The sequence below is a fragment of the Selenomonas sp. oral taxon 137 str. F0430 genome (assembly GCF_000183625.1).
GTDB classification, from domain to species: domain Bacteria; phylum Bacillota; class Negativicutes; order Selenomonadales; family Selenomonadaceae; genus Centipeda; species Centipeda artemidis.
The window spans coordinates 1-184,999 of the sequence record NZ_AENV01000002.1 but is presented as its reverse complement, the minus strand read 5'-3'; the positions used below and the strand labels follow the sequence as shown (position 1 = coordinate 184,999).

Annotated in this window: 159 protein-coding genes, 1 tRNA gene, 2 rRNA genes, 5 pseudogenes and 2 CRISPR repeat arrays; of the genes and pseudogenes, 20 read left to right on the top strand and 147 right to left on the bottom strand. The window is 57.4% G+C overall.

Annotated features, from left to right (window positions below; genetic code table 11):
• Window positions 1–10: 10 nt before the first annotated feature.
• The 4 genes from HMPREF9162_RS01100 to rfbA form a co-directional block, all read right to left on the bottom strand.
• Window positions 11–3,100, bottom strand: a 23S ribosomal RNA gene (locus tag HMPREF9162_RS01100).
• A 287-nt stretch (window positions 3,101–3,387) separates the two neighbouring features.
• Window positions 3,388–4,931, bottom strand: a 16S ribosomal RNA gene (locus HMPREF9162_RS01095).
• Together the 16S and 23S rRNA genes form the textbook arrangement of a ribosomal RNA operon.
• A 279-nt stretch (window positions 4,932–5,210) precedes the next feature.
• On the bottom strand, window positions 5,211–5,765 hold the full coding sequence (gene rfbC / locus HMPREF9162_RS01090) for a dTDP-4-dehydrorhamnose 3,5-epimerase (RefSeq protein ID WP_009438089.1): 555 nt from the start codon (window positions 5,763–5,765) through the stop codon (window positions 5,211–5,213).
• Between the two features lie 10 nt (window positions 5,766–5,775).
• A complete protein-coding gene (gene rfbA / locus HMPREF9162_RS01085) occupies window positions 5,776–6,651 on the bottom strand; it encodes a glucose-1-phosphate thymidylyltransferase RfbA (RefSeq protein WP_009438005.1) in 876 nt (291 codons plus the stop codon).
• A gap of 95 nt (window positions 6,652–6,746) precedes the next feature.
• On the opposite strand from rfbA, the gene HMPREF9162_RS01080 reads away from it, so the two are divergent.
• Window positions 6,747–7,310: a hypothetical protein gene (locus HMPREF9162_RS01080; protein WP_009438115.1), complete on the top strand. Its 564-nt coding sequence runs from the start codon at window positions 6,747–6,749 to the stop codon at window positions 7,308–7,310.
• A gap of 50 nt (window positions 7,311–7,360) precedes the next feature.
• Here HMPREF9162_RS01080 and HMPREF9162_RS01075 read toward each other — a convergent pair whose 3' ends face one another.
• The gene (locus HMPREF9162_RS01075; RefSeq protein ID WP_009438047.1) at window positions 7,361–9,292 is read right to left on the bottom strand and encodes an ATP-dependent helicase; all 1,932 of its coding nucleotides are present in this window, start codon (window positions 9,290–9,292) and stop codon (window positions 7,361–7,363) included.
• A gap of 213 nt (window positions 9,293–9,505) precedes the next feature.
• Window positions 9,506–10,232: direct repeats of the CRISPR family, unit length 35 nt; unit sequence GTTTCAATACCGCAAGCGGTATTCGCCTGTGCAAC.
• A gap of 417 nt (window positions 10,233–10,649) precedes the next feature.
• On the opposite strand from HMPREF9162_RS01075, the gene HMPREF9162_RS01070 reads away from it, so the two are divergent.
• Together HMPREF9162_RS01070 and HMPREF9162_RS01065 are read left to right on the top strand one after the other, a co-directional pair.
• The gene (locus HMPREF9162_RS01070; RefSeq protein ID WP_009438094.1) at window positions 10,650–11,864 is read left to right on the top strand and encodes a YafY family protein; all 1,215 of its coding nucleotides are present in this window, start codon (window positions 10,650–10,652) and stop codon (window positions 11,862–11,864) included.
• Window positions 11,857–12,828, top strand: coding sequence for a YafY family protein (locus HMPREF9162_RS01065; RefSeq protein ID WP_083801375.1), 972 nt, complete (start codon window positions 11,857–11,859; stop codon window positions 12,826–12,828). The genes HMPREF9162_RS01070 and HMPREF9162_RS01065 overlap by 8 nt, the downstream gene beginning before the upstream one ends.
• Window positions 12,829–12,831: 3 nt before the next feature.
• Here the strand turns inward: HMPREF9162_RS01065 and HMPREF9162_RS01060 are convergent, their stop codons facing one another.
• The 23 genes from HMPREF9162_RS01060 to HMPREF9162_RS00950 form a co-directional block, all read right to left on the bottom strand.
• Window positions 12,832–13,968 carry a hypothetical protein gene (locus HMPREF9162_RS01060; protein ID WP_009438067.1) on the bottom strand — a complete coding sequence of 379 codons (1,137 nt, stop codon included), beginning with the start codon at window positions 13,966–13,968 and terminating at the stop codon, window positions 12,832–12,834.
• Between the two features lie 96 nt (window positions 13,969–14,064).
• Window positions 14,065–14,697, bottom strand: coding sequence for a hypothetical protein (locus tag HMPREF9162_RS01055; protein WP_009438113.1), 633 nt, complete (start codon window positions 14,695–14,697; stop codon window positions 14,065–14,067).
• A gap of 180 nt (window positions 14,698–14,877) precedes the next feature.
• Window positions 14,878–15,735 (bottom strand): CRISPR-associated endonuclease Cas1, encoded by an 858-nt coding sequence (gene cas1, locus HMPREF9162_RS11700; RefSeq protein WP_050782849.1) that lies wholly within the window; start codon window positions 15,733–15,735, stop codon window positions 14,878–14,880.
• 20 nt (window positions 15,736–15,755) lie between these two features.
• Complete coding sequence (gene cas2 / locus HMPREF9162_RS11695; RefSeq protein ID WP_009438121.1) at window positions 15,756–16,031, bottom strand: CRISPR-associated endonuclease Cas2; 276 nt, start codon at window positions 16,029–16,031, stop codon at window positions 15,756–15,758.
• A 91-nt stretch (window positions 16,032–16,122) separates the two neighbouring features.
• Window positions 16,123–18,417, bottom strand: coding sequence for a TM1812 family CRISPR-associated protein (locus HMPREF9162_RS11690; RefSeq protein ID WP_050782844.1), 2,295 nt, complete (start codon window positions 18,415–18,417; stop codon window positions 16,123–16,125).
• Window positions 18,418–18,447: 30 nt separating this feature from the next.
• Entirely contained in the window at window positions 18,448–19,263 is an 816-nt protein-coding gene (cas6, locus tag HMPREF9162_RS01035; RefSeq protein WP_009438112.1) for a CRISPR-associated endoribonuclease Cas6, read from the bottom strand.
• Window positions 19,260–21,347 (bottom strand): TIGR03986 family CRISPR-associated RAMP protein, encoded by a 2,088-nt coding sequence (locus tag HMPREF9162_RS11685; RefSeq protein WP_009438061.1) that lies wholly within the window; start codon window positions 21,345–21,347, stop codon window positions 19,260–19,262. The genes cas6 (HMPREF9162_RS01035) and HMPREF9162_RS11685 overlap by 4 nt, the downstream gene beginning before the upstream one ends.
• Before the next feature lie 15 nt (window positions 21,348–21,362).
• Window positions 21,363–21,917, bottom strand: a complete 555-nt coding sequence (gene csx19, locus HMPREF9162_RS01025) for a CRISPR-associated protein Csx19 (protein ID WP_009438132.1) — start codon at window positions 21,915–21,917, stop codon at window positions 21,363–21,365.
• Window positions 21,914–23,371, bottom strand: a complete 1,458-nt coding sequence (locus tag HMPREF9162_RS01020; RefSeq protein ID WP_009438074.1) for an RAMP superfamily CRISPR-associated protein — start codon at window positions 23,369–23,371, stop codon at window positions 21,914–21,916. The genes csx19 and HMPREF9162_RS01020 overlap by 4 nt, the downstream gene beginning before the upstream one ends.
• Window positions 23,368–24,969 carry a hypothetical protein gene (locus HMPREF9162_RS11680; RefSeq protein WP_009438150.1) on the bottom strand — a complete coding sequence of 534 codons (1,602 nt, stop codon included), beginning with the start codon at window positions 24,967–24,969 and terminating at the stop codon, window positions 23,368–23,370. Before HMPREF9162_RS11680 ends, HMPREF9162_RS01020 begins: the two co-directional genes overlap by 4 nt.
• Window positions 24,951–25,628 (bottom strand): RAMP superfamily CRISPR-associated protein, encoded by a 678-nt coding sequence (locus HMPREF9162_RS01010; protein ID WP_009438017.1) that lies wholly within the window; start codon window positions 25,626–25,628, stop codon window positions 24,951–24,953. Before HMPREF9162_RS01010 ends, HMPREF9162_RS11680 begins: the two co-directional genes overlap by 19 nt.
• Entirely contained in the window at window positions 25,625–27,316 is a 1,692-nt protein-coding gene (locus tag HMPREF9162_RS01005) for a hypothetical protein (RefSeq protein WP_009438036.1), read from the bottom strand. The genes HMPREF9162_RS01010 and HMPREF9162_RS01005 overlap by 4 nt, the downstream gene beginning before the upstream one ends.
• 170 nt (window positions 27,317–27,486) lie before the next feature.
• Window positions 27,487–27,816, bottom strand: coding sequence for a CRISPR-associated endonuclease Cas2 (gene cas2, locus HMPREF9162_RS01000; RefSeq protein WP_009438002.1), 330 nt, complete (start codon window positions 27,814–27,816; stop codon window positions 27,487–27,489).
• 19 nt (window positions 27,817–27,835) lie between these two features.
• Window positions 27,836–28,837, bottom strand: a complete 1,002-nt coding sequence (gene cas1 / locus HMPREF9162_RS00995; protein WP_009438135.1) for a CRISPR-associated endonuclease Cas1 — start codon at window positions 28,835–28,837, stop codon at window positions 27,836–27,838.
• Window positions 28,838–29,055: 218 nt separating this feature from the next.
• Window positions 29,056–32,139: a CRISPR direct-repeat array (repeat unit 34 nt; unit sequence GTTTCCGTCCCCTAACGGGGATGTGTTGGTCAAA).
• Between the two features lie 199 nt (window positions 32,140–32,338).
• On the bottom strand, window positions 32,339–32,716 hold the full coding sequence (gene cas6 / locus HMPREF9162_RS12635) for a CRISPR system precrRNA processing endoribonuclease RAMP protein Cas6 (protein ID WP_009437998.1): 378 nt from the start codon (window positions 32,714–32,716) through the stop codon (window positions 32,339–32,341).
• Between the two features lie 364 nt (window positions 32,717–33,080).
• Complete coding sequence (gene csm5, locus HMPREF9162_RS00985) at window positions 33,081–34,265, bottom strand: type III-A CRISPR-associated RAMP protein Csm5 (RefSeq protein ID WP_009438083.1); 1,185 nt, start codon at window positions 34,263–34,265, stop codon at window positions 33,081–33,083.
• Window positions 34,266–35,261 carry a CRISPR-associated RAMP protein, Csm4 family gene (locus HMPREF9162_RS00980; protein ID WP_009438050.1) on the bottom strand — a complete coding sequence of 332 codons (996 nt, stop codon included), beginning with the start codon at window positions 35,259–35,261 and terminating at the stop codon, window positions 34,266–34,268.
• Window position 35,262: 1 nt separating this feature from the next.
• A complete protein-coding gene (gene csm3, locus HMPREF9162_RS00975; RefSeq protein ID WP_009438142.1) occupies window positions 35,263–35,979 on the bottom strand; it encodes a type III-A CRISPR-associated RAMP protein Csm3 in 717 nt (238 codons plus the stop codon).
• Window positions 35,979–36,362 (bottom strand): type III-A CRISPR-associated protein Csm2, encoded by a 384-nt coding sequence (csm2, locus tag HMPREF9162_RS00970; protein ID WP_009438020.1) that lies wholly within the window; start codon window positions 36,360–36,362, stop codon window positions 35,979–35,981. The genes csm3 and csm2 overlap by 1 nt, the downstream gene beginning before the upstream one ends.
• The gene (gene cas10, locus HMPREF9162_RS00965) at window positions 36,359–38,875 is read right to left on the bottom strand and encodes a type III-A CRISPR-associated protein Cas10/Csm1 (RefSeq protein WP_009438104.1); all 2,517 of its coding nucleotides are present in this window, start codon (window positions 38,873–38,875) and stop codon (window positions 36,359–36,361) included. Before cas10 ends, csm2 begins: the two co-directional genes overlap by 4 nt.
• A gap of 135 nt (window positions 38,876–39,010) precedes the next feature.
• Window positions 39,011–40,789: a bifunctional homocysteine S-methyltransferase/methylenetetrahydrofolate reductase gene (locus tag HMPREF9162_RS00960; protein ID WP_009438122.1), complete on the bottom strand. Its 1,779-nt coding sequence runs from the start codon at window positions 40,787–40,789 to the stop codon at window positions 39,011–39,013.
• A gap of 6 nt (window positions 40,790–40,795) precedes the next feature.
• The gene (locus tag HMPREF9162_RS00955) at window positions 40,796–43,216 is read right to left on the bottom strand and encodes a homocysteine S-methyltransferase family protein (protein ID WP_009438018.1); all 2,421 of its coding nucleotides are present in this window, start codon (window positions 43,214–43,216) and stop codon (window positions 40,796–40,798) included.
• 22 nt (window positions 43,217–43,238) lie between these two features.
• Window positions 43,239–43,931, bottom strand: coding sequence for a vitamin B12 dependent-methionine synthase activation domain-containing protein (locus tag HMPREF9162_RS00950; RefSeq protein WP_009438141.1), 693 nt, complete (start codon window positions 43,929–43,931; stop codon window positions 43,239–43,241).
• A gap of 44 nt (window positions 43,932–43,975) precedes the next feature.
• Here HMPREF9162_RS00950 and HMPREF9162_RS00945 point away from each other — a divergent pair, with 44 nt between their 5' ends.
• The 9 genes and pseudogenes from HMPREF9162_RS00945 to HMPREF9162_RS00905 all read left to right on the top strand — a co-directional run bounded on the left by HMPREF9162_RS00945 (window position 43,976) and on the right by HMPREF9162_RS00905 (window position 55,539).
• Window positions 43,976–44,896, top strand: a complete 921-nt coding sequence (locus HMPREF9162_RS00945; RefSeq protein WP_009438046.1) for an ABC transporter ATP-binding protein — start codon at window positions 43,976–43,978, stop codon at window positions 44,894–44,896.
• Entirely contained in the window at window positions 44,893–45,636 is a 744-nt protein-coding gene (locus tag HMPREF9162_RS00940) for an ABC transporter permease (RefSeq protein WP_009438085.1), read from the top strand. Before HMPREF9162_RS00945 ends, HMPREF9162_RS00940 begins: the two co-directional genes overlap by 4 nt.
• Before the next feature lie 114 nt (window positions 45,637–45,750).
• On the top strand, window positions 45,751–47,625 hold the full coding sequence (locus HMPREF9162_RS00935) for a glutamine synthetase (RefSeq protein ID WP_009350063.1): 1,875 nt from the start codon (window positions 45,751–45,753) through the stop codon (window positions 47,623–47,625).
• Between the two features lie 251 nt (window positions 47,626–47,876).
• Window positions 47,877–50,450, top strand: a complete 2,574-nt coding sequence (gene clpB, locus HMPREF9162_RS00930) for an ATP-dependent chaperone ClpB (RefSeq protein ID WP_009438028.1) — start codon at window positions 47,877–47,879, stop codon at window positions 50,448–50,450.
• A 121-nt stretch (window positions 50,451–50,571) separates the two neighbouring features.
• Window positions 50,572–52,284: an ABC transporter ATP-binding protein/permease gene (locus tag HMPREF9162_RS00925; RefSeq protein WP_009438037.1), complete on the top strand. Its 1,713-nt coding sequence runs from the start codon at window positions 50,572–50,574 to the stop codon at window positions 52,282–52,284.
• Window positions 52,274–53,161: a peptidoglycan recognition family protein gene (locus HMPREF9162_RS00920; RefSeq protein ID WP_009437997.1), complete on the top strand. Its 888-nt coding sequence runs from the start codon at window positions 52,274–52,276 to the stop codon at window positions 53,159–53,161. The genes HMPREF9162_RS00925 and HMPREF9162_RS00920 overlap by 11 nt, the downstream gene beginning before the upstream one ends.
• A 36-nt stretch (window positions 53,162–53,197) precedes the next feature.
• The gene (locus HMPREF9162_RS00915; protein ID WP_009438056.1) at window positions 53,198–53,545 is read left to right on the top strand and encodes a hypothetical protein; all 348 of its coding nucleotides are present in this window, start codon (window positions 53,198–53,200) and stop codon (window positions 53,543–53,545) included.
• A gap of 10 nt (window positions 53,546–53,555) precedes the next feature.
• Entirely contained in the window at window positions 53,556–54,278 is a 723-nt protein-coding gene (locus HMPREF9162_RS00910; protein ID WP_009438102.1) for a TVP38/TMEM64 family protein, read from the top strand.
• Window positions 54,275–55,539, top strand: a pseudogene (locus tag HMPREF9162_RS00905) (metallophosphoesterase). Before HMPREF9162_RS00910 ends, HMPREF9162_RS00905 begins: the two are co-directional and overlap by 4 nt.
• A 30-nt stretch (window positions 55,540–55,569) precedes the next feature.
• Here HMPREF9162_RS00905 and HMPREF9162_RS00900 read toward each other — a convergent pair.
• The 7 genes from HMPREF9162_RS00900 to rpsF form a co-directional block, all read right to left on the bottom strand.
• Window positions 55,570–55,890, bottom strand: coding sequence for a hypothetical protein (locus HMPREF9162_RS00900; RefSeq protein WP_009438016.1), 321 nt, complete (start codon window positions 55,888–55,890; stop codon window positions 55,570–55,572).
• Window positions 55,891–55,986: 96 nt separating this feature from the next.
• Window positions 55,987–56,466 carry a universal stress protein gene (locus tag HMPREF9162_RS00895; RefSeq protein ID WP_009438107.1) on the bottom strand — a complete coding sequence of 160 codons (480 nt, stop codon included), beginning with the start codon at window positions 56,464–56,466 and terminating at the stop codon, window positions 55,987–55,989.
• 14 nt (window positions 56,467–56,480) lie between these two features.
• Window positions 56,481–57,650, bottom strand: a complete 1,170-nt coding sequence (locus HMPREF9162_RS00890) for an ABC transporter permease (RefSeq protein ID WP_009438066.1) — start codon at window positions 57,648–57,650, stop codon at window positions 56,481–56,483.
• On the bottom strand, window positions 57,631–58,200 hold the full coding sequence (locus HMPREF9162_RS00885) for an HlyD family efflux transporter periplasmic adaptor subunit (RefSeq protein WP_009438004.1): 570 nt from the start codon (window positions 58,198–58,200) through the stop codon (window positions 57,631–57,633). Before HMPREF9162_RS00885 ends, HMPREF9162_RS00890 begins: the two co-directional genes overlap by 20 nt.
• Window positions 58,201–58,296: 96 nt before the next feature.
• Window positions 58,297–58,530, bottom strand: coding sequence for a 30S ribosomal protein S18 (gene rpsR, locus HMPREF9162_RS00880; protein ID WP_009350051.1), 234 nt, complete (start codon window positions 58,528–58,530; stop codon window positions 58,297–58,299).
• Between the two features lie 46 nt (window positions 58,531–58,576).
• The gene (locus tag HMPREF9162_RS00875; protein WP_009438030.1) at window positions 58,577–59,023 is read right to left on the bottom strand and encodes a single-stranded DNA-binding protein; all 447 of its coding nucleotides are present in this window, start codon (window positions 59,021–59,023) and stop codon (window positions 58,577–58,579) included.
• A 36-nt stretch (window positions 59,024–59,059) separates the two neighbouring features.
• Window positions 59,060–59,368 (bottom strand): 30S ribosomal protein S6, encoded by a 309-nt coding sequence (gene rpsF / locus HMPREF9162_RS00870; protein ID WP_009438065.1) that lies wholly within the window; start codon window positions 59,366–59,368, stop codon window positions 59,060–59,062.
• 244 nt (window positions 59,369–59,612) lie between these two features.
• On the opposite strand from rpsF, the gene trkA reads away from it, so the two are divergent.
• The 5 genes and pseudogenes from trkA to HMPREF9162_RS00845 all read left to right on the top strand — a co-directional run bounded on the left by trkA (window position 59,613) and on the right by HMPREF9162_RS00845 (window position 65,660).
• Window positions 59,613–60,962: a Trk system potassium transporter TrkA gene (gene trkA, locus HMPREF9162_RS00865; RefSeq protein ID WP_009438120.1), complete on the top strand. Its 1,350-nt coding sequence runs from the start codon at window positions 59,613–59,615 to the stop codon at window positions 60,960–60,962.
• On the top strand, window positions 60,962–62,401 hold the full coding sequence (locus tag HMPREF9162_RS00860) for a potassium transporter TrkG (protein ID WP_009438032.1): 1,440 nt from the start codon (window positions 60,962–60,964) through the stop codon (window positions 62,399–62,401). The genes trkA and HMPREF9162_RS00860 overlap by 1 nt, the downstream gene beginning before the upstream one ends.
• A 6-nt stretch (window positions 62,402–62,407) precedes the next feature.
• On the top strand, window positions 62,408–63,856 hold the full coding sequence (locus tag HMPREF9162_RS00855) for a TrkH family potassium uptake protein (protein WP_009438006.1): 1,449 nt from the start codon (window positions 62,408–62,410) through the stop codon (window positions 63,854–63,856).
• A gap of 71 nt (window positions 63,857–63,927) precedes the next feature.
• Window positions 63,928–64,368, top strand: a complete 441-nt coding sequence (locus tag HMPREF9162_RS00850) for a YfbM family protein (protein ID WP_009438045.1) — start codon at window positions 63,928–63,930, stop codon at window positions 64,366–64,368.
• 58 nt (window positions 64,369–64,426) lie between these two features.
• Window positions 64,427–65,660, top strand: a pseudogene (locus HMPREF9162_RS00845) (IS256 family transposase).
• Window positions 65,661–65,948: 288 nt separating this feature from the next.
• Here the strand turns inward: HMPREF9162_RS00845 and HMPREF9162_RS00840 are convergent.
• A complete protein-coding gene (locus tag HMPREF9162_RS00840; protein ID WP_009438151.1) occupies window positions 65,949–66,311 on the bottom strand; it encodes a helix-turn-helix domain-containing protein in 363 nt (120 codons plus the stop codon).
• A 158-nt stretch (window positions 66,312–66,469) separates the two neighbouring features.
• Here HMPREF9162_RS00840 and HMPREF9162_RS00835 point away from each other — a divergent pair, with 158 nt between their 5' ends.
• Window positions 66,470–67,423, top strand: a complete 954-nt coding sequence (locus HMPREF9162_RS00835; protein WP_009438003.1) for an NmrA/HSCARG family protein — start codon at window positions 66,470–66,472, stop codon at window positions 67,421–67,423.
• 81 nt (window positions 67,424–67,504) lie between these two features.
• On the opposite strand, the gene HMPREF9162_RS00830 is transcribed toward HMPREF9162_RS00835, so the two are convergent.
• The 6 genes from HMPREF9162_RS00830 to HMPREF9162_RS00805 all read right to left on the bottom strand — a co-directional run bounded on the left by HMPREF9162_RS00830 (window position 67,505) and on the right by HMPREF9162_RS00805 (window position 72,890).
• The gene (locus HMPREF9162_RS00830) at window positions 67,505–68,263 is read right to left on the bottom strand and encodes a carboxymuconolactone decarboxylase family protein (protein ID WP_009438134.1); all 759 of its coding nucleotides are present in this window, start codon (window positions 68,261–68,263) and stop codon (window positions 67,505–67,507) included.
• A gap of 183 nt (window positions 68,264–68,446) precedes the next feature.
• Entirely contained in the window at window positions 68,447–69,244 is a 798-nt protein-coding gene (locus HMPREF9162_RS00825; RefSeq protein ID WP_254655335.1) for an ABC transporter ATP-binding protein, read from the bottom strand.
• Window positions 69,245–69,247: 3 nt separating this feature from the next.
• Complete coding sequence (locus HMPREF9162_RS00820; protein ID WP_009438021.1) at window positions 69,248–70,036, bottom strand: ABC transporter ATP-binding protein; 789 nt, start codon at window positions 70,034–70,036, stop codon at window positions 69,248–69,250.
• Entirely contained in the window at window positions 70,023–71,543 is a 1,521-nt protein-coding gene (locus HMPREF9162_RS00815; protein WP_009438035.1) for an ABC transporter substrate-binding protein, read from the bottom strand. Before HMPREF9162_RS00815 ends, HMPREF9162_RS00820 begins: the two co-directional genes overlap by 14 nt.
• Before the next feature lie 34 nt (window positions 71,544–71,577).
• Entirely contained in the window at window positions 71,578–72,423 is an 846-nt protein-coding gene (locus HMPREF9162_RS00810; RefSeq protein WP_009438111.1) for an ABC transporter permease, read from the bottom strand.
• Entirely contained in the window at window positions 72,420–72,890 is a 471-nt protein-coding gene (locus HMPREF9162_RS00805) for an ABC transporter permease (RefSeq protein ID WP_009438055.1), read from the bottom strand. The genes HMPREF9162_RS00810 and HMPREF9162_RS00805 overlap by 4 nt, the downstream gene beginning before the upstream one ends.
• Before the next feature lie 52 nt (window positions 72,891–72,942).
• Here HMPREF9162_RS00805 and HMPREF9162_RS00800 point away from each other — a divergent pair, with 52 nt between their 5' ends.
• Entirely contained in the window at window positions 72,943–73,953 is a 1,011-nt protein-coding gene (locus HMPREF9162_RS00800; protein WP_009438075.1) for an ABC transporter substrate-binding protein, read from the top strand.
• 187 nt (window positions 73,954–74,140) lie between these two features.
• Here the strand turns inward: HMPREF9162_RS00800 and HMPREF9162_RS00795 are convergent.
• From HMPREF9162_RS00795 to HMPREF9162_RS00735, 13 genes and pseudogenes are all read right to left on the bottom strand, one after another.
• Window positions 74,141–74,631: pseudogene (locus HMPREF9162_RS00795) on the bottom strand (Lrp/AsnC family transcriptional regulator).
• Window positions 74,632–74,642: 11 nt separating this feature from the next.
• Window positions 74,643–75,104 (bottom strand): Lrp/AsnC family transcriptional regulator, encoded by a 462-nt coding sequence (locus HMPREF9162_RS00790; RefSeq protein ID WP_009657228.1) that lies wholly within the window; start codon window positions 75,102–75,104, stop codon window positions 74,643–74,645.
• Between the two features lie 120 nt (window positions 75,105–75,224).
• Window positions 75,225–75,848 carry a ribosome biogenesis GTP-binding protein YihA/YsxC gene (gene yihA, locus HMPREF9162_RS00785; protein WP_009438031.1) on the bottom strand — a complete coding sequence of 208 codons (624 nt, stop codon included), beginning with the start codon at window positions 75,846–75,848 and terminating at the stop codon, window positions 75,225–75,227.
• A gap of 10 nt (window positions 75,849–75,858) precedes the next feature.
• The gene (lon, locus tag HMPREF9162_RS00780; RefSeq protein ID WP_009438128.1) at window positions 75,859–78,174 is read right to left on the bottom strand and encodes an endopeptidase La; all 2,316 of its coding nucleotides are present in this window, start codon (window positions 78,172–78,174) and stop codon (window positions 75,859–75,861) included.
• Window positions 78,175–78,259: 85 nt separating this feature from the next.
• The gene (gene clpX, locus HMPREF9162_RS00775) at window positions 78,260–79,525 is read right to left on the bottom strand and encodes an ATP-dependent Clp protease ATP-binding subunit ClpX (RefSeq protein ID WP_009438054.1); all 1,266 of its coding nucleotides are present in this window, start codon (window positions 79,523–79,525) and stop codon (window positions 78,260–78,262) included.
• A 14-nt stretch (window positions 79,526–79,539) separates the two neighbouring features.
• Window positions 79,540–80,157, bottom strand: coding sequence for an ATP-dependent Clp endopeptidase proteolytic subunit ClpP (gene clpP / locus HMPREF9162_RS00770; RefSeq protein WP_009438149.1), 618 nt, complete (start codon window positions 80,155–80,157; stop codon window positions 79,540–79,542).
• A 24-nt stretch (window positions 80,158–80,181) separates the two neighbouring features.
• Window positions 80,182–81,471: a trigger factor gene (gene tig, locus HMPREF9162_RS00765; protein ID WP_009438052.1), complete on the bottom strand. Its 1,290-nt coding sequence runs from the start codon at window positions 81,469–81,471 to the stop codon at window positions 80,182–80,184.
• A gap of 111 nt (window positions 81,472–81,582) precedes the next feature.
• Window positions 81,583–82,185 (bottom strand): GerMN domain-containing protein, encoded by a 603-nt coding sequence (locus HMPREF9162_RS00760; RefSeq protein ID WP_371067609.1) that lies wholly within the window; start codon window positions 82,183–82,185, stop codon window positions 81,583–81,585.
• A gap of 1 nt (window position 82,186) precedes the next feature.
• Window positions 82,187–83,263: an N-acetylmuramoyl-L-alanine amidase gene (locus tag HMPREF9162_RS00755; RefSeq protein WP_009438058.1), complete on the bottom strand. Its 1,077-nt coding sequence runs from the start codon at window positions 83,261–83,263 to the stop codon at window positions 82,187–82,189.
• Between the two features lie 15 nt (window positions 83,264–83,278).
• Window positions 83,279–83,482 carry a DUF3006 domain-containing protein gene (locus tag HMPREF9162_RS00750; RefSeq protein WP_009438069.1) on the bottom strand — a complete coding sequence of 68 codons (204 nt, stop codon included), beginning with the start codon at window positions 83,480–83,482 and terminating at the stop codon, window positions 83,279–83,281.
• Entirely contained in the window at window positions 83,479–84,498 is a 1,020-nt protein-coding gene (locus HMPREF9162_RS00745; protein WP_009438130.1) for a ComEC/Rec2 family competence protein, read from the bottom strand. Before HMPREF9162_RS00745 ends, HMPREF9162_RS00750 begins: the two co-directional genes overlap by 4 nt.
• A complete protein-coding gene (locus HMPREF9162_RS00740) occupies window positions 84,495–85,829 on the bottom strand; it encodes an NCS2 family permease (RefSeq protein ID WP_009438044.1) in 1,335 nt (444 codons plus the stop codon). Before HMPREF9162_RS00740 ends, HMPREF9162_RS00745 begins: the two co-directional genes overlap by 4 nt.
• A 54-nt stretch (window positions 85,830–85,883) precedes the next feature.
• Window positions 85,884–85,974, bottom strand: a tRNA-Ser gene (locus HMPREF9162_RS00735).
• 177 nt (window positions 85,975–86,151) lie between these two features.
• On the opposite strand from HMPREF9162_RS00735, the gene HMPREF9162_RS00730 reads away from it, so the two are divergent.
• On the top strand, window positions 86,152–87,063 hold the full coding sequence (locus HMPREF9162_RS00730) for a LysR family transcriptional regulator (protein ID WP_009438140.1): 912 nt from the start codon (window positions 86,152–86,154) through the stop codon (window positions 87,061–87,063).
• Between the two features lie 84 nt (window positions 87,064–87,147).
• On the opposite strand, the gene HMPREF9162_RS00725 is transcribed toward HMPREF9162_RS00730, so the two are convergent.
• From HMPREF9162_RS00725 to infB, 92 genes and pseudogenes are all read right to left on the bottom strand, one after another.
• The gene (locus tag HMPREF9162_RS00725; protein WP_037350005.1) at window positions 87,148–87,558 is read right to left on the bottom strand and encodes a hypothetical protein; all 411 of its coding nucleotides are present in this window, start codon (window positions 87,556–87,558) and stop codon (window positions 87,148–87,150) included.
• Between the two features lie 139 nt (window positions 87,559–87,697).
• Window positions 87,698–88,240, bottom strand: a complete 543-nt coding sequence (locus HMPREF9162_RS00720) for a flagellar hook assembly protein FlgD (protein ID WP_009438060.1) — start codon at window positions 88,238–88,240, stop codon at window positions 87,698–87,700.
• A 22-nt stretch (window positions 88,241–88,262) separates the two neighbouring features.
• Window positions 88,263–90,020 carry a flagellar hook-length control protein FliK gene (locus tag HMPREF9162_RS00715; RefSeq protein ID WP_009438138.1) on the bottom strand — a complete coding sequence of 586 codons (1,758 nt, stop codon included), beginning with the start codon at window positions 90,018–90,020 and terminating at the stop codon, window positions 88,263–88,265.
• Between the two features lie 48 nt (window positions 90,021–90,068).
• On the bottom strand, window positions 90,069–91,448 hold the full coding sequence (gene radA, locus HMPREF9162_RS00710) for a DNA repair protein RadA (protein ID WP_009438091.1): 1,380 nt from the start codon (window positions 91,446–91,448) through the stop codon (window positions 90,069–90,071).
• Window positions 91,449–91,627: 179 nt separating this feature from the next.
• Window positions 91,628–94,135: an ATP-dependent Clp protease ATP-binding subunit gene (locus HMPREF9162_RS00705; RefSeq protein ID WP_009438001.1), complete on the bottom strand. Its 2,508-nt coding sequence runs from the start codon at window positions 94,133–94,135 to the stop codon at window positions 91,628–91,630.
• A 12-nt stretch (window positions 94,136–94,147) separates the two neighbouring features.
• On the bottom strand, window positions 94,148–95,218 hold the full coding sequence (locus HMPREF9162_RS00700; RefSeq protein WP_009438147.1) for an ATP--guanido phosphotransferase: 1,071 nt from the start codon (window positions 95,216–95,218) through the stop codon (window positions 94,148–94,150).
• A 2-nt stretch (window positions 95,219–95,220) separates the two neighbouring features.
• Window positions 95,221–95,736, bottom strand: coding sequence for a UvrB/UvrC motif-containing protein (locus tag HMPREF9162_RS00695; RefSeq protein WP_009438033.1), 516 nt, complete (start codon window positions 95,734–95,736; stop codon window positions 95,221–95,223).
• 84 nt (window positions 95,737–95,820) lie between these two features.
• Entirely contained in the window at window positions 95,821–96,273 is a 453-nt protein-coding gene (locus HMPREF9162_RS00690; protein WP_009438051.1) for a CtsR family transcriptional regulator, read from the bottom strand.
• Window positions 96,274–96,450: 177 nt separating this feature from the next.
• Window positions 96,451–97,431, bottom strand: coding sequence for a lysylphosphatidylglycerol synthase transmembrane domain-containing protein (locus HMPREF9162_RS00685; protein WP_009438118.1), 981 nt, complete (start codon window positions 97,429–97,431; stop codon window positions 96,451–96,453).
• A gap of 21 nt (window positions 97,432–97,452) precedes the next feature.
• Entirely contained in the window at window positions 97,453–98,244 is a 792-nt protein-coding gene (folE2, locus tag HMPREF9162_RS00680; protein ID WP_009438059.1) for a GTP cyclohydrolase FolE2, read from the bottom strand.
• The gene (queC, locus tag HMPREF9162_RS00675; RefSeq protein ID WP_009438144.1) at window positions 98,244–98,930 is read right to left on the bottom strand and encodes a 7-cyano-7-deazaguanine synthase QueC; all 687 of its coding nucleotides are present in this window, start codon (window positions 98,928–98,930) and stop codon (window positions 98,244–98,246) included. Before queC ends, folE2 begins: the two co-directional genes overlap by 1 nt.
• A gap of 26 nt (window positions 98,931–98,956) precedes the next feature.
• Window positions 98,957–99,724 carry a ribulose-phosphate 3-epimerase gene (rpe, locus tag HMPREF9162_RS00670; RefSeq protein ID WP_009438073.1) on the bottom strand — a complete coding sequence of 256 codons (768 nt, stop codon included), beginning with the start codon at window positions 99,722–99,724 and terminating at the stop codon, window positions 98,957–98,959.
• Between the two features lie 9 nt (window positions 99,725–99,733).
• Window positions 99,734–100,606 (bottom strand): ribosome small subunit-dependent GTPase A, encoded by an 873-nt coding sequence (gene rsgA, locus HMPREF9162_RS00665; RefSeq protein ID WP_009350006.1) that lies wholly within the window; start codon window positions 100,604–100,606, stop codon window positions 99,734–99,736.
• Between the two features lie 12 nt (window positions 100,607–100,618).
• On the bottom strand, window positions 100,619–102,382 hold the full coding sequence (gene pknB, locus HMPREF9162_RS00660; RefSeq protein WP_009438064.1) for a Stk1 family PASTA domain-containing Ser/Thr kinase: 1,764 nt from the start codon (window positions 102,380–102,382) through the stop codon (window positions 100,619–100,621).
• Window positions 102,383–102,425: 43 nt separating this feature from the next.
• Window positions 102,426–103,826: a penicillin-binding protein 2 gene (locus tag HMPREF9162_RS00655; protein WP_009438082.1), complete on the bottom strand. Its 1,401-nt coding sequence runs from the start codon at window positions 103,824–103,826 to the stop codon at window positions 102,426–102,428.
• The gene (locus HMPREF9162_RS00650; RefSeq protein ID WP_009438010.1) at window positions 103,819–105,096 is read right to left on the bottom strand and encodes an FtsW/RodA/SpoVE family cell cycle protein; all 1,278 of its coding nucleotides are present in this window, start codon (window positions 105,094–105,096) and stop codon (window positions 103,819–103,821) included. Before HMPREF9162_RS00650 ends, HMPREF9162_RS00655 begins: the two co-directional genes overlap by 8 nt.
• Window positions 105,093–105,800: a Stp1/IreP family PP2C-type Ser/Thr phosphatase gene (locus tag HMPREF9162_RS00645; protein WP_009438097.1), complete on the bottom strand. Its 708-nt coding sequence runs from the start codon at window positions 105,798–105,800 to the stop codon at window positions 105,093–105,095. Before HMPREF9162_RS00645 ends, HMPREF9162_RS00650 begins: the two co-directional genes overlap by 4 nt.
• A gap of 4 nt (window positions 105,801–105,804) precedes the next feature.
• On the bottom strand, window positions 105,805–106,263 hold the full coding sequence (locus HMPREF9162_RS00640) for an FHA domain-containing protein (RefSeq protein ID WP_009438007.1): 459 nt from the start codon (window positions 106,261–106,263) through the stop codon (window positions 105,805–105,807).
• Window positions 106,264–106,265: 2 nt separating this feature from the next.
• Complete coding sequence (locus HMPREF9162_RS00635) at window positions 106,266–107,006, bottom strand: DUF3662 and FHA domain-containing protein (RefSeq protein ID WP_009438080.1); 741 nt, start codon at window positions 107,004–107,006, stop codon at window positions 106,266–106,268.
• Window positions 107,007–107,082: 76 nt separating this feature from the next.
• Window positions 107,083–108,123 (bottom strand): 23S rRNA (adenine(2503)-C(2))-methyltransferase RlmN, encoded by a 1,041-nt coding sequence (gene rlmN / locus HMPREF9162_RS00630; RefSeq protein WP_009438137.1) that lies wholly within the window; start codon window positions 108,121–108,123, stop codon window positions 107,083–107,085.
• The gene (gene rsmB / locus HMPREF9162_RS00625) at window positions 108,120–109,475 is read right to left on the bottom strand and encodes a 16S rRNA (cytosine(967)-C(5))-methyltransferase RsmB (RefSeq protein WP_009438087.1); all 1,356 of its coding nucleotides are present in this window, start codon (window positions 109,473–109,475) and stop codon (window positions 108,120–108,122) included. Before rsmB ends, rlmN begins: the two co-directional genes overlap by 4 nt.
• A gap of 13 nt (window positions 109,476–109,488) precedes the next feature.
• On the bottom strand, window positions 109,489–110,316 hold the full coding sequence (locus HMPREF9162_RS00620) for a DUF116 domain-containing protein (protein WP_009658108.1): 828 nt from the start codon (window positions 110,314–110,316) through the stop codon (window positions 109,489–109,491).
• The gene (gene fmt, locus HMPREF9162_RS00615; RefSeq protein WP_037350015.1) at window positions 110,309–111,250 is read right to left on the bottom strand and encodes a methionyl-tRNA formyltransferase; all 942 of its coding nucleotides are present in this window, start codon (window positions 111,248–111,250) and stop codon (window positions 110,309–110,311) included. Before fmt ends, HMPREF9162_RS00620 begins: the two co-directional genes overlap by 8 nt.
• A 5-nt stretch (window positions 111,251–111,255) precedes the next feature.
• On the bottom strand, window positions 111,256–111,726 hold the full coding sequence (gene def / locus HMPREF9162_RS00610; protein ID WP_009438062.1) for a peptide deformylase: 471 nt from the start codon (window positions 111,724–111,726) through the stop codon (window positions 111,256–111,258).
• A 17-nt stretch (window positions 111,727–111,743) separates the two neighbouring features.
• Complete coding sequence (locus HMPREF9162_RS00605) at window positions 111,744–112,574, bottom strand: amidohydrolase family protein (protein WP_009438124.1); 831 nt, start codon at window positions 112,572–112,574, stop codon at window positions 111,744–111,746.
• A 93-nt stretch (window positions 112,575–112,667) separates the two neighbouring features.
• Complete coding sequence (locus tag HMPREF9162_RS00600; protein ID WP_009438043.1) at window positions 112,668–113,399, bottom strand: 7-carboxy-7-deazaguanine synthase QueE; 732 nt, start codon at window positions 113,397–113,399, stop codon at window positions 112,668–112,670.
• A gap of 1 nt (window position 113,400) precedes the next feature.
• Window positions 113,401–113,781: a 6-carboxytetrahydropterin synthase QueD gene (gene queD, locus HMPREF9162_RS00595; RefSeq protein WP_009438040.1), complete on the bottom strand. Its 381-nt coding sequence runs from the start codon at window positions 113,779–113,781 to the stop codon at window positions 113,401–113,403.
• A gap of 406 nt (window positions 113,782–114,187) precedes the next feature.
• Window positions 114,188–115,477, bottom strand: a complete 1,290-nt coding sequence (locus tag HMPREF9162_RS00590; RefSeq protein ID WP_009438022.1) for a glycosyltransferase family 2 protein — start codon at window positions 115,475–115,477, stop codon at window positions 114,188–114,190.
• A gap of 6 nt (window positions 115,478–115,483) precedes the next feature.
• Window positions 115,484–116,197: a CDP-diacylglycerol--serine O-phosphatidyltransferase gene (pssA, locus tag HMPREF9162_RS00585; RefSeq protein WP_009349989.1), complete on the bottom strand. Its 714-nt coding sequence runs from the start codon at window positions 116,195–116,197 to the stop codon at window positions 115,484–115,486.
• A complete protein-coding gene (locus HMPREF9162_RS00580; protein ID WP_009438026.1) occupies window positions 116,194–116,826 on the bottom strand; it encodes a phosphatidylserine decarboxylase in 633 nt (210 codons plus the stop codon). The genes pssA and HMPREF9162_RS00580 overlap by 4 nt, the downstream gene beginning before the upstream one ends.
• A 69-nt stretch (window positions 116,827–116,895) precedes the next feature.
• Complete coding sequence (locus tag HMPREF9162_RS00575; protein ID WP_009438012.1) at window positions 116,896–117,621, bottom strand: WecB/TagA/CpsF family glycosyltransferase; 726 nt, start codon at window positions 117,619–117,621, stop codon at window positions 116,896–116,898.
• A 79-nt stretch (window positions 117,622–117,700) separates the two neighbouring features.
• Window positions 117,701–119,509, bottom strand: coding sequence for an aspartate--tRNA ligase (gene aspS / locus HMPREF9162_RS00570; protein WP_009438095.1), 1,809 nt, complete (start codon window positions 119,507–119,509; stop codon window positions 117,701–117,703).
• 1 nt (window position 119,510) lies between these two features.
• The gene (hisS, locus tag HMPREF9162_RS00565; protein WP_009438008.1) at window positions 119,511–120,776 is read right to left on the bottom strand and encodes a histidine--tRNA ligase; all 1,266 of its coding nucleotides are present in this window, start codon (window positions 120,774–120,776) and stop codon (window positions 119,511–119,513) included.
• Window positions 120,770–122,278, bottom strand: coding sequence for a coproporphyrinogen dehydrogenase HemZ (hemZ, locus tag HMPREF9162_RS00560; RefSeq protein ID WP_009438126.1), 1,509 nt, complete (start codon window positions 122,276–122,278; stop codon window positions 120,770–120,772). The genes hisS and hemZ overlap by 7 nt, the downstream gene beginning before the upstream one ends.
• Window positions 122,275–122,757 (bottom strand): Fur family transcriptional regulator, encoded by a 483-nt coding sequence (locus tag HMPREF9162_RS00555; RefSeq protein WP_009349983.1) that lies wholly within the window; start codon window positions 122,755–122,757, stop codon window positions 122,275–122,277. The genes hemZ and HMPREF9162_RS00555 overlap by 4 nt, the downstream gene beginning before the upstream one ends.
• Before the next feature lie 136 nt (window positions 122,758–122,893).
• Entirely contained in the window at window positions 122,894–124,339 is a 1,446-nt protein-coding gene (gene pepD / locus HMPREF9162_RS00550) for a beta-Ala-His dipeptidase (protein ID WP_037350002.1), read from the bottom strand.
• 92 nt (window positions 124,340–124,431) lie between these two features.
• Window positions 124,432–124,899 carry an FMN-binding protein gene (locus tag HMPREF9162_RS00545; RefSeq protein ID WP_026761483.1) on the bottom strand — a complete coding sequence of 156 codons (468 nt, stop codon included), beginning with the start codon at window positions 124,897–124,899 and terminating at the stop codon, window positions 124,432–124,434.
• Window positions 124,900–124,903: 4 nt separating this feature from the next.
• Window positions 124,904–125,563 carry an ABC transporter ATP-binding protein gene (locus HMPREF9162_RS00540; protein ID WP_009438041.1) on the bottom strand — a complete coding sequence of 220 codons (660 nt, stop codon included), beginning with the start codon at window positions 125,561–125,563 and terminating at the stop codon, window positions 124,904–124,906.
• A gap of 16 nt (window positions 125,564–125,579) precedes the next feature.
• Window positions 125,580–126,710 (bottom strand): FtsX-like permease family protein, encoded by a 1,131-nt coding sequence (locus tag HMPREF9162_RS00535; RefSeq protein ID WP_009349979.1) that lies wholly within the window; start codon window positions 126,708–126,710, stop codon window positions 125,580–125,582.
• A gap of 6 nt (window positions 126,711–126,716) precedes the next feature.
• Window positions 126,717–128,000, bottom strand: coding sequence for an ABC transporter permease (locus tag HMPREF9162_RS00530; RefSeq protein WP_009438063.1), 1,284 nt, complete (start codon window positions 127,998–128,000; stop codon window positions 126,717–126,719).
• A gap of 26 nt (window positions 128,001–128,026) precedes the next feature.
• Window positions 128,027–129,292 (bottom strand): DUF2318 domain-containing protein, encoded by a 1,266-nt coding sequence (locus tag HMPREF9162_RS00525; RefSeq protein WP_009438152.1) that lies wholly within the window; start codon window positions 129,290–129,292, stop codon window positions 128,027–128,029.
• 125 nt (window positions 129,293–129,417) lie between these two features.
• Entirely contained in the window at window positions 129,418–129,987 is a 570-nt protein-coding gene (locus tag HMPREF9162_RS00520; protein WP_009349976.1) for an iron transporter, read from the bottom strand.
• Window positions 129,988–130,043: 56 nt separating this feature from the next.
• On the bottom strand, window positions 130,044–131,237 hold the full coding sequence (locus tag HMPREF9162_RS00515) for an FTR1 family protein (RefSeq protein WP_009438116.1): 1,194 nt from the start codon (window positions 131,235–131,237) through the stop codon (window positions 130,044–130,046).
• Between the two features lie 27 nt (window positions 131,238–131,264).
• The gene (locus HMPREF9162_RS00510; RefSeq protein WP_037350013.1) at window positions 131,265–131,906 is read right to left on the bottom strand and encodes an energy transducer TonB; all 642 of its coding nucleotides are present in this window, start codon (window positions 131,904–131,906) and stop codon (window positions 131,265–131,267) included.
• Between the two features lie 59 nt (window positions 131,907–131,965).
• A complete protein-coding gene (locus HMPREF9162_RS00505; protein ID WP_037349999.1) occupies window positions 131,966–132,574 on the bottom strand; it encodes an energy transducer TonB in 609 nt (202 codons plus the stop codon).
• Between the two features lie 24 nt (window positions 132,575–132,598).
• Window positions 132,599–133,252 carry an energy transducer TonB gene (locus HMPREF9162_RS00500; protein ID WP_009438077.1) on the bottom strand — a complete coding sequence of 218 codons (654 nt, stop codon included), beginning with the start codon at window positions 133,250–133,252 and terminating at the stop codon, window positions 132,599–132,601.
• Complete coding sequence (locus tag HMPREF9162_RS00495; protein WP_009438110.1) at window positions 133,253–133,663, bottom strand: biopolymer transporter ExbD; 411 nt, start codon at window positions 133,661–133,663, stop codon at window positions 133,253–133,255.
• Window positions 133,653–134,239 (bottom strand): annotated as a pseudogene (locus HMPREF9162_RS00490) (MotA/TolQ/ExbB proton channel family protein). The gene HMPREF9162_RS00495 and the pseudogene HMPREF9162_RS00490 overlap by 11 nt, the downstream one beginning before the upstream one ends.
• Before the next feature lie 201 nt (window positions 134,240–134,440).
• Window positions 134,441–135,625, bottom strand: a complete 1,185-nt coding sequence (locus HMPREF9162_RS00485) for a pyridoxal phosphate-dependent aminotransferase (protein WP_009438042.1) — start codon at window positions 135,623–135,625, stop codon at window positions 134,441–134,443.
• Window positions 135,626–136,131: 506 nt separating this feature from the next.
• A complete protein-coding gene (locus HMPREF9162_RS00480; RefSeq protein ID WP_009438057.1) occupies window positions 136,132–137,517 on the bottom strand; it encodes an aminopeptidase in 1,386 nt (461 codons plus the stop codon).
• Window positions 137,518–137,529: 12 nt separating this feature from the next.
• On the bottom strand, window positions 137,530–138,501 hold the full coding sequence (gene dusB / locus HMPREF9162_RS00475; protein WP_009438092.1) for a tRNA dihydrouridine synthase DusB: 972 nt from the start codon (window positions 138,499–138,501) through the stop codon (window positions 137,530–137,532).
• Window positions 138,498–139,265, bottom strand: a complete 768-nt coding sequence (locus tag HMPREF9162_RS00470; RefSeq protein WP_009438123.1) for a type III pantothenate kinase — start codon at window positions 139,263–139,265, stop codon at window positions 138,498–138,500. Before HMPREF9162_RS00470 ends, dusB begins: the two co-directional genes overlap by 4 nt.
• A 29-nt stretch (window positions 139,266–139,294) precedes the next feature.
• Window positions 139,295–140,266, bottom strand: coding sequence for a biotin--[acetyl-CoA-carboxylase] ligase (locus HMPREF9162_RS00465; protein WP_009438081.1), 972 nt, complete (start codon window positions 140,264–140,266; stop codon window positions 139,295–139,297).
• Window positions 140,267–140,344: 78 nt separating this feature from the next.
• Window positions 140,345–141,715, bottom strand: a complete 1,371-nt coding sequence (locus HMPREF9162_RS00460; RefSeq protein ID WP_009438133.1) for a methyltransferase domain-containing protein — start codon at window positions 141,713–141,715, stop codon at window positions 140,345–140,347.
• Window positions 141,716–141,763: 48 nt separating this feature from the next.
• Window positions 141,764–143,626, bottom strand: coding sequence for a glycosyltransferase family 2 protein (locus HMPREF9162_RS00455; RefSeq protein ID WP_009438088.1), 1,863 nt, complete (start codon window positions 143,624–143,626; stop codon window positions 141,764–141,766).
• Window positions 143,627–143,767: 141 nt separating this feature from the next.
• Window positions 143,768–145,765, bottom strand: coding sequence for an ATP-dependent zinc metalloprotease FtsH (gene ftsH / locus HMPREF9162_RS00450; RefSeq protein WP_009438019.1), 1,998 nt, complete (start codon window positions 145,763–145,765; stop codon window positions 143,768–143,770).
• A gap of 17 nt (window positions 145,766–145,782) precedes the next feature.
• A complete protein-coding gene (gene hpt, locus HMPREF9162_RS00445; RefSeq protein ID WP_009438108.1) occupies window positions 145,783–146,328 on the bottom strand; it encodes a hypoxanthine phosphoribosyltransferase in 546 nt (181 codons plus the stop codon).
• Window positions 146,325–147,766, bottom strand: a pseudogene (gene tilS, locus HMPREF9162_RS00440) (tRNA lysidine(34) synthetase TilS). The gene hpt and the pseudogene tilS overlap by 4 nt, the downstream one beginning before the upstream one ends.
• A gap of 76 nt (window positions 147,767–147,842) precedes the next feature.
• On the bottom strand, window positions 147,843–148,289 hold the full coding sequence (locus HMPREF9162_RS00435) for a S1 domain-containing RNA-binding protein (protein WP_009438109.1): 447 nt from the start codon (window positions 148,287–148,289) through the stop codon (window positions 147,843–147,845).
• A gap of 96 nt (window positions 148,290–148,385) precedes the next feature.
• Complete coding sequence (locus HMPREF9162_RS00430) at window positions 148,386–148,685, bottom strand: septum formation initiator family protein (protein WP_009349958.1); 300 nt, start codon at window positions 148,683–148,685, stop codon at window positions 148,386–148,388.
• Entirely contained in the window at window positions 148,663–149,817 is a 1,155-nt protein-coding gene (locus HMPREF9162_RS00425; RefSeq protein WP_009438093.1) for a glycosyltransferase, read from the bottom strand. The genes HMPREF9162_RS00430 and HMPREF9162_RS00425 overlap by 23 nt, the downstream gene beginning before the upstream one ends.
• 69 nt (window positions 149,818–149,886) lie before the next feature.
• On the bottom strand, window positions 149,887–150,663 hold the full coding sequence (locus tag HMPREF9162_RS00420; RefSeq protein WP_009438027.1) for an SDR family NAD(P)-dependent oxidoreductase: 777 nt from the start codon (window positions 150,661–150,663) through the stop codon (window positions 149,887–149,889).
• A gap of 70 nt (window positions 150,664–150,733) precedes the next feature.
• On the bottom strand, window positions 150,734–151,006 hold the full coding sequence (locus HMPREF9162_RS00415; RefSeq protein WP_009349955.1) for an HU family DNA-binding protein: 273 nt from the start codon (window positions 151,004–151,006) through the stop codon (window positions 150,734–150,736).
• A gap of 148 nt (window positions 151,007–151,154) precedes the next feature.
• Complete coding sequence (locus HMPREF9162_RS00410) at window positions 151,155–151,847, bottom strand: SAM-dependent methyltransferase (protein WP_009349954.1); 693 nt, start codon at window positions 151,845–151,847, stop codon at window positions 151,155–151,157.
• Between the two features lie 4 nt (window positions 151,848–151,851).
• Entirely contained in the window at window positions 151,852–155,136 is a 3,285-nt protein-coding gene (gene mfd / locus HMPREF9162_RS00405) for a transcription-repair coupling factor (protein ID WP_009438079.1), read from the bottom strand.
• A complete protein-coding gene (locus tag HMPREF9162_RS00400; protein ID WP_009438014.1) occupies window positions 155,133–156,743 on the bottom strand; it encodes a CTP synthase in 1,611 nt (536 codons plus the stop codon). Before HMPREF9162_RS00400 ends, mfd begins: the two co-directional genes overlap by 4 nt.
• A 22-nt stretch (window positions 156,744–156,765) precedes the next feature.
• The gene (gene rpoE / locus HMPREF9162_RS00395; RefSeq protein ID WP_009438103.1) at window positions 156,766–157,092 is read right to left on the bottom strand and encodes a DNA-directed RNA polymerase subunit delta; all 327 of its coding nucleotides are present in this window, start codon (window positions 157,090–157,092) and stop codon (window positions 156,766–156,768) included.
• Between the two features lie 26 nt (window positions 157,093–157,118).
• Window positions 157,119–158,780, bottom strand: a complete 1,662-nt coding sequence (argS, locus tag HMPREF9162_RS00390; RefSeq protein WP_009438009.1) for an arginine--tRNA ligase — start codon at window positions 158,778–158,780, stop codon at window positions 157,119–157,121.
• Window positions 158,781–158,791: 11 nt separating this feature from the next.
• The gene (locus HMPREF9162_RS00385; RefSeq protein ID WP_009438127.1) at window positions 158,792–159,220 is read right to left on the bottom strand and encodes a DUF1934 domain-containing protein; all 429 of its coding nucleotides are present in this window, start codon (window positions 159,218–159,220) and stop codon (window positions 158,792–158,794) included.
• A gap of 36 nt (window positions 159,221–159,256) precedes the next feature.
• Window positions 159,257–159,721 carry a chemotaxis protein CheX gene (locus HMPREF9162_RS00380; protein ID WP_009349948.1) on the bottom strand — a complete coding sequence of 155 codons (465 nt, stop codon included), beginning with the start codon at window positions 159,719–159,721 and terminating at the stop codon, window positions 159,257–159,259.
• 3 nt (window positions 159,722–159,724) lie between these two features.
• Window positions 159,725–160,588: a response regulator gene (locus tag HMPREF9162_RS00375; RefSeq protein ID WP_009438034.1), complete on the bottom strand. Its 864-nt coding sequence runs from the start codon at window positions 160,586–160,588 to the stop codon at window positions 159,725–159,727.
• A 65-nt stretch (window positions 160,589–160,653) separates the two neighbouring features.
• Entirely contained in the window at window positions 160,654–161,019 is a 366-nt protein-coding gene (locus HMPREF9162_RS00370; RefSeq protein WP_009438098.1) for a VOC family protein, read from the bottom strand.
• Between the two features lie 60 nt (window positions 161,020–161,079).
• Window positions 161,080–162,564, bottom strand: coding sequence for a sodium/proline symporter PutP (gene putP / locus HMPREF9162_RS00365; RefSeq protein WP_009438119.1), 1,485 nt, complete (start codon window positions 162,562–162,564; stop codon window positions 161,080–161,082).
• Window positions 162,565–162,605: 41 nt separating this feature from the next.
• Entirely contained in the window at window positions 162,606–164,603 is a 1,998-nt protein-coding gene (locus HMPREF9162_RS00360; RefSeq protein ID WP_009438100.1) for a hypothetical protein, read from the bottom strand.
• Between the two features lie 111 nt (window positions 164,604–164,714).
• Window positions 164,715–166,712, bottom strand: coding sequence for a methyl-accepting chemotaxis protein (locus HMPREF9162_RS00355; protein WP_009349942.1), 1,998 nt, complete (start codon window positions 166,710–166,712; stop codon window positions 164,715–164,717).
• Window positions 166,713–167,015: 303 nt separating this feature from the next.
• Window positions 167,016–167,573, bottom strand: a complete 558-nt coding sequence (locus HMPREF9162_RS00350; RefSeq protein ID WP_009437995.1) for an NAD(P)H-dependent oxidoreductase — start codon at window positions 167,571–167,573, stop codon at window positions 167,016–167,018.
• A 158-nt stretch (window positions 167,574–167,731) separates the two neighbouring features.
• Window positions 167,732–168,136 carry a DUF2628 domain-containing protein gene (locus tag HMPREF9162_RS00345; protein ID WP_009438105.1) on the bottom strand — a complete coding sequence of 135 codons (405 nt, stop codon included), beginning with the start codon at window positions 168,134–168,136 and terminating at the stop codon, window positions 167,732–167,734.
• Window positions 168,137–168,302: 166 nt separating this feature from the next.
• Window positions 168,303–169,589, bottom strand: a complete 1,287-nt coding sequence (locus tag HMPREF9162_RS00340; RefSeq protein WP_009438039.1) for an ArsB/NhaD family transporter — start codon at window positions 169,587–169,589, stop codon at window positions 168,303–168,305.
• Between the two features lie 32 nt (window positions 169,590–169,621).
• Window positions 169,622–169,918 carry a hypothetical protein gene (locus tag HMPREF9162_RS00335; RefSeq protein WP_009438048.1) on the bottom strand — a complete coding sequence of 99 codons (297 nt, stop codon included), beginning with the start codon at window positions 169,916–169,918 and terminating at the stop codon, window positions 169,622–169,624.
• Between the two features lie 54 nt (window positions 169,919–169,972).
• Window positions 169,973–171,643 carry a glutamine--tRNA ligase/YqeY domain fusion protein gene (locus HMPREF9162_RS00330; RefSeq protein WP_009438038.1) on the bottom strand — a complete coding sequence of 557 codons (1,671 nt, stop codon included), beginning with the start codon at window positions 171,641–171,643 and terminating at the stop codon, window positions 169,973–169,975.
• Window positions 171,644–171,655: 12 nt separating this feature from the next.
• Window positions 171,656–172,459: an HD domain-containing protein gene (locus tag HMPREF9162_RS00325; RefSeq protein WP_009438106.1), complete on the bottom strand. Its 804-nt coding sequence runs from the start codon at window positions 172,457–172,459 to the stop codon at window positions 171,656–171,658.
• 39 nt (window positions 172,460–172,498) lie between these two features.
• Complete coding sequence (locus HMPREF9162_RS00320) at window positions 172,499–173,356, bottom strand: DMT family transporter (protein WP_037349992.1); 858 nt, start codon at window positions 173,354–173,356, stop codon at window positions 172,499–172,501.
• A 21-nt stretch (window positions 173,357–173,377) separates the two neighbouring features.
• Window positions 173,378–174,097 carry an amino acid ABC transporter ATP-binding protein gene (locus tag HMPREF9162_RS00315; RefSeq protein WP_009438000.1) on the bottom strand — a complete coding sequence of 240 codons (720 nt, stop codon included), beginning with the start codon at window positions 174,095–174,097 and terminating at the stop codon, window positions 173,378–173,380.
• On the bottom strand, window positions 174,090–174,749 hold the full coding sequence (locus tag HMPREF9162_RS00310; protein ID WP_009438070.1) for an amino acid ABC transporter permease: 660 nt from the start codon (window positions 174,747–174,749) through the stop codon (window positions 174,090–174,092). Before HMPREF9162_RS00310 ends, HMPREF9162_RS00315 begins: the two co-directional genes overlap by 8 nt.
• A gap of 260 nt (window positions 174,750–175,009) precedes the next feature.
• Window positions 175,010–176,008 carry a homocysteine S-methyltransferase gene (mmuM, locus tag HMPREF9162_RS00305; protein ID WP_009438145.1) on the bottom strand — a complete coding sequence of 333 codons (999 nt, stop codon included), beginning with the start codon at window positions 176,006–176,008 and terminating at the stop codon, window positions 175,010–175,012.
• Window positions 176,009–176,020: 12 nt separating this feature from the next.
• Window positions 176,021–176,803: a basic amino acid ABC transporter substrate-binding protein gene (locus tag HMPREF9162_RS00300; protein WP_009438101.1), complete on the bottom strand. Its 783-nt coding sequence runs from the start codon at window positions 176,801–176,803 to the stop codon at window positions 176,021–176,023.
• Window positions 176,804–176,960: 157 nt separating this feature from the next.
• Complete coding sequence (gene dapA, locus HMPREF9162_RS00295) at window positions 176,961–177,845, bottom strand: 4-hydroxy-tetrahydrodipicolinate synthase (RefSeq protein ID WP_026761520.1); 885 nt, start codon at window positions 177,843–177,845, stop codon at window positions 176,961–176,963.
• Between the two features lie 81 nt (window positions 177,846–177,926).
• Window positions 177,927–180,848, bottom strand: a complete 2,922-nt coding sequence (locus HMPREF9162_RS00290; RefSeq protein ID WP_009438125.1) for an insulinase family protein — start codon at window positions 180,846–180,848, stop codon at window positions 177,927–177,929.
• A 181-nt stretch (window positions 180,849–181,029) separates the two neighbouring features.
• Window positions 181,030–181,908, bottom strand: coding sequence for a tRNA pseudouridine(55) synthase TruB (gene truB / locus HMPREF9162_RS00285; RefSeq protein ID WP_009438029.1), 879 nt, complete (start codon window positions 181,906–181,908; stop codon window positions 181,030–181,032).
• A gap of 1 nt (window position 181,909) precedes the next feature.
• A complete protein-coding gene (locus HMPREF9162_RS00280; RefSeq protein WP_009438090.1) occupies window positions 181,910–182,857 on the bottom strand; it encodes a bifunctional oligoribonuclease/PAP phosphatase NrnA in 948 nt (315 codons plus the stop codon).
• Window positions 182,854–183,228 carry a 30S ribosome-binding factor RbfA gene (gene rbfA, locus HMPREF9162_RS00275; protein ID WP_009437999.1) on the bottom strand — a complete coding sequence of 125 codons (375 nt, stop codon included), beginning with the start codon at window positions 183,226–183,228 and terminating at the stop codon, window positions 182,854–182,856. The genes HMPREF9162_RS00280 and rbfA overlap by 4 nt, the downstream gene beginning before the upstream one ends.
• A 17-nt stretch (window positions 183,229–183,245) precedes the next feature.
• A partial coding sequence (gene infB / locus HMPREF9162_RS00270) for a translation initiation factor IF-2 (RefSeq protein ID WP_009438049.1) occupies window positions 183,246–184,999 on the bottom strand: 1,754 nt, incomplete at its 5' end.

The following is a 184,999-nucleotide window of genomic DNA, read 5'->3' as shown; positions in this document are numbered from 1 at the left end:
ACCAACAAAATAAATCAAGCCCTCGACCGATTAGTACTGGTCAGCTGCATGCGTTGCCGCACTTCTACGCCCAGCCTATCTACCTCGTCTTCTGCAAGGGGTCTTACTCTCTGATTGAGATGAGATACTTCATCTCGGGACGGGCTTCACGCTTAGATGCTTTCAGCGTTTATCCCTTCCGAACGCAGCTACCCGGCCGTGCCCTTGGCAGGACAACCGGTACACCGTTGGTTCGTCCACTCCGGTCCTCTCGTACTAGGAGCAGCCTCCCTCATGTATCTTGCGCCCGCGATGGATATGGACCGAACTGTCTCACGACGTTCTGAACCCAGCTCACGTACCACTTTAATGGGCGAACAGCCCAACCCTTGGGACCTGCTTCAGCCCCAGGATGTGATGAGCCGACATCGAGGTGCCAAACCTCCCCGTCGATATGGACTCTTGGGAGAGATTAGCCTGTTATCCCCAGGGTAGCTTTTATCCGTTGAGCGATGGCAATTCCACTCTCTTTCCACCGGATCACTAAGCCCTACTTTCGTACCTGCTCGACCCGTCAGTCTCGCAGTCAAGCTCCCTTCTGCCTTTATGCTCTGCGCGCGATTTCTGTCCGCGCTGAGGGAACCTTTGGACGCCTCCGTTGCTCTTTCGGAGGCGACCGCCCCAGTCAAACTGCCCGCCTGGTACTGTCCCGAATGCTGTTAACATTCCGGTTAGATCCTTAGCATATAAAGGCCGGTATCCCAACGGTGACTCCAATACCTCTAGCGAGATATTTTCCCAGTCTCCCGGCTATCCTGTACGTTATATGCCAAAGACCAATGCCAAGCTGCAGTAAAGCTCCATGGGGTCTTTCTGTCCAGTCGCGGGTAACCTGCATCTTCACAGGTATTTCAATTTCACCGGGTCCCTCGTTGAGACAGTGCCCAAATCGTTACGCCTTTCGTGCGGGTCGGAACTTACCCGACAAGGAATTTCGCTACCTTAGGACCGTTATAGTTACGGCCGCCGTTTACAGGGGCTTCAGTTCGCTGCTTCATCCCAAAGACTAACAACTCTCCTTAACCTTCCTGCACCGGGCAGGCGTCAGCACCTATACTTCAGCTTGCGCTTTCGCAGGCACCTGTGTTTGTGGTAAACAGTCGCTTGGGCCTCTTTTCTGCCGCCGGCTGTCGCTCCATCAGTAAATAACTTCACAACCTCCGGCCATCCTTTTCCCGAAGTTACGGATGCATTTTGCCGAGTTCCTTAACGAGGGTTTTCCCGCGCACCTTAGGATTCTCTCCCCGCCTACCTGTGTCGGTTTGGTACGGGCGGATCAGTTCTCGTTAGAAGCTTTTCTTGGCAGTGTAGTGCGGCTGAATTCAGATTGACCGTAGTCTCTCCTATCTATCGGTTCTCGGCCTTATAGTACGGGGATTTGCCTCCGTACTAGCCTACCGCCTTCGACGCGCCCAACAGTCGCGCGCTCAGCTTCCTTCCTGCGTCACTCCATCCTCAAACAAACTGACCCGGTACCGGAATTTTCACCGGTTGTCCATCGCCTATGCTTTACGCCTCGGCTTAGGTCCCGACTTACCCTGGGGCGACGAGCGTTGCCCAGGATCCCTTAGGCTTTCGGTGGACAGGATTCTCACCTGTCGTTTCGCTACTCATACTGGCATTCTCACTTCTTACTCGTCCAGCAGTCCTTCCGGTCTGCCTTCTTCCAAGTAAGAACGCTCCCCTACCCAAAGTATTACTACTTTGCCGCGGCTTCGGTTCTGTGCTTGAGCCCCGGATATTTTCGGCGCAGGGCCTCTCGACCAGTGAGCTATTACGCACTCTTTTAATGGTGGCTGCTTCTGAGCCAACATCCTGGTTGTTTTCGAAGTCCTACATCCTTTTCCACTTAGCACAGCATTTGGGACCTTAGCCGGCGGTCTGGGCTGTTTCCCTCTTGCGTACGGGTCTTATCACTCGCACGCTGACTCCTAAGCTGCCCATATAAGCCATTCGTAGTTTGACTGGGGTCGGTAGGCTTTACGCCCCCTTGCCCGATCAGTGCTCTACCGTCTTTATGGTTATTCGCTTAAGGCTAGCCCTAAAGCTATTTCGGGGAGAACCAGCTATCTCCACGTTCGATTGGCATTTCACCCCTATGCACACCTCATCCGAAAGTTTTTCAACACTCACCGGTTCGGTCCTCCACTCATTTTTACCTGAGCTTCAACCTGGACATGCATAGATCACTGTGGTTTCGGGTCTGATCCATACTACTTCCGCCCTCTTAAGACTCGCTTTCGCTGCGGCTCCGCGTCTCCCGCTTAACCTCGCAGTATAAATCAACTCGCCGGTTCATTCTTCAATAGGCACGCCGTCGCACATTGATTGTGCTTCGACTGTTTGTAGACATACGGTTTCAGGTTCTTTTGCACTCCCCTCCCGGGGTTCTTTTCACCTTTCCCTCACGGTACTTTCCGCTATCGGTCGTTTCGTCATGTTTTAGCCTTGGATGGTGGTCCACCCTGCTTCCCACCGGGTTCCTCGTGCCCTGTGGTACTCTGGATTCCTGCCCACTCTCTCTTCTTTCGTGTACGAGGGTCTCACTCTCTTCGCCGTACCTTCCCCAGATACTTCCACTAGATGATGAAGCTTGTTGCAGGTCCGCAACCCCAAAGAACCGAAGTCCTCTGGTTTGGGCTCCTCCCGTTTCGCTCGCCGCTACTCAGGGAATCACTGTGCTCTACTCATGAACATTCTGGCGCATCTCTCGGTCTATTTCCTCCTCAGCTGTGTCATCAGCCGTCGCCGTAGCTTCCGACTACGACTCCGTCTTCTTCCTTGCTGAGAAGTAAATATCCTGTCGATCTGCATCCAGCCCATTCATGAGCAGAACACCTTTGTTTTCTTTTCCTCCGACTACTTAGATGTTTCAGTTCATCGGGTGGGTCTTCCTACCTCGAAAGTAGGATGACAGGTCATTACTCCTGCCGGGTTGCCCCATTCGGAAATCCATGGGTCAATGCTTACTTGCAGCTCGCCATGGCTTATCGCAGCTTATCGCGTCCTTCTTCGTTTCGAAACGCCTAGGCATCCGCCGTATGCCCTTCTTCGCTTGACTTACGTCTTACGACTAAAAGGTATTTTCGCTTTATCCTAATTTGCTTGGAGAAATGTTTTCACATTCCTCGGGAAAATCCATTCTGTTCTTCTTTCCATCAGTTGCCCAATGGATAGACCTCAGTGAGGAAAACACTTTCGTGTCTCCCTTTATTTAGATTTTCTTTTCGTTTCTTCTGTGTAGTTTTCAGTGAACATGAGAGCAATATACCCTCAAAACTAGACAATGCAGAATTCAGCCAAATGACCGACCTAAGATATGAACCGTGAAGTTCATCTTATCCTTAGAAAGGAGGTGATACCAGCCGCACCTTCCGATACGGCTACCTTGTTACGACTTCACCCCAGTCACCTTCCCCACCTTAGACGGCTGCGCCGGCTTCGGGTGTGAACGACTTCCGTGGTGTGACGGGCGGTGTGTACAAGACCCGGGAACGTATTCACCGCAGTATGCTGACCTGCGATTACTAGCGATTCCGACTTCATGCAGGCGAGTTGCAGCCTGCAATCCGAACTGAGAAACGGTTTTGAGGTTCGCTTAAGGTCGCCCTCTCGCTGCTCTCTGTCCGTCCCATTGTAGTACGTGTGTAGCCCAGGTCATAAGGGGCATGATGACTTGACGTCATCCCCGCCTTCCTCCGCGTTCTCCGCGGCAGTCTCCTTTGAGTGCCCACCACTACATGCTGGCAACAAAGGACAGGGGTTACGCTCGTTGCGGGACTTAACCCAACATCTCACGACACGAGCTGACGACAGCCATGCACCACCTGTTTTCTTGTCTCCAAAGAGAATAGGATATCTCTATCCCTGTCAATCAATGTCAAGACCTGGTAAGGTTCTTCGCGTTGCTTCGAATTAAACCACATACTCCACCGCTTGTGCGGGTCCCCGTCAATTCCTTTGAGTTTCTGTCTTGCGACCGTACTCCCCAGGCGGGATACTTATTGCGTTAACTCCGGCACGGTAGGGGTCGATACCTCCCACACCTAGTATCCATCGTTTACGGCCAGGACTACCGGGGTATCTAATCCCGTTCGCTCCCCTGGCTTTCGAGCCTCAGCGTCAGTTGCAGTCCAGAAAGCCGCCTTCGCCACTGGTGTTCCTCCCAATATCTACGCATTTCACCGCTACCACTGGGAATTCCGCTTTCCTCTCCTGCACTCAAGCCATATAGTTTCTTGCCCATCACGGGGTTGAGCCCCGAACTTTTAAGCAAGACTTACATGGCCGCCTGCGCTCCCTTTACGCCCAATGATTCCGGACAACGCTCGCCACCTACGTATTACCGCGGCTGCTGGCACGTAGTTAGCCGTGGCTTCCTCAAAAGGTACCGTCATTACTCAGCACTATTCGCACTGCGTACGTTCGTCCCCTTCAACAGAGCTTTACGATCCGAAGACCTTCTTCACTCACGCGGCGTTGCTCCGTCAGGCTTGCGCCCATTGCGGAAGATTCCCCACTGCTGCCTCCCGTAGGAGTCTGGGCCGTGTCTCAGTCCCAATGTGGCCGTTCATCCTCTCAGACCGGCTACTGATCGTCGCCTAGGTAAGCCGTTACCTTACCACCAGCTAATCAGACGCAGACCCATCGATCAGTGATAGCTTATATATAGAGGCCATCTTTCATGTAGGGAAGATGCCTCCCCTACACGCCATTCGGTATTAGCATTCCTTTCGGAATGTTGTCCCCATCTGATCGGCAGGTTGTCTACGTGTTACTCACCCGTTTGCCACTAAGCTCATAAAAGCAAGCTTTCATTCGCTCCGTTCGACTTGCATGTGTTAAGCACGCCGCCAGCGTTCGTCCTGAGCCAGGATCAAACTCTCCGTAAAAGAAGAGCCTCACTCGACTCATTAATGTCATTCTGTAAAAGAATTGTTCTCGTTGACCAAATTATCAACGATGTTGCATCTGGCTTCGGTTAGATTATCTCTAACCTCTCTGCATTGTGTAGTTTTCAGGGTACATCTTGCGCGCCTCGACAGCCTCTAGCCTTCATCAGCGCGACTGTCATAATATAACACAACGGCTTTTCTTCGTCAAGTCCCTTTTTCTTGATTTTGTCAAAAAATCTGAAAAAATCTAAGCTAAAATGAGTGAATATCTTAATCTTAATAAACGAAGTTCAGTTCTGTCCGCTCCGCAAGACTCGGCGCAATGGCATCCTTCTCCGAAAGGACGACAGGGGTAAACGGCCACGCGACACCGATGGCAGGGTCATCCCAGCGGATATTACCGTCACAATCCGGCGCATAGAGATTATCCGCCTTATACTGCACCTCAACATTATCGGTGAGCGTAATAAACCCATGGGCAAAGCCGCGCGGAATGAAGAGTTGACGATAATTCTCTGCTGAAAGCTCGATTCCGATCCACTGCGCATAGGTCGGCGAACCGCAGCGAATGTCGACCGCAACGTCAAAGACGGCGCCGCGTGATACGCGCAGCAGCTTTGCCTGTGCCATCGGATTCAGCTGATAATGCAGTCCGCGCAGTGTCCCTCTCTCGGCAGAAAAGGAATGATTGTCCTGCACAAAGTCGACGTGAATGCCCGCATTCTCCATTTTCTTCTGCGACCAGCTCTCCATAAACCAGCCCCGCGCATCCCCAAATACCTGCGGCTCTAGAATGCGCACGCCGGGCAGTTTCGTCTCAATAACCTTCATAAAGTTCCTTCTATCTATCGTTAATCACGCGTTTCAAATAGTCGCCGTATTCGTTCTTCGCGAGCGGTTCCGCAAGCCGCATCACCTGCTCGGCATCGATGTAGCCCATGCGATACGCGATCTCCTCGATACAGGAAATCTTGAGTCCCTGCCGCGCCTGTATCGTCTGGACGAATGTTGCCGCCGAGAGGAGGGATTCGTGCGTCCCCGTATCGAGCCACGCATAGCCGCGCCGCAGACGCTCAACGTAAAGCTTCCCGGCCGTCAGATACGCAATGTTGACATCCGTAATCTCCAGTTCCCCGCGTGCCGAGGGGCGAATCGTCCGCGCGACGTCCACAATGTCCGCATCGTAGAAGTAAAGTCCCGTCACCGCATAGTTGGACTGCGGATGCTTCGGCTTTTCCTCCAAAGAGGTTGCATTCCCCACCTCATCAAAGGAAACGACGCCGTACCGTTCCGGATCAGAGACGTAGTAGGCAAAGACCGTTGCGCCTGTATCGCGCTGCACAGCATTTTGCAGTACCTGCGCAAAATCCGATCCATAGAAGATGTTATCTCCGAGGACAAGTGCGCATCCCTCGCCCGCGATGAAGTTCTCTCCGATGAGGAACGCCTGCGCGAGTCCGTCCGGATGCGGCTGTACGGCATAGGAAATCGAAAGACCATACCGGCTGCCGTCACCAAGGAGCGATTGATAGAGTTCGCTGTCCGCAGGCGTCGTGATGATGAGAATGTCACGAATCCCTGCGAGCATCAGCGTGCTGAGCGGATAGTAAATCATCGGCTTGTCGTAGATCGGCATGAGCTGCTTTGATACGACCTTCGTCAGCGGATAGAGCCGCGTTCCCGAGCCCCCTGCGAGGATGATGCCCTTTCTTATCATACGTCACCTCTCCATTTTGATGCTATAGAATTTCGACAGGAATGGCGACTTTTCCTTGTCTATGTTATGATATAGGAAAATAAAGGAGGACTTTTATGAGCGAATCAGTTAATTTTGCTGTCGGCGAACCGTTCCCCCTGCCCATTCTCGCGCAGGCGGACGGTGGGATGTTCCAAGTCGATAAAAACGGGATGATGTTCCTGCTCCAGCTATCACGGGCGGACGTCGTCGCCGTCGAAGCATTCCGCACAGGCGAAATCGAAATCGCGGTCACGGAGGTTGACGGCATTCTGTTCTTCCTCTACCGTATCGACGGCATCTTCAAAGACGGATGGGGTGACGCACCGCTCTCCCTCTCCCTCGTCAAGGACGAACTGCTGCCGAGCGAGAGAGACCTGCGCGATCCGACCATCCATCTCTACCTCGTCGATACAAATCTGAAAATCCTGCTCGCACAGCGCACGGCAAGGATCCCCGAGGAGTTTGCGGAGATCATCCGAAAAACTGTCTGCACACAGCTCGCTCAGCCACGCTCCGCCCTTGCCTTCCAAAAGAATGTCTCCGAAATCTGGGCAAAATACAGCGCCGCAAAGCTCCGCGCCATGGCAGACGCCGCACACACGCTGCCACTCTCCATCGGCAACGCCCCGCTGCACTAAAAACCGCCTCATCCGACCATACCGATTGGATGAGACTGTTGCTATCTCTCTTATTTTTCTCGCCGAATAATATAACGCTTATCGATTTCGTTTAGAAAGCGCGAGCAAAAATATCGTTGCGAATCGCCGACGGATTTCGTTATGGATTTAAGATATATCAGCCCCAAATATTCCTTTGCACGAGTCATAGCCACATAAAAGATGCGGCGCTCCTCCTCGATGTTACCGCTCTGTATCGCCTTATTGGTTGGGAAAAGACCCTCACTGCATCCGGCGACAATAACAATCCGAAATTCCAAGCCTTTGGAAGCATGTATGGTCATTAAATTCACGCCGTCGAATCTTTCGTCATTCCCCGCATCCTCCGCCGCCATAACGGAAACAATAAACTCATCCAACGAATCATATTCTTTTGCCACCGAGAGCATCGTATTAATATTTTCAAAATGCGGAACGATACTCTCGCCTTTTCTCAAGCTGCGCTCAATGATTGCATGATAATCAAGTATATCAATGATCCTCTGAATCATGGATTGAACCGAAATGTGCGCATCTCGCAATTCCGCTAATTGCAATAAGAACCGATATACGGCTCCGATATACATACGCCCTCTAGTCTGCTCGCGTTCATATCGTCGCAGCGTGACGACGATCTTCTCAAGGGTAAGCGCAGGATCGCTCCAAATATCAATTACCGCAACATCCGGTATGTCTTTCGCACGAAAACCTCCGCCGAGAAGTTTTAGAACCCTCTCAAGCGCTGCAAAATCCCCCGAAGAATGAATCAATCGCAGACACGCAAGGATATCCTTCACTTCTTTTCTTGCACAAAACGGTGTATTCGAATGGATACGATACGGAATCTTCTCCTTGAGCAAGCCGTATTCGATGGATTCCGCAAGGAATCCGGAGCGATACAGCACGGCTATATCCCGTAACGCGATGCCTTTCTCCCCAAAAGAACGAACCATATTGGCAATCTGATTCGCTTGTTCATATTCGTCCGATGCACCAAGAGAAAGAATCTTTGTTCCGGCAGTATTTTCCGTAAACATATTTTTCTCCAGCGAGTGCTCGTTATTTCGTATCACACAATTTGCCCCCTCAACGATATTCCTTGTTGAGCGGTAGTTCTGTTCCAGATAAAATTTTTTGAGGCGCGCCTTTTGAATAAAATGAAAGAATTTCTTCAAATCCGCCCCGCGAAACGAATACATACTCTGACTATCATCCCCCACCATGCACATCCCCCGCATACCGGGACATAACAATTCTATCAAGCGCAGATCCGAAGAGGACGAATCCTGACATTCATCAGCGGTCACATAGCGAAATCTGCGGTTGACAGCTTCACGAACATCATCGTATTCCTCCATGGCTTTGATCGCGAAATTGATAAGATCTCCAAAATCAAGTGCATTCACCTCTTTGAGCATCCGCTGATAGATTTCATAATACGAAGCGATACACCGCCTTAATTCCTCTTTTTCTTGAGATATTGCCATTTCTGGTGTGACACGTTTTTCTTTCCATCGGCCGATAATCGTCATGACCATTTTAGCCGGAATACCCCGGCGCTCTTGCCCGATGCTGCGCATCGCCTTTTTTAGGAGATTCATCGCATCTTTTTCATCATAAATGGAAAATTGATTTGTATACCCCGAAAAGCGATTTTGAAAATACCTGAGAAGTTTTGCACAAAATGAATGATAAGTCCCGACAAAAATTCCTCTCGCCTCATCGCCAAGCGCTTGAATAACTCTCGTTCGCATCTCATCCGCAGCCTTCTGCGTAAAAGTGAACAACAGTATATTAGCGGGTGACACGCCGTCCTCAATCATATAGGCAGTGCGAGAGACAATCGTCTTCGTCTTGCCCGCCCCTGCCCCCGCGATAATGAGCGACGGTGTTTTATACTCCTGCACCGGAAGACGCTGCTGCTCGTTGAGCTCTGCCAGTATCGCCTTTTGCTTCTCATTCATCCCTGGGAGCACGCCCTTTCTCGCTCACACATCACGAATTTCCTAATATCTATGCGCAAATCCCTGTAGTTAAAATAGCTCTCAAATCATCATAGTGATTATACGCTAAATCTCATACTTTTGGAATCATTAACAAAGCGTTTTGAGAAGGTTTTCCCTGTAAGGATGTTCGCATTGCATCTCCACGCAAAAATACCACTCGATTTTTCGAGTGGTATTTTTTTGTATGAAATATGTAGCTGTGCAACCGAGATTGACCTCTGTGAGAGCCAATTCATGGAGTTTCAATACCGCGAGCGGTATTCGCCTGTGCAACTCCTCACTCAGGACGCATACATTGACGGCACAAAGTTTCAATACCGCAAGCGGTATTCGCCTGTGCAACCCTCGAATACAGTGGTGCTCACAATGGCGAACAAGTTTCAATACCGCAAGCGGTATTCGCCTGTGCAACTCCTCACTCAGGACGCATACATTGACGGCACAAAGTTTCAATACCGCAAGCGGTATTCGCCTGTGCAACGTAGAGAGTTCGCGTCCACGCCCAGACAGGCCCTGTTTCAATACCGCAAGCGGTATTCGCCTGTGCAACTGCGGGAGGCGTTGAAGATGCCTGCGCTCTGCCGTGTTTCAATACCGCAAGCGGTATTCGCCTGTGCAACACTGGTGTCTATGTTATCATGACTTCGAATGATGGTTTCAATACCGCAAGCGGTATTCGCCTGTGCAACTTCGAATATCATACTAACGCCATTAGAAGAGATAAGTTTCAATACCGCAAGCGGTATTCGCCTGTGCAACTCTGATTAGGAGGTAGTTAAAATGAAGTCATGGAAGTTTCAATACCGCAAGCGGTATTCGCCTGTGCAACGAGAGGTCTTGAAAGGATAAGGAGGAAGTTAATTGTTTCAATACCGCAAGCGGTATTCGCCTGTGCAACAGCATACCCGCTGAAGCCGCGCGGGTGCTAGCGTAAATCGGTACATTTTGAAAACCTCGACGGTGGAATGCGGCTCTCCGGTCCCGGCGGAGGTTTTCGCCCGATGTGTGTACTTTATCATTTTTTTCCCTTTTTCGCAAGATTTTCTTTCTTTTTTGAGGGGCTACATTGAAAAAAAGATGCTAATATGCCCCCTCTTTTCCCATGTTTTAGTGGGGTGATCGAAAACCTCGACGATACTATGCGGGTCTCAGGGTTCACGAAAGGTTTTCTATGTGTAGGCCAATTTTGGCAGTAGGAATTATTTTTGTTTTTCACGTTTTCTTTTATACTATTTGCAGGAAAGCAGACGTAATCGCTCGAATCAATATAACAGGCTACTAAGGGGGGATTCTATTGGCACGGGACGCGGAGAGGATGGGGCGACGCAAGGGCGCTCCTTTTACGCCCTTTATGAAGCATTATGATTTGCTTCGCTCTTTTTTGCGCCGTATTTCGTACGGTTGTTATGCGCGCGCAGATTTTATTGCGCTTGGTGTGAGCGGTCGTTCTTATGATGATCTGCGTCGACGTATGGAGGTGTTCGTGCCGGAGATGTATGTGAGGAAGTCCCGTCATAAGAACGTGCAGAATGTGACGCTCCGGGGAGATGCCTATCTGTCTTCAAATAATTATTTGATTCATTCGTTCCGCTGTGCCGGCTTTACAAGTCCGATACAGGTCTTTTGTTTGCTTTCCATTCTACAATATGTACAGACGTTAGATCGTTCGGTGCCGCGGGTAGAGCTGCTGAACCGGTTGGCTCTTGGTATGCCCGACTTGAATGAGTCGACGCTGCGTTCTTATCTTCGTCTCCTTTGTGAGGTGGGACTCCTGCGCCGTACATCTATGGGGACGGCTCAATTTACTGCTGTGAAAAATCCGCTGCGTACTCTCTCGGCGGAGGATGCACGTCTCTTGCGCTTTGCTATGGTATTCTACCGGCAGGCTGCGCTCGTTGCTGTTCTGGGCTATGATCCGGCAGATGTGCTTGATCGGTCATTCCCTCCTGCGCCGACCGAAACGCTATGGTTATTCAAAAATGCGCCTGCGGTGCGCATTCTCGATGACGCTGTTCTCCTGACCTTGATCTCTGCGATCGAGCGGAGGGAGGCAGTGTCTTTTTGTTATGAAGGCTCTGCACTGTGCAGGACGATGATGCCGTATACGCTATCGGTTCGCACATCGGATCAACGGCGATATGTGACGGGAGCGGAGGGAGGTACTCAGCTCTCGCTGCGCATTGATAAGATGTCCGATGTGCGTGTCGTGAGGGCATCAATACGGAGACAGAAGGAACGCGCAGGAGGAGATGAAAAGTGTGAGGCAGATACGGAGATTGCTCTGCGTCTTTGTTTTGATTCGGCGGCGATGCGACGTGCGCTCTCTGCGCGAATTCGGGTGCAGTTTCCTTTGGCTGTATTTGTACGTGAGAAAAGTCATAGCTGTACGGTGCATTTTGCTGCGCGAGATCCGCGTTCCCTGGCTCCTTTTCTCAGAACGATGTATCCCTACTGCGCCGTTATTGCTCCGGAGTCTCTGCGCAGCTATATGTTAAAAGATGTGAGGGAGGCTTTACGGCGGTATGAGTGATTCTATTTTTCCTCTCTTTCATGCGTTCAGGGGTGCGCTTTGGTTTGCGCTCGTCCGGGTGATCCACGAGGCTGTGGGCGGGTCAGTTTGTTCGCGTGAGATGCTGCGCGCTCGGCTTGGCGCTCTCTGTCCTGCGTGGCGGGAGTTATCCGCCCGGATGCAGGACGGTTTTATGGATGCGCTCTTTGATTTTAATGCGGCAGGGCGTTATGTGGGGCTGCGTCTTCCGTATTCGGACGTGGATGTGACGCTGCCGCCGATGCAAACGGAGCTGCGTTGGATCAAGACGATGGCGCTCGATATGCGCTATCCGTTTCTGCTGCCGCGGGAGCTGCGCAGGCGGCTATGTGCGTTGCTGCCGAATGTTGATCCACTCGTTCCTCTTCTCTCTGTGCCCACGGGGCAATGCGGCAACATGCGTGTGATGCGGCACATAGAGACACTGCGCACGGCTTTTCTCGAGCGCAGGCAGGTGTTTTACCGGATGAAAAAGTGCGGCGGGGATGTGCAGGAGGGTACTGTATTCCCTTGCCGTATGGTGTATGATCTGTCGAGCGATGCGTATATGCTGCTTGTTTGGGATGCGGTGGAGGGAGGCATCCTCAAGCTGCGTCTGTCACAGCTCTCTGCAGTTCGATGCGTCGAGGCGCCGATTCCTGAGGATATGGAAGCGATATTTCAAGCGTTTCTCAATAAAAAACGCCGCTCTCTGCGTCTGCGTGTTCACGAGCGGAACAATGCGGTGGAGCGGTGTTTTTTGCTGTTTGGTTCGTATGATAAGGAGGCGTACCGGGAGGGTCGTTCGTATGTGCTGACGGTACGCTATTATGCGTTCGATACGCGGGAGGTGTTCGAGAAGGTTTTATCGCTGGGGGCGGCGGTGGAGATTCTTTCACCCACGGTATGGCGGGAGCGAATAAGGAATGTGTTGCGGCAGGCGGCGGCGATGTATGAGCGTGTGTGAGTGTTAATGTTTGTATTTTTTCACGAGCGCATCAATTTCCTCAAGAGCTGTTTCCATCTTCTTTCGGAGCTTTTCTGCTGTGGGGAATTCCCCCTCGTCCATGCGGGCATGATTGACTTGGTTGCGTTCGTCGCGGAGGGCTTGATAGTTCCCGATGAGCGTATCCATCTCGGCATCTGTCATCGGCGCGTCGATAAAGCCTTCTCTGCGCAGGAATTTTAGCTTGAAGGACGGTTCTCGTTCGATATGACAGAGGCATTTTCCCCAACCTGCCTCCTTGAGGTCTGAGAAAAAGTTCCATATCTTCTTTGTGGAAACAGTCTCACCGGAGAGATCAATTTTTGCCGTGATGGAGGGGAGGGGTATATTTTTATTCCCCTCTATTTCCGGGATGAGGCTGCGACAGATTTGAGCCGGGCGGCTCTGTACCGACACTGTCCCCTGACCGGAGGATTTTGCCGCACACAGCTCCTCGATCCATGCGCGCAACTCCGTTTCGTTCCGAATGATTAAATGATGTTCCTTGAGCGATGAAACAATGCCGTCGAGACGTTCCTTTGCCGCTTCGGGTGACAGCGGAGTACTAAATATTTTTTTCAAGGTAGTCGCAGCGTCGTTCCTTGCGGTATTATCCTCCGATGCAATTTTCTGTTCTTTGGATAAAAGAGCTTGCATCATAGACTCTTCGTCTTCTTCGTCGCCCTTGTTTCGTTTCACTTTTTGCGGGTTATACGCCGTCAATAACCAAAAGATGGGCTCACGCCGATCTTCGTTATCCTTTCGCATCTGAGCCATCTTGGTTCCGCGTTCGGTAATAGTGACGAAGCCGTTGTCTACCCAATACGCCGGCATCGATTCGGTGTAGAGTGTGAGCGCCTGCTGGAGGTGGTCGTGCCTCAGACACCAGCGAATGAGGGATACGGTGTCAATATTGCCGTCATCGGTGGTGATCAGATCGCGGTAATCCGCCCATAGGCGCGGTTCGATCTGTGTCATGAGGGCGTCCCACTGTCTACGTGTATCGTTCGACGCTTCTTTACTGCTCTGAAAGAAGCTCTGCATGGTGTCTTTGAGCTCGGATGCTGCCGCGATGAAGCTGCCGCGATGACAGAGTTTGATTTCTTCAGAAAATCGGCGCATGGCTGCGAGGAGTTCGGAGAGCTCGGGCGAGATGTCTTTTGCCTCCTCGTTGAAATAGTCGCTGAGCGTGGATACGCTGCCAAACCTGACAAATTCTTATGCGCCGGCGACGACGTTAAAAAGTCCGTAGACGTTATTGATTTCCTCAACGTAGTTCTCGGCACGTCCTCTTTCATAGTCGGAGTATAGGATGTGTCCGATCTGTACGTCGTTGTATTGCAAAAGACGCATGACGGCAAGCAGCATCATGTTGGTGTGGCGCATTCCGCCGGTGGTATCAACGTGCAGCTTGACCTCTCCGCCTGCCTTGCGTACTTCCTGCACATAATCCATGATCCGAGCCGCGAGCCCAGTGACGGCGAGCATCATTTCCCCTGCGGGCATTTTTGCTTCATAGGGATAGTCGACGAGGAACTCCTCGCTATCAATCTTCGGACATACGTCTTTGATGCGATGCTTAAAGTAGCCGAGGTGTGTTCGTTCGTTCGGCGGGAGCGCGGGCAGATCCTCTGCCGGTACGTCCTGATTTCGTACACTTTCGGTGACGAGCGCAAACATGCGGTCAAGCGCGACGTCCTTGGATGCGAGGTAACGCACGGCGGACTCATTGGTGGTATGCGTTTCGCCGATTCCTTGATAGGGCGCGGGAGAGAGTTTTTTGTCTCGGGTTTGGACGATGCTCAAAAAGAGCAGCATGATGTGCTTTTCCACGCTTTTCTTCTTTTCCACGGTTTTCTCCTTTTCTAGGATAGACGGAGGTACAGGGGGCGGATTGCCCCCCTCCCCTTTTTAGCTTGCTTCGAGCAGGACGTCGCCGAGCCGATCGGCAAATCGTTCAATGCCTGCGCGCAGGAGGGCGCGTCTGCTCTTTCCGTCATGCTCTTTGGTGGGTTCTTCCATGTATGCTTCCTAACGTTCGCAGTATTTCTTCCGCGCCTCATCGGAGATGCGCCATCCTTCATTGGTAGAGACGAGTTCGTCTTCGGTGAGGATACGCAGATGCATGAGTTTGAGGTTGAACCGCTCTGTGATGTCCGCACGATATTTCTCCATGAGGTCATAGACGAGGCTGTCCTTGCGAGCGTTCTTGCTGTGCAGGAATCCGTTGCGTGCGTCGAGCCCCGCGCCCGCCATGGCAACGCGCACGTCGCGCTCGAGAAACGCATAGCCATAGTTGAGAAGGGCATTTGCGCCATCCGCTGCGGGTCTGCGGGAGCGTCCCCTCCATGACCAGCCGAGTTTTTTGACGAGGTAGCCAAATGCCTCGAAGTACAGGCGCGCCGCCGTTCCCTCCAGCCCGCGCAGGCGGTCAATGCCGCCGCCCCATGAGACTTGTTTTGCCATGACCTTGAGCTCGGAGACGGTATCGGTGAGGATGGATGCAATGTACTTTTTGCTGTAGTAAGAGAGCAGGCGATATTGGGCTGTGATTTTTTCCTGCACGAGCTCTTTTGCGAGTGTTTTGCAGTAACCTTCATTCCCAAGGCAACGTGCCTGTGCATGCATGGCGGCGGCATCGGCGCCCGATGGGGAGAGCTGGCCTTTGACGCGTCCATGAAAGTCGATGTAGGAGAGAGCAACGCCCTGCTCCAAGAGGGCGAATACTGCCTGTGTGGAGAGTTGCGCTGCGCCGCCGACGACAACGCCGGTCACGCATTGAATCGGTACACTGCTGACGGTGCCGTCACGGCTTTCGACGATGATGCGCCCGCCCTGTTTTTTTGCTTTGCTGCCATCCTGCAATAAGTATACGACACACATGTTCATCTCTGCCTTTCTGCTGTCCGTTAGGCGACGACACAAAGCCGTTCCTCTTCCATCCATGTCCCCGTCTGCCACATACGGCTCGCGCAATTTTCGCAAAGCGGCGCGATGAGGAGGGCACATCGCTCAGAGGCGGCTGTGAGGCTCGTGAGTTCTTTACGCATCTTCTCAAACTCGCGTGTGCTGCGATCGCAGCAAAATACGCTGTACTGCATTCGATAGGCGAATGATTCGAGATAGTTCACGACGCGTCTGCGGATGCGGTCTTCGGTGATATCATAACAAATGATATAGCGCATGATGTCCTCCTCTCGGTTTGCTCCGTATGTCCCTTTACGAAGAGAGTATAACATGCGCGATATGTGAGTAACAGCAGAAAAACATGCGAGTTTAGGATGCGCCCGGAAGTCGTTCAAGTCGTTCGCTGCCGGGCAAGGGACGCCGGTAGAGCGGCAGATAGGTGCTCTCTACATAGTAGATGTCTATGCCGAGGACAGCTGCGATCATGGCGGCGGCGGACGCCATCGCCTTTGTCCCGCCGGTGATGTCCATGGCACATGCACCGTGCGCCGCCCATGCGCTATGCCGTTCCCGCACGGCAGCAAAGACAGCGTCCGCGTCACTGCGTCCAATGACGGTGTGCGATAGGCTGTCCTCGGACAGCGCTAGGAATGCACGGATACGCTCGCATAGATGTGCGGTCTCTTTTGTGCAGAGGATGTGCGCGCGCTGCGGCCGGAGCGCGGCAAGTGTCAGCGCGAGCGGCTGCCATGAGGTGCCGAGCGTGAGGATCATGCCGTAATAGGCGGGCAGTTTTTGTTTCTGTGCGCGCGCGCAGAATTTTTCTTTGGCGAGCGGCATGAGCTGCGCATCAAAGAAGCCGTCTGCGGCGGCAAGTTCCGATGGATTGTTGCGCGGCATGGACTGCCAGACGGCAATTTTCCTCTGCAAGACATCAGAGGGTGCATCTCCATGACGCCTGAGACTGTCGATCTGTGCGAGACAGAGGTCGATGAGCTTCTCGACCTCCTCGGCAGATCTGACATTCTCATAGTTTCCGTGGTTGATTTGGTTGCGCTGCTCGCGGATCTGCCGGTAGGACTCTAGGATACTCAGCACCTCGGCTTGACCATAGTTTGTTTTAGCGATGCCATTTTCCAGCAGTTCTGCGTATCTTCTCATTGTATAATCTACATCGCAGGGAATCTCTATCGGATCCTCTTCCCCATCCTCCGCCCCCAATGAAAAGAGGTCTTGTAAGGTATCTACGGGAAGCGTATGCATGATATTAAGGACGTGTTTATGTGTGCATTTTCGTTCAAATTGGCTCCATTTCGTAGTCCCGGCTGTAGGCCTATTCTCATAGAGATACCGAACGAGGTTCTGCACGGCAGGCAGATGTTTGCTCCACTCACCGCCAAATCTTGCACGCATATTATCAATACGCTGTACTGCGGCAAGCAAGTTAAGATCCTTTTCTATTAGAAACGGCGCCTGTTCCGGGCTTGGTATGAGCGATTGATCCTCCTTCATCTCGCTGAACAGAGCTCTCAGCGCCTTGATACGGTTGGCTAGTGTATCGGTTTTCTTGGAGACGGGGATTGTTTTATAGTTGATAACAAACTCCATCTCCCATGTACGCTGTCCGTTATCACACCGGTCAATAATACATTCATCGTCCGTATAGTATATTTTGTTGTCAACAAAATATACAGGCAGCCACTCTGTGCAGAGCGTCATCGCCTGCTGCAGGAAGCCTTTGTCCCGGCACCAGCGGATGATGTCCAGCCGATTGGGCTTTTCCTCGGTGAGCAGGGCGCCGTATTCCCCGCTCAAGGTGTTCATCAGGGTTCCAAAAAGCATTTCGTGATACTCTCTGTCCCGCTTTTCTTGGAATGCCCGCAGGGCGTTATGCAGCGCTCGCAGGTTTTCCTCGAGTACGCCTGTCCTACAGATGCGAATCGCGTCGGAGAACTCATGCATAGCGCGCAGGAGGGCTTTTAGCTCGGGAGAGGTTTCCTCTAGCTCGCTCTGCGTGCCGTTAAAATACTCCTCGAGGGAGCGCACACCACCGTAGCGGACAAATTCGTCGACGCCGGAGACGAGGGCAAAGGCGCGATAAACGCTGCGTGCAGAGGAGATGAGCCGTTTGTTGTAGTCCGTGTAATACACCTCGCCGCCACGAATGCCGCAATACTCCATGAGGCGCATGACGTTGAGCATCATCATGCTCGCGTTGCGCGGTCCCCCCGTCACATCGGCATGCAGGACGATCTCTTTGCGCACTCTATTTTTCCCTCGAAGCGTACGATTGATGAACTCCGCCATTCGTCCGATGTAATGGATGCTCTCTTCGACGGGATCCTCTTCATCATAGGCGATCTGGTGAAAACGGGTCTGCTTCAGGCTCGGGCAAATCATCTTGAGATGCTGTTCAACAAATGCCGCCTCGTTGGTCATCTCGCCTCCGATCATCTTGTCTCGACAAACCTCGACAGAGGCGAAGTAAAAAACATGATCGAGCTGCTTGTTCTGTTGCTCAAGCGCACGAGCAAGCGCGCACATCGCCGCCTCGTTGGTTTGAATGCATCCCTTGATCTCGCGTTTATCCTCCGTCTGATAATCCGTTGGGACGGGCAGAGTACCATCTTTGTTAAAATGTATGGTGCTTAAAAACAAGATCATGCCGTGGACTTCCATAGATTCACGTCCTTTCTAGCCAAATTTGCAGCGTGTCTGCCCAAGTCCCTGCGCGGTGAGACGCCCGACTCCTGAGAAAAAGGCGAACTGCGCGAGCAGGAGAAATATCCCGCGTTCTTCCTCCGCCAGTCGGTGCAGTGAGAATGTAAAGCTGCCGATAAAGCCTGTGACACCGCGTTGCTTTTCGAGAAAGACGGTGCGGCTCTCCCCCGACCAACGCCGCGGGACGAGAGACGCGGCACGTTCGCGCAGCGCGTCTCTGTCAATATCAAAGGATGTTTCAATTTGCCGCCATTTATCCGCGAGCGATGTGAAGATCAGCTCTGGCAGCGGGAACGGATAGTCGTCGGTAAAGGAGCGAAAGGAGACGGGCGAACGGAACTCAAGTATCAGTTCACCGACATTTTCCTGCGCCATGCAGGCGGCAACGAGATCTTCGGCATCCACCGTGCCGACCTCATCGGAGACGGCGCGATCCGCGACGATCTCGTCGATGATATAATCCACTGCGCCGACGCGCAGTGTGTCCCCTACGCGCAGCTCCATGAGGATGTGCAAAACCTCTGTGTCGAGTGCCGTGATGCGCCAGCGGTATGTGTCTCCTGCGCGTACACGTCTATGCCCCCGCGCAGGAGGCGGGGCGTGCATTGCTATGAGCTCGCTGACGGTAAAGGGTTTGCGCTGCATGTCGTCGTGCAGTACCGTAGATAATGCCGGCGCTTTGTCCCGAAGCATAGAAAACAGGGCGGCATGTAACAGCCGCCCTGCATGAACGGGCATCGTCCCTGCACTGCGTGCGCGCAAATGCAGGAGAAGCGCCCCGAGCATCATCTGCCGGGACTCCTCGTAGAGTTCACGAAGCTCAGTGCGTCGGGGAGGACGCTCCGCTCTCTAAAGTTCCTGTTGTCGACGCCCATCATCTTTGTCCGCGCGCTCCACCCGGATTTCTCCGCATTGCTCCAGTCGAGCAACGTCAGGAGTTCCTCCATCATGAGGTCATAACGTTTCAATTCTTTATCCGCCATATGTTCTTTAACGAACGTGTCAAATGCCTCGACATACGATGTCGGTTCTTCCGCAGCGATGGAGGACGCGATCGTGCCGTCTGTAAGGAAGCTCCCGTAAACGATCCGGGCGTCATCGATGAAGAGCTGCGGCTGCCGGCTCATGCGAATGCTTCCCATGCCGAGTGATTTTCCTCTGCCGATTTTATAGGCAATCAGCTTCTTGCCGACGTGGGCATCCCGATGAAGATAGAACACCTTGAGCAGCGCGCCGAGCTCCACTTTACTCAGATGCTCGAAATAGAGCCGCGTTGTAAACGAAGCCCCCGCCGCGATAGGGCGAATTTCCTTCGTTCCGGTGATGACAGGATCATCCTTTGTGGCACACCACTCTTTATCGCCGATCTTGCGATGCCAATAAAGTTTTGCCCCGCGAATCGAGGTGTCCTCATCCCAGTGCATTGTGTGGCTGCCATTTTGTTCCAAATAGAGTTGGAAGGACGTCGGTTTTGCCTCCATCAGAGGTTTTGAGAGGGCGGGGCTCAGGAATTTAACGTTACCCTCGAGCTCTGCATCCTCAAACGAGACGCGTCCCGCCCAGTACTCCGTCGCGCCGAACACGGCGTCGGTGAAGTCGATGAGATTATCACGCAGCGATGCCGGCACACGATCCGCGATGCTGTCATTATAAGCGATACGATAATAAGGTCCCTGACCGAAATGCTTTACAACGCCCTGTCGCTCGACGTAGAAGCATGGGACAAGATAGTCGATGTCGTCGCGCCCGGTGAAGGCTTTGATCTTCTCAGGCGCAGTGAGCGCAAGGTTCGGGGCGTCCAGCAGTGAAAACTCCTTGTTCTTTTGGTCGCCGCTGAACCTGCTCTTATCGCTCGTATAATCGTTGATAACCTCCTGCGGGACGGTATGACGCACGTTCCACTGCGCGCCATAGATGCGCTCATTGTGCCTTTTGTTTTGCATTTTTCCGGTGGCGCAGACGACACTCTTATCCTGCTCCGACCAGCGAGCCGCGGGGCCTATGAGGTCGTTGCCGGATGCCGATACGGGTTCATGCTTCGCCGGCGAAATGCAGTAGCTCTGCCCCACGTGCATGAGAAAGCCCGCCTGTGCACGCGTTTTGCTCTTTCTCTGTCCGGGAACATTCTGTACGATCTCCTCTACATAGTGGGAGCGGATACTGCTCCTGCTCGCAGCCATACTCCGATAGTAAAGATGACGATTGGTAAAATCCTCTCCCTCGCGCATCGATCCCGCCGTGACGATTTTAAAAAGGCTGCGCGCCATACCGCGCAGGCTGCTCCCCGGGATGACAGGGCGTCCCGCAGGGGAGAAAAATCCGTGCACCTCCTCTTCCTCTGCGTCAAAGCCGCCGATAAAGAGCGGCGTGAGTGTCTGAAAATGCAGGTCGATATGACCGCTGTAAACGCCGACGTTCTCGATGTAGGAACGGTACGCGTTCTTATACGCCGCATCGTCCTCTTTCGTTTTTTTCTTCTTTGCACGCAAAGGCGCACCGTGAACGACATCCTCCAGCGGCGAGGCGAGGATCGCTTCGGGAAGCGAGACGAAGTTGTAGGCGATGCTAAAATTTCCGTCGGGCTGTCTCGGCGACGGCCAGTTGTTGCCGCGCGAGGAGCCGCCATGGGAAATGCCCGTCTGCCGTCCGCCGCCATGGGAAGAGCCTCCCGCGTATCCGCCGGATCGCCCGCCGCCGGCATTTCCACCCGATCTCCCCATGGAGCGACCGGCGTTATTCCCCATGTCCATAATAATCGGTTTTGGCGGTTTTTTCTTCTTTTTCTGCTGCGCCTGTGTCTTCTGCGGCTTATCCTTATTATGATCTTTTTCGATCTTTGCACGAAGTGCATTCATAATCTCATCGTCAGCCATAATTTTCCCTCCCCCTCACACCGAATCAATCTTGACAAATCGATGATCGCCGTAGCCTGCCTGCCCCGTATTCTCATCCGCGACGATGTAGCCGCGCGTCAGGAGACCGTATTGCTCGGCTTCCTCTTCTACGGGCACCTCCATGCGCAGACCGCGCTCTCGATCCGCGAGAACGGCATAGCTGCCCGTGACGTTTTCCTCACGCGTTCCCCAGAGTGGGCTAAAGCTGTCAATATACTGCACCTCTTCGCCCGTGCCGTCGATGCGCCACCGACCGGTAAATGCATCGCCGCAGTGCAAAAGATGCAGCTCGGTGTTTTCATCAAAAATGCGCAGTTCCCGGATATAAAGAGGATTCGCTTTCACGCCGCCTGAGAGTGTGATCTGTCCGTTTGCAAATCGTCCCCATGTGACCGCGTGGAGCTGCCACAGGATGACAATGCCGTGCTCGATATGTTTTGCCGCTTCATCGCAAAGTGCCTGCACATCGCCTGAGATGCACACATGCTCTATTTGACTCGATATCTCACCTAATTCGTACGTTTCTTTTGCTAAGCTGATACCGCTCATGCGCACACCTCCGTTTTCTCCATTGCGCGCCGGAGCGCCGCAATATATTCCTCGAGCCGCGCTGCATCTCCCTCGACGAGTTTCCCGTCGGCATCCAACCGGTAACGCGTGCCGTCAAGCTCCATCACTGCGCCCTTGCCGATGAGACGACCGCGCCCGACGGATTTTCCTCCGCCGATCGCAATGTTGCCGCGCCAGAGATCCTTGAGCAGGAGGAGCAGCAATCCGATCTCCGCCTCGCTCCGCGCACGCCCTTCTTCCGTATCCTCCGACGCGCGCAGTTCGAGCGCAAGATGCAGTCCCGCACGGTCTTTCTCCTTTTGCCAAATGGGTGCGTCGAAAAAGAGCGCACTGTCCATATGTCCGCCGACGAAGCGATCGATGCGTACGCGCGGCTGTACTGCCGCGGTGAAATCTTTTTTGGAAAGATACATCTCTGATACGCTGAGTCTGCTCTTTTGTTTCGCTTTTTTATCCGACATACCCATCATTCGGTCGATGAACGTCTCCTGCACGGCGGCATTCTGCATTCCCGTGATGTCACGGCAGATCGCGCGCAGGATATGAACGGCACGCTTGCGCAGAATGCCCTTGATGCTCCTGCCCGGGACGAGGTAGTCTTTGCCGCTCATGCGCTGAACGGTGTCGATGCTCTCGCGGTTCTTGCCCAAGAGGTCATAATCGTCAACGGCGCTCCTCAGTTTTGCATCGCTGACATCTTGGTCGCGCACGAGCAGAGAGGTACGCAGGGCAAAGTCCGCCGTCACGCGGCACATGCCCGGCAGAGGGAGCTCTTCTGCGCGCGGCGCAAAGCGTTTCGCCGCATGTGCCGCGTCGGGCTCTTCCTGAGAGAGCCATGCGAGAACATTTTCCTTCTGCGCAAAGTCATAATATCCGGCGGCGAGCTCCTCACAGCGCACGCGGCCAAATCCGACGGCGGTCAGTGCGCCCACGGAAAAGCCCCCGGCGAGGAAATCCAGCAGTGTCTGCACGCTCTCATCTATGTCATAACTGCCGCGCATAAACGCACGCTCGGTAACCATGAGCGAAAAGTCGCCGACCGCGCCGCGCTCCACCGCCTCATAGTCGTATTTCATCCCCATGACCGCCGTGCCCGTATATGCATCGATGGACACGCCGTCGCGGAAGGTGATCTCTCCGCCCGACAGCTTTACATCGTCGATGGCGACCGCGCTTTGATAGATTTCTTTCTTCGCATTCCCCTCGCTGCCAAAGAGAACGGTATATCCGGCGGGATTTTGCCGGCGGAAGAAGTCACGCAGAACACCTGCGAGCGACGATCCGGGAATGATCGGATGCCCCTCCCGGTCGCGCAGTACTTGAATGTCGCGTTCGTTCCGTGCCTCATCGGGACTGCCCGTGCCGATAAGCAGCGGCGAGAGCAGCCTCATTTTCCCTGTGATGATAAATTTTCCAACGATGCTCGGATTCATTGCGCGCCCTCCTTCTTCCCCGCATTGCCGTGCTTGCGCGCGTGGCGCAGGAACGTCTGCCAATAGGCACGGCACAGTTCGTCCGCATATTCCTCCGGGCGGAACGCCACGGCGTCGATCAGCTCCTTTGCCGCTCCCGCCTTTTCGCCGAATGCTGCTTCGTGCCACGACACGAGCTTTTCTTTGTAGAGCTGCGTCATATCGCCTTGCAGGATCTTATCGATGCTGCGCCCGCCGTCGGGGCGCAGTTTGGCGAGATTATTCTTGAACGTGTCGCCCGCGCCCTCCATCTCGGCAGTAAACCGCTCCTGAAAGTCTTTCTGCGTCCAATGAGGACGATCCGCTTGCAAGATGTATGCGAGCCGCGCAAAGACGTGGTTCGAGCTCTCTTCCAAAGACATCGTTTCGGCAGACGCCATCGCATAGAGGCGGAACTGTGCGATGCACCGCTCTTTGAGGATGCGCTGCACACCGCCGCGCACCTTCTTATGAAGCTCCCCCACCGTACCCTTGTCTGCGTTTTTCTCCTCCGGCAATCCACTATCCGCCATTGTCAACTGCGGATGCTGCGTCCAAAGACGCACCTGTCCGAAGCCCTCCTCCATGCGCCGTCCAAAACCGCGTGCGCACAGTTTCTGCACGCGGCGCAGATCCTCCGCACTCCACGCGCCTGTGGTTTTACGTACGGCAAAGACGGTGCCTGCCGCTAATCCTACGGCACGCGGGCGCCGCAGTCCCCAGACGCCGACGAAGTTATCCGCTTCCTGTGCGGCGGAGAAGATCGGACGCGCCGTATCGAGCCGGACATCTTCGCCGAGCCCGGATACGATTTCACGCAATGCATTCCCGGCATGGTTACAGCATCCGCAAAGCGGAAGGAACGGCGTATCGAGCCGCAAATAAAGCACGTCGTCCTGCGGCACAGGTATATCCCCCGCAGCGCAAGGCGCCGGGGCGGAGAACGTCAGCTCACATTTCCCATACTGCGTATGCCGCGAGCGTCCAATATAGCAGTGCATCGGACGATCATCCGGACAGAGTGCCGCGCGCAGCTCCTCTAGATCCGCATCACTGCCGATGATCATACCGGCAAATGTCTGCCCCTGTGCGATCGCCTCATAGTTATAGATGTTCCCATCCGCGCTGCGCCCCGCAATCCGTTCGGTATCTCCCGAACGGCTCATGTGCAGAGAGAGTTCCGTGCGTATATGCGCGGTATGCACGATGCCGTCCGCGGTGACCGTGCCAAATCCCCGGCAGCTCTTATACCCGGCTTCCGGCAGCTCGCTCATCAGGTCGCGCAGCACATTCCCCGCCTTATCCTTTTGCAGCGAAAGAGGGAGCACATAGCTGCGTGTGTCGCCGACGGCAGGATATGCCGGCAAAAACCGAACTCCGCCGCAAAACAAGCGCCGAAATGCTTCATCTTCGTGCGCGTTTTTTCCGAGTCCGCGCGCGGCGATATACCGTCCCGCAAAGACGCCGCGCATGATGCTCCCGCTGAAGAACTCCTGCGTCTCGGTCATGACGGCGGCGCCGCTCCGTGTGGACACGACGACAGGCGACAGCGTCTTTAGCATCACTTTGATCGATTGCATAACCCCATCTCCTTCATCGTATTCTCTACGAGTGTCGCGTGATCACTTGCATTTTCGAGCGTACACTTGATTTTTCCAAAGCCGCGGTTGCGCTTCCCGCCTGCATAGCGCAGGTTCCGCAGTGCAAGCGCGATGATGCCCCAATGCCGCGGGGCGGGGTTCTCCAGACCGATACTGCCGGCAAACGTGACGTTCTCTTTTAAGAGCCGCAAATTGCGCAGCGACGTATCCGCCGCCGTTCCTGTCTCGGGATCGATTTTCGTCTGATAGCGTACCGTCGTATAAAGTTCGAGTACGTCCTCGGTACGCAGGATCTCCGGATAATCGCGCAGCAACCGACGCCAATCTTCGCGCATTTTCTCCGCGCCTTCCATATGGAAATCATGCACGACGATCTGCGCGTCACCGCTCGTCCCGTGGCGAAACAGCGCGTCGATCTCTGCGCGCAAATCGCCCGCCGCGCCGCAGGCGTCCATCATCTCGGCAACCTCCACGGCGCTCTCATAGAGCAGCCCCTTGAACCGCTTTGCGGGGAAATAGGGCAGCCCACAGTCATCGTGTACGATCTCCGCATCAAGGACGACCTGCGCTCTGCCCGAGCCGAGATGCAGCGGCGACAGAGTTTGAATCCGTACGGAGCGTTCCTCAAACGCCTTCATCGCATGTCCTCCTCTTCGTCAAATTCCTTCGGAATGTAATCCATCATTTCGATCGCATCCACATAGGGCGTGCGGTTCTCATGCCACAGAGCCTCGTCCTTCCCATACGTCTCCCAGCCTGCGATGACCGGAAAGTCGATATCGAGATGCGCCATCTGTGTCAAGAATTGCCGCGTTGTATGCGCATCGCGCATGAGGATCTCGCGCAGCTCCTTGACCTTATTCGACGGGAGCTTGCGCAGAGCGTGTGCCGCTCGCACGAGATGCGCAGCATTCTTCACATCTCCGGCGTCCGCATCCACACGGTAAGGACCGAAATGGAGTGCACCGCGCAGTCCGCTGTACTCCTGTGCCCGCAGCTGCGTCAGTTCCGGCGGCTGCTCGCCGTGCAAAATAGCGAAATCGAGCCATGAACTGCCGCCCGTACCGTCCGCAGCAAGTCTCTTGCGCATCTCTGCTTTGGCGGCGCCGCAAAGCTGCTCCGCGAGTTCATACCCGCGGAAAAACGGATAGGACGTCGGCAGTATGGCAATGCCGCCGCAGCAGTCCATGCCTTTCTTTAACCCCGCAGGTTCCTTCTCATCCGGTGTTGCAAGCAGTTTCATGAGACGCGTCGTGTAACGAAGCGCGACCTGCGCGGCACAGACGAACGTGATGTCGTCGCCGCCCAAAATGATCGGGCGCAGGGGCAGATATTTCTTTGGACTGTGCTCCAATGACAGGAACGTATAAGTCTCATATTCGTCCATAATCTCCGCAATGAGTGCTGCAAACGCCTCCTGCGAACGATGCAGGAGCGCGAGGGAGAGCGCACGACGTGCCGATAGATCCTCGCATTGTTGGAACTTTTTCCCCATGTTGTTGCCGTCGATATGCACGATCGCTATATCGTTGCACGGATCGTTTGCCGTCGTGCCGCCGCTGCGCTGTCCCATGAGATCGAGTTCCATCGGGAAGGCAAATTCATCAAATTTCAGATGCCGCTCCGTCCCGTCGCGCTCATCCATGACAGCGAGGAAATGCGACAGAATTTTATGCAGATGCTGATCCGCCCCCTGCGCGGCAACGGCTTTTGCCGCCATCTCCTGTGAAAAGAAGCGCTGCGACGAACCATCGCGCGCTAGGATATGATTCGCATCAAAAAAATCCGCCGTCTCGCCGTTGAGACTGCACGCGTGTGTCAGTCCTGTATACGGCATATGGACAGCGGGAAATACGGTATTTTGATTCTGTTTTAGCTTTTTATACAGCGCATCAAACGTCTCACGGAACGATGCGGGCGAGGAGAAATCAATGTGCTCGGCAAACGCCACTCCGGTATGCAGCCCCGGACAATGCGCAAGAAGACGCGTCGTAAAGGACGTAACGATACGCTTCGCCGTCTCCTCCGTCACATCGCCGCGCAAAAGGACGAGCGCATTGCCGCCGCCAATATAGGCAACGCGGCACTTCGTCTCCATCTTGCTCCAATCGATCGACTGACCGGATGCAAGCGCGTTCGCATCGCTCAGATCCTCAACATCCGACGGACTGAATACATCTTTGCACAGCGTTTCCTCCACAAGAAATTTTTGAAACACCTGCGCAATCAAATACGACGCCCCGATCTGCGTTTTCAGGCGGCTGCCTGAGAATATGTACCGCTGAATCGATCGCGTGTCAAAGAGTAGTGCTCGAATGCTTTCCATGGGAAGCGTCACGCCCTTTCACAATGACACCGGCAAGATACCGGATATTCTGAGACAAAAGTCTTTTTTATTGTAAAATAATTATAGCACAATGATGAAAATTTTTCCATTCTGGTAAATGTTATATAAAAATATTTTTTTCATTTGATTTATGAAGTTGTGTTATATATCTAGATGATAATGATTTCGTCCAAATGCTCACTTCCAATCCCCCATGACCGCACAGCAAAATGGTTGTCTAGGAAGTAGATCCGCAGGGAATCTGTCCCCTTGTCAATCAGCTTATGAATCCGCGTCGTCATCCGATCATATTGCTTCTTCGTGAGACGTGCCTCAAACGCGGACTTTTGAACACGAATCCCATAGCCCTCGAGAAAACGCACCATGCGATAGCGTTTCCGATCATCCACAATATCGTAAATGACGAGGACAATGTAGCGTCGCTCATCGGCCACAGCATAATCAAAAGAATCCTCATCCTCGATATAATCGTCAATCACACTGCCCACCTCCCTCAGCTCATCGTATCCTGATCGGCTCGTAGATCTCCGGCTCCTCCGCCATGAGCGCCTGCGAGAACTTCTTCGCTTGGATGGTTAAGGATTTCCGATAAGAATGTTCTCCCGTCAAATAACGGTTCATCGTCCGCAGCTTCTTTTCATACGCGCGCAGAAAGATCGTGCGCCCTTCCCGCGTCATATAGACCCCGTCATTCTCCTCAGACCGCATGAAGTGCTCCGGCTGTACCTCGTGATGATGCACCAGCGACATCACCATAGAATCAATGAGGACGGGACGCCATTCCTCCATGAGATCGGACGCGAGCGCGGGGTGTCGATTCTTGAGTGCGTGGAAAAATCCGAAATATGGGCTGAGTCCCTGATTGCAAAGGGCAGTGTAAATCTCGTACATGAGCAGCGTATAGCCGAAACTGAGCATTGAGTTAAACGCATCCCGCGGCGGCTGGCGCGTACGCCTTTCGAAAGAAAACGGCGACGGCGTCATCATGCCGAGAGCCTTGAAATAATGTCGCGCAGACGCTCCCTCATATCCCATAATTTTCTCTTTTTCCGAGACAAAATCAATATTCTTTTGCAGAATTTGAAGACGTGTGACGAGTGATGCGATCTCCTTTGCATGTTCCTCCTCGCGTCTGTTGTAACGGCGCAGAAGCGTGAGTTGATTATGAACCTTCGCGGCGGCAATCTTTTTGCAGAGCTTTACCGCGAACTCCGATTCCTGCGAGAGGATTTGACGGCGTTGTTTGAATACGTCCACGTTGCGCGTGGATTCGAGACGACCGTAGAATTTCCCGTGCGTGGAGATCCATGTCGTAGGAACGCCTAGTTTGAGCAGCTCGACAACGGCGTCCGAGGAAATTTGAACACTGTCGATAAGGACAAGCCCTTCGATAATCTCCTTTGGAATCTCCATGAGGATCTCAAGGTTGCGACCAACAAGGAATTTATCTCCCTTCTTTTGAAGCTTTGCGCCCTCATCCGTAATGTAGATAAAACTCACAGGAGTCCCTCCTCCGTTCATTGATATTTAATATTATACATGAAAAAAGCCCCGTATGGAGCTTTTTTATTTGAGAAAATACCGGGAAAATTATACAAACATAAGGATATGCCACAGATGCATAGCGCATTCATCCCCCCCACAGAATATCGTCCCCTAACGAGGATGTTTTTATCAAATAGCGATTGGTACAATCCAACGGTACGCCGGAACTACGGGTTTCCGTCTTTTAACGGGGATGTGTTGGTCAAATTGGTATCAATAAGTAGTAGTTTGAGCGGGAGTTCCAGGTTTCCGTCCCCTAACGGGGATGTGTTGGTCAAATATGAACAAGAAGTACACTATAGCAGACCTCGAACAGGACATGTTTCCGTCCCCTAACGGGGATGTGTTGGTCAAATCTGCAAAGCCCTTTCTTTGCAGCACACGACCTTTCGCGTTTCCGTCCCCTAACGGGGATGTGTTGGTCAAATGACGCGCTCAATGGGATTGTCGAGGATATACTCCACGTGTTTCCGTCCCCTAACGGGGATGTGTTGGTCAAATGCTATCTATTCGGAGACATTCCACGCGGAGGTCGAGTGGTTTCCGTCCCCTAACGGGGATGTGTTGGTCAAATGTCCTCCTCAGTATGGGGACGGAGGATAAGCAAGCCTTGTTTCCGTCCCCTAACGGGGATGTGTTGGTCAAATAAGCGTTTGATTCCCTTGAGGATGAAGAATCGCTCGTTGTTTCCGTCCCCTAACGGGGATGTGTTGGTCAAATTAGTCGTTACATGCATAACAGCGCAATACTTGTACAAGTTTCCGTCCCCTAACGGGGATGTGTTGGTCAAATTAGCGGCAAAGGAGGAGGAAAACCAAAATGAAAAAGAAGTTTCCGTCCCCTAACGGGGATGTGTTGGTCAAATGTCCTCCTCAGTATGGGGACGGAGGATAAGCAAGCCTTGTTTCCGTCCCCTAACGGGGATGTGTTGGTCAAATATGAAAAACGAGAAGAACACCAACGCCGCCGTAGTGTTTCCGTCCCCTAACGGGGATGTGTTGGTCAAATACCAACTCATTAGCTAGATAAGATTCAACTTCCCAAGAGGTTTCCGTCCCCTAACGGGGATGTGTTGGTCAAATGGTTGGGTTGTGTATTAAAGGAAGTAATCATAAACCAGTTTCCGTCCCCTAACGGGGATGTGTTGGTCAAATGGTTACATCATTTACGCTGGCCGTTGATCGCCGCGTCCGGTTTCCGTCCCCTAACGGGGATGTGTTGGTCAAATAACTTAGTTCCGACGAATACGAATCCATCTTCGGAAGTTTCCGTCCCCTAACGGGGATGTGTTGGTCAAATAATCCGCGACAAGTGGGTTGCGTATAGTGAGGAGGAAGTTTCCGTCCCCTAACGGGGATGTGTTGGTCAAATCCGTCAATCGGCAGGTTTTGACCGAGTGTTTCGCGTTTCCGTCCCCTAACGGGGATGTGTTGGTCAAATCGCCGTCTACATGGAGGAATTGAACAACCTCCATCAAAGTTTCCGTCCCCTAACGGGGATGTGTTGGTCAAATAAAAAGACTATAAAACTGAATATGGAGCAGGTAGACCGGTTTCCGTCCCCTAACGGGGATGTGTTGGTCAAATATGGGACGGATTCCTTGAGTGGATCAATAACGCCTGTTTCCGTCCCCTAACGGGGATGTGTTGGTCAAATGTCTTGAACAAGTTGTCCCTCAGGAGAGATATCCATTGTTTCCGTCCCCTAACGGGGATGTGTTGGTCAAATGGGGTTCTTCTGTTCTTGGATAGCCTAAGACTTCATAGTTTCCGTCCCCTAACGGGGATGTGTTGGTCAAATTCAGTGCAGCACAGCCGTTACAGCCCCTTAATCGTCCTGGTTTCCGTCCCCTAACGGGGATGTGTTGGTCAAATTCAGTGCAGCACAGCCGTTACAGCCCCTTAATCGTCCTGGTTTCCGTCCCCTAACGGGGATGTGTTGGTCAAATTGGACGAGGCGGTAATCAAGGCAGAGGTCAAGCGCCTCTCGGTTTCCGTCCCCTAACGGGGATGTGTTGGTCAAATTTGGGAGTATAATGACTTTTATCCCTACATTTCCTTCTTGTTTCCGTCCCCTAACGGGGATGTGTTGGTCAAATTCGCAAAATTGCGCCGTCAACAGACAGGCATTGACGGGTTTCCGTCCCCTAACGGGGATGTGTTGGTCAAATTCCATTATATTCCCTCCTTAAAAAGCCCCATTATTGAGGTTTCCGTCCCCTAACGGGGATGTGTTGGTCAAATAGGCGAGGGTGTTCTTGAAAAGGACATCTACGATAATGTTTCCGTCCCCTAACGGGGATGTGTTGGTCAAAATGATGATATTTGTGATCGCAATACATCACTGGTAAAGTTTCCGTCCCCTAACGGGGATGTGTTGGTCAAATGCTTTCTCTTTTTGCTCGAAAAGCCAATTAGCAAGCAGGTTTCCGTCCCCTAACGGGGATGTGTTGGTCAAAATCAACTAGGACAGAAGATTAACATGCTATTTCTTCCATGGGTTTCCGTCCCCTAACGGGGATGTGTTGGTCAAACATCCCCTTATAAGAGAGGCACAGCGTGCACTTTCCTTGTTTCCGTCCCCTAACGGGGATGTGTTGGTCAAAGCAGATTTAACTAAGGTATCGGTACCTCTGCTCGATATTGTTTCCGTCCCCTAACGGGGATGTGTTGGTCAAATAGGAACACTAGAAAAGAAAAATAAAGACGGTCCAGTTTCCGTCCCCTAACGGGGATGTGTTGGTCAAATCCATAAGCTTGCGGAGGAGGCAGGGAGAATCTCGTTTCCGTCCCCTAACGGGGATGTGTTGGTCAAATAGGTAAACATTTCTACTAGACCAAAAGACCTATAGGACGTTTCCGTCCCCTAACGGGGATGTGTTGGTCAAACCGAGTGCTTTGCCGCACGCAAGGATAATGGCGAAGTGCCGAACGTTTCCGTCCCCTAACGGGGATGTGTTGGTCAAAATTACAAATACGTCTGCTATATGGAGGCACTCAATGCGTTTCCGTCCCCTAACGGGGATGTGTTGGTCAAAAATCTATGTCTGCCGCGAAGAAGGTAGAAGATTCTGCGGTTTCCGTCCCCTAACGGGGATGTGTTGGTCAAATCGTCGGCCGACCTTTGGCTCGCGAACTTTAGAGGCGCGTTTCCGTCCCCTAACGGGGATGTGTTGGTCAAAAACATCCCAAAACACATCGTTTTTCATAATTATCCTCCAGCGTTTCCGTCCCCTAACGGGGATGTGTTGGTCAAACCCGTCCTCTCAAGGGCGCGTGGATATTGACTCAGATATATAATTCGCGGCGCGGATATGTTTTTCCTGCTTCATGATGTATTTCTCCATAAAAAAATTCGTGCTCTACCCGCGCCAAATCTAGCGCGGCGCGGATTTAGCAAAAATGCTCCGGTGCGGTGACAAATGTGCGTTCATGGTGCACACGATTACAAGCGTTTTCAATCATGCAATTCTACATCGACGGCGCCCATTCCGAGCGCTGTTTTTATGCCGATCCCAGCAAACGGGGCGAATCGAAAGAGTACGCCGAAGAGTCTGCGCTGCATGTCGTTTGCAGCAAAATAGAGCCGCAGCCGTCCTACAAATCCGTGAATTGTCTGCCCTTCTATCCCGAATTTTTGTGAGCGCAGGCTGTAGCCGCTCACACGGCAAAGCTGCGCGAGATGTCCCCGCAGGTCTTCCTCTTCTAGTTTCAGTCGTGGAGAGAAGGTGTTCCACCTCTGCAGGAGGCTATTCAGTATGAGTCCGACCTCCGGCATCATGATATATTGGTCGTTTTGCTTAAAGCTCGCCGCTGTGCGAAATGTTATGGTCACGCCACGCGGCGCTTCGGGCGAGAGGAAGAACCGATCTGCAATCTCGGTATAGTCGCTCTCGACGGTATGAATCTCCGTGAGTCCGACACTGTACCCGCGCCTTTGCAGGTAGAGTTCGGAGACGCCCGCGAGGGCATGCAGGCACGCCGCCGCGCTGTCCTCTGTGAGAAAGCCGAGCCGCCAGAGGGGGCGTTGCGTTCTTTGTCAAAATAGAGCGCTTGGCTAAAGGGGCGCAGGTTTTGCCGATGGAGTTCACCGGCGACGTCCCCGGGCAAAAGCTCCATCAATGCGCCGTGCAGGATGCTCCCCATGGAGGAATGCGCGCGCTCCCCCTCGGGGAATGTAAGCGTATAGGTTGCTTGTCTTAGCATGAGGCGACCTCTTGGAGGGCGCACAGCCCCATGATGCTGCTGTCTGTATCCGTCCATGTGAGTTTGAGCGTACGCGGAGAGAGTACGGTATCTTTTTGCCGATGAAAATGCTGCGGTTGCCTGCGGCGTCTATCGAAAAACAGCTCGTCAAGGAGCGCCGCCACGGCTTTTCGCCCGATCTCTTCGCCGGGTGCGAGTGCGTAAAATATGGTCTTTGAGAGAAATCCCGTCCCGCCGCCGAGCATGACGTCGGCATCGCCCGCTTCGACGAACTCGGCGCGATAATCCCGCCCAAATGCATGCTCCTGCATGGCAAGCCCCGATGCGGTGTAGGTACGGCACATGCGGATCAGTGCGTCGATGTCCCGTATTCCTATTTGTGCGAGGATTTCCTTTTCGAAGGTGATCCGGAACCGAAATTTGCTCCCTATTGGGATGCACTCGCGAAAGAGCGAGATGCTGTGTTCTTTGCGCCCGCTTTTATTTGCATGTGTGGAGCAGTCGATTTTTTGCAGGATGACGGTATCGAGCCGCTTTGCCGTCGGCATGGCGTCGCCGACGCGCAGTCCGCGCATGACGTCTTGGATTGCGGCGTCGGAATACTTCCCTTTTTCGTCAACATATTTTAATTGACAGAGCAGTTCTTCTTCGAGTTTTTTTGCAAGTTTTCCTATTTCCGCTTTTATGTCTCGCGCGCTCATGGCATCTTGGAGTTTCCCCCAATATTTACGGCGCAGATTTTCATGCGCAGATTGCCGGAGCAGGTGATAGATAACGGCGGTGCGAATTGCCCCCTTGAGCGAGCTCCCGGGGATATAGGGGATGCCGCCCGCAGCTGTCTCTAGGCAGGCAACATCATTCAAGGAGCTTCTTTCATTTTGGCGGATGTGTACCTTTGCCCGGCGCACGGTGATCCCCTGCATTTCGCGTTCGGAGATGCGGTGATCCGTGAGCCAATTCAAAAGATAAGGCGGGCGTCTTTGCCGCATGTCCGCTACAAAATTATCGATCAGTCGATGCCGCATGAGCAGTTCGCTGAATTTCCCCTCGTCCACGAAGAAAACGTCCCGTTTGCGCCGATCGTAAAGGTATTCGAAGGGAAGGAGCTTCACGCCGCTGCCGATATGCACGGGAGAAATGCAGTTGAGTTCTATTTGTTTGCTTTCGTATTTCTCCATTTACATATCCACTCCTATATAGAGTCCCTTCCCACAGCGCAGGACTTCGTATCCCGGCTCTTTTCCAACATGGGCGATCGTGCCCGAAATGCGCCGCGGGAGACACGAGCCCGCGCTCAGCATATAGACGCTGTGCTTTTTCCGAACACCGCCCGCTCCCACCTGAGTGATGAATCCGCTCCGCTTGTGCAGTTCGTATGTTCCTGCGCGGAGCGCTCCCACGTCCTCCGGATCCGGGAGGAGGCTCGAGAGAAGCATCTGACGAGGGGCGTTCTCGTTCTCCAAAAAGGCGTGCAGCGCCGCATCGTCCTCAGAGAATGCATCGACGAGATCATACGGGTCGTCTTCGAGATGAAACTTGCCCCAGCCTGCACTGCGCTTCCCGCCGATGCCGGAAAGCCCCAGATAGGTAAAGAGCTCGGTCATCCGTGCGGCGTCGTCTTCGTCTCGGAGATAAAGGACGGCGTATAGTCCGCACTTTGCATGAAAGGAGATGCTGCCCACGGGATAGGGTTCCTGCGCACGACAGTTGACCTTGGTCGTGAGTCCATAGGTACAAAATTCGCCTCGCTCATCAAACGGATTCCCGCTTTGCTGCGCATCGAGGTATTCCGTTAGGCGGCTTGCACGCAGATAGGCGATTTTTTTCATCTGCTTTCGCGCGCCGGATTGCGCACGCGCACCGGTCAGGTTCTCCGGCGGCGCCGCGTTTGGCTGCATGGCTGCGAGGGTCGGTTTTAGCAGGTAGTAATGCACCTCCCCGTCCTCCTCCCGATAGGGCAGAAGATCGGAGAGGATAATATCACCCGCACGGCATTTTTCGATAAATGCGCGCAGCCGCTCCTCCTCCCCCGCTGCGGCAAGCTCACAGCAAAGTGCGGAGAAGAGCGTGTCCGAGGGATAGCTCATGCCTGCGGCGGCGAGACTGCCGCCCTGCTCCGCCATGCCAAAGTGTACGGGAGCGTCAAACGCGAGTTGATAGAGATAGTATGCCATATCAGCAACTTCCGTTCAGATGTGAGACAATCCCTTCGGCTTTGCTCTGCAAGGCGGCTTGTACCTCCTCGTTCAGCGAGAACACCTCGATTTCGAATGCACCGAAGGAGATGCGCCCGTAGCCGCGTGATCCGTGTCCGCCGATATAGTCCATCATGAGGAGACGAAATCCGTCGGCGAGGGTCTTCATATCCTCCTCGAGTTCGTCCTCTCGTTCAATGTTATAGACGAGTGCAAAGGAGAACTCCGCCCCTGCGGGGACGCGTTCGATCTGGCGCGGATTCGCAACGGCAGAGAGCCGGGAAATCGCGTTCTCATATTTCGCTTCGCCGATATAGGTATCCAGTTCGAGCATCTCAAACTGTGCGACGGATTCCTCGGTCATGCGGCAGTCGGAGAATTGGAGCCTTGCGGCGCGCGCGGTATTTTTTTGAGCGGTGCCAAATAGGCGCGCAACGATCGGCACGTCCTCTTCGATGGGGTTCAGGATATATCCGTCGGCATAGCTCTTTGCGAGAAGCGTGCGCATCTTCCCTTTCAGCGAGCTGCCGGGAATGATTGGCTGTTTGGTAAACGGATCGCGGATGAACGGACTGTCCACCTCTCCGATGGGGGCGAAATCACTCGACGCACCGATATGCAGTCCGGTTTCGAGACGGAGTGTCGCTGTGATTTTGAGTTTCCCTTTGAGTGTTGCCTGCTGTCCTTCCACTGCCATCAGTCCTTCCCTCCATAGTATTTATGGTAGGCGACGAGTGCCTCCATATAGCGTGCGAATTTCTCATAGGTTTCGATGCTGTTTTTGATGCCGCAAATAACGGCGTCGAGCTGCGCCTTTTCTACAAAGTCTTTGACGGCTTTGTCGCGCCCGGCTTGATATGCCATTTTGACTCTCAGATACTGCACCTGTGCGGCTAGGTCATCCGGGAGCGTTTTCTCATGCGGATGCTTCATCTTATAGCGGTTCACCTTGTTCGTGAGCGTCGTCACGGCGGACAGGAATTTGCGAATCTGATTTGCCTTGAGTTTGATATCCCCTCTGTTATCCTGCATGAGACTTGGAATAACGCTTTGTGCTTTGTCAACAAGGTTTGTGCTCATATTTTCTCCCCCTTTTCTCTCATCCGATAAACTTGTAAGCGCAGCGCTGTCAAGAGTTCGTCCCGATCGGTATGCGTCTTGAACCATGTGTAAAGCTGGGTGCGCACGATGTTGTAATGCTCCATCCCGGAGCGGTCTTCCTGCTTCGGCTTCATCCGTGCGAGGACATAGGCAAATCGCGCGAGGTTGATCCGCTCGCACGCCGCGTCGTCCTCCGAGGTCTCGGCTAAGAGATTCATCATACGGTAGAGCAGTCCTTTGCCGCAGAAGAGACGATCGTCTCCCTCCTCGGCATCTATGGCAAAATGTGTGCGCAGGAATACGAGCTTCTCGCCGCATACGCCGTCGATAAATCTCTTCCACGAATAGCAGGGAGCGCCCGCCCGTGTCTTTTGCCCGCGCTGCTGTGTCTCTATGCCAAACAACGCAACAGCGTCTTTGCCGGGGAGGGATTTCGCGAAATCTTCGAGTTCTCCCGCACTGCGCGCCATCGCGGACACGGGCATTTTGGGCGGGAATAGACCGATGCCGGCGGAAAAATGCAGTTTTCCGCCCGTGAAACGAGCAAATGCGCACCGTACATCCACCGCAAGCTCTATGAGATCATCCCATGCGCCGACGAGGAAGAAGTCGTCGCCGCCGGAATAGACGATATGAACGCTGCGCGCACCGCACCGCTCCTCTCCAAAGAGGGAAAATTGCCTTTGTGTACGCTCGCCAATACCGTTCACACGACCCGCGCAGAGACTATTCATATAGCGCTTAAAGAACAGCGAGAGTTGCCGCGAGAGCGCCGCCATGCGGGAGAGTGTCGCGTATTTTGGCGGGATGCCCGCGATGAATGCGGCGCCGAGATCGTCGACGTCCGCACGCAGGACGCCGAGACGGCGAATCGATGCCGCGTCCTCCCCTCCGCCGCTGCGCGCCGCAAGTGCGCTAAAATCGAGCGCTACTCCCGGCGTGCTCCGCGTGATATAGTCTCCGAGCCAAAGACGCGTCGCGAGGAGCGGCCCGGTGACCATGCTGTTCTTCACATAGATGCGTACAATCGCTTCTTTGTCCGCGCGCTCCGCCTCCTCCTTGCTGCACGCGATGAGACTGTAGGAGGCGCCGCTGAGGGACGGGAGCGGGAGTGCATCGTCCCAGGCATCGCTCCGAACAAGAAACACGTTTTCACCGAGCACGGCTTTTCCTAACCGGTAGAGTCCGCGGCAGTTCACGCAAGCCTCCGCCCCCGACGCATCCTCGTCGTCACCGTAAGGGGCAAGCGCGCGCGAGGAGATATGGCAGACGCCGCATTCCCTGCCGCCCTCCGCAACGGCATTGTAGGCACTCTCGGGCGCAAAGAGCGCTGCAAGTTCGTCCGGTTCATAGCGGCACAGCTTCTTTTCCGAAAGCATCTGCGCCAGTGTGCGAAACACATTGCCGACGCCCGCCGCCACGTTCTCCTGCTGCATGAATGTCTCGGCGGCGCACGGTGTCCATGCAAGCGCGGCAAAGAGACGCGTGCCGAAGTTCTCTAAGAACCATCGATTGAGCGAGCACTCCGCTTCCTGCAGGATTTGGACGGTTTCCTCTATGTTCGGCAGGAGCATATAAAAATGTCCGCCGCCTGCGTAAATGAGCGCCGATCGGCCGGCTCCGCACGCGGTCAGAATTTCATCCGCGATATGCTCGAGCATGAGGTCGAGGTAAAAGGATCGTCCGCGCAGGCTCTTGAGCGCGCCTTTGGACGGGACGGTATAGATGAACTGCTGGATGCCCGAGAGATCGCACGAGACGAGGAGGAACATCTTCTCCCGGCGCATTTCCTGCGCCTTTGGAAGCCAGCAGTGCGTCCGATAATCCGTAATGCCGTGCGCCGCAAAGTAACGATACATAGCGACCGCATACGCCGCCGTCAGCTTTACATGGTCGTAGAGGGAGACATCCGACGGCTCGTCCGTCGCCGTACTCGAGGGGACATAGCTCACGGATGCTTCGAGGATGCTCAGCAGCTCGTTCACGGACATATCGACGGGGCTCTTTTTCCGGAAATTCACCTCGAGCTGCTGCTTGATCTCCTGATAGCCGGAGCGATCCGCCTGCACAGCCCCTTTCTCCACGGGATACTGCATCAGCTCTTCGTTCTGCATTAAGGGACGCAGACGAAATACGCTCTTATCCGCGCTCGGCGTGTCAAACACGTTAAAGATGCTCTCAAGACATTGCGTCGCGCTGAATCCTGCGGATGCATCCTCCTCCTTGCGCCGGTCGGCTGCCGCCGCGAGGTTATCCGCTTCGTAAACGATGTAGCTGAGATCGTCCGCGGGCGGATTGGCATTTTTAATGTCCGCCGCGTGATGATGTCCCGCGGCATACCATAGATCGCATCCTTCACTCCCGACAAACTGCTTCAAAAAATCGGCGCCGACCTTACTGTGTGTCTCTCGCATCGGATCGGCACGCAGGATGACTTTCCCGATGTCATGCAGCAGCGCCGCCTTCTCGATGAGCGCTCCCTTATCTTCCATTCTTTCATCTCCATCCCTGTGGATTTGATATATTGCGTAAGATATTCTTTCATTATATTATTTAATTTTTTCATCTTTGTCAAACAAAAAAACTCTCCGAACAATCCGATTCAGAGAGTTTTTCATAGACGTATTTTATTTTTTTAGCGCCTTCACGATCCGCGCGACGAGCGCCGTACGCGAAAAGGGGGTGATGATGTAGTAACCGTCGATATAGGGTTCGATGTCACGCGCGATCTCTAGGGAGAGGCGCACGGCGAGTTCTTCCGCCTGTGTGCGGTCGAGCCCGCGGTACATATCGATGATGCGCTCTTCGACGTGGATGCCGGTGATCTCGCTCTCCATGTAGCGCGCGTTGCGCTCGCTGACGACGGGCATGATGCCGCCGAGGATCAGCGCCTCGGGGAAGGTCTCGCGCACGGCGCGCATATTCTCCTTCGCGCGTTCGCTGAGGACGGGCTGTGTAAAGAAGCCCATCATGCCCTCCTCGACCTTCTTCTTGGCGAGGTTGATCTGCGTGCCGAAAAATTTGGCATTGACGTTGAGCGCGCCGAAGATATGGAACGGTACGACGTCGCCGCGGCTGCCAAGGCTTGTGATAAAGGAAGCGAGTTTGCGCGAGTTGAACTGATAGACGCTCTTCACCTCGTCGCGCTCGGCGGTCGGGATGGGGTCGCCCGTGATGGTGATGATGTTGTGCACGCCCTCGGCACTGAGTCCGAGGAGCAGTGACTTGATGGCGTTGAGGTTGCGATCGCGGCAGGTCATGTGCGGGATCGGCTCGATGCCGAGTTCCCGATGCACGCGTCCCGCGAGCATCGCGGCGTCCATGCGCGCGCGCGCGATGGGGTTGTCCGCGATGGTGATGGCGTTGATCCCCGCCGCCATGAGTTCGCGTGCGCCCGCCATGAATTTATCCGCGCTGCCGGTCTCGGGCGGGTCGAGTTCGACGGCGATGGGCTTTGCTCCCGATTTAAGAGCTTCATAGAACGGACTTTTCGGCAGCAGCGCAACCTGCGGCGGGGTTTCCTCATCCTCCTCCGGCATTATATCGCCCTGTGCCGCGAGCGCATCGCAGAGTGCCTTGATGTGCGCGGGGGTCGTGCCGCAGCAACCGCCGAGGATGGAGACACCCTCGCGCCGGATGGCGGCGAGACTCGATCCGAAATAGTCGGGCGCACTCTCGTAGAAGGTTCGCCCGTCAACGACGACGGGATGCCCCGCGTTCGGCATGAGCGAGAGCGGCAGTATTTGCTTCCCCAGATGCCGAATAAGCTCCTTCATCTGCTTCGTGCCGTTGACACAGTTAAAGCCGACGGCATCGACGTATCCGCTGCCCGCGACGGCGCGCACAAGATCCTCGACGAACCGCCCGTCGCGCGTATAGCCGCCCGGATAGGCGGAGAACGAGTTGAGGACGAACGCCTCTGGGCATTTTTGCTTGATATGCGCCGCAGTCTCAATCAGCCCCTCGTCGGAGGAGTTGGTCTCAAAGATGAAGTGGCGCGCGCCAAGCGCGAGGAATATATCGGCGAGGAATCTGTACTCGTCGATGATATCCGCATGAGGAAGCCCCATGACGGGACCGATGTCCGCAAAGACATAGGCGTCAAACGGCGCTGCGGCACGCGCCGCGATCTCCCATCCGGCGGTAACAATGCGGCGGACGAGTTCTTCGTCCCCTTGGTAGACGATGCGGTTCGCGGCGAACGTATTGGTCTTAATCGCCTGCGCTCCTGCGCGCAGATACTCCGTGTGGATGTCACTGACAACGATCGGCGTCTCGATATTTGCGAGCTCGACGCCCTTGCCGCGCGTATGCAGTTTTTGCGCGTAGTATGTCCCCATGCCGCCGTCAAAGATGAGCGGCGCCGTTTTCAAATAGTCCCGTAGTTCAGCACGTCCCTGCGCCATAGATTTTCAGTCCTCCTGCTCGTCCAGTACCCGCCGGGCGATCTCCACGATGCTGCGCGCGTCGCCCGCATAGTAATCCGCGCCGATCTCGCGCGCGTAATCCTCCGTCAGCACGGCGCCGCCGACGATCGTCTGACAGTCATGCCCCGCCTCATGCAGCGCCTCAATCGTCCGTTTCATCGCCGTGACTGTCGTCGTCATGAGCGCCGAGAGTCCGATAAGTCCGACTTGTTTCTCGATCGCGACCTCGACGACGCGCGTCACGGGGACGTCGCGTCCGAGGTCGATGATCTGATAGCCGTAGTTCTCGAGTACGACCTTGACGATGTTCTTGCCGATGTCGTGAATATCTCCCTCGACGGTCGCGAGGATGATTTTCCCCTTTGAAACGCCCTGCCCGGACTCGGCGAGTTTGACCTTAATCAGTTCCAGTCCCGCCGTCGCGGCGTTCGCCGCGTTGATGAGCTGCGGCAGGAAGATGATTTCTTTTTCATAACGGTCGCCCACGATGTCAAGCGCGGGGATGACCTTTTCCTGAATGATGTCCATGGGAGCCATCTCGGTGAGGAGTTTGCGCGTGATGCGCTCGGCGTCGTCGCTCAGCCCACGCATGATGGCATCCATCAGTGGATCAACGTCCCCCGCCTGCTCGACCGCCGTCTGCACCGCCGCATCTACGCCTGTATCGCCCGTCAGCCCCAGCTCCTTACGCCGGCGCATCTCCGCCTGCTCGGGAGCAAACCGCGTGATATACGCGGCACAGTCGACATCCTCGCCCGAGACTGCACGATAGGAGACGACGGCGTCCATGATTTCCTTCGTGTTCGGGTTGACGATCGGGAAGTCAAGCCCGACGTGCATCGCCTGAATGAGGAAATTCTCCGTCATATGCACGCGCGCAGGGAGTCCAAAGGAGATATTGCTGACGCCGAGGGCGCAGTGCAGCCCGAGGCGGTCATGCACCTCGCGGACGGCACGCAGCGTCTCCATCGCCTGCTCCTGCTGTGCGGAGACGGTGAGCGTCAGGCAGTCGATGATGATGTCCTCACGGTCGATCCCATAGCGCTCCGCTTCCTCTATGATGCGCTCCGCGATGGCGACGCGCTCCGCCGCCGTCTGCGGGAGTCCCGCCTCATCGAGCGCAAGACCGAGCACCGCCGCGCCGTAGTGTTTGGCAAGCGGGAAAATATCGTTCATGCGCTCGCGTTCGCCGCTGACCGAGTTGATGATGACGCGCCCGTTCGTAACGCGCAGCGCCGCCTCAATGACCTTTGGATTCGCAGAGTCGATCTGAAGCGGGAGGTCGACGACGCTCTGCACCGCCTTCACGACGCGCGGGATGATTGCCTCCTCGTCCACGCCCTGCGCGCCGACGTTGATGTCGAGGACGTTCGCGCCCGCTTCCTGCTGGGAGATCGCGAGCTTCTTGATATAGCCCATATCCTCATCGAGGAGCGCCTGTTGGAGCCGCTTCTTCCCCGTCGGATTGATGCGCTCGCCGATGACGTTGAGCTTGCCGTACTCCGCAACGCAGCCGGGGGATGCGACGCCCTTGCGTTTTTTGCGCTTCGGACGATCCTCCGCCCCGCCCGCGACCGCCGCTGCGAGCGCGCGGATAAAGTCGGGGTTCGTCCCGCAGCAGCCGCCCATGATGACGGCGCCGCGCCGCGCGAACTCCGCCATCTCCCTGCCGAACTCCTCCGCCGTCATCTCGTACGCCCCCGTGCGCGGGTCGGGCAGACCCGCATTCGGTTTCACGATGATCGGCAGATCCGTCCACTCCATCATCTGCGCAACGATGGGCAGGAGCTCCACGGGGCCGAGCGAGCAGTTGACGCCGAGCGCTGCGACGCCGAGCGCATCGAGCGTGACCGCAACGGACGGCACCGCCGCGCCGAGGAAGGTGCGCCCGTTCTGCTCAAAGGTCATCGTCACCCAGATGGGGAGCTTCGTATGCTCCTTTGCCGCGAGCACCGCCGCCTTGACCTCATAGAGATCGGTCAGTGTTTCGAAGATGACGAGATCCGCGCCCGCCGCTTCGCCCGCCGTGACCATCTCGCGGAAGAGCTCGTAGGCGTCCTCAAAGGAGAGCGTGCCAAGCGGCTCGACCAACTCCCCGATAGGACCGATGTCAAGCGCAACGCGCACGCCCGGAACGCCGGAGTTCTCCGCCGCACGCCGCGCAATCGCGACGTTCGCCCCAATGACCTCGGCGACCGTTTTCCCCGTGCCGACGAGCTTGTGCCCATTCGCACCGAACGTGTTGCTGTAAATAACGCGGCTGCCCGCCGCGATGTAGTTCCGATGCACCTCTTCGATGACCTCGGGATGCTCCATGCCAAAGAGCTCGGGACGTTCCCCCGGCGCGAGTCCGCGCGCCTGAAGCTCTGTCCCCATGCCCCCGTCCAGTATGATGATGTCCTGCATTCCTATATCTCCCATTTCATATTCATGTTGATGCCGCCGTCTTTGCACCCTCTCTGCACCTGCGCCCCGCCTTGCGGAACGGGCAGTTGCGGAACATGAGGCAGTGCTCGCAGTCGGGCGGGCGATGCGGCTGAGGCGTGCGCGCGATGCCCATGATCGCCGTCACGGATTTGCGCGGCACCATGATGGTCGTCGGTGTCAGCGAGACGCCGACGCGGCGCGTCATATCGAGCAGGGCAAAGAATTTCGGCTGCTCGGAGATTGGAAGATCCCCGTAGCCGGGACTGAACCGATCCGTCAGATAGCGTCCGCCTGCCTCGATCTCCGCGCGCATATCGCTCTCAAAATTATTGCAGATATTCTCGATCGCCGTGCTCGCGCACGCATCCATGATGACGGCATCCGCCGCATTCGTGACCTCATAGCGCATCATCAGACGCTCCACGCCGGGACCAAGCGTCGCGCCGAACAGCACGACCTCCTCGCACGGCGCGAGCATCGTCGGTATATCCTTCCCCGCAAACGTGACGCCGAGCACGGCACCGTCCTCAAGCGGTACCTGCCGGTACGTGAGGCGCGGCGTTGCCGCCTGCAGCACCTCGTCCGTGCAGCGGCGCAGCTGCTTTGCGATGTCCTCCGTGAGCTCCTGCCCGCGGAAGCCAAGATACTTGAGTATTTCGTTCATATTTAACGCTGTAAAGCGCGGTTCAAACATAGGCACTCCTAAATTTTTTCACAGATATATGGGATGCGCATTCCATGCGCACGAAACCTTCCATAAATACAACGTATGTGTATCTTGCTCATAAAGGTTCTATAATAATAATCGTCTTTCACCTAAAAAGCAATATCACCGCACACAACATCATTGATATTTCTCCCATACTTTGGTATAACATGATGAGTAATATCGGCGAAGGAGGGGAAATCGTGCTGCGCATCGAAAGCGTATCTTTTGACTATGAGACGACCGGAGCGTCCGTCCGGGTGCTGGCGGATGCCTCGCTTCACGTGGCGCGCTCCGAGGTACATGCGCTCATCGGCGCGTCCGGCTGCGGAAAGTCCACCCTCCTGCGCCTCGCGGCGGGTCTGCTGCACCCGACGGCGGGGACTGTGCTCATGGACGGCGCACCCGTTGATCCGGGGCATCGACGCATCGGATTTCTCCCGCAAAACTACGGGCTGCTCCCGTGGAAAACGGTGCGTGAAAACATCCTCCTCGGCGCCGAGATCAAAGGACGTGCGCGCGAGAGCCTTGCGGACGCACTCGAAGAACTCGCGGCAGAGCTTGGGCTAACCGATTTGCTCAGGCGCTATCCGCGCGAGCTGTCGGGCGGACAGCAGCAACGCGTGGGACTGGCGCGCGTGTTCCTGCTCGCACCCGATCTATTGCTGATGGACGAGCCGTTCTCCGCACTCGACGCGATCACCCGCGAGTCCATGCAGGAGGTCTTTCTCTCGCTGTGGCAAAAACGAGCGGTCACGACGCTCCTCGTCACGCATTATGTCGACGAGGCACTCGCACTCGCAAGCCGCGTCTCGGTGATGGGCGGACGTCCGGGCAGCATCATAGAGACGATTGCACATCCGTTCGCGGACGACCTCACGCGCCGCACATCGCGCGAATTTTTTGAGATGGGTCGGCTGCTGCGGGCAAAGATTGCGGAGGCGGGCGCATGATGGAAAAACTTTCGCTGCGTTCCTTCATCTGCGGCATCGGCGCGTTTCTCCTCCTCTGGGCGCTCGCGGCACATCTGCTCAATATACCGGTCGTCCCGCCGCCTTCGGAGGTATTTGCGCGGCTCGCCGAAAAATTCACGGGCGTCATCGCCGTCCACGCGGGCTATAGTCTCATGCGCATCGCGCTCGGGCTCTCCCTCGCCGTCGCCATCGGCTACCCGATCGGCATTCTCATGGGATATTTCCCGCGGATCAACCGCATACTGGCGCCGATGCTTTATCTCGCCTATCCGGTTCCAAAGATCGCGTTCCTCCCTGTTGTGATGCTGCTCCTCGGCGTCGGAGAGGCGGGCAAAATACTGCTCATCTTCCTCATCATCGTGTTCCAAGTCGTCGTCGCCGTGCGCGACGCGACTGCGGGAATCCCGGCGGCGACCTACGAGCCGCTGCGCGTCCTCGGCGCATCATTTTGGCAGATGGTACGCCACATCGTCCTCCCCGCCTCGCTCCCGAAGTTCATCACCGCCGTGCGCATCGCGATGGCGACGGCGATCTCCGTCCTCTTCTTCACGGAGACATTCGGCACGAAATACGGCATCGGCTACTACATCATGGACGCGTGGCTGCGCGTCAACTACCTCGACATGTACGCGGGCATCGTTACGCTGAGCGGCATCGGGCTTCTGCTCTTTGCCCTCCTCGACGCGGCGGAACATATTCTCTGCCGATGGAAACGCTGAGCGCGCTGTATACCCTTTACAAAATCCCCTGAAAAATGTTAATATGAGCGTGGATTTTTGCCGTGCGGAGGAGAATCCGTACGGTTTTTTCGTGAAAAAGGATGGTACGCAAAGATGAACGAACTTCTCTATAAGATTCCTGCCGACACTCCGCGCGAAGAAGTGATCAAGATGCTCCGGGAGCATCCTGAGGTGTGTTTCGTCTCACTCGTAGGCATCGACATGGCGGGCAACGACACGGACGAGAAGATCCCCGTGCGGATTTTCATCGAGGACATCGACAAGTTTTACAACGGCACCGCCGTACAGACGGACGGTTCTTCCGTCGTCCTGCCGAAGATCGCGACGATCAACAACGCGAAGGTGGATCTCCCCATCGATCCCGCGGTCAACTGGTTCGTCGACTACGATCGGGAAAGCCCGGACACGGTCGGCACACTGCGCATCCCCTCCTTCATCATCCACGAGGGAAAACGTGTCGATTCGCGCGCGGCACTCGTGGACACACTCGCGTATGTGAAACGTGAACTGCTCGATTTCTTCCGTGCAAATCCTGAGATCTCCGGCGCGACGAGCCTCAAGGGCTCGGATATTGTTGACATCCGCTTCACCTCCGCAACGGAGCTCGAATTCTGGGTCAAGACGCCGCTTGAGGACAACGCCTCCATCGAGGAGATGTCCGCCTCGCAGGTGATGAACGAACAGTATTGGGAGCGCACGCACGGTGCGGTGCGGACGGCGCTTGAGGAATGCCTCATCGAGCTGGACAAATACGGTTTCCACATGGAGATGGGACACAAGGAGGTCGGCGGCCTCAAGGCGCAGATCGACGAGAACGGGCGCATGACGCACGTCTGCGAACAGATCGAAATCGACTGGCAGTATGACGGCGCCGTGCAGGCGGCGGACAACGAGCTCTTCGTCCGTACCATCGTGCGCGAAGTCTTCCGCCTGCACCGCCTTGAGGTCAATTTCAAGGCGAAACCCCTCATCGGTCTCGCGGGCAACGGCGAGCATACGCATCTGAGCATCGCCGCAGTCACCTCGGATGGCAAGATGCACAGTCTCTTCGCCGCCGACGATCAGAATGCGGACTATATGAGTGCGATCGGCTACGGCGCGCTCATGGGACTGCTCAAGAACTACGAAGCCATCAATCCCTTTGTCTCGGCGACGAACGATTCGTTCAACCGTCTCAAACCCGGATTTGAAGCCCCTGTCTGCGTCGTCACCTCGTTCGGTCATACGCCCGCGATCCCCTCGCGCAACCGTACGGTGCTCGTCAGTCTCATCCGCGACCTCAAGAATCCAATGGCGACGCGCTTTGAACTGCGCGCAACCAATCCATACTCGAACACCTACCTCGTCCTCGCCGCATGTTATCTCGCCATACTCGACGGCATCAAGCACACGGCGGGCCGCACGGCGGCGCAGCTTCTCGCCGAGCTGTCAAAACAGCCGGGCGAAGACGCGCACTATCTCGAACGCGACCGTGCCTATCGGAGCGAGGAGGACGTGTTCGAGTTCTACACGCCCGAGGAACGCGACGCGCGCTTTGGCAAACCGCCTGCGACGGTGTGGGAAAACATGCTCGGCTTTGATCTCTATCCGGAAAAGGTCGCCGTGCTGACGGCGGGCAATACGCTCCGCCCGCAGATCATCGAATCGTTCCGCACCGGGGCGCTCCTGCGGTGGAAGATCGAACTCATCAGCCGCATCATCCCCGAGTACCGTGACCTCGTCCGCCGCATGAAGGAGATCAAGAGCGACTTCGTGACGGATCAGGATGCCTATATGTGGAACAAGATTCACGACCTGCGCATCTATCTTGCAAAGGATACCATCGACGATAAGGCGCTCTTCAGTCTGCTCATCAAGGCGCTGAACGAGGGCGATTATCGCGTCGCCTCCGCACTTCAGCTTGAGATGAATGCAAAGATTGAGGAGCTGAAGGAGCTGTATGATTGCTACAAGAAAAACATGATCTGAGGCGTGCATTGGGATCTTCGCCCCCAGCTTTGTCATATCGTCGAACACTTCAGTTGACGCAGATACTTAGACTGCCGCATGGATATATTTCTGTGCGGCAGTCTTTTTGTATTCCGACGACATATCTTTATTAAGTACAATGACAAAATTTTTTCCCAAAAGGTCAAAAAATCAAAAATAGTATTTGACTTTTTGACTTATAGTGATATAATAACGGTATCAACTAACACGAAGATGCGGAGGAACACATTATGGAACAGGATAAATACACAGCGCGCACGCTCGCCGCGCTCCAATCGGCGCAGCAGATTGCGGCGATGCGCTATCATCAGGAAATCACATCGGCACATGTGCTGCTAGCGCTTGCAAAGGAACCGGAAGGTCTGCTCGCGACAATATTCTCCGTCTGCGGCGTCGATCTCCCGATGCTCAAGGCACGCCTTGAAAAGGAACTCGCTTCCATCCCCGCCGTCCGCGGCACGAACCGCCTCGGCATGGGGATGGACATGGTACGCGTGCTCGGACGCGCCGAGGAACTGGCGCAGTCGATGAAGGATGAATACGTTTCGACGGAGCACTTGCTGCTCGCCCTCGTCACCGACGGAAGCGACGAGGTTCAGAAAATCGCGCGTGAATTTGGTCTGACGAAGAGCAGCGTACAGGACGCGATCAAAAAGAACCGCAAGCAGAACGTGACGAGCGACAATCCCGAAGAGGGCTATCAGTCGCTTGAAAAATACGGACGCGATATGACCGCGGCGGCACGCGCGAATAAACTCGACCCCGTCATCGGGCGCGACGAAGAGATTCGCCGCACGATCGAGATTTTATCGCGCCGCACGAAAAATAATCCGGTGCTCATCGGCGAGCCGGGCGTCGGCAAGACCGCCATCGTCGAGGGACTTGCCCGCCGTATTGTCGCGGGCGACGTTCCCGAATCGCTGAAAAATAAGACGCTCTACGCGCTCGACATGGGCGCACTCGTCGCGGGTGCGAAGTTCCGCGGCGAGTTCGAGGAACGTCTCAAGGGCGTCCTCAATGAGATCGCAAAATCCGAGGGGCAGATTCTTCTCTTCATCGACGAGGTGCACACGGTCGTCGGCGCAGGTGCCGCCGAGGGCGCGATGGACGCGGGCAATTTGCTGAAACCGCTCCTCGCACGAGGCGAGTTGCGCTGCATCGGCGCAACGACGCTGAACGAGTACCGCAAGTACATTGAGAAGGACACGGCGCTCGAACGCCGCTTCCAGCCCGTCATGGTCGGCGAGCCGAGCGTGGAGGATACCATCTCCATCCTGCGCGGACTCAAAGATCGCTACGAGGTGCATCACGGCGTGCGCATCCGCGACGCCGCGCTCGTGGCGGCGGCAACGCTCTCCGACCGCTATATTTCCGACCGGTTCCTGCCGGATAAGGCAATCGACCTCGTGGATGAAGCGGCGGCAAAACTGCGCACGGAAATCGAGTCCATGCCCGCACCGCTCGACGAGATTTGCCGCAAGATTCTCCAGCTCGACATCGAAGAGGAAGCTCTCAAGAAAGAGACCGACGAGGCGTCGAAAGAGAAACTTGCGCAGCTCGTCGCAGAGAAAGATGCGCTCCACGCCGAGGAGGAAAAACTCCGTGCGAAGTGGGAAAGTGAGAAGCAGGCAATCCTGCGCGTCCGTGCCATCAAAAAAGAAATGGATGAGGTACGCGGCGAGATGGAGGCGGCGGAACGCGGTCAGAATCTCACACGCGCCTCGGAGCTGAAATACGGCAAGATGCCGGAACTCGAGAAGAAACTTTCGGAGGAAGAAGCCGCTATCGCCGCGCAGTCCGCAGGCGAGCGGATGCTCAAGGAGGAGGTCGGCGAGGAGGACATCGCGCGCGTCGTCAGCCGCTGGACGGGCATCCCCGTGACGAAGATGATGACGGGCGAGCGCGAGAAGCTGCTCCGGCTTGAAGATGTGCTCCATGAGCGCGTCGTCGGACAGAACGAAGCCGTGACCGCCGTCAGCGAAGCGATCCTGCGCGCGCGCGCGGGCATCAAGGATCCGAACCGCCCCATTGGTTCGTTTATCTTCCTCGGTCCCACGGGCGTCGGCAAGACCGAGCTCGCAAAGACACTTGCCGAAGCTCTCTTTGACGACGAGCGGAGCATGATCCGCATCGACATGAGCGAGTACATGGAGAAGCACAGCGTCTCGCGGCTCATCGGCGCGCCTCCGGGCTACGTCGGCTACGACGAGGGCGGTCAGCTCACCGAGGCGGTGCGCCGCCGTCCATACAGCGTCATCCTGCTCGACGAGATCGAAAAAGCGCACCGCGACGTGTTCAACGTCCTGCTGCAAATCCTCGACGACGGGCGGCTCACGGACGGCAAGGGACGCGTCGTGAACTTTAAGAACACCGTCATCATCATGACGAGCAATCTCGGTTCGCACGAGATCCTGAGCAAGGACTATGCGGAGGCATCCGCGGCAGTGCGCGCCCTCCTCAAGGAGTATTTCCGCCCCGAGTTCCTCAACCGCGTGGACGATACCATCGTGTTCAAGGCGCTGGCAAAGGACGATGTAAAGCGCATCGCGGCAATCATGCTCGCGGCGCTCGGCAAGCGTCTCGAGCGTCAGGTAGACATCGAGCTCACATGGGACGATGCCGCGCTGACTGCACTCGCCGACGAAGGCTTTGATCCCGACTTCGGCGCGCGTCCGCTGCGCCGTCTGCTCACGCACACGGTTGAGACCGCACTCTCGAAGAAGATCATCGCGGGCGAGATTCGCGGCGGCGATACCGTCGAGATCGGCTTTGCAGGAAACGAGTTTACATTCAAGAGTTTGTAAATCATTTGAAGGGAACTGTTGCATATTCATGTGCAGCAGTTCTTTTTTATGCTATTTTCTTGCGATACGGGGAAAAAATACTATAATGAAATTCGTTCTTTATTCTTAAGGGGGATTCCGATTGAAATCATCTCTGCTGCGCATATTCTGGCAGCTGTTCAAAGGATATTGGAGTTCGGCGGAGAAATGGCGCGCACGCGGACTGTTCGCGGCGGTCATCGCGCTGAATCTCGCGAGCGTCTATATACTCGTCCGCATCAACGATTGGTATCGCGTCTTCTACGACGCTCTCCAAGCCTATGACTGGGCGGCGTTCTGGCCGCTCGTCGGCGAGTTTACAGTACTCGCGATGATCAATATCTTCATCTCGGTCTATGCCGTCTATCTCCGGCAAATGCTCACCATTAAGTGGCGCACATGGATGACAGATCAATATCTCGGGCGCTGGATGCGCGGGCAGATCTACTACCGTCTGCAGGTGCTGCACAGCGACACGGACAACCCCGACCAGCGCATCAGCGAGGACATCAATCAGTTCGTATCGCTGACATTGACGCTCCTCATCGGCATCCTGCGCCAGCTCACAACGCTCGGTGCATTCGGCGTCGTCCTGTGGAACCTCTCGGGTGTTCTGACCGTCCCCGTTGGCGGCACAGAGTTCGTGATTTACGGCTACATGTTCTGGCTTTCACTCATCTACTCCGGGCTTGGCACCTGCTTTGCCCACTTTGTCGGACGAAAGCTCATCCGGCTCAACTTTGACCAGCAGCGCTACGAAGCGGACTTCCGTTTCAGCATGATGCGCGTCCGCGAAAACAGCGAGAGCATCGCATTTTATCGCGGCGAGCAGGCAGAGTCCGTCGGGTTCAAGGAGCATTTTGCAAACGTCATCAAGAACTATTGGGATCTGATGCGTCGGACAAAGCTGCTGAACTTCTACGTCAACGGCTACGGGCAGCTCGCCATCATCTTCCCGCTCATCATGGCGGCGCCGCGCTACTACGCGGGAGAGATCGCACTCGGCGGACTCATGCAGACCATGACCGCGTTCGACCGCGTGCAGGGCGCGCTCTCGTTCTTCGTCGACGCTTATGACTCCGTCGCACAGCTCGCGGCAGTTCTGCACCGACTCGGCGGGTTCACCGAGCACATGGAGGATGCCGCACAGGTGACGGGAGAAATTGAACGCGTCGAAGGCGCAGGAAAAGACCTCGCGCTGGAAAGCCTCACCGTCGCCCTGCCGAGCGGAACGGAACTCCTCTCGCAGTGTACGCTGTCCCTGCCTCAGGGGGCACACGTCCTCGTGACAGGCGTCTCTGGTGCGGGAAAGAGTACCCTCCTGCGCACGCTCGCAGGCATATGGCCGTATGGCTGTGGCAGAATCACCATGCCGCGGAACATGCGCCGCCTCTTCCTCCCCCAGCGCCCGTATCTGCCGCTCGGCACACTCCGCCGCGCCCTCTTCTACCCGCGCACGAGCACGGAAAATGATGCGGAGACTGCACGCGTCCTGCGCCTTGTAGGACTGGAACAGTTCGCCGCACGTCTCGACGAAACGGACGACTGGGGCCGCATTCTCTCGCTTGGCGAGCAGCAGCGGCTTGCTTTTGCACGCGTCCTGCTCATTCGCCCCGACTGGATTTTCCTCGACGAGGCGACCTCTGCCCTTGATGAACCGCGCGAACGCGCGCTTTATGATATACTCAAACAGGAACTCCCGACCGCAAGCATCATCAGCGTCGGACATCGATCGACCCTTTTTGCTGTTCATGACACGGAGCTCCGTCTCAGCCATCAAACGTATACCTATCAGGAGATCCCCCATGAATCGTAGAGACTTTCTGCGCCGTCTGGCACTCGTTGGCATCGGCGCCGCCGCACTCCCCTTCTTCCCCTCTGTCACAGAGGCTTCGTGGTACATCCCGACCGTGCTTCCCGGCGTGTCCGTTCGCCCCACGCACCTGAAATTCGGCGCACTTGAGAACCGTTTTTTCACAAACAGCCTCGTCATACACCACATCGGCAGTACAAACGACGACGTATCGGCGGAGACCGTCCATCAATGGCACCTCAATAACGGCTGGGCGGGCATCGGCTATCACTTCCTCATCCGCAAGGACGGCACCATCGAGGAGGGGCGCCCCCTCGGCACGGTTGGTGCACATGTCTACGGCGAGAACCGTCATACCGTCGGCATCAATATCGTTGGAAATTTTGAAATGGCGACGCCCACCGAAGCGCAGCTCACTGCCGCCGCGCATCTCATCGCATCGCTCTGCACCGTCTACCAATTTGATCCCGTATGGGAACAGACCATATTCGGACATCGCGATCTCAGCGCAACCGCCTGTCCCGGCCGCTATCTCTACGCGCAGCTTCCGGGCGTCGTAGACCGGGCACGTGTCTTCTACGGATCGGAGGAACTATCCGCTGAAAGAGCGCGCATCGCGCAGATGGAGCGCGAGGACAAGGAGCGCCAACGGGCGCTCACGCGTGCCAAAATGGAAGAGGCGCGCCGCAAGAATATGGCGAACGCGCGCCCGTCGCATCCGACGCCGAGCGCCCCGCAGTCTCCCCTGCCAAAGCCGACACCAAAACCGCAGCCGCCGAAAGCAGCGCGTCCGCAGCCGGAAATCAAAAAGCCCAACATGCGCCCCGACATCCCGAAGCCGCAGAACATGAAGCCGACGCAGCGCAGGATCGCCGACTAGGATATCAGAAATACGAGAGCATAGGAGGTGAAGCACGTGGGATTTCACTACCGCTTTTTTGACCGTGACATGGAGAAAACGGACGAGATGGGCATCCCGCTCACACGCGCCGACATCGACGCGCGCGAACGTGCAAGAGAGCCGGAACGCATCTTCTCGCGCGGAGAGCAGACGGGTATCGTGCTTTCCTCCGTGATTTTCGCCTACGGGTATATGGAGGGCGACCTCTCCCTCGTTTTTTTCTGCCTTTCCTTCCTCATCTTCGAACTGCGTAAAATCGTGCGTCGCTATACGGGCAAATACGGGCAAAATATTGCAAACGCCATGCATGGATTCAGCATTGCGCTCATCCTCGGCGCGCTTGCTATGGTACTCACGACATAGGAGGTTCTATTTGAAACAACATATGGGCATGGGCGTCATGAAAGTCGGCGCCGCCGCTGCGATCGTCCTCCTCTTTGGCATCATCCACCTCGCTGCCCCGGGATTCCTTCCCGAGCTTTTCGCGCTCCTTTCGACCGGAGACATCTCCGCTACGGTCGAGTACATCCGCGGCTATGGAGACTCGGCGGCGGTGTTCGCATTCTTCCTCACGCTCTTTGTCAACGCCCTTGGCTTTCCGCCCGCGATCATCTTCTCGACGGCAAACGTTATGCTGTTCGGCATTGTCCCTGGCATCATCCTCTCCTGCGCGGCGGAAACCGTCGGCGTCACGATCGCCTTTCTGCTCATGCGGTTCTACTTCCGCGATGCGGCGGAGAAAGTGATTACAAAGAGTCCGTTCCTCTCAAAAATCGACCGGTACAGCGGGACAAAAGGCTTTTTTGTCATGCTCATCGCGCGCATGATTCCCTACATCCCGTCCGCTATCCTCAACGCCGTCGGCGCGCTCTCCTCGATTCGCCTGCGCGAGTATGTCATCGCGTCGTTCGTGGGGAAATTCCCCTCCACGGGCATCGAGGCAATTATCGGGCACGATCTCATTGTCAAGCAGCCGGATCATACCCGCCTCATCGTGGTTATCGTCTGCGCGATCGTTCTCATCGCAGGCGCATGGCGCTACGAAAACCACGTCATGAAAGCGGAAGCCGCACACGCGGAGGAGGATGCATCATGACGCGCAGACATTTCTTGCAGACCGCTGCGAGCGCCGTTCTATCTATGGGGCTCGGCGGTCTCTTTTCATCTCATCATGCGGCGGCATATACGCATGAAATCAAATATCTGCGGCAAATCGTCACGCATGATCCGCAGACGACGCGCATGATCCAATGGGACAGCGAGAGCCTCCTCCCGGATGTGCGCGTCGAGGTGCGTTCCGCGGGGATGCATACACACGCCGATATCTACATCCCGTCCTATACCTACTTTGACATAGATGATACTGCGCAGTACACCTACCATGCAGAGGTACGTCTCCCCCGGAGCGGCGACGACTATCGCGTGATCTCCGCGCGCGGCACAACGGCATGGATGCCGCTCCCCATCCCCGCCGCAAGCGGCACAGTACGCGCCCTCCTCTTCTCCGACAGTCAATGCGGCGAGAGCTATGACGTGTGGCGCAACCTCTATCACGCGGCATGGCATCGGCATCCTCATGCCGATTTTGCCGCGATCGTCGGCGATCTCGTTGACAACGGCGAATCCGCGTGGCACTGGGAGAGTTTTCTCGCTGCGATGGAGGGCGCGGACAGCCCGCTTGCCCGGCACATCCACGCCCCTGCCCTCGGCAATCACGAATACTACGGACTGAACTGGACGGCAACGCCTCCCGCGCGCTATCTGCACACATTTGCCCTGCCCGATAACGGCAGTACGGATTTTCCCGGGCACTACTATTCCTTTACCATGGGCGTCGTGCATTTCATGGTACTCGATACACAGTTTCTCGAACTCGGCACACGCGGCTCATTGCTCAAGGTGGAGCAACTTGCGTGGCTGATCCGGGATACAGCGGAGTCTCATGCTCCTTGGCGCGTCGTCCTCATGCACAAGGATATCCTCGCCTGCGGGGACTACCAGACCGAGCAAGGCACGACCGCAGGCATCAGCGACGTCGGGCGCGTCTTTATGGACACATTTGACGCGCTCGGCATCGATCTCGTCGTCTCGGGGCATATCCACACCTACCGCCGCCGCCAAATCCGCGCACAAAAACGGATCAAAACGGCACCCTCTACCTCCTCGCGGGACCCGCGGGCAACGAATACTTCGACGTCCCTGCCGAGTCCTACGACCTCGCCGCCTCTGCGAATTCTGCCCCCTCCAACTACCTCTATATGGAGGCAGATGCAAAAGAGCTGCACGTCTCCTGCGAAACGGCGGACGGCACGGTCATCGATACGGTAACGCTGAGAAAATCAAAACCACCCGCATAGCGGGTGGTTTTGATTATTGCATTTTAACGTTTAATGCCGCCAAGGTTTACGGTTGTTGTAATCGCGCATGATACGCTTGACCGCTTGATCATGGCGTTTTTGTTCCTCGCGCATGGCGCGGTTATATTTCTCTTGATCGCCGTCGCGGCGGAAGTCAAATTTGATTCTGCGGACGTTCTCGTCGTGGATGCGGTCTTCTTCCTTCATGCGGAAGCTGTACTCGTTCGACGCGCCGTCCTCATAGGACAACTGCGTCGGCGGCACGGCGGCATGTGCAGCGGGCGCACCGGCGACAATACTAAGTCCCGTCACGGCGGCAAGTGCGACGGCAAAATAACGGCTTTTCTTCATGGTTCCCCACTCCCTTAAATCATATCTATGAACACATTTACTTTACTGCGTATCCCTTGGAAGGTATTTAAGAACGTGTAAACACGCCATTAAAAGTTATTTGCTGAGAAATACGGGACAGTGCGCGTGTTTGCTGACGTACGAGGACACGCTGCCAAAGGCAATGCGCTCGAACGTGCCGAAGCCGCGCGTTCCCATGACGATGAGGTCGCTCTCCTCCTCAGCGGCGACGGCAACGATGGTCTCGCCGGGATTTCCTTCGGCGACGCGCGGATGGGCGCGCACGTTGTGCGGAATCTCGTGCATCAGCTCCGCGAGGAGGCGATAGGCGGAAATCTTCAGCTCGGCGGGCAGATAGCCGCTCGTGCTGACCTGCTCGAATGCCGAGACATGCGCGTCGTAATCGACGACCATGAGTACTGTCAGCTCCGCCCCCGTACGGCGCCCAAGCTCAATTGCCCATGCTGCGGCATGGAACGACGCATGAGAGCCGTCGATAGCGACGAGGATGCGCTCGCATCGAACGTCGTGCGCGGGGAGACTCTTGATCTCCGCAATCAGGGATGCCGTGTCCATCTCGAATACCTCCTTTAGGTTTCTAGGTGCAGTCTTGTCCCTGCGGGCTGCTCCTCTATATCGCGCGCAAGCAGCTCTTTTTTCGCGCTGTAAAACCGCAGTGTGTAGAGAACGCCGATGACTGCGATGTAGATGAGGAACGCGCCAAATGTCGCTGCATATCCCATGAAGTCGGCACCGCGCGTGATGATGTCACGCGTGAAATGGAACTCCCATGTGAGCGGCCAAATATGCGAGAGTGCCACGACCCAGTCGGCGAAATGCGAAAGAGGTCCCGTCGGACCGCCGAAAATGAAGCCGCCGGGGATGATGAGGATCATGCGGCTCGCGGCGACGCCGAGATTCGCCGCCGACCAGCCCGCGAGCGTCGTCACCATGCCGAGCACAAATACATAGAAAATCTGGACAAAGATGAAGTTCGCAAGATGCCCCGCAAATATGAGGTCGCCCCAAACGCGCAGTACCGCCATGCCGACGCACCATGAGACGATAAGGAGTCCGCCGTAGGGAAGTGTCCGCAGGACGAGATCCCACGGTGTCCCCGTGCGCAGGATGGCATCAAGCTCCCCCGTCAGGCGCAGGCGCGGGATCATACCGATGGTCGCAAAGGTGTAGAACATCGAGCCGAAGAAGAACAGGAAGCCAAGTGTCATGCTGTTGCTCGTCGAGGTATTCGGGCTAAAGAGCACGCGGTCGGCAATCTGTATGCCGCCGTCGATCGTGTCGTTCGTGCTGCCGGGATCGCCGTTTGCCGCCGCGTTCTCAAGCACGGCGAGCTCATTCATCGCTTCCTTTATCTCGGCGGTCTGTGCGGCGTTCGTGTTGTCATAGAACACGCCAATGTGATTCGCCGTCCCCGTATAGCGGTCTTTTTCGAGACCCTGCGGGAAATAGACGACGGCAATCGCCTTGTCGCGGTACAGGAAGGAGCGCGGATCGGCGGGCGTATTGACCACCGCCGTGACCTTCATGTACTCCGAGGCGTCGATGCGGTTCGTGAGCTCATGCGTGTAGGCGGAGTTGTCGAGGTCGATGACGACGACGCCAGCATCTTTGGAGAAATTGCCCGCGAGCATCACGGACAGCACGACGGAGATCACCATGGCGACCATGATGGAGACCTTTTCATACGGCATTCCCTGCCCGGAAAAAAGGTATTTGAGCTCAGCTTTGAGTGAATGCACGGTCACTCACTCCAATCGTCATGCCGGGAATGATCCCGTCGGTCGGGTCGACGTAGATGCGAATCTGAAACGCGGAGAGATCCGCCTGACTCTTCTCGCGCGACATCTTGAGGTCGGCGAACCCCGGCGCCTTCGTCACGAGACGCACCGTCCCCGGCACCTCGCGGTCGCCCGCGACGGCATGCCCAGTGATGCGGTCGCCCTCGTGAATCCCGCGTACCTGATCCTCGCTGACGTAGATGTCATAATAGCCTCGATTACTTTCGAGGAGGACGACGGGGCGTCCCGGGGAGATCATCTCGCCTTCTTTGGCGAGGAGCTTCAGCACCTTGCTGTCCTCGGGCGCACGCAGCACGAGACGATCGCGCGCAACCTCGAGTTCCTTTTTCTGCACGAGGAGCATGTCGCGCTGTGCTTCGAGCGCCGCAACGTCGTTCCCCATATTTGCCGCTCTCCGGCGCGCCTGCTCGATGGTCGGCAGGGAGATGGACTCCGTATTGCCCGTATCCGCCGCAGCGCCGACGCGCTTTGCCTTTGCCTTCGGATCCATATGACCGCTCCTTTCTTTCCCCTCTCATCCTATGTAAAAAGCGCCGCACCCGTGAAGGTGCGACGCCGGAAGAATCTCAGATTCTTTGTGTCTCCCTTATTCCGCAGTGAACGGAAGAAGTGCGATATTACGGGCACGCTTGATGGCAAGCGTGACCTGTCTTTGATGCTTTGCGCAGTTGCCGGAAATGCGGCGCGGGAGAATCTTCCCTCGCTCCGTTGTGAAGCGGCGCAGTTTCGCGGCGTCCTTGTAGTCGATATGGTCTACCTTATCAACGCAGAACGAGCAGACCTTGCGGCGGGGCTTGCGTCCCCGATCTCGTCTCATCATTTTATTTTTCCCTCCTTGTCACGGGATATTCCGGGCGCACGCGCGCTCAGAATGGAATCTCGTCGTCCGGAACCACGGGTCCCATCATGTCGGGCGCACCGCTGCCTGCGGCAGGTGCAGCGCCGGATCCGGCGGGGGCATCGTAGCCGCCCATACCGCCGCCGGCATTTTTCGAATCAAGAAACTCTACATTGTCCGCTACGACATCGGTCGCGTATTTGCGCTGTCCGTCATTGCCGTCGTAGCTGCGCACCTGAATGCGCCCCTCGACGCCAATGCGGCGTCCCTTCGTGAGGTTGTTGCCGCAAATTTCGGCGAGTTTGTCCCAGCAGGTGACGGGGATAAAATCAGCCGTCTGCTGCCCCTCCTGCTGCGCCGCACGCGAAAAGCGGCGGTCAACAGCAACGGTGAACCGGCAAAATGCCTTGCCGCTCTGTGTGTAGCGTATATCGGGGTCGCGCGTGAGGCGCCCGATCAGTATGACTCTGTTCATTCGATTGTTCTCTCCCGCATGTCTATGGGATTCGTTTTACTCTTTGTCAGTTTCCGGAACACCGTTCTCCGCACGGACGATCATATGCTTTAAGAGATCGTCGGTGATCTTCATCACGCGGTCGCACTCGGCGACGCAGGCGGGCTCTGCATTGACATACAGCAGAACGTAGTATCCCTCGCTGTGGTCATTGATCTCATAGGCGAGGCGCTTCTTGCCCCAGCGATCCTCTTTCTCAATCGTACCGCCGTTTGCCTGAATGAGCTTCGTGAACTTCTCGATGACGGCGTTGGTCGCCTCTTCCTCCATCGGCTTCACGATAAATATGACTTCGTACATTCTCACGAAATCACCTCCTCTTTGGTCTGTGGCCGCCGCTCATCGCAGCGGCAGAGTGAAATTTTTCGCTGCAAGCGCGCACGAAAGACGCGCTTGGCAACGTGACTTAGTATAGCATGTTTGTGACGCACGCGCAAGATGCAGGAGGCAATTTTTATTCCCGTCGAGGCATTTGGTCAATGCGCGTTTGAATTGGGAGAAAATTATGGTATACTTCTTATGATATCAGTTGCTGCGGGAGGGAATTATTTTGCGTATTGTCATAGCGGGAGCCGGGCGCCTGGGCTACAGCATCGCGTCCCTGCTCTCGGAGGAGGGCATGGACGTCGTGGTCGTAGACGGCGAGGAGAGCCAGCTTGAGGCGGCAAAGACGACGCTCGACGTGCTCACGATCACGGCGAATATCTCGAGTCCGCTCACGATGAACGATCCCGACATTAAGGGGGCGGACATTCTCATCGCCGTCACAGAGAGTGACGAGGTGAACATGGTCGCGTGCATCCTCGCGAAGAAACACGGCATCCCCCACACGATTGCCCGCATCCGCGATATGAACTTTACAGTGGAAGCGAGCGCCTATCTCAAGGAAAATTTTGATATTGACCTCGCGCTCAATCCGGAGCTGATTACGGCGCGCGAAATCAACCGCATCCTCATGACGCCCGCCGCGCTCAACGTGGAGGACTTCGGTCAGGGCAAGGTGCGTCTCTTTGAGACGCGCATCCGGCGCAAATCCGCGATCGCGCGTACGCCGCTGAAATCGCTGAAGCTCCCGCCCGGTGTGCTCGCGGGACTCATCTTCCGCGATCACCGCATGATCATCCCGCACGGCGACGATGTGTTCCTGCCCGGTGACAACGCCTACTTCATCGGGCTGCCGGACAAAATCGAACAGTTCAGTCAGAGCCTCCTGCAGAGCGACACGCACAAGCTGAACCGCGCCGCAATCATCGGCGCGGGACGCACGGGGCGCGCCCTTGCGCTCATGCTCGAGCAGCAGGGCGTGCAGGTCAAGGTCATTGATAAGAACCGCGAGCGCTGCGAGCTGCTCGCGGAGAAGCTAAAGACGGGGCTTGCGATCTGCGGCGACGGGACGGATATCGATCTCCTCACGGAGGAGGGTGTCGCGGAGGCGGACGTCATTGTCTGCCTCACGGAGGACGACAAGCTGAACCTCATGCTCGCGCTGCTCGCGCGCCACCTGTCCGACAACCGCATCAAGACGGTCGTGCGCGTCGACCGCAACGAATACATCGACCTCATGGAGAAGGTCGGCGTCAACATCGCGCTCTCGGCGCGTCTGCTCTCGGCGAGCGAGGTGCTTGCCTATGCGCGCGGCGGTGATGTGGCACGTGTGACTCTGCTCGAGGGGGCGCGTGCGGAGGCGCTCGAGGTGATCGTCAGTCCGGGCGCACCCGTGACGGGCAAACAGCTCATGAACGCGCAGCTCCCGCGCGAATGCCTCGTCTGTGCCTATGTGCGCAACGAGGAGGCAGCGATCCCGAACGGGATGACGGAGCTGATGCCGGGCGACCGCGTGATCCTCTTCGTGCTGAAGAGCTTCGCACAAAAGGCGCTGTCTTATTTTGGAGACGACTGATGCGGTTCGATTTATTTTGGGTACTCATGGGGCGCACAGCGTATGTGTTCGCACCACTCTATCTCATACCCTTCGCCTACGGGTTCATCTACGGTGTGGATGGCGCGGGCTCATTTTTCGCACTCAGCATCCTGACGGCGATCCTCGGCATGGTGTTCGGCAATATGGGGCGCAGTCATATGCGTCAGCTGTCCGTGCAGGAGGGGATGCTGTTCATTCTCGCCGTTTGGCTGCTGCTCGCCGTCCTCGGGATGCTGCCGTTCCACCTCGCTGGTCTGCATCTGTCGCCTGTCGATACGTTCTTGGAGTGTATCTCCGCGCTCACGACGACGGGCATGACGTCGCTCGGCGATGTGCTGCCGCCGATGCTCCTCCTCTGGCGGGCACTCCTCAGCTGGTTCGGCGGGCTGCTCTTCGTGGTCATTCTCGTGACGGTACTGCCCGTCGTTGGCGGATGTTTCGGCGTTGATTTCACCGTGGGGCAGGATCGGCTGTTCAGCCCGCTCTGGAACCGCATGACAAAGCCGATGCGCGAGATGATGCTGCTCTATATTGCGCTGACCGCGATTGCCGCCGGCATCTATCTTGCAGCGGGAGATGCGGCGCTGCCCGCATTCATGCTTGCGCTCTTTACCATCTCCTCGGGTGCCGGCTCAATGACGGGCGGTATCTCTCCCACCCCCGCACTGATGGCTGCGGGCGGCATCGTCTCGCTGCTCTCCGCCCTGCCGCTCCTTACGCTGTGGCAGGCAGGGCGGCGGCACACGGCAAAGAACCTTCTTCATCATGCGGAGCTGCGCGCCTTTTTCACACTGCTCCTCTGTGCCGGCGTTCTTCTCGCTCTTTTGCCCATACTGCACGGACTGCTCCCCGTAGGGGCGGCACTCGGGCATGGGTTCTTCTACGCCGCCTCCTTTCTCTCGACGAACGGTCTGACGCTGCGCCCGGCGGATGCGTTCCACGGCTTTGCACAGCTCCTCCTCATCCTGCTCGCCATCATCGGCGGGTGTATGGGATCTGCGGCAGGCGGTTTCCGCATATCGAGGCTCCTCGTATTATGTTCACTCGCGTGGACGGAACTGCTGCGCACGCTGCACCCACGTATGGTTTTCGCCGTGCGCCAAGGCGGCGAGATCGTCCCCCTGCACGCGGCGGGGCGCATTCTCATGCTCGTGTTTTTCTTCGCGGCGGTGTTCGGCGGCGGCAGTCTCCTGCTTGCTCTCGCAGGGCTCTCGCCCATCGAGACAATCTCCCTCACTGTGGCGTGCCTGACGACAACGGGCGGTGTTTCCTCACTCGCCGGGCTCGATACGCTCGCGGGGCTGCCCGCATGGACGAAGATCTCTTGTGCGTTCTTGATGGTGCTGGGACGCATCGAGGTCTTTGCGTTCTTTCTGTTCGTCGGCGCCCTCTTTGAAAACGTGCAGCGCAAATGGTGAGAAGCTATGAATATCTATACGGTCAATTACATCCTCTCGCGTCTCGCCTTTGCCGTTGCGGTATCGCTCGTCATCCCGCTAGTACTCGCCATCCTTTATCATGAAAGCAGCCGCGAGGCGTTCATGCTTTCTGTGCTCGTCAGCGCGTTCCTCGGCGCTGCATTCCGCCGATACGGGCGGCCTGCCGAGGAACTGACGGCACGCGAGGGGATCGCCATCACGGCGTTCGGCTGGATGACGGGAACGTTTCTCGGGATGCTGCCCTATCTGCTCGGCGGCTACCTCGGCTTCCTCGACGCGCTCTTTGAGAGCATCTCAGGATTTACCGGGACGGGCGCAACGGTGTTTGCTTCACTCAGCCCCCTTCCCTACAGCATTCTTTTTTGGCGGATGATGACGGCGTGGATCGGCGGTCTCGGCATCATCGTTATCTTCATCGCGCTCCTCCCGCAGTCAGGGGCAAGCACGATCTACATGTATAACGCCGAGGGTGCGGGGCCAACCATGGATCGCGTGATGCCGCGCCTGCGCGACATGACGATGGCACTCTTTAAGATCTACCTCTTCTTTACCGTGGTGACAACGGTCGTCTATATGCTCTGCGGCGTCGATTTCAGCATCGCTGTGACCCATGCCATGTCCACGATTGGCAGCTGCGGATTCTCCACCTACGATGACAGCGCGATGCACTTTCACAGCGTCGCTTTCGAGCTGTGGACGGCGCTCTTCATGTTCCTGACGGGCGGCAGTTTTTCCCTGTACTATCGCGTGTGGATCAAAGGGCCGGGCGTGATTCGCCGCAATACGGAGTTCCGCACCTATTTCTTTATCGCGGTCGGGGCGATTCTCCTCATCACGCTGAACCTCAGTATAGAGATGAAGGTGGATATCCTCTCCGCGCTGCGCGCCGCCGTCTTTCAAGTGCCGTCACTCTCGACGACGGGTTTTGTCTCCGCCGATTTTGAAACGTGGCCGACCTTTTCCAAAATGCTGCTCCTGACACTCATGATGATCGGCGGGTGTGCGGGCTCGACGGCAAGCGGCATCAAGGTCGCGCGCATCGTGCTCCTCTTTCGAAGTGCCCGCGCCGTCATTCAACAAAAACTGAACCCGCACCGTGTCGTCGACGTCTCACTCGGCGGCGTCCATGTGGACGGCGCCGTGCTGATGCGCGTGGGAACGTTCTTCTTCCTCTATCTCCTCATCATCTGTATCACGGCGCTCCTGCTCACAGCGGACGGGCTCGCACCGTTCGACGCCGTCGCTGTCGCCGTCACGACCATCGGCAATATCGGCCCCGCGTTCGGCATCGTAAGCGCAACGGCGACCTACGCGCCCCTCTCCGATTTCGTCAAGTCCGTGCTCTGCATCACGATGCTCCTCGGGCGGCTCGAAATCTTTACGCTCCTCATTCTCCTGCGCCCATCGTTTTGGAGAAAGACCAAGCGATGGTAAAAAAATAAACGGGCAGCGCCCGCATCAGCATAAAACGATTTATTTTGCCTAAGTTCAAAGGAGGTAAAATCATGGGTATGTGTGCCAATTATTATGAAATCAGTGACGAACAGTTTAAGGAAATCGAATCCTCTTTGGATGTGATCTACGATTTCTCGGAGCGCGGAGAGGTCAATGAAGCCGATATCGACAAGATGTGGGACGCGCTCCATTTCTTACTAACCGGAGAGTCTGCCATGTACCGCCTTGAAGACAACCTGCTCAGCAATATGGTCGTTGGAAAAACCGCCCTTGATAATAAAGAAATTTTAATAGGGTACACTGAGCCCACAAGGGTAAAAGAGATTGCAAAAGAGCTGGATAAGGTCAATTTCGATGACATACTAAAAAAATTCAATATGCAAGAATGTAAAGAAGAGGAGCTCTATCCGAACATATGGGACTACGAAGAAGAGACGGAGGAAATCATGGAGGATCTAACATCGGGAGTGTATAATAAACTGTGTAAGTAGGAAGACAGCTTAGGAACACTCCCGGTGAGGGGAAGTCAAAAGCTAAGGAGGAACCCTTATGTCAAAGAGGCTCCCACGGCGCGGTGCAACGCTCGCTAAGGCAATTATCGAAGAGTATCAGCCCAAGAGTGTAGAAGACATGCAAAACGCCCTCAAAGAAATCTTCGGTCCCATGTTTGAAGCCATGCTCAACGGCGAGATGGAAAACCATCTCGGTTACATGAGCAACGAGCGCAGCGAAAAGGATACAGCAAATCGCCGCAACGGATATACCCCCAAAGTCCTCAAAACCTCAGCAGGCGAGGTTCCCATCAGCGTCCCAAGAGACCGTGACGGCTCTTTTACACCGCAAATCGTTCCCAAAAGACAGACGGTCGTCCATTGAAGGAAAAGTCCTCGCGATGTATGCCAGAGGAATGAGTCAGCGAGACATCTCCTCCACCATCGATGACATCTATGGCTTTATGCTCAGTGCTGAGCAAATCTCGCATATTACAGACAGTGTGCTTGACGAGCTGCATGAATGGCAAAATCGACCGCTCAAGGCATTTTATCCGTTTGTCTTCGTTGACTGTATCTATGTTTCAATGCGCGGTGACAAAGGCGTATCTGATCAAGCGGTATATGTGATCCTCGGATATGACCTAAAAGGCAAGAAAGACGTTCTAGGGCTATGGATGGGAGATACGGAAAGCAAACATCACTGGATGCAGGTATTTGACGAGATCAAAGCACGCGGCGTACAGGACATCGGCTTCATATCAATGGACGGAGTGAGCGGCCTGGAAGACGGCGCAAAGTCGATCTTTAAGAACGTGGTGGTACAGCGGTGCATTGTTCACCTGATACGCAATTCTCTTAAATACGTTCCGAGCAAGGATTACAAGGCATTTACGGCACAACTTAAAAAGATCTATGGGGCAGTTAGCCTTCGGGCTGCACAGAGCGAATTTGAGAAATTCTGTGAGACTTGGAGCAAGTATCCGGGCGCAATTCGCGTATGGAAGGACAACTTCCGGCATGTTGAACAACTTTACCAATATGGCAGTGATGTCCGTCGTGTCATGTACACAACAAATGCGATAGAGAGTGTCAATGCAAGTTTTCGCAAAGTAACGAAGCAGGGGGCATTTCAAAGCGAGACGGCTGTGTTCAAGGTGCTTTACTTACGGATCAAGGAGCTGTACAAGAAATGGAAGGGACACTCCATTCAGAACTGGGCGATTGTGATGAATCAACTCTGTATTGATGAGCGGGTCGGACAGATGATCCGAAAATATTCCGCTCTATAAGAAACTTACACACTTTACTTGACAAACCCCTAACATACTCCTTTGACACACTCAACAAACTCTATCACAGTGCCGCCGAACACAATCACGGCGTTCTCGTCATGATCGACTAAATGATTTTCCAACAGCACATCATTTTCGCATCATTATCTCCTCAATCGCATCATTTTCGCATCATTTGCGCATCACATGAGGAGAATGATGCGATTGAGGAGATAAATGCAAAAACAGCCTGCATTTTCGAGATGCAGGCTGTTTTTATGGTTCGATTCGTTTACATCATCCTATTCAGTTCCCCTCATTCTTCCATTCATCCAGCACAATATGCTCGCCCGTCATTTGACGCCTGCGGATATTTTCACGCCCCCATGCGCACATAACGTCGACGATCGCATCGGCGGTGCGTCCGTATTCCGTGATTGAATACTCTACCTTGGGCGGCATCTGCTCGTATACGATCCGTTCGACGATTCCGTCCCGCTCAAGCTCGCGCAGCTGCTGGATCAAGACCTTTTCCGACACGCCGGGGATGCGGCGGCGCAGCTCCCCCGTGCGCTTCGTTCCCGCCATGAGCAGGCAAACGATCAGCGCTTTCCATTTGCCGCCGAGAATTTCCAGCGTGGCTTCTATTCCTAGACGATATTGTTTCATATAGAATGCGCCTCCCCGTCTATTATATCCTGTGCCGCATGCCCCGGCAATACTTACCAAAAGGTAAGCGTTTCCTTACTTCATTGTGCGTATTTACGTTTCTCTTTCGCTGCGTTATGATTCATGTGAGAATGCAAACACTTTAAGGAGGATACGTTATGAACCGTTCAAAAAAACCGCTGATTACGATCACGGGCGTTTTGGGAAAACAAGGCTCAAGCGTCGCCAAGACGCTGCTTGCCGACGGCCGCTTCGCTGTGCGCGGGATCACGCGGCGCACGGATACGCCCGAAGCGCGGAAACTCGTCCGCCGCGGCGCCGACCTCGTCAATATACCGCTGACGCTCGGATATAAAGATGCGTTCGAGGACGCCTTTCGCGGCTCCTACGGGGTCTTCTTGATGACGCCCAATCTCCCGCCGCCCGCGACTCATGAAACGGCGCTTGGCAAAGAGCTCGCGGACGCCGCCGCTGCGGCCGGCGTGCGGCATATCGTATACAGCAGTCTGGAGAACGTCGATCAAATTACGGGCGGGAGACTGTCCGCGCCGCATTTCACCGACAAGGCGTGTGTCGAAGCATATATCCGTACCCTTCCCGTTCAAAGCAGCTTTATCTACCTGGCGTTCTTCTATACGAATTTTATGGAATTCTATACGCCGTATCGAAAAGACGGCGCCGACACACTCGTCTTTCCGATTTATCTGCCGGAGGATTTCAAAGCGCCGTTCGTCGATCCGACGAGCGCCACGGGACCGGCCGTTCTTGAGATCCTCTCCCATCCGGAGCAGTATGCGGGCGCCTCCCTGCCCGTGATCGGCGACGTTCTCTCGCCGCGGGAAGTTGTCGATGCCTTCGTCGAGGTCACCGGCAAGCAGGCGATATATAGTTCCGCGTATACGCGCGACGAGCTGCTCTCCCATTTCCCCGATTTTGCCGCGAACAAGCCGCTCGTCGAAGAGCTCTGCGGCATGACGCGCTACGCGGTCGAATATGGCTATTATCAAAAGACGCGCGATCTGTCATGGTATCGAAAGATCAACCCGCACGCCCTGCGCTGGAAGGATTTTCTCCGCACAACGGGATGGCAGGGCGAGAAGATTTCATTTTGACCGCGCGGCTCTCCGTTCGTACATCGTGGCAAAAAAGCAGCCTGTGTTTTTGAGGTACAGGCTGCTTTTATGTATTTGTTATTATTTTAGTTTCCCGTACGCTTCATCGGATACGGGCGCGCACCACTCGTTGCTCGTGTGCTCGCCCGGGACTTCGATCGCGAGATGCGAAAACCAACTGTCCTTTGCCGCGCCGTGCCAATGCTTCACGTTCGGCGGGATGTTGACAACGTCGCCCGCCCGAAGTTCCCGCGCATCCTCCCCCTCCTCCTGATAGTAACCGCGCCCCGCGACGCAGACGAGGATCTGCCCGCCGCCGCGATCCGCATGATGGATATGCCAGTAATTGCGGCACCCCGGTTCAAAGGTCACGTTATAGATGCCGAGCTGCGACGTCGAGAGCGGCGCGAGGTAACTCCTGCCGCTGAAATACTGCGCGTAGGCATCGTTCGGCGCGCCGATGGGAAATACCATCTGACGCGCATGCCGCGCCATCGCCTCGTCGGCACCGCTCGTCCCCTCCGCCCACACTTCCTTTGCCATGCGGAATGCCGCCCACGCCTTCGGCCAGCCCACATAAAACGCGGCGTGCGTCAGTATCTCCGCGATCTCCGTCCGCGTGATGCCATTCTTCTTCGCAGATTCGAGATGATAGCGGAAGGATGTATCCGTGAGTCCCTGCGCCATGAGCGCGACCACCGTCACAAGGCTGCGGTCACGCAGCGAAAGCTGCTTCTCGCAGCTCCACACCTCGCCGAATAATACATCGTCGTTCAATGCTGCGAACTTCGGCGCAAATTCTCCCAAAATATCCCTGCCTGCGGTCTGTTTCACTGCCATCTTCGTCACCTCTTTCTTCCATATATCCCACTGCGATACACTGTTATTATCTCTTCCTAGTGCATTTCTGTCAATATCATCTCATTACCGGCTCGTTTAGGCATGACACGAAACGATAATAAGACGTCTGAAGAAAAGGAAAAGACTGCCGCCCGGTGTGGTACGGCAGTCCCGAAATCTGCATTAAATGACAGACCGGTGCGGCAATTGTGCCGCCAAAAGTCGTTTTGTAAACGGATGGCGCGCTTCATCGCGGAGACGAGAGGCGGGAAGCCGCTCGACGATTTCGCCGCGCTCCATGACAAAGACAGTCGTAGTCATGCGCCGAACGACGGCGAGGTCGTGCGTGACAAACAGTCCGGTGAAGGGCTGCGCCCGGTGCAGTTCTTCGATGAAGGACAGCACAGACTCCTGCGTCACGACGTCTAACGCACTCGTTGGTTCGTCAAAAAGAAGCAATTCCGGTCGAACGAAGAGCGCGCGGATGAGCACGACGCGCTGGAGCTGCCCGCCCGAGAGTTGATGCGGCAGACGCTCCGCCGCAGCGGTCTCAAGACGCGCCCGTGCGAGCATGTCGGAGAGTGCCGCCGCCTCGCCTTTGGGCTCGACGATGCCAAACGCCCGCAGCGGGGCAAGCAGGAACTCTCCGATGGTCATGCGGGGACTGAACGCTTCGAGCGGATTTTGGAAGATGAGCTGCATCTGTCGATAGACAGAATTCCCCCATCCGTCCGCGCCCGGCGTCAGCACCGTCCCCGCAAAGGAAATCGTGCCCGCGCTCGGTGGCTCAAGCCCCGCGAGTATTTGCAGCAGGGTTGATTTGCCGCATCCGCTCGCGCCGACGATGCCCGTGATCTCGCCTTTGGCGAGACTGAACGATACACCGCGCACTGCCTCGATGACGCGCGCGCCCTCGCGATAGGTCTTGCGGAGGTCGCGCACCTCCAATACATCATCCGCCATGCCCGCTCCTTGTCTCATGAGTCAGCCGTCCGCCATATGCGGCACCGCGCGCAGGAGCACCCGCGTATATTCCTCTGCAGGACGCTCCAGCACGGCGCGGCAGTCGCCGCGCTCGACGAACGCGCCCGCCTGCATGATGAAAATACTGTCCGCCACATACGCCGCCGCATCGATATTGTGCGTGACGAAGATGACGCAGCAGCCCTCTTCCTCCACGCGCGCCCGCAGACGGTCGAGCAGACTGCGGCTCGCAATCACGTCGAGCGCGCTTGTCGGCTCGTCAACGAGCAGGAGTTTCGGCGTGAGCGCGAGCGTCATGGCGGTGGCGGCGCGCTGCCGCATCCCGCCGCTGAGCTGGAAAGGATATGCCGAGAGGAGCTTTTCCGCGTCCTCTAGGTTCTCCCGACGCAGCGCTTCGACCGCAATCTCACGCCATCCCTCCCCCGCGCCGTGCGCCGCGAGGTAGTCGCGGAACTGTGCACCGATGCGGCGGATGGGACTGAGATATGTGCCCGGCTCTTGAAAGAGAAAGGCAATATCCTGCCCCATCATGGAGCGCCGCGCCCGTGCGGACAGTGCGAAGAGATCGGCGCCGTAAAAGCGTACCGTTCCCCCCGTCACCGCACCGCCGTCCGGAAGGATGCCGATGAGCGTGCGCAGGAGCGTAGATTTGCCGCAGCCGCTCTCACCGACGACGGCGGCGATCTCGCCGCGTCGCACGGTCATGGACACATCACTCAGGAGGCGGCGCGTGCCGACCTCCACGCGCAGCGATGCGACCTCGAGCAGAGGAATTTTATTTTCCGTCAACGGTGAGATCCTTCGTGATGAGATAGTAGTCGATCGGATGCACGACGACGCCTTTGACATTCGACTGTGCAACGACTTGGTTCGTCGGGCAGACGAGATAGAGATTCGGCACGTCTTGGAGCACGAGATCCTGAATCTTCCCGGCGAGCTCCATGCGCTGCTTAGCGTCCGCCGCCGTGACCATCGCGTCGAGGAGTTTGTCGACCTCGGGATTCGCGTAGTGTCCGACGTTCTCCGGGCTCGTGGAGCGGAGCGTCTGATCCATATACCAGTAAGGATCGTTCGTCCCCATCGTGATCCAGTTGCTCTCGGTCAGGTCAAAGTCGCGCTTCGTCTTTGCCTCCTCCGAGTTTTGGACACGGCGGAGGTTGACCTTAATCCCGGCTTTTTGGAGCTGGTTCTGTACCGCTTCGTACAGCTCCGTCTTGCTGCCCCACACGTTGATCGTGAGTTCGAGCGGCTTGCCGTCCTTCGTCACATATCCCTCGGCGTTCTTCTCCGTATAGCCCGCCGCCTTCAGCAGTTCCTCCACCTTCGCGAGATCCATATGCTCGCGCAGGGATTCTTGATACTTCGGTCCGATGTTCGGCGGGAAGGGTGCGCCCGCAACGACCGCACCGTTGCCCTCGATCTTTGCGAGATCGTCATAGTTCACCGCATAGCTGACCGCACGGCGCAGGTTCGCGTCCTTCAGTACGCCGTCAAAATTCATGCGCAGCATGTAGACGCGCACGCCGACGATTTCCTCGATCTTGTAGGAAGCGTTTTCAAACAAGCTGCGGTTCGCGCTGTTGCAGCGCTGAATGAGGTTCACATCGCCGGACTGGAGCGCCATCGCGCGCTTGTTGTCGTCCTCGAGGTTCTTCACCGTGAGGGTATCGAGACCCGGCGTGCCGTCCCAATAGTATTCGTTGCGCTTGAGCTGAATCTCTTCGCCCTTTTTGAACCCAACGATTTGATAGGGGCCCGTGAGCACGGGCGCGGACGCCACGTTGGAGAGATCCGCCTTCGTGTTCAAAATGACGAATGCCGGCTCGGTCAGCGCGGCGAGCAATGCGCCGTGCGGCTCCGTCGTCTCGACGACAAGATCCTGTCCCTCGACCTTGATTTCCTTAATCTTCGAGGATTTCTGCGAGCGGGTGCTCTCCTTGAGCGTGCGCTCGAGCGACGCCTTCACAAGCTCGGGCGTCATGGGTGTGCCGTCTTGGAACTTAACGTTCTCACGAATGTGGAACCGCCACGTCGTGGGGCTCGTCGCTTCCCACTTGTCCGCGAGCTGCGGCGTGAACTCCATCTTATCCGAGACGGTGACGAGCGTTTCGCCCGCGCCGATGCGCGTGACCGTCCAGCCGTCCCACTCGTGCGCGGGATCGACGGATTCGCCAAACCAATAGAGCGCGGCGCTGAGATGCTTCCCGCTGTCCGCCGCCTTTTCCTGACCGCCGCAGCCCGCGAGCAGTCCAACGCTCAGCAGCATGACCGCCAGCATCGCATAGATTCGTTTCATACTTTTCCTCCTTCAACATTTCCCCAAAACGCGTTCAGTTTTTCTCCGCAGCATCACCTCCCGCAGGATCCATCACATCGCGCAGAATGTCGCCGATGAAGTTGAACAGCAATATCGTGATAAAAATCGCCGCACCCGGGTAAATCATGAGCTGCGGCGCCGTCTGCAAATAATCGCGCGCCCCCATGAGCATCGTCCCCCACTCCGGGTACGGCATGGGCACGCCGATGCCGATGAGCGACAGCCCCGCCACGGTGAGCAGGATCTCGCCGATGTTCTGAAAGACGAGCACCAAAAGACGCGGCACGACGTTCGGCAGGACGTAGGAGAACACCGTTCCCAAAAATCCCGCGCCCGCAAACCGCGCATAGCGCACATAGGTCTTTTCCCGCTCCGCCTGCACGAGCGAGCGCGCGACGCGCGCATACTCCGCCCAATGCGTCAGGCAGAGGGAGAAGATGAGGTTGCCCGTATCGGGGCCGAGCAGACCGATGAGCGCGATCGCCACAACGAGCGCGGGCATACTGAGGAAGAGATCGAGCACCGCCGTTACGATGCGGTCGGCAAAGCCGTGCAGGAACGCCGCGAACGCCCCGATGAGAATCCCACCGACAGCCGTGATCGCCACGATAACGAGCGAGAGTGCGATGCTGATGCGCCCGCCGCAGAGCAGGCGCGTGAGTTCGTCGCGCCCGAGCTGATCCGTACCGAGAGGATGCGCCGCCGTATTCGGCGCAAGGCGCATCGTCAGATCCTGCGCATAGGGATCACCGGGCGAAAGATACGGCGCGCATACGATGACGAGCATCCACACGAGCAGCAGCGTCCCGATGATGCGAAAATCGCGGCGGTGCAGGAGGCGCGTCCAAAAGAATCTCATAGCTGCCGCGCCCCCTTTGCCTGCAAACGGCGCGGGTCAAGCCACAACGTGAGCACATCCGCAACGAAATTCGCCGCGACAAAGACGCCCGCTCCCCACAGCACATACGCCTGCATGAGCTGATAGTCGCGCGCGAGGATCGCCGTCGTCATGAGCTGCCCCATGCCGCGCCAGCCGAATATCGTCTCGATGACCGCCGAGCCGCCCATGATATTCCCCATCGTGATGCCGAGCATCGGCAGGAGCGTCATCAGCGCATTCGGCATGATGTACTTCCACAGCACCGTGCGCTCCGAGAGCCCGAGCGTGCGCGCGCCGAGCACATAGTTTTTCCCCGCCTCCTCAAGGAGCGCCGATCGGATTCGGCGGATATAGAGCCCCGCGAGCCATAGAGCGAGCGCGGCGCAGGACGTGCTTACCCCCGCACTGCTCGAGGACGTGTTCGAAGTGCCGTTCTTCACGAGCATCCGGCAGGACACACGATATCTATATTATTAACACCCATAAAGGAGGACATTTATGTTCAAGACAAAGAAGAAAATCCTGGCAAGCCTTGGCGCAGCGGTCCTGCTCCTCGGCGCAGGATGCGGACAGCAGCAGGCGGCACAGACCAAGACGGAAAGCACCGCCTCGTCCTACACGCCCGTCTCGTGGACGGAGAACATCGGCGGCACGGAGCTACAGATGAAGACCACAGCCCCGCCGACACACGCCGTCTCCATGTCACAGGCAACAACCGAGATGCTGCTCACGCTCGACCTCGGCGACCACATGGCGGGCACCGCGTTCAAGGAGGAGGAAATCTATCCGCCCCTCCAAGCAGCCTATGAGAAAGTCCCCGTCCTCGCCGAAAAGTGGCCGTCCTACGAAGTCTTTATGGCGGCAAAGCCGGACTTCGCAACCGGCTGGGAAGTCCCCTTCACGAAGCGCGGCATCGAGGCGGACAAAATCACCGCACAGAATATCCCCATCTTCGTCCCCGACTCCATGCAGTCCACAAAGGCGGATCTTGACATGGTATTTGCCGACATGATCAAACTTGGTGAAATCTTCGGCGTCAAAGACCGCGCCGAGGCATGGGTTGCGGATCAAAAGAAGCAGCTCGCCGCCGTGCAGGACAAAATCGCAAAACTGCCGCATAAGCGCGTCTTTGTCTTTGACTCCGAGGACGGCGAACCGTTCACCGTATTCGAAGGCTATACGCCGAACCTCCTGCGTCTCATCGGCGCGAACAACGTGATGAGCGGACAGGGCGTCGATAAGACGTGGAGCAAGACGAGCTGGGAGAGCGTCGTCGCCGCCGATCCCGAGTACATCATCATCGCCAACTACGGCACGAGCATCCGCAACGAAGACGACTTCAATCAGAAAGTCGAGAAGCTCAAGGCAAATCCGCGGCTTCAAGGAACGACTGCCGTGAAGGAAAATCACTTCGTCCGCGTGAAACTCTCCGAGATCACCCCGGGCGTGCGCAGTGTTGACGCGCTCAAGCGTCTCGCCGAGCAGATCCACGGCGTAAAGATCGACTAAGTACATAAAGGCACAGCAAAAGGGCTATTGCATCTTCGTTTTCTTAGATGCAATAGCCTTTTTATATACCGATCTTCCTAAATTATTCTCTCGTTTGCTCCCACAAGAGCCAATCTATTCGTCTTCCGTGAAATTATAACGGATTGTCGATGTATCGTTGCCGCGGATACTGCCCACAAGAGCCAATCTATTCGTCTTCCGTGAAATACTTCATTGAGGTTTTTTTCCACTCGTGCTTGGTATAGAGCATCCGCCGCTCCGCGATCCCGGTCTCTGCGGCGAGTACGGCAGCAATCTCCTCACACTCGTCGCGGCTGTATCCGTGGATCATAGTATAGAGGTTATACCGCCAATCTTCGCTGCGGTTGCGGTCATAGCAATGCGAGACGCGCGGATGCTCCGCCATGCGGCGCGCGACCTCATCCATTTGTGCATCGGGGACGTCCCAGACGCATAGGGCATTCGCGGTGAAGCCGACTTCGCGGTGTCGGAGCACCGCGCCCACTTTGCGAATTTTTTTTCTTCGCGCATGGCGGTGATCCGTGCGAGAAGTTCTTCTTCTGTGATGCCGATCTTCTCTGCCAATATTTTATATGGCTCGGCGACAAGCGGGAACTCTCCCTGCAGGAGACGGATGATTTTCTTATCGAGGATGCTGATTTCTGCCGTATCAGTCATGTCGCGCCTCCCTATGCGAGCTTGAATTGGACATTGATTTTATAGCGCCGTTTTGCCCGAAGGCTCATTGCGCGTTTAACCCCCTTCAGCGCGGCGACCTCTCGGAGGATCTTCTCCTCCGCTTCTTGTGACACTGTCAGCAGTGTAAACCAAAGATTGTAATCCCCTCCCGCACGCTCGTAGTTATGCGTTGCCCCCGGATAACGGTTGACCGCCGCCGCAACGTCGGGCAGGCAGCTTTCGTCCACTTCGAGCGCGATGAGTGTCCCTCTGTAACCAAGTCGCTCGGAGTTGAAAAATGTGCCGATGCGCCGGAGATAGCCCTCTCGTTTGAGCGCTGCAAGGCGTTCAAGCACGTGCTCCTCATCGGTTTCAAGCTGCTCGCCCAAACGCGCAAACGGCCGCGAACACACCGGCAGGTTCCCCTGCAGGAGGTTCAGCAGCCGTTTGTCAAAATCGGTTAATTCCATCATCGTATACATCTCCCTAAAAATACACACAGCGCGGTCACTTCGCGTGCCGCGCTGTATGTCCGCCTTGCTCAGGGGCGGATGCCTCGGCACAAAGATGAACCGCATTCATTTCTCTTGTTCCTATTCTATCAGATTGTCCTTCATCACGTCAAGCAATTCTGAACGACCTTCATTTTTTGGAGACGCATAGGGAAGTATTGTAAGTTCCGGAACACCGAGGGCGCGCCGCATCGCCGCGATCTGCGCACGACAGGCGTTCTTGCCGAGTTTATCCGCCTTCGTCGCAACGACGAGGACAGGGATGTCATGTGCGATGAGCCACGAAAACATATTTCGATCGGACTCCATCGGCATATGACGAATGTCGAGCAAGAGGCAGACGAACCGCAGGTATTCGGAGGTCAAGAAATATTCTTCGATAAATTTTGCCCACGTCTTTCTGCTGTCGCGCGCCGCCTTTGCATAGCCGTAGCCCGGCAGGTCGACGATATGCACGGGATGCCGCTCCTCTCCCCCGTCGATACGCAGCAGCAGTTCATAGAAGTTGATGGTTTGCGTCTTCCCCGGCTTCGAGGAGACGCGCGCAAGCTGCCGTATCCGTGTGAGGGAGTTGATGAGGGATGATTTTCCGACATTGGATCGCCCGATAAATGCGACCTCGGGACGGCGCACCTCCGGATACTGATCTTTCCGCACGGCGGAGGCAAGGTAGACGGCCTTCGTGACCACGACGCTTTCCTGCACGGCAAACCTCCTAATTGTAGAGCGCGATTTTGAGTACCTCATCCATGTGTGTGACCGGTACGAACTCAAGTGCCTCGCGCACGGTGTCGGGGATGTCCTCGATGTCGGGGGCATTTTCCTGCGGGAGAACAATGGTCTTCATCCCTTCGCGATAGGCGGCAAGGGTCTTTTCCTTCAGCCCGCCGATGGGAAGAACGTTGCCGCGGAGGGTGATCTCTCCCGTCATGGCAACGTCGCCGCGCACTTTGCGCCCCGTGAGGGCGGAGATCATCGCGGTCGCCATGGTAATGCCGGCAGAAGGACCGTCTTTTGGAATGGCGCCTTCGGGCAGATGGATGTGGATGTCGTCCTTTTCGTAAAAATCCTCCGCAAGAGAGAGTGCTTCGCTGCGGCTGCGCACATAGGAGAGCGCCGCCTGTGCGGATTCCTGCATGACATCACCGAGCTGTCCCGTGAGGATGAGCTTCCCCTTGCCGCGCAGGACGTTGACCTCTGTGCGCAGGACATCGCCGCCCACCTCTGTCCATGCAAGCCCCGTAACAACGCCGACGAGCGGTTTTTTCTCCTGCTTCGCCGCGTGATATGCAGGCTTTTCGAGAAATTCGACGAGGTTCGCTTTTGTGACGCTGATCGGCGCGGTCTCACCTTCGACGATGCGTCGCGCGGCTTTGCGGCAAAGACGCCCGATAACGCGCTCGAGCGAGCGCACGCCCGCCTCGCGTGTATAGGAGCGGATAATCTCGGGATAGACGCCCGCGGCAACACGGATGTCCTTCGCCTTCAGCCCGTTCTGGGTGCGTTGGCGCGGCAGGAGGTGACGGCGCGCGATCTCGACCTTCTCGAGTTCGGTATAGCTCGATAGGTTCAGGATCTCCATGCGGTCGCGCAGGGGCGCGGGAATACGTGCGGCGTTATTCGCCGTGACGATCCAAAAGACGCGCGAGAGATCAAACGGCAGCTCGACATAGTGATCGCTAAACGTACAGTTCTGCACGGGATCCAGTACCTCAAGCAGTGCTGCCGACGGATCGCCGTGAAAATCCATCGCGATTTTATCCACCTCGTCGAGAAGGAATACAGGGTTCTTCACCCCCGCGCGGCGAATTCCCTCGATAATGCGTCCCGGCATTGCGCCGACATAGGTACGGCGATGCCCGCGAATCTCCGCCTCATCGCGGATGCCGCCAAGCGATGCGCGAATGAATTTTCTCCCCATGGCGCGCGCAATCGAAGCGCCGAGTGAGGTCTTTCCGACGCCGGGCGCACCGACAAGACAGAGGATCGGTGCACTCTGCTCTGGCGCAAGCCTCCGTACAGCAAGATAGTCAAGGATACGCTCTTTGATTTTCTCCAGCCCATAATGGTCACGCTCGAGAATGTTATACGCCTCCGTCATATCGACGTGCTCCGCGGTCGTCTCCGTCCACGGCAGCTCCGCGAGGCAGTCAAGATAAGTGCAAATGACACCGACCTCGGAGCTTGTCGCAGGACTGGCATCCAATCGGTGGATCTCACGCTCAATCGTCTCGCGTACGTCCTTTGGAAATTCTTTTTTCTCTAGGATACCGCGATAGCGTTCAACATCGGCGGATTTATCCGCATCCTCGCCCAGTTCCTTATGAATTGCCTTGATCTTTTCGCGCAGGTAAAAGTCCCGCTGTACCTTGTCCATTTGTTTTCGAACGCGACGGCCAATCTTCTGCTCGATGCCCATGATGTCAAGCTCATGCAGCAGTACCTCATAGAGGTATTCGAGGCGGGCGCGTACGTCGAAGAGGGTAAGGATTTCCTGCCGAACGTCGTATCTGAGATTGAGATGACTTGCGATGATGTCTGCGAGCCGCCCCGAGTCCTCCATGATGGAGATGGAGACCAGCGCCTCGGGCGGGAGTTTATGCGAGATTTTTACCCACTCTTCGAACTTGTCGGAAACACCGTGCGTAAGTGCTTCCACATCTTTGGAGGCCGGTGCGCCCTCTTCTTCCTCATACTCTGAAACATCTGCCTCGGCATAGTTCTCTCCTTCACGGTAGGCGAGGATTTTCGCCCTCGTTTTCCCGTCAACGAGAATGCGCAGAACGCCCTCCGGCATACGCAGAAATTGGCGAATCTCAACAACGGTACCGACCGTATAGAGATCGCTCTCCGTCGGATCCTCGGCGTCGGGGTCGCGCTGGGCGACGACAAGCACCTCGTTGCTGCCCGCAATGGCGCGTTCAGTGGCCGCAACGGACCGATCGCGCCCCACATCGACGTTGACCATCATATGCGGGTAGACGACAAGACCGCGCAGCGGAAGCACCGGCAGTGTTCGTTTCTCGGCCATAATATTTCCTTCTCAAATTATCGTTATTCGGGTCAAAAAAAGGGACTGCCGCAGAAGGCACGCCCCTTTCTCATGCAAAAATGTATCAGTTGGCAGCCGCTGCCCGTGCAGCGCCCTTCCCTTCAATGGTAAGGATGGGATCGCTGTGATTCGCAACGACTTCCTTCGTCACCTGACAAGCCGTAACGCCCTGAATCGACGGCACCTCATACATCACGTTGCGCATGATGCCCTCGATGATGGAGCGCAGTCCGCGCGCCCCCGTCTTGTGCGTAAGTGCTTCCTTGGCAATGAGGTGCAGTGCATCCTGCTCGAACGTCAGACGGACACCGTCCATATCCAGAAGTCTTTGGAACTGCTTGACAAGTGCATTTTTCGGCTCCGTGAGGATACGCACCATCGCCGCTTCATCCAGCGAACTGAGGGTGACAACGACGGGCAGGCGCCCAATAAATTCGGGAATGAGCCCGTTCTTCATCAAATCCTCAGGGATCACCTTGCTGAGTGATTCACCGACGGAGACACGCTTCTTGGAGCGCACCTCGGCGCCGAACCCCATCTGCTTCTTCCCAAGACGGGACTCAATGATTTCCTCGATCCCGTCGAATGCGCCGCCGCAGATGAAAAGGATATTCGTCGTATCGATCTGCAAAAGCTCCTGCTGTGGGTGCTTGCGCCCGCCCTGCGGCGGTACGGACGCCGTCGTCCCCTCAAGGATCTTGAGCAGCCCCTGCTGTACGCCCTCGCCTGAAACGTCGCGTGTGATGGAGGGATTCTCAGATTTGCGCGCGATCTTATCGATTTCGTCGACATAGATGATGCCGCGCTGCGCCTTCTCGATGTCGTAGTCTGCCGCCTGGATGAGTTTAAGCAGAATGTTCTCAACATCCTCGCCGACGTACCCCGCCTCTGTGAGCGAGGTTGCATCCGCGATGGCAAACGGGACGTTCAGAATGCGCGCGAGTGTCTGCGCGAGCAGAGTCTTGCCGCTGCCCGTGGGACCGAGCATGAGGATGTTGGACTTGCGCAGTTCCACATCGTCATTTTTTCCATGCCCCGCGTTGATGCGCTTATAGTGATTGTAAACCGCAACGGAGAGGGATTTTTTCGCCTCGTCCTGTCCGATGACGTACTGATCCAATATGTGGCGGATTTCCTTCGGTTTGGGGACATCCCTCAACCCGACTTCTACGTCGTCGCTGAACTCCTCCTCAATGATCTCGTTGCAGAGTTCAATGCACTCGTCACAGATATATACGCCGGGGCCGGCAACGAGCTTGCGCACCTGCTCCTGCGTCTTGCCGCAGAACGAGCATTTGAGCTGCCCCTTGTCTTCCTCGCCAAATTTCATCGCGTCACACCCCCTCAGCCCTTATCTTTGCTCTCTTTGGATGCTGCCGGGGGACGTACGACCACTTCGTCGATCAGCCCGTAGGCTTTTGCCTCCTCGGCGGACATAAAGTTGTCGCGTTCGGTATCGACATTGATTTTATCGGTGTCCTGCCCCGTGTGGCGGGCAAGAATCTCATTGCCGACCTCACGCAGGCGCAGGATCTCCTTCGCCTGGATCTGAATATCCGTGGACTGCCCCTGCGCGCCGCCAAGCGGCTGATGAATCATGATGCGCGCGTGCGGCAGAGCATAGCGCTTGCCCTTTGCCCCTGCAGTCAACAGGATCGACCCCATGCTCGCCGCCTGTCCGATACAGATGGTCGAGACATCGGGCTTGATGTACTGCATGGTATCGTAGATGGCAAGTCCTGCCGTCACGACGCCGCCCGGGCTGTTGATATAGAGATGGATGTCCTTATCGGGATCCTCGGATTCCAAAAAAAGCATCTGAGCGACCACGACGTTTGCGACACTGTCGTCAATCGGACCGCCAAGAAAGATGATGCGCTCCTTGAGCAGGCGGGAGTAGATGTCGTAGGCACGCTCCCCGCGGCTGGAGTTCTCCACCACCATCGGTACATAGTAACTCATATATTCCTCCCCAAGGGGGACGCCTTACGCCGTGATATTGTCGACGATGAACTGTGCCGTCTTCTTGCGCAGCACGGTCGCCGCAAGATCGCTGACGCGTCCCTGCTCCTTGATGATCTTCTGAACCTGTTTCGGCGTTGCGCCGTACGAAACTGCCATCGCGTAGACTTCCCTGTCGAGGTCGCTGCCCTCGACCTTGATGCCTTCCGCTTTTGCAACTTCTTCGAGCATGAGATCGGTGCGGACGTTCTTCTCCGCCGTCTCGCGGTAATCTTCGCGGATCTTGCCGATGTCAAGCCCCGCGTACTGGAGGTACTGCTCGAGGCTCATGCCCTGCTGCTCAAGGCGCATCGCCATTTCTTGAATCATCGCAGTGATGCGGTTCTCCACCATGACGGGCGGAATCTCCATCGCGGCATTGTCCGTCGCCATGTCGATCGCCTTTGTACGGCGCTCCGTCTCAGCCTTGCGCTCCGCGGCGGCAAGGAGATTCTTGCGGACATCCTCACGCAGCTCTGCAAGTGTCTCGAACTTGCTTGCCTTCTTTGCGAATGCATCGTCAAGTTCCGGTAGTTCGCGCGATTTTATGTTGCGGATCCTGCACTTGAACACTGCGTCTTTGCCCTTGAGATTTTCCGCATGGTACTCCTCGGGGAACGTAACGTTCACATCACGCTCCTCGCCGACCTTTGCGCCGATGAGCTGATCCTCAAATCCGGGAATGAAGCTGCCCGAACCGATCTGCAGCGGGTAGTCCTCACCCTTGCCGCCCTCAAATGCTGCGCCGTCAACAAAGCCCTCAAAATCCAGCGTCACAAAGTCGTCGTTCTTAACGGCGGCGTCCGCCGGGGCATCAACGAGCGTCCCCTGATGCTGACGCATCCCCTCGATCTGGCGGTCGATATCCTCGTCCGCAACCGTGACTTCTTCCTTCGGGACGGCGAGCCCCTTGTACGTACCAAGCCGGACGTCGGGGCGCTGCGTAAACTTTGCCGTAAAAACGACGTCTTTGCCGTCCTCAAGCGTCACAATGTCGATCTCGGGACGTGTCACAGGCTCCATATTCTGCTCCGTCAGAGCATCTTCAAACGCCTTCTGCGCGAGTCCTTCGAACGCCTCCTGCAAAATCGCATCTTTGCCGACGAAATTCTCAACAATCCTGCGGGGCGCTTTGCCCTTGCGGAAGCCCGGAATATTTACGCGCGCGGAAATGCGCTTTGCCGCGCCCTCCGACGCTTTTTCAAGCTTATCCTGCTCAACTTCAATCGTCAGAGTGACCTCGCGGTTTTCACCATGCTCTGCCGTAACCTTCATTGTATGAAACGACCTCCTGTTTCTTTCCTAAATATGCGGACACACAAAGAACGCGCCGTCCGCCATTGTCATTTGTATCCTATCATAAAACGGTCAAAATGACAAGCCGGCTTATTTCACCAATTCGGACATCCGTGCGAGGGGTTCGGACAGATCCATATGCCCCGAAAGAGTCTCCACTTTGGCTCCGTCGATCAGGATCTGCACGTTCTGAACCTCCGGGAACTCCGTCAGCGTATCGACAATCGATCCGACAAGCATCTCCTCGCCCGTCGATCCGCCGCTGAAGTTTTGCTGCAGCTCTTTTGAGAAATCTACGGTCGCCGTGCCGTTCTGCACTTTTACGCTGTGGAGCTTTGCCTTCTTCGGAATGACGGTCGTCTGTCCCTTCTCTTTCGTCCCGGTAAGGAGCGACTTCATTGCCGCCGTGTATTTATCGTCCTTCTCCGTATTGACCGTGCGCGTCACTGCAACGAGCCCCATGCCGTCGTCCTTCGGATAGTAGACATTTACCTTGAGCGCCTTCGGCTCTTTGGGACGGCAGCATTCCGGGACATCTTTGTCGCTCTGCGATTCGACAGAACTCGCCGCAGTCGGTTGGCGCTGCTCATCCGAACACCCTGCCGCAAGTGTTAGGAACGCGGCACACGTGAGCGCGCAGACGCTCTTTTTGTAGTTCGATTGCATCAACATCTCCGCATCTCTTCCTTTCATTTCATTCAAAATATCGTACAATCGCACGGAAGATCGCTTCCGCCATCTTCTTTTGATAATCGGCACTTGCGAGCAGTTCCTCCTCCTCCGGGTTCGAGAGGAACCCCATCTCAACGAGAGATGAAGGAATCTCCGTATGTCGGAGCAGGTAGAATTTCGCGTATTTCACGCCGCGGTTGAATCGCCCGCCCGCCTTTTCAAGTTCTTCGTTGAGAAGGATCGCAAAGTGCTCGTCCTTGTCTGTCTTTGGATAATAATAGGTCTCCATGCCGTGTGCATTCGGATTCGTAAAGGCGTTGCAGTGGATGGAGAGGAACAGCTCCGCCTTTGGATGCGCTGCCGCAACGTCCACGCGCGCCTGCAGTTCGCCTGACGGAGAGTGATCGGTCGGCGAGACATCCGTATCGCGCGTGCGCGTCATAACAACATCCGCTCCCGCCGCGCGCAGCAGCTGCTCTGCTTGAAGGGCAACGGCGAGCGCAACATCCTTTTCCTTCACACCGGAGTATCCGATGGCGCCCGAGTCACTGCCGCCATGCCCCGGATCGATGACAATCGTGTGGCCGCGCACCGCTCCGCCGAACACCTTGCCGCCGTCGGCAAAGAGTTCAATGACGAGCTTCTCATGCGTTTTGCTCTTCGCGTCTCCCGGTACCGTATAGATGCGGAAAGCATCTTCGCGAGCGAGCGACTGCGCCGCATAGATGCGCAGTGCCGCGCGCTTTTTCTCACGCTGTACAAGGACGAGTTTTTGTCCAATCATCCCATCGAGCGCAACCTCCTGCGGGAACTGATCGTGAATCTCGACATTCTCCAACTCGACGAGGAGCTGGTTCTCCGCATGGTACTGCTCGGAAAGTGCATAGGAAAGCCCCGCCGGGCGATTCGTCTCAATCTCAATACGCAGCGCCGCGCGTCCCTCGATCTCCGTGACCGCGCTCGCAACATGTGTGAGACGCACTGTTTTGCCCTTTGCCTCACCGGTTCCCGTCCATAATGCGCAAATACAGGCAAATACCGCCGCCGTCATAATCAGCGGACGCATCCGTAAAAATTGTTTCCAAATACCGTAAAACAATGCCGGTAACACCTCCTATCGGCTGCTGAGCAATGCGCGCGCTTCCGCTTCTGCAGCCTCTGTCGCCGCGGTGTCGCGCTCAATGTGTATCTTGATATAGTCTCCCTCGTTGACGTCCTCCGGCAGATATGCCCGTGGGAAATCCACCGATAGGAAGTCGTCGCCGAGCAGGATGACTGCATATTCTTCTTCAAATCGGTCAATATAAGCGGAAATCATTTCTTCCTCCCTGTCCCCTTGGATTCCTTCGGCTCATCTTTTTCGCGCTTCTCATAGATACCGAAATCGTTCTTATCGCCCTTCTCCGGCTCTACACGGTAGGTTTTTCCATCGCTTACGATCGTAATCATGCCGTTGACAGGCGTGCTGTAGACGTCGATGCCGCGCTTACTCAGTGCGGTACGCGTACTTTTATGCGGATGCCAATACTTATTCGGGAATCCGCAGGAGATAAGACCGACACTCGGATGCACCGCTTCTAAAAATTCCGGTGTGGAGGACGTCTTGCTGCCGTGATGCCCGACCTTGAGCACCGTGCTGCGGAGACGATCCGCCGACGTATGCGCTAAAATAGACTCTTCCTCGACATCCTCGGCGTCTCCCGTAAACATCATGGAAAAATCGCCGAAAACGAGCCGTCCGACCACGCATTCATTGTTCGGGTCGGATTTCTTTTTCTTCTTCGCGTGCACCTCATCGATTATTACTGACGTCGGCGCGACAACTTCAAAGCGAGCGCCGCTTCCGAGGTCGATCGTATCGCCTGCTGTGAGCGCGCGGCTTGGCACATGTTTTTCCGCAAGCAGCTTCATATAGCCGCGGTAAATGGGCGAATTCGAGGGCTGCCCGTTGTCATAGACCTCCCCGACGTCATATTCTCTGAGCAGAACATCCATCCCGCCGATATGGTCGGCATGGGGATGTGTGAGGATAATTTTATCAATTCTCCCGCCCTTTTCAATGCCTGCCTTTGCCAGTTGTGTACGAAGTTGATCGCGTTCATCCACGTCCGCCGTGTCGATGAGGATATTCTCCGTCCCCGTCTGCACGAGGATCGCGTCGCCCTGCCCGATCTCAAGCATCCGAACGACAAGCGTTCCCTCTGCAGGGCGTACCTCTCCCGTACTGTGCGCAGAAGGTGCCGCGCTGAATCGCTGCACAAGGAACTGTGCGAGCACAAATATGATGACTGCCGCAAGTCCAAGCCAGAGATGTTTCCCGAAAGGTTTTTTCATGAGCGCAGCGCCAAGTTGATGAGGAACACAATCGAAACGAGGTACATGATCCAGCTGACCTTTTTATACTGTCCGCTGACGAGCTTCATGATGGTGTAGCTGATGAAGCCGAACGCAAAGCCGTTCGCGATACTCGACGTGAGCGGCATCATGATGATCGTGAGGAATGCCGGCAGCGCGTCCGTAAAGTCCGCAAAGTTGATCTTGCCGATCTCCGACATAAGCAGTGCGCCGACGAGAATGAGAGCGGGCGCGGTCGCAAATGCGGGGACAAGCCCGATGAGCGGCGTGAAGAGCAGCGCGACGAGGAAGAGCAGTCCTGCCGTGACGGCAGTCAGCCCCGTGCGTCCGCCCGCCGCGATGCCTGCGGCACTCTCTACATAAGAGGTTACGGTCGAGGTACCGAACACGGCGGACACCATCGTACCAACCGCATCCGTTGTGAGCGCTTTGTCGATATTTTCGATGCGCCCGTCCGGTTTCACCATCTTTGCCTTGGTCGTCAGACCGATCAGCGTGCCCATATTGTCAAAGAGTTCGACGACAGTGAACGTAAATATAATGGAAACGAGACCGTAATGCCACGCGCCTGTGAGATCAAGCTGCCCGAAGGTATCGCCCATATGCGGAAGCGAAGTGCTGACAATATCCGCGATCCCATGGGGCGGGGGCGTCAGCCCGAACGCCATAGCAAGTACTGTCGTGACAAAGATTCCAATGAGAATTGCACCGTGAATATTGCGTGCCATGAGTGCCGCCGTAAAAAGAAGACCAAACAGCGCGAGCAGCGTCGTCGGCTGCGTCACATGACCGAGGGAGACGTAGGTAGCCGCATTCTCCACGATCAGACCTGTCCCTTTAAGACCAAGGAACGCAATGAAAAGGCCGATGCCCGCACTGATGGCGAGCTTCAGATCACGCGGCACGGCGTTGATGATTGCCTGCCGGATACCGCCCACCGTGAGAAGGAGAAAGAGTACCCCCGAAAAGAACACGGCGCCAAGAGCAACCGTCCAATGCAGACCGAGAACCCCGCAGACATAATATGCGAAGAACGCATTGAGCCCCATACCGGGCGCGAGCGCGACCGGATAATTCGCAAAAATCCCCATGGACATGGAGGCAAGCGCCGCGATCCAAATGGTCGAGGCAATTGCCGCTTCCTTTGGAATCCCCGCATCGGCAAGGATATTCGGATTGACGAACAGGATATATGCCATTGCGATAAAGGTCGTCATGCCCGCGAGCAGTTCCGTCCGGACCGACGTTTCCTTCTCGCGTACTTTGAAATATCGTTCAATAAATGACGGCGGCGCGCCCTGCATTCCCATAGCAACATCTCCTTAACAAACAAAAAAAGCCTGATAAAGGCTAATGGATAGAAATGGCGGAGTGGGAGAGATTCGAACTCTCGCAGCGGTTACCCACTCTAACGATTTAGCAAACCGTCCTCTTCAGCCTCTTGAGTACCACTCCATATGTACTTTTCCGCCGCATTTGCGACATGGAATATATTATCAGAACACCGCATGCTTGTCAAGGCGAAAAAATCGCACATTTCCGTACGCACATGAAAATTTAATCATTTTATATCATACTGTATGGTAAATTGCATCGTATTTGGATCAGACGCATAGAACCCGGAGGAATCATATGGAGATTGCTCAGTTAAAATATTTTCAGGTCATGGCAAACATCCGCCATTTCACGCGCGCCGCGCGCATGGTGGACGTTTCGCAGCCCGCGCTCAGCCGCTCCATGTCAAAACTCGAACAGGAACTCGGCGTTCATCTCTTCAAGCGCAGCGACGGAGAGATCGAGCTGACCCCCGAGGGGGAACGACTGCTGCGTCATGCCGACCGCATCCTGCGCGAAGTCGACACGGCAAAGGAGGAGGCGCGTCTGCATCGAACGGGAGAACCGCCGATGTTCAAGCTCTCCTTCATCCACTCGCTCGGCAGCTATCTGCTCCCGCGCATCCTGCGCGATTTTCGTGAGATTCATCCGGAGATCCACATTCGTCTCCATCAGCAGGACTCGGCAACGCTCGCGCAACAGGTCGCGACCGGCGAAACGGATCTCTGTCTCTGCTCGACCATCCCAACGACAGAGCACAGCGCATGGGTCTATCTCTGGTCGGAAGAGCTCTTTGCCACCGTGCCGCAGGGACATCCGCTTGCAGACCGCACGAATGTAGACCTGCGTGAGCTCGAGGACGAGCCGTTGATCGCACCGAAGAAAAGCTACAGCCTGCGTATTCTCGTGGATCAATTCTTCGAGCTCGCGGGCGTACATCCGACGATCACGTTCGAAGGCGACGACGTTTCGACGATCTCCGGTCTCGTCTCGGCAGGACTAGGCGTGAGTCTCCTGCCCAAGTTCGCAGGGGTCGGCTATCCGGGACTCTGCTACATTCCCGTCTCCTTCCCCGTCTGCAAGCGTGCCGTCGGCATTGCATGGAACACAAACCTGCGCCTTTCCCCTGCGGCACTCTGCTTCCAACAGTTTATCATGCAGCGTTTTAATGCGAAAACACCGCATGAAGGTTCACCTGCAGAGGGTTAAGGTTAATCATCTTTATATTTTATTGCAGAAATAAACAACTGCCATACGCAGCGTTCAGTACGCTCTCGTATGGCAGTTGTTTTATTACGCTGCGATATCTACATTTCTTCCGAGATTCTCTACGGGATGACTCGTCGCATAGGCATCCTTCACCTGCTGCATCAGTTCATACGTCACCTGTCCGCCAACAGACTGCGCCTGACGGTTCGACTGCTGGAACCTGCTCGAGCCGAGGCTCTCCGGATTCATATTCTCCGCAGATTGCTGCGCAGCGCGCGATGCGCTCTGTGTGCCGTTCTGTATGACACTCGACTGGGTCTGATGGAATTTACCCGTTCCGAGGGTTGTGCCGGCACCGAAATTCGAGCTGCCCGTAACCTCCTTGACTTCCTCCATCTTTGCCCGCGTCGCCTGACTGCCAAGCGAATACAATCTCTGGTTTGCCTGCTGGAAGAGGCTGGAACCGAATCCGCCTCCATTTAATGCCGATACCATATGGATCCCTCCGTTCACTTCCCCGTCCCATTTTCCCTTGGGACGATTCTACTATATTATAATAGAAAAATATCAGTTTCGCAAGCGAAAATGTCGTTGAAATACGATTCAACGACATAAATTCTTGCTGTATGACTACTCAGGGCGTCGGCTGCGGAGTCGGCGCCGGTTTTTGTGCAGAAAGATCGCCGATGCGGACGAGTTCCGAGATCTTGACCTGATGCGTCTTGCCGTTGACGTCGGCGATCACGCTCGGCTCACCGTCCGTGATGCTGACGCCGATGATCTTGCCCTCGAAGCTCTGCTTCGTCATCTTTCCGTCCTCGCCCTTAACCTGGGTGATCCACTGCGCCTTCTGACCGATCATGCCGCTGAGCTGACCGATGAGTACGGAGGAGTTGATATTGTCAACAACCTTCTGCACGTCCGAAAGCCCCTTCGCAACATTCGTCATCTGTTCGAGTGCGGAAAACTGTGCCAGCTGAGAAAGATACTGGCTGTTGTCCTGCGGGTCGAGCGGATCTTGGTACTTCATCTGCGTAACGAGAAGCTGCAAAAAGGCATCTTTGCCGAGTGCATCGTTTTTCTTATTCGCAGCCTTTTCCTGATTCTTCGCCGCCTCATAATCGGACAGCGCCTGTGTGACGCCGTTCGCCGTGATTGTATTCAATGGATTTGCCACGATAATTCCTCCTCAGACCGCATCATACGCGGTAATCCACGCCGTCCGCCGTCATCACGCCGCCCGGCTCCGCCGCGCTGTGCGTCGGCAGTATGCCCTCTATGCCGTCCTCATAATCTTCCGCATCGCCGCGCGCATAAACACGCGTATTACTGCGGCTTCCTTCACTCTGCTGCCAGGCTTCCTGTCCCTGTCCCTGCGGCATCTGTCCGTCCGCAAGACCGGTGTAGACGCCGACACGATCGACTTTCAGCCCTTGGTTATTCAGTTCCTGACGGAGCTGAACGAGACTGTTCTCGATCACATTGCGTACCTGTGCGTTGTCGCTGTGGAACGAAGCCTGTACGGCTCCGTCCGAGCTGACGGCAACACGGAGCGTGAGTTCGCCGAGATGCGCCGGTTTCAGGCGAATGACCATCTGTGTATCGTTCAGCGTGCGCAGGAGCCGCGCCTGCTCCACGATCTGACGCGGGATCTCATAGTCCGGCCGCGGCCGCTGCGGCGCGGCTTCCTGTACAGGCGCTGTGGAAACCTCGACCTGCGGCGCAGGTGTCCCCGTGTGGACGCCGATGGGCTGTGGACTCTGCTGCTGTACAGGTTCTGCGGAACGCGGTGCCGCTGCCTCGGCAGCCACCTCCGTGCGCACAAAGGGAACTTGCTGCTCTGCCCCCTGCTCGCCCGAACGAGCCTCTTGCTGCTGCGCGCCCTGTCCCATAGTCTCGCGGCGCATCGTCCGCTGCGCAAGTACATCGAGCGGCGATGGCGTTTCGCCGCTCTCCTCCACGATGAGCGCATCGCCCACGAGCTGCACGGCACGCGGCGCATTCTGCGCCGGCTGCGGTACCGCTGTCTGCACGATGGGCGCTGCGGTTTCTTCAACCTGCAGAACGCCCTGCACAACATTTTGTACGGCGCGGTTCAGCACGTTCTCCCGGGCGGTACTTTGCAGGAGCGTCCCTGCAGGGCTTTGCAGGGCGGCGCTGTCAAGCTGCCGCTCCGTATTCTCGATCAAGCCGTCCATGGTGACCTGTGCAAGGAGTTCTTTATTTTCCTCCGCCACTGCGGGCAGGTTCTCCGACGTGCGCAGAATATCTTCGAGCACCGCACTGCGGAGCTGTGCCGAGAGCCCTATCTGCGTTATGGGTTCCGTCTGCGGCGCATTTCCCTCGCCGTTCATCTGCGCGAGCGGCTCTCCAGAGAGGGTACGAAGTAGGTTGAAGTTCTTCAGCCCCTCTTCCGGAATCCGTTGGAGCAGGCTCTGTACCTCTTTGGGCAGCACTTCTTCGGTTTTCTGTGCGCCGATAATCTCAAAGCGCTCCAAAATGTCCGTGAGCGCCTTGTCAAGTCCTGCGTTTACCTCTTCGCTGACTTCCGCCGCGTCAGTGGGGGCGACGGCAGCGAGCGCTGCGATTGCCGATTCCGGCTCACTTGCAGCATCGCGCGCCGTACTCTGCGCATCCTTTTGTACTGGCGCAGCTTTTTGCCCCGGTTTCGCCTTTGTCGACGCCTGTTTCGTCACATCCTGTGTGTCCTGCGCCGACGGCTGATCCGCAGCGGCGGACGCTTCGGTATTCTGCGTCTTTTCCGCGGCTGTGCCGCGCGCGCTTGTTTTGCTCTGCTGTTCTTTCTTTTGCAGTGCGTCAAACGTATCGCTGAACAAATTCTTCCCTGAGGTTGTCTGCGTGCGGCTCGCCGCGGATACCGGACGCACGCCCTGTACGCCTGCTCCTGCGGAACCGCCTTCTGCTGTGGACACAGCCATCAGTCCGCTTGCATTCATCTACACATCACCTCTTCTAACTGTTTATCGGCACAGGAGGATCTTTTCTTAAATGTTTTTTGGCATAGCGCATTTGAGCGCATCGCCGATGGTCTCTGCACCAAAGAGGTCCATATCTTTGAACTTTCCGGCGAGCTGCCGATAGTTCTTCATCGGCAGAACCGCCGCGCGCAGTCCGAGCCGCCGTGCCTCCGCGACACGAAGTTCCGCCTGCGAAACGGCGCGCACTTCGCCCGACAAACCAACCTCTCCACAGACGACCATATGCGGGCGTGGCAGACGATTGGCAAAGCTCGACGCCATCGCAACACACAGCGCAAGATCCGCGGCGGGCTCGTCGAGGCGTATACCGCCCGCAACCTTGACGTAGACGTCCGCTCCGCCGATAGGGAGCTTTACACGCTTTTCGAGGACGGCAAGGAGAAGCTGGATACGCTTCACATCCACAGAGTCAGCCGTCCTGCGCGGCGGCTGATACGGCGTCGGCGCAACAAGAGCCTGTACCTCGACGAGCAGGGGCCGCGTCCCCTCCACCGACGGCACGATGACGGATCCACTTTCTTGGGCACGTTCGGAGAGAAAGAGCTTCGAAGCGTCCGGCACGTCGACGAGTCCCACATCACGCATTTCAAAGAGACCGAGTTCATTCGTGCTGCCGAACCGGTTCTTAACGGCACGCAGGACGCGGTATTCGGCGTTTCTCTCTCCTTCAAAATAGAGCACCGTATCCACGATGTGCTCGAGGACGCGGGGTCCTGCGAGACTGCCCTCTTTCGTCACATGTCCGATGACAAAGACGGCGATTCCCTCCGTCTTTGCGATGCGCATCAGCTCCATCGCGCACTCGCGCACCTGCGAGACGCTGCCGGGCGCACTCTCGATGTCGGGGCGGTACATTGTCTGAATCGAGTCGATGATGAAAAGCGCAGGCTTTTCCCGTACGACATGGGCGCAGATTGCATCGAGATTCGTCTCGCTCACAACGAGCAGGTCGTCTGCGATCGCCCGCAGACGATCCGCGCGCATCCGAATCTGACGCGCGCTTTCCTCTCCCGTCACATAGAGAACACGCCGCCCCGCACGTGCAATGTCCGCCGACACGCGCAGTGTGAGACTCGACTTGCCGACGCCCGGATCGCCAACCACGAGCACCATCGATCCTGGAATCACTCCGCCGCCGAGCACGCGGTCAAGTTCACCCGATCCGGTTGAAAAGCGCGGCAGATCCTCCGCTGTAATCTCCCCGATGGGCTGCGGCGGTGCGGCATCCGTGCCGCCGAGTCCGCTGCGCCGCGCCTCCGACTCCGGCGCAACGATCTCCGCTACCATAGAGTTCCATGCGCCGCAGCCCGGACATTTGCCCATCCACTTGCTCGTATCGTATCCGCAGGATTGGCAGACATATGCCGTTTTCTTCTTCTTTGCCATAAGCTCTCCCAATACAGATAGGGAAGCCCCGTGAGAGCTTCCCTATACGACGTTATATTCTCTTTCTGAGGAAAAGGCACGCTGACCGTGTAAGCCAGCAGAGCGACCATCCTAAGTTAAGCAGGAAATTCGCCGCATCACCGCTGCGTGTGCGGGGCGCAAGCACATTTCCGTGTATCTCAGACTTCATTGAGCACAGCCTTGCCGGATTTTTTGGCACGGCTTTCCTTCTTCACATGCAGCTTCTTCACAAAGTCCAGCCCATCTCCGGATTTGCGAACGGAGACTGTATCGCCTGCACCGAATTCACGCGAGAGCAGCCGCTCCGCAAGCGCATCCTCGATGTTTTTTTGAATGGCGCGGCGCAGCGGACGTGCACCGAACTTCACATCCGTCCCCTTCGCAATGAGCACTCGTTTCGCCGAGGGGCTGACCTCAAGTTGAATTTCCTGCTCTGCGAGACGATTTTTCACATCGCGCAGGAGTATATCCACAATCTTGGAGAGCTGCGGTTCCCCAAGCGCGTTAAAGACGATCATATCGTCGATGCGGTTGAGAAATTCCGGACGGAAGAGTTTCTTCACTTCCTCCATCACGCGCTGTTTTGCGCGTTCCTCGTCCGAGCCTGCCGTCTGCCCCATGGCAAAGCCGATCGTCCCGGTCGTCGAACGCAGATGACTTGCGCCCGCATTAGATGTCATGATGATGATGGTGTTTCGGAAATCGGTGACCGCCCCCTGCCCGTCCGTGAGACGCCCGTCCTCAAGAACCTGAAGCAGCATATGGAACACGTCGGGATGTGCTTTCTCTACCTCGTCAAAGAGAACGATCGAGAACGGCTTTTTCCGCACGGCATCCGTAAGCTGACCGCCCTCTTCATAGCCGACGTAGCCCGGAGGCGCGCCGACAAGACGTGCTGTCGTATGCTTTTCCATATATTCAGACATGTCGAAACGAATGATCGCATCCTCCGTGCCGAAGACACTCTCCGCGAGTGCGCGCGCCAGCTCCGTTTTGCCGACTCCCGTCGATCCGAGGAAGAGGAATGAACCGATAGGACGGCGCGGATCCTTGACCCCCGCACGCGCACGGCGCACCGCCTTGGAGACGGCATGAATCGCCTCGTCCTGACCGATGACACGCCGCCCGATCGTCTTTTCGAGGATGAGCAGACGATCTGACTCCTTTGCTGCAATGCGCTGCACCGGAATGCCCGTCCACTGTGCCACAACGCTCGCAATGTCGTCCTCCGTGACATGGATGAGCGTCCGCTGCTCGTCTCCGTGCCGCGCCGCGTCAAGCTGTGTGCGCAGCTCTTGTTCACGGTCGCGCAGGCGTGCCGCTTCCTCGTAGTTCTGTGCGCTGATGGCACGCTCCTTCTCCTTGACCAGACCCGCGAGTTCAGCGCGCAGACCGGAGAGCGCATCACTCATGCCGATATGCTGCATACGCACACGTGACGCCGCCTCGTCCATCAGGTCGATCGCCTTGTCCGGCAAATAACGATCTGTGATATATCGTTTTGCTAGACGCACTGCTGCACAGACAGCGCTATCCTCAATCTGCGCGTGGTGAAATTCCTCATATTTATCACGAAGCCCGAACAGGATCCGCTCCGCATCCTCCTCGCTCGGCTCTCCCACCGTAACCACTTGGAAACGCCGGGCAAGCGCGCTGTCCTTTGCAAAATGTTTTTTATACTCGCTCTGCGTCGTCGCACCGATGATCTGCATCTCGCTGCGGGCGAGTGCCGGCTTTAGAATATTCGCCGCGTCGAGTGATCCTTCCGCGCCGCCCGTACGTATGAGCGTATGAATCTCATCGATGAAGAGGATCAAATTCTTAGACTTGATGACATCATCCACAACATTCTTCAGCCGCTCCTCAAACTCGCCGCGATATTTTGTCCCCGCAACGAGTGCCGTCATAGAGAGCGAGACAATGCGCTTATTCTCCAGCAGGAACGGTACTTCGCCGTCCGCGATGCGCTGCGCGAGCCCCTCGGCAACGGCAGTTTTTCCAACCCCCGCCTCCCCCAAAAGGAGCGGATTGTTCTTCGTTCGCCGCGCGAGAATCTGAATGAGCCGGTCGATCTCCGTATCGCGCCCAATCACGGGATCAATACCTCCGCTGCGCGCAATTCCTACGAGATCACGTGCGTATTTTTTAAGGGACGCCGGCAGGGCGGACTTCTCCCCCTTTCCGGATTTTTTGCGTGCAGATTTACCCTTGGGCGTTTCCTCAACGCTGTTCATACGGTCAAAGACCTGACTCTGCAGCTCCTCAATATCGACGTCGAGCTCCTCGAGAACACGAACTGCCGTCCCTTCAGCCTCCGTCAGGAGGCTCAGCAGGATGTGCTCGGTCGTGACAAATGAGCGCTCCTCGCGCGCCGTATCGATCGCCCCCTGCATGACGCGCTGCGCACGGCGGGTATAGTAAGGCACCTCTTCGTTTGCGACGCGAACGTCCTGAAATACGTCCCCCGTGCGCAATACCTGCTCCACCCTGTCATAGTCCACACCGTGCGCAGTCAGCGCCTCCGCTGCAATTGTGTCGCGCATATGCAGAATGCCGAGCAGCAGCTGTCCTGTACCGATGTACCCCTTCCCGCGGCGCTGCGCGATGTACTGTGAAAACTCAACCGCCTTAATTGCCGTCTGCGTAAAGAACTGTCTGTAATTCAAGTCGTCCCCCTCCTATCCCCGGATGCGGTATGTATCAAGTATCTCGCGTACACGCGCGGCGCGCACGCTGTTTAATTCGTTTTGTGCCAAATTTTCATTCTCTGTCAAATTCTTGAGATACGCGTCGCGCGTGGCGACGAGAATCTCCGCGTAGCAGTCGGGGCTGACCCCCGTAATGATGCCGCGATCAATGCCGAACCGCACACGCGAGGCGAGATCGAACACCTCCTGCTCCGTTAAGGAACGTGCGTAGGCAAGGATTCCATAGGCACGCCACACAACGTCCTCTACGCCGTCCTTCCCAAAGTAGGAAAGTGCCTTGCGCGCACGCCGCTCATGCCCCGTAATCTCACTGACGGCGCTGCGGACATTTTCGATGATCTCAGACTCGGAGTAGCCGAGCGTGAGCTGGTTTGATATTTTATAGAGATGCGCCGCCTCACCGCCCCCCTCGAGCGGCTGCATGGCAAGCCCGAGCCGGAGCGATGTATTCACGATATTATCAATGTTGCGCGTATAGACAAGTCCCGGCAGATGCAGGAGCACCGAGGCGCGCAGCCCCGTGCCAAGATTCGTTGGATACGCCGTCAGGTAGCCCATCGTCTCATCAAAGGCAAGATCAATCTGCGCTTCGATGCAGTCGTCTACCTTTGATGCTGCCTCGAATGCCTGCGTGAGCCCGAGCCCCGGCGCCATCGTCTGAATCCGCAGGTGATCGTCCTCATTGACGAGAATGCTCACCATCATATCGTCACTGATATAGGCTGTACGGTAGGGCTGCGCCTCGGCAAATTTTTCACTGATGAGACGCTTCTCGATGAGCACCGCACGCTGCAGTGCAGTCAACCGGTCGATCTCCGCACGCGCAAAGACAAAGCCCGTATCGGCAGTCACAGAGGCGAGCGCCGTATCCACCGTCCCGTGAATCTTGGCGAGCTGCGCATGATCCGCACGATTTGGAAAAGGAAGCTGCACCAGGTTGCGCGCGAGACGCACACGGCTCGAGAGGACGACGTCGCCGTCCCGCCCGCCAACACCGAACCATGGGAGGCGCCCGCTGCGAAGCAGATCATCCAGCGCCATCCTCATCCCTCCTCCATCTGCTGTTCAAGATGACGGATACGGTCGCGGTACTCCGCAGCCTTTTCATACTCCTCGCGTGCAACAGCTTCCTTGAGTCGTATGCGAAGCTGCTCCGCCTCCTGCCGCAGAACGATAGCGCTGCCTGAACGATGCGGAATCTTGCCGCGGTGCACGCTCGACCCATGGATGCGGCGCAGGAGGGGCTGGAGTTCATGGTGGAACGTCTCATAGCAGACCGAGCACCCGATGCCCGCCTGTGAGAAGTCTTGGAACCGCATCCCACAGTTCGGGCAGGTCGTATGCACCGCATCGTCCGCCGTCTCACTCTCCTCGTCACCGCTGCCAAAGATGCCGCGCAGAAAATCATTCACCGACACATTCTGCTGCTGCGCACGGAGAATCGTCTCCCCGTAGCGCGCGGCACAGCTCATACAAATATTTTTTTCACTTCGACCGCCGGGGCCGATCTGCACGATGTGCACGATCGCCTCGCTGCGTCCGCATTCTTCACAAAGCATGGCGGTAATCCCTTTCCCCTAGCCCTTGTAAAGCGCCGCTCCTATTTACAATCATCGTATGCGGCGTCAAAAAGTTATAGGCATCTATGTAAAATTTTCCAGTGTCAGAAGCATCGTCTTCAGCATCTGCACGCGCTCGCCGGCGTCCAATGTCTTTGACCGGTACAGCCCTGTCACCGTCTGCATCATGAGCGCTGCCTCGCGTGTCTCCACCATGCCGTGCTGCGCGAGATAGCGCACCATCGACTGCATCGTGCTCATGTCCGTATGCACGTCAATTTTCGAGATCATATCCTCGTAAACGAGATCTTTGAGCGGCACCTGTACGATGCGGATGAATCCGCCGAGCCCGCGCCGCGACTCCACAACAAAACCTTTATCCTGCGTAAAACGCGTCGAGAGCACATAGCTGATCTGCGACGGCGCGCATGAAATTTCATCCGCAATATCCGTTCGCCTCAGCTCCACCTGCCCGTCCTGGCGTGCGGCAAGCTGCCGAAGGATATAGGATTCTATCATATCGGCAATATTGCTCATTGTATCACCTTCTCTGTAATCCTCTAAAATCCTTTGTCTATTATATTTGATTTTTTGACTTTTGGCAAGCAGAATATATGCACATCATATTTTCTCTATCTGAAAATAATTTAGTATATCGCCAATAAGCGTCCTTCAAAAGAAAAACCGCCCGGAGGCGCAGCGTTTACAAAATGTTTAGTACCGCCGCAGAAATTCTCTGCCAAAGACAGCAAGCGTATAGTAAAAACCGATGAGGAACGGGAGGTATTCGGCGATAAGGCGCCAGCAGACGGCAACGATGCCGACAGTGCCGGCGGGCACGGTGGCGGCAAAGAGGAGGACAAAGCCGCCCTCGGCGATGCCCGATCCGCCCGGTGTGGGACTGAAATACAGCAGCATGTTCAGGAAGATCATGCGCCCCATGACGGTGTACCAATCGACGTCTGTGACGCCGAGCCCGAGGAGGAGACACGGTACGATGGCGTAGATGCAGAGGAGGTTCAGCCCGGATTCGGCAAAGACAACGAGCATCGCGCGCGGTGCGCCCGTGAGCAGCGCGACAGCGCTCTTCGTATCGCGATAGAGCGCAAAGAGCTGACGCCGCCGTTTCGGACAAAGACGCCGCGCAATCAAAATAACGATGGAATCGAGATAGCCGCGCCGCACGCTGATGACAACGGCAACGATGCCAAGGAACGCCGCAAGCGTGACGCCCATGAGGACGTCGTTCGAGATGCCCGGAATGACGCCCTCATCATGCAGGAAGATGAACGGCATACAGAGCGCGAGGAAGAAGATCGAGAGCAGCGTCCGCACGATAGCGAGCACCGCCGCCTTGCCCGTCGGCACGCCTGCATGGCGCAGGAACATCACCTGTGCGACTGCACCGCCCGTCGCGCCCGGTGTGAGGAGCGCGAGAAAATAGTTGCCGAAGATGACCTGCACCGCCTGATAGAGCGTGATGCGCTCGTTGGAGATCTTGACGAGGTGCATGAGCCGGCTGCCGTCAAAGAACATGCCGAGCCCGACGGCACAGAGCGCGAGCAGCAGTGACCACGGTTGAAAACGCGTCAGATTTTGCAGCGTATTGATATCTACGGTCGTATAGATCACTGCGGCTGAGATGCCGACAACAAGCACAAAAAGAAGGAGGAAGCGGCGCGTGAATTTATTCATGGCTCACTCTCTCCTTCGGTCTCAGTCTCTCAAAAACTCTTCGTGCGCCGCAAACGCGTTGTGGCTGTGAATGGACTCCTCGTTCTCGCATTCCAGTGAAAAGTACGCCAGCCCCGGCAGGGCGCGCAGGGCGAGAATGGTGTCGCGCAGGATGTCCTCGACGAATTTCGGGTTCTCGTACGCGGCTTCCGTGACATATTTCTCATCCGCGCGCTTGAGCAGCGGATAGATGGGCGCGGAGCCCTGCCGCTCGAGCAGCGCCGCGAGCTCCTCGATGTAGATGCACGGTACTCCCTCGGCATAGCGCAGCCGCACGCGTGCCACGGAGCGCTGATTGTGCGCGCCGTAAGCGGAAATCTCCTTGCTGCACGGGCAGAGTGAGGTGAACGGCATCGCGAGCCCGAGCTCAAAACGCATCGGCATCCCGCGCCGTTTCCGCCCCGTAAAGGATGCCTCAACGTCGAGCAGCGAGACTTTCCCGCTGACGGGCGCAATCTTTTCGAGAAAATAGGTAAAGGCGAGCGATACCTCCGCCTCCTCGGCGTGGAGACGCTCGAGCGCCTCCGTGAGCATCGCCTCCATCTCCTCCTCCGCAAGCGGCTGCTCCCGCCACGGGAGGAGAATCTCGAGGAAACGGCTCATATGCGTCCCCTTGAACTCCATCGGCAGGGCGACGGTGAAGGTGATGCGCGCGAGTACCTGCTGATAGCCGCCCGCCTGTTTCTTGATGAGGAAGGGGAGCTTGACCTCCTTCACCCCGACGCGCTGAATGGCGATGCCGCGCGCGTCCTCGCGGCTCTGTACGTCGAGCATCAGCGCACCCCCGCCGCATAGGCAATGGGATCGCGCCGCCCCGCCTCCGCAAATCCGCGCAGGCGCAGGCGGCAGCTGTCGCAGACGCCACACGCTTCCGTGCCGCCGTTGTAGCAGCTCGTCGTCAGCTCATACGGCGCGCCGAGCCGCGTTCCCAGTGCGATAATCTCGCCCTTTGAGAGGTATTGGAGCGGCGTCTCGACCACGATGCGCTTTCCGCGCTCGGTCGCCGCGGCAGTTGCCATATCCGCCGCCGCTTGAAATTGCCGGATAAATTCCGGGCGGCAGTCCGGATAGCCGGAATAGTCGACGGAGTTGACGCCGATGTAGAGATGCGCCGCCCCTACGCGCTCGGCAAAGCCCAGCCCGTAGCTGAGAAAGATGAGGTTGCGCGCGGGCACATAGGTGAGGGGGATATCCGTACGGTCGGGATCGCCCTCGGGCACGTCGATGGAGCGGTCTGTCACGGCGGAGCCGCCGATCGCGTCCATATTTGTCTCGATGATCAGGTGCTCCGCCGCGTGAAAATGCGCGGCGATGCGCTTGGCACAGTCCACTTCGCGGTCGTACCGCTGCCCGTAGACGAAGCTGACGGGGTAGAGTTCGCATCCCGCCTCCTGCGCGACCGCCATACAGGTACAGCTGTCAAGCCCGCCGGAGAGCAGAATCACCGCCTTTTCCCGCATGGTATCCCCTCTTCCACTTCAAAAAATTATCCGCGCAGCGCGCGAATCGCCGCCGCAAGATCGGGCGCACCGTAGACGGCGGAGCCGGCAACGAGCACATTTGCGCCCGCCGAGCGCACGGACTCGCTCGTCTCTGCGTTGATGCCGCCGTCGACCGCGATGTCCACGTTCAGCTCGTTCTCCATGACCGTATGATAGAGCGCATGGATCTTGCCGACCATGTTCTCGATGAATTTCTGCCCGCCAAAGCCGGGGTTGACCGTCATGAGGAGCACCATGTCGAGATCGTCGATAAGCTCTTCGAGCGTGTAGATGGAAGTGCCGGGATTGAGCGCGACGCCCGCCCTGCACCCTGCCGCCTTGATCTGCTGAATGAGACGGTGCGGATGCCGGGTCGCCTCGACGTGGAACGTAATGTTGTCCGCGCCTGCGCGCGCAAATGAGTCGATATAGGTCTCGGGATGCTCGACCATGAGATGGACGTCGAATACGAGGTTTGAAACCTTGCGCAGACTCTCGACGACGCAGGAACCGATCGTGAGGTTCGGCACGAACGTCCCGTCCATCACGTCGATATGGAGGTAATCCGCACCCGCTTCCTCCACGCGGCGCACATCCGCGCCGAGATTGGCGAAATCCGCCGACAGGATGGAGGGCGCGATGATGATCGGGCGCTCGACATGGATATGCTCTTCTTCCTCACAGCCGCATGAGCATGCCTCGTCATGCTCATGGGCATGGTCATGCCCGCAGCCGCATTCGTGGTCGTGATGATGTTCGTGTTCGTTTGACATTTGATTCTCCTATTTTCTCTTGGTACGAATTTCATTGAGGAGCGCAGCATACGCCTCATAGCGTGCGCGCGAGACGGCGCCCGCCTCCACCGCCGCCTTGACGGCACAGTCCGGCTCGTGGCTGTGGCTGCACGGAGCGAACCGGCAGCACGTATGCCCCGCAAACTCCGGGAAACACGCGGTCAGCTCCGCGGGCGTGAGATCCGAAAGATCCTGCTGCGTAAAGCCCGGGGTATCGACGACGTAGCCGTCCGCGTACGGGATCAGCTCCGCGCGCCGTGTCGTATGACGACCGCGCCCGATCTTCTCGCTGACCGTTCCCGTCGCAAGGGAAAGCGAGGAATCGACAGCATTGAGGAGCGAGGACTTCCCCGTGCCGGAGGGGCCTGCAAAGACGGTGATCTCCCCTGCGAGGCAGTCCCGCAGCGCCGCAATCCCCTCCCCCGTCTGTGCCGAGGTGCAGAGGACGGGGTAGCCCGCCGCCGTGTAATCCGCCGCAAGCGTGCGGACATCTCCGCGATAGAGATCCGTCTTGTTGATGCAGAGGACGATTTTCCGAACGCCGGAGCGTTCCGCAAGGACGAGGAAACGGCTCACGACGAGCGGATGCGGATCGGGTGCGACGGCGGCAATCGTGACAACGATCTGTGTCAGATTCGCCACGCGCGGACGCGCGAGCAGATTCTGCCGCGCGTCGATGCGCTCGACGATGCCCTCCTCCTCATTCATACGGACGAAGGTCACGATGTCCCCGGGGACGATCCCTGTGTCGCTGCGCCCTTTCTTCATCTTGCCGCGCAGCTTGCACGCGACGACGCCGTCCTCAGCTGCTGCGTAGAGCACGCTGTTGTATACCTTCAGAACACGCCCCTGCTCCAACATAGTCCCCCGTTTCTACTCGGTTTTTTCCGCTTGGATGCGGCGTGCCGACGGCGGCTTCTCGCTGCTCTTGCTATTATTATTCTTCGTGTCCTTGCCCTTCGCGGGCGCAGACTTGCTGCCCTCGGAGACGGTCAGACGGACGGCAGTTCCCTCGTCGACCTCCGTCCCCGCCGCGGGAGACTGCGCGGTGACGGTTCCCGCCGCTTGGCTGTTCTCCTCCTGCGCGACGGTGCCGACCTTCAGATTGCTCTCTTCGATCATACTGCGCGCGCGGTCAATGGGAACCCCCTTGACATTCGGGACATTGGTCTTTTTCACCTTCTGCCCCTTGCTGACCGTAATGTCAACCGTCTGCCCTTTGCTGATGCGTGCGCCGCTGCGCGGATCCTGTGAGATGACCGTGCCGACCTCCTCGTCGGAGAACGTCTCGTAGGACGAGCCGAGCCGCAGCCCCATCTTTTGCAGGCGATCAATGGCGTCTGTCTGCTTCAACCCGCGCAGGTTCGGCATCTCAAGTGCCTCGCCGCCCTTGCTGACGTAGATGGTGATCGCGCGCTCTTCCTTAACCGTCATGCCCGCCTCGGGCGACTGCGAGACGACGACGCCGACCGGCACATCCGCGTCGAAGGTCTCGGCGACGGTCACGCGCAGATGCTGATCCTCCAGTATCTGACGCGCGAGCGTCATCTGTTTGCCCGTCACGTCGGGAACCGTGACCTCGACCGTGCTCCAGAACTTTCCAAAGCTGAGGAAAATCCCTGTAAAAAAGCCCAAAATGAGCACGAGTACCAGCCCGAAAATGAATTTCCTCGTGCGGAAGAATGAGCGTTTTTCCACCGCATCCGGAGACTCCTCCCCTTCTTCGGCAAATGCGGAGATCTCCTGTGCCTCGCCCGGCGTGAGCACGCGGGTGGCATCGGGATCAAACGCGGGGACACCCGCCATTTCACCGACTGAGACACAAAGCTGCTCCGCCCGCCGGATGTCGCGGACGAGCTGTGCGCTGTCCGGGCGCTGCGCGGGGTCTTTTGCCATCATGCGCATGACAAGCGCGTCGACCACCGGAGGAATCCCCGGGAGGATAGCGTGCAGGGGCTGTGGCTCTTCGTCGAGGTGCCGGCGCGCGATACTCACCGCGGTATTGCCGTCAAACGGCACATGCCCGGTCAGCATCTCATAGAGCACAATGCCGAGCGAATAGACGTCGGACTTCGGCGTAATGGTCGTGCCGCTCGCCTGCTCGGGCGAGAAATAATGCACCGACCCCATCACGCTGTCGTTATAGGTCATAGTGGATTCGGTCACCGCGCGTGCGATGCCGAAATCGGCGACCTTCACCGTGCCGTCCGGCATGACGAGGATGTTGTGCGGCTTGATGTCGCAGTGCACGAGCTGATCCGCATGTGCCTGTGCAAGCGCGCTCGCAATCTGCCCCGCGATGCGCAGTGCTTCGGGTACAGGCAGCGCCGCTTCCTCCTTGATGCGCTCTTTGAGCGTGCGCCCTGGAACATACTCCATCACGATGTAATGCCGCCCCTCGGCGACGCCGACATCGTAGACGTTGACGATGTTCGGGTGCGTGATGCGTGCCGCCGCCTTTGCCTCACGCTGAAAACGCGCGATGAACTCCGTATCGTTTTCATATTGCCGATGAAGAATCTTAACGGCGACGGTGCGCTCCAAAAGCTGATCCTTTGCCCGGTAAACATCCGCCATACCGCCGCTGCCGATCGGCATCTCCAGCGCATAGCGACCGTCCAGGACGCGCTCACCCATAATCGTTCCTCCTCAATCTCCGGTGTTCTATTGGTAAAAGGGATTATCCTTCAAAATACGCTCCGATGAGCCGATGCGCGATCCTTGCGGCGGCTGCGCCGCCAAAGCCGCCCTCTTCCACGAGAATTGCCATGACGATCTTTTTCCCCCCGCGCTCCGCCGAACCGATGAACCACGCATGATCCGTTCCGGTCGCATTCTCCGCCGTCCCGGTCTTGCCCGTGACGCGCACGCCCGCAACGTCCGCCGCCGTCCCCGTGCCCGCCGCAACGACTTGTGCCATATAGCTGTCAATGAGCGCCGCGCGCGCGGGTGTCGTCGCCGTCCTCCACACGGACGGGGCGCCCCGGTAGAGCGCCGTCCCGTCCGCCGAGAGCACGGCGTCTACGAGATAGGGCTGCATGATCTCGCCGCCGTTTGCAAAGGCGTCCGCGAGAAGTACCATCTGCAGCGGCGTCATGAGGATCTGCCCCTGCCCGATGCCGAGCTGCGCGATCTCCCCGTCGGGGAGCTGCGGCAGCTCCGGTACATGCGCCGCCGCCGGCATCAGTTCAGGACTCGTTAGTTCTTCCCCGACGCCGAACCGGGAGAATGCCTTTGAAAGTCCGCTCGCCCCGAGGCGGAGTGCCAGTGTCGCGAACGTCACGTTGCAGGACTCGCGCAGCGCGTCCGCAAGGTTTAGCTTTCCATGAGCCTCTCCGTGACTCTCATGGAGCACATAGTCCCCCACGGCAAGCTCGCCCGTGCAGGTGAATACCTCATCCTCCGAGGTCACGCCCGCATTCAGCGCCGCATCCGCGATGAGAGGCTTGAGCGTCGAGCCGGGCGGGTACAGTCCCTGCGTCACGCGGTTCAGCAGAGGGCTGTCCGCACGCGCGGTGAGGGCATCCCAGTCCCGTGCAACGGCAGCGGGATCGACGGCAGGTGTACTCACCATTGCGAGCACAGCGCCGGTCGCGGCATCCATCACAACGACCGCGCCGCGATGCGCACCGAGCGCACGCCATGCCGTCTCCGAGAGTGCGGCATCCACCGTCAGCCGCACATCATAGCCCGCATCCGCACGCAGGAGTGTGCGCAGAGGTCCCATGCGATCCATATCGCCGGTCACGCCCGAGAGCGCCCTCCCCTCCACACGCTCCATCCCCGCCGCGCCGTACCGCTCCGTACGGTAGCCCGTCACGGGCGCGAGTGCCGCACCGTAGGGATAGCGCCGCTGCCCCTCTGCATCGCTCTCGGCGAGGATACTGCCGGCGCGGTCAAGGATGCGCCCGCGCCGCACGTCGTTTTCGGCGAGTGCCGCCCGCGCGTTGAGCGGATGCGCGGCGAGCTCCGCAGCGTCCCATACGCTCAGTTTGACGAGGTAGAGGAGCTGCACACCGACGAGCCCGAGCAAAAAGAGCACAACGACGGCGATATGCTTTCGAATCCGCGCCTCAGCCATCCGTCCTCGCCTCCTGCTTTTCGCCCGAGAGCGCCGTTAAGATGCCGATGAGGATGAAGCTCGCCGACATCGAGCTGCCGCCGTAGCTGATGAACGGCAGCGTAATGCCCGTGAGCGGCAGGAGCTTCGTCACGCCCGCCGTGATGATGAACGCCTGCAGGAGGAGACTCACGGCACAGCCCGCCGCGAGCAGCGACTCCTGCGGACGCGCAAGCCCCATCGCAATGCGGCTCCCGCGCCAAAAGAGGAGTGCAAAGTTGACGAGTACGAACACCGCGCCGACGAGTCCGAGTTCCTCGGCAATCGCCGCAAATACGAAGTCCGTATGCACCTCCGGAATGAGGTTCGGATGCCCCTCGGCAAAGCCCGTTCCCCAAACGCCGCCCGTGCCGACGGCAAAGAGCGACTGCACGACCTGATACGACATGCCGTTCGGGTCTGCCCACGGATGCAGCCAGATGTCAAAGCGCACGCGCACATGTCCGAAACACGCATAGCTGAGCGTCGCCGCGAGCAAGATGAAGAGTCCCGCGAGCAGTACATAGGACTTGCGCCCCGTCCCCATATAGGTCATAATGACCGCCATCCCAAAGAAGAGCAGCGCGGAGCCGAGATCGCGCGCGATGACGAACATCAGCACGGAGAGCCCCCAAAGCGCAGCGAGGGGCGCGATAAAGCGCACGGGCGGCAGCCGGAGAAAGAACACGCGCCGCGCGGGCAGCGTCAGCACCGCAAGATGATCCGCGAGATATGCCGCAAGGAAGAAAATCAAGAGAATCTTCCCAAACTCCGACGGCTGCACGGAAAACGCGCCAAACGTCAGCCAGTTCCGATTGCCGCCGATGCTGACGCCGAAGAGCAGCGGCAAAATCAGCACGCCGGTCGTTAAAAGCCCGAGCACATAGGGATAGTCTAAGAGGCGGCGCCAATGCTTCCACGCAATTACCGTCGCGCCCCAGAGGAAAATGCCGACCGACGCCCAGCGCAGCTGTGCGATAAAGAGCTCCGGACGCAGGCGCGCGATCTCCGAGAGCCCTACGGCGAGCAGGACATACGCGATGCTGAGCGGTACCGGATCGAGATGCAGCCGTGCGGCGAGTGCGTACGACGCCGCGCCGAATGCGAAGAGGAGCGCGAGCCACGGCAGATAGGGCAGATCCCGTGCAGTGTCAAACGACCAATCGGGCACGCCCGCCCCTGCCTTTAGGAGCAGGATGCCGAGCGCAGACAGCAGGATGCCGAGCGGGGCAAGCCGTATTGCCGCGCTCATGACGGCTCATAGGAGAGCGCAATCGCCGTGATATTATCGCGCCCTCCCGCGGCAACGGCACGCTGCACCATACGCTGCGCGGCGTCCGCGATGCCGCCGGTGAGGATCGCCTGCAGCTCCTCGTCCTCCACCATATTCGTCAGCCCGTCCGTGGCGAGGAGGAATCGATCGCCCGCCGCCAACGGAAAAGCGTCGCCGTCCACTGCGATCTCAGAATCCACGCCGACGGCGCGCATGAGCAGATTTTTCCGCGGATGATGCTGTGCTTCGTCCTCGCTGATTTTGCCCTGCGCAACGAGTTCTTCCACATAGGAATGATCCCGCGACACCTGCCGCAACAGCCCCCTGCGCAGGAGGTAGAGACGACTGTCGCCGACGTGGGCATAGTACGCCATCCCCGCCCCCTCGTCGATGCGGAGCACCGTCGCGGTCGATCCCATCCCCTCATAGGCGGGATTTTCCCCCGCGGCACGGTGCACGCGCGCGTTCGCCTCCTGCACGGCGGCGACGAGCGCCGCCGCATCCCCTGCGCCGCAGTGCGCTAATTCCTCTACCGCCGCGACCACCATGCGGCTCGCCACCTCGCCCGCCGCGTGTCCGCCGAGACCGTCCGCCACGACGTATATGCCGTCAAAGACGCCGAAGCTGTCCTCGTTCGATGTTCGTACGCATCCGATGTCCGATGCGCCGGAAACCTCTATCATACCGTTACCTCTCAAACCGCAGAGAGACCGCCCCGATGCGGAGCACATCGCCCGCGTGCAGGTACGTCCGCCCCGTCAGTATGCCGTCGTTTAGATATGTGTGGTTGCGGCTGCCAAGATCCTCCGCCGCATATTGATTTTCCCGCCGATAGATCAGCACATGATGATGGGAGACAAATTGATCGGGGATCACGATGTCGTTGTCCGCGCTCCGCCCGATCGAGAGCTCCCGCCCGATGGGAAAGCTGCGCCCCGCAAGCCCCTCGCCCGAGAGTACGTGCAGTACCGCCGCCGCATGTGCAGCGCTCGCCCCCGCAGCGCACTCCTTTTCCGCCGCACGCAGGTCGGCGCGCGTGACGGCAAACATCCTGCGCGCGAGCCGGACGGTAAAACAGCCGAGCCAAAAGAGCATCCCGTATTCGAGCACGGCGCGCAGTCCCTTGAGCAGTACTGCCGTCTCCATCGTCAAAGCGCCTCGTACCGCAGCGTCGTCGCGCCGATCCGCACCTCGTCGCCGTCGCACAGGCGGTGCGCCGTGATGCGCATGCCGTTGACGAACGTGCCGTTGCGGCTCTTGGCGTCGCAGATCGTATGCCGGTGATGCTCGTAGGCGATCCACGCATGCATCCGGGATACATTCGTATCCGTCAGGATAAATTCGTTGCGCTCCATGCGCCCCATGTAGATTTTACGCTCGCTCAGCATTGAGGACGCCCCCGCATCGGGACCCGCCGTCACGGAGAGCGCGGCGAGGTCGTGTTCGGGCGGGAGGTTCAGGCAGCGCACCTCCGAGAGCGACGGACGCTCGAGGACGATGGTCTGCGCCTCCTCATCATAGGACGCTGCGCTGTCCCCCGCCGGAACATACTCCTGCTGTACGCGCGCGTCGAGCCGGTACGTGCCCGCGCGCAGCTCTTCGTCCAGTCCGAAACAGATGCTCAGTTTCCCGTCCATCGAGAGATCCGCATGAATGATATGTTTCTTGAGCGCGATGCCGAGCTCGTCGGCGATGCGGTGCGAGCACAGCCGCCGGTAATCCTCCGTCCCAAGCGTGAACACATACGCGTTGGGGAGCGGCGCGCCCCGGCGGCGCACCTCTTTCTCGAGCCCTTTGAGAAGCTCAACCGGCTCGAGTCGGCTGCTGAATTTACGGTTGAAGAATCCCTCGATGTGATCCCCCAAAAAAGATTCTACGCGTTCGATCATTGCGCAGTGTTCTCCTGTAAAACGAAATGCCTAATAAGTCTTTATCTTCGTTATCATACCATAAAACGCGGAAAATTTACAGTCCCGCTTCTAAAAGACGGTTGCGGAGCTGTCCGCACGCCGCCCGGATGTCCGTCCCCATTTCGCGCCGCAGCGTCGCCGTGATGTGCCGCTCCTCCAAGACGCGTTGGAATCTGCGGATCGCGTTGCTGCTCGGGCGATGGAGACTGCGCTCGGCGACGGGATTGATCGGGATGAGATTGACGCTCGCGAGCCGGTCGCGCAGGAGCGCGGCAAGCTGCTCCGCCTCACGCACGCCGTCGTTCACATCGCGGATCAGGATGTACTCGTAGGTGACGCGCCGCTTCGTCCGCGCCGCATAATGCCGGGCGGCGCGCAGGACGTCAGCGAGCGGATATCTGCGGTTGACGGGCATGATGCGCGAGCGCAGCTCGTCCGTCGGCGCGTGCAGGGAGATCGCGAGCGAAATGGGGATGCCCTCGTCCGCGAGTCGCTCGATGCCCGGCACGATGCCCGAGGTCGAGAGCGTCATGCCCCGATAGCCGAGCCCCAGAACATAGTCCTCATGCAGCAGGCGCAGTGCGCCGACAACGTTGTCGTAGTTTTCGAGCGGCTCGCCCGAGCCCATGACGACGATGGTATCGACGCGCGCCCCCTCTTGCCGGAGAAAATCAGCGATGCCGATCGCCTGCGCCGCGATCTCCCCGCGCGTCAGATTGCGCACGAGCCCGTGCAGTGTCGAGGCGCAGAACGCGCAGCCCATCGCGCAGCCCGCCTGCGTGGAGATGCAGACCGAGTTCCCGTACGGATGCCGCATGAGCACCGTCTCCGCCGTCTGCCCGTCGGCGAACGCATAGAGGAGCTTGATCGTCGCGCCGTCCGCAGAGTGCAGGCGGTTCACGACCGTCGGGCGCTCGATGGTAAAGTTTTCCGCAAGCTGCGCGCGCAGCGATTTCGGCAAGCTCGTTATCGCATCAAAAGAAACCGCCCCGCGCCGATAGATCCCCTCTGCGATCTGCGCGGCACGGAAGCGGGGTATGCCGAACGGCGCGAGCGCGGCGCGCAGCTCCTCCACCGTCATTCCAAAGATGTTCATAGCCGTTTCATACGGGCGATGAAGAACCCGTCCCCTCCGTCCTCCGTCGGGAAAATTTGCACCATGGCGTCCTCGGTCTGCTGCACTGGGAGGAACGCGCCCGCCCTTTCAAGAACAAATTCCGGATGCAGTTCCAAAAAACGCTGCACGACGCCCTCGTTCTCCGCCGTCTCCATCGTGCAGGTGCTGTAGACGAGCGCTCCACCCGGCCTTACCGCCGCCGCGGCGCCCGCTAGAATCTCCTGCTGGAGTTTCGGCAGGGCGCCGAGCTCCTCGGGCTTTCTCCGCCAGCGCGCGTCCGGCTTGCGCCGCAGTACGCCGAATCCGCTGCACGGCGCGTCGATGAGCACGCGATCCGCCGTCCCCGCACAGCGCGCGCCGATCTCCCGCGCGTCGAGCATCCATGTCTCGATGATGTCGATGCCGAGCCGCCGCGCATTGTTCTCGATGCGCGCGATCTTGCCCTCGTAGACGTCAAAGGCATAGATTTTGCCGCGATTCTCCATGCGCTGTGCGATGTGCGTCGTCTTGCCGCCGGGCGCGGCGCAGGCGTCGATCACAGTCATGCCGGGCGCGGCGCCGAGCACATGCGCGACGAGCATCGAGCTCTCGTCCTGCACCTGACAAAGCCCCTCGCGCAGCGGCGCAAGCGCGTCGAGCGTCCCGTGCGACGTCACCACGATGCCGTCGGGCACGGTCGCCGACGGGCGTGCCTGCGCCCCCGCCGCCGCGAGTTTTTCGAGCAGCCCCTCACGGTCGATGCGCAGCGTGTTCACGCGCAGAGAGAGCGGCGCGCGCTCGTTGTTGCAGCGGCAAAGCTCCTCCGCACGGTCATAGCCGTAGAGACTCACCCACCGGTTCACCATCCAAAACGGATGCTGCGCGCGCAGTGCGAGCAGGCGTGCACTGCGCCCCGCCGGGATCGCCGCGCGCTCCGGTTCTCTGACCGCTGTGCGCAGCACCGCATTGACAAACGAATCCGCCCCCCTCTTGCCGTGTTTTTTCGCGAGTTCCACGGCGGTGTTGCAGGCGGCGGATGCGGGTACTTTATCCATGAAGAAGATCTGATAGATTCCGAGTCGCAGGAGCTCGCGAATCTGCGGCTTGATGCGGGCTTTTCCGTCTCTCAGATACTTGGCAAGTATATAATCGAGCGTGTCCCCCGCTTTGACCGTGCCGTAGACGAGTTCCGTCAAAAACCGGCGGTCACGGTCGGGGAGCTTCGCCGCACGCATCGCACGGACGAGCGCGACGTTCGCGTACGCGCCGTCCACATGCACCTCCGTGAGCACCTGCATCGCGAGCTCCCGGACGGGATCGATTTTATCTGCGGCATAGCGGTTTTCTGTCATTCAGCCTTCCCCTTTATTTCTCCTTGACCGGCTCGATGATCTGCTCAAGCTGCGCGCGCACCTCCGCCATGTCGACGCTCGTATTGTAGCACGGTCCGTTCGGGCGGATGTTGAGCACGCCGACGGCGGGCAGCGGGTAGACGTCCTGAATCCCGCTCATGAGGTCGCGTTCACACGCGATGGCAAGCACCGCCTTCGGGCGCGTATTGTAGACCATCTGCCGCGCAAGCGTGCCGCCCGTCGCGATGAAGAAATGGAATCCCATCTCCTCCGCGAGCGCGACGAGATCGCCAACGTTGCAGCCGCCGCATCGCTTGCAGTTGTTCGGATCGCGCGTCACCTTGTGCGGGCAGCTCGCGAGCTGTAAACAGTGCGGCGTCACGACGAGCAGGCGGTTCGCGGGGACACGGATATGCATCCGGTGAAACAGCAGGTTGCTCACCGCGATGAACGACCCCTCCAAACGCCGCCGCTTGATGCCAAAGACGGCGCCGAGCCGCACGGCGGCGGGGAAAAGGAGGTTGATCAGCTCGTACGTCTGCCGCTTCATCCACGGCACATAAGGCAGTCCCGCGATCGCGAGCACCATGTTAAAGATCCCGAAAAACGAAATCAGCACGGCGATCGAAAGAAGCGCCCCGAGTCCCCACGGCAGCATCGGCTGAATCCGTGCGAGTCCCGGCACGCCGATGTACCATATGGCAAAGAGGAGCGCCGCCGTGAGCAGCGTCACGAGCGAGAGCATCCCGATGAAAAGCCTTTTTTTCGGACGGGACGGCAGCACGATCGTCTTTTTCACCCCGCGCGCCGCGCCGTTGACCGTTAATACCTGTTCACTCATATTCAAACCTTGTATTTATCTCAAAGCGATGCCCGCGCAGATACGCCGCCGCTTCTATCATCTTCTTTCCCGGCGCTTGCATCTCCGTCACCGCAACGTCCTCGTCCCCCGCCGCAACGATCAGTCCGCCCTTTGGATCGGCGGACACAATCGTGCCCGGAACGGCGGATGCGGGGCGTCCCGTCCCGTGGAGACGCCCGATCTTATAGACCGCGCCCGCGTGTGAGGTCACGGCATAGGGCACGGGATTCAGCCCGCGCACGAGCGCATCCAGCTGACGCGCGGGACGCGACCAGTCGATCTGCGCCGTCTCACGCGTGATGCGCGGCGCGTAGCAGCTCTCACCTGTCTGCGGCGTGCGAACGAGCCTGCCAGCGGCAAGCTGCTCCATCGTCTCGACGATGAGCGCGGCGCCCATTTCCATCAGTGCGTCATGGAGCGTCCCGTACGTCGTATCCGGCGTAATGGGAACCGCGCGGCGCAGGAGCATGTCGCCCGTGTCGAGCCCTGCGTCCATCTGCATCGTCGTGATACCGGAGACCGCATCGCCCGCCATCACTGCGTGTTGAATCGGCGCCGCCCCGCGCCAGCGCGGCAGGAGCGACGCGTGGACGTTGATGCAGCCGTGCGCGGGAATATCTAAGAGTTCCTGCGGGAGAATCTGACCGAATGCCGCGACGACGGCGACGTCGGGACGCAGGGCGCGCATCTCCTCGATGAACACCGCGTCGCGGGCGCGTACAGGTTGAAGTACGGGAATCCGGTTCTCGAGCGCCCACGCCTTGACGGGGGACGCAAGCACCTTTTTCCCGCGCCCGCGCGGACGGTCGGGCTGCGTCACGACGGCAACAACCTCTGTGAGATCGGGACGTGCGGCGAGCGCCGCCGCGATCGGCACGGCAAAATCCGGCGTTCCCATAAAGACGACGCGCATCGCACTCACCCCTTCTCTTCCTCTTTGTGCAGATTCACGGCGATGTCGATGAAGAGCCTGCCGTCGAGATGATCGCACTCGTGCTGAATACAGCGCGCGAGCAGTCCCTCGGCGGTCAGCGACCGCCGGCGGCTGCGCCGATCGGTGTACTCCACCGTCACGCGCGCCGCGCGCTCCACATCGCCGAACATCTTCGGCACGGAGAGACACCCCTCCGAGCCGACGACCGTGCCCTCACGCATCGTGATGACGGGGTTGATCAGCTCAAGCAGACCGTGCTCATCCTCCACATCGATCACCACCATGCGGATGGATTTGCCGATCTGCGGCGCGGCGAGACCAACCCCGTTTGCGGAGTACATCGTCTCCGCCATATCGTCGAGGAGCTGCCGGTGCCGCTTCGTCAGACGGTCGATCGGCTCCGCCACCTGCTTTAACACGGGATCTCCCGCTTTTTTAATCTCTAAAACAGCCATATATTTTCCCTTTATCTTTATGATTCGTCCAAATGCAGACCGTAGATCCGCACGGCGTTGTCGTAGAACACGGCGTTCCAATGCTCCTGCGGAATGAGTTCTTTCGTAAACGCGATGTAATCGCCGAGGTTCGCAAGCGGCCAGTCCGTCCCGAACATGAGGCGGTCGTACGCGCTGAGGTACGAGAGCCAACCCTTGAGCTGGTCGATGTAGAACCGACGGCGGCGGCAGAACTCTGCAAAATCCGGAATCTTCCCCTCGAGCATCCCCGAGAGATCCGCCGACACATTGAGGTTCTTCTCCATCACCGCGACGGCATCCGTGAAATACGGCTCGCCGAAATGGCACATGACAAAATTCACATCGCGGAACTTCGTCGCCGCCTCGTCAATGACGTTCGGATGCGCGTATTTGAGCAGCGCTTTCTCCGTCGCCGTCAGTCCCGTATGCACGGCGACGGGCTTCCCGTACTGCGCCGCGAGCTCGTACACGGGCGTCAGGTAGTCCTCGTAAATATAGAAATAATTGTAGCCCGGATAGAGCTTCACTCCGACGCAGCGGTCGCTTTGGAGGTGCCGCTCCAGTGCGGGCAGGAGCTTTTCGATGCGCGCGTGCGTCATCTCGGTCACGCCGTCGCCCGCAATCCCCACGCAGTAGTGCAGATAGTCCGGATAGTCAGGGTGCAGCTCCTCCACGGGCAGATTTCCCATGACGACGCCGTGCACGATCCCCTCGGCAGCAAAGTCTTGGCGCAGCCCCTCCGCCGTATTCTCGTGCCCTGCGGCACGCGCAATCTCGTCAAAATGCTCCCACATGGAAAAATGCAAATGTGCATCAATGATCTTCATATCGATCTCTTTTCTATGCAGTATCTATTTATGCTGTCCGTTTAGTTTACCACAGGCGTCAATAGTTTTCCGTAACGAAAGAGACATTCGAGGTCAAAGCAAATCCATCATGCGGTGCGTCTGCGGAATGACGCGCACATCCTTAACCTCTGCGAGCGCGATCTGCTGGAGCGCAAGGAGACGCGCGGGCGTCGGCGCCGTGCATCCGCCGTAGGGCGTCACGGGCTGAAGAATCAGCGGCACATCGGGCGCAGTATCGGCGACCATCCGCGCCGCCGTGCGCACCTCATCGTCCTCCGTCTCCGCCGCAACGACCACCTTCACATAGACGTCCTTCGTGCGCGCGATTTTTAGGAAGCGTGCGTGCGCGTCCCACACGGGATGCGAGAGGACGCCCGGGAGCTTGATGTCCATGCTGATGTACGACACGCAGTCAATGCAGTGCGCAAGTGCCTCGTACAGCGTGCCGTTCGTCTCCAGAAAAATCGGCAGCGGGATACGGGCACTGAGCGCACGAATGAACGGCACATGCAGGAGCGGCTCGCCGCCCGTCACGCTCAGCGAATGATGCGGCACGCCCCCCGCGACCTGCGCGGCGAGTGCGGCGACGGTCTCAATGGAGAGCGGATTTTCATAGGAATGCAGCTCGTGCGAACCTGCGGGCATCTCCACCACGCAGGTTGGATGCCGCCCGATCTCCTTCTCCGTATCGCAATATGTACAGTCGAGATTGCACCCCTCGAGGCGCACGAATACCTGCCGGCAGCCGACATATTTCCCCTCGCCCTGAATGGAGGAAAATATTTCAATGATATTCTCGCGCATATCAGTCCTTCGTATAGGTGACGGAGGACTTCGGCGACTCCCACACGGTCAGCGCCGCAAGCTCCGCGCCCGTCCCCGCGAGCTCCTCGCGCGCGGCAAGCCGCTCATAGATGATGCGCGCGAGGTTCTCCGCCGTTGGGTTCAGCCCCTCGCTGAACGGCGGGATATCGTTCAGATAGTAGTGATCGTAGTCGTCCAAGACGGCGGCAAGCGCCTTCTTTGCAATCTTAAAATCGATCAGCATTCCAAGCTCGTCGAGCTGCGTCCCGCGAAACGCCGCCTCGACCACCCAATTATGACCATGCAGGCGGTCGCATTTCCCCGGATAATCGACAACCCGGTGCGCCGCCTCAAAAGCGCCCTCAACGCGCAGTGTGTACATAAAGTCTCCTTTACTGAAAAGACTGCCGCATAGAAGCAGCAGCCATGTTTTATCTCTCTATGATTCCACGCATACAGACGCAGAATTTTTCGCAGTGATGAAGCTAAGCGCGAAAATCCCGCATCACATCGCCGCAGCCTAAGTGAAGCGCAAGTTTGGATGCAGAGCAAGGAACTAGAAAAATCCAAGCGAAGTCGTAGAAAAACTACTACGAGCGCAGGATTTTTCGCAGTGACACAGCTATGCGCCAAAATCCAGAACATAAAACCGTACAGTAAGTGACAGTCAAGCTTGGATGCATAGCTAGGCATGAGGAGAATGCGAGCGACGGCGTAGTAAAAAGCTACTCCTAGCGAAGCATTCTCCGAAATAACAACGCTAGGCGCCAAGATCGGCTGTCACGCCTCTAGGCGCGAAAATCCCGCGTCGCGTCCCCCACGACCTCATCCATACTCATCGCGCGTGTATGCTTGGTATGACTCCACTCGTGCTCGTTCCTGTGAATAAACCCGAGGAAGATGATCGGGATCCACGAGTAGATGAACACGGGATAGAGCAGGAGGTAGAACCACGCTTTGAGTTTGGCGCGGACTTTGATCAGGATGATCATCGGCAGGACGTACTGCCCGATCATGATGACGGTCATGAGCTGGGACGGGAGGAATTTATAAATGCTCGTATAAAAGGGCGGGAATGCAAGCTGCACATAGCTGATGATGATGAACAAGGTTGAGATCATGAGGAAGTGCGGCTGCAGGAGGTAGAGACACCCGTCCCAAATGCGGATGTCCCTGCGCCGCCATCCCTCGCGCAGCATGGTCGGAATGAATCGATGCGCGACGTCGAACTGCCCCTGCGCCCAGCGGCGGCGCTGGTTCCACGCTTGGCGGAACGTCAGCGGCTTCTCGTCGTAGACGATGGCGTCGTGCGCCCATGTGGTCTTGATGCCCTCGGCGAGGAGCTTCATGGTGAACTCCATGTCCTCGGTGAGACAGGTCGCGCGCCAGCCGTGGCGTTTCAGCACGTCGGTCGTGATGCACATGCCCGTGCCGCCGAGACACGCGGAGAGTCCGATGTTCGTCTTGGCAAGGTGGGAGATGTGGTCGATGACCCAGAACGCGATGGCAAACGTCCCCGCGACCCATGTGTCATACGGATTCTTCGCGTCGAGATAGCCCTGAATCACCTTGTCGCCCTTGAGGAGGCGGTTGTTCATCTCTTTGAGGAAGTTCGGGTGGACGAGGTTGTCCGCGTCAAATATGGCGACGGCGTCGTATTCCTTATCCATGGTGAAAAGGCGGTCGAACATCCACTCAAGGGCAAAGCCTTTGCTCTTCTTCGTCGGGTGCGTACGCTCACAGACGATCGCGCCGGCATCCGCCGAAATCTGCGCAGTCGCGTCGCTGCAGTTGTCCGCGATGACGTAGATATCGTAGAGTTCGTCGGGGTAGTCGAGCCGCTTTAGATTCTCGATGAGCTGTCCGATGACCGCTTCCTCGTTGTGCGCGGCGACGACGACGGCAAAGTTTTTTTCCGGTGTGAGGATCTTCTTCTCTTTGCGCCGCCACAGGCAGCAAAAGCCGATGAAGAAGAAGTACAGGGTAAAGAGCAGAATAAAAATCTGCACCGGTATCATGACGATATCGAAGGGATGTGCCGGCAGGAGCGGCGAGAGAGAGTGAATAATCTCAGTCATGCAGCTTCAGCCTTCCTTTTTCGGCATGACGGCGGCAATCGTGTGGTTGACGATGCCAAAGACCGCATAGGTTGCAAAGAGCGCGGCAAAGACGGCGGGCAGCGCCGCCGCGCTTCCAAGATAAATGATGCCCGCGAAAATGACGAGCGCCGCGAGCTTCGCGCCGAGGTAGATTTTTTCTCCGCCGCCCTTAAAATCGGGATAGTGAATATGACTGACCATGAGATAACCGACGACCGCGACGAAGATCGGCGCGGCGGCGCCGAACGCGCGCGGGTCGATGCCGAGCGAGAGGAGCAGCCACACGGTCATGCCGACGAGGTTGCCCCCCGCGGGAATCGCGAGCCCCATGAAATAGCCGTGCACGACCGCGGCATTGACGTTGAACCGCGTGAGCCGCCACATGCCGCAGATGGCAAAGAAGATCGTTGCGGCGACGCCAAGCGATCCATAGCTGTGCAGCACAAACGTCCACGCGAGCAGCGCGGGCGCGATGCCGAACGAGCCGAGGTCGCAGAGCGAGTCCATCTCCTTGCCGAACTCGCTTGAGACGCCGAAAAAGCGCGCTGTCCGCCCGTCCAGTCCATCCGCGATGAGCGCCAAAAAGATAAAGATTGCGCCCCAATCGAGATGTCCCTGCACGGTCGAGAGAATCGAACACATGCCAAAGACCAAATTCATCGCCGTACAGAGATTCGGCAGGAACCGTCTGTAATTCATTCGCCGTCAAGCCTCCCCAGAACGGTGATCCCGCCCTGTACTTTTTCGCCTTTCTCCACGAGCACCTTTGCCCGCACGGGCATGACCACCTCAAGACACGAACCGAACCGGATCATGCCGTAGATTTCACCCTGCTGCATCTTGTCGTCGAGCGTCACCCACGAGACGATGCGCCGCGCGAGGATGCCCGCGATCTGCTTCACCGTGACGCGCAGATCGCCGCGGTCGATGCCGATGAGATGATGCTCGTTCTCAAAGCCGACCTCGTCCTTATACGCGGGGCGGAATCGCCCGCAGTAATACCGCTGCAGTTTAATCTCGCCGTCGATCGGACTGCGGTTCACATGCACGTTGAACACGGACATGAAGATGACGATCTTGTTACACGGCTCGCCGACAAATTCATCCGCTGGGACGGGGCAAATCTCCGTGACCGTGCCGTCCGCAGGCGAGAGAATATGATCCCTGTGCTGCACGATCTCGCGTGCGGGACTGCGGAAAAAATATGCAAAGTAGCAGGCGAGTATCACAAACGGAACGGCTGCGTAGGGATGCGCAAATCCGCCGAGGATCGCCGCGAGCACGAGTGCCGCGCCAATGAACTTATAGCCCTCGCTGACAATGACCATGCGTCTGCGCCTCCTTTTATTCTCTCATATTATAATGGAAAGCCTATTCTTTGTCCACAAGTGCCGCCCTCATTTTCGCGCGGCGTGTACCTTCAGGACGAATTTCGGCAGGGCGAGCAGTCTGCCCGCACGCTTCGGCTGGAGCATTCCGCGGAAGAGCCATTCGAGCTTTGCCTTTTGCATCCAGCGCGGCGCGCGCTTCATGACGCCCGCCATAACGTCGAGTGTGCCGCCGACGCCGATGGCGACGGGAACGCCGAGCGCCGCGAGATGTTCGTGGATCCACTTCTCCTGTTTTGGCACGCCGAGGGCGACGAGCAGGAGGTCGGGGCGGGCGGTGCGAATATCTGAAATAATCGCATCATTCATGTCCGCCGAAAAGAAACCGTCGCGGACGCCGACGATCTTGATGCCGGGATATAGCTGCTCCGCCTTTGCCTTTGCCTTCTCCGCAACGCCCGGCGCAGCGCCGAAGAAATAGATGCGGCGGTGTGCGGCAGGCGCGCGGCGCAAGAGCTCCTGCACGAGGTCGTAGCCAGCGACGCGTTCTGGCATCGCGTGCCCGAGGTGGCGTGCCGCCCAGACTGTCCCCGCGCCGTCCGGTACGACGAGCGCCGCCGCGGCGAGAACGTCCCGCAGGGCGGCATCCTTCGTCGCGCGCATGATCATCTCCGCGTTCGCCGTCGCGACCGTCACCCCCGCGCGCGCATCCATATAGTACTCGACGGCGGCGACCGCCTCCGGCATCGTCACGGCGTCCACCGCAACGCCCAAAATATTCACACGCTCCGCCAATGGGCATTTCCTCCTCCCGTATCACGACCCGATGTCGTGAAAAGAGAGCGCCTTCATAGACGCTCTCCCCTATTTCCCGTTACTGCGCCGCGCCGTCCTGCTTCTTCTTCGGAACGGCGGTGCGGATGTAGAGCTCGCGGAGCTGCTTTTCGTCCACCGGCGAGGGTGCCTGACACATGACGTCCGACGCGCTCTGCGTCTTGGGGAACGGAATGACGTCGCGGATCGAACGGCGCTTTGCCATGAGCATCACGAGGCGGTCGAGCCCGAACGCGAGCCCGCCGTGCGGCGGCGTGCCGTATTCGAACGCGTTCATCATGAAGCCGAACTTCTCGCGCGCCTCCTCGGGGCTGAGCCCGAGCGTCTCAAAGACCTGCTCCTGCAAGTCGCTCCGATAGATACGCAGGCTGCCGCCGCCGATCTCGACGCCGTTGAGCACCATGTCGTACGCGTTTGCCTTAACCTTGCCGGGATCGGTTGCGAGCATGGGGATGTCCTCGTCGCGCGGCGCGGTGAAGGGATGATGCATCGCCTTGTATCGTTTTTCCTCCGCGCTGTATTCGAACATGGGGAAATCGACGACCCACAGGAAGGACAGCGCGTCCGGGTCGATAAGCCCGCGGCGGCGTCCCATTTCGAGACGGAGTTCGCCGAGCGCCTGCGCGACGACGGCGGGCTGATCCGCGACGACGAGCAGGAGGTCGCCCGTCTTTGCGCCGACGGCGTTCTTGATGGTCTCGAACGTCTCGTCCGCGTAGAACTTCTTAAACGGAGACTTGACACCCTCCTCCGTGTACTGAATCCACGCGAGCCCCTTTGCCCCGTAGTTCTGCACATAGGTCACGAGCCCGTCGAGCTCGCGGCGCGGGATATTGGCGTAGCCCTCGACGTTGATGACCTTGACGCGCCCGCCCGCTTCCATGACGGCGTTGAACACCTTGAACTCCGAGCCGCCGACGTACTCCGTGATGTCCCGGAGCTCCATGCCAAAGCGGAGATCGGGCTTGTCCGAGCCGAACCGCTCCATCGCCTCGTCCCACGACATGCGCGGCAGCGGCGTCTCGATGTGCGCGCCAAGCGTCTTTTCGAATACTTCTTTGACGAGCTCTTCCATCAGGGAGAGAATGGATTCCTGATCCATGAACGACATCTCGATATCGAGCTGGGTAAATTCGGGTTGACGATCCGCGCGCAGATCCTCGTCGCGGAAACAGCGCACGATCTGGAAGTATTTCTCAAATCCGGAGACCATGAGGAGCTGCTTAAAGATCTGCGGGGACTGCGGCAGTGCGTAGAACTCGCCCGCGTTGAGACGGCTCGGCACGAGGAAGTCGCGCGCGCCCTCGGGCGTGCTCTTGCAGAGCATCGGCGTCTCGATTTCGAGGAATCCGCTGCGGTCGAAGAAGTCGCGCATGATCTTTGCGACGCGGTGACGCAGCATGATGTTTGCCTGCATCTCGGGGCGGCGCAGGTCGAGGTAGCGGTAGCGCAGACGTATCATCTCGTCGACGTCGATGCCGTCCTGAATGTAGAACGGCGGCGTCTTTGCCTTGTTGAGAATGCGCAGCTCGCTCACGACGATCTCGACTTCGCCCGTCTCCATGTTTGGGTTCACCGTGTCCGCACTGCGCGCGCGCACGTTGCCGCGCACGGCAATGACGAACTCCGAGCGCAGTGCCTCGGCATCATGAAATGTGCCGCCCGCCATGACCGCCTCGTCAAAGACGATCTGCACGAGCCCCGAGCGGTCGCGCATGTCGACGAAAATCAGTCCGCCGTGGTCGCGGCGGCGCGATACCCAGCCGCACAGCGATACCTCGCCGCCGACGTGCTCCTTGCGCAGCGTGCCGCAGCCGTGTGTTCTCTTTAATCCCTGCATTGTTTCCATGTCAGCCCTTCACCTCAGAAATCAGTCGTTGTACCATATCTGCAAGAGGAATCGTCTCCTGCGCGCTCTCCGTCATATCGCGCAGCGCCGCCGTGCCGCTCCGCAGCTCATCCTCGCCGAGGATGACGGCATAGCGCGCGCCCGCCTTGTTCGCCTGCTTCATCTGCGCCTTCATGCTGCGCCCCGCATAGTCCATGAGTGCGCGCACGCCGCCGCGCCGCAGGTCGTGCAGCAGCGGGAATGCCGCCGCCCCCGCCGCAGCGCCGAGCGCGATGATGAATACGTCCGCCGCGGGCGGCTCCTCCGGGAGGAGATTCTGCTGCGTGAGGGCGAGCAGGACACGCTCCATCCCCGCCGCAAATCCGACGGCGGGCGTCGGACTCCCGCCAAGTTCCTCGACCAGTCCGTCATAGCGCCCGCCCCCCGCGACGGCGCTCTGCGCACCGAGCGGCGGATAGGCGATCTCGAACGCCGTCCGTGTGTAGTAGTCGAGCCCGCGCACGAGACGCGTGTCGAGCGTGTACGAGACGCCCGCCGCCGTCAGATACGACTGCACCGCATCAAAGTGCGCCGCACATTCGGCGCAGAGACAGTCCGTAATCGCGGGTGCGCCCGCCATGAACGGCTGCGCTGCGTCCGCCTTGCAGTCGAGGATGCGCAGAGGGCTGCGCGTATAGCGGTCTTGGCAGTCGTGACAAAGTTCTCCGAGATATTCTTTGAAATATGCCTGTAATCGCTCGCGGTACGCGGGGCGGCATTTCGGACAGCCGACCGCGTTCAGCTTCAGCGTCAGCCCCTCTAGCCCGAGTTCTTCGAGAAAGTCCAGCGCGAGCAGGATGATCTCGGCATCCACCGCGGGGCTCTCCTCACCGACCGCCTCGACGCCGAACTGGTGAAATTCGCGCATCCGCCCAGCCTGCGGGCGGTCATAGCGGAACATTGATCCGATGTAGAAGAGTTTTTGGAGTCCTCCGTCCGCATAGAATTTGTGCTCGAGATAGGCGCGGATCGCCGCAGCGGTGTTCTCGGGGCGCAGCGTGAGACTGCGGTCGCCGCGGTCGGTAAAGGTATACATCTCCTTGTCGACGACGTCCGTCCCGTCGCCGATGCCGCGCTGAAAAAGCTCCGTATGCTCAAAGTGCGGCGTGCGGATCTCCTTGTATCCGTACCGATCGCAGAGTCCGCGAATCACGCGTTCCACATGCGTCCACGCGCCGACTTCCCCGGGCAGTATATCCTTTGTCCCCCGCGGCGCTTTCGTCAGCATCTAGGTTCCTCCTCATACTCGTCGCGCAGGAGGGCGCGGCGCTTTTCAATATAAATGTCGATGTCCCGCAGATATGTCGTCAAATCCTTGGCATTGAATACCGAGCGCATCCTGTCGCCGCGCACGCCGATGACCTTCGTCGTCGCCGCGCCGCCGATGCCGATGATGGTCTGCTGTTCCTCCATGATCTGAACGTTGTACATGCTCTCCGCACCGGGGCGCGCGTAGCCGACGTTCTCAAGGTCGCCGCTCATATATCCCTGCCGATAGAGATAGTACGGGCGGTATCCCGCACGGCGCACGGCATCTGTCGCGGCAGCGCTCATGCGCATCGTCTCCTCGCCGGAGGGGAGCGCGACATGCGTCTCCTCCATCATGCGGCGCAGCTGCGAGCCGCGCTTAATTGCAAGCGCGTGGAGCGTGATGTCGTCGGGGGCGAGCGCCGTCACCTGCGCCATCGTGGAGACGACGTCCTCCGCCGTCTCTCCCGGCAGTCCCAGGATGACGTCCATGTTGATATGCACCTCGTATGCCGCGCGCAGATCATGCAGCATACGAACGACCTCCTCGGGCGTATGCCGCCGCCCGATGCGGCGCAGTGTGCGCTCCTGCATGGACTGTGGGTTCACGCTGACGCGCGTCACGCAATGTTTCTTCATGCAGGAAATCTTCTCCGCGCTCATACTGTCGGGACGCCCCGCCTCGACCGTGAACTCCACGATCGAAGATCCATAAAAGGCATTATATACCATTTCGAGCATTTCGGCAAAAAAATCGTTCGGCAGGCTCGTCGGCGTCCCCCCGCCGACGTAGATGTTCTGCACGGTGAGCCCGAGTGCGGCGACGTCCGCGGCGGCGGCGGCGATGTCGCGCGCGAGCACACGCATAAAGCCGCGCAGCTTCTCCTCGCCCGGCAGGATATTCGCTGGGAACGAGCAGTAGAGACAGCGCGTGATGCAGAACGGAATGCCGACATAGACGCTCACCGTCCGCGCGTCCGTCTGCGCGAGCAGCGGCTGCTGACGCACGGCGACCTCCGTGATGAGCTGCGCTTTCTCCAAGCTGCAAAAATAATCGTCTTGCAGCCTTTGAACGACCGCTGCGGCAGTCGTTCCGCCGCGCATCCACCGATGTACGATCTTGGTCGGACGTACCCCATGCAAAATACCCCATGGAGCATGGGGCATTTGAAAGCATTCTCTGACAAATTGATAAAAGTTCCGTTTGATTGCGCGGTGCACGGCGGCGCGCACCTGCTCGTCCGCGCTGCCCCGCGACGTATACGAATGCGTCTCACTCGTACCGTCCGCATAAAAGAGCAGAACATCGGTCGTCACGACGGGCGGCTGCACCCGCCGTTCCCGGTTCACCACCGACAGCTGCGCGTAGTCCGCCGTCCCCGCCGCGCCCACAATCTCGATGTGAAAAAGTGTCAGCACCTCGCGGATGATTTTACGGACGACTTCGGCGCGGCTGTTTACGGTCAGTGTCCTTACTCTCACGCCTTGCTCTTCTTCTCCCGGCACTTGCCGCAGATGCCGAAGAACTTCGCCTGATGATTCTCGACCTTAAAGCCCGTCTTTTTGAAAATATCCTCCTCGAGATGCTCGAGCATATCCTCTTCGAACTCCGTGATTTCCTTGCACTCCGTACAGATGAGATGATGATGAAAATGCTGGTTCGGATCGACAGGATTCAGCTCGTATGAATACGATCCCTTGTTGCGTTTGTCAAATTCCTTGCCAAATTCAATTTTTTGAAGAATCCCGAGTGATACCAGGATCTCAAGGCTGCGATATACCGTCGCAAGCCCGATCTCGGATTCCGTGCCGCGCAGAAGGTCATAAATCTTCTCCGCGCTCAAATGCTCGCCCGGATGATCGAGGATGACCTGCAGCACGATCTGGCGCTGCGGCGTCATCTTACGCTGCGTTGCCTGCAGTCGTTTTTTGAGATCCTCCATGGTATAAGTATCTGCCATATTCTTTCCCCTCCATGTCCCGGTGACACTATGGCGCTCCTAACATATAATCACAATCATTGAGAATAGTATAGCACAGACGCGACACTTTTGCTATAGTGTTCATTCATTCATGAAGAATATTTTACAGAAATGTTCACTTTGCGATACGCCGCAAGGTTTCCATGATGAGCTTGGCCTCAGGAACGATCGCCGCGACCTCGATGCGCTCGTTTGGCGTGTGAATATCGTGCGCCGTAACACCGATGGACACCATGTCGAGCGCAGGATTCTTCGCCGCGTGCCAACTCGTCTCGAGCCCCGCATGGATGCTCTCGATCGTCATTGCCTTGCCGCCGTTCTGATCGGCATAGACCGCGCCCATAATTTTTGCGAGCTCGCTCTCTGCGTTCTCACGCCACGCAGGAGACTGTGTGCCAATGACGAGGTTAAAGCCCGTGAGCTCCGACACAGCGCGCGCTGTCATAATAATTTCGGACAGCTGCTCGTTGACCGAGGAGCGTGGGAAATACGCGACGCGCACCTCGTATTCGTCCATCTCGACGAGTCCGAGGTTCGCCGAGGTCTCAACCAGCCCGGGGTGCAGGCGCGACATCTCATAGACCCCTGTGCGCAGGACGGTAAGCAGTGCGAGCAGGTCGTGCATCTCCTGTCCACCAATCGCTTTTCCTGCGTTCTGCACAGGCGTCAAGGCAAATTTCATGCTGGGATCGGCAGCGCCATAGATGCTGTGGAACCGCTTTTCTTCCTCCACGAGAATATCGACCAGTTCCCGTTCATTCATCGCCGTATAGATAACTGCATATGATGTCGAGGGGATCGCATTGCGCGCAACACCGCCATGGAAATCCGCAAGAGTGATGCGCCCTTGTTCATGGATGTGGCACAGGGCAAGCGCGAGCGTGCGTATCGCGTTGCCCCGTCCCGCACCGATGCGCTCGCCCGAATGCCCGCCAAGCAGTCCCTGCACCTCGATGCGGTACGCCGTCCCGGCCTCCTCATGCCGTGTGAGGCTGCGCGCATAGTCGAGGTTGACGCTGCCCGCACTGCCGACGGTCATGATGTGATAGTCCTCGGAGTCGCAGTTGATGAGGTACTTCGCATCAGCAAGATGCGCCGCGTCCAGTTTCTGCGCCCCCGTCATGCCGACTTCCTCGTCAACGGTGACGATCGCGCGGAGCGGTCCGTGCTCCTCTGCATATTGAAAGGCAGCGATAATCTCCGCGACGCCGATACCGTCATCACCGCCGAGACTCGTTCCCTCCGCACGGATAAACTCCTCCGTCCGCACCATTTTGATGGGATCGTGGACGGGATCATACAAAACGCCGGGTGCGGCGACACAGACCATATCCATGTGCCCCTGCAGGATCGTCAGCGGCGCATGTTCCTTCCCTGGCGTCGCCGGCAGATCGGCGACGATATTATTGTGCGCATCCTGCGTGACCGCACATCCGAGATCGCCGAACCGTTTCTTCAAATAATCACTGACGGCGCGCTCATGTCCCGAAGGGCGCGGAATATGCGTCAGTGCCTCAAATTCTGCGATCACGGCTTCCATTAGTTTCTGATCATCCATCATAGCTCTCCTCCCCGCCCTTTGGGCGATTTAATAACATAATGCAAAAAGGCGGCATACATATTTGTATGCCCGCCTCCATTCATGCTAAAAAACTATTTTTTTGCCTCATCGACGGCTTTTTCGACCGCTTCCTTGAACTGATCGTAACTGATGGTCGCACCCGCGACGGCATCCACCTTCGAAAGATCTTTTTTCGATTCGAGCTGGCTTGCGTAGGAACCGATTGCCTTATAGGCGTTTTGTGCCTTCTTCTGCGCGCCCGGTTCCTTGCCCTCGCCGTAGTGCTCATCCTTCACATTGCCGTTCTTATCGATGCCGGTATGAACAACCTTCGTGATTGCGCCGTCTTTAATGGTCAGCTCGACGTGGGAGTGACCGACCTTCGCTTCGGAACTGTCCGCCGAGAACGTGCCGTCCTTAACGCCCGTCATATCGAGTGCGGCTTCCTGGGGTGCTTCTTTTCCGGCATCCTTCTGTGCTGATTTATCATCGCCGCAGCCGGCTGCGACGAGCCCCGCACTCAAGAGAAATGCTATACCCAATGTCAACTTCTTTTTCATCATCTCACGCCGTCCTTTCACGCATATGACCATGCTCGATGATAACGCAGCGCTGCGCCTCCTCGCCGACCTCAGCGGAGTGCGTAACGGTCAGAATCGTATGCCCCTCGTCATGCAGCTCGTGGAAAATTTTCATGACGAGTTTCTGATTCTGTTCGTCAAGGTTGCCCGTCGGCTCGTCCGCGAGAATGAGGACGGGGTAGTTGATCAGCGCACGTGCAATGCAGACACGCTGCTGCTCGCCGCCCGAGAGCTGGCTCGGCAGATGGCTCGCACGGTCGGCAAGTCCGACGCGCTCGAGTGCCGCCATCGCCTCGTCGCGATCGGGCATACTATGATAATACTGCGCAACCATGATATTTTCAACCGCCGTAAGGTAGGGAATCATATGAAATTGCTGAAAAACGATGCCGATCTTATCGCGGCGATAGCGCGTGAGTTCCTCGGGGCTCGCGTCCGTCAGCACCTCGCCGTCGAGGATCACCTCGCCGCTCGTCGCGCTGTCCATGCAGCCGATGATGTTCATCAGCGTAGACTTTCCTGAGCCGGAAGGGCCCATGACGGCAAGCCATTCGCCCTTTTCGACCTTCAGATTGACATCCTCGAGCGCGAGGAATTTTTCATTGTAGGCCTTTGATACATGCCTTAGTTCAAGCAGACTCATTATTTCCTCCTCCAACTCATTCGCCGCGCAGGATGATCGCGGGATCCACATTCGTCGCAATACGTACGGGCAGGAGCGACGCCACGCCCGTGACGAAGATGGACATGATCAATGCCACGACAACAATCGTTGCCGAAAACTCGATGCCGCGCCCGAATACATTTACACTGACGCTCTCGGCGAAGAGGTACCCAAATCCCGAGCCGAGCACGCCGCCGAGCGCGCCGAGGAGACATCCCTCGCCGAAGAACTCCGCCACGATATGACGGTTGTCTGCGCCGAGCGCCTTTTTAAGGCCGATCTCTTTGCGCCGCTCCGTGACGATTGCCATCATCGTGGTCGACACGCAGATGAGCGTCAGCACGAGCACAACGATCGTCACGATGAGTACGAGCGCTTGGAGCTTTCCGAGCACTGTGTCCTGCGACTGCGCGATCTGCTTGACAAGCTGCGGTTCGGCGCCCGGCACGTCGGCGCGAATCTTTGCCTCGGCGCGTGCGAGATCCTCCTGCCCCGCGACGACGGAGACCTGCGCGAGGCTGATCTCATCGGGACGATTCTTAATGCTCTGCAGTTCTCCCAGCGGGACAAAAACGAAGTTCTCCTCGTTGCCGCCCGTGCGGACGATGCCGGAGACGCGGTAATCGCTCACAATCGTCCCCTCGCCGCCCGATACCGTCACGGTATCGCCGGGCGAGACACGCAGTTTCTGTGCGAACTCCGCGCCGAGCAAAATATCCTTTTCTCCCGGCGCCGGCCAGTCACCGCGAATCTGCCAATAGGGGCTGACCTCCTGCAGAACGGCAAAATCCGTGCCGCCCGCCATCACCGTCTGATGATTGACGAGAAGCGTATCATAGAGGAACGGTGTAATACCGACGATCTCATAGTCCGAGAGGGTCTTTCGGACATTTGCAATCGTATCTTCATGGATCACCGGCTGATCTCCGCCCGGCAGGATGAGCATATTCGCGCCGTACGCGCGGAACGCACGTCCCATCTGCTCCGGTACTTCTTTGTATACCGTAATCATGCCCGAGATGATCGTCGCTCCGATCGCGACGGCGAGCAGGGCAATTGCCATGCGTGCCTTGCGCCGCAGGAGGGAGTTGGCGATCATGATAAAAAACATCTTATAGCGATTCATTGTATATCACCTGCCATGTAGAACCTCTGCGGGATGAAGTGAGAGCAGCATACGGATCGCCGGCACGCTGCCGATGATGAGCACGAGCGACATCAGGACGGCGATGAGCGGCACAACATACGGATTCACGGCAATGCCGGAGCCGAACACCGTCTCGCCGATGAGCTGTGCAAAGCCCAGCCCCACGAAGTAGCCGAATACACCCCCGATGATACCCGCGATGAAGATCTCTGCGAGCACGGAAAGTACGACGGCAATATTCGTTGCCCCGAGCGCCTTGAGGAGTCCCAGCTCACGGCTGCGCTCCATGATGTTCGCGCTGATGAGGTTGCTGACACCGAGACTCGATGAGAGCAGTGAGAGTACGGTGATGAGGAGCATAAGGAGCTGCGTCTTGTCGAGGATCTTGCCCTCGGACTCCGCGATCTGGCGCACGGGATGCGCCGCCGCATTCTGCATGACCTCCTCGATCTGATAGGCAATCGAGCCGACATAGGAGGTGCAGTACCAGATATCGTATTCCGCCTGCGAGAGCGACTTCGGATTTTCCGCCGCCTTGCGCGCAAGATCATTCTCCGGCGTCGTCATCGCGCTGACCTCGACCTGGTCGATCTTGCCCTCCGCATGGGCAAGGCTCTGTGCGAGACTGAGCGCACCGACAATTTGATTCTCCTCGTTGCCGCCGCCCGAGACGACGCCCATGACGCGGAGCGTTCCCTCCGTGCCGTCCTCTTTCGTATAGGACAGCGTACTGCCCGCCGATACGCCGAGTTTCTGCGCGAGCTTTGCGCCGACGAGCACTTCGTCCTGCTGTGCGTCGTCCGCCCAGTCGCCGTCTATATGCCACCACGACTTCATGAATTTCACGCCCGTCGTGTAGGTCTCGTCCGTCGGCAGGGTGAGCGTGTGCTCGAACCATGTGCCGAAGAGCTGTTCCCTCTCCCCGTCCGCAAGCGTGATGCTCGTCGTCAGGGACGGCGCAAAGGCAACGATGTTGTTTGTCCAAAAGATGGTCTTGATATTGCCGAGATCTTCTTCCTCAAGGTATTCGCGATGCGTGCTTGTCGTCGTCTCCACACCGTAGAGATCCTTGAGCACCATCGAGTTGCGCGGCGTCACCATGATGTTCGCGCCGAACGCCTTCAATTCTTGGTTCACCTTCTCGCCGATGTCAAACATGACGTTCAGCATGGCGGTTGCGAGCGAGACACCGAGCGCAACCGTCAGTGCGATGAGGATAAACCTCCCGCGCTGGCGGATCAGCGCTCCTTTTACCATTTGCCAAAACATGGCTTACCTCCTCTCATGCCGCCCCATCAGCGGAAGTGAACACGCGCAGCCTCAAGTGCATCCGCCTGAATCTGCACTTCGCCGCTTGCCACACGATAATCCACGGGAATCGGGTTGCATCCGCCGGGCAGTCCAATCGTCGCCTTGTTCATAACTACATCGCAGAGCCGGCAGACGATCTGACCGTCACGTTCCAAATAACCCGTCGGGCCGCAGATCTCGCACGCGTCAAGTCCGACGCCAAAGGCAGAGCCGCCCTTTTGCACGATGATAACGCGCACCTCCGTCCCGTCCGAGGCACGGAACGCAAAGCGGTGGAGATGTCCGTCCGAGACCTCCTCGAGGGGAATGTGCACCACACCGTCCTCTGCCTTCACGGCGACCGCGGGGACGAGCGCTTCCTTCTTATTCGCGTACCAGCCGCCGACGCTTGAGACCAGCACCGTCACAAACAGCATGGCGAGGAGCCCCGAACCCCAGCGTTTCCGACGAATGGAACGCGAAAGAATCTGACGGTACTGCGCCGGATTCGCCCAGTCCGGACGCTCCGGACGCGGCTGTAAAAAGAGCGTGATGGGAACGAGGATCGACACGAAGTAGATCGCATAGATCACTTTATTCTGATTGTCGATGAACGGCGCCATAAAAGAGATGAGACTCTCGGCGCCAAACACTTGACGCGCCATCATGACCGTCATGACAAAGATGATCTGTTGAATCGCGGTCGCTATGATCTGTACGGTGAATACGAACACCAATCGTCCATGATTGAGCGCCGCTGCCGCTTTATAGGCAAGATAGCCCGAGAGGAAGCCGAGAAAAATGCCCCCGACAAAACCGAGCATCTTGATGAAAAAGTTCAATGTCACATAGTCGCCCATCGCAACCTGCACGATGGCGACGGGGATCAGCCATAGTTCGAGTCCGTGATAGAGGAAGAGTCCAAGTGTCAGCGCCCCCGTGCCGATGCGAAAAATGCGCTCCTCTCCGCCCGTCCATGTCCTGTGGATGCTGCGCAGGAGAATCGTGCAGAGCACGATCGCACCGACGAGATCAACAGTGATCGCCATACTCTCAAAGATCTCGCGGTTCACCGCCGAGCGCGTGCCGACGCGCACCGCCGTCATGAATACCGAGAGGAAAAAGCCCCATTTGAGAACGCGTGTAAATGTGCGGCGAATACTTTGATCGGGCAGAGGCAAAATGATTGCAAGCAAAATGCCGAGCGGCACGGCGAGTTTCACACTCTCTTCCAGTGCCGGTACCAATTGTTGTAAAAATGCCTGTAACATTAGAATTTCCCTTTCCTATTAGAAAAGCCGCCGTCCCGGTCGGGCGGCAGCCGTTCTAATACCGGCAGGAACACGGCGGACACGATATCATCGTGCCGCCGCTGCCATCATGTGTGCGCTGGAAATTACCACTTACGCGGAACGTAGTTGAACACCCAGCTCATCTTGACCGGCTCGGTCCAGAAGTGACCCGGAACGCCCGTCTCAGGATCCGTGTGGAGCATGTAGTTTTGACGTGCGGGGCTGTCGATCGAAAACTCGCAGTCATAGGTTCCCGCGCCGAGCATCTTGACGTTCGCACCGTAGTGCGGGCCGTCGTCCGCGCTCATCGGCATGAATACGCCCTCAAGGCTCTCACCCGTCTCGCGTTTCGTGAACTTGTAGTGCACCGTCAGATACGGAATCCACTCGCCGACGCCGAAGCCGCACTCATTGCCTTCGGTCGCATGGATATCCGTCTCGATGTGGATATCCGCCTGATCTGCGGGAAGGCTCATTCCTGCGGGCTCCATCGTGACCGGCTGGAAGTAAACGAGCGCAACCTTGAAGTGGTTCGTCGTGTCCTCAAGCTCGTCGCCGATCGGGAATTCCTCAAACGCAGCTTCACTGACGCTCGCATTGATCGCAAAGGTCGAGAACGCAATCGCGCCGACGGCAAGAGCCTTCTTGAGCATACTGAGACCGGATTTCTTCATGGGTAAATCCTCCTTAAAGAAAATAACTTCTTTCCTCTCTATCGAGGAAAAACGACTTACGCCGCTGCTGTTGCAGAGCGTTTTTTATATGATACCACCGCCACAGCGATAATGACAAGCAAAATCTGCGGAATGATGGTTTCATAGGTGGGGTAAAGGCCAAGCACATCGATGCTTGGAATGGGGACCGCCTCGATGACCGATGTCGAGACGACATCCGCCTCCTGCAGCGCCTTGACGCCGCCGCCGAGGAACGTAACGGCAAGGACGAACATGAAGATGCTCGTGACCTTGAAGAACGGCCCGATGGGAATGCGCAGCGCGCCCCGCTGCATGAGGAAGAACATAATGGCAAGCACGGCGCATGCTGCGACAAAGCCTGCCCAGATCATATCGATATCGCCCGCCGCGTTGTTAAAGAGCGCCTGATAGAAGAGAATGACCTCCGCGCCCTCGCGGTACACGGCGAGGAACGCGGCAAAGCCGAGTGCGCGCGCCTTTCCCGTCGAGAGACTGAGCTTCACCTTGCTCTCGATGTATTTCTTCCACGCATTCGCATTGGACTTGCCGCCCATCCATGCCGACGTCCCGAGAAGGACACAGACGGCAAAGAGCGCGGTAAATCCTTCGATCGCTTCGCGGCTCGCGCCCGTCGCATTCGCATCGAGCACGGAGTTGAAGAGATAGGCGCTGATGAAGCTCATCACAATACCCGCAATCGCCCAGTTGTAGACGGCGGAGAGTTCCTTCTCATGCCCCGCACGTCCAAGATAGGCGATGATGCCGAGCAGGACGAGCATCGCCTCAATGCCCTCGCGCAGCAGAATGACGAATGCCTGGAGGAACATCGCCCAGCCGCCCGACTGGACGCCGGAGTTCTCGAGCGTTGTGACCTCCACTTGGATCATGTCGAGGAGCTTATCCCCCTCGGCCTTCACCTCATCCTGCGTCGCCCCCGCACGGATCACCTTTTTCAGCGTGTAGAACTGATACTCCGTGAGGTTGGCACTCTTGGACGAGATGCCGCTGCGCACGGCGCTCTCAAGGCCGTCCTTCTCATAGATGCCGTAATAGATGTCGTTGACGGCGTTCTTCGCCCCCTCGGCATCACCGGACTGATAGATCGTGTAGACATTATCCAGCTCGGTGCTGATGTGGTCGTGAATCTGCTGCCATGTCTGCGCCGCATCTGCGGGCGCCGTCGGCAAAAGCATGAAGAGCGCCGCTAATAAGATCAAGATTTTTTTCATGATTGCGTGATCAACCTTCTTTCCTGCTTACGATTCACTCGGCGGATCGGGCAGATACCCGAAGTATATGACGCAGGCGGTCCCGCTTGCTACAGCCTTGCCTTCCGCGTCGTGCGCGGGGGAAAACTTCCATTTCTTTTGCACAAGCTCCGCGGCCGCCGTATCGTATTCCTCATTCCCTGATGAGACGAGGATTTTTGTCTCCTGCACTTTCCCCTTATCATCAAGTTTTGCAGAAATAACCGTCTGTGTTTTCACATCCGGATAGTTCTTGACCTTCGGCTGTACCTGTTTTACTGCTTCGGCAAGTTTTATCTGCGTTTCTTCTCCCTTGGAGAAGGAAAACATCTGACGGACATAACAGGGAACGGGCTGTCCCGCGGCATCAAGTGCAGGAGAGAACGTGACGCTCCCGGCATGAAAATACGCGAGCATGTAGGCGTCGAGAAGCGGGTACCCTGAAGATTGAATAATCTGTGCGGATGCGACCTTTCCCTCTGCGTCGACGTACATATTCAGATGGACGCGCCCTTCGATGCCTAAGTTATAGAGCGGTGCCCTCTGAACGACTTGGGGCGGCTGCACGGGTCTATGTTCTTCCACTGCGGCATCTGCCTGCGGCATCAAAGCCCCCATACCGAGGAGTATGATAATTGCCGCCAAAATCATAGAGGTTTTTTTCATGATTGAGAGACGAACCTTCTTTCTTAAAATACCGCCTCACTCGATTAGCCGGGACGATATCCGAAGTATATGACGCAGGAAGTCGTACGCATAACAGCTTTTTTCTTTCTACGTGCCGGTGGGAACTTCCAACCAGTTTTTACAATTTCGGCGGCTGTCACATCGTATAACTCGCTGCCCGAGGAACTAATTACTTTAGTCTCCAGAACATTTCCCTCTGCATCGAGTGAAATTTCCAATGCCGTCTGTGTCTTAACATCCGGATAGTCTTCTAATTTCGGCTGCGGATTTCTGATAGGGTTTGCCAAGAGCGCGGAAGGAGTATCCTTAAAATTGATAACAATCGGCCGATTTACTTTAAAAGGGACCGACATCCCGTTGGCATCGACCTGTGTCGGATATTGAATATCTTCATCCTGTAGAAATTCTAGCGCATACGCATCGACAGGAGGGATGCCCGAGCTCATTGCTATCTGCATGGTCCCTACTTTTCCTTCTGCGGTAACGAAGACACACACCACGACACGCGCTTTTATATCGTGAGCATCATGTAATGGAATCTCCGCTCGCGCACATTCTGTCAGTTGTGCAGAGAGTATCGAAAGCCCTATGCCGAAGAGAACGGCAAACACAATCAATCCATATCGTTTCATTGCATAATATTCTCACGAGACACATCAGTGCATCTGGCGCTTCACCGGTACGTTGAACGCCAGTGTGCACATGATATTGGATTCCATCGGCTCACCCTTCGTGTCCGTTGCTGGCTGGAATTTCCACTTCGACTGCACAAGGCTGCGTGCAAAATTATCATAGATGTCATTGCCCGACGAGACCTTAATCTTCGTCGACATGACCGTTCCGTCCTTGCCGACATGTGCAGATACAGTGATGCGGCCTTTATAGGAAAGCCCGCCTTTCGGCGGCTGAACCGCAAGTAATATCTTGCCCGGCTGGCCCATCTGCTGCCCGTTATTTGAAGAATGAAGGGTATTGTCTTTGGGCTCATCCGTCATATTCTCCGCTTCTTTGAGGAGCTCCGTTGTGGCCTCCTCCGGGAGCTCCGCCTCAACGACGGCGGGTTCCTCCTCCACCTGCTCTTCGGCAGGCGGCGGAGGCGGGGGCGGCGGTTCGGGCTGCTGCTCCTGCTGCTCTTCCTGCGGATCGCCGGGAGCTTCTGCAATATCGACCCACTCCATCGGATCTTCCTGCGGCGGCGGTTCTATCATCTTGAACACCATCGGGATGAGGAGCATGAGCACGAGCCATACGACGAGATGGAAGAAGAATGCGAGAACAAAGGCGAGCCGCCAATGTGTCCGGTAGTGCACTCAGACCCCTCCCGTCTCCGTTGCGATGGACACATGGCGCGTCCCCGCTTCCTTGAGAACATCGAACACGGAGACAACGTATTGATAGTCCGTTTTCTTGTCTCCACGCACGACAAAAACCGTATCGGGGTCCGTCTCGAGCTGCGTCTTCACCCGTGCCGAAAGCTCGCGCGTCGGCTCATCGTCACGATCGAAGAGAATTTTGCCGTCCTCCGTGACCGTGATCGAGATGATGTGCGGACGCGTATCCTGCTGCGCGGTCGCCGCCTGCGGCAGATTGACCTGCACCGTGCTCGCATTCACCATATACATCGTACTGAGCATGAAGAACACGAGCAGGAAGAGCATGATATCGATCATCGGAATAATCATGACGAGCGGCTCGCGCACCTCATGAAAATTACGACGCATGACGATTGCCTCCGTCCACGACCGCGAATCCGGCCTGCAATGTATTCATCGTCTTTTCGAGCAGGGTCAGCATCACATCCATACGCTGTGCAAAATACGTGTGCACAACGAGCGAGAAGATCGCGACCAACAGTCCCGTTGCCGTTGCAATCAGAGCCTCGCCAATGCCGCCCGTAATCGCCATCGGCTGACCTGCCTGCAATTAAAAATACTGAATGACTCGATCATGCCGGAGATCGTTCCAAGCAGCCCCATCAGCGGTGCCATCGTAACGATCATCGAGAGATAGTTGAGCCGCGCGCGCAGGAGCATTGCTGCCTCACCGTATGCCGCATCGAGTGCCATCGGCACATCTTCCCCTGCCGCGCGCGCATCAAGCGCCGTCCGAACAAGGTACGCTACCATATTGTCCTGCCCCTCTGCGGCAGGGGCAAGCTCATTCACCTTTCTGCCGCGCAGCGATTTTGAAACCTCAGCCTCCAGCGCGCGCGCTCCCTGCGACGCACGCCGATAAAGCATAAAGCGGTCAATCGCAATCGCCGCCACCGTGAGCGAGCACAGGAGCAGCAGATACATCATCGGTCCGCCTTTTTCAAAGAGTTCCGCACTGGTCAAAAAGAACACCTTCCTTACACAATATCCCCATGTCCCCTATAGGTTTGGCAATAAATAAAATAGACTGCCGCATCAGAATCAGATTTAAGTATAGCCCCGTAGAGACTGATTGTCAATACAGGTTTTAATGAAGAACTTATAGATGAAGTTCATTCATGTATTTTACCGATAGGATTCTACCAGTTTTTGAAATTGCGGCAAGGAACGCCGAATCATATCCGTGCTCACACAATACGCCGCGCGGAAATATCCGGGACAGCCGAAATCTGCCCCCGGTACAAGCAGAAGATCATAGGATTTTGCGCGTTCGCAAAATGCTTCGTCATCCGGCTCAAGTGCTTGTGGAAAGAGATAGAACGCCCCCTGCGGACGCATACAGGAAAATCCCGCCTCCGTAAGTCCTTCGAAAAGCAGTGACGCATTCATGCGATACATTGAAAGATCGGCATCTCGACCTGCGCATCGCGCCGCTACGAGCTGCCATAGAGACGGTGCATTGACATGCGTGAGGACGCGTGCCGCCCCTGCGATTGCTCCATAGACGCGGTCGAAATCTGCAGCTGCATCCGGCACGAGGATGTAACCAATGCGCTCTCCGGGGAGCGAAAAAGACTTGCTGTACGAATAACAGACAATCGTATCGTCGTAAAAGTTGGGGATGCACGGCACTGCCGCCTCGACATAGACAATCTCGCGATACGGCTCATCCGCAATGATGAAGATTGTATGCCCGTATTCCTCTTCTTTCCGCCGCAGAAAATCTGCTAATCGAGTGATCGTCTCCGCGTTGTAGACAGCGCCGCTCGGATTATTCGGCGAATTGACAATGACCGCCTTGGTCTTGGACGTAACAGCATGCTCAAAAGCATCGAAATTGATCTGAAAGTCATCCGTCTTTGCAGGAACGACAGTAAGCCGACCGCCTACCGACTCCACGAACACACGGTACTCCGGGAAAAACGGCGCAAAGGTGACGAACTCATCCCCGGCCTCGCAAAGCGCCTTGAATACAATCGTCACGGACGCCGCTGCGCCCGCGGTCATGAAGAGATTTTTCCCTGCAACACGCATGTCCAACCGCTTGGACAGATCCGCTGCAATCGTTTCACGCACCTCGGGCTTGCCGGGTGCAATCGTATAACCGTGCACCTCGATCGGATCGTTATGCATCAGAATATCGACCGCCGCGTCACGAATAAAATCTGGCGCCGACACATTCGGGTTGCCGAGACTGAAATCAAACACATTCTCCGCACCGACCTCAGCCGCACGCTGCCGTCCATATTCAAAAATCGACCGAATCGTAGACTTCTTTGTCCCAAGCCGATACATTTCCTCCGAAACCATAGAATACTCCTTCCGCCAAGCGCAATATAAAACCGTGCATTATTTTAGCACAATGCACGGTTATTTTCTATGTTTGTTATCAATGCAGCGCCCTACGGCATATGGCTCTTTCATAGAACCATGACAATCCGCGCCGCCCTCTTCCAGTATATGGCAGCATATGATACGTCAGGCGCAGTAAAGGGCGTATAACGACGCTAGGCGCCAAAATCCCGCATCCAATCGCCGCAACCTGAGTGACATGGAAGTTTGGATGCAGAGCAAGGAATGAGAAAAACACAAGCGCCGGCGTAGAAAAGCTACTACAAGCGCAGTGTTTTTTCGATATGACACAGCTATGCGCCAAAATCCCGCTGCACACCGTACAGTAAGTGAGGCGTCAGCTTTGATGCACAGCTAGGAATAACGAGAATGCGAGCGACGGCGTAGTAAAAAAGCTACTCCTAGCGAAGCATTCGATGTCATGACAACGCTGTGCGCAAAGATCACGTCTCACACCTCCCGCGTCACGCCTTCAGGAATACGTCGTACCCCTTCTTCATCTCATATATATCCGCCTTACTCGTCACTTCCCACGGCGCGTGCATACTCATGACGGCGACGCCGTTGTCGATGACGTTCATGCCGTAGTTCGCCATGATATAGGCGATTGTTCCGCCGCCGCCGAGGTCGACACGCCCGAGCTCTGCGAGCTGATAGCTGACGCCCGCGCCGTCCATAATGCGGCGCAGTTCGCCGAGATACTCCGCGCTCGCGTCGCTGGAGCCGGATTTTCCGCGCGCGCCCGTGAACTTGTTGAATACCATGCCGCGCCCGAGGTAGGCGACGTTTTTCTTTTCAAAAGCGTCGGCATAGAGCCCGTCGTATGCACTGGAAACATCCGAGGAGAGCATCTTCGAATGCATGAGCGTGCGGCGCAGGGCGATGTCGCTATACTGTCCGCACGCAGAGAGGACTTCGGCGACCATGTTCTCAAAGAAACGCGACTGCATTCCCGTCGCGCCGACGCTGCCGATTTCCTCCTTGTCGACGAGGAGCGTACATGCGGTGCGGCGCGGCGCATCGGTCTCAAGCATGGAGCGGAGCGCGGTGTAGGAGCAGACGCGGTCGTCCTGACCGTAGCCGAGGACGAGGCTTCGGTCAAAACCGAGCTCGCGCGCGCGTCCTGCGGGAACGAGTGTCAGTTCCGCCGATTGGAAATCCTCCGCCGCAATGCCGTAATGTTCCTCCAGCAGGGCGAGGATACCGTCTTTGACGGATTCCTTGTCGTCCTTTTTGAGCGGCACGCTGCCGATGAGGATGTCGAGTTTTTCGCCCTCGATAACCTTTGCCGCCGTCTTTTCAAGCTGTTCCTGCGAGAGGTGGATGAGGAGGTCGGTCACGCAGAACACGGGATCGCCGTCCTTCTCGCCGAGGACGATCTCGACGACAGTGCCGTCCTTTTTCACAACGACGCCGTGCAGCGCTAAGGGGATCGTCACCCACTGGTACTTCTTGATGCCGCCGTAGTAATGCGTGTCAAAATACGCGAGCCCGCCGTCCTCGTAGAGCGGGTTCTGCTTGACGTCGAGGCGGCAGGTGTCGATGTGCGCGCCGAGGATGTTCATGCCCTCTTCGAGCGGTGCTGTGCCGATGTGGAAGAGTACGATCGCCTTTTTCATATTGACGGCGTAGACTTTGTCGCCCGCCTTCAGCTTCTCTCCGCGCGCGACGAGCCCCCCGAGGTCGCGATAGCCGCACGCCTCTGCGCGGCGCATCGCCTCGACGACGCTTTCGCGCTCGGTTTTGCAGGTCGAGAGGAAATCGATATAATCGCGGGCGAGGTCATCCACCGCCGCGCGCTCTTCGCTTGTATATTTCAGCCAGACGGACTGCTCTTTGGTATCGCTCATGATAGAACCTTTCTACATATATCCCGCGCCGTGCAGGATCTCAACAAATGCGTCCCGCGTGTCCGAGCGGTTGAACCGCTCGCGCAGCTGTGCGCTGCCCGGAAGTCCACGCGTGTACCATGCGGCGTGTTTGCGCATCTCGCGAATGCCGATATAGTCTCCCTTGTAGGAGATGAGGAGGTCGAGATGCCGGAGCACGACTGCCGCGCGCTCGGCGGGTGTCGGGGGCGGGAGTTCTTCGCCCGTCCGCAGCCAATGAATGAGCTGCGGGAACACCCACGGATTGCCCTGCGCGCCGCGTCCGATCATCACGCCGTCCGCGCCCGTGATGGCGAGGGCGCGCCGGAGATCGGCGGGGCGGCGGATGTCGCCGCTGACGATGACGGGAATCCCGACGGCACGCTTGACCTCTGCAATCGCTTCATAGTCCGCGCTGCCGCTGTAGAACTGCTCGCGCGTGCGTCCGTGGACGGCGACGGCGTCGACGCCCGCCGCCTCGGCGATGCGCGCGATCTCGACGGCATTGCGCGAGGTATCGTCCCAGCCGAGCCGCATCTTGACGGTGAAGGGCAGCTTCACTGCGCGGCGGATTGCTTTCAAAATCTCCTCCGCTTTCTTTGGATCGCGCATGAGCGCCGAGCCTTCGCCGTTTTTGACGACCTTCGGCGCGGGACAGCCCATGTTAAAGTCGAGGATGTCCGCCGTGCCGAGTTCCTCGATATACGCCGCCGCCTCAGCCGCCATCGCCGCGGACTTTGCAAAGATCTGCATGGCGAGCGGGCGCTCGGCGGGTTCCGAGCGCAGCATGAGAAGCGTGTGCTCGTTGCGGTAATGTATGCCCTGACTGCTCACCATCTCGGCGAAGGCAAGCGGACACCCCATCTCGCTCGCGATGATGCGGTACGCGGTATCGGTCACGCCTGCCATCGGCGCGAGGAATACGGGCTCGGGAAAGGTAAAGCCGCCGAGTTTCAGCGGATTCACGACTGATTTCTCTCATACAGGACGCGCAGTCCCGTGAGCGTGAGGAAGTGATCCACCTTGTCGATCGTCTTGGACTCCTTTGCCACCATGCGGGCAAAGCCGCCCGTCGCGACGACCTTCATCTCCTGCCCCGTCTCCTCCTTGATGCGGCGGACGATCTCGTCGATCTGTCCGACATAGCCGTAGATGATGCCCGCCTGCATTCCCTGTATCGTGCTGCGGCAGACGACCGTCTTCGGCGGGACGAGCTCGATGCGCGGGAGCTGGGCGGCGCGCTGAAACAGCGCCTCGGCGCTCAGCCCGAGTCCCGGTGCGATCACGCCGCCGAGGAAGTCCCCGTTTTCCGCAACGACGTCGAATGTTGTCGCCGTCCCGATGTCGATGACGATGAGCGGGCCGCCGTACTGTTCGTGCGCGCCGACGACGTTCACGATGCGGTCGGCGCCGATGGAGCGCGGATTTTCATAGTTGAGACGGATGCCCGTGCGAATCCCGGGGCCGACGATCAGCGGGCGTATGTGGAAGTAACGCTCGCACATCTTGCGCAGGGGCACGATGAGCGGCGGCACAACGGACGAGATGATGATCGCCTTGATGTCCTCCATGCTGATATTTTGATACCGAAAGAGTTCGTTGATGAGGATGCCGTACTCGTCGACCGTCTTTTGCCGATCGGTCGAAATGCGCCAATGGCGCAGGAGTTTCCTGCCCTCATATGCGCCCATGACAATGTTGCTGTTGCCGATGTCCAGTACCAGTAGCAAAGCTCTTTCCCTCCGTATGATGCCTTAATCTATTGCCGCGGGCGGATGGAGACATCCCCCGCCAGCACGCGCCGCCGTCCGGACGCCGTGTCGATGAGCAGCGCGCCCTCTTCGTCAATATCCGCCGCGACCCCGTCAAAGGTTTCGCCCGCCGCGGCGATCACGCGGACGGGTCTGCCGAGCGTGACCGCATAGGTGCGCCACGCCGCGAGCACGGGGGCAAATCCTTCGCGCTGCACAGTGCTGTAAAGATCGTCCAGCGCGCGCAAGAGCTCCTGCAGGAACGCCACGCGGGGGAGCGGCGCCCCCTTCATCTGCATGAGCGAGGTCGCAATCTCCCGCAGGTCGGCGGGGAAATCCTCGGGAGCGATGTTCACATTGATGCCGATGCCGACGACGATGTAATTCACGCGATCCATCTCGGCGCTCATCTCCGTGAGGATGCCGACGAGTTTTTTCCCGTCATGGAGAATGTCGTTCGGCCATTTGATTTCGGCGTGCAGTCCGAATTTCTCCATCGCGCGCGCTACGGCGACCGCCGCCATCAGCGTGCACTTCGGCGCATCCTGCGGCAGGAACGAGGGACGCAGCAGGATGCTCACCCAGATGCCCTTGCCCGGCGGCGAGAAAAAGCGGCGTTCGAGCCGTCCGCGTCCCGTGCCCTGACTCTCGGCGACGACGACCGTGCCGTCCGCCGCCCCCTCGCGTGCGAGCTCCTTCGCGATGAGATTTGTCGAATCCACCGCGCCGTAGCACGCAACACGGCGTCCGATGAGCACCGTGCCCAGGTCTTTGACAATCTCCGCCTCAATCAGGCTGTCCGGCGCGCCGCGCAGCGCATAGCCGCTCCGGGGCGCGCTCGCGATGTCATAGCCCTGCTCCCGCAGCGCCGCAATCTTCTTCCATATCGCGGCACGCGTCACACCGAGACGTTCCGCCATCCGTTCACCCGATATATAGCCGCCCGCTTCACGCAGGAGTTCCAGCACATCACTACGCATATTATGCCTCCAAACAAAAAAGCCGTTATCCGTCCCATTATACAGCAGATAACGACTCTACGCTACAAAAAATAGATTTTATTCTCTCCGCGCGCGGACGCACCATTGATATGCATCCAGATCCTCGGGGCGCACCTTGATCGACTGCAGAGAGAGCAGTTCCCTGCGAAGTTCCATGATCGGCGCGGGCATCTCGAATCGGCGCAGCATCATATCCTCAATGCGGAGTCCCGCCCCCTCAAACATCAGCGCGATCTCGCGCTGTGTGAAAAATCGGAAATGCGTGCGGTCTAAAAGCCCCGCATCTTCATATTGCCACATCCCGCGCAGGAGATGGTAGAGGTTCGAGATATGCGCGACATTGGGGATGCCCGCAACGATGCATCCACCCGGCGCGAGGAGTTTTCGCATATTGCGGAGCGCCGTCCACGGATCAAGCAAGTGCTCGATCACATCGGGCATGAGGATGTAGTCGAACCGCTCCCGAATGTCGTTTTCATCCACGCGTTCCACATCCATCGCGAGCACGTCGGCATACGTCCGTGCAATCTCAGCCGCCCTTTCGTTCAGCTCCACGCCGTACAGTTTTGCCGAAGGGTTGCGTGCGCCGATCTCCATGAGGGTTGCGCCGCAGGCACAGCCGATTTCTAAGATGCGAAGATCCTCTGCGGACAGATCCATCAGGGGGAAGAGGTCGTCTCGAACGCCGAACGAATAAGTGAGACTCACGCCCCATTTTTCATGAAACAGATCGGCTTCCGCCAAGATTTCCTTATCGTAAGCGTCCATATTGCGCGCATGATCGTCCTCTTGATGATGCACATAGACGGACGGCAAAAGCCCTAGGCGATACCCCGCCCGCACCATACGCAATGTATAGTCGATCGCCGTCATACACGGCGTCCGGTAGTCCTCATCGGGAAGCCCTGTCGCTCCGACGGCGTCCCGTCGTGCCATCAAACAGAACAGCTCCAAATAGAGTGTCGGATGCAACGTGAGACCGCCGCTTCTGAGCTGCTGCGCCGCCGCGGCAAAGTCCTCCCACCCCCGATAGCTGAGCTGCGGACAAAACTGACGGTGCTCGTTCATCCGCATTGCGACCGCGCTCACTGCACCGATCTCCGGATGTGCAATCAGCGCGTCCAGCATATCCTCCACCGTATAGGGGCTCAGCATAATGTCCGCATGAAGGAACAGGATCACATCGCCTTCCGCTTCCTGCAATCCCATACGCAGCACATGTGCCATGGAGTGATGCTCTTTTGACCGCAGTATCCGAATCTCGTTCTCGCCGAACGGCGGATGCGGCGGTTCTTCTCCCTGCGGCGTGCCGTCGTCGACAACGATGATCTCATAGGGAATCCGCACGGTGCGGCGAATCGACGTGATGCACTGGCGGAGCTGTGTGTTCATCCGATACACGGGGATAATAATGCTTAATTTGGGCAAGATGCTTCCTCCCGATCAATACCATGGAATGATGGCGGCGATCATGCGCTACGAAATATGCAGAACCACGAAATCGCCGTACAGGAGGTTTCGGAGCGCGCCGCGCTGCGCATCCGTGCAGTCCGTCAGGCGCGCCGTGAGCGCTTCGAACTCCTCTGTCCCGGGGAAAAAATGCCCGGTTGTAATGTAGTGCAGACTAATTTCCCTTGCGCCGAGCTCTCTCTGCAGGGCGCCGACCGTCTCATCAATGGAAAACGCACGGTACCCGTCCGCACCGGGAACAATATCGTAGACAAGAGGCGGAATGCTGTTCGACAGCCTTTGCAGAATATTCTCAGCGCTGCTGTAATTGACAATGCGGCACCGGATGAATCCCCCGGCACGCAGCATACGCCGGCACATCCGGAAGAACGGGACGATACGCCGTACGGAAAGATCATTGAGCGCCGCTCCCATAACGATGATGTCGTATTTTTCCCGGATATGTTCCTCTATATTGTCGAGATGCGGCAGCGCATACACATGATCCGCCGTATACTTGCTGTCCGGCAGATACCGCTCATCCGCAACGACGGCATCAATCGTCACGCGCCTCTGTGTACGCCGAAAGAAATTCCGTATCGTGAAAAGCCCCTCGCCGAACATCGGCTCAATCACAAGCGCGCGCACCGGATTATTCGTACAAGTCCACGCCGAAAGCGCCTCTTTGAGATGCGGTATGCGTGCGAGAGACTGCCATGGATCGACCTTCCATTTTTCACGAAAAACGGGACGCATCTTGACCAGACTTGCAAAGTTGACGGATTTTCTGCGCACCTCGCTGAGCGTCACCCCGCCGAAATGATGCACAAACGTATCCTTTGCGAGGATCTGTTTGAATCCCGACCGCCGAAGCATCGTTGAGAAATCGTCGTCCTCGAAATCACACATGGTATAGGTGTAATCCGCGCAGATCTCCGGCACATCAAAGAGATTCGGCACGACGCTAACAAAGGGCATGAGCGCCGCCCGCTCCTCCCACAGCAGCGGATTCGAGCGATTATTGCGCGCTGCGAACGCCTCCATTTTCCCCATGTCCTCAAAGGTGTTCTCGTAGTCGACAGGAATCCCCTGCGCGTTCGAGATACAATTCTCGTTGCAGGTCGGGACAGTCCAAAAGACCTCGGGCATCTCCTCATGCACCCGGAGCAAATTCTCCAGCCAACGCGGCGTCGCCACGGCGTCGTTCGAAAAATAGACGACGTACGCCCCCTCCGCGATATGGCGTGCGATACCCCATCCGAGATGATTGTAGACATTGTATTTGAGGTTGATCTTCTTCTCATGGGGCAGATTATTGAAATATTCCTCCGTCCCATCCGTCGAGCCGTCGTTGATCGTAATCAGCTCGATGTCCCCGCGGGAAAAATCCGTATGACGGAACAGGCTCTCGATTGCACAGCGCGAAAACTCCACCTTGTTGTACGCGGGAACAATGATGGTGACGCGGTACTTAAAGTCCGTGCGCCGCGGACGCCGCCGCGCCGCCTCAAATGCCGCAAGCACCTGTGTGAGACGCTCCGCACGCGCCGACTCGTCGCGCAGGACATTGTACTCGAGATCGAGCTGATAGCAGAGATCCGAAAAGAGCGGCTGCACCTCGAACGCAAATAGATTGTACGACGCCTGCAGCGTCTGCGCGGCAAGCGTCTTCCGGGCAGAGTGTGCCGTATTCAGCGCATAGCGGCGGCATTTTTCGATGAGAACGCCCTCTTCCTGCGCGAGACGCTCCGCAACGTGCTCCATCACCGCCGCCAGATTCTCAAGGACGTCTCTTGATTCCTCCGTGAACCCCCCCGGTTCACGCAGCGTCTTATCAACATAACGAACGGCATCATCCGCCGCGCCTAGTATCTCCTCAAACCAATGCATATGCTCCCTCTCATTTCTCTCTGCACTTTACCAATCAAAGCACAGATATTGATACTCTATTTATTATCGACGAAATACCTTCAGTTCTAAAAGAAAAGGCGCTGCCGCACGCCGATTCCATGCGGCAGCACCTTAGCTGCGTTACTTATTCCACTGAGTCAGGTTGAATTTGGGCTCCGCCGTTGGAATGGGAACCGTACGCTCCTCTACGGTACGCTCCGCCTCTTCGCTCGTCTGCGAGGAGTCGTCGATCACAACATCCACGGGGATGAGGAACGCGGTATCGTCATCATCATCGTCCTCAGACTCGTCCGACTTTTCGGCAATATGCCCCCGGTTCATCAGTTCCTCAAGCTCCGCCGCATTCAGCGTCTCTCGTTCGAGCAGCGCGTTTGCAATGAGGTCGAGCTTGTCGCGGTTCTCGACGATGATCGTGCGGCACGCTTCGTAGGCTTCGTCGATATAGCGGCGCACCTCGCGGTCGATCTGCCCCGCGATGTCCTCGGAGTAATTGCGGTCGCGATTGAAGTCGCGTCCAAGGAATACCTGATGGTTCTCCTCTCCGTAGGCAATGGGTCCGATCGTATCGCTCATGCCGTACTGCATGATCATGCTGCGGATGATCTGCGTTGCGGTCTGTATGTCGCTCGATGCGCCCGTGCTGATCTCGCCGAGCACAACTTCCTCTGCGACACGTCCGCCAAGCGCAACCTTGATCCGGTCGAGCAGCTCCGAACGCGTGCGATAAGATCGGTCTTCCTTTGGCAGAGAGAGCATATAGCCGCCCGCACGCCCGCGCGGAATAATCGTAACCTTATGTACGGGATCGGCATGCTCAAGCATCATGCCGACGAGCGTATGTCCGCCCTCATGATAGGCGGTAAGACGCTTCTCCTCCTCGTTCATGACATGAGATTTGCGTTCGGGACCCGCCATGACACGCTCGATCGCTTCCTCCGTTTCCGCCATGTGGATTTGCTTCTTGTTGCGCCGTGCGGCAAGCAGCGCCGCCTCGTTGACGAGATTGCTGAGATCTGCGCCCGTAAAACCGGGCGTACGCCGTGCGAGAACGTCGAGATTCACATCGTCCGCAACGGGTTTCCCCTTTGTATGCACCTTGAGGATCGCCTCGCGCCCGCGCACATCAGGCTTATCGACGACAATCTGCCGATCAAAGCGTCCGGGGCGCAGCAGCGCAGGGTCGAGTACATCGGGACGGTTCGTCGCCGCGATGATAATAATCCCCTCGTTGGACGCAAAGCCATCCATCTCCACGAGGAGCTGATTGAGGGTCTGCTCGCGCTCGTCGTGCCCGCCTCCGAGTCCTGTACCGCGCTGACGACCGACTGCATCAATCTCATCAATGAAGACAATGCAGGGCGCGGCTTTCTTTGCCTGATCAAAGAGATCGCGTACGCGCGAAGCGCCGACACCGACGAACATCTCGACAAAGTCGGAACCACTGATGGTAAAGAACTGCACGCCCGCCTCGCCCGCAACGGCCTTTGCAAGGAGGGTTTTACCCGTGCCCGGGGGGCCGAAGAGCAGAACCCCCTTCGGGATCCGTGCGCCGAGCTCGTTGAATTTATCGGGGGTCTTTAGGAACTCAACGACTTCCTCGAGTTCCTGTTTCGCCTCGTCCGCACCCGCAACATCGGCGAACGTCACCTTTTTCTTGTCGCTGATCATGAGCCGCACGCGTGACCTGCCGAAATTCATCAGCCGTCCGCCGCCCATCTGCGACTGCTGCATCATGAAGAACCAGAATCCAATGAGCAGCGCGATTGGAATGAGCGAGGAGAGCAGCGTCTGCCACCACGGCGGTTCGGGTGGATTCTCCGCAGAGATATTGACGCCTTTTTCCGAAAGACGCTGATAGAGATCCCGGTCACTGTTCGGCGCCTCGGGGGTAATGGTCGTAAACGCCGTACCGTCCTTGAGCGTTCCGCGGATATTGTTTTGAATGATGACGACTTTATCGACCTCACCCGCGTTCACCTTCGCCGTGAATTCACTGTATCCAAGCGCCGTACTTTGCTGTGCATTGCGGTGCTCCCCCGACATATAGTCGGCAGCCGTCCATACGACAAAGAACATCAGCGCATAAAATGCGAGATTGCGTAAAAGTGATTGATTCAACTCATCCCTCCTCCGAATTACTCATAAACGGAATGTTTCAATACACCGATATAGGGAAGGTTCCGGTATTTTTCCGCATAGTCGAGCCCATAGCCCACGAGAAACTCATCCGGCACCTCATAGCCAAGGTAGTTGATCTCGACGGGCGCAACACGGCGCGACGGCTTTGAGAGGAACGCACAAAGCTTGATGCTCTTCGGATGCCGCCCCTCCAGCATTTGCCGCAGATATCGCATTGTCGTCCCCGAGTCAATGATGTCCTCAACGATAATGACGTGTTTATTTTCAATCGAAAAATCGAGGTCTTTCAAAATTTTAACCTGTCCGCTCGACACGGTCGCATCGCCGTAACTCGACACGATCATAAAGTCAAAAGACACAGGATGTTCGATAGCGCGAACCAGATCGGTAAAGAACACGGCGGCTCCCTTGAGGATGCCGACACAGTAGACCGTCTCCTTTGCATCGCGGTAGTCGGCGGCAATCTGCGCGCCGAGCTCGCGTACGCGCGCCGCAATTTCCTCTTCGGAAAAGGATATGCGTTCAATATCGTCGCTCATCATGTGGCTATCGTCTCCTTCACACATTTGATCTCTACAATTTCTCCGGTCTCCTCCGTGAGCGGAGCGAGGATGCTCCGCCTGCCGCCGACGATCCATAGGATCTCGCTGCCGCCCGCAACGGCGATCAGCGGCATTCGGTTCCTTTGTTCCTGCGGTACACGGTCGTCGATGAGAATCTTCTTGAGTTTTTTTGACCGACCGGAAGCCGCAGATAATCTCCGGCGCGTCGTGTGCGCAGGATAAGGGGCGGCAGATGCGCCGCATCCGCGTAGATCGTATACGCGCCCGCACGGCGCAGGCAGTCCGCAGGGCGGACACCCCGGATCCGTCTGGTACGGATTTGAAAGTCTTGAAAGTCTATTATAGCATATTCACGTTCTATGGGAAGTATAATTTCAGGATCTTTTGGTTGATCGTTTTGTATTTCTTTCTTTTTCAGTATCAGCCGCCCGTATTGGCAGACCGCCGTATAACCGTGCGGCATATCGATCTGCGCAACGCCCCTCACGAAAATCAGGCTGCGCATCTGCTCCTCGTGGAGATAGGAAAAATCCTTGCCCCCCGCCGTTGCCTTCTGCCAATAGAGCCGCAGGACGCGCCGCTGCAGTGCGGGATGGAGCCCGCACAGGACGGCTGTGGAGAGCCCCCCCGCGTCCTCCGCCCGTCTGAGTGCATCGGCGGAAAGCTCCGCGATGAATTCATCTTCCTCCCGCGCGAGCGTGCTCAAGCGCACGAGTGCCGCCCCTACTGCGGGATTATAGTCGGCACGCAGGATCGGCAGGAGTTTGTTCCGTATCCGGTTGCGCATCGCGTCGCACATCTCGTTCGTTTCATCAGAACGCGGCGCAAGCGCGCGGGCACGTGCATAAGAGACAATCTCTGCCCGTGTCGCCGTGAGGAGCGGGCGCAGCAGCACACCGTCCCATTCCCGCATGGCAGCCAGCCCCACCGTTCCCGTCCCCCGCAGGATGCGCATGAGAACCGTCTCGGCGAGATCGTCCGCATGATGTGCCGTCGCAATACAGTCACAGCCACATTCTTCGCGCGCGCGATATAAAAATTCATAGCGCAGGATCCGTGCTGACGTCTCAAGGGACATTCGATGTGCCCGCGCGTAGGCGGGCGCATCCACCGCTGCACAGGTGAAAGGAATGCCCTGCACCGCACAATAGTCTTTGACGAACCGCGCATCCGCGCGTGATGCCGCCCCGCGGATACCGTGCTCCACATGTGCACATGTAATATGCGCGCCCCCTGCACGACGGAAGCGGTCGAGCACATCAAGCAGTGCGAGCGAATCCACACCGCCGGAACACGCGACGAGGATATGACGCAGCGGTGAAAAAAAATCGTGCGCGCGCAGAACATGTTCAACCTTTGTTTGCACAGACGCCTCCAACAAAGAAAGGACACTCCTTACAGAGTGCCCTTCACCCATTTTACAGTAATGCCCCGCATGAGGGGCGTTCCAACCGGATGTTTTGCCGCACCCATGCCCTGCCGCTTACTTTACATCATCCGCGGCGCGATCCTCTGCCGCCCCGCTTGGAGTCCGTCTTGCGGCGCAGATCCGTCAGACGTTCGTCGCTGTCCTTCAGGAACCGGGAGAGCTTATCCTCGAACGAGGGAGATCCCGGCTGCCGTGATGCCGCCGTGCGCCGCATATCGCGGGGGGGACGCGGTGGGCGCGCGGGGGCGGCGGACGGCTGCGCCGGTGCCTGCGCCTTATCTTGAAGCGCCTTGATGGAAAGACCGATCTTACCGCGGTCATCCACGGTGAGAACTTTCACGCGAACCGTATCGCGCTCCTTGAGGAAATCATGCACGTCGTTCACATAGACATCGGCAACCTCCGAGATGTGAATGAGCCCTGTCTTTCCTTCCGGGAGTTCGATGAAAGCGCCAAAATTCGTGATCCCTGTAACGACGCCTTCTACTACACTGCCAACTTCAATGGCCAAAACACTTCTTCCCTTCAATACAAAACCGGCGGGGTCGCCCCCGATGATTGATGACCCGTTTATTATACCCAACACATACGCCGTGTGTCAAGAAAATCAGTTGCCGCCGCTGCGTTTTCCGGGGGCATAGGGCAGTTCTCCGACGCGCGTCATTCCCAGCTCTTCCCGTGCCAATTTTTCGATATATGGGAGTTCGCCAAGGTGCTGCTTTTCTGCCAAGAGGCGCTCGTTCTCCGCCTGCGCTGCCGCAAGGCGTTCCGCCGCACCTCGCTGATCTTCGTGGACATGGGAGAGATAAAGCCCTTGCGACACAAGAATCGAGCCAAAATAGCCCAGAATGAGGATGAGTACAATGACGAACCAGCGCGGTCGTCTAGACGGTCTCTTTCGCGCCATCTCTATCTCCTCTCTTGCTCCTGCACATCTCCATCAATATCTGCGCCGCACAGTCCGCCGCCTCTTCTCGTGCCGATGCGTGCGCTGCTTTGCGCATTGCAGGCAATCGATTTGCGAGAATCTCCGCGACGGCGGGTACGATCTGCTCGCCCGGATGCAGCCATACTGCGGCGCCCCGCCGTGTCGCGTAGACCGCATTCTCCGTCTCAGGTCCCGGGATCGGATCATGCAGCAGGAGCGGCAGCCCCGCTGCAAACGCCTCGCTGATTGTGAGTGCCCCCGGTTTTGTAATAAGCAGATCCGCCGCCCGCATGAGCAGCGGCACCTCGTCGGTATAATCCCATACACGGATCAGATGGCGCGATGTCCGGGCTGCACGCCGCGCATCCGCGGCAAGTGCCGCATTGTGCCCCGCCACAACAAGAACGGCAAGCCGTTCCTGACTTGTCTCGAGTGCACACAGCGTCCGCTCTATATCGCCGAGCCCGAGCCCACCACCCATGAGTAGAAGCGCCGGCAGTTCGAAGGGAACTCCTGCGCGCTCCTTCGCCGCTGCGCGGTTCACATGACGCTCTGCACGCGCAATGGGGATGCCCGTCACATGCACTAAGCTGCGGTCAATCCCCAGCTCCGCCATCTGCGCCGCCATCGCTTCGGTCGCGACGAAGTAGGTATCCACACCGCGTGAGAGCCAGATCCGGTGGAGTGCATAATCCGTCAGAAGCGCCGTGAGCAAAAAGTCCCCGCCGTATCGCGCCCGCCACAACGCCGCAGCCCCCTCCGGAAAAGGGTGCGTCGCAACAACGAGATCCGGACGATAAGAGCGTATAAGCCGCCCCATCGTCCGCACCATCACCCACGCAAATGCGGAGCGCACCACGCCGCCCCCCGCCGCACTCCCCGCAAAGCGGAAGAACACATCGTACAAATTCGGGACAAAACGCAGCATCATGAGATAAACACGCTTCATGAGATAGTGAATCACAGAGACGTCGCGCGCCATAAAATCCACAACGGAAATACGCACGTCCTCGCCCGCACGCGCAGCAATTGCCGCACGAATCGCCTCCGCCGCCCGCGTATGTCCGGCGCCGATGGAAGCGGTCAAAATGAGAATATGAACGCGCCCCATGATCGCCTCCTCCGCTGAATACGTTTATTGTATCACAATTCCATGCCGCGGACAAAAGTTTTTTTGCAGCTATGCTGTGAGCCCGCCGTCCACCGTATAGACACTGCCCGTCACCCATGCCGCACCGGACGATGCGAGGAATGCGATCACCGACGCCGCTTCCTCCGGCGTGCCGATGCGTCCCGTCGGATAGAGCTCCGCCATCGTGCGCAGCTGCTCCTCACGCGGCAGATCCGGTCTGAGCTGCCGCTCCGTGAGCGGTGTTAAAATATCCGCAGGCGCAACGGCGTTGACACGCAGGCCGTCCCGTGCCGTCTCAAGAGCGAGTGAACGTGTGAAGGCAACGACCGCCCCCTTTGTCGCCGCATACGCCGCGCAGTAGTAGTTGCCATGCAGCCCCGCATCAGACGCGACGTTCACAATATTGCCCCGCGCAGCACGCAGATACGGCAGAGCCGCGCGCGTCATCTGCATTGTCCCCTTTAGATTGACGTCAAGGAGTTCCTCGAGCGTCGTATCGGAAAGCTCCTCAAGCGCCCCCTCTGCATAAATTCCCGCCGCATTGACAAGAATATCAAGCCCGCCGAAGGCGTGTATCGCCTCCTCCACCACCGCACGGCAGTCCGCAGTCAAGCGTACGTCACCCGCGCAGTAGACTGCACGCGCACCGCCCGCAAGACGCGCAAGCGCCGTTTCTCCGCGTACCTGATCGCGCCCCATCAGAACGACCGACGCGCCGCACGTAAGAAAGATCTCCGCCGCGGCATATCCGATCCCCGACGTCCCCCCTGAGATCAGTACCGTCCGCCCCGCAAAAGCAGTGGACGCGAAAACGAGTTCTTTCATACGACCTCACCGTATAGACAAAAAAGACCGGATTCCCCCATCGGGGAACCCGGTCTCACGCCGTTTCGACTCAGTTTACAGAATCTTTCAGAGCCTTGCCAGCCTTGAACACAGGCGTCTTCGAAGCCGGGATATTGATCTCCTTACCCGTACGGGGATTGCGCCCCTTGCGCGCCTGACGCGCCTTCACCTCGAACGTGCCGAAACCAATCAGCTGAACTCTGTCACCTTCGGAAAGAGCACCCTTGATTGTCTCAAAAATGGCGTTGACAGCCTTTTCCGCGTCCTTCTTCGTGAGATTTGCCTGCTCTGCTACGTTTGCGACTAATTCCTGTTTGTTCAAAGTAGCATCCTCCTTTAAGATATTTTCTTTTTCCCTGCGACCCTAATGACCGCACCGTCATGAGAGAATTTAACAGAATTACTTCGAAAAATCAAGGGGGGGAGAGTGAAAAAAGCCACATTTCCACGAAAAAAAGTATATTTTTTCATCATTTTTCCCAAAAAAGGGGTGTATCGGGGATGAAAAGGCTCGTCAAATGATCCGTATCCTCCTGCCGATCGAGTTCAAAAAGAGCGATCCGTGCAATCCGTTCATCCGGCAGACAGAGGTGATGCAGATAGTATACCTCCCGTGTATCCTCCATATGCTCCATGAGCAACAGCTTCAGATTGGACGCTATTTCACGCGCATAGACCTGCGTCACAATCGTATCGCCGCGCAGCCCCTCGGCAATGCGATCCTCATCGGCGGCGTCCACGATGGAAAGTCCATGCACGGGATCGAGACCGAGCACCGCAAAGAGCGGCTCCAAGAAACTCATCGCGGGCAGGATCTTGACGTCCTCCCCCTCCGCGTGTGTCCACGCCCGCAGGAGGTGCACCGTGCGCTCGGCGACAAACGGGCTGCCCGGCACAAGGTATAAAATCTCCTCCTGTGCCGCACGTTGGAGCAGATCTCCTGCGATGCGCGCATACAATTCCTCAAAATCCGCTGCAGTCTCATAAAAATCATCGTAACTTTCATACGATATGCCCGCTGCATCGAGTGCCTCCACCGTCGGATGGATACGCGTCCGCAGGATAATGTGCCGTGCCGTGGCGATACGATCCCATGTCTCGCGCGTCACCAGTCCGGGTGCCCCGGGTCCGAGCCCTGCGACCGTCAGCCGATATTTTCCCATTGTATCACTCTCCGCAGATCATCTGCACAATTTCCAGTGCGGTATCCAAAATATATTTGCGTTCCTTCGCATTCAGCCGGATGCGGTAGCCCGCGCCCTCGGGAACGGGGCCGATCTGCCGTCCCCAGCGTTCGTTGAGACGCACGAGCGCCTGCAGAGGCAGCTTTGTCCCCTCGGGCAGGCTGATATCAAATGCCTCGCCGTGGGCAGTAATACTGCGTGCCCCAAAGCTGCGTGCAAGATTCTTGATGCGCGCGATATCAAGCAGTGCGAGCACGGGCGGAGTCGGTTCCCCGAACCGGTCGATCAGTTCGTCGAGCAGCGCATCCAGATCCTCACCGGTACGCACCGCCGCGATCTTTTGATAAATTTCGATTTTATGCATCGCATCTTCGATGTAGCCGCCATCAATATACGCCTCGACGGGCAGATCGATAACCGGTTCGACCTCCGGCGATTCCTTCGCCACGCCGCGCCGTTTTGCCACCGCCTCCTCGAGCAGTTTCACATACATCTCAAAGCCGACGCCCGCGATATGCCCGTGCTGCTGTGCCCCGAGCAGGCTCCCTGCCCCGCGGATTTCAAGGTCTCGCATCGCGATCTTAAAGCCCGAGCCGAGCTGCGCAAACTCCTTCATTGCCTGCAGCCGCTTCTCTGCCGTCTCACTCAGCACTTTGTCGCGCCGATAGGTGAAATAGGCAAACGCCATCTTCGCCGAACGCCCCACGCGTCCGCGCATCTGATAGAGCTGGGACAGGCCGAACCGATCCGCGTCGTAGATGATGACCGTGTTCGCGTTCGCGACATCGATACCGTTCTCGATGATACTCGTCGCAAGGAGGATGTCGTAATGTCCCTCGTAAAAATCCATCATGACCTGCTCGAGGATGTCCTCATTCATCTGCCCGTGCGCCGTGGCGATACGCGCCTCCGGCACGAGGCGCAGCAGGTGCTCGCGCATCCGATCGATGCTCTCCACGCGGTTGTAGATGAAATACACCTGCCCACCGCGTGACAGCTCGCGCTCAATCGCACCGCGCATCATCGCGTCGCTGCTCTCCACGACGTAGGACTGCACCGGCAGTCGGTCGGCAGGCGGCGTCTCGATGATGCTCATATCGCGCGCGCCCGCAAGCGACATGTGGAGCGTGCGCGGGATTGGCGTCGCTGAGAGCGTGAGCACGTCTACACCTGCGGCAAACTCCTTAATGCGCTCCTTTTGCGTCACGCCAAACCGCTGCTCCTCGTCGACAATGAGCAGTCCAAGCTTTCGAAAATGCACGCGCGTACGATTGAGAATTGCATGTGTTCCGATGAGGATGTCCACACGCCCCCGTTCCACCTCACGCAGCGTCTCCGCCTGCTCACGCGGTGTACGAAAGCGGCAGACCACATCGACCTTTGGCGCAAAGTCGGCAAAGCGCGCGGCAAAGGTCTGATAATGCTGCTGCGCGAGCACCGTCGTCGGCACGAGCACTGCGACCTGAAATCCGTCCATCGCCGCCTTAAACGCAGCGCGGACGGCGACCTCGGTCTTGCCGAATCCAACATCGCCGCAGAGCAGGCGATCCATCGGGCGCTCGCTCTCCATATCGCGCTTGATCTCCTCGATGGCACGCAGCTGATCCTCCGTCTCCTCGTACGGAAACGCCTCTTCGAACTCGTGCTGCATCGCGTCGTCCGGGGTAAAGGCGTGACCTGCGGCGAGTTTTCTCTTGGCATAGATCTCGAGCAAATGATCCGCGATGTCCTCGACGGATTTCTGCGCCTTCGCGCGTGCGCGCGCCCAATCCGCCGTCCCCATGCGGTGCAGACGCGGCGCCGCCCCCTCCGCGCCGATGTATTTTTGCAAGAGACCGACCTGATCCGTCGGGACGAAGAGCTTGTCGTCACCCCCGTACTGGATGTGCAGGTAGTCGCGGTGTACGCCCGCCACCTCGAGCGTCTCCACGCCGAGGTACTTGCCGATGCCGTGCGAGACATGCACAACGTAGTCGCCGGGCGCAATCTCACGGAAATGCCGGATGCGTTCGCCCGCGCCCGCACTGCGGCGCAGCTTCGCCTTGTGCCGCCCAAAGATGTCCTGCTCGGTGAGGATGACGACATTCGCTGCCGGCAGCTCAAAGCCTGCGCGCAGCGCTCCGCCCGCAGCCGAGATCTCTCCCGGCGCAGGTGTCGCCTCCCGCCGGAGGAGCGCCGCAGGCAGCTTCCATCCTGCGAGCATATCGCGGATGACGTTTGCCCGTTCGCTCCCACCCGCCAGCACGAGGACGCGCGCCTGCTGCGCAAGGTAGCGGCGCAGCTCGCTCTCAAGGAGCGTGAACTGCCGCCGGAACGCCGTCATCGGCACCATTTGAAACGGGATGAGCGCACGCGGCGCACAGGCGGGCAATTTGCGGCTCATGAGGGAGACGAACAGCTCATGTCCCGCAGCCCCCTCCGCGACGAGTTCCTCCCATGAGAAGATGCGTGCGGCGCGCGCCGCGTCCTCCTGCACGGCGTCATGCAGGGCGGTGATGAGGCGCGTCGGCTCGTCGAACACGGTGATGCCCGCCGCGCCGAGATAACTCAAAAAGCACGCCTCCCCCTCATCATCCGCCGCACGCAGCGGCATGATGGAAGCCGTGCTGATATTTTTGATGGAACGCCGCGTCACCGCATCGTATTCGCGCATCGAGTCAATCTCCGCGTCGAAGAACTCGATGCGGATCGGCGAGAGTGCATTGATAGGAAAGATGTCGACGATGCCGCCGCGCACACTGAACTGACCGACATGCTCGACCTCCGCCGCGTGTTCGTAGCCCATGCCGACCATGCGCGCGAGCAGCTCCTCGCGTACGAGTGTGTCCCCGAGCCGCAGGGAGAGCGAGGCGCGCGAAAACTCCGCCGCGCTCAGCCCCTTTTGCGCCGCCGCGCCAATGTCCGCGAGCACGATGATCGGCTCTCTGCGCAGGAGACGCCCGAGGATGTTCATGCGCTGCGCCGCACGCTCCATGCCCTTTGCCGCACCCTGCACAGCGGCAAGCGCATAGTCTAATTCTGGCAGCTCGTAGACGTCTGCCTCGGGAAGCAGCGCCGTCAGATCCTCCTGCCACGCACGCAGGGACTCTCGCCCTGCCGTAACGATTGCCAAAGGACGCGGCGTGCCGTCATAGGCGGCGGCAACCGCTGCATGCTTAAGTGAGCCCGCGCAGCCATGCGCAAGAATCTGCTGCGGCTGTGCCGCAAGCTCCTCAGAGAGCTTACGAACGGCAGGATCGAGCCGCAGCGCGGCAAAGAATGCGCTCATTTGCTGCCGATCGCAAGCGCCGCACGGACAAAGCCCGCAAAGAGGGGATGCGGATGGTTCGGACGTGATTTCAGCTCGGGATGGAACTGCGATGCGACGAACCACGGGTGATCCGCGATCTCCACCACCTCGACGAGACGGTCGTCGGGACTCGTTCCCGCGATGACCAGCCCCGCCGCTGAGAGCTGCGCACGGTACGCGTTGTTGAACTCAAAACGATGCCGGTGCCGCTCACTGATCTCCTCCTCACCGTACTCCACCTGCGAGCGCGATCCCTCCGCGAGCACGCAGGGATAGGCACCGAGACGCATCGTCCCTCCCTTTTCCTCCACACCGTGCTGATCCTCCATCAGAGCGATGACGGGATGCGGCGTCTCGGGCGCGAACTCGGTGCTGTGTGCCTCATTGAGTTTACATACGTTGCGTGCGAACTCGATGACCGCACACTGCATCCCAAGGCAGAGTCCGAGGAACGGGATCCCGTGCACACGTGCATACTCAATCGCGCGAATCTTGCCCTCAACGCCGCGGTCGCCGAACCCGCCCGGCACAAGAATCCCCTTACAACCAACAAAGAGTTCGTCGAGATCAGCCTCTGTGCTTTCAAGTTCCTCGGCATTGATCCATGCGATCTTCACCTGTGTGTCGTTTTCGATGCCGCCGTGATGCAGCGCTTCCGTCACGGACATATAGGCATCCGGCAGGGCGACGTATTTCCCGACGACGGCAATCTTGACCTTTTTCGACGGGTGGTTGATCTTAAAGACCATCTGCTCCCACGCGTCCATATTGGAGGGGTCAAAATTCATTGCCATCTTCGACAGGACGATGCGGTCAAGCCCTTCCTGCTGCATCATAAGCGGGACTTCGTAAATTGTTGATGCCGTACGGTTCTCGATCACCGCGTCCGCGTCCACATCGCAAAAGAGTGCAATCTTTTCCTTCATTTCGCGCGGAATGGGCTGCTCCGTCCGGCAAACGAGAATGTCCGGCTGAATGCCAATGGCACGCAGCTCTTTGACACTGTGCTGCGTCGGTTTCGTCTTGAGTTCCCCCGCCGCACTGATATAGGGGAGGAGCGTCACATGAATATAGAGCGCGTCGTTCTTGCCGACCTCTTTCTTGACCTGGCGAATTGCCTCAAGAAAGGGCAGGCTCTCGATATCGCCGACGGTGCCGCCGATCTCCGTGATCACTACGTCGGCGCCGTCCGCCTTTGCCACATCGTAGACGCGCTGCTTGATCTCGTTCGTGATATGCGGGATTACCTGCACCGTCGAACCGAGGTAGTCGCCGCGGCGCTCCTTGTTGAGCACATTGGAATAAACCTTGCCCGTCGTGATGTTGGAGCGCTTCGTCAGATTGATGTCGATGAACCGCTCATAATGCCCCAGATCGAGATCCGTCTCCGCTCCGTCGTCGGTGACGAACACCTCGCCGTGCTGATACGGGCTCATTGTGCCGGGGTCGATGTTGATGTAGGGATCAAATTTTTGAATTGTTACTTTCAGCCCGCGATTCTTAAGCAAGCGACCGAGGGATGCCGCCGTAATGCCCTTGCCCAGAGATGAAACAACGCCGCCCGTGACGAAAATATACTTTGCCATGCCGTTCCTCCGCCTGTCTCAATCAGTTCTGAATGCTTTCGAGTTTCTTCTTCCGCATGGTCTCCTTTGTAACGCCTGATTTAGCTGTGCCAACAGAGCGTGACGATGAGCGCTTGACCTCGGGCGGCACCCACTCCGTGAGCCCCCATTTGCCCTCGCCCTCGTAATGAAAGCGGCTGTCCATGTTCATCATCGTGTAGATCTCGGAGATCGCCGCCGAGAGCGACTGTACCGGCTTATGTTTCGCCTCGATGACCGCAAGGATCAGCTCTTTGTACTGCACAGGCTCCTTCTTCTCCATCAGGATATGATAGGCGACATCCATCTCCGACATATGCTCAAAATCCATAAATACGCTCCTTCCTGAGATACCGATTACATCTGCTCGGGCGCCGAAACGCCGAGGATACCGAGACTATGACGAATAACATGCCGCGTCGCCGTGACGAGCGCGAGCCGCGCCGATGCGAGCGGCTTTTCCTGTCCGACGATACGGCATTGATTGTAAAACGAATGAAATGCGCCCGCCAGCTCGTAGCTGTACCGCGCGATACGCTGCGGCGCGTACTCCGCCGCAGCCCGTGCGATCTCCTCCGGATACGCCGCGAGCTTCTTAATGAGGGCGATCTCCGTGTCCTCCTTCAGCAGCGAGAGCTCCGCGCCATCCGCCGGCATGAGACCAAGTTCCCCCGCCTGCCGGAAGATGCTCGAGATGCGCGCATGTGCATACTGGACGTAGTAGACCGGGTTCTCGTTCGACCGCTTCTTTGCAAGATCGAGATCGAAATCGAGCTGACTGTCGAGCGAACGCATGATGAAGAAATACCGCGCCGCATCGACGCCAACTTCTTCCATCAGCTCGCGCAGCGTCACGGTCTCACCCGTGCGCTTCGAGAGCTTTACGAGGTCACCGTCGCGGTAGAGACTCACCATTTGCAGGAATAGGACTGTGAGCTGTGCGGGATCGTGCCCGAGCGCCGCCATCGCAGCCTTGACGCGCGCGACGTAACCGTGATGATCCGCTCCCCAGATGTTGATAAGACGCCCGTAGCCGCGCCGATATTTATCGTCGTGGTAGGCAATATCCGCCGCGAGATAGGTCGGCACGCCGTTATCTCGGAAGATCACGCGATCCTTATCGTCGCCGTAGTCCGTCGAGCGCAGCCACACCGCGCCGTCCTTCCGGTACGCGGTGCCGCGCGCCAGCAGTTCGTCCACCGCGCGCCGCACCGCGTCGGGATGGAGCGTGCGCTCGCTGAACCAGCGGTCGAACGTCACGCCGAAATCCGCAAGATCCTCCTTGAGCGCGGCGAGCTTTTCACGATAGGCGACATCCTGAAAAATTCTAAGACGCTCCTCCTCGGGGAGCGCGAGGTATTTGTCCCCATCCTTATCGATAATGCGTCGCGCCGTCTCCGTAATGTCGGCGCCGTGGTAACCGTTTTCGGGGAACGTCACCGCCTGCCCCAGCAGTTCGAGGTAGCGCGCGTTCACCGAGACCGCGAGCAAATTCATCTGATTGCCCGCGTCGTTGACATAGTACTCGCTGTCCACCGCATAGCCCGCCGCACGCAGCAGCTTTACGAGTGCCGAGCCGACCGCCGCGCCGCGCCCATGCCCCACATGCAGAGGTCCCGTCGGGTTCGCGCTGACATATTCCACCTGCACGCGCGGTGCATCCGCGCGCGCGGGAAGTTGCCCATATGCCTCTCCTGCCACAAGTACGCCGCGCAGCATATCGGCATATACCGAAGGCTTTAGATAGAGATTAATGAAGCCGGGACCCGCAATCTCCGTGTGCTCCAGCCAGTCCCCTGTCAGATAGGATACAATAATCTCAGCAATCGCTTTCGGGGACTTACGGAACACACGCGCCGACTGCATCGCAAAATTGGTCGCAACATCGCCCATATCCTTCTCAGGCGGCTCCTCAAGGACAATCGGGGGGAATGCCGCGCCCTGCGGCAGCAGCCCCTCCGCGGCGGCACGCTCCGCTGCCGTCATAATCGCCTGCTCGATCTCCTGTTTTATCTGCACAATAAACTCCTTTACCTCGGCTCAATTTTTATTTCCAGTGTGTTATCGCTTTGGCGTACACCGTCCACATAGAGCGTGTAGAAAATGTACGCCTCCTCCGCACCGTCCTCCGCCCTGCGCATCCGCAGACGCCGCGTCAGCGTCGTGATAGAGAGCGTCCCATACGGCGTGTGGTAGCTGCTTCGGCGCTCCTTGCCCGGCATAAAATGCTGTGCAAACCGCACAATTCCCCGCCGCTGCAGGAGAATCTGATCCGCACCGAAGCGCAGCACCGTCGGTACCGTCTCTCCCTCGATCAGCTCCGTATCGTCATAACTCACATAGCGGCTGTCACCACGCAAAAAACGCCGTCCCGTGACGGACAGCGCAATGCGGCTTTCTTCACCCGCGGCATCCACCTGACGCCCCACAAGCGAAACATGTACCTCTCCACCCTTCACCGAATCGTCCCTCCGATAAAAAGTGTTCTGCATTCCCTAATTCTGATCAACGGCAATGTCCAGCTCCACCAGCTTACCACTGAGATCCATCTCCACGACGAGATACTGCCCGTCGCTGATCTTCACCTCGAAATCGCTGCCCACCGTAAGCGACGGCGTCGATATGTCGACATCGAGCCCAAGTCCCGTGATATTCGTCGCCGTGTTCGCCGTCAGCATATTGCTGAGCTCGGAGATCGCGCTCTGCGCCATCTCGTCGAATGCCTCCACCGGCATTCCCATCATCATCGTGGAAGCAATGAACTTTGCCGTATCCTCACTCATATTGTAAACGACATTGCCGCGAATCTGTTTCGTAAACCCGACAAGCACCGAAACGCCGAGACTTTTGGCGCGGCTCGAAGCAGCGTAGAGTTTCGTCCGCGTCGGCTCAGGAAAGCCCAGCATCGGCATCACCGTCGTAAAGGCATCCACAAAAGGATTGATCAGTTTTGCATCCATCGACTACTCTCCCTCTGCAAAGCCCACGTTCATCCGGATCGTTCCGATTGGCAGCTGCACACTGATACAGAACGTCGTCATGCGCGGGCTTACGATATGCACCTTCGACCCGCGGATCGTCCCCGGAGGCGTCAGGCGCAGTTCCTTCCCCTCAAGCACATTATTGATCTTTGAAATGCCGCGCCCCGCAATGATATTTGCGGCTTCCTCAACGGCATCATCCGCCTCGCTCGGCTCGATCTCTTCGATGGTCGCGCGTCCAAGCATATGCATCGCAAAGAGCTTGATCACCGGCTCTTCCAAATAGAAAATTGCGCGCCCCGTCGTAAAGCCCGTAATGCCGATGATCACAGCGGCACCGCTCACATCGAGGTGTCGCGGTTCGTATTCCTCAATCTCCGCCGTCCCTTCCATGCGGAGCAGTCCCGCTGTTCCCTCCTGCAGTGCGCGTGCAAACGGTTTTGCATAGAGTTCACGGAACGTCGTCAGTCGGCTCTCTCCCGCCTCACAAAGCAGATGCAGCGCATCAACGAGATCCTGCTTCGCAATCGGTTTTTGCAGGAACGCCCGTATGCCGATCGCCTTGCCCTGCGTAATGAGGTTCAGATCCTTCATCGCGCTCACCATCACGATATTCGCGTCCGGATCCATTATAATGATGCGGCGGCTGCACTCGAGCCCGTTTGCATCGGGCAGATTCATATCCATCGTCACGGCATCGGGGCGCAGTTCCTCATAGAGGCGCACCGCCTCCGCGGCGTCCGCCGCCATCCCGCACACCTCAAAATCCGTATCCCTTAGATTCTCGGCAATCATCACGCGGCTGATCTTGGAATCATCGACGACCAGCACCCGTAATTTCCCCATATTCTTTCACCCTCTTTGACACAGTCTGAACTGCGTCTCCATTATACACGAAATTGGGTATTCCGTCACATATTTTTTGGCAAAACTTCGATCCAGTATCCGTCGGGATCCTCGACGAAGTAAATGCCCATCTCCGCGTTCTCGTAGCAGATGATGCCCATGTCCGCATGTTTTTCGCGTGCCGCAGCGTAGTCGTCCGTATAGAGCGCGAGGTGGAACTCCTTCTCCCCGAGATTATACGGCTCCTTACGCGTATGCAGATATGTCAACTCCAGCTCAAAATCCGTCCTGCCGTCCGTCAGATAAACGAGCGTAAAACCGGGCGCTTCCAAGCGCCGCTTCTCCCTGAAATCAAAAGCACGCGCATAGAATTCCATACTCCGAGACAAATCAAGTACATTGAAATTGACATGTGTAAACGAAAATGCCATCATGCCCTCCTATCAGGATACCAAAACATCGGCAGGAAAACCGTATCTTTCGTTACGATATTACGGTCGTCCGTCCCCCGTATCCACGCGGTCGAAGACCTCCGTAACTGCCTGCGGCGGCGGCGCGTCAAGCCTGCTCACAACGTAGATCGCGAGCAGGGAGAAGAGGAAGCCCGGTACGATTTCATAGAGCCCAAAGGGCGCGAACTGCTTCCATACGAGCACCGTCAGCCCGCCCGTCACAATACCCGCGAGCACGCCGCGTTCCGTTGTCCGCCGCCAAAAGAGACATGAGAGGAGCGCGGGACCGAACGCCGCGCCAAAGCCCGCCCACGCATAGGCAACCATATCGAGGATGAAATTGTCGGGGCTCAGTCCCAGATAGATTGCGCCCGCCGCGATCGCGAGAACGGAGATCCTGCTGGCCCAGACCAGTTCCTCTTGGGGTGCTGCGGGACGGAAACTGCGGCGGTAGATGTCCTGCGCGAACGCCGACGCCGCGACAAGGAGCTGTGCCGACGCCGTACTCATGATCGCTGCAAGTACTGCCGCGAGGATTAGCCCTGCCGCAATCGGTGGGAAGAGCTCCCCCGCCATCACGAGGAACACTGTCTCCGCCGCCGTTCCCTCAAGCGGCGTCCGCAGATAGACCGCGCCCACCATGCCGACGAGCAGCGCTGCCCCGAGCGAGATCACGACCCATGCCATCGCAATGCGCGTCGCCTGCGGCAGCTCGCGTGCGTCCCGGATTGCCATGAACCGCACGAGGATATGCGGCTGCCCAAAGTACCCGATGCCCCATGCCATCAGCGAGATGAACTCGACGAAGCCGAGCGTCGACCCATCGGGTTTGGTCAGCGGCGCAAAGAAAGAGGCATGCGTCGCATAGAGCATCTGTGCCGTCGCTGTAAACCCGCCGAGCATCAGCGCCGCGCCGACGGGAACAACGAGAATCGCAAAGAACATCATCACACCCTGGATGAAGTCCGTACGCGACACCGCAAGGAAGCCGCCGACAAGCGTATAGAACACGACGACACCCGCTCCGAGCAGGAGCGACGGCACATACGGCAGGCTGAAAATCGTCTCAAAGAGGCGTCCCGCCGCTACAAATCCTGAGGACGTATAGAGGATGAAAAAGATCAGAATAAAAATTGCCGGTACGACACGCAGCATGCCCGAATCACTCATAAAGCGATTTTCAAAGAAGTCCGGCAGTGTCAGCGAATTATTCGCCGCCTCCGTGTAGACGCGCAGCCGAGCAGCAACAAAATGCCAGTTCGCCCATGTTCCGAGGATGATGCCGAGCGCAATCCAGCCCGCATTCAGTCCGGCCACATACGCAAATCCCGGCACCCCCATCAGCATCCAGCCCGACATATCGGACGCCTCGGCGCTCATGGAGGTCACCCATGCGCCAAGCTTACGGTTACCGAGGAAATAGTCGCTCATGTTGCGCGTCCGCCGATAATAATACACCCCGATGCCCATCATCAGGAACATATAGACGAAGAAAACAATACTTATCTCTATTCGATCCGCCAAGAACAGCGCCCCTTACAATCAATTCAGCAATATGTTGCTCATTATACGAGATTTTTCATAGAAAAGCAAAATGTTTTCCGGATTTCCTCATTTACGTATGTTGGGCAACAATTCATAGCGCCGTCGGCAAATCGGCTTCGCTGCTCCTCTGTGAGACTTGCAACAACTTTTTCAATACGCGTTTTCACATAGTCGTTCTGCGCCGCAACGGTCATGTTCTCACAGAACATATACTCTTCGTCCGGAATCTCCACTTGATAGAGCGTCGGTTTATCGTGTTCAATCTGCCACTCTCCGCCCTCTTTTTCAAGGATATCCAAAGCCTCCCGCATGATAGCGGCGCTCTTTTCCATGCCTTTGCGTTTTTCATAGCGCGCGAGCTGTTTCTTAACATCCTCTTTTGCCGCCGCAAGATCGCCCTCTGCCCCTTCAAAAGCCATGAGCGCCTGATCCACAGGAGAGCCGTCTGCAAACCGAGCGCCGCTTTTCTCTAAAATCCAGCGTCCTTCTTCATCATGTGTATAGGTGTCTGTCTTTGTATGCACTTTAGGCATGTGTTCCAGCCATGTCTTATAGGCTTCGGAAATATGCCAATCCTTCGCAAAATACAGTCCCCACCCGTGCGCCTGATGTCCTTCACCCAGGCCAATCATGCCGAGGTCAAAGTGTTCAAACCAATACGGCGAGCCGTGCCATGCGATTTGATTGAATACCTGCTGCGGCAGAGAATGAATCGGATCGAAATTCGCTTTCCCCGTCACAGGGTCGATATAAAAATTCTTGTCTGTATCCTTGACACCGCGCAGCATATCCCTTATAGTTATATGCGAAGGGACTCCGTTGGCCACATTTACACCCTTGGTGGTGCCGTGGTACGGGGCTCCTTTTTTGTGTGCAATTTCAATCTCATAAAGTGATACATTCTGCGGGCTAATGGAGACTGCCCCGTTCATATCCTCTGCTGTAATAATAAGCGTTTTAAGCTGTCCCCCCGCTTTTATGGGGACCATGATGCGATAGTACCGCTGTACCGAATTTTTCCGCTCTTGCACTGTGCGTGCGCGCCCCGTGAGTCCCTTTGAGGGCTTAGCTTTTGTGTTCGAAGAAATATCAATGACACGTGCATTTTGAAGGACAGTCGCAAGATTACTGAGCGTCTTATTGCGCGCTTTAACATTTCTAGGATCACCCTGCGATTTACCAAACACGATATGTTTTTGACCGTAGGTATCTGTATTAGCAGGAATCCCAACAAGCGCGCAGAAGTCTGCCGTCGGAATTGGCGCTATTGTGCTAAGAGAGCGAATGTAGGCGAGCACGGCTTTCTTATCCGCTTTCTTGAGTACGTTCGCCATGCTGTCAAAGTCAAGCACAGGAACGTTCTCATTAAGGTTTACACCTTGTGCAACCGCCTGATACATATCCGCCTTGTGCTTCCCCTCACTGTCAAGGCCAAAGAACCGCTCGTAATAGTCTTTCGCTGTCAGCTTCTCGCCCGTCTTTTTCGATACGGCATTTGCAAAGATATCCGCATGACGGGCAAAGAGGATCGCATTGAGACGCGCGACGGGTGCCGTCTGTCCGCCAATCACCGAGAGCTTTTTCGACAGGTCACGGTACACATGGAACGCCTCGGGAGATAGTCCCTCCGTGAGTCTCATTTCCGCACTCGTCATTTCCTTCATGTGCGGCTTGATGCGCTCCATTACGGAAAGGTTCTCGCGCAGCTTCTCAATCGCAGGAGTGGCTTCTGCCATTGCCTCCGCCGTTTCGGCACTATCGGGGATCCATCCTTCGACCTTCGGCGCAGACGCATCGCCCGTTACCATGGCAACCGCCATATCCTCGAGTTCTGCAACAGTCGGCTTGCGCTTATGCTCCTTGAAGAAATCCCGATACCATAGATCATTTTCGCTGTAGCGGATGTATGTATCGTTGCCGACATCATCCTTCACCGTGAGAATTTGACCGCCTTTTCCCATGCCGTCTTTGAGGCGTGCAAGCGCGGGGGCGATGTATTCGTCGAGCTCCGCGCGCATTTCTGCGCGATCTTTTTATAACGTATTTAAAAAAATATATAGAAAGAGCCGCCGCACAAATATATGCACGTGTCGACTCTTTCTTTCTATGTGTTATATTAATTTTTCTTGTCAGCTCAGCTTAAACGTCTCAACCGCTGACTGAAGCTCAGTCGCCATCTCTGAGAGATGCTTGCTCGCGGAGGCAACTTCATGGACGGATGCCGTCTGCTCCTCAGTCGCCGCAGAGACGGTCTGCGTCTCGTCCGCAAGGGACGCAGCGACTTCTTCGATGCTGCGGATAGACGCCGTGATCCGCTTGCTCCCCTCATTTGTCGCCTTGATCGCCTCGGCAGAATACGCGATGCGCTCCATGAGCTGCGTGATCTGTGCGACAATCTCCCGGAATGCTTCGCCCGCCTCATGCACCGACTGCACACTGCCGATGGTCATCTCCGTGCCGGTCTGCATGGAAACAACAGCTTCCTGCGTACGTTTTTGAATCTCGGTGATGATGCTCGTGATATTCTCTGTGGCACTGCCCGACTGCTCGGCGAGCTTACGCACTTCCTCGGCGACTACGGCAAATCCGCGCCCGTGTTCACCGGCGCGCGCCGCTTCGATCGCGGCATTGAGCGCGAGGAGATTTGTCTGTTCGGCGATCCCGGAAATGGTATCGACGATTTCGCCGATTTGCTTCGACTGCTCACCAAGTGCACGGATGATGCCCTCGGTTTCCTTGACCGTCGTTTCGAGCTTGCCCATATTCCCAACCGCCTGCTCCACCTTGTCCGCACCGTCGGTGGCCGCGTTATGCGCCGACTGCGACGCTTCGGTGATGCTCCGGGAATTGTCCGAAAGAATCGTGAGCTGGCGATCCATGTCCTCAACAACCTCGATTGCCTCCGTGACGGCTTCTTTCTGTTTGACCGTCCCTTCTGCGACCTGCATGATGGAGTCTGCAACGAGGTTCGATGCCTGCGAAGTCTGTTCAGAGTTCTCTGTGAGGTGCTCGGATGCCGTTGCAACGGACTCGGCGCTGTTCTTTGCGCTTCGGAGCACGCCGGACAGGCGTTCCGTCATATGGTTGAATGCCGCCGCCATGCGCCCGAACTCATCGCCCGAATCCACGGTGAGCTTTTCAATCGCAAGGTTGCCGCCTGCGATTTCCTCCGCTGCACTGCCCATGCGAATAAGCGGTGCCGTCGCCTTTCCGGCCATGAAATAGGCAAGCCCGCCCGCTGCCGCAACGAGGATGATCCCCAAAATAATGATCGGAATCGCCGCCTGAATCCCCACCGACAGCACGTAGGACTTCGGCGTTGCTGTCGCAATGACCCACCCCGTCGTATCGTTCCGGTCATAACTCACATAGTAGGTATTCCCGTCTTTGAAGGTGACTTCCGTCGTCCCCGCATTGCCCGCGAGCGCGTCCTTCACAAAGTCGTACCCACTGGAGTCCGTGCGGTCTTCTTCTTTTTCAATCTTGACCTCGGAATCCGCAAGGTCTTTCCCATGACTGTCAATGATAAAGACGCGCGTATGTTCGTCCGATGCCGCCTTCACAAAGTCCGCAATCACGCCGAGGTCATAATCCCGCTGCACCATGCCGACGACCTTTTTCTGTGCGTCAAATACAGGCACGGCAATAACGGAGATAAACCGCCCTGTCGCCTTGCTGACAACGATATCCGAAATACTCTCCTTGCCCGCCATGGCATCCTTGAAATAGGCACGCGTCGCCGTATTTACAGGCTCTTTCCCATCGCTGCGCAGGAGCTGCTGCCCGTTCGTATCGGTGATAAGTGTCGGATTTGCATCCTTAAAGATATCATTCGTACGCTTCAGAGAGCCCTCCATATCCGCCGCATTTTCCACAGGGTTCTCAAGATAGCGAATCGTCTCTCCGCTCCCGGCGAGTGCCTTGATCCCGTTGCGGTTCTCCTCAAACAGCCCCGTGATGTTGGAATCGATCACCTTGACACGTTGCTGACTCACTGCTTGCAGCTGCTCAATTCCCCGGCTCACCGTGCTGTAAAAATTGACGCCGATGCTGATGAGCAGCGGCACTGCGCTGATGAGAATAAGAATGACGACCATCTTTGTTTTGACGCTTGCATTTTGAAACATCCCCTCAGACTCCTTTCTGACAATCCCCCAATATATTACGCTCTCATTATAACTATTTTTTACTCTGATGTCACATTTTTTATTGTATATCTAAAATTTTATATTGCAGAATTATTCTACTTTTCTAATATATGTATTTCCTCCTTATGTTTCCATTGATATTACTTATCTGATTAAGTCGTCTAAATTCAATACAGAACAATATTTTATTCCTCTAAAATCATTCTCCAAGAGTATAATCGCAAAACAAAACGACATCAATGCAAAGCGCAGCGATGCCGTATGTACTATTTTATTTGAGTCTCAAAGTGTTTTGATGAGCTGTGCGAGTTTATCCGCATGCTGTGCACTGCGCTTTTTCATATCGGCAACCGCCGCCGCATCCGAGCGTGTCGCATAGGAGACATTCCCGGTGTAGACGCGTCCGGCATACTCCATGCCGCAGAGTGCACAGGTGGAGACGACCGGCAGGAGGTATTCATCGATCTCGTGCCCGGCAGCTCCCTCCTTGCTGTACATCTCGGCAGGCGTGCCGGTCGTGAGTGATACGACAAGCTTCTTGCCCTTCAATTTATCACCTGTTCGTCCATGTGACCAGCCATGCTTGAACGTCTCTTCCATCCAGCGCTCGAGGAGCGACGGCAGAGAGTACCAAAACACGGGAAACTGGAGCACGACAACGTCCGCTTTCTCAAGCTTTGCCTGTTCGGCGGCGATGTCGATTTTATAGTCCGGATACAATTTGTCAAGATAGTCAAACTCAACCGAAGGGATGAGCTTCGCCAACTCTTCCATGATGGTTTTGTTTGCGACAGAATCGTTCAGATCCGTATGACCGGAGACCACAAGCACATTTTTCATCGGATATTCCTCCCATTCATTCCACTGTGCTCATTGTAGCACGGAAGCGGTAATGCGTCTATACTAGAGTACACTCCGATTTTTCCTGAAAAAATACGCGTGCAGCGCTCCCCTTGATGCAAAAGCGCAGGCTGCCGCAGCAGACGCGCCAACACAGTCTATCGGATGAATTGGAAGATATTCCAGGACTCCTTCCCTGTTTTTTCCTTCATGTAATATGCATAATTGGCAAGTATCGCGAAGAGGAAATTGACTCCGTAGCTGCACGCTTTGATTGCTCTGTGGGAAAACCCGAGCGCATCCAGCACGAGGCCAACCGCAACGAGGGTCAGAACTTGAACAAGTGCGGATCGCCACATGCCCTTGGTAAGAAAGAATATGAATCCGACGAGCATCACCCAGAGATTGATTGTGATGTTCGAGCGTTCAAACAATCCCATGGATTTGAGTGCCAAAGCCCCCTCTTTACTGTAGGGTTTTCCGTAGTTCTCATAGAAAGCAAATCGTTTTGCCCATTTTTCACTATATACTTTGCCAAAGTATTCTCGATCCTGCACGTCCATTACTATAACCTCCTTAAAACAAGAATGTATAAAATAATAAATTCATATCGTACCGCATTCCGGCAAACGCATACGGTACGATATGAAAACCATTCAAACGGCTTTGTTGGTATTCAGCACTGCGAAAGGGGGTCACAATATCCCATCCGGTATATCTGTATCATGCTTAGAGATAGCGGAGATAGACGTACACACTCGAGACGATGATCGTGAAGATCATAACGGGAAATGCGACCTTCATAAAGCTGAGGAAGGAGATCGGGCGTCCGCGCTGTGCCGCCATGGACGCGACGACGACGTTCGCACTCGCGCCGATGAGCGTGCCGTTGCCGCCGAGGCAGGCGCCAAGCGCGAGCGACCACCACATCGGGGTGAGGTCGCTGAGCCCCATTTGTCCCATATCCTGAATGAGCGGGATGAGCGTTGCAACGAACGGGATGTTGTCGATGAACGCGGAGGCAATCGCGCTCATCCACAGGATGAGCATCGCCGTCGCATCCTCGTTGCCGTTCGTGACCTTGATCGCCTCCGCTGCGAGCATCCGGATGACGCCCGTCTCGACAAGCGCACCGACGAGGATGAAGAGTCCGCCGAAGAAGAAGATCGCCGGCCATTCGATCTTTGAGAGCACCTTGGTGATCATATTCTCGTCTCGCGTCGCCGTGATGAGGAGCAGGAGCCCCGCGCCGAAGAGCGCGACGGTTGCGGACTCAAGACCAAGACTGCCGTGCAGGACGAAGAGCGTGATCGTGAGAGCGATGACGGCAAGGCATTTTCTGAGGAGTGTGTGATCCGTGATCTGCGCGCCCGCGGGGAGACGCATGATCTTTTCCTGGAGCTCCGGCTGTGTGTGCATCCCTTTTTTATAGAGGAAAATCAGGATGATCTGCACGAGCACGAAGATGAGGACGGAGATGAGCGTCAGGTTCGCAACAAAATCCATGAAGTCAAGCCCCACCGCGCTGCCGATCATGATGTTCGGCGGGTCGCCGATGAGCGTCGCCGTGCCGCCGATGTTGGAGGCTAGAATCTGCGATATGAGATACGGCATGACGTCCACCTTGAGCTGTGAGGTGATGCTGAACGTGATAGGGACGGTGAGGAGCACCGTCGTCACGTTGTCGAGCAGCGCGGAGCAGACCATCGTGATCGACGAGAGCACGACGAGCAGCGCAATCGGCTGTGCCTTTACTTTCTGTGCCGCCCATATCGCGAGGAAGTTAAAAAGCCCTGTCTCGCTTGTGATATTGACGATGATCATCATGCCCATGAGCAGTCCGATCGTATTGAAGTCGACGTGATGTACGGCCGTCTCCTGATCCAATATGCCAAAGAGGATCATGAGCATGGCGCCGAAAAGTCCGACAATGGTGCGGTGCACCTTTTCGGAGATGATGAGTGCATACGCGGCGACGAAGATCACGATCGCCACAGTTGTTGCTGTTTCCATCATTACACATCCTTCTTCTCACCAAGAGAAACGCATCACGTCGCCGTGATGATCACTTGGCGTCCGCTGCGCTTGATTTTGAGCTTGTAGTTCGTCACTTGCTCCTGTGCAAGCGTCAGCTTCAGCTCCATGAGCGCTCGGCCAAGTTCTTCCGTCTGCGCGGCGCTGAGCCCCGCACGCGCAAGGTCGGCGGGAGGTTCTTTTGCCGCCGCTCGGCGGGCGCGCTCCTCTTCCTCTTGCTCCCTGCGCAGCAGGGTCTCTTCGAGCGTCTCCTCGCCCTCGTGCCCCTGCATCATGGCTGTATCGGATAGACCTTTGGGAATCTTTGCCACGGCAAACCTCCTTATGCCGCTGCGGCGGCATGAACTATTGCCCGTGCGCGGGACTCACTTCACCTTGCTCCACGAGTCCTTCAGCCCGACAATACGGTTGAACACTATATGATCCGGCGTTGTGTCCGGGTCAACGACAAAGTAACCGACGCGCAGGAACTGATAGCTCGTCCCTGCCGCCGTAAGCGCAGCACTCGGCTCGATCTTCGCGTCCGTCAAAATCTCAAGGGAGTGCGGATTGAGCGCTGCGATGAAATCATCGTTCTCCTCTTCCTCGCTCTCCTCCGCACGCAGCAGACTGTCATAGAGACGAACCTCCGCCGTGAGCGCGTGCTGCGCCGAGACCCACTGGATCGTCCCCTTGACCTTCCGATTGGCCGCGGCGCCGCCGCTGCGCGTCTCGGGATCGTAGGTGCAGCGCAGTTCGACGAGATTGCCCGCTGCATCCTTGACGACTTCCTCGCATTTGATGATGTAGGCATGCTTGAGCCGCACCTCGCCGCCCGGTTTCAGGCGGAAGAATTTTTTCGGTGCACCCTCCATGAAGTCCTCACGGTCGATGTAGAGCTCGCGCCCGAACGGAACATAGCGATGCCCGCCGTGCGTCGGACTGTTCTCCGCCAAAAGATACTCCGTCTCTCCCGCAGGGTAGTTCGTGAGCACGAGCTTCACAGGGCGCAGCACCGCCATGATGCGCGGCGCGTGCCTGTTCAGCTCGTCGCGGACAGCGTGCTCGAGCATGGCGCTGTCCACCGTGCTGTTGCTCTTGGCGACGCCGATCTCCTCACAGAACGCGCGGATCGCGGCGGGCGGATACCCGCGGCGGCGCATTCCGGAGATGGTCGGCATCCGCGGATCGTCCCAGCCGCGCACATGCCCCTCCTCAACGAGTCGGCGCAGCTTGCGCTTGCTCGTGATCGCGCCCGAGAGGTTGAGCCGCGCGAACTCGATCTGACGCGGACGAGTGTTGACATCAAATCCCAGTGCTTCGAGCAGCCAGTTATAAAACGGGCGGTGCTCCTCGAACTCGAGCGTGCAGATCGAGTGCGTGATGCCCTCGATCGCATCCGAGAGCGGATGGGCAAAGTCATACATGGGGTAGATGCACCACGCGTCCCCCGTCCGGTGATGATGCGCATGGGCGATGCGGTAGATGACCGTATCGCGCAGAACGAGATTGGGCGATGCCATATCGATCTTTGCACGCAGGACACGCGAGCCGTCCGGAAACTCGCCCGCGCGCATCCGCCGGAAGAGGTCTAAGTTTTCCTCGACACTCCGATTGCGGTACGGGCTTTCCTTCCCCGGCTCGGTCAGCGTGCCGCGGTACGCGCGAATCTCATCCGCCGTGAGATCGTCCACATAGGCAAGTCCCTTTTCGATGAGCCGAACGGCATAATCGTAAAGCTGCTCAAAGTAATCCGAGGCATAGAAACGGCGGTCGTCCCACGAGAATCCGAGCCAGCGGATGTCCTCTTGAATGGAGGCCACATACTCGACGTCCTCTTTCGTCGGGTTCGTATCGTCAAAGCGCAGATTGCACAGTCCCCGGTAGTCCTCGGCGATGCCGAAGTTCAGGCAGATGGATTTAGCATGTCCGATATGCAGATAGCCGTTCGGCTCGGGCGGAAAGCGCGTATGAATGCCCGCCGTATGCTTCCCGCTGCGCAGATCATCGTCGATGATGTTCCGGATAAAATTCGATGTTTTCGCTGCTTCCGCCATTGCTTTGTCCCTCTATCCATATAATTCCATCTTGTCCTCTTCGCCGCAGCGGCGTGCCACATAGGCACGCATCCGTGCGACCCCCTCGGCAATGCCCGCCTGCGGGGGGAGACTCTCGATGAATGCGTCGATATAACCGCGGCTCTTGATGCGCCGCAGCGTCCATACAAAATTGATGTCGTAAATCCACATGAGCCGCACGATCTTGCGGTCGCCGTGCGTCCTGAGCCGATAGTAGTCCGCCTGACGTCCCGCCGCAAAGTCCGCGATAAAGTCCGGACTAACCTCCTGCGCCGCATCCGACGGCACGAATTTCGGCGCTTTGTCCGCCCCGTCGGGTGAGAGGAACGGCAGGAGGACGCGGTAGATGTCGAGTTTGTCCGCGTCGCGGATGAGCTTTGCGAAAAATATTTTTCGCCGATCGTTGCACGCGGGTATTTCCTTCTTATTGTGATATTTGATCGCGAATCGTACGAGTTCGGTATCCGCCGCGCATAGTTCGCTCAAGAGGTCGTGCTCCGCGATCACCTTCAATCCGAGTTCCGCGTGATCCTCCGACTGCGCATCGTTAAATGTTTGATAGACGGCATATTGACGAAACCGCCCCACATCGTGAAAGAGCCCGATGATCTCGGCGAGCGCCGTGTCGTGGGGCGTGCATCCGAGATGTCGCGCAAGCGCCCGCGCGTTCGCGGTCACATAGCCCGTGTGAATCTCCTTGAGCCGAATCCCGAGCATCACGTCGGCGTCGTCCGTGTGGTAGGAACGCATATAGGCGTGCATCCACGCGTGCATTTCGTGCAGGATTTCGTCCATATGCGTTCCTCCTTTCACATAGTCGTTTGACCCGCGCCGTTAATCGCAACCTTTTGCAGGAATCTGCGTGATCAACGCACCCGCGAGCAGGAGCGCGCATCCGCCGAGCTGCGCGGCGCTCATGACCTCACCGAGGATGAGCCAACCTGTGACGGCGGCAATCGCCGCCTCAAGCGAGAGAATCACCGCAGCCTGTGCGGGGCGCACATACGCCTGCCCGAGAATCTGACAGGTATAGGCGACGCCGCAGGAGAAGATACCGCCGTAGAGGATCGGCACCGCCGCCCCCACGACCGCAGCCCATGTGCACGTCTCGTAGAGAACCGCGAGCACCGTGCTCCCCACGACACAGACGAGGATCTGTACGAGACACAGCTCGATACCGTCCACCGCGCTGGCAAAACGGTCGATGAGCAGAATCTGCGCCATCCAAAAGAACGCGCTGACGAATACGATAACGTCGCCGATGTTGAGGTCGAACGATCCGTATGCCGAGAGGAAATACACGCCGAGGAATGCAAGCAGCGCGCCGATCCAGTTGACCGCGCGGATGCGCTGCCCGAGGAGCACCGCGCCGATCGGCACGAGGACGATGTAGAGCGTCGTGATGAACGCGGTCTTTCCCGCCGTGGTATAGAGCAGGGCGACCTGCTGCATTGTGACGCCCACGAACATGGCAAGCCCGACCGGAAGCCCTGCGCGAAAGCCGGAGCGATACGTTCCCGCCCGCCGCATCTGCGTGCGTTTTCCGCGATAGAGGAGCCACAGCAAGGTCAAGCACGCGGCGCCGAGTGTAAACCGCAGCGCCGCATAGGTATAGGGACCAAGCCCCTCCATGCCCACAACCTGCGCCACAAACGTCGTTCCCCAAAACAGCGACGCCGTGAGGAGCATCATTACACCGCGCAAGTTCCCCAATTACAACACCTTGGAGAGGAAGCTGCGCGTGCGCTCTTCCTGCGGATGCTCAAACACCTCGCGCGGCACGCCGGACTCGATGATGCGCCCGTCGTCCACAAAGAGCAGCCGGTCGCCCACCTCTCGGGCAAAGCCCATCTCGTGCGTCACAATGACCATCGTCATGCCCTCCTCGGCGAGCGAGCGCATGACGTCAAGCACCTCGCCGACCATCTCGGGGTCGAGTGCCGAGGTCGGCTCGTCAAAGAGCATGACCTTCGGATGCATCGCAAGCGCGCGTGCAATCGCCACGCGCTGCTGCTGCCCGCCCGAGAGGTTGTCGGGGTAGGCGTCCGCCTTCTCCGCGAGTCCCACGCGCGTGAGGAGCGCGCGCGCCGTCTGCTCCGCCTCGCCGCGCGCCGTGTGCCGCACTTTCAGCGGCGCGAGCATGATATTTTCAAGCACCGTCATATGGGGAAAGAGGTTAAAGCGTTGGAACACCATGCCGACCTCTTCGCGCACCTTGTTGATATTTGCCTCACTCGAAAGTGTGATGCCGTCGACGACGACCTCGCCCACCGTCGGCTCTTCGAGATGGTTCATGCAGCGAAGGAGCGTGCTCTTACCGGAACCGGAGGGACCGATGATGACGACGACTTCCTTCTCGTCGATTGAGAGGTCAATCCCTTTCAGAACCTCGTCCTTGCCGAACGACTTGCGCAGTCCTTTGATCTCAATCATTGACCCGGTACCTCCGTTCCAAATACGCGACAAGGCGCGAGATTGTGAGCGTCATCGCGAGATAGATGACGGCGACGCTCAGCCAGATCTCCATCGAGCCGTATGTTTTGGCGATGATGAGCTGTCCGCGGCGCGTCAGCTCCTCGAACCCAATGACCGAGACGAGGGACGAGTCCTTCAGCATCGCGATGAACTCGTTGCCGAGCGGCGGGATCACGCGTTTGAACGCCTGCGGCACAATGATGTAGCGCATCGTCTGTATCCACGTCATGCCGAGCGAGCGCCCCGCCTCCATCTGCCCTGCGTCCACGGACTGAATGCCCGCACGAAAGATCTCCGCCACATATGCGCCGGAGTTGATGCCGCAGGCGGAGATCGCCGCGATGAAGGGATCGATGCGCTGTCCCGTGATGACGGGGAGTGCAAAGTAAAAGAGGAAGATCTGCACGAGCAGCGGCGTCCCGCGGAAGAACTCCACATAGACCTCCGCGAGCATCCGCAGCGGCTTGAGCTTCGATATGCGCGCCACAGCGACGATGAGACCGACGATGAAGCCGATCGTCGTGGAAAGTACCGTGATCTGTATCGTCACCCCCGCGCCGACCAGCAGCAGCGGGAACGAGTTCACGATCAAATTCATGTCTAAATTCATAAGCACATCCCGATTCAATCATATTTTTGCGTTGTATAAAAACTCAGTTTCTATTATACCCTCTCAGAAAATGAATAGCAACAAGCGTTAATGAAAAATTCGGATAATCCTATATTCCATCTAAAATTATAAAAATCAATTCGGACGATATGATAATAAATCTAAATCGAATAAAAACTAGCATATCATGCATGTTTTGATAAAGATAAAAAACATAAAAAGACCGCCGTATACCAATATCTAATACGGCAGTCTTCCCTTTATGCTTTTGCCCACGCGGTGATACCCGCGATATCTCGCGGAGAGGTGCGGCAGCATCCGCCGATGATGCGCGCCCCCGCCGTACGCCAGCGCCGCGCTCCGGCGGCAAAGTCCTCCGCCGTGCCGTGCCACGATTTATCCGAGACACTATAATCCTCACCCGAGTTTGGATAGACGACGACAGGCTTATCTGTCTCGCGCCGTATCGCATGGATCAAGTCCTCTACATACTGCGGTGCGGTACAGTTCACACCGACTGCCGCAGCCTCCGGCACAGTATCCAGGAAGCGCGCACAGTCCGTAATCGGCGTGCCGTCGGAGATGTGTGCCCCGTCGCGGCAGGAGAACGAAAACCACGCAGGGATGCGTATCTCCTTTTCACGCAACGCGCGCACGATCGCTTGCGCCTCCGTCAGACACGGCAGCGTCTCACACGCGAGAAGGTCGGGCTGCCCCTCCGCAAGAAGGACGAGGCGCTCCGCATGGAACGCCGACAGCGTCTCTTCATTCACGCCGTAGTCGCCGCGGTACTCCGAGCCGTCGGCAAGATACGCGCCGTAGGGACCGACGGACGCAGCGACGAGCGGCGCCCCGCCGCTTTTTTCACGCCGATCCGACGAACAGGAAGTCTGCTCCTCCCGTGTGGATTCCTCTTGCGCATGATATTCGTCTGCGAGAGATTCCAAGCAATATATATCGCGCGCCTCGCGTGCGAGCTCCACGGATCGTACGATGAGCGCAGCTGCTTGTTCCTCCGTAAAGCCTTTTTTCACAAAGCCCTCGACCGTCGCCTGATAGCTCGCGCTCGTCACGATGTCCGCACCCGCGCGCAGATAGTCGAGATGGACGTCCCGCACGAGATCGGGACGCTCAAAGATCGCCTTCGCCGACCACAGCGCGTCGTTCACCGAGAAGCCGCGCGCCTCCAGCTCCGTTGCAAACGCCCCGTCAAGTACAAGGATATTTGACACAGCAAGACGTTCTTCTATGATATTCAACACAGACCTCCCTCACTGCACCGGCGGTTCTTTGCCGAACCACTTGCGGTAGATTTCCGCATACGTCCCGTTTTCCTTGATCGTACGAAGTCCTGCATTAAGCTGACCAAGAAGCTCGGTATTCCCCTTCTTAACGGCGATGCCGAGATCCTCTTGATTGATCTGCGCGGGCACTACTTTTGCGATGCCCTTGCCGCGTCCCTGCACATAGTATTCGTCGACAGGCGTATCGTTCACCACCGCGTCAACGCCGCCGTTCTGCAGATCCAGGAATGCGTCGGAAATCGTGCTGTACTCGCGCAGCTGCACCTCAGGAATGGTCGCACCGACCTCTGCTCCCGTCGAACCAATCGTCACGCCGACCTTTTGACCGCGCAGATCCTCAAACGCGTTATAACGCGTCTCATCTGCACGAACGACAATGCTCAGCCCCGCCTTATAATACGAATCGGTGAAATCCACGCTCTTCGCGCGCTCCTCGTTGATGGTCATATCCGATATAGCGATGTCGAGATCACCTGTCTGGAGCGCGGGGATCAGACCGTCAAAATTGAGATTCTTGATCTCGACCTCATGCCCCTGCGCTGCGGCAATCGCATGGATGATGTCGATGTCATAGCCTACATAGGCATGCGTCTTCTCATCCTGAAATCCAAACGGTGCATAGCTCGCATCCGTACCGACGCGCCATTTTCCGCCCTGCTCCGATGCCTCATTTGTACCGCCGCATCCCGCCGCAGCAAAAATGACCGCAGTGCCGAAGAGGAGCGGCACAATGTATTTTGATAATATCACGATAAATCATCTCCATTTCATATATACTAAATATGTTTTACATATATTACATGAAATTATGCACCGTGTCAACAGAAAGAATTTTTCGTGAATCAATATAACAAAAAGAGCATCCTCGTGTCCGGCACGTTGATGCTCTCTATCGTTTCCTATGCTGTTAAATGAGATTGTGTGCGCGCAGCGCCGCCTCGATCTGCGCCGTATGTGCAGGCTCCGGTTCCGAGAGAGGCATACGGAGCGTGCCCGTATTGTAGCCCAGCATCCGCATCGCGGTTTTGACGGGGATCGGGTTGACCTCGCAGAAAAGCGCGTCGATGAGATCGGCGTATGCGATCTGGAGCCGTGTGGCTTCGGTGACATTGCCGTCAAAGTAATTTTGGCAGATATCGTGCGCAATGCGCGGTGCGACGTTCGATAGGACGGAGATGACGCCCTGTCCCCCGAGCGAGAGAATCGGCACGATCTGATCGTCGTTGCCCGAGTATAGCACGAGGTCGTCCCCCGCCGCCGCACGCAGGCGCAGAATCGCCGAAAGATCGCCGCTTGCCTCCTTCACCCCGACGATGCGCGGGTGTTTCGCAAGCGCGGCATAGGTCTCCGTCTTGATGCACACGCCCGTACGCGACGGCACATTGTAGAGGATCGCGGGGATGTTCACGCTGTCCGCGATCTTCGTATAATGTGCAATCAGCCCGTTCTGCGTGCATTTATTGTAATACGGCGTCACGAGGAGCAGCGCATCCGCGCCCACACGTTCCGCATACTGCGAGAGCTGCACGGCGTACGTTGTGTCATTCGATCCCGTGCCCGCGATGACGGGGATGCGTCCGCGCGTGTGCTCCACAGCGAACCGAATCGCCTCTTTATGTTCCTCATCCGAAGTCGTTGAGGACTCTCCCGTCGTTCCTGTGATGATGATGGCGTCCGTGCCGCCCGCAATCTGATCGTCAATGATACGCCCGAGTTCCGGATAGTTGATGCCCGTCTCTGTAAACGGCGTGATGATCGCAACACCCGCACCGCGGAAAATAGGCTTCTTCATGGAAAACTCCTCCTCAAAATCATCTGCCGCCATTATCCCACGCCGGGCGTCAAAAGTCAAAAGTTTTCACGGATGTATTCATTAGATATGCAGTGCGGGACGCACCTCGCCAAAGAGCGCCGCGTTCTCCTTGAGCTTCTCTTCGCCGCCGAGCACGCAGCGCACATCGGCGCGCATGGCGTCCTCGATGAGCGGCGCGAGGGCGCGGATATCCGCCTGCGTTGCCGTGAGGATCTCGTCGCGGGCGCGCTGGCGATCCTCCTGCGTGATGCCGCGCAGGTAGAATGTCACTGCCATATCTCCTTTCATCTGCGGCGTGAGCGGCGCGTCGACGCCGCTCATCGTGCCGATGATGAATTTATCCATCTCGCGGTCGGATGCGTCGAATGCGCGGATATAGTCCGCCGTCTCGTCAAAGATGCGGAAGGTCTCAGCAAGGTTCGGATCGCGATAGGACGCGAGCACCATGAACCCGTTGCGATTGAACTGCGTCATCGCGCCGTACGCGCCGCCCTGCACACGGATGCGCGTCCAGAAATAATCGTAGCGGAGCAGCGTCTCGAGCACGCGGAGCGCGCCCGTATAGCGATGCCCGAGCTTGATGAAGTTCGCGCCCTTTGCGACGTACTGGACGCGGCTCTGCGTCGTCAGCCCCTCGTTGCGCGCCGCGATCTCCCATGTATAGGACGCCGCGGGGAACTTCTCCTGCGATAGTTTCTCTTGGAATGCCGCGAGCTGCGCCGCGATCTCATCGTATACCGCCGCGGGCGCGGTGATGCCGATCATGAGGTCGTTGCGGTTAAAGATCTGCGGCAGGATACGCGCAAATGCCGCCTGCATCTCGGCGTGGCGCGCGTCGAAATTCTCCTGAAAGGCGGAAAGGAAGTCGTGGAACGGCAGTCCGCCCGTCTCCGCATAGCGTCCCGACGGCATGAGGTACGCTGCGATCCGCGATGCGACGACCTGATTCGCCGCGCGCTGGAGCGAGAGCTCCATGCCCGTCTTGTCCTCGTCGATCAGCTCGCGCACACGCTTTGCACCGGAGTAATCGCTCTCCGTCATCATCTCTGTGAGGAGATCGAGGAGACGCGGCAGGTTTTCACGCAGGACTTTTGCACGCAGCTTGTAGCGCGGCGCGAGTGAATCCGGTTCCCCCGCGCGCGTATAGGCAACGATGTCCCCGCCGATACCGCCCGTGTAAAGGTTCCTTTGCACCGCAAGGTCGGCGTAGCTGCGCCGTGCCGTATCGACCGCGCCGAACATCTCCGCAAGGAGGTATGCGTACGGCAGATCGCTCTGCGCAACAGCCGCCAGTGAAAAGTAGAAATTCAGATAGACGATGCCGCTCGTCTCAATATCGGCATAGAGTATCTTTGTCCCCGCAATATCACGCACCTCGAGCGGCAGCGGCTCCGCGTCGGGGCGAATGTCCGAACGCGAGAGGATGGGGATCGTCGCAAGTGCTTCCGCAGTGTCGGGCGCTTCCTGCGCCGCCTTAAGCGCGGCGCAGTCCTCTATGACGCGGGCGATGTCCGCGGCGGACATCGCCGCTTTTTTTTCTGCGAGGATCTTCTCCTGCGCCGCCTCACGCTCTCTGCCGACCGTTCGGCTTGGCGCGAGCGTCACAAGCGCCTCGTGCGTATTTTCGAGGAAGGCTTCGCGGATCAATTGCTCGAAATAGCCTTTTTCCAGCCCGTCCTTGAGGTCTCTGAGCGCGTCCTCATAGTGCAGATAGGTCTCCGGCGCGCCGTCATAGAGCCACATTTTCATCATGCGGATGCCGTAGATGAGCCCCTTCGGCGAGGTACCGAAATCCGACTCGCGCAGACGGAACTCGATCGTATTGAGCGCGGCGCGGATCAGCGTCCGGTCGAGCCCGCCGTCCGCGAGCTTCGTTAGCGTCTCCTTGATCACGTGCACGAATGCATCCGCACGCGCCGTCTCCGATTTGCTCACCACGATGCTAAAGAACGGCTGGAGGACGTCGCTCTCGTAGTTGGAATCGACATCCCGCCCGAGCCCCGCGTCGATGAGCGCCTGACGCAGCGGCGCGCCCTGCATCCGCAGCAGCGCATGGTCGAGGATCTGGATCGCCATCACGCGCTTCATATCCGCCGTATCGCCGATGACCCAGCTCAGCGAGAGAAACGCGTTCTCCTCGAGTGAATCCTCCGCGCCGACGGGGTAGAAATGCTCCTTTGTCACGCGCGCCGGGAACGGCGCCTGCCGCTCGATGCGCGAGGGCACGGGAATCCGATCGAAATGCGAGAGATACTCCCTGTCGAGATACGCAAGTTTCTCCTCAATGTCCACATCGCCATAGAGATAGATATAGCTGTTCGACGGATGGTAATAGCGCGCGTGGAAGTCGAGGAACATCTCGCGCGTGAGCGAGGGAATTGCGTCCGGATCGCCGCCCGACTCGCATCCGTACGTCGTATCCGGGTAGAGCGCCGCCATGATGCGGCTGCCGAGCAGATCATCCGGCGCCGAGAGCGCGCCCTTCATCTCGTTGTAGACAACGCCGCTGTAACGGAGCGGCGCACCCGCATCGTCTAGTTCGTAATGCCAGCCCTCCTGCATGAGCACCCGCGGATTCTCACGCATCGCGGGGTAAAATACCGCGTCGAGATAGACGTCCATCAGATTTTGGAAATCGCGCGCATTGCGGCTCGCCACAGGGTACATCGTCTTGTCCGGGAACGTCATCGCGTTCAGGAACGTATTGAGCGAGCCCTTCACCAGCTCCACAAACGGCTCTTTGAGCGGATACTTGCGCGACCCGCAGAGCACCGAGTGCTCAATGATATGCGCGACGCCCGTATCGTCCGTCGGCGGCGTGCGGAAGCTGATCGAAAAGACCTTGTTGTCGTCCGGCGTCTCTAAGAAAAAGAGACGCGCCCCCGTCTTTTCATGGACAAACGTATATCCCGTTCCGTTTGTTTCCTTTATCTGCGACACGCCGATCAGGCGAAATCCATGTACGATGTCATCTATCTTCATATATCTTCCTCCTTCGTAATCTCTGCCATTATATCACAGGGAGGCTGATTCTCAAAATGTGTTGAAGAGGAGACATATTTTCTCAAAAAAGGAGCTGCACAGTTAGGTCAAGGGGTTCTTTCAACCTAACCGCACAGCTCCTTTATACGTGAGCCCTATTTATGGAGACCATTGCCCTGCCCTACAGCGGCGGAAACGCTTTCTCAGGGTACATCTCCTGCGCCGCCGCGTCATAGCGCCCGATGCCAAGGAACACACTACCGCTGTAGACGCGGTACAGACCCTCGCAAAGCGCGTCGTTCCGCTCCGTGGTAGAGAGTCCGCTGTAAAACGCCTTGACGCGCGCAGGGTCGAGTTCATAGCGCGGGATATGCCCGAGGACTTCATCAGGCGTGCACAGTGCCTCCGTGCGTACATTGGCTAGTTCTTCGAGCGTATAGGAGTCACTCAGATAAAATTCCCCGACACGCGTACGCAGGAGGAACCGCAGGAGCGCGGGCAGTCCGAGCTTTGCGCCGATGTCCATGCAGAGTGTGCGGATGTATGTCCCCTTGGAACAGTCGACGTCAAAGAGAATGCTATGCCGCGCAGGATTGTATTCAAGAAACGTAATGCCGTAAATCTCCACGCGCCGCACGGGAATCTCGACACCTGCGCCGCTGCGCGCGAGGTTATAGGCGCGCTTGCCGCCGATCTTTATCGCGGAATGCGCGGGCGGCCGCTGATCTATTGTGCCGATAAACCCAACGAGCGTTTTGATGACGACGTCCTCCGGCGGAAAGGAAAATGCCGGCAGTGATTCCGTGACCGTGCCGTAGACGTCGCCCGTATCGGTCGCGCATCCGAAAGACAGCTCGGCGCGATAGGATTTGTCCGCGATCTCCATGTACTCGATGAGACGCGCCGCGCGTCCAAGCGCGACGGGGAGCACGCCCGCCGCCGCTGGATCCAGTGTGCCGGCGTGTCCCACGCGTTTTTGCTTAAAAATACGCCGCACGACATCAATGACATCGTGCGACGACATTCCCGGCGGTTTCAATACGTTGATGAATCCGTCCATATTATTCGCTTAGTCCCCTCCCGATGGCGGCGAGGATCATGCTGCGCGCCTCGTCAAACGGTGCGTGCAGGGTACAGCCCGCCGCGCGGATATGCCCGCCGCCGTCAAATTCCTGCGCGATGCGCGAGACGTTGACGCCCTTGGAGCGCATACTGACGCGGTAGGTATCGTGTTCGAGCCACTTCATGAAGAATACGATCTGCGTTCCCTCAATGACGCGGAGCTTATCGAGCAGTCCCTCGGTCGTTTTGACCTCTTTCGCACGCTCCTCATCGATGAATACGGCGGCGACTTTGCCGTCATAGAACATCTCGAGGTTTCGGATCGCGCGCACCTGCGCCATGACCTCGTCGTAGGATTTCATCTCCATGGCGACGGAGATGATGTTCGGCTTCACGCCGATCTCGATGAGATCCGCCGCCGTGCGCATCGTGTGCGGCGTGGTATTGGAGAATCGGAAGAATCCCGTGTCCGTCGCGATCCCCGTGTAGAGACAGGTCGCCATATCGAGTGAGCATGTGCCGCCCATCTCGCGGATGATCTCGCACATGATCTCGCAAGTCGCAGCGCGGCTCGGATCGAGGTAAAGGTACTCGGCTTCCTCGTCGTTCGTGACATGATGGTCGATGTTGAGCACGCGTACCGCATCGACGGACGGGACAACCGCCCCTGTGCGCCGCAGTTCGACATCGCAGACAACAAGAAGGTCGGCGGTATAGCGTTCGCCCTCTGCAGGGCGCTCGATCAGATCGAGCCCCGGCAGTACGCGGAACGTGCGTGGGAGCTCGTCGTCGATGAGGACGCGCGCATCCTTGCCGAGGCTGCGGAGGAAATGCATGAGTCCCAGCGTCGATCCGATGGAGTCGCCGTCAGGACGGATGTGTGAAGTCAAAATGACGGTCTGTGCATCGTGCAGGAGACGCGCCGTATCGGTCAGATTGATTTTCATAGGGTCTCCTCCCGCGCCCCTGCAGGTTTTTCCTCATGAAGGGTGTTCAGTATGCGCTGGATATGATCGCTGTAATTCAGCGAGGTGTCGAGCGCAAAGCTGATCTCAGGGGTAAAGCGCAGTCGGATGCGTCTGCCGATCTCGCGTCGGACATATCCGAGCGCACGATTCAGCCCTGCAAGACTCTCCTGCACGCCCTTTTCATCCCCCATGACGCTGACATAGATCTTCGCCTCGCGGAGATCCTCGGTACAGGCGACGGATGTGACGGTCACAAAGCCGATGCGCGGATCCTTCAGATCATGGAGAATGATGTCGCTGATCTCCTGTTTCATTAACTCTTGGACTTTTTCAACGCGAACCTTAGACAAGCCGTCACGCTCCTTTCTTACTCCTCGGGCGCAGCCTCCGCTTGTGCCGCGGCTGCAGCTGCCGCCTGTGCCTCACGCTTTTCCTCGGCTGCTTTATTCGCCTCGGCGATGGAGGTTTCGATCTCCTCCATCGTATAGGCTTCGATGATGTCGCCCTCGGCGAAATCCTTGTAATCGACGATGGAAATGCCGCATTCGTAGCCCGCGGCGACTTCCTTCACCTCGTCCTTGAACCGACGCAGGGAGTCGATCTCTCCGTCGAACAGCTCCACGTTGTCACGCAGGATGCGGATCTTCGAATTGTTGTGAATCTTGCCCTCGAGGACGTACGAGCCCGCGACAAGCGCCTTGGAGAATCGCATAACCTGACGAATCTCAACGCGTCCCTGAATAACCTCTTTGTATTTCGGCTTGAGCATGCCGCTCATCGCATCCTTGACGTCGTTCAGCGCGTCGTAAATGACGCGGTAGGTGCGGATGTCGACGTTCTCGGTGTCCGCGAGACGGCGTGCGTTTGCATCCGGTCGGACGTTGAACGCGATGACGATCGCGCCCGACGCCGTTGCGAGCATGATGTCGGACTCGCTGACCGCACCGACGCCCGAATGGACGATGTTGACGCGTACTTCGTCGTTCTTGTTGAGTCCGAGCAGTGCGTTGTTCAGCGCTTCGACAGAGCCCTGCACGTCCGCCTTGACGACGATGTTGAGATCCTTGATGTCGCCCTGCTGGATCTGCTGGAAGAGTGCGTCGAGCGAGACGCTCTTAGACTTGATGAGATCGCGGCGCTGGTTGCCGAGACGTGCCTCGGCGATGGAGCGCGCCTGTTTTTCGTCGACGGCGGCGAGGATGTCGCCCGCCGACGGGACATCGTTCAGTCCCAAAATCTCAACCGGCATGGAGGGTCCCGCCTTCTTGACGTTATCCCCGCGGTCGTTGATCATCGCGCGCACATGTCCGTATGCTGTGCCGACGACGATGGAGTCGCCGATGCGCAGGGTGCCGCTCTGCACGAGGACGGTCGCAACGGAGCCGCGCCCCTTGTCGAGTTTTGCCTCGATGATGACGCCGCGCGCTTCGCGGTTCGGATTTGCCTTCAGCTCCTCCACCTCGGCGACGAGCAGGATGTTCTCGAGGAGTTCGTCAATGCCCATGCGCTGTTTTGCAGATACCGGCACCATGATGGTCTCGCCGCCGTATTCCTCGGCGACCAGTCCGTACTCCATGAGTTCCTGCTTGACGCGCTCGGGGTTCGCGCCGGGCTTATCAATTTTGTTGATGGCGATGATGATGGGGACATTCGCCGATTTTGCATGATCGATCGCCTCGACTGTCTGCGGCATTACACCGTCGTCTGCCGCAACGACAAGGATCGCGACGTCCGTAATCTGCGCGCCGCGCGCACGCATCGCCGTGAACGCCTCGTGTCCGGGGGTATCGAGGAATACGATCTTCTTGCCCTGACAGATCACCTGATAGGCACCGATGTGCTGTGTGATGCCGCCCGCCTCGTGCGTGCTGACGGAGGTGTTGCGGATCGCGTCGAGCAGCGAGGTCTTGCCGTGGTCGACGTGTCCCATGACGGTGACGACGGGCGGACGCTCTTTGAGCGTCTTCGGATCGTCGACGATCTCGGGGATCAGCGTCGGATCGACATCCGGCGGCAGCTCCTCGGTCGTGACGCCGAACTCGGCGGCAACGAGGGTTGCCGTGTCGAAATCGATCTCCTGATTGATGCTCGCCATGACGCCCATGAGGAGCAGTTTCTTGA

Excerpts from the sequence above, each read along its gene's own strand:
- rsgA (WP_009350006.1), bottom strand. The coding sequence starts at position 100,606 with ATGTTGGAGCAGGGGCGTGTTCTGAAGGTATACAACAGCGTGCTCTAC.
- clpP (WP_009438149.1), bottom strand. The coding sequence starts at position 80,157 with ATGAGTTACTATGTACCGATGGTGGTGGAGAACTCCAGCCGCGGGGAG.
- HMPREF9162_RS00535 (WP_009349979.1), bottom strand. The coding sequence starts at position 126,710 with ATGAATCGCTATAAGATGTTTTTTATCATGATCGCCAACTCCCTCCTG.
- HMPREF9162_RS00455 (WP_009438088.1), bottom strand. The coding sequence starts at position 143,626 with ATGCATTGGTTTGAGGAGATACTAGGCGCGGCGGATGATGCCGTTCGT.
- HMPREF9162_RS00955 (WP_009438018.1), bottom strand. The coding sequence starts at position 43,216 with ATGCAGGACATCATCATACTGGACGGGGGCATGGGGACAGAGCTTCAG.
- HMPREF9162_RS00370 (WP_009438098.1), bottom strand. The coding sequence starts at position 161,019 with ATGGCATTTTCGTTTACACATGTCAATTTCAATGTACTTGATTTGTCT.
- HMPREF9162_RS00355 (WP_009349942.1), bottom strand. The coding sequence starts at position 166,712 with ATGTTTCAAAATGCAAGCGTCAAAACAAAGATGGTCGTCATTCTTATT.
- clpX (WP_009438054.1), bottom strand. The coding sequence starts at position 79,525 with ATGAAATTTGGCGAGGAAGACAAGGGGCAGCTCAAATGCTCGTTCTGC.
- HMPREF9162_RS00810 (WP_009438111.1), bottom strand. The coding sequence starts at position 72,423 with ATGAGATTCTTTTGGACGCGCCTCCTGCACCGCCGCGATTTTCGCATC.
- rlmN (WP_009438137.1), bottom strand. The coding sequence starts at position 108,123 with ATGAACATCTTTGGAATGACGGTGGAGGAGCTGCGCGCCGCGCTCGCG.
- HMPREF9162_RS00425 (WP_009438093.1), bottom strand. The coding sequence starts at position 149,817 with ATGGGGCGCGTTCATATTCTCATTTTGACCGCTTCCATCGGCGCCGGA.
- HMPREF9162_RS00855 (WP_009438006.1), top strand. The coding sequence starts at position 62,408 with ATGAATATCTATACGGTCAATTACATCCTCTCGCGTCTCGCCTTTGCC.
- HMPREF9162_RS00885 (WP_009438004.1), bottom strand. The coding sequence starts at position 58,200 with ATGGATCCGAAGGCAAAGGCAAAGCGCGTCGGCGCTGCGGCGGATACG.
- cas1 (WP_050782849.1), bottom strand. The coding sequence starts at position 15,735 with ATGAACATGTGTGTCGTATACTTATTGCAGGATGGCAGCAAAGCAAAA.
- HMPREF9162_RS00935 (WP_009350063.1), top strand. The coding sequence starts at position 45,751 with ATGAACGAACTTCTCTATAAGATTCCTGCCGACACTCCGCGCGAAGAA.
- HMPREF9162_RS00650 (WP_009438010.1), bottom strand. The coding sequence starts at position 105,096 with ATGAGCGCGGCAATACGGCTTGCCCCGCTCGGCATCCTGCTGTCTGCG.
- cas10 (WP_009438104.1), bottom strand. The coding sequence starts at position 38,875 with ATGGAAGATAAGGGAGCGCTCATCGAGAAGGCGGCGCTGCTGCATGAC.
- HMPREF9162_RS01010 (WP_009438017.1), bottom strand. The coding sequence starts at position 25,628 with ATGAAGGCGTTTGAGGAACGCTCCGTACGGATTCAAACTCTGTCGCCG.
- HMPREF9162_RS00725 (WP_037350005.1), bottom strand. The coding sequence starts at position 87,558 with ATGGTATCGGCATTAAATGGAGGCGGATTCGGTTCCAGCCTCTTCCAG.
- HMPREF9162_RS00695 (WP_009438033.1), bottom strand. The coding sequence starts at position 95,736 with ATGCTTTGTGAAGAATGCGGACGCAGCGAGGCGATCGTGCACATCGTG.
- HMPREF9162_RS00315 (WP_009438000.1), bottom strand. The coding sequence starts at position 174,097 with ATGATTGAGATCAAAGGACTGCGCAAGTCGTTCGGCAAGGACGAGGTT.
- HMPREF9162_RS00290 (WP_009438125.1), bottom strand. The coding sequence starts at position 180,848 with ATGAAGATAGATGACATCGTACATGGATTTCGCCTGATCGGCGTGTCG.
- HMPREF9162_RS00330 (WP_009438038.1), bottom strand. The coding sequence starts at position 171,643 with ATGGCGGAAGCAGCGAAAACATCGAATTTTATCCGGAACATCATCGAC.
- HMPREF9162_RS00310 (WP_009438070.1), bottom strand. The coding sequence starts at position 174,749 with ATGAATTTAGACATGAATTTGATCGTGAACTCGTTCCCGCTGCTGCTG.
- HMPREF9162_RS00545 (WP_026761483.1), bottom strand. The coding sequence starts at position 124,899 with ATGAAAAAGAAGTTGACATTGGGTATAGCATTTCTCTTGAGTGCGGGG.
- HMPREF9162_RS00640 (WP_009438007.1), bottom strand. The coding sequence starts at position 106,263 with ATGGAGACGGCAGTACTGCTCAAGGGACTGCGCGCCGTGCTCGAATAC.
- HMPREF9162_RS01065 (WP_083801375.1), top strand. The coding sequence starts at position 11,857 with ATGAGTGATTCTATTTTTCCTCTCTTTCATGCGTTCAGGGGTGCGCTT.
- HMPREF9162_RS00700 (WP_009438147.1), bottom strand. The coding sequence starts at position 95,218 with ATGGCGCTGGATGATCTGCTTCGCAGCGGGCGCCTCCCATGGTTCGGT.
- HMPREF9162_RS00485 (WP_009438042.1), bottom strand. The coding sequence starts at position 135,625 with ATGGTTTCGGAGGAAATGTATCGGCTTGGGACAAAGAAGTCTACGATT.
- HMPREF9162_RS00280 (WP_009438090.1), bottom strand. The coding sequence starts at position 182,857 with ATGAAAATCAATCTGACCGATACGGCGCGTCTCCTGCACGATGCACAG.
- HMPREF9162_RS00600 (WP_009438043.1), bottom strand. The coding sequence starts at position 113,399 with ATGCGCGAGAATATCATTGAAATATTTTCCTCCATTCAGGGCGAGGGG.
- HMPREF9162_RS11685 (WP_009438061.1), bottom strand. The coding sequence starts at position 21,347 with ATGGCTGACGATGAGATTATGAATGCACTTCGTGCAAAGATCGAAAAA.
- HMPREF9162_RS00960 (WP_009438122.1), bottom strand. The coding sequence starts at position 40,789 with ATGGCGCAGGGACGTGCTGAACTACGGGACTATTTGAAAACGGCGCCG.
- HMPREF9162_RS00495 (WP_009438110.1), bottom strand. The coding sequence starts at position 133,663 with ATGCGTCGTAATTTTCATGAGGTGCGCGAGCCGCTCGTCATGATTATT.
- lon (WP_009438128.1), bottom strand. The coding sequence starts at position 78,174 with ATGGCCGAGAAACGAACACTGCCGGTGCTTCCGCTGCGCGGTCTTGTC.
- HMPREF9162_RS01005 (WP_009438036.1), bottom strand. The coding sequence starts at position 27,316 with ATGGAAAGCATTCGAGCACTACTCTTTGACACGCGATCGATTCAGCGG.
- clpB (WP_009438028.1), top strand. The coding sequence starts at position 47,877 with ATGGAACAGGATAAATACACAGCGCGCACGCTCGCCGCGCTCCAATCG.
- HMPREF9162_RS00835 (WP_009438003.1), top strand. The coding sequence starts at position 66,470 with ATGAACCGTTCAAAAAAACCGCTGATTACGATCACGGGCGTTTTGGGA.
- HMPREF9162_RS00635 (WP_009438080.1), bottom strand. The coding sequence starts at position 107,006 with ATGATCGAACGCGTAGAATCTTTTTTGGGGGATCACATCGAGGGATTC.
- pssA (WP_009349989.1), bottom strand. The coding sequence starts at position 116,197 with ATGAATTACAGACGGTTCCTGCCGAATCTCTGTACGGCGATGAATTTG.
- rpoE (WP_009438103.1), bottom strand. The coding sequence starts at position 157,092 with ATGGATTTTGAGCATATGTCGGAGATGGATGTCGCCTATCATATCCTG.
- HMPREF9162_RS00515 (WP_009438116.1), bottom strand. The coding sequence starts at position 131,237 with ATGAAAAAAATCTTGATCTTATTAGCGGCGCTCTTCATGCTTTTGCCG.
- HMPREF9162_RS00345 (WP_009438105.1), bottom strand. The coding sequence starts at position 168,136 with ATGGACGTGCAGGATCGAGAATACTTTGGCAAAGTATATAGTGAAAAA.
- HMPREF9162_RS01060 (WP_009438067.1), bottom strand. The coding sequence starts at position 13,968 with ATGCGCCGATTTTCTGAAGAAATCAAACTCTGTCATCGCGGCAGCTTC.
- HMPREF9162_RS00520 (WP_009349976.1), bottom strand. The coding sequence starts at position 129,987 with ATGAAGAAATCCGGTCTCAGTATGCTCAAGAAGGCTCTTGCCGTCGGC.
- tig (WP_009438052.1), bottom strand. The coding sequence starts at position 81,471 with ATGAAGGTTACGGCAGAGCATGGTGAAAACCGCGAGGTCACTCTGACG.
- HMPREF9162_RS00505 (WP_037349999.1), bottom strand. The coding sequence starts at position 132,574 with ATGAAACGATATGGATTGATTGTGTTTGCCGTTCTCTTCGGCATAGGG.
- HMPREF9162_RS00750 (WP_009438069.1), bottom strand. The coding sequence starts at position 83,482 with ATGATTTCCGCTTATATTGACCGATTTGAAGAAGAATATGCAGTCATC.
- csx19 (WP_009438132.1), bottom strand. The coding sequence starts at position 21,917 with ATGAGCGGTATCAGCTTAGCAAAAGAAACGTACGAATTAGGTGAGATA.
- HMPREF9162_RS11680 (WP_009438150.1), bottom strand. The coding sequence starts at position 24,969 with ATGCAATCGATCAAAGTGATGCTAAAGACGCTGTCGCCTGTCGTCGTG.
- HMPREF9162_RS00525 (WP_009438152.1), bottom strand. The coding sequence starts at position 129,292 with ATGTTACAGGCATTTTTACAACAATTGGTACCGGCACTGGAAGAGAGT.
- HMPREF9162_RS00790 (WP_009657228.1), bottom strand. The coding sequence starts at position 75,104 with ATGATGGAATTAACCGATTTTGACAAACGGCTGCTGAACCTCCTGCAG.
- HMPREF9162_RS00730 (WP_009438140.1), top strand. The coding sequence starts at position 86,152 with ATGGAGATTGCTCAGTTAAAATATTTTCAGGTCATGGCAAACATCCGC.
- HMPREF9162_RS01070 (WP_009438094.1), top strand. The coding sequence starts at position 10,650 with ATGGGGCGACGCAAGGGCGCTCCTTTTACGCCCTTTATGAAGCATTAT.
- HMPREF9162_RS00690 (WP_009438051.1), bottom strand. The coding sequence starts at position 96,273 with ATGAGCAATATTGCCGATATGATAGAATCCTATATCCTTCGGCAGCTT.
- HMPREF9162_RS00760 (WP_371067609.1), bottom strand. The coding sequence starts at position 82,185 with ATGAAAGGAAGAGATGCGGAGATGTTGATGCAATCGAACTACAAAAAG.
- queC (WP_009438144.1), bottom strand. The coding sequence starts at position 98,930 with ATGCGGGAAAAGGCGGTGATTCTGCTCTCCGGCGGGCTTGACAGCTGT.
- HMPREF9162_RS00350 (WP_009437995.1), bottom strand. The coding sequence starts at position 167,573 with ATGAAAAATGTGCTTGTGGTCTCCGGTCATACGGATCTGAACGATTCT.
- HMPREF9162_RS00620 (WP_009658108.1), bottom strand. The coding sequence starts at position 110,316 with ATGAGTGAACAGGTATTAACGGTCAACGGCGCGGCGCGCGGGGTGAAA.
- HMPREF9162_RS00745 (WP_009438130.1), bottom strand. The coding sequence starts at position 84,498 with ATGAAAAAACCTTTCGGGAAACATCTCTGGCTTGGACTTGCGGCAGTC.
- HMPREF9162_RS00320 (WP_037349992.1), bottom strand. The coding sequence starts at position 173,356 with ATGATGCTCCTCACGGCGTCGCTGTTTTGGGGAACGACGTTTGTGGCG.
- HMPREF9162_RS00540 (WP_009438041.1), bottom strand. The coding sequence starts at position 125,563 with ATGAGTCTGCTTGAACTAAGGCATGTATCAAAGGCCTACAATGAAAAA.
- cas6 (WP_009438112.1), bottom strand. The coding sequence starts at position 19,263 with ATGATGCTCGGGGCGCTTCTCCTGCATTTGCGCGCACGCAGTGCAGGG.
- HMPREF9162_RS00340 (WP_009438039.1), bottom strand. The coding sequence starts at position 169,589 with ATGATGGAAACAGCAACAACTGTGGCGATCGTGATCTTCGTCGCCGCG.
- HMPREF9162_RS00895 (WP_009438107.1), bottom strand. The coding sequence starts at position 56,466 with ATGGACACGGCATCCCTGATTGCGGAGATCAAGAGTCTCCCCGCGCAC.
- aspS (WP_009438095.1), bottom strand. The coding sequence starts at position 119,509 with ATGGAAACAATGCAGGGATTAAAGAGAACACACGGCTGCGGCACGCTG.
- HMPREF9162_RS00740 (WP_009438044.1), bottom strand. The coding sequence starts at position 85,829 with ATGGGAATGCAGGGCGCGCCGCCGTCATTTATTGAACGATATTTCAAA.
- HMPREF9162_RS00655 (WP_009438082.1), bottom strand. The coding sequence starts at position 103,826 with ATGGCTGAGGCGCGGATTCGAAAGCATATCGCCGTCGTTGTGCTCTTT.
- HMPREF9162_RS00815 (WP_009438035.1), bottom strand. The coding sequence starts at position 71,543 with ATGAAACGAATCTATGCGATGCTGGCGGTCATGCTGCTGAGCGTTGGA.
- HMPREF9162_RS00805 (WP_009438055.1), bottom strand. The coding sequence starts at position 72,890 with ATGCTCGTGAAGAACGGCACTTCGAACACGTCCTCGAGCAGTGCGGGG.
- csm5 (WP_009438083.1), bottom strand. The coding sequence starts at position 34,265 with ATGGAGAAATACGAAAGCAAACAAATAGAACTCAACTGCATTTCTCCC.
- pknB (WP_009438064.1), bottom strand. The coding sequence starts at position 102,382 with ATGGGTGAGCGCGTCCTGGACGGTCGCTATGCGCTGGAGATGCCGATC.
- HMPREF9162_RS00940 (WP_009438085.1), top strand. The coding sequence starts at position 44,893 with ATGATGGAAAAACTTTCGCTGCGTTCCTTCATCTGCGGCATCGGCGCG.
- HMPREF9162_RS00840 (WP_009438151.1), bottom strand. The coding sequence starts at position 66,311 with ATGAAACAATATCGTCTAGGAATAGAAGCCACGCTGGAAATTCTCGGC.
- HMPREF9162_RS00850 (WP_009438045.1), top strand. The coding sequence starts at position 63,928 with ATGGGTATGTGTGCCAATTATTATGAAATCAGTGACGAACAGTTTAAG.
- HMPREF9162_RS00945 (WP_009438046.1), top strand. The coding sequence starts at position 43,976 with ATGCGCACGAAACCTTCCATAAATACAACGTATGTGTATCTTGCTCAT.
- HMPREF9162_RS00480 (WP_009438057.1), bottom strand. The coding sequence starts at position 137,517 with ATGAGCGATACCAAAGAGCAGTCCGTCTGGCTGAAATATACAAGCGAA.
- HMPREF9162_RS00325 (WP_009438106.1), bottom strand. The coding sequence starts at position 172,459 with ATGGACGAAATCCTGCACGAAATGCACGCGTGGATGCACGCCTATATG.
- pepD (WP_037350002.1), bottom strand. The coding sequence starts at position 124,339 with ATGATGGATGATCAGAAACTAATGGAAGCCGTGATCGCAGAATTTGAG.
- HMPREF9162_RS00950 (WP_009438141.1), bottom strand. The coding sequence starts at position 43,931 with ATGTTTGAACCGCGCTTTACAGCGTTAAATATGAACGAAATACTCAAG.
- HMPREF9162_RS00605 (WP_009438124.1), bottom strand. The coding sequence starts at position 112,574 with ATGAAGATCATTGATGCACATTTGCATTTTTCCATGTGGGAGCATTTT.
- HMPREF9162_RS00900 (WP_009438016.1), bottom strand. The coding sequence starts at position 55,890 with ATGAAGAAAAGCCGTTATTTTGCCGTCGCACTTGCCGCCGTGACGGGA.
- HMPREF9162_RS11690 (WP_050782844.1), bottom strand. The coding sequence starts at position 18,417 with ATGATCTTGTTTTTAAGCACCATACATTTTAACAAAGATGGTACTCTG.
- HMPREF9162_RS00375 (WP_009438034.1), bottom strand. The coding sequence starts at position 160,588 with ATGGGGAAATTACGGGTGCTGGTCGTCGATGATTCCAAGATCAGCCGC.
- rsmB (WP_009438087.1), bottom strand. The coding sequence starts at position 109,475 with ATGACAGAAAACCGCTATGCCGCAGATAAAATCGATCCCGTCCGGGAG.
- HMPREF9162_RS00685 (WP_009438118.1), bottom strand. The coding sequence starts at position 97,431 with ATGAATAAATTCACGCGCCGCTTCCTCCTTCTTTTTGTGCTTGTTGTC.
- HMPREF9162_RS00580 (WP_009438026.1), bottom strand. The coding sequence starts at position 116,826 with ATGGTCATTGTCAGCGAGGGCTATAAGTTCATTGGCGCGGCACTCGTG.
- rpsR (WP_009350051.1), bottom strand. The coding sequence starts at position 58,530 with ATGATGAGACGAGATCGGGGACGCAAGCCCCGCCGCAAGGTCTGCTCG.
- csm3 (WP_009438142.1), bottom strand. The coding sequence starts at position 35,979 with ATGGCAGTGGAAGGACAGCAGGCAACACTCAAAGGGAAACTCAAAATC.
- HMPREF9162_RS00510 (WP_037350013.1), bottom strand. The coding sequence starts at position 131,906 with ATGATTTTGGCGGCAATTATCATACTCCTCGGTATGGGGGCTTTGATG.
- HMPREF9162_RS00380 (WP_009349948.1), bottom strand. The coding sequence starts at position 159,721 with ATGGATGCAAAACTGATCAATCCTTTTGTGGATGCCTTTACGACGGTG.
- HMPREF9162_RS00590 (WP_009438022.1), bottom strand. The coding sequence starts at position 115,477 with ATGACTGAGATTATTCACTCTCTCTCGCCGCTCCTGCCGGCACATCCC.
- HMPREF9162_RS00825 (WP_254655335.1), bottom strand. The coding sequence starts at position 69,244 with ATGAGACAAGGAGCGGGCATGGCGGATGATGTATTGGAGGTGCGCGAC.
- HMPREF9162_RS00800 (WP_009438075.1), top strand. The coding sequence starts at position 72,943 with ATGTTCAAGACAAAGAAGAAAATCCTGGCAAGCCTTGGCGCAGCGGTC.
- hpt (WP_009438108.1), bottom strand. The coding sequence starts at position 146,328 with ATGATGAGCGACGATATTGAACGCATATCCTTTTCCGAAGAGGAAATT.
- fmt (WP_037350015.1), bottom strand. The coding sequence starts at position 111,250 with ATGCGCGTCGTCTTTATGGGAACGCCGGATTTTGCCGTGCCGATCGCG.
- HMPREF9162_RS01020 (WP_009438074.1), bottom strand. The coding sequence starts at position 23,371 with ATGAATCCGAGCATCGTTGGAAAATTTATCATCACAGGGAAAATGAGG.
- mfd (WP_009438079.1), bottom strand. The coding sequence starts at position 155,136 with ATGAGCGCATTCTTTGCCGCGCTGCGGCTCGATCCTGCCGTTCGTAAG.
- def (WP_009438062.1), bottom strand. The coding sequence starts at position 111,726 with ATGGCTGTTTTAGAGATTAAAAAAGCGGGAGATCCCGTGTTAAAGCAG.
- HMPREF9162_RS00645 (WP_009438097.1), bottom strand. The coding sequence starts at position 105,800 with ATGATAGAGGTTTCCGGCGCATCGGACATCGGATGCGTACGAACATCG.
- HMPREF9162_RS00430 (WP_009349958.1), bottom strand. The coding sequence starts at position 148,685 with ATGGCGCGAAAGAGACCGTCTAGACGACCGCGCTGGTTCGTCATTGTA.
- HMPREF9162_RS00465 (WP_009438081.1), bottom strand. The coding sequence starts at position 140,266 with ATGCGTAGTGATGTGCTGGAACTCCTGCGTGAAGCGGGCGGCTATATA.
- HMPREF9162_RS00360 (WP_009438100.1), bottom strand. The coding sequence starts at position 164,603 with ATGCGCGCGGAGCTCGACGAATACATCGCCCCCGCGCTTGCACGCCTC.
- dapA (WP_026761520.1), bottom strand. The coding sequence starts at position 177,845 with ATGAAGAAGCCTATTTTCCGCGGTGCGGGTGTTGCGATCATCACGCCG.
- hisS (WP_009438008.1), bottom strand. The coding sequence starts at position 120,776 with ATGCTGACGAAAGCGCCGCGGGGGACAAAGGATATACTGCCCGGGGAA.
- HMPREF9162_RS00400 (WP_009438014.1), bottom strand. The coding sequence starts at position 156,743 with ATGGCAAAGTATATTTTCGTCACGGGCGGCGTTGTTTCATCTCTGGGC.
- rfbA (WP_009438005.1), bottom strand. The coding sequence starts at position 6,651 with ATGATAAGAAAGGGCATCATCCTCGCAGGGGGCTCGGGAACGCGGCTC.
- csm2 (WP_009438020.1), bottom strand. The coding sequence starts at position 36,362 with ATGAGCACAAACCTTGTTGACAAAGCACAAAGCGTTATTCCAAGTCTC.
- HMPREF9162_RS01080 (WP_009438115.1), top strand. The coding sequence starts at position 6,747 with ATGAGCGAATCAGTTAATTTTGCTGTCGGCGAACCGTTCCCCCTGCCC.
- HMPREF9162_RS00420 (WP_009438027.1), bottom strand. The coding sequence starts at position 150,663 with ATGAAAGAACTCGTTTTCGCGTCCACTGCTTTTGCGGGGCGGACGGTA.
- rfbC (WP_009438089.1), bottom strand. The coding sequence starts at position 5,765 with ATGAAGGTTATTGAGACGAAACTGCCCGGCGTGCGCATTCTAGAGCCG.
- HMPREF9162_RS00410 (WP_009349954.1), bottom strand. The coding sequence starts at position 151,847 with ATGGGAAAATATCGGCTGACGGTCGCAGGGCTCGGACCCGGGGCACCC.
- queD (WP_009438040.1), bottom strand. The coding sequence starts at position 113,781 with ATGTACACACTGCGCGTTGAGGGCGCTTTTGAGGCGGCGCACCGGGTT.
- rpe (WP_009438073.1), bottom strand. The coding sequence starts at position 99,724 with ATGTCAAACGAACACGAACATCATCACGACCACGAATGCGGCTGCGGG.
- truB (WP_009438029.1), bottom strand. The coding sequence starts at position 181,908 with ATGGACGGATTCATCAACGTATTGAAACCGCCGGGAATGTCGTCGCAC.
- HMPREF9162_RS00860 (WP_009438032.1), top strand. The coding sequence starts at position 60,962 with ATGCGGTTCGATTTATTTTGGGTACTCATGGGGCGCACAGCGTATGTG.
- HMPREF9162_RS00830 (WP_009438134.1), bottom strand. The coding sequence starts at position 68,263 with ATGGCAGTGAAACAGACCGCAGGCAGGGATATTTTGGGAGAATTTGCG.
- HMPREF9162_RS00920 (WP_009437997.1), top strand. The coding sequence starts at position 52,274 with ATGAATCGTAGAGACTTTCTGCGCCGTCTGGCACTCGTTGGCATCGGC.
- HMPREF9162_RS01075 (WP_009438047.1), bottom strand. The coding sequence starts at position 9,292 with ATGAATGAGAAGCAAAAGGCGATACTGGCAGAGCTCAACGAGCAGCAG.
- folE2 (WP_009438059.1), bottom strand. The coding sequence starts at position 98,244 with ATGCTCGACGTACAGAGCCGCGAGGACGCGCGCGGCATCGCCATTCAG.
- HMPREF9162_RS00875 (WP_009438030.1), bottom strand. The coding sequence starts at position 59,023 with ATGAACAGAGTCATACTGATCGGGCGCCTCACGCGCGACCCCGATATA.
- HMPREF9162_RS00980 (WP_009438050.1), bottom strand. The coding sequence starts at position 35,261 with ATGGCATACTATCTCTATCAACTCGCGTTTGACGCTCCCGTACACTTT.
- radA (WP_009438091.1), bottom strand. The coding sequence starts at position 91,448 with ATGGCAAAGAAGAAGAAAACGGCATATGTCTGCCAATCCTGCGGATAC.
- HMPREF9162_RS00555 (WP_009349983.1), bottom strand. The coding sequence starts at position 122,757 with ATGGCAGATACTTATACCATGGAGGATCTCAAAAAACGACTGCAGGCA.
- HMPREF9162_RS00715 (WP_009438138.1), bottom strand. The coding sequence starts at position 90,020 with ATGAATGCAAGCGGACTGATGGCTGTGTCCACAGCAGAAGGCGGTTCC.
- cas2 (WP_009438121.1), bottom strand. The coding sequence starts at position 16,031 with ATGCGCTATATCATTTGTTATGATATCACCGAAGACCGCATCCGCAGA.
- HMPREF9162_RS00530 (WP_009438063.1), bottom strand. The coding sequence starts at position 128,000 with ATGTTTTGGCAAATGGTAAAAGGAGCGCTGATCCGCCAGCGCGGGAGG.